The sequence below is a fragment of the Saccharothrix ecbatanensis genome, from assembly GCF_014205015.1.
GTDB lineage: Bacteria > Actinomycetota > Actinomycetes > Mycobacteriales > Pseudonocardiaceae > Actinosynnema > Actinosynnema ecbatanense.
The window spans coordinates 7,680,123-7,906,590 of record NZ_JACHMO010000001.1; the positions used below are offsets into that span (position 1 = coordinate 7,680,123).

The window sequence follows — 226,468 nt, forward strand, 5'->3', positions numbered from 1 at the left end:
CGGTCGAACCGTGCACCATGTGCGCCGGCGCCCTGGTACTGGCCCGAGTGTCGCGCGTCGTCTTCGGCGCCTGGGAACCCCGCACCGGAGCCGTCGGCTCCCTCTGGGACGTAGTCCGCGACCGCCGCCTCAACCACCGGCCCGAAGTGGTCGGCGGTGTCCTGGAGGACCGGTGCGCGGCGCTGATGGAGTCCTTCTTCGCCGACATGTGACCCGGCATCCGACTCTGATTCGACGCCGATCGCCGTCACGCCGCACCGCCGTCACGCCGCACCGCCGTCACCCCGCACCGCCGTCACCCCGCACCGACGCGAAAGAGCCCCGCTCACCTGGTGGTGAGCGGGGCTCTCATCTGCGGTGGCGGTGGGATTTGAACCCACGGAGGCTTTCACCTCACACGCTTTCGAGGTCTGCGAACCACCGACCGGCACCGCACGTGACAACTGTTTGTGCAGGCCAGCGAGGTGCGGCGGTTGTCCACGAACACGCGCGATCGTCAGCGAACGCCACCACGAATGCAACCACGGTGAACCGCTCTGCCCGACACAACCATCCACTGTGGACAGCCTCCGGGCGCAAGGGCGGCTGTAGCCGGGGGGTGGCCGCTGTTGCGGCCAGTGTGTGTTCCTCAGAAGGCGTAACACCCGTAACCGCCGTAACCATGCAGGTCAGACGGTTACGGCCCGGTCGCGCCGCCGGTCACCGGTTACGGCTTGACCGACCCGGGTGTGGCCACCACAAGGCACCCGTAACCGTCTGATCAGCGCGGTTACGGCGGTTACGGGTGTTACGGGCTATGGGAGACAGGCAGCCGCCCCCACTTGAGCGGGGAAAACCGGTTGAGGTCCGCCAACGGCATGAGGACTTCCGGAACACCCCGCCTGCGCGGGGAAGACCCGCCCAGCCCTTTGGCTTCCACCGTGGGGTCCGGAACACCCCCGCTTGCGCGGGGAAGACCCGATCCGCTGCTCGGCCAGGATCGCCACGGCGGGAACACCCCCGCTTGCGCGGGGAAGACCCGCCACCACGCCTGAAGGTCCCGCCACCGCAGCGGAACACCCCCGCTTGCGCGGGGAAGACACTTCATACGCTGCGACTTTACCCCGCAGATGGCCGTTTACATTCGGTTCACTTCGGTCTCGCAAGTCGACGACCTTCGACAGAGCGCAACGGACACCCGGCGGTCCAGGCGCGACGAAGTCAGCCGTGATTGACAAGAGTGCTTCGTGTCCATCCCGCCGACCTGGCTCGCCCCAGCCACACGCGTCAGGGGGTGGCCGCTGTTGCGGCCAGTGTGTGTTCCTCAGAAGGCGTAACACCCGTAACCGCCGTAACCATGCAGGTCAGACGGTTACGGCCCGGTCGCGCCACCCGTCACCGGTTACGGCTTGACCGACCCGGTTATGGCCACCACAAGGCACCCGTAACCGCCTGACCAGCGCGGTTACGGCGGTTACGGGTGTTACGGGCTATGGGAGACAGGCAGTCGCCCCTTCGGCTACAGCCGTCTTCCTCGCTAAGCCACGCCAAGCGGACCTCTCGCCGCGTGTCGGCAACAAGGCACCCACCTGGCGGCTACCCGATCCGATCGGCAAGCCGCCTCACCTGCGCGCAGCGTTCGACGGCACACTGCCTGCGACAAAGGACACGATCTGCTCTGCTGCCACTGCGTAGCAGAGCTGGTTAGTCCCAGGGACCGTTCGGGCTGAGTGCGGGCTGATAATTGCTCCAGTGCAAGACCAGAGAGGGTGATCGGCAGGCAGTGGTTCAGGGTCGGTTACATCTAGTGCCGCTCGTAGCCGTCCGGCCTGAAGCTCGGTTACCAACGCAGCCGTATCCACAATCTGGCCACGCCCAACGTTGACCAACAATGCGCCATCGTCCATCGCACTGAGGAACTTCACATCGACCAAGTGGTGCGTCTCCTCAGTCAACGGTGCGGTTATCACTACGACGTTATGACCGCCAATCAGCTCAGGCAGATCATCGGTGGCGTGAACACCATCCCGCGCAGTACGTGCTACCAGAGTCGACACAGCATCGAACGCTGAAAGCCGCTTCGCCACAGCCATGCCGATGCTACCTGCACCGACGATCAGAACGCGCTTGCCTGAAAGGGTGTCCGCCTCGAAGCGTCGGTGAGCCCAAATGCCGTTGTCCTGGAATCTCACCAGCGCTGGCCACTGGCGAAATTGCGCAAGGATGGCCGACAGGACCCACTCGGACACCGGACCGGCGTGCGCTCCACGGGCACTAGCCAGCGTCACACCGCTAGCTACGTGGTCCGACCATTCATCCACTCCCGCCGAAAGTAGCTGAACCATTCGCAGGTTCGACAGTTGCCCCAGTAGGCGAATAGGCCGGTGGCTGCTCCGGTACGGTGGGATCAGGACGTCTGCTGCACTTTGCACATCCGTTAGCTTCGAAGCGGTCGGGTCGTAGGCGACCACATTCAGAGTCGGAATGGCGGACAGTAGCTCCCTGCCAACCTCGTCATCCTGCTCATTACTGACTAGGACCGTTACAGCGCTCACGACCAACCTTCCTTTGATCAGTGCGGACACAGCAGCAGGACGCCGATCACCGTTGAGTCATAACCATGCCGACCAGTTCGCGGGCCTGGCGTTGCAGGGGAGCGCCCGACGCACTGTTGTCAATAGTCGAGTGCGGCACCGGCGGACGGAAGCCGATGTCTATCGACGATACGTAGCTTGACCAGTTGTCCAGCTTGAACGAATCGCGCGCCGCACCACGATGGCGGATATAGGTGTGCATGGTTTCCGCGTCACAATGCACCCATACGATTGATAGCGTTGCACCCATGTCGATACACGACGCCTCTATCCTGTTCAGCCACGCGACGTCGTTAAACTCTTTGATGAACGGCGCTGTAACGATCGCACTGTTTCCGCATTGTACGTTCTCTGTCATTGCGTTGATCAGTGCTTCGTATTCGCGCGGACGAATTCGTGATACGTACTCCTCGGACTCTCGGTCGTGCGGCGACTGCCCCAGTAGTTCCAATGCGGCCTCTACGACCGGTCGAGTCAGCGTGTCCTTGTCCAACATGGACCAACCGGTTTCGCGCGCCAATACCCGACCAAGTTCCGTTTTGCCACTCCCGGCGTAACCGCCGACAAGCAGTACACGCGGCGAATCCGTCCGAACCTCGTGCCGTTCGGCCTGTTCTGGCGCATTAACGACACGCCCAGCCCGAGGCTTGCTAACGATTACGTTCTCACTCGCCAGAAGCTTCATTGCTTCGCTAATCGTGAAGACGCTAACTCCCCACTCGCGGGCAAGGTCACGCGTCGAAGGCAACGATTGGCCATCACGGAGTACTCCCGCCGCAATCTGGTTCCGGATGTTCCGGGCTACCTGCTGGTGCAGCGACTCCGCTCGCGCTACGCGAGGGCTCTGGCCTGACATGCCACCTCCGGTGCTCAGTCCCCGAGCCAGCAGCATACCAGTCACCTAACAGCGTCCCTGCGGGCGTTTGTGCAGGTAGATGCCCTTCTTGTGGCCAGGTTCGACCTAACAGTTGACCTGATGTCATATCAACTGTTAGCTTCCTCTCGTCGCTGGATGTAACGGCGACCACACGGAGAGGAAGACCCGATGCAGTTCGAGGAAGACGAAGCCCGGTTCAGCCCGGACGGGTTGACCGAAGAGGTGATCGACGCCCTGATCAGCGCCGTCGATGACGAGTTGGCGGAGATGCCGTCGCCGACGTCGCGGCTGGTGGACGGCCCGGCGTGGAACAGGTGGGGCCGCCGCTACGTGGAGCGCACCTTGTCCAGCACGGTCCGAGTCCTGGCCGTGTCAGACATGGTGTCCGCCGCTGCCGGGACGGAGGCCGCGTGATGCGCACCATCACCCACTCCACTGGTCCCGTTCAGCTCGCGTTGGACGTCGCGCTCGGCCACGTCGAGGTGCACTTGGAGGAAGGCCGCGACGTCGCCGAGGTGACGCTCTCGCCGATGGAGTTCGGCGACTCGACCGCCGCGCGGTTGATCGCCGACACCGAGGTTGCCGAGACCGCTGACCGGCTCGCCGTGCGGGTGCCGCGTCCTCACGGCGTGAACGGCGGCACGACCGTCATTCAGTCCCGTGGTGCTGTGATCCAGATGTTCGGCGACGTCGTCAACGTCGTTGGCGTCACGATCGTCAACGGCCGCGTGATCAGCGGGACCGGTGCGACCGTCGTCCAGACCGGGGGCGGTGTCCGTGTGGTCGCCCGCTTGCCGCTCGGTTCGACGCTGGCCCTGGACACCCGGACCGCGCCGGTCGTGGTCACGGGGCAGGTGCGCAGCCTGCGGTTCCGGTCGCTGGCCGGTGACCTGACCGCGAACCGCGTGGACAACCTCGACGTCGAGACCACCTCCGGTGACGTGAGCGTCGCCCGTGTGGGGTTCGCCCAGGTGCGCAGCGTCTCCGGTGATGTCGAGGTCGGCGCGGCCCGCGACGTCACGTTGACCACGACGTCGGGTGACGTCGACATCGCGGAGTTGGCAGGGACCGCGCAGGTGCGCGCGGTGTCCGGGGACGTGACGGTCCACGCGGTGGAGCCGTCCGGTGTGGACGCCCGGTCGGTGTCCGGTGACATCACCGTCAGCAGTGGCCCCGGTGTGCTGGTCGCCAGCAACACCCGCACGGTGTCCGGCCGCGTGCGCAACCGGACGGAGCGTGCGTGATGGCGGGCAAGACGTTCCCGTGGGTGCTGACCGCGTCGGTGCCGTGGGCCGATGGTCCGCAGTACACGCGGGGCACGCACGACGGGTTGCCACTGCTGTCCTACGGCTGCGCCCCTCGCGCCAAGCTGGCCACTTACCGGCAGTTGCGCGCCATGGGCTTACGGCCCAACGGGCAGGACCCGGTGGCGGTGCTCTACGTGCGGCACAACGCGTCCGGGAAGACGTCGTTCGCGTCGCTGTACCTGATCGAGAAGGCCGCTCCGGTCCGGCCGATGACACCGGCCAAGTGGACCGCGTTGGCCAAGGCCAACCTCGCCCGCCGCATCTGCCGCATCTGCGGCAAGGACCCGCTGTACGTGCTGCCGACCAGCACCGGCTTGTGCTGGCCGTGCTTCGCGGCCGAGACCGCCGTGAGCGACACCGTCGACTGCGGTACGGCCGACGACTGGGCGGAGGCCGCGTGATGAGCCTCCGACTCGTGTTCCTGAACGCCCCAGACCGGCGGCCGACTCCGGCCAAGAAGACACCGCCGGTCCGGGTCTCCAGCACCCATCACGTGAGTCAGGAGATGACCAGCATGTCCCACAGGACATCGCGTGACCAGACCAGTCCCCGGCGTGGTGTGCGCCGGATCGCCACCGTCGCGCTTGCCGTGACCGCCGTCTGGCTGGTCGCGGCCTGTCACCCGGTCACGGGGCAGGGCACCGACCCCGCCACCGTCGACACCCCGGTAGACGTCACCAGGGACGTGGAGTTCAGCACGTCGTGCGACGACACCGGTTTCGCCTTCGACATCGAGCCCAACACCCCGGAGGCGCGTGAGGCCGCACAGCGCGCCTGCCGCCGGATCCACGACGCGGTCGAGTCCGCCGACTGGCCGGAGGGCTTGAAGCCCACGGGACCTGTGGTGGTGGAGCGATGAGCGACCTGATCACCACCTACCCGTTGCCGTTCGTGCTGCTGGCCGCTCTCACGGTCGTGGTGGCGGTGCTGTTGTGGCGCGTTGTGGTGTCGGCCGCGCTGACCGCGTGCGCGCTGTGGGCGCTGGCCGCGCACGGCGGTAGCGACGTGGTCGTGGTGATGGCGCTGTGCGCGCTGATCACCGCCGCGTTCGTGGTGTTCCAGCCCGCCCGTTCCCCGCGCCGTGTGATGCGGCTGCGTCGTCAGGAGGTGACCCGATGACCAGTGCGTACCCGACCCCGGTCGACACGCTCACGGAGAAGGTCAAGGCCCGCGCGATCGAGCTGGGCGAGATGCCGTCCCGCAACAGGATCAAGACCGAGTTCAAGGTGGGTGCGCCCAAGGCCACTGCGGTGCTGGCCGCGCTCACCGACGCCGGGTTCGACCCGACCCGCCCGGAGGTCGCCGACGTTGAGGTTCCGGCCCGCCGGTTGCACGCTGTCCCGTCCGAGACCACGCCCGCCACGCCGGTGACGGAAGAGCCCAGGGCGCAAGCGTCACTCCCACTCGACACCCAGCCGGTGGCGGTCGACTCCGAGGTGACCGAGGTCGCGACCCCGGTCCAGCCGGACGCCGTGTCGGCCGATACGGGGGACGAAAGCCCCGCCGCGGACACGGCCGGCGCGCGGGACGAAACTCCGCCGGCGGGGAAACGTCACCAGTCGACCACCCCTGACGCCAGGGTGAAGCCGGTGCGGTCGTGGCCGCTGCTGTTGCTGGCGGTGGGCGCGTTCGTGGCCATCTGGGGTGGCTGGGTGGGTCTGGGTGAGCTGACCGGTTTCGGCCCGATCCGGCTGCTGCCCGGCATCGCGGACGGGTTCGTCATCAACTCTGCGATCACGTTGCCGATCGGTGTGGAGGCCTACGCGGCGTACGCGTTGCGGGTGTGGCTGTCCGGTGGCACCAGGTCGGTGAAGGCGCGCAGGTTCGCCCGTGCGTCCGCGATCGGCTCGCTGGTGTTGGGCGCGGCCGGTCAGGTGGCCTATCACCTGATGGTCGCGGCAGGGATCACCGTCGCGCCGTGGTGGATCACCACCTTCGTGTCGTGCCTGCCCGTGGTCGTTCTCGGCTGCGGCGCTGCCTTGACCCACCTGCTCCACGACCAGGACGACGACGCGGAGGTGACCCGATGAGCGTCACGACGACGATGGTCGGCACGCCCGACCCCGACGAACGGCCCGAGATGTCGGCCGCGACCGGCAACGTCTACCCGCTGCGCCCCACCGACTCCACCACCGCGCACACCACGGAAGAGTCGCCGGGTGCCGACGTGGAACGGGCACCGGAAGTCCTGGACGCGGAGTTGGTCGAGGACGACGCCCCCGCTGGTGAGCGGCCCGTGACGCTGGTCGACCAGCCCGGTAGCGCGAGCGATGGCGACTGGGTGGCGCGGCTGCGGGAGACCGAGCGGTTGCCGATCGTTCCCGGCTACCTGCGCACGGTGTCGGAGGCGAAGCAGACCGCAGGGTGGGTGGCGCGGCACTACGCGCACGCCACCGGCTACCACGCGGTCCGTGCGCCGCTGTACCTGCTCAAGCTCGCTGCCCGGTCCCCGCAGGGCGCGGTGCTGCTGCTGGCCGCGACCGGCCGGTGGGTCTCGGACGCGGAGGGCCGTCCACTGCGTCGGGAGATGGCGGTCCGGGGTGAGGCCGAGAAGTACCTCAAGCTCGTGCACGAGCGTGACGCGCGGGTCCGACTGCGCACGATCCTGCTGCTGGTCGGGTCCACCCTCGGGGTGCTGCTGTTCATGGTGCTCCCCGAGGTGACGCCGGGGTGGGTCACCTGGGTCTGCGGCATGGTTGCGCTGGGCATTCTCGGCAAGCTCGGCACCCCGGCGGACAAGCCCGTCGCGGGCCGTGCGGTGATCGGCGCGCAGGCCGCCAAGCTCACCTCGGACGTGGTGGTCCGGGCGTTGACCTCGCTGGGTATCGCCGGGATCAACGGGCCTGTCGCCAAGCACGGCCAGCAGGCCATCGGGTTCACCGCGCCCATCACCCGCGACGGACCCGGTTGGCGCGCGGACGTGGAACTACCCGGTGGTGTCACCGCGACCGAGGTTGTCGAGCGCCGGGAGAAGCTCGCGTCCGGCCTGGGGCGTCCGCTCGGGTGCGTGTGGCCGGAGCACAACGCCAACGGCCACCCCGGTCAGCTCGTGCTGTGGGTGGGGGACCGTGACATGTCCAAGGCCAAGCAGCCCACGTGGCCGCTGGCCAAGGGTGCCGCGATCGACCTGTTCAAGCCGCAGCCGTTCGGCACCGACGTACGCGGCCGGTGGGTCGAGATCGTGCTCATGTTCGTGTCCGGCGTCATCGGCGCGATCCCCCGCATGGGCAAGACCTTCACACTGCGGGAACTGCTGATCATCGCCGGGTTGGACCCGCGCAGCGAGCTGCACACCTACGACCTCAAGGGCACCGGCGACCTGTCCCCACTCGCCCTGGTGTCGCACCGCTACCGGGCCGGTGACGACCCGGAGGACATCGCGTACGCCCTGGCCGACCTGCGGGCACTGCGGGAGGAGATGCGCCGCCGCACCAAGGTGATCCGGGAACTGCCCAAGGACCTGTGCCCGGAGAACAAGGTCACGTCGGCGCTGGCGTCGAAGCAGTCCCTGCGGCTGCACCCCATCGTGATCGGCGCGGACGAGTGCCAGGTGTGGTTCGAACACCCCGACCACGGCGCGGAGTTCGAGGAAATCTGCACCGACCTGGTCAAGCGCGGCCCGGCCACCGGCATCGTGCTGCTCCTGGCCACGCAGCGGCCGGACTCGAAGTCCATCCCCACCCAGATCAGCGACAACGCCGTGTTCCGGTTCTGCCTCAAGGTGACAGGACAGACCGCCAACGACATGGTGTTGGGCACGTCGTCCTACAAGAACGGAGAGCGCGCCACGCAGTTCTCGTTCTCCGACAAGGGAATCGGTCTGCTCAAGGGCGTCACCGACGAGACCACCACGGTCAAGGGCGTCTACATCGACGGCCCGGCGGCGGAGACCATCGCGGGCAGAGCACGGGCACTGCGCACAGCCGCAGGGCTGCTCACCGGCTACGCCGCAGGGCTGGACACCACAGTGGACGACAACGACACCGCGTCCACGCTGCTGGCCGACGTGCTCACCGCGATGGGCGCGGCGGACAAGATGTGGTCGGAGTCCATCGTGGACGGTCTCGCCGACCTCCGACCCGCCATCTACGGGCCGTGGGCCGAACAGGACGGCAAGGGCAAGGCCATGCAGCTCTCGGCCGCGCTCAAGCCCTACGGCGTCGGCACCGGCCAGGTGTGGGGCACCGACCCCGCCACCGGCAAGGGAGCCAACCGGCGCGGCGTCGAACGCGCCCACATCACAGCAGCCATCACGGAGCGCGACGGCAAGTAGCCACCGCCGCTCCCTGCGGAACGGCGCTAGGTCTAGCACCACACCCCGCTAGACCTAGCGCCCCCGCTAGCACCACACAACACACCTGATCAGCGCCCTAGTACCTAGCGGCGTTGGTCTCGCGCACCCGAAAACCGACCCGGAGGCCTCCCGTGGACCCCCTCACGACGATCATCACAAGCCCGATCCTGCTGACACTAGTCGTCACGCTCGGTTACGCCGTGTCGTGCGCGGTCTGGCCATTCAAGCGCTGCCGCGCCTGCTCCGGCGCAGGTCACCACAAGTCGCGCGTCATCCGCGCCTACCGGCCCTGCCGCCGCTGCGGCGGCAGCGGGATGCGGCTGCGCATCGGCCGCAAGGCGTGGAACGCCTTCACCCGCACCCGGCGCAACCGCCGCGACCACCGACGCAACCCCAACTCACAGCGCAACCAGGGGACGTGACATGTGCCGTGCAGGCGGACGCCGCTGCAAGGGCGGCAAGACCAGCAGCCGCGCCACCCAGAGGACCCGTAAAGCCGTCTCCCGCGCCCGCAAGCACCTGCGGAACGCCACCGCCACCGGAGACCAAGCCGCCATCGACACCGCCCGGCAACGACTCGCCGAGGCACGCGACGCACACGAGAAGGCCAAGAACACCATGGGCCACAACGACATCCCAGACCAGCCGGGGGACGTGACCCCGGACGCCACCACGGGACAGTCGTCCACACAAGACACCGGCACCCAGGACCAGGGCGACGCCTTCAACCAGGTCGGCACAGTCCACGGCAACGTCTACACCTACGGCGACGTCGTCAACATCGGCGACACCACCAGGATCAACATCCGCACCGGCACCGGCCGCGCCACCACGCCCACCGGCAAGGACACCGACCGGGCCAAGCGCCGGTCGGAGCGGTCGACCCGCCGTGCCGACCGTGACCCGGACTCTGTACACCACGGCGACCTCGACCAACGGCGCAGCACCTACCACGTCGGCCGCTCGCAGAGCTTCACCGTCCCCGACGTGGACAGCGCCACCGGCAACGCCACCGTCGACAGCCAAGCCGACGTCACCCACCGACCGGCCGACACCCACCCCGCCGCAGGCAGCACAGGGGACGTGACCGGCAACGTCGACAGGGACGTCCGACCCACCCCGGCCAAGGCCGCAAGCCCTTCTCGGGGTGAGGGCCTGCACGAAGCGGCGCAGGCCGATCTACGTGCCCGTATGCGCAGGACGCGCGCCCGCAAGCGCGCCACCGGCAACGACACGTCCGACGACTGACGCACGGACTGACCACACGAAGCAGCTCACGCGGGGGACGTGACCACCCCCGTCCCTCGCGTGAGTCACCAGCCAACCCGCTCTCCGTCCACAGGAGACACAGCATGGATCTCCCTATCCAGGACCGGGACACGGTCCTACGCAACGCCCTGATCGCCGCTGAACAGGGCTTCCACGTCTTCCCGCTCCGTGTCGGCACCAAGCGCCCCGCGCTGCACAGCGAGAAGCGGTGCCCGCGCACCGGGATCTGCCGTGACGGACACCTCAAGCCCGAACAGCGCGCCACCACCGACCCCGACCGGATCCGCGCGTGCTGGTCGGTCGCCCCGTGGAACCTCGGTATCGCCTGTGGCCCGTCCGGGCTGCTGGTGGTCGACATGGACACGCCGAAGTCACCCGACGACGTGCCCCCGGACGGCTGGAGCCGGAGGGGGGCGCGGGACGGGCACGACGCGTTCCGGTTGGTGTGCGCCGACGCCGGACAGCCGGTGCCGACCGAGACGTTCACCGTCCGGACCGCGCGCGGCGGAACACACCTGTACTTCCGCGCCCCGCACGGCGTGCGACTCGGCAACACGGTCGGGGAGCTGGGCAACGGGTTGGGGTGGAAGGTCGACACCCGCGCGTGGGGCGGCTACGTCGTCGGCCCTTGGTCGATCACCGAACACGGCTCCTACTGGGTCGACTGCGACCTTCCCCCGGCCGACCTGCCCACCTGGTTACTCCACCGCCTCACTCCCAGGCCCGTAGCAGCCCGCACAGCGCCCGTTGTGAGCCGCACTGAGCGACTGCCCGCCTACGTGGACGCGGCTGTCAGGGGTGAGCGTCACCGCGTCGCACAGGCCACCTCAGGCACGCACATGAGCACCCTGTTCGTGGCCGCGTTCGCACTCGGGCAACTCGTCGGCGGAGGCCTGCTCCCCTCGGCTACAGCAGAGTCGGAACTGCTCACCGCCGCACAGCACATCGTCAACGGCGGCTGCGGCTGCACCGACCGCGAAGCGCTGCGCACCATCCACAACGGACTGCGCGAAGGCGCGACCAAGCCCCGCCACGCACCGGCCACGACACGGGGTGCGGCATGACCGGCCGTCCCGCGCACTTCACCGACCCGCGCACGCTGCTGGTCGCGTTGGAAGGCGGACCCAAGCACCGCCAGTGGTTCTTCTACGCGGACTGGTTGGCCGCCCGCGCCGCCACCAGGCGCGGCCGGTACTGGATCGGCCACCCCTGCGCCGCCGAACGCCGCTACCTCCCCACCGATCGCTACGCCACCAACCCCGACCCCGCCATCACCGACCGACACGGTCTCGCACGGGTGTGGATCTACGTCGAGCTGACGCGGTGGTGGAACTGGCAGCGCGAGTACTTCACCCCCGAAGAGATCGCAACCAACGCCAAAGCCCAGTTCGACCACGAATGGGGTGCCGCATGAGCCGCCCGCGTCTGCTGGACCTGTTCTGCTGCGCCGGGGGCGCGTCCGCCGGGTACCACGCCGCAGGGTTCGACGTGACCGGCGTCGACATCGAACCGCAGCCGCACTACCCGTTCCCGTTCATCCAGGCCGACGCCCTCACCGTGGACCTGTCCGGCTACGACGTGATCGCGGCGTCACCGCCGTGTCAGCGTTGGTCTCAGGCCACGCCGACCAGCCGACGCCACGACCACCCCGACCTTGTCGAGCCGATCCGGCAGCGTCTGCGTGAGGCGGTGGCCCGTGGTGACGTGTGGGGCTACGTCATCGAGAACGTCCCCGGATCACCCCTCATCGAGCCCATCACCATCTGCGGCGACACGCTGCGCCTGGGCGTCCGCCGACACCGGCTGTTCGAGTCCAACCTCGACCTGCACGGCACCCCGTGCCACCACGACCGCAGCGCACCGGCCGTGCCGGTCTACGGCTCCTACGGCCAACGCAGAGGACGAAACCCCGTCGACAGGGAACCGTCACGAAACCCCGGCGCCGGGGATACGTCACCCGGCACCCCGACCGAGACAGGCCGGATCGCGATGGGAATCGACTGGATGCCCTGGCCCAACCTCACCCAGGCCATCCCACCCGCCTACACGTTCTGGCTCGGCACTCAGCTCATCGGCCACGCACGACGCCACACCAAGCCCGTGACGGAAGCGCCCAGGGCGCTTACGTCGTCGCCCAGGGCGCTTACGTCGTCGCCCAGGGCGCAAACGTCACCCCGTGGCGAAACGCACCGGTGGGAAGCGTCAGCACGTGACGCATCCCCCGCAGACGCAGGTGACCAATCCCGTGAGCTCAGGGGTTCCGTCACCACCCGCAACTGCCACTGCGGCAAGCCACTCACCCGCCCCGCCACCGGCCGGTGGCCACGCCACTGCTCCCAAGCCTGCCGACAAGCCGCCTACCGCGCACGCACAAAGGAGAACGTCGCATGACCGCCGCGCTACGTGCAGTCCCGACCGCACCCCCTCTGCCCGGTCACGTCATCCTCGACCAGGTCCGCGACTTCGTGGCGCGCTTCTCCGCGTTCCCGCACGAGCACTGCGCCCCGATGCTCGCGCTCTGGTACGCGCACACCTGGGTCGCCGACGCCTTCTACATCACGCCCCGGCTGATCCTGTCCTCACCGGAACCAGGATCGGGCAAGACCCGCGTGCTGGAGATCGCACAGCACCTCACCAGGGAACCCGAGATGACCGCCGGAGGATCAGCCGCCGCGCTCGTCCGCATGGTCGCGGCCGGACCGATCACCGTCCTCATGGACGAGGTGGACACCATCTTCGGCGCAGGTGGTGGGGGCAACGAAGACGTCCGCCAGATGCTCAACCTCGGCTACAAGCGCACCGCCACCGTGCCGAAGACCAAGGGCGACCCGGCAACCGGGTTCACAGTGGAACGCCTCCCGATTTTCGCGCCAACCGCGCTGGCAGGACTCGCCGGACGGATGCCCGACACCATCACCACCCGCGCCATCACCATCCACCTGCGCCGCCGTCGCCACGACGAAAAGGTCGAGTCCTACCGGGAAGCAAAGGTCATCCGGCAGGCCGAACCGATCCGGGACGCGCTGAGCACCTGGGCGACCGGCATCGGTGAACGGCTGGTCGATGCGGAACCGCAGATGCCGCCCGGTGTGGACGACCGACCGGCCGAAATCTGGGAACCACTGCTGGCGATCGCCGAGGAAGCGGGCGGGCACTGGCCGACGACCGCGCGGGCCGCGTGCAGCCACTTCGTGTTCGACCAGAAGACCACGCCCTCACTCGGTGTCCGCTTGCTGGCCGACCTCCGGACGCTGTTCACAGCGGACGGCACGGACAGGATGCACAGCGCCGAAATCGTGGCGCGCCTCCGCGCAATCGATGACGGCCCGTGGTCCGACGTGAACGGAAAACCGCTCGACGCACAGCGACTCGCCAAGGAATTGAGCCTCTACCAGGTAGCTCCGTTGACGTTCAAGCACAACGGCATGAACGCCAAGGGCTACGTCGCCTATCCCACCTTCACCCAGGTGGAACAGGTCGGTTTGGCGGACGCCTGGTCGCGTTACCTGCCCGCTGAGATTCCCGGAGGTGCCGAATGAACAGGGATGGTCGCAACGCCGAAATCGCCGATCTGATCGCACGATTGACGGTCCTGATGACGGCTCAACCGGCGGTCGAGGTGCCCACACAGCGGTCGATGCCGACACGCGTTCTGCTCACCGTTGAGGAAGCCGCTGAGCGACTGGGTATCGGCAAGACGAAGGCGTATGAGCTGGTGAAGTCGGGGGACCTCGAATCGGTATTGATCGGCCGTCTGCGCCGAGTCCACGTGGACTCGATCGACCGTTACGCCGCTCGGCTGGTCGCCGAGCAGACCTCTACCCAACCGGCTGCGTAGGAGACCAGGTGCCGCGCGAGAAGAAGACTCGAAACTCCAACGGTCGATCGAGCATCTACTACAGCGAGAAAGACAAGTGCTGGCACGGCTACGTCACGGTCGGAGTCAAGGACAACGGCAGGCCGGACCGTAGGCACGTCCGTGGTCAGAGCCAGTCCGAGGTCACTGACAAGGTCCGCAAGCTGGAGAAGGAGCGGGACGAGGGACGCGTCCGGAAGGCGGGGCAGAACTGGACCGTTGAAACGTGGCTCAAGCACTGGCTGGACAACATTGTTGCCCCGCCGGTCGTCACGGAGAACGCCTACAGCGCGTACGAAGTGGCGGTGCGCGTTCACCTGGTGCCCGGAATCGGCGCTCACAGGCTGGACAAGTTGCAGCCGGAACACCTCGAAAAGCTTTACCGCAAGATCATGAAGCAGAAGACGAAGTTCGGTCCGACCACGAGCGCGGCAACTGTGCACCAGGTCCACCGGACCGTCCGGGCTGCGCTAAACGTCGCCGTGCGGCGGAAGCACTTGACCGGGAATCCGGCGTTGGAAGCCAAGGCACCGAAGGTCGAGGAAATCGAGGTCGAGCCGTACACCGTGGAGCAAGTCAAGGCGCTGTTGGAGACAGCCCAGAAGCGACGCAACAGTGTGCGGTGGGCTATCGCGTTGGCGCTCGGACTTCGGCAGGGTGAAGCACTCGGCTTGCGCTGGTCGGACGTGAATTTGGAGGTCGGGACGCTCACGGTCCGTCGGAACAGGCTGCGCCCAAAGTGGCAGCACGGGTGCGCCAGGCCGTGCGGCAAGAAGTACGGCGGGTACTGCCCGAACAGGGTTCCGGTCCGTCCCGAGACGGCAGGGACGAAGTCGGCCGCAGGTAAGCGCGGGATAGGTCTGCCGGATGAGTTGGTGAGGCTGCTCAAGCTTCACCAGGCCGAGCAGGACCGGGAACGGGAGAAGGCTGCCGACCTGTGGACTGACACCGGCTATGTGTTCACCACGCCGACCGGCGCACCGCTCAACCCGCGTTCGGATTACGACGAGTGGAAACGGCTGGTCGAAGCCGCGAACGTGCCGGACGGCCGTCTGCACGACGCCCGACACACCGCAGCAACGGTGCTGCTGCTGCTCCGGGTCGCCGAGCGGACCGTGATGGGCATCATGGGTTGGTCGAACACCGCGATGGCAGCTCGGTACCAGCACATCACCGCCGCGATCCGCCGGGACGTGGCGGAGCGGGTCGGAGGGCTGCTCTGGAAGCCCGCCGAGGAGTCGTCGGAGACCACCGACGACGGTGACGGGGGAGACGCCACCGGGGAGCCCGCACCGGCCGCGTAGCAGGGCAATTGCCACCAGGAATGCCACCGAACGTCAGAGCCCCGGTTGCCATGATCGGCAACCGGGGCTCTGAGCAGCGGTGGCGGTGGGATTTGAACCCACGGAGGCTTTCACCTCACACGCTTTCGAGGCGTGCTCCTTCGGCCGCTCGGACACGCCACCGCCGAGAACAATACAAGACCGCCGCGGCCGGGCCTAACGGGGGTCGGGGTGGTGGTGAGGGCTGGTCGGAGCAGTTGGCCTTCGCCGAGTCGGCGACGCCGGTGATCCGGCGGAGATCGCACGGTCGGCGGATTTCCTTCGTCCAGAAGGGTGAGCCGGTGGAGCGGGAGGTTCGACGCTCGGCGCGAAGGTATCCGCGTGCCCTGGCAGAGAACCGACCTGTGAAGGAAGAGGCACAGCACATGAAGACGGCGAAGGCTCTCGTGGTGGCGGCGGTGCTCGGCACGACGTTGGCAGGCGCTCCGGCGTTGGCGGACACGAGCGGGACGGGTGCGTCCGTCGGTGTGGTCGCGGCACAGGAGGAGCGGCACGACGACGGCGGCGGCGGCAACTACTGGGGCCTGCTCGGCCTCCTCGGGCTCTTGGGCTTGGCCGGTCTCGGCGGCCGCAAGCAGCACGCACAGCCCGGCACGGTCACCGATCGTCCGGTCACCGATCGCTGAAACGGCCGTTAAGCCGACCTTCGAGCCCGGTGGTGGGTGATGCGTTTCGGGAACACGGAAGTGCGTTTCATGGGCGGCGGCGCCGGGTGCCTCACGATGCTGCTGGTGTCCATCGTGATCTCCGTCCTCCTCACGGTGCTGCTCAACGTCCTGCTCTGAGCCGCGAACGCACATGGGCGCCGATCCGAGCCTCGTCAGGCCGGGTCGGCGCCCCTGTCGTGCGTTCCGTGCCGAGCCGGCGCTGGGAGGGCCACCGGGAGGGCACGGCCATGACCCTACCCTATTCTCGAACACACGTTCGAGTGAAGGGCAAGGGTCAACAGTTAGTGACGGTGTCTTCCGCCGTTCACTCGATCCGGGGAGGATGCGCGCACCCGCCAAATACGGAGGACCCGTTGAGATCTACCCCGCTCCGCGTCGGACTGGCCGTCACCGCCGCCTCGGCCGTCACGCTCGCCCTGGCGACGCCGATCCACGCGGCACCCAGTCCGGACGCGCTCATCGCCGAGGTCTACGGCGGTGGCGGCAACTCCGGCGCGACGCTGACCCAGGACTTCGTCGAACTGGCCAACGCCGGCACCGCGCCGGTGAACGTCGACGGCTGGAGCGTGCAGTACCTGCCGGCCAGTGCGAGCGCGACCAGCCAGTGGCAGGTCACCCCGCTGACCGGCGCGATCGCCCCCGCCGGCCGCTTCCTGATCGCCCAGTCCAAGGGCGCCGGCGGCACCGTCGAACTGCCCGCGCCGGACGTCACCGGCACCATCGCCATGGGCGGCTCCGGCGGCACGATCGCCCTCGTCACCGAGACCACCGCGTTGACCTGCAAGACGGCCGCGGACTGCGCCGCCGACACGCGCGTCCGCGACCTGGTCGGCTACGGCTCGTCCACCGTCGTCCGGGAGACCGCGCCGACCGCGAACCCGAGCAACACGACCTCCGCCGCCCGGGCCGCGCTGACCGACACCGACAACAACTCGGTCGACTTCACCGTCGGCGCGCCGACCCCCGTCAACGCCGCCGGCCAGGGCCCGGGCAACCCCGATCCCGACCCGGAACCGGAGCCCGGCGACAAGCGGATCCGCGACATCCAGGGCACCACCCGCATCTCGCCGCTGGTCGGCCAGAAGGTCGCCGGCGTCCCCGGCGTCGTCACCGCGACCCGCTCGTTCGGCGACCGCGGCTTCTGGATCCAGGACACCGCCCCGGACACCGACCCGCGCACCAGCGAGGGCGTGTTCGTCTACACCGCCGCCCTCGCCCCGACCGTGGAGCCCGGTGACGAGGTGCTGGTCTCCGGCGCCATCGCCGAGTACCGGCCCGGCGGTGACGCGGCGAGCAACTCCAACCAGACGCTCACCGAGATCACCGGCGCCACCGTCACCGTGAAGTCCAAGGGCAACGCCCTGCCGGCGCCGGAGACCCTGAACCCCCCGGCCGGCTACCTGCCCACGGCGGGCGGCGGCAGCATCGAGGCCCTCCCGCTCGACCCGGCGACCTACGGCCAGGACTACTACGAGTCCCGCGAGGGCATGTACGTCCAGGTGAACGACGCCCGCGTGGTCGGACCGACGAACAGCTTCGGCGAGAGCTGGATCACCGCCAACGCGACCCAGAACCCGACCCCCCGCGGCGGCACGATCTACCTCGGCTACGACCAGCCCAACAGCGGCCGGATCAAGGTCAAGCCCGCCGCCGCCACGCCGCAGACCAGCAACGTCGGCGACGTGTGGCGCGGCACGACGGTCGGCAACGTCGAGTACACCAACTTCGGCGGCTACACCCTGGCCACGAAGACGGTCGGCGAGCACGTCTCCGGCGGCATCACGCCGGAGGTCACGGACGCGCAGCGCATGCACGAGCTGTCGGTGGCCACGTACAACGTGGAGAACCTGGCCGCCACCAACGACCAGGCGAAGTTCGACCGCCTCGGCGCCGCCGTCGTGAACAACCTCAAGAGCCCGGACGTGGTGGTGCTGGAGGAGATCCAGGACGACAACGGCCCGACCGACGACGGCACGGTGGCGGCGGACGCGACGTTCGCCAAGTTCACAGAGACCATCGCGGCCGCCGGCGGTCCGCGCTACCAGTGGCGCCAGATCGACCCGCAGAACAAGCAGGACGGCGGCCAGCCGGGCGGCAACATCCGGGTGGCGTTCCTGTTCAACCCGGCGCGGGTGTCCTTCGTGGACCGTCCGGGCGGCGACGCCACCACGGCGGTGTCGGTGGTGCGCCAGCACGGCCGGGCCGCGCTGTCCGTGTCGCCGGGCCGCATCGCGCCCGCCGACCCGGCGTGGGAGTCCAGCCGCAAGCCGCTGGCCGGCGAGTTCAAGTTCCGCGGTCGCACGGTGTTCGTGGTCGGGAACCACTTCGCCTCCAAGGGTGGCGACCAGGCCATGCACGGCCGTTACCAGGAGCCCGTGCGCGGTTCCGAGGTGCAGCGGGCCGAGCAGGCCGCACTGCTGCGCGGCTTCGTGGACCAGGTGAAGGCGGTCGACCCGGGCGCCAACGTGGTCCTCGCGGGTGACATCAACGACTACCAGTTCTCGCCGGTCGTCAAGACACTGACCGGCAAGGGCGACGTGGTGGCCCTGATCGACACCCTGCCCGCGGCCGAGCGGTACAGCTACGTGTTCGAGGGCAACTCGCAGACCCTGGACCACATCCTGATCAGCGCGAACATCACCCGGTACCGCTACGACGTGGTGCACATCAACGCCGAGTTCGCCGACCAGGCGAGCGACCACGACCCGCAGGTCGTGAAGGTGCGCCCGAGCACCGGCAACGCGAACGTCGACCGGCTGCTGTTCCAGCTGGAGGACTTCGTCGAGCACCTGCCTCGGTCGTAGACCTGAGCAGCGGGAAGGCCCCCTCGGACATCGCGTCCGAGGGGGCCTTTTCCGTTGTGTCGGCCGGGCGTCAGTTCCGAACGGGCGCCGCGGGCGCGCTGGTCGGAACGGGCTCGGGCCTGGCCGTCGTGCTGGGGGCGGCGGTGGTGCTGGGGGCGGCGGTGGTGCTGGGGACGGGCCTGGTGGTCACAGTGGGCCCGGGGGTGACGGTCGGCTCAGGCCGGGTGCTGGCGGTGGGTTCGGGCATGGCAGTGGTGCTCGGCACGGGCTTGGTGGTGACGGTCGGCTCGGGCTTGACCGTGGTGCTCGGTACCGGCTTGGTCGTGGTCGGAGGCGCGGGCGAGTCGGTGCACCGCGCCTCAGCCGGCAGGTTGGCGTAGTCGTCGCCGACGAAGTAGATGGCGCTGGACCACTGGCTGCCGCCGTCCTGCCTGCCGACGTTCAGCCAGACGTCGTTGGTGTAGCCGAAGTCCGTGACCGACTCGCCGTGCACCCAGCAGTAGACCCCCGTGGTCGTGCCTGCGGGGATCTGGCCTCCCGCGGCGGGCAGGCACGCGGTCGAGGGGCAGATCCGGACGTTGACGGCGTGCCACGTGGTGGCCCGGTACGACGGCGCGCCACTCGCGGCGACCTCGGTTGCGGGCTGGGCCAGTGCCACGGCGACGCCGGCGAGCAGGCCCGAAACGGCCAGTGACGCGGCGACGGCCGTCTTGACGATCCTCATGCGCATGTCCTCCCAGTGGTCACAGTCGATCACTCGGTACACGCGTTCGGTGATGTTCCGCGTTGCATCGGAACCGGGAAAAGCAGCAGGGCCCCGGTCACCTGACGGTGGCGGGGCCCTGATCTGCGGAGGATACGGGATTTGAACCCGTGAGGGGGTTAACCCAACACGATTTCCAGTCGTGCGCACTAGGCCACTATGCGAATCCTCCGCCGCAGAGACTACCGGAGGGCGGTGGCGCGACCCAAAACGGGTGGTCGTCGGACGGTGCATCGGGTGTCGATAGGTTCGGTTAGGCTTGCCTAATGAAGCAAGCTCTGGTGGTCGCCCTGTCCGCTCTGCTCTTGGCCGCCTGCGGTAGTGGCGGTGGGAATACCGAGTCGACGACGACCGGGGTCACGGTCGACACGCGGTTCGGTCCCGTGACGATCGACAAGCCGCCGACGCGGGTCGTGGCGCTGGGCTGGTCGGACGCGGAAACGGCGCTGGCGCTCGGCGTGCGGCCGGTGGGCGCGAGCGACTGGCTCGCGTTCGGCGGCAAGGGCGTCGGCCCGTGGGCGGAAGGGCTGTACCAGGAGGCCCCGAAGCTGCTCGGCACCACCGAGATCGACTACGAGGCCGTCGCCGCGCTCCAGCCTGACCTCATCCTCAACACCCGCTCGGACAACGACGAGAAGAAGCACGAGACGCTGTCCCGGATCGCGCCCACCATCGCCGCGCCGAAGGACGTCATCCCGTACGGCACGACGTGGCGGCAGCAGGTCGAGTCGGTGGCGAAGGCGTTGGGCAAGGTCGCCGAGGGCGGCAAGATCATCGCCGACCTGGACGCGAAGTTCGCCGCCAACAAGAATTTCGACGGCCGGACGACCGTCGTCGGCGCGCACTTCGACGGCAAGTTCGGCGCGTACGTCTCCGGTGACGCCCGCACGGACTTCATGAAGGCCATCGGCTTCACCCCGCGCGAGGACGTCGAGGCCCTGGCGTCCGGCACGTTCTACGTGGACATCTCGGCCGAGCGGCTGGACCTGCTCGACGCCGACCTGACCGTGCTGTTCCCCATCGGCGGTGACGCGTCGGCGCTCAGGGCGAACCCGCTGGTGAACGAGAAGGCGTTGATCCTGGAGGACAAGAACCTGGTCAACGCCTTCTCCAGCGGCTCGTCACTCGGCATGGCCTACGCGCTCGACCACGCCGTGCCGCTGTTCACCGCCGCGATGGGCCGGTAGGAACTCAGCAGAACCAGCCGTCGGCCACCCAGCCGTTCGCGTTGATGTGCCCGTAGGCGAAGCCGTAGATGTAGTTGCCGGACTTCGGGCCCTTCACCAGGAACGTCTGGCCGCGGTAGAGGGTGCCCATCCACGGGCCGTCGTGGGGGGCGGTGCGGACGTAGAGGTCGTTGGCGCACACGGTTTCCCGTTGGCCGATGGCGCCGTTGGCGGCCTGCGCGGGGGTCGCGGTGGTGACGAGGGCGACCACGGCGATCAGCGCCGCCGCTGCTTTCACCACGAGTGCCCTCACCACGAGTGCCCTCACCACGAGTCGTAGCCCCCGATGCACTCGATCCTGATGTAGCCCCAGTCGTTGGGGCCGTAGTCCATGCTCGCCGCCCAGCCGTTGTAGACGGGGTGGGCGCCGGGCGTGTGGCCGATCTTGTTGCCGTACGTCAGGGTCCGCTTGAACTCGACCGGGCCGACCGCGTGGTTGTAGTTGCCGTAGAAGCTCGCCGTCTGGCAGACGACGATGGCGTGTCGGGGCGGGACCGGTTCGGCCGCCGCGGTGGTGGCTCCGAGCATCAGGGCGGTGCACGCGAGGACGAGAGCCCTCATTTGGTTCCTCCTTCACCGGGTAGTGCCACTAACCGGTGAAAGTTTCCCGTGCGTGGAGTGGGGGCGGACAGGGCCGGAAGGGCGACCGGCTACACTTGAGGCGGACCTCGTGCGGCACATATCTCGCGAACCTCCCCAGGGCCGGAAGGCAGCAAGGATAAGCGGGCTCTGGTGGGTGCACGGGGTCCCCTTTCTTTGTCGGACCCTCCCGGTAAGGTCGCCGACGTGGCGCTCGCCCTCTATCGCAAGTACCGTCCGGCCACCTTTGGCGAGGTGGTCGGCCAAGAGCACGTCACCGATCCGCTGCGCACCGCCTTGGGCGCCGGTCGGATCAACCACGCCTACCTGTTCTCCGGGCCGCGCGGCTGCGGCAAGACGTCCAGCGCCCGCATCCTCGCGCGCTCGCTGAACTGCGTGAAGGGCCCCACGCCCGACCCGTGCGGCGAGTGCAACTCGTGCGTCGGGCTGGCGCCCAACGGGCCCGGCAGCGTGGACGTGGTGGAGCTGGACGCGGCCAGCCACGGCGGCGTGGACGACGCCCGTGAGCTGCGGGACAAGGCGTTCTACTCGCCCGCCGAGGCGCGCTACCGGGTGTTCATCATCGACGAGGCGCACATGGTCACCACGCAGGGCTTCAACGCCCTGCTGAAGATCGTGGAAGAGCCGCCCGAGCACCTGATCTTCATCTTCGCCACCACCGAGCCGGACAAGGTGCTGCCGACCATCCGGTCGCGCACGCACCACTACCCGTTCCGGCTGATCCCGCCGAGCGCGATGCGGGCGTTGCTGGAGCGCAACTGCGCGGCCGAGGGCGTGACGGTCGACCCGTCGGTGTTCCCGCTGGTCATCCGCGCGGGCGGCGGGTCCGCGCGGGACACGCAGTCGGTGATGGACCAGCTGCTGTCCGGCGCGGGGCCCGAAGGCGTCCGGTACGACCGGGCGATCGCGCTGCTCGGCGTGACGGACGTGGCGCTGATCAACGACGTGGTGGACGGGCTGGCGGCGGGCGACGGCTCGGCCGTGTTCGGCACCATCGACCGGCTGGTCGAGGCCGGGCACGACCCGCGCCGGTTCGCCTCCGACCTGCTCGACCGGCTGCGCGACCTGGTGCTGCTGCACGCCGTGCCGGACGCGGCGGAGCGCGGTCTGGTGTCCGCGCCGGACGACGAGCTGGCCAAGATGGCGGCCCAGCGTGAAGCGACCAGGCCGGGGACCGTCACCCGATGGGCGGAAAACCTGCACCAGGGGTTGACCGAGATGCGTGGCTCGACCGCGCCGCGGCTCCTCCTCGAACTGGTGTCCTCGCGGATGCTCCTGCCGTCGGTGGGTGATGTCGAGTCGGGGCTCTTGCAACGCGTCGAGCAGCTGGAACGCCACGGTCCACCGGCCGGCGGAGCGGCAGCGGGCGACAGCTCGGGCGGCCCGGTCGAGCCCAAGTTCCAGCGGCCTTCGCAGCGTCCCGCCGACGCCCCACCCGCCGCGAGCAGCGGTCCGGCGCCCGCGGCACCCGTCGAACGGCCCGCGGCGCCGGTCGAACGGCCCGCGGCGCCGGTTGTCGAACGACCCGCGGCGTCTGTGGAACGGCCTGTGGCAGAACGGCCAGTGGCACCGGTCGGTCCGCCGCCCGCGCCGCCGGTCCTGCGATCGGTGCCTCAACCGGCCGCCGTGGAACGGTTGGCGCCCCCGCCGGTCGAGCCCCCGGTGGAGCCCGACCTGCCCGCCGACGTGCCCGTTGCTGAAGTGCCCGCCGCTGAAGTGCCGGTGGCGTCTGCGCCGGCTGTGCCGTCCGCGGGCGGTATCGACGCGGCCGAGGTGCGGCGGCGCTGGTCGGAGCTGCTGGGCGTGGTCCGCGGCAGCAGCCGGAGCACCGAGGCGATGCTCACCAACGCCACCGTCGCCGACGTCGACGGCAACACGATCACCCTCACCCACACCTCCGCCCCGCTGGCCCGCCGCCTCGCCGAGCCGCGCAACGCCGACGCCATCGCCGCCGCGTTCGCGCAGGTCCTCGGCGGCACGTGGCAGGTGCGCTGTGTTCACGGCGACGCGACCGCCGCGCCCGCCCGCCAGGCGGCGCAGAAGCCGCAGCGACCGGCCCCGACCAGGCCGAGCCAGAACACGCAGGCGCCGGGTCAGGCCCAGCGACCGTCGGAGCCGACCCGTCAGGCGCCGCCCGGCCGGTCGACCTCCGCGGACGACGTGCCGCCGCCGCCCGAGCCGCCCGAGCCCGACGACCCCCTCCCGCCGGAGCCGGTGGACGAGGAGGAGATGTTGGCCGAGGCCGCTCTCCCCAGCGAGGAGGGTGACCAGCGGCTCGACCCGGAGGCCGTGGTGCTCAAGCTGCTGGCCGACGAGCTGGGCGCCCGACCGTTGAAGGGCTGATCGGCACGACCGCGGACGCGACTACGCTGGTGAACGGCGGCATTACCCAGAAGAGGTATACGCAGAAGAGAGGAACCCGCGGTGCAACCCGGTGGGCCCAACATGCAGCAAATCCTCCAGCAGGCGCAGAAGATGCAGCAGCAGCTGGCCACTGCGCAGCAGGAGCTGGCCGAGGCCGAGGTCACCGGCACCGCCGGTGGCGGGCTGGTCACCGCCGTGGTGACCGGCGGCGGCGAGCTCAAGAGCCTGAACATCGACCCCACGGCGGTCGACCCGGACGACGTCGAGACGCTGTCCGACCTCATCGTGGCGGCCGTGCGCGACGCGAACCGCGCCGCCCAGGAGCTGGCCGCGGAGAAGATGGGCCCGCTCGCCGGCGGCATGGGCGGGATGGACGACCTCGGTGGTCTCGGGAAGCTGTTCGGCTGATGTACGAAGGGCCCGTCCAGGACTTGATCGACGAACTCGGCCGGTTGCCGGGCGTCGGTCCCAAGAGCGCGCAACGCATCGCCTTCCACCTGCTCGCCGCGGACCCGGCCGACATCGGCCGGCTCCAGGACGCCTTGCAGAAGGTCAAGGACGGCGTGGTGTTCTGCGACGTGTGCGGCAACGTCTCGGCCGAGACGACCTGCCGCATCTGCCGCGACCCGCGCCGTGACCTGACCCTGATCTGCGTGGTGGAGGAGCCGAAGGACGTGCTCGCCGTGGAGCGGACCCGGGAGTTCAAGGGCCGCTACCACGTCCTGGGCGGCGCGCTGGACCCGTTGTCCGGGGTCGGGCCGGACCAGCTCCGGATCAGGCAGCTGCTGACCCGGATCGGCACGGACGTGAACGAGATCATCATCGCCACGGACCCGAACACCGAGGGCGAGGCGACCGCGACGTACCTGGTGCGGATGCTGCGGGACTTCCCGGGCCTCTCCGTCACCAGGCTCGCGTCGGGCCTGCCGATGGGCGGCGACCTGGAGTTCGCCGACGAGTTGACCCTCGGCCGGGCGCTGTCCGGCCGACGCAGCATGTGAGGCTGGTCGCGGTCGACGGGCCGTCGGGCTCGGGCAAGTCGACCTACGCGGCGAGCCTCGCACAAGAGTCGGGCGCGGCTGTGGTGCCGACGGACCACTTCGCCACCTGGACCGACCCGGTGTCGTGGTGGCCGCGCCTGCTCGCGGACGTCCTCGAACCGCTGTGGCACGGCCGTGCGGCCCGCTACCGGCGGGTGGACTGGACCGGCGGCCTGCCGAAGCCCGGCCCGTGGGTGACCGTTCCGGCGTCAAACGTGCTGATCATCGAGGGCGTCTCGGCGGCCCGCCGGTCGATCGCCCCGCGCCTGGACGAGGCGATCTGGGTCGAGCTGCCGGACCCGGAGGAACGCCTGCGCCGCGCCGTCGCGCGAGACGGCGAGGCGAGCCGCAAGCACCTCGAACGCTGGCAGGCGTTCGAACGCGGCTGGTTCGCGGTGGACGGCACGAAAGCCCGCGCCGACCGGATCGTCACGATCACCTGAACCGGCCGCCCGAACCAGTCAGCCGAGCGCCGCCCGCACGACCTCCGCCTCCGGTGCCCCGATGGCGGCGTACCACTCCAACGCGGTCCGCCAGTGCCCGCTCGCCCCGGCGCGATCCCCCGTCACAGCCAGGGCGTCACCCGCCAGGTGGGCCGCCCGCGCCTGCACGAACCGCTGCCCCGTGGCCCGGCTCGACTCCACGCACCGCAGCGCCAGGTCGAGCGCCTGGGGCACGTCACCCTGGTCCAGCCGGATCCGCCCGAGCACGGTCATCACGTCCACCTCGGCGATCCGCAGCCGGTACCGCACGGCGCTGTCCAACGCCTGGGTCGCCGAGTAACGAGCCTCGTCCAGCCGCCCGGCCGCCCGGTGCGTCAACGCCAGGCTCCGCCGCGCCGCGCAGATCCCCAACGGGTAGCCGGTCTCCTCCGCGATCCGCAACGCCTCGGTGGTCCGCTCCACCGCCTCGTCCAGCCGTCCCAACCCGCACAACGCCTCACCCAGGGCGTTCTTCGCGTCGCACAACCCCTTCAGGTTGCCCAGTTCCTCCGCGATCGCCACCGCCCGCCCGGCTTCCCGCGCCGCGTCGGCCCACTTGCCGCGCATCACGTACGCCAGCGCCAGACCCTCGTGCGAGAAGTGGGCGAACCGCCGTGCGCCGGCCCGTTCGTACAACTCGCCGCACCGCTCGTAAAGCTGCGCGGCCCGCTCCGGCTGTCCCAGGAACAGGTGCACCTCCGCCAACGCCCGGTGGCTGTCGGCCTGCGTCATCCACGCGCCGAGCCGGTTGCCGACGTCCAGCGCGCCCTCGAACGACGACACGGCCCGGTCCAGTTGCCCCAGCTGCATGTACACGCCGCCGAGGTTGAGCTGGGCGATGCCCTCCTGCTGCAACGCCCCGATCGACCGGGTGATCACCAGGGCGCGTTCCAGGTGGTCCGCCGCCTGCTCCAACTCGCCCACGTCGATGTACACCGCGCCGAGGTTCGCCAGCACGGCCGCCTCGACCGCCGGCGCGGCGCCGGTGCGCTGCTGGATCGGGATGGCCCGGCGGAAGTAGTCGACGGCCACCCGGTGCTGCCCGATCGCCCAGTACAGCGTGCCCAGCGAGGACAGCATCGCCACCTCGCCGACGGCGTCCTGGGCGGCCTGCGCCACCGCCAGCCCGGCCTTCGCCGTCGCCAGCCACTCCACGGGCAACCCGATCGTGTAGAAGTACCGCCGCAACGCGTCGGCCAGCTGCCACACGTCCCGGTCGGGCCGGCGGTCGGCCGCGTGCACGACGAGCCCCACCAGGTTGGCCCGCTCGGTGTCCAGCCAGGCCAACGCCTCCGCCGACGTGGAGAACAGGCGCGGCGTCACGCCCGGCACGACGTCAGTGCGCGGCAACCTCAGCAGGGTGCTCTTGAACGCGTCCGTGGCGTTGTCCACCGACCGGATGGACCAGTCCAGCAGCCGCCGTGCGGCCTGGGCGCTCTCCGCCGCGTCGTCCTCGAACTGCCGCCGTTCGGCCGCGTAGTCCCGCAGCAGGTCGTGGAACTGGTAACGGCCGGGCGCGTGGTTGTCCACCAGGTTCGCCGTGGCCAGCCGGTCGAGCCGACGCCGCGCGTCCTGCGTGGTCAGCCCGCCCAACGCCGCCGCCACGTCCGGCGTGATGTCGCCCGGCGCCAACGACAGCAACCGGAACAACGACGCCAGCTCCGGCTTCAACGCCGTGTACGACAGGTCGAACGCCGCGTGCACCGCCGCACGCTCGTCACCCTCCACGGCCAACGCCGCCAGCCGGTTGCCCGCCCGCAGCTCGTCCACGTACAACGCGATCGTGATCTCCGGCCGGGACAGCAGGTTCGCCGCCGCGATCCGCAACGCCAGCGGCAGGTGCGCGCACAGCTCGGCCAGCTCGTCGGCCGCCTCCGACTGCGCCGCCACCACGTCGTCCCCGAGCATCCCGGCCAGCAGCGCCCGCGTCTCGGACCGGTCCAGCACGTCCAGCCGCACGTTCGACGCCGCGTGGCTCACGGCCAGCCCGCGCAGCGTGTCGCGGCTGGTCACCAGCACCGCGCACCCCGGCGAACCGGGCAGCAGCGGCCGGATCTGCTCCGCGTTGGCCGCGTTGTCCAGCACCAGCAGCACCTGCTGGTCGGTCAGCCGCGACCGGAACATCGCCTCCTGCTCGTCCTGGTCCAGCGGCACGGACTCCGGCGGCACGCCCTGCGCCCGCAGGAACCGCGGCAGCACGTCCACCGCGCTCAACGGCGGCCCTTGGGCGTACCCGCGCAGGTTCACGTACAGCTGCCCGTCCGGGAAGTAGTGCCGCAACTTGTGCGCCGCGTGCACCGCCAACGCCGTCTTGCCCACGCCCGGCGGCCCGGCCAACGTCACCACCGGCACACCCTGGGCCGTCCGCAGCAACGCCTCGATCAGCTGGACGGCCTGCTCGCGGCCCACGAAGTCGCCGATGTCGGCGGGCAGCTGCGACGGCACCACCCGGTCGCGCCGGGCCGTAGCCGCACCCTGCCCCACGTCGAGCGACTGCGCGCCGCCGAGCACCTGCTGGTGGACGCGCCGCAGCTCGTCACCCGGGTCGATGCCCAGCTGCTCGGCCAGCAGCCCGCCGACCCGCCGGTACGCGGCCAGCGCGTCGGCCTGCCGCCCGGACCGGTACAGCGCGATCATCAGCTGCGACCACAGCCGTTCCCGCAGCGGGTGCTCGCTGGTCAGCCGGGACAGCTCGGGGATCAGCTCGGCGTGCCGGCCCAGCTCCAGGTCGACCTCGACGCGGCGTTCCTCCACGTGCAGCCGCCGTTCGCCGAGCCGCGGCACCTCGTCCCGGTGCAGCACGTCCGACGGCACGTCCACCATCGCCTGCCCGCGCCACAGCGCCAGCGCCGCGGTGAAGATCGCCGACGCGGACTCCAGCCGGCCCGCGGCCCGTTCCCGCTCGCCCTCCTCGACGAGCTGCTCGAACCGCATCACGTCGATCGTGCGCTCGTCCACGTCGATCATGTAGCCGTCGGGCACGGTGCGGATCGGCACGCCCGGCCCGAGCACCTGCCGAAGTCTCATCACGTAGGTCTGCAACGTGCCGCGCGCCCGTGCGGGCGGTTCGGCGCCCCAGATGTGCTCCGCCAGCTCGTCGACCGACACGCCGGCGCCGGCGCGCATGAGCAAGGACACCAACAGGGCCCTCTGCCGACCTGCGCGCACCATGATCTGTTCACCGTTGACAAGGACTTGCAGCGGGCCGAGGACGCGGAACTCGACCACAGGGCTCACCGGCGACCTCCCCTCCGCACACGTGCAGTTTCTGTTGTCCGTTGTACAGCGTAGGAGCGCGTTTGCCCGATCGGCGGTGGTCACGTTGGGTCAGCGAAGGTGAGCCGGCCGTATGAGAATGCTGATTCACGTGGCCGGATCGTGACCTCTCTTACGTCGGAAGGGTCGTGGGGACCGGTTAGGGTCCGTGACCACACCGTGAGATCCCGGATTTCCCTAGGGGTGTTTGATGGTTCATTCCCGAACGGCCCGACGCCGTTGGACGGCCGTGATCGGCCTGACCGGCGTCGCTGCGCTCGCACTGTCCGCTTGCGCTGAATCCGCGCGGACGGACGACCCGGGGGCCGGCAAGGTCGGTGGCACGCTCACCTTCGGCGCGGCCGGTGCTCCCAGGCTGTTCGACCCGTTCTACGCCACGGACGGCGAGACGTTCCGCGTGTCCCGGCAGATGTACGAGGGCCTTGTCGGCTTCAAACCCGGAACCGCCGAGGTGGAGCCCGCCTTGGCGACGAAGTGGGACTCCTCCGAAGACGGCAAGACGTGGACGTTCACACTGAAAGAAAATGTGAAATTCCACGACGACACGGACTTCAACGCCGAAGCGGTGTGCTTCAACTTCAACCGCTGGTACAACCAGAAGGGCGTCGCGCAGTCCGACGCCGTTTCGCAGTACTGGCTGGACAACTTCGGCGGCTTCGCGGGCACCCCCGACAAGCCGTCGCTCTTCAAGTCGTGCACGGCCAAGGACACCAAGACCGCGGTCGTCGAGCTGAACGAGGCGACGTCGCAGTTCCCGTCCGTCCTCGGCTTCACGTCGTTCTCGATGTCGAGCCCGGACGCGCTGAAGAAGTACGACGCGGACAACGTGGTCGCCGCAGGTGACAGCTTCACCTTCCCGGCCTACGCCAACGAGCACCCGACCGGCACCGGACCGTTCAAGTTCGGCAAGTTCGACAAGGCGAACAACGTCGTCGAACTCGTCCGCAACGACAACTACCACGGCGCCAAGGCGAAGCTCGACAAGATCGTCTTCCGGATCATCCCGGACGAGACGGCGCGCAAGCAGGCGCTGGAAGCCGGCGACATCGACGGCTACGACCTGCCGAACGCGGCCGACTGGCCCGGTCTGAAGGAGAAGGGCTTCAACGTCGCGGTCCGCCCGGCGTTCAACGTCCTCTACCTGGGCATCAACCAGAAGAACAACCCGAAGCTCCAGGACCTGCGGGTCCGGCAGGCGCTGATGTACGCGCTGAACCGCGAGCAGCTGATCAAGTCGCAGCTGCCCGAGGGCGCGTCGGTCGCCGCCCAGTTCATGCCGAGCACGGTCGACGGCTACAACAAGGACCTCAAGCCGGTCGGGTACGACCCCGAGAAGGCCAAGTCGCTGCTCGCCGAGGCGGGCGCGTCCGACCTGACGCTGAAGTTCTTCTGGCCGACCGAGGTCACCCGGCCGTACATGCCGAGCCCGAAGGACATCCAGGCGGCCATCGCCGGTGACCTCCAGAAGGCCGGCATCAAGCTGGAGGTCTCCAGCAAGCCGTGGAACGGCGGCTACCTGGACGACGTCGACCTGGGCATCCCGGACCTGTTCATGCTGGGCTGGACCGGTGACAACGGCACCGCGCACAACTGGATCGGCACGTTCTTCGGCCGCACCGACAACCGGTTCAACACCGGCGCGTCGCCGTGGGGCGCGGAACTGGCCACCGAGCTGGGCAAGGCGAGCGCCGAGCCCGACGAGGACAAGCGCCGCGGGATGTACGAAGAGCTGAACAAGAAGATCATGGAGGAGTACCTGCCCGCCATCCCGGTGTCGCACTCGCCGCCGGCGTTGGTGCTCAAGTCGGACGTCAAGGGCGTCGTGCCCAGCCCGCTGACCGACGAGAGGTTCGGTGCGGCCAGCAAGGGCTGAGCTGCACCAACAACTCCGATAGAGATCACGGGGTAGCTCAATGCTCCGCTACACGATCCGACGGCTCATCCAGCTGGTCGGCGTGGTGCTGGTGCTGTCCCTGCTGCTCTTCGCGTGGCTCCGCGCTCTCCCGGGAGGACCGGTTTCGGCCCTCCTGGGAGAGCGTTCCACGCCCGAGTCGCGGGAAGCCCTCACCAAACAGCTCGGCTTGGACCAGCCGATCTTCGTCCAGTACTTCAAGTTCCTCGGGCGTGCGCTGTCGGGCGACTTCGGCGTGTCGACGGGCGTGCAGCCCGGCGACTCGGCCCTCGACATCTTCATCCAGCGCTTCCCGGCGACCCTCGAACTGAGCTTCCTGGCCATCGTCATCGCTATCGCGGTCGGCATCCCGCTGGGGTACATGGCCGCGAAGCGCCGCGGCGGCTGGTTCGACAACATCAGCGTCGGCGGCTCGCTGCTCGGCGTGGCCGTGCCGGTGTTCTTCCTGGCCTACGTCCTCAAGGACGTGCTGTCGTCCGCTCTCGGCCTGCCGACGGAAGGCCGCCAGGACGCGATCGACGCGACCCGGGTCACCGGGTTCTTCGTCCTCGACGGGGTGATCACCCAGGAGTGGGACGCGGCGCTCAACGCGTTGGAGCACCTGATCCTGCCCGCGATCGCGCTGGCCACCATCCCGTTCGCGGTGGTCTTCCGGATCACCCGGGCGGCCGTGCTCGACGTGCTGGACGAGGACTTCGTCCGCACCGCCGAGTCCAAGGGCCTGACCGCGCCGGTCATCCGGCGCAGGCACGTGCTGCGCAACGCGATGCTGCCGGTCGTCACGACCATCGGCCTCCAGACCGGCGCACTGCTGGCGGGCGCGGTGCTCACCGAGAAGGTGTTCTCGTTCGCGGGGGTCGGCCAGGCGCTGGCCATCGGGTTCGAGAGACGCGACTACCCGGTGCTGCTGCTGCTGATCATCATGGCCACGGTCGTGTACGTGGTGGTCAACCTGCTGGTGGACCTCTCGTACGCGCTCATCGACCCGCGGATCAGGACGAGGTAGGCCGCGATGGTCACTCCGACTCGCAAGAAAGACCGCATCGACAAGCTGGCCGAGACCAGTTCCGACGCGGGCGTGAGCCTCGCCGCGAGCGCGTGGCGGACGTTGCGCCGCAGCCCGGTGTTCCTCACCGGCGCCGTCATCATCGGCCTGTTCGTGCTGGTGTCGCTGCTGTCGCCGTGGCTGGCGCCGCACGACCCGTCCGAGCCGATGCTGATCGACCAGGTCACCAAGGCGCGCAACGAGATCCCGCCGGTGCAGGACGGTCACCCGCTCGGTGGCGACCTCCAGGGCCGCGACTTCTTCTCCCGGCTGCTCATCGGCTCGCAGCAGACGCTGATCGTCGGCGTGCTGGCGACCCTGATCGGGCTGACCGGCGGGTTGACGCTCGGCACGCTGGCGGGCGCGTTCGGCGGCTGGGTCGACTCGATCGTCATGCGCCTGGTCGACGTCATGCTGTCGCTGCCCAGCCTGCTGCTGGCGTTCAGCATCAGCGCGATGTTCGCCCGGCCCAACCAGTACACCGTGATCGTCGCGGTGGCGGTGGTGCAGATCCCGGTGTTCGCCCGGCTGCTGCGCGGGTCCATGCTCGCCCAGCGGCACAGCGACCACGTGCTGGCCGCGACGGCGTTGGGCGTGAAGCCGGGCGCGATCGTGTTCCGGCACATGCTGCCCAACTCGCTCGGCCCGGTGATCGTGCAGTCCACGCTGGTGCTGGCCACGGCCATCATCGACGCGGCGGCGCTGTCGTTCCTCGGCCTGGGCAACCCCGACGACCGGATCCCGGAGTGGGGGCAGATGCTCGGCGACGTGCAGAACGTCTTCGACACGCACCCACAACTGGCGTTCTGGCCCGCGGGCTGCATCATCGTCGTCGCCCTCGGCTTCACGCTGATGGGCGAGACCCTGCGCGAAGCCCTCGACCCCAAGAGCAGGCGGTGAGTCGTGCCACTTCTTGAAGTACGTGACCTCACCGTGGTTTTCGAGCGCAAGGGGGAAGAGCCCTTCACCGCCGTCGACCACGTGAGCTTCGACGTGGAGCCGGGCCAGACCGTCGGCCTGGTCGGCGAGTCGGGGTGCGGCAAGTCCGTGACGTCGTTGGCGGTCATGGGGTTGCTGCCCCGGCGCGGTGTGCGCGTGTCCGGCTCGGTGCAGTACGAAGGCGTGGACCTGCTGACGCTGTCGGACCGCGAGATGCGCGACCGGCGCGGCCGTGACCTGGGCATGGTGTTCCAGGACCCGCTGTCCTCGCTGAACCCGGTCATCCCGATCGGCGTGCAGGTCACCGAGGTGCTGGAACGGCACCAGGGCATGCCGCGCAAGAAGGCGATGCTGGAGGCGGCCGAGCTGCTGGCCAAGGTCGGCATCCCCGACCCGACCCGGCGGCTCACCGAGTACCCGCACCAGCTGTCCGGCGGCATGCGGCAGCGCGCGCTGATCGCGATCGCGTTGGCGTGCCGGCCGCGGCTGCTGATCGCGGACGAGCCGACGACGGCGCTGGACGTGACGATCCAGGCCCAGATCCTGGCGTTGCTGAAGGAACTGGTGCGCGACATGGGCACCGCGCTGGTCATGATCACGCACGACCTCGGCGTGGTCGCGGGCCTGTGCGACGAGGTCAACGTGCTCTACGCCGGGCGCGTGGTGGAGAAGGCGCACCGGCACGACCTGTTCGCCGCGCCGCGCCACCCGTACACGCACGGCCTGCTGGCGTCGATCCCGCGGCTGGACGCGCCGCGCGGGGAGAAGCTGAACCCGATCCGGGGTTCGGTGTCGGACAACATCCCGTGGACCGAGGGGTGCGCGTTCGCGCCCCGGTGCCCGAACAAGCTGGACGTGTGCGTGCAGGTGACGCCCGAGCAGGAGGACATCGGCGGCGGCCGGTTGCTGCGCTGCCACAACCCGGTGAAGCCGCCGGTGGCCGAGGAGGTGTCGGTGTGAGCACGGCTGTCACCCCCCAGCCCGAGACTGCGGTGGACACGCTGGTGTCCGTCGAGGGCATCAAGGTCCACTTCCCGATCAAGCGCGGCGTGATCCTCGACCGCACGGTCGGGCACGTGTACGCGGTGGACGGCGTCGACCTGACGGTCCGGCGCGGCGAGACGTACGGCCTGGTCGGCGAGTCCGGCTGCGGCAAGTCCACCCTCGGGCGGGCGGTGCTGCGGCTGACCGAGCCGACGGCGGGCCGGACCGTGTTCGACGGCACGGACCTCTCCACGCTCAAGGGCGAGGAGCTGCGGCGGATGCGCCGCCGGATGCAGATGGTGTTCCAGGACCCCATGTCGTCCCTGGACCCCCGGCAGTCGGTGGAGTCGATCCTGGTCGAGGGCCTGCGGGCGCACGACCTGGACAAGGGCCGCGAGCAGACCGGCAAGCGGCTGCGCTCGCTGCTGTCGGCGGTCGGCCTGGCGACCACGTCGCTGCGCAAGTACCCGCACGAGTTCTCGGGCGGTCAGCGGCAGCGCATCGGCATCGCGCGGGCGCTGGCGGTCGAGCCGGACCTGATCATCGCCGACGAGCCGGTGTCCGCGCTGGACGTGTCGGTGCAGGCGCAGGTCGTCAACCTGCTGGAGGAGTTGCAGGAGGAGTTCGGCCTCACCTACCTGGTGATCGCGCACGACCTCGCCGTGGTGCGGCACATCTCCGACCGGGTCGGCGTGATGTACCTGGGCGGGCTGGTGGAGGAGGCGACTTCGGACGACCTCTACGCCGAGCCGCTGCACCCGTACACCAAGGCGCTGCTGTCCGCGATCCCCGTGCCGGACCCGGTGGTCGAGGACCGGCGGGAGCGGATCCTGCTCACCGGCGACCTGCCGTCACCGGCGAACCCGCCCAAGGGCTGCCGCTTCCACACCCGTTGCCCGTGGAAGCAGGAGACCCGGTGCGACACCGAACGGCCGGAGATGCGCGAGGTGCTGCCCGGTCACAAGGTCGCGTGCCACTGGGCGGAGGACATCCGCGCGGGCATGATCCGGCCGCACGAGGTCGAGGCCGTGCTGGTGGAGGAGGAGGACGGCATCTCGCCGGACATCCCGCTGGTCGGTCCGGCTTCCGTGACGGAGGCGATGAACCCGTGACTCCCGGGTCCGGGGGCGCTCGTCGTGGCGCCCCCGGACCGGGTGGTCGGACCCTGCGGGGTGGCCAGACCCTGCAGGGTGGTCAGACTCCGACGACCTGCGGGTAGAGCGCGCTCGGGTCGGCGGCGAGCGCGGCCTTGATGGCGACGACCAGCTCGTCCGCCAGCACCTCGATCCGGTCCGCCTCGACACCGTCCAGGGCGGCGCGGACGACGTCGGCGGGATCGTTCTTCGGCAGGTCGACGCCCGCCGTCATGTCGGTGTCCGTCGGCCCCATGAGCAGGCCGGTGACCAGCGTGCCCTGGGCCGCGAGTTCCACCCGGACGCCGTTGGTGAGGCTCCACTGCGCCGCCTTGGCCGCGCAGTACGCGGTGGCGCCGTCGTAGGACATCCACGACAGCGACGACAGCACGTTGAGGATCGCGCCTCCGCCGTTGGCGGCCAGCACCGGCGCGAACGCGCGGATCACGTCGAGCGTGCCGTAGAAGCTGGTGTCCATCTCCAGCCTGATGGCGGCCGGGTCGCCGGTGACGAGGTTCTGGCCGGTGATGATGCCCGCGTTGTTGACCAGCAGGGTGACGTCCGCGGCGGCGGTGGCCGCGGCCGAGACGGTGGCCGGGTCGGTGATGTCCAGCCGCAGCACCTCGACGCCCGGCAGGTCGACCAGTTCGGGGTTGCGCGCTGTCGCGTAGACCTTGGCCGCACCCCGTTCCAGCAGCTGCCGCGCGAAGTGCCGGCCGATGCCGCGGTTGGCCCCGGTGACCAGGGCGACCGAGTTTGCGATCTTCATGTCCGTGTTTCCCCCGGATGAGTTGGTGTGCCCAACCTAGCCGGCCGGTGATCAAGCGGCGCTGCCTTTCGGCGTGCACGCACTGCGCGCTTGTGCGCGTCGGGGGCGCCTCCCCCTTTTCGAGACGCCCCCGACGCGGTCATCGGGTTACGCGGACCAGGTCGGCGAGCGGCCGAGCAGGCCCACCAACCGGTCCGTGATCGGCGCGTCCTCCGGCACGTCGACCGGCAGCGCGAACGCCGCTCCCGGTCCTCGAACGTCCGGCGTCATCGGATAGTGCCGCGCCATCCGGAAGGCGGCGGTGGCGAGTTCGGTGTCGAGCGTGCTGTCGACGCCGATCGCCCGGCAGAGGTCCCAGACGTGCACCAGGGTGTCCACGAAGTGCCCGGCCACCAGGGTCTTGCCGGAGCGGATGCCGTAGCCGGGGAATTCGGCTTCCCGCTCCAGCACGCCGTCGGCCCCGAAGGCCTCGGTGGCCGTGTCGGCCGCCACCCGGTAGGCGTCGACCATGTCCTCGCCGGCCGCCGGTTCGGGGGCCGTGCCGCGGACGGCCGCGGCGAACGCCAGCGTCCCCTCGACCTGGTGGCGCAGCAGTTCGTAGACGGTCCAGCCGGCGCACGGCGTCGGCAGGTCCAGGTGCGACTCCTCCAAGTCGGCCATCAGCTTCAGGTTCAGGTCGAGCGCCGAGCGGTTCAGGTCCAGGACGTCCATGCGTGTTCTCCCACCCTCAAGCTGTACGAACGATCGTACAATTAGTTTGCCGGTGGTCAAGGGGGATAACGTGGGCGGTGTGAAGGTCGACGGACGGGTGGAGCGCGGTGAGCAGACGCGCCGGCTGATCTTGCGGCGGGCCGCGGAGATCGCGTCGGTCGAGGGTCTGGAGGGCCTGTCGATCGGGCGGCTGGCGACCGAGCTGGAGGTCAGCAAGAGCGGCGTGTTCGCGCACTTCGGGTCGAAGGAGGAGCTGCAACTCGCGACCGTGCGCGCGGCGGCGGCGATCTTCGTGGCACAGGTCGTGGAGCCCGCGCTCACGCTGCCGCCGGGTCTGGCGCGGCTGGAGTCGCTGCTGGACGGCTGGTTGGCGTACTCGGAGAACCGGACGTTCCCGGGCGGGTGCTTCTTCTACGCCGTGCAGGCCGAGTTCGACGCGCGGCACGGGCGGGTGCGTGACGCGATCGCCAAGTACGGGCGGCAGTGGACCGAGTACGTGCGCGAGACGATCGCGGCGATCCCCGAGGTGGCCGACCCGGACCAACTGGCGTTCGAGCTGATCGCGTTCCTGGAGATGGCCAACGCCCAGTCCGTGCTGCACGACGACCCGAACGCCTACTCACGCGCACGGGCAGCCGTGCGGAAGGGGTTGGCTCAGGCGGGCACGGCGGCGTCCACGACCCGGCGCTGAGCCGCTTTCACGGCCATCCCGATCGGCACGCTGATCAGCATGGCGACCCCGACCGAGACCAGCGTGGCCACCAACGGGTCGCTGAAGATCCGGCCGCCGAAGAACCCCAGCGTGGCCGTGTAGGCGCTCCACAGCCCGGACCCGACCAACGCGATGGGCACGAACCGCCGGAACGGCCACCGCAACGCCCCGGCCAGCACCGCCCCCACCAGCCCGCCACCCGGCACGAACCGCACCGCCACCAGGATCGACTCACCGCGGGTGGCGAGCCGTGACGCCGTCCACTGCACCACGGCGCGCGGCCCCGGACGCTGGCCGAACCTCGTCAACGCCCGCATCCCGGCCGTGCGCCCGACCCCGAAGTTGACCAGGTCGGACAGCGCGCAGCCGAGCGTCGCCACCAGGATCACGGCGGGCAGCGGCAGGTCGCCGGACGCGGCGAGCACGCCACAACCGATCAGCACGGCCTCCGTGGGCGCCAACGGCACCACGGCGACGAGGAACAGCACGGCGAGCGCGGTCATGATCGGGGAAACGATACGGGGCGGCGGATCGTCTCCAACCTGTCGGTGTCTTCAGCAACACATCGCGTGCTGTTCACAAACAGGCAGGTAGGAGCGCGAAAGTCTTGCGCGTCGCCGTGGACGCCTGAGAGTCCCCACGCGACTGATCAGGTGCGCTGGCGGGCCGCCTCGCCGTCCGACCACGCGAACGGCGAGGCGACCCGGCAAGCCCTAGCGGTTGGCGCGGTTGATCGCGGAGACCAGGGCGCGCAGTGACGCGGCCACGGTGGAGCTGTCGATGCCGACGCCCCACAGGACCCGGTCGGACACGGCGCACTCCAGGTAGGCCGCCGCACGGGCGTCGTCACCGGACGACATGGCGTGCTCGAAGTAGTCCAGCACGCGCACGTCGTACCCGACGGTTGCCAGGGCGTCCACGAACGCCGCGATCGGCCCGTTGCCGCCGCCGGCGATCTCCTGCGTCTCGTCGTCCACCACGATCACGGCCTTGATCTTCTCGTGGCCGCTGCCGTCACCGGAGACCTTGTGGCGCAGCAGCTTCAGCGGCACGGTGCCGTCCAGGTACTCCTGCGAGAACGAGTCCCACATGTCCTTGGGGCTGATCTCCCCGCCCTGCGTGTCCGTGACCTCCTGGATGACCCGGGAGAACTCGACCTGCAGCCGGCGCGGCAGGTCCAGGTGGTGCTCGGACTTCATCAGGTACGCCACGCCGCCCTTGCCGGACTGCGAGTTGACCCGGATCACGGCCTCGTAGTTGCGGCCGACGTCCTTCGGGTCGATCGGCAGGTACGGGACCTCCCACGGGAACTCGTCCACGTGCTGCCCGGCGGCCTTGGCGGCGTCCTCCAGGGCTTCGAAGCCCTTCTTGATCGCGTCCTGGTGCGACCCCGAGAACGCGGTGAACACCAGGTCGCCGCCGTACGGGTGCCGCTCGGCCACCGGCAGCTGGTTGCAGTACTCGACCGTCCGCCGGATCTCGTCGATGTCCGAGAAGTCGATCTGCGGGTCGACGCCCTGGCTGAACATGTTCATGCCCAGCGTCACCAGGCACACGTTGCCGGTGCGCTCGCCGTTGCCGAACAGACAACCCTCGATCCGGTCCGCGCCGGCCAGGTAGCCCAGCTCGGCTGCCGCCACACCGGTGCCGCGGTCGTTGTGCGGGTGCAGCGACAGGATGATCGAGTCCCGCCGCGCCAGGTTGCGCGACATCCACTCGATCGAGTCCGCGTAGACGTTCGGCGTGGCCATCTCCACCGTCGCCGGCAGGTTGATGATCAGCGGCTTCGCGGGCGTCGGCCGGATGATCTCCGACACGGCGTCGCAGACCTCCAGCGCGTACGACAGCTCGGTGCCCGTGTACGACTCGGGCGAGTACTCGTACCGGAACTCGGTCTCCGGGTAGTCCTTCTCCTGCGCCAGCGCGAACGCGGCGGCGTCGGTGGCGATCTTCTTGATGCCCTCGCGGTCGGACTTGAACACGACCCGGCGCTGGAGGACCGACGTGGAGTTGTAGAAGTGCACGATCGCCTTGCCCGCGCCGCGCAGCGACTCGAACGTCCGGCTGATCAGCTCGGGACGGCACTGGGTCAGCACCTGGATCGTCACGTCCGGCGGGATCGCGCCGTCCTCGATGATCTCGCGGACGAAGTCGAAGTCGGTCTGCGACGCGGCCGGGAACCCGACCTCGATCTCCTTGTAGCCCATCCGCACGAGCAGGTCGAACATCTTGCGCTTGCGCGCCGGCGACATCGGGTCGATCAGCGCCTGGTTGCCGTCACGCAGGTCGACGGCGCACCACAACGGCGCCTTGGTGATCCGCTGGGCGGGCCACGTGCGGTCCGGCAGGTCGACCGCCTCCACCTGCTCGTGGAACGGCCGGTAGCGGTGGACCGGCATGGACGTGCCGCGTTGCGGGTTCCACTCGGGCTGGTCGGGGACGGGCCGGGCCGGGGGCCGGATGCGGCTGGTGCCGGAGGCGTACGCGTCGGGGCTCGTGCTCATGATCGGGGATGCTCCTGCTGCCGGGGGAAGACGACCGGCGGCAACGCTCGATCCCGCGACGGGGGGCCGGTCTGATCAGACCCCGTCACGGCGGCGAAGCAGGAGCGCACGTGCCATGCCGCACAGGTTAACCGGTTTTCGGGACGGGGTGGAACAGCGCGCCCAGATGGTGGAACTTCACCCGATCGAGTTTCACTCGTTCGTGGGGTGGGCACCTTCTTGACATGTCCAGATGGCGAACTTCTACGGCCAGCGGGAGCTACACCGCTGCCCGAGTGATCCGCGGCGTCGGCGCGGTGTTCGCGCTCATCGAGGTGCTCTACATCCTCATGATCCTCTTCGGGGCGAATCCGGCCAACGCGTTCTTCCTGTTCATCCAGCAGCTCGCCGTGCCGCTGGCGTTGTTCTTCCCGGGCCTGTTCCAGTTGGGCAACGCGAACCTCGACCTGATCGTCAACTACGGCCTGGCGGCCGTCTTCTGGGTCGTCGTGGCCAGTCTCCTGGCACGCGTCGTAGCCCGCTAGCCCGTGAGTCCTACGTTCAGGACTCACGGGACGTGAACGTAGGACTCACGGGTTGGGGAAGGCCGGGTTGCCCCAGTGACCTGCGAAGACCGTCTCGGTCAGGGGTTTGCGGACGCGGGGGCGTCGTTCGCGGTCACGCAGGTCCTCGGGCAGCTCTTCCGCGTCACCGAGCACCCCGACCGCGATCACGACCACCGGCCGCACGTGGTCCGGCAGCCCGAACGCCTCGCGCACCGCGTCCGGCGTGAACCCGCCAATCTGGTGCGTGACCAGGCCCAGTTCCACGGCCTGCAACACCAGGTTCTGCACCGCCAGGCCCAGCCCGAACTCGGTGTTCGGCATCGGCCCGCGCTCGTCCGACTCGGCCACCGCGCCCACCAGCAGCACCGACGCCCGCCCGGCCCACGACTGGTTACCGGGCCGCAGCGCCGCGAAGATTCGCTCGAACGTGTCATCGCCGCGGTACCCGACCAGGAACCGGGCGGGCTGCGTGTTGCCGTGCGACGCCGCCCACCGGGCCGCCTCCAGCAGCACGCGCATGGTCGAAGTCGGCACCTCCGCGGCGCCGTCGAACGCACGCGGGCTCCAGCGCTGCGAGATCAACGGGTTGACGTCCATCAGATCGCGAACTGCCAGGCCGTGATGGCGTAGGCGCCGAACCACGCGCTGAACACCGACAACCCCACCAGCACCGCCGCCACCGTGCTCGTCCGCCGCCGCGCCAGCGCCAGCGCCACCGGCACGAGCAGCGTGAACGCCGGCAGCAGCAGCCGTGCCTTCGAGTTCATCAGCCCGTTCGACCCGAGGTCCATCGCCAGCACGCCCGTGCCGTAGACGATCAGCGGCCACTCCAGCTCGCGCCGGACGCTCAGCACCACCAACGCCAGCGCCACCACCAGCAGCCACACCGTCGTCAGCTCCAGCACCGACCGCGGCTCACCCAGGATGAGCAGCGCGAACTTCCACGTCGCCGCGCCGCCGTCGAACCGGGAGTCCCACCCGCCCTGCTGCACGGCGAACCAGCCGTCCCACCGCCCGGTCCGCACCGCGACGTACGCCAGGTACCCGGCCAGCCCGAGCGGCGCGATGAGCGCGCCCGCCCACGGGCGCCACCCGTCCCGCCTCTGCCACGCCGCCAACGCCGCCGCCGCGCACACCGCCACGATCAACGCCGCCGCCGTCGGCCGCACCAACCCCGCCGCCGCGCAGCACACGCCGGCCAACACCCACCGCCGCTCGACCACACCCACGAGCGACCACACGGCGAGAGCGCAGAACGTCGCCTCGGAGTACGTCATCGACAGCACCACCGCCATCGGCGACGCCGCGAACAGCACCACCAGGACCAACCCGGCCCGCCGCGACCCGCCCAGCACCCGTGAGCCGAGCCGGGCCAGCCCGTAGGCGCAGAACACGCCGCTGACCAGGCTCACCGCGAACGCCGCGCCGATCGTCGGCACGCCCGGCAGCCCGTCCACCCACCGCACCAGCGTCGGGTAGCCGGGGAAGAACGCCAGCGGCGTCTCGGGCGACCGCCGGCCGAACGCGTCGACCAGGCCGTCCGGCACGTCCGCGTAACCGCCCTCGGCGATGCCCAGGAACCAGTGCCCGTCCCACGACGTGAGCGCGGCGGTGACGTCCTTGTCCCACCGGGCCGCCATCAGCTGGAGCACGAGCAGCCCCAGTTCGCGCACCACGAGGTAGAGGACGGCGGGCGCGAGCGCGATCGTGACCCGGTGCCTGGCGAAGCGCGCCAGCCGGCCACGCGCGCCCGGCGCGTCCTCGGTGTGCGCGTGAACGGCCTCAAGGGTGGACACAAGGATGAGAGTAGTGGGGGTCACGGCGACCGCTGTCCACTCCTTGGGCCAGGTACCCTGCCGTTGAGCTGGGGTCGAAGCACCTGGGAGGAGTGGGTCTGTGGCGCTCGTCGTCCAGAAGTACGGCGGTTCCTCGGTCGGGAGCGCCGAGCGGATCAAACGGGTGGCCGAGCGCATCGTCGCGACCCGCAAAGCGGGCAACGACGTCGTCGTCGCCGTCTCCGCGATGGGCGACACGACCGACGAGCTGCTCGATCTCGCTCGTCAGGTGTCCCCGGTGCCGCCCGCCCGTGAGATGGACATGCTGCTCACGTCCGGCGAGCGCATCTCCATGTCGCTGCTGGCGATGGCGATCAGCTCGCTGGGCGCCGAGGCGCGCTCGTACACCGGCTCGCAGGCCGGCGTGATCACCACGTCCGTGCACGGCAAGGCGCGCATCATCGACGTGACGCCCAGCCGCATCCAGGACGCGCTGTCCGAGGGCGCCATCGCGATCGTCGCGGGGTTCCAGGGCGTCAGCCAGGACAGCAAGGAGATCACCACGCTCGGCCGCGGCGGCACCGACACCACCGCGGTGGCGTTGGCGGCCGCGCTGAAGGCCGACGTCTGCGAGATCTACACCGATGTGGACGGCGTGTTCAGCGCCGATCCGCGCATCGTGCCGAACGCCAAGCGGCTGGCGACCATCACCTACGAGGAGATGCTCGAAATGGCGGCGTGCGGGGCCAAGGTGCTCATGCTGCGCTGCGTCGAGTACGCCCGCCGGTACGGCGTTCCGGTGCACGTCCGATCTTCGTTCAGCAACAAGCCCGGGACCATCGTGTCCGGGTCAGTGGAGGACCTTACCGTGGAACAGGCGATGATCACCGGCGTCGCGCACGACCGGTCCGAGGCCAAGGTGACCGTGACCGCGGTGCCCGACCTGCCCGGCATGGCGGCGCGCATCTTCCGCGTGGTGGCCGAGGCGGAACTCGACATCGACATGGTCGTGCAGAACGTCTCGCAGGCCGTGTCCGGCCGCACCGACGTGACGTTCACCCTGCCGAAGGACGACGGGCCGCGCGCCGTGGCGGCGTTGGAGAAGGCGCGCGGGGAGATCGGTTTCGACCAGGTGCTCTACGACGACCACGTGGGCAAGGTGTCGTTGGTCGGCGCGGGCATGCGTTCGCACCCCGGTGTGATCGCGCAGTTCTGCGAGGCGCTCGCGTCGGCGGGCGTCAACATCGAGATCATCTCCACGTCGGAGATCCGGATCTCGGTCGTCTGCCGCGACACGCAGCTGGACGACGCCGTGCGGGCACTGCACGACGCGTTCGAGCTGGGCGGCGACGAAGCGGCTGTTGTGTACGCGGGGAGTGGACGATGAGCGGACCGGTCCTGGCTCTTGTGGGAGCTACGGGTGCCGTGGGCACCGTCATGATCGACATCATGAACGGCCGCGAGTCCGTGCCGTGGGGCGAGATCCGGCTGATCGCGTCACCGCGCTCGGCGGGCAAGAAGATCACCGTGCGCGGCGAAGAGCTGACCGTGATCGCCCTGTCGCCCGAGGCGTTCGACGGCGTGGACGTGGCGATGTTCGACGTGCCGGACGAGGTGTCGGCCGAGTGGGCGCCCATCGCCGCCGCGCGCGGTGCGGTCGCCGTGGACAACTCGGGCGCGTTCCGGATGGACCCCGACGTGCCGCTGGTGGTGCCCGAGGTGAACGCGGACCAGATCTCCGTGCGGCCCAAGGGGATCATCGCCAACCCGAACTGCACGACGCTGTCGATGATGGCCGCTCTCGGCGCGCTGCACCGGGAGTTCGAGCTGCGCGAGCTGGTCGTGGCGTCCTACCAGGCGGCGTCCGGCGGCGGGCAGGCGGCGATCGACCGGCTGTACGCGGAGATCTCGGCGTTGGCGGGCAAGGACGTCGGCGTGCGCGCGGGCGACGTGCGGGAGACGTTGGAGGCCGCCGGTCTGCCGGTGTCCGACTCGCCGTTCCCCGCGCCGTTGGCGCTGAACGTGGTGCCGTGGGCCGGTTCCCTCAAGGACGACGGGTGGACCAGCGAAGAGCTGAAGGTCCGCAACGAGTCCCGCAAGATCCTGGGCATCCCGGAGCTGAAGGTGTCCGCGACGTGCGTGCGCGTGCCCGTGGTGACGACGCACTCGCTGGCGGTGCACGCGACGTTCGCCCGTGAGGTGACGGTCGAGCAGGCGCACAAGCTGTTCGAGGAGCAGCCGTCGCTGGTGCTGGTGGACGACCCGGCGGCGCTGAAGTTCCCGACGCCGGCGGACGTCGTCGGCGGCGACCCGACCTACGTCGGCCGGGTGCGGCAGGCGCTGGACTTCCCGAACACGCTCGACTTCTTCGTGTGCGGCGACAACCTGCGCAAGGGCGCGGCGCTGAACACCTACGAGATCGCCGAGGAGCTCGTCACCCGCCTGTAAGTGGCGGTGCCTGTAGGTTTTCGGCCTATGGCGGAGGTAGTGCTCGCGATCGACCTGGGGACGACGTCGACCAAGGTCATCGCGGTGGACCGGAACGCGGGCGTGGTGGCATCGGCGGAGCACGGCTACCCGATGCGCACCACGCCCTCCGGTGAGGCGACCCACGACCCGGCAGAGGTGTGGGGTGCGGCCCTTCAGGCGTTGCGCGAGGTCGCCGCTCAAGGGCTCGACGTGCGGGCGTTGTCGCTGACCGGCGCGATGCACACGTTGGTGGGGCTGGACTCGTCGGGCACGCCCGTCACTCCCTCGCTGTCGTGGGCGGACAACCGTGCGCTGGAGCAGACAGCCCGGCTGCGCGGCACCGCCGACGGCATCGCGCTGCACCGCGCCACCGGCACCCCGATCCACACCATGTCGCCGTTGGTGAAGCTGGCGTGGTTCCGCGACCAGGGGTTTTCCGCTTCACGGTGGTGCGGCCTGAAGGACTTCGTGGCCTGGAAGCTCACTGGAGTCCTGGCGACCGAGCACTCGTCCGCGTCGGCGACCGGGCTGATGGACCTCGTGTCGCTGGACTGGCACCCGGACGCGTTGGCGTTCGCGGGCGTGCGCGCCGAGCAGCTGCCGTCCCTGCACGCGCCGGTGGACGCCCTGCCGTTGACCTTGGACGTCCCCGGCCTGCCCGCCGGCCTGCCGGTCGTGCTGGGCGGCGGTGACGGGCCGATGGCGAACCTCGGCGTCGGCGCGGTCGTGCCGGGTGTGGCGGCGGTGTCGTTGGGGACGAGCGGCGCGCTGCGGGTGGTGCGTTCGGAGCCCGCCGTGGACGAGCACGGGCGGGTGTTCTGCTACGCCATCGCCGAAGGGCTGTGGGTGATCGGCGGGGCCGTCAGCAACGGCGGTGTGGTGGCGAAGTGGGCGGCCGAGACGTTCGGCGTCGACATCGGCGAGTTGCTGGACGAGGCCGCCACGGTGCCGGTCGGCGCGGCCGGTGTGACCGCGTTGCCGTACCTGCTGGGCGAGCGCGCGCCGTGGTGGGACGCGGACGCGACGTCGGCGTTGATCGGGCTGCGGCGCGAGCACGGGCGGGCCGAGATCACCCGGGCGCTGGTCGAGGGTGTGTCGCAGCAGTTGGCGCTGGTGCTGGACGCGGTGCGTTCGGTGGCGGACGTGCACGCGGTGCGCGTGACCGGTGGCGCGTTCCGGAGCGACCTGTGGGCGACCGTGTTGGCGTCCGCGCTGGGCCTCGACCTGGAACTGGCCGACGACAGCGAGGGCTCGGGCGTCGGCGCGGCCCTGGTCGGCTGGCGCTCACTCGGCGAGATCCCGTCCCTGACCGTCGCCGCCGACTTGATCAAACCGGTGAAGACCGTCGCCCCGGACCCGGACGCGGTCCGCCACTACGCCCGCGCCCGCCCCGCCATCGACCGCCTCTACCAGGCCCTACGCGACCTCGACTGACGTGGCGGCACGGCGGCTGAGCACCACCGTGCCGGCCGCGATCAGCACCGCGCCGACGCCCGCCACCACGAATCCCCACGCCGGTGACGAGAGGTCGATCACGAACCCGGTCACCGGCGCGCCCAACGCGACGCCCAGCGTGAACGCCGACCCCTGAAGGCCCATCGCCACACCGCGCGCGGACGCCGGGGCGTACTTCGTGATCGCCTCACCGGTCGCCGTGATCGTCGGCGCGCACAGGAAGTTCGTCGGGATCAACGCCAGGGACAGCAGCCACGGCGACCAGGCGAGCAGGCCGATGGGGATGGCCAGCAACCCCATCACGCCCATCAACGCCCACAGCGGCGGCACGCGGTTCAGGCCGCCGTAGAGGAACCCGCCGACCAGCGACGCCACGCACATCACCACGACCACCGCGCCGGTCCACGACGTGAGGTCCAGCTCGCGCATCACCGCCACCACCGCCACCTCGACCCCCGACAGCACGAACGTGGCGCCGCCCGCGCTGATCAGCACGCCGAGCATCCGACCGTCCAGCCATTCCCGGCGCGGCACCGGCACCCGGCTCTCGCCCTCGCTGCGGACCGGCGGGTCCACCACCCACAGGACCGCGCCGATCACCACCATCGACACGCCGATCGTCCACATCGCGGTCCGACTCGACGCCTGCGTGGTGAGCGCGACACCGAGCGCCGGGCCGGCCATGAACGCGACTTCCACGGCCATCGAGTCCATCGCCAACGCGGTGCGCCTGCGGTCGTCCGGCACGAGCGCGGTGAGGATCTGCCTGCCCAGCGACATGACCGGCATCACCACGATGCCCGAGAAGAACGCCGTGACCAGCAAGACCTCGTACGACAGCAGCGGCGCGACGAACCAGAAGACGCCCTCGCCGGCCATCGACACGATCAGCATCGCCCGCAGGCCGCGCCGGTCGACCAGATGGCCCATCAACGGCGAACCGACCGCGATCCCGACCGTGCTGACCGCCCCGACCAGGGCCGATGCGCCGTAACCTCGTTCCAGGGCGAGGAGGACGTGCATGGTGACCGTCATGCCCGCGGCCGTCGCCGGCACCCGTGCCAACAGCATCAGCAGCATGAAGCCGGGCACGCGAGGGGTGCGGAAGACAGCGAGGTACGGAGCGACGTTCACCTGACCATCTTCACTCGACCGGGCAACAGGTTTAACCGTTCGTTTTCTTGACTCGTTCCAGAAAGCATGATGGAGTGGTGGAGCCATGACCCCAGGACCACGCGAGCTGCTCAAGGACGCCGGGCTGCGCATCACCGCACCCCGGATCGCGGTGCTCGAATGGCTCGCCGAACACCCCCACGCCACGGCCGACTCGGTCGCCGAGGGCGTGCGGGCCAGGTTGGGGTCCGTCTCGACGCAGGCCGTCTACGACGTGCTGCACGCGTGCGCGCGGACCGGGTTGTTGCGCCGGATCGAACCCGCCGGTCACCCGGCGAGGTACGAGACGCGGACCGGCGACAACCACCACCACCTCGTGTGCCGGGCCTGCGGGCGGACCGAGGACGTCGACTGCGTCCACGGCGCCGCGCCCTGCCTGGAACCGTCGGACACGGTCGGGTTCGCCGTGGACGAGGCCGAGGTCCTGTTCTGGGGGCTTTGCCCTGACTGCCGAAGTACACAGAAGGAGCTAGCGTGACCGAAGCGCGTCACACCACCAACAACGCAGGCATCCCGGTCGCGAGCGACGACCACTCGCTGACGCTCGGCGCCAACGGCCCGATCCTGCTCCAGGACCACTACCTGATCGAGAAGAACGCCCAGTTCAACCGGGAGCGGGTCCCCGAGCGGGTCGTGCACGCCAAGGGTGGCGGGGCGTTCGGTCACTTCGAGACGACCGAGGACATCAGCCGGTTCACCAAGGCGGCGCTGTTCCAGCCGGGCGTGAAGACCGAGACGCTGCTGCGCTTCTCCACCGTCGCCGGCGAGATGGGTTCGCCCGACACGTGGCGCGACCCGCGCGGCTTCGCGCTGAAGTTCTACACGACGCAGGGCAACTACGACATCGTCGGCAACAACACGCCGGTGTTCTTCCTGCGCGACCCGATCAAGTTCCCCGACTTCATCCGGTCCCAGAAGCGCCGCGCCGACACCGGCCGCCGCGACCACAACATGCAGTGGGACTTCTGGACCCTCCAGCCGCAGACCGCGCACCAGGTCACGTGGCTGATGGGCGACCGGGGCATCCCGAAGACCTGGCGCCACCAGAACGGCTACGGCTCGCACACCTACCTGTGGGAGAACGCGGCCGGCGAGCGCTTCTGGGTGAAGTACCACTTCAAGACCGACCAGGGCATCGAGAACCTGACGTCGGAAGAAGCCGCCCGCATCGCCGGTGAGGACGCCGACGCGCACCGCGCCGACCTGTGGCACTCGATCGAGCGCGGCGAGTTCCCGTCGTGGACGCTGCACGTGCAGGTCATGCCGTACGAGGACGCGGCGGACTACCGGTTCAACCCGTTCGACCTGACCAAGGTGTGGCCGCAGGGCGACTACCCGCTGATCAAGGTCGGCAAGCTGGTGCTGGACCGGAACCCGGCGGACTACTTCGCCGAGATCGAGCAGGCCGCGTTCGAGCCGACGAACCTGGTGCCCGGCATCGGCACGTCGCCGGACAAGATGCTGATCGGCCGGATCTTCTCGTACCCGGACGCGCACCGGTACCGGATCGGCACGAACTACAACGAGCTCCCGGTGAACCGGCCGAAGTCGCCGGTGAACTCGTACTCCAAGGACGGCGCGATGCGCCACGGCAACGCGGTCGACCCGGTGTACGCGCCCAACTCGTACGGCGGCCCGCACGCGGCCGGTGCGGCGGCGGGCGAGGTCGCTTCGGCGTACGGCGTCGAGGACGCGGTCACCCGCTCGGCCTACAAGCTGCACGCGGAGGACGACGACTTCGCCCAGGCCGGCACCCTGATCCGCGAGGTGATGGACGACGCGCAGCGCGAGCGCCTGGTGCAGACCGTGATCGGTCACGCGTCCAACGGCGTGTCCGAGCCCGTGCTGGAGCGCGTGTTCGAGTACTGGCGCAACATCGACAAGGAGACCGGCGACAAGATCGCCGCCGCCTTCGGCAAGTGATCTCGCTACACCCCTGATCGAGATTCACCCTGACAGGGCCGCCCGTTTACGCGGGCGGCCCTGTTTTCGTCGCTCAGCCCCGCAACGCGACCGGCAGCGCCGTCAACCGATGTCCTTGGATGCCACCGATCCCGCTTTGCCGCAGCTCCTCGAACGGGATGGTCAGGCGGGCGTCCGGGAAGTCGGCCCGCAGCACCGCGACCGCCGCCCGCAGTTCGAGTTGGGCGAGTTGGGCGCCGATGCAGAAGTGCGGCCCGGCGCCGAAGCTCAGATCGTGCGCACCCCGTTCGGTGGTGTTGATGCCCTGGATGTCCACGAGCACAGGCGAATGAGCCGGCAGCCGCACACCGCCCAGTTCGACCTCGGTGGTGGTGTAGCGCCACAGCGTGAACGGCGCGGCCGGGTGGCGGCGCAACGTGTCGCGGACCAACTCTTCGGCCGGGGTCGTCCGGTCCACAAGCGCGCGGGCGAGCAGGAAGCCGAGGGACGCGTCAGTGGTGAGCTGCCCGGCGAAGATCAACGCGAACAGGTGGTAGTTCAGCTGGTCGGGTGTGGTCTCCGGGGGAACGCGTTCGCCCAACTCGACCGCTAGTCCTTGATTGCCGTCACCCAGACCGGCCGCGGCCAAGCCCATGAGCGCGGAGATCGCGGCGCCCTGCTCGGCGGGATCGCCGCTGAGCATCAAGCGGCAGGCGTCGGTCGCGCGGTCGACTTGGTCGAGCGGGACGCCGAGGAGGTCGAGCAGCACGGTGATCGGGTAGCGGGTGGTGAAGTCGGCCATCAGGTCGACCTCCGCCGTCGCGTCGGCCCGGGTGAGCAGGTCACGGGCGATCGCGTGGATCCGTTCGGACTGCTCACGGATGCGCTTGCCGGTGAGCAGCGGGGTGTGGGCGCGACGCAGCCGGGCGTGCTCCGGTCCGTCGAGCGTGGTCAGCGACGGTTGCTCGGCGGCCGTCCGTTCGAGGCCGGCGGTGCGCCGATCCCACGTCGACGGAGCCAGCGCCGGGTCCTTGGCGAGGCGTGGATCGGCGAGGACCTGACGCGCGAGGGCGTCGTCCGTGATGATCCACGCCGGTCCGCCCGCCGGGGCGTCGACCTGCACGATCGGCCCGGCCGCCCGCATCGCGGCGCGTTCGGGCGAGGGTTCGTCGATGCCGCGTTCGGTCGCGGCGAACGGGTCGACGTCAAGGTGCGGTGCTTGGGTCACGCGGGCTTCCCCCAGTTTGCTTCACCGAAAAGTTCCTTCACAATGAAGTTAATTGGGTCGCGGGTAGGTTGTCAACGCACCGGACGACCACCGGGCGAAGATGAAGGGACGGCAGTGGAGGGCGAGCACGTGGACCGCGTCGCGGATGGCTCGACGGACCGCGTGGTCGACGGCGACCTCGCCGACCGGAGCGCGCGCCTGTTGGACGGCCTACGCGCTTTCGGCGCGCTCTACACCGACTTCACCGGTCGCTTCGCGGCATGGCTCGGCCTGCACTCCACCGACGCCACCGCCCTCGTGGAGATCCTTTACGCGGAGGACAAGGGCGCACCCCTGTCCCCGACCCGCCTCAGTGAACGCCTGGGCCTGACCACCGGCGCCACCACCAACCTGCTGAACCGCCTGGAGAAGCTCGGCTACGTCGTCCGCACCCGCGAGCACACCGACCGGCGCGTCGTGACCCTGCGCAGCAGCCGTGAGATCGAGAAGCCCGCGCGCGAGTTCTTCGGCCCGCTCAACGTGCAGCTCCAGGCGTTGGTCGCCCAGTACGAGCCCGGACAACTGGACCGGTTCGAGAACTTCCTCCACCGGCTGCGCGCCACCATGGACGACCTGCTCGCCGACGAGGAACCCGGCCCCGCCACCCCACCGCGCCCCTGAGCCGCTTCAGGAACCGTCGGCCTTCTGCCACGGGTAGCGCGGCGCGACGATCTCGAACGAGTCGACCAGCCAGGTCTTCCGCGTCTCCAGGTCGGACGTGTCCGACTCCGAACGGACGGCACTCGGCGGAGCGGTCACGGCCACCGCACGTGCGCTCGCCCGCACCCAGCGGGGCTCGCCGTCGGGGAGTGGTCCGGAGGGCGGCGGCGGATCACCGATCCCGACCCGCACCCAGTAGTCCACAATCTTGAGATTACCGCAGCGAGCGGAACCGGGCCCGGATCTCCATCGTCCGATCCGTGCACCGCAAACGCCGATCGGGGGACGCGCGTATGACGGATTCTCCATCACTGGACGACTTGGCGGCCCACGCCGAACGAGTCGACCAGGCCCGCCTCGCGCTCAAGCGGGACCTCGCGCAACGGGTCGTGCACGGCCGCGACGACAGCGGTCTGGTCGAGATCGGCGTCGACCACACGACCAAGGTCGTCGAGGTCGCGGTGAACGCGACGCTGGTGGGCCGGGTCGACCCGAAGGTCCTGGCCAACGCGATCCTCCAGGCCTCGGGCGAGGCGCAGCGCAAAGCGCGCGAGCTGGTGGCGGAACGGCGGTCGTACTACCTGGGCACGAAGTAGCGAGCAAGGGGGAGGCATGGCAGGTTTCAAGGCCGACACCGGCCGGATGCGCGAGTCCGCCAACGGATTCCAGCGCGCCGGCGACCACGCGGGCAGCGTGGCGAGTTCACTGGGCGGGATCACCGTCCCGGCCGGGGCGTTCGGCGTCTCCGGTCCGGCACAGGGGCTGGCGGCGGATCTGGACGCGATCGTCGAACGCCGGCGCAGCCGGGTCGCGCAGCGCCGCGACCGGCTGACCGAGATCGCCGACCTGGTCCGCCGGGACGCCGACGAGTACGACCGGGCCGACTCGGACGGCACGGCGGAGATCGACCGAGCCGGTGGGGGCCTGCGATGACGCACCCGGCAGTGCACGACGCGATCAAGGGCTGCGCTCCGCTGGCCGAGGCGGCGAGCATGGTCGGCTCACCCAACCCGATCGACGCGATCCGGCAGATCGACTACGACCCGGCCGCGATCGAAGCCTACGTCGGGCAACTCCGCGCCGCCGTCAAGGATCTCGCCCAGGCGATCGAGGAGCAGGCGAAGGCGATCGCCGACCACGAGTCCGGCACCGGCGGCACCGCGTCGGATTCGGCGAGCGCGGAGATGCACAAGGAACTGGACGAGCTGCGCGTCGAGCAGAAGGGGTTGGAAACCCTGATCGACGAGATCGAGCGGATCGGCAAGCGGATGGACGAGGTGGTGCGCGCCGCGGTCGGCGAGATCCTGGACATCTGCTCGAGGGCCACCCCCGCCGTCGCCATCGTGCTGGAGGCCGGGTGGCTCCCCGGCGACGCCGCCGAGGAGGTCGTGCACACGGCCGTGGCCGACATCATCAAGGTGTGCGCGAAGAGCCAGGACGAGGTCACCAAGCTCCGGGCGGACCTCGACAAGATGGCCGCGTCCGAGAGCGAGGGCGGGGCGGCGAGCGGTGGCGTCGGCGGACCCGGCGGCGGTGAGGCGGAAGCCGGTGGTGGTGGGGCGGAAGCCGGTGGTCCTAACACTGCCGGCCCGAGCGAGGCGGAGGACGCCCCGGACAACGGGTCACGGGACGAGCCGCAGAGCGGAGGGGGCGCCTAGGAAGGCGTCGCCCCCGGCCGGTTCGACCGGGGATCGGGCCGGCCGCCACACGGGGCGGCCGGCACGCGGTTCACGCCGCCTCTGGTGCGGCCTACCCGCGGCTCGCGCCCGGTCGGGGCGACCGGCCCCGCGGTTCACGCCGTCTCGGGGATGTCCTGTCGGGTGTTCGCCAACGCCAACCCGGTGCGCAGCGACCCGACCGCCTCCGCCACCGCCTCCCGGAACACGCCGCCGACGCCCAGGATGTTCGCGTACCCGTGGAACAGCCCGGGGTACCGCCGCAGCACCACCGGCACCCCCTGCTCGGCCAGCTTCTCCGCGAACGCCTCACCCTCGTCCCGCAGCGGGTCGAACCCGGCGGTCGCCAGGTACGTCGGCGGCAGCCCGCTCAGGTCCTCCGCCAGCAACACCGACAACCGGGGATCGGTGTGCGCCTCGCGCGACGGCGCGTAGTGGTCGAGGAACCAGTCCATCTTCTCGTCGGTGAGGAAGAACCCGTTCCCGAACAGGTCCCGCGACCGCCGCCGCACCGACGCGTCCACCGCCGGGTAGAACATCAGCAGGAACACCGGCTTCACCGCGCCCGCGTGCAACGCCGTCACGGCCGCGAGGTTGCCGCCCGCGCTGTCACCGCCCAGCGCGATCCGACGCGGGTCGATCCCCAGCTCGGACGCGTGCGACACGGCGTACTCGAACGCGGCCCGCGCGTCGTCCGCCGCCGCCGGGAACGGGTGCTCGGGCGCGAGCCGGTAGTCCGCCGCCAGCACCCGCACCCCACCCTCCACGGCGAGGAACCGGCACAGGTTGTCGTGGCTGTCCAGGTCACCGCTGACCCACCCGCCACCGTGGTAGAAGACCAGCAGCGGCGACCCCGCGGCCAGGCCCGTCGGCTCGTAGAACCGGGCCCCGATCGCATGGGCGCCCACGCCGTCCAGCGTCAACGACCGCACCGCCACGCCATCGATCACCGGACCGCACACCAGCGCGTTGCTGCGGGTCAGCGCGAGGCGGTTCGCGGCGGGCGTGGTCGTCCGCCAGTCCTCACCGCTGATCTGCTGCAACCTCAGCAGCAACTGTGCTTCCGGATGCAGCCGCTGGCCGTCCAGCGTGATCGGGCGGCCGATGATCAGCTTGCGCAGCGGCGCGGGCAGACCGAAAACGAAGCGCAGGGCGCCGGCGAGGACACCGGGAGGGATCGAGTCGGCGAGCTTCGACATGCGTCGTACGTTACTAGCCGGTAGGCGCATGGGCGAGGAACTGGACCTCCAGATAGCTGGAGGTGGCAGGATCGGAAACCATGACGGTCACCGTGGTGGGCATCGGCGGGTCGCTGCGCCCCAACTCGCAGTCCGAACGCGCGATGAGGATCGTGTTGGAGGGCGCCGTGGACGCCGGCGCCAAGGTGATCGAGGTCGCCGGACCCGACCTGGTGCTGCCCTTCTACGACCCTTCGGTCCCCGAACGGCCGGACAACGCCCGCCGCCTCGTCGACGCCCTGCGCCACGCGGACGGCGTGGTGCTCGTGTCACCCGGCTACCACGGCACGGTGTCCGGCCTGGTCAAGAACGCCCTGGACTACGTCGAGGACATGCGCCTGGACGAGCGCCCCTACCTGGACGGACGGGCGGTCGGCTGCGTCGCGGCGGCACAGGGCTGGCAGGCGTCCGTGACCACGCTGACCGCGTTGCGCTCGATCGTGCACGCCCTGCGCGGCTGGCCCACCCCGCTCGGCGCGGCGGTGAACTCGCGCGAGGTCGAGTTCGACCCGGCCGGCGGGTGCTCGGTGCCGTCGGTGGCCGACCAACTACGCACGATCGGGCGACAGGTGACCGAGTTCGCCGTGTCGAGGGGGCGCTGAGCGGGTACGTGTCCGGTGGGCGTGAGCTGCCGCACGAACGGGTGTGGTTCGGCCCCGGCCGGGTGTTGGGCTGGTCGTCAGGCCCCTTCCACCAGCTCAAAGGAGAGCGTTCACCATGCAGGTGCTCTACACCGCGGAAGCCATCGCAGTCGGGGACGGTCGCAACGGCGAGGTCCGCTCCTCCGACGGAGTGATCGACGAGCAGCTGTCCACGCCCAAGGAGCTGGGTGGACCGGGCGGCGACAAGACCAACCCGGAGCAGCTGTTCGCGGCCGGGTATGCGGCGTGCTTCCACAGCGCGCTGAAGGTCGCCGCACGGCAGGCCAAGACGAGCATCGGCGAGACGACGGTCACCGCGAAGGTCGGCCTCGGCGCCAACGGCAGCGGCGGCTTCCAGCTGGCCGTGGAGCTGGCGACGCACATCCCCGGCGTCGAGCAGGCCGTGGCCGAGCAGCTCGTGGCCGCCGCCCACCAGATCTGCCCGTACTCCAACGCCACCCGCGGCAACATCGAGGTGGCTCTCACGACCACCGTCTGAAGGAGGCGTCAGACCATGAGCAAGTCTCCGATCACCAGCCCGTTGAGCGAGTCCGACAAGGCCTCGGTGGGCACGGTCCTCCAGGCCACCCTGGTCGACCTGATCGACCTGTCGTTGGTGGCCAAGCAGGCGCACTGGAACGTCGTCGGCAAGAACTTCCGCAGCGTCCACCTCCAGCTGGACGAGCTGGTGACGACCGCGCGCACGTACACCGACGAAGTGGCCGAACGCGCCGCCGCGCTGGGCGTCTCGCCCGACGGCAAGGCGCGGACGGTGGCCGACGGCTCCGGCGTGCCGGACTTCCCCGGCGGCTGGCTGAAGGAGGAGCAGGTGATCGCGGCCGTGGTCACCGCGCTCGGCGAGCTGATCCAGCGGCTGCGCGGCCGGATCGACGAGACGGACAAGTCCGACCTGGTCACCCAGGACCTGCTGATCGAGGTCACCAAGGCGTTCGAGCAGGCGCACTGGATGTGGCAGGCGCAGCAGGCCTGACCGGGCCTTCCACGACGCCGAGGGGCCACCGGGAGATCCCGGTGGCCCCTGATGACGGCACCCGCTGCGCTAGAGCACTCGGCAACCGGCTACAGCGCCGGCTTGAGCACCCGCTGCACGAACGCGACCTCGGCGGCCGTCTGCCGGATCGTCTCCGCGACCACCAGCGAGCCGTGCCCGGCGTCGTACCGGTACACCTCGTACGCCGCGCCACGCGCCGCCAGCCGGTCCAGGTAGTTGTCGATCTGCCGGATAGGGCAGCGCGGGTCGTTCTCGCCCGCCAGCACCAGCACCGGCGCGCGCACCGCGTCCACGTACGTCAGCGGCGAGCACTCGCGGTACCGGTCGGGCAGCTCCTCCGGCGACCCGCCGAACAGCGCCCGGTCGAACGCCCTCAGCGGCTCCATCTCGTCCTCGTACGCCGCCAGGTAGTCCGCGACCGGCACGCCCGCGACCCCGGCCGCCCACAGCTCCGGCTGCGTGCCCAGCGCCAGCAGCGACAGGTACCCGCCCCACGACGCGCCGTTGACCACGCACTTCGCCGGGTCGGCGAAACCGGTCCGGACGGCCCACTCGTGCACCGCCGCCACGTCCTCCAGCTCGGTCAGCCCCGGCCGGCCCTCGATCGCGTCACGCCACTTCGAGCCGTACCCGGTGGACCCGCGGTAGTTCACGTGCACCACGGCGAACCCGGCGTCCAGCCACACCGCGCGGTAGGCGGAGAACCGGTCCTCGTCCGCCGCGTGCGGGCCGCCGTGCAGGTGGAACACGGTCGGCAGCGGGCCGTCGGGGGCGCCTTCCGGACGGGCCACCAGCGCGTGCACGTCACCGACGAACACGTCGCCCAGGTCGACCGACGGGGGCGCCTTGTGGCCGGGCGGCTCCAGCAGCACGCGGTCGTCGCCGGCCACGTCGAGCACGCGCACCACACCGGGCCGCGCGGCCGACGACCACGAGTACTCCACCGCGCCGTCCGGCCGCACGTCCGCGCTCCCCACAGTCCCGTGTGGAGTGTCCAAAGCGGACAGCTCGCCGGTGGCGAGGTCGTAGCGGTGCAACGTGTTCCGCGCCTGGAACGTGTGCACGACCAGCAGCGACCGCGCGTCCGGGTACCAGTCGGCGCTGATCTCGCCGGGCAGGTCGACCACGACCTCGGTCTCGGTGTCCGCCGCGACGTCCCAGATCAGCAACTCGTCCTTGCCCCGCCGCTCGTGCCCGACGAGCAGCCGGTTGTCGCCGCGCACCGGGCTGAACGCGATCGCGTCCAGACCCTTGCCGGGGCCGTCCCACTTCTCGGCGACCTTCTCGCCGGACGGCGTCACCACGCGCAGCGCGGCGTGCCGGTTGTCGCCGTGCTCCGAGTGCGACAGCACGACCAGCGTCTCGTCCTTGGACAGCGCGGACACGCCGCCGTCGTTCTCGTGCGCGTAGATCACCTCGGCCGGACCGCTCGCGCGCGAGACGTACACCGTGGTGCCGTCGTCGGTGGACGTGCCGACCGCGACGACCTCGTGCCCGATCTCCAGCCCCGCCGGGTACCCGGCCGGCACGCCGTCCACGGCGGGCTTCGTGTCGCCGCCGGGCTTGAACGGCTCGCTGACCCACGTGCCGAACTCGTCGCCGTCGGTGTCGGCGAACCACCAGATGGCCCGGCCGTCGGGGCTCAGCGTGCCGTGCGACGTGCCGTTCGGCCGGTCGGTGACCTTGCGGTGGGTGTCGGTGGCGCGGTCCCAGGCGTAGATCTCCCACACGCCGCTGGAGTTCGACAGGTACAGGCTGCGGTCCGGCGCGTCGTCCGCCCAGCCGGGCAGGCTCACCCGGGGCGCGGTGAAACGGGCCTTCCAGCGGGCCTCGGCCGCGGCGTCGGCGAACAGGGGGTCGGGCACTTCGGCGGTCGGGTGCGTCGTCACGCCTCCGATCCTGCCGGCTTTCGGGCGGTGACCAGGAAGTAGTCGGCGAGGCCGCGTTCGACGGCCCGGATCCAGTTGCGACCCCACCCGTCCGGGTGCTCGGTCAGCGCGACCCACCGGTCGAAGCCGGGCCACACGTGCTCGCCGACGGAGCGCGCGGTGACGTCGGCGAACCCGGCCGCACGCAGGTCGCGCAGGACGTCGTCGATCCGGTGGGCCAGGTCGAGGCCGGAGGCGAACGTCTTCAGCAGCTCGGCCAACCGGGTGCCGGCGTCATCCGTCCTGGTGAAGAACGTGGTGACGGCGAACCGGCCGCCGGGGGCGAGCACGCGTGCGCTCTCGTGCGCGAACCCGCCGATGTCCTCGAAGTGCTGGGCGGCCTCGACGGACAGCAGGGCGTCGAACGAGGCGTCGGGGAGCGGGAGGTCGTCGGACGAGCCCTGGACGAACGCCACGCGCGGGTCGTCGTTGGCCTCGGTCGCCCGCGCGACCTGCTCCGGCATCAGGTCGACGCCGCGGACGTGGGCCGGGTCGCGGCGGAGGACGCGCTGGGCGCCCAGGCCCCGTCCGGAGCCGACTTCGAGCACGCGGTCGCCCGGTCCGATCTCCAGCGCGTCCAGGACGACGTCGTAGAGGGCCTCCTGGGACGCGATCCGGTGCTCGACGGTCAGCTCGCCGTCCAGCGGGATGCCCTCCCAGTAGCCGAAGTTGATGAAGCCGCCCGCGAAGAGGGGCTTGGCGGCGAGGTCACCCGTGCCGTAGATCCGCCGCCTCAGTTCCGCGCGCTCCGACTCGTCTCTCATGGTTCGATCATGAACGGTTACTCAACGTGACTTGAATCGTCAACCTTCACCTGGTTGGCTGAGTGGAACCGGTCGGACGTACGCGTCGTCGGCGCAGATGCGGAATTAAGCAACAGCGAGGAGTAGTTCGTAACGTCCTCGTTCGTCCGAACGAATCACGGGTTACACGCGGGTGGCACAGGGAGGTCTGACCGATGATCGAGAACACGGTTCGGCAGGGCGGTCGCGTCGGGTGCACTGACGCCCTGGGTCGTCGGCGGACGCTGGAGGTGACCCTCACGGAAGAGGGCAACATCTGCATCCACACGCCCCCCGGCGAGTCCGCCAAGCTCGACTGGCAGGAAGTCGGCGAACTCCTCCGGCGCCTCGCGGAGCTCCGGCCGCACGTGAAGTGACTTCGTGACCTGAGCTGACCTGAGCTGACCTGAGCGGCCTCGGAGGGCGACCACGCCCACCGGGGCCGCTTTGTCGTGTCCGAGGTTTTCCACGTCTGCGCAGGTGAGGAAGCCGCCGTCACCTGAACGAGTAAATCTATGATCGCTGGAGTAGACATTCGCACGCGGTCGTGTGTAGTGTTCTCCCTGTACGAGAGAGAACGTCGATCGACACGGGAGATGACGAACTACCCGTGACGCTGGGTGTGTAGGCACGTGAAGTACCGGGAGCGCAACAGGTTTGTGCGAGACGGCAGTACGCGGTCCCGGAGCCGACAGCCGAGCGTGCAGTGGCAGGACGGTCAGGCACGCGGGAGCCGATCAGTGGAAGGGGTTCCGGCGCGGTGGCCGAGCAGGGTGAGGAAGTCGGAAACCAGAGGAGAAGGGACGGGTTTTACACCATCGGATCGCCTGCCTCGAGCTGAAGTCGGGCCGGGCGGGTACCGCAGTCCAGCACGATGGGAAGGTGGTCTCCGGTTACGCAAATGCGATCCACGCGGTCTCCGCTGCTCATGCGGATGACGCGGACACAGTAGACCGGCCTCACGGCCGGGTGGTGGGAACCCATAACCCCGGGGCCCCGGTGCCAGTAACGGCACCGGGGCCCCTCGTGGCGCGGAGGTGCGATGACCCCAGAGACAAACGAGCCGCGGCCTGCGGCTGACAAGTTCGAAGACGACCACTACCCCGCCTACACGATGGGCAGAGCCGCGGAGATGCTCGGCGCCACGCCGGGATTCCTGCGCAGCCTGGACGAGGCGAAGCTGATCGAGCCGCAGCGCTCGTCAGGCGGCCACCGCCGCTACTCCCGGTCCCAACTCCGGTTGGCCGCCCGGGTCAGGGAACTGGTCGACCAGGGCACCGGCCTCGACGCCGCGTGCCGCATCGTCACCCTGGAGGACCAACTCCAGGAAGCCAAGGACCTCAACAACCACAACCGACCGCCCGCGGCGGACGATCAGCCGTACCCGCCACTGCGGGGCGTGTGACCGGAACGCGAAGACCTGTCCGAGACTCCCTCGGACAGGTCATGGCACGCCTCAACCGCGGCTGTCCTCACCGTCGAACCCTCCGGCTGCGCCCCGCCACGGCCCCGGCAGCGCGGTCGGGAGGGTGCGGGCCAGTTCCGCGGCGAGATCGGCCTGTCGCCGCTCGGCAGCCTCGGCGTCGGGCAGCCCGAGCACCTCGGCGATCCGCTGCCACGACCACCCCTGCCGCCGGGCCTGGTCGATGAAGGTCGGCTCGGACTGATCGGCAACCCGCCGCTGCACCGCCAACAGCCGGTGCCAGCGCAACATGATCTCCTCCGGCACCTCGGCGGGCCGGTCGCGTCCGACGGCGAGCATCAGCCCGGTCAGCTGATCCACGGAGAGCAGCACCTCCGGCCCGCCTGACACGTCACCGAGCCAGTGGTCGATCGCCGAATCACGGGACGACGGACGGCCGTCATCGGTAGTCATGCCGTCCATCGTGCCCGAAACGCCCGACCCCGAGACGGCCCTCGAAACGCAAAACAGGCCCGGTCCACCTTGCGGCGGACCAGGCCTGAGCCGGTCGGGGTGACAGGATTTGAACCTGCGACCTCTTCGTCCCGAACGAAGCGCGCTACCAAACTGCGCCACACCCCGGCTTGCGATCGAACGAGGAGAACTCTACCTGACGTTCCCACCCACTCCGAACCGGGTATCCGTTTCCGCGTCGGACGGGCTCCGACCTGCGTCGACGGGGCGTGGAACCAAGGTCAGGAGGCTGGCCTCCGGCGGGCACGCGAAGCGCACCGGCGCGTACGGCGACGTGCCCAGACCGGCCGACACGTTCATCCACATGTGCGAACCCCACCGCGACACGCCACGGGCGCGCGAGCGGTCCAGTTCGCAGTTCGTGACGATCGCGCCGTAGCCCGGGATGCGCAGCTGGCCGCCGTGCGTGTGGCCCGCCAGCACCAGGTCGTAGCCCTCGGCGGCGAACGGGTCCAGGACGCGCGGTTCGGGGGAGTGGGTCACGCCCAGGCGCAGCGGCACGTCCGGGATCGGGCCGCTGATCTCCTCGAACCGGTCACGCTTGAGGTGCGGGTCGTCCAGCCCGGCGGCGAAGATCTCCACGCCGTTCACCTCGAACCGGCGGCGCACGTGCGTCAGGTCGAGCCAGCCGCGCTCGATCATCGCCGCGCGGAGGTCCCGCCACGGCAGCGGGATGCCGTGCACGCGCTTGGTCTTCGCCGACGGCAGCAGGTAGCGGGCCGGGTTCTTGGGGCGCGGCGCGTAGTAGTCGTTGCTGCCGAACACGAACACGCCGGGACGCGCGAGCAGCGGACCCAGGGCGCGGACGACGGCGGGCACGGCCTGCTTGTGCGCGAGGTTGTCCCCGGTGTTCACCACCAGGTCCGGCTCCAGCTCGTCGAGCGCGGCGACCCAGCGCTGCTTCGACTTCTGGTCCGGCATCATGTGCAGGTCCGAGAGGTGGAGCACCCGCAGCGGCGACGAACCGGGCGCGAGCACCGGCACCGTCGCCTCGCGCAACGTCCAGTGCCTGCGCTCGATGCCCGCCGCGTAGGCGAGCGTGGCGGTGCCCAGGGCGGTGGTGGCGAGCAATGCGCGGCCGAGCTTGTTCACGTGGTCGAGGGTAGGGCGTTAACCGATTCGGGGTGCGACGGGCCGCCCGGTACCGTTCGGCCCATGGCGGAGCTGAAGGCGCGGTTGCAGGCTGATCTGACGGTGGCGATCAAGGGCCGGGAGACGGTCCGGGCCGGCGCGCTGCGGATGACGCTGGCCGCGCTGACCACCGAAGAGGTGTCCGGCAAGTCCGCTCGCGAGCTGACCGACGACGAGGTGCTGAAGGTCATCACCCGCGAGGTGAAGAAGCGCAAGGAGGCGGCCGAGGCGTTCGCCGGCGCCGGGCGCACCGAGCAGGCCGAGCTGGAGCAGGCCGAGTCCAAGGTGCTGGAGGCCTACCTCCCCGCGCAGCTCGGTGACGACGAGCTGGCCACCCTGGTCGACGCCGCGATCGCCCAGGTGGCGGAGCAGCTCGGCGAGCAGCCGGGTCAGCGCCAGATGGGTCAGGTCATGAAGGCGGTCAACGCGCAGGTCGCCGGGCGCGCCGAGGGTGGCCGGGTCGCCGCGGCGGTCAAGGCCCGCCTGGCTTAGCCCGACCTCAGGGCAGGCGTGGCCCAGAGAGGCACGCCTGCCCTGCCGGACCTGGCAGGCATTTCGGCGGGCGGAACCTGCCCGCCGCACCCAGTGGACACACCCGGCGGCGGGCGCGCTGCCTGCCGGACCTGACAGGCCCTCAGAGCATCGGAACGGCCCGTCGCACCCGGCAAACCGCCACATACGCCAAGCAGGCCCCTGTCGCCTATCTGGTCGGCTCAGTGGGCAGGGTGACGCGCGGTGGGCCGCCGGGGCGGCCTGGTTCGCCTGGCTGGGTCGGTTGGCCGGGGTCGGTCTGGCCCGGGGGCTTCGGGTCGGTGGTGGTGGTCGGCTCGACCGGCTGCGGCGGCGGGACGTAGCCCGACGACACCAGCAGCGTGACCACGGTGCCGCGCAACGCACTGCCGCGCGGCGTCTGGCTGACGACCTGGCCCTTCGGCTGCGGCGAGTTCCGGGTCTGCACGGACACCTTGTACCCGGCCTGCTCCAACGTCCGCGTCGCGTCGTTCACGTTGCGCCCCACCACGTCCGGGATGCGGATCTCCGCGCCACCCTTGAGGTAACGCTCCTCCACCGGCGGCAACCCGCGCACCGGCAGCCCTTCGTGGATCTTCGTCATCGTGTCGAACCACGTCCGCGCGGGCACGGTGCCGCCGTAGATGTCGCCCTTGGCGCACAACCTGGGCGGCCCGCCGTTGACGCAGATGCCGCGCGGTTCCACACCGTCGTTGAACGCCTGCACCGCACCGGCGAAGTCCGGCGTCGCGCCCATGAACGCGGCCGACTTGAACTCCTCCGTCGTCCCCGTCTTACCGATCATCGGCCGCGCCCACTTGAACTGCTGCGCCGCACGCGCCGCGGTGCCACCGCCCGTGTCGTCCTTGGACATCCCGACCGCCAACCCGTTCGCCAACGGCTCGGCCACCACCTGCTCGCACGGCGCCTCGTTGACCACCACCGGCTTGCCGGTGCGGTCCAGCACCTTGCCGATCGGCGACGGCGGGCACCACACCCCACCGCTCATGATCGTCGCCGCCACGTTCGCCAGCTCCAGAGTGCTCACCGGCGCCGGGCTCAACGTGAAGGAAGCGTTGCCGCCGTTGGACTTGTAGAACTCGGTCTGCGAGATCCGCAGCTCCTTGTTCTTCGCCTTCGGGTCCGGCCGCACGCCCGCGATGTTCGTCGCCATCGTCTCGCGCATCCCCAGCCGGGACGCCATGTCCACCACCGGGTCCATGCCCAACTGCTCTTCCAGGATCACGAAACCCGTGTTCGGCGACGTCTGCAACGCCGTCTGCAACGACATCTGCGGCGGGTACCGCGAGTTCTCGTTGCCCAGGCAGTACCAGCGCGTGCTCGGCTCGCCCGTGGGCGGGCACTTGTCCCCGCCGCCCTTGAACACCCGCGACACGTACGAGTTCGGCGTGGCCATCGTGCTCTCGATGCCCATGCCCTTCTCCAGCGCCGCCGCCGCCGTGAACACCTTGTAGACCGACCCGGCGCCGAACTTGTTCTCCACCCCGGACGGCAGGTCGAACTGGGTCTGGAACTGGTCCCCCTTCAACCCGTAGTCCCGGTTCGCCACCAGCGCCACGACCTCGTGCCGCTCCTTGCCCGGCCGCACGATCGCCATCGCGTTGGCGAGCCCCTCGGTGGACTTCGCGACCTGGGCCTCCGCCGCGCTCTTGGCGTGCTGCGTGATCGTGCGGTCCAAAGTGGTCTGGATCGTGTACCCGCCGGTCTTCAGCTGCTCCAGGCTGAAACCGTTGCGCTCCAAGTAGTTCAGCGCGTACGAGCAGAAGAACCCGTGCTCAGGCCCCGCCCCGACGCACCCGCTCGGCGGCGTGCGCACCGGCGACACCAGGCCCAGCGGCTCCAGCTTCGCGGTCTCGGCGGCGTCACGGGACAGCTTGTCGTTCTCGACCATCTTGTCGATCACCTGGTTGCGCCGCACCAGCGCCTTCTCCGGGAACACCTCCGGGTTCAGCGCGGACGGGCTGTTGACCATGCCCGCGAGCATCGCCGACTGCGCCACGGTCAGCTTGTCCGGAGTGGTCTCGAAGTACGCCTGGGACGCCGCCGCGATGCCGTAGACGGTCGAGCCGAACGGCACCACGTTCAGGTAGCGGGCGAGGATTTCCTCCTTGCCCAGTTTGCGCTCCAGTTGCAAAGAGATGCGCGCTTCACGCGCTTTTCGCGCAACTGTCTGCTCCTGCGCCTTTTGCTGTTCGACTTGGTTGTTCCGCGCGACCACGTGCACGAGGTAGTTCTTCACGTATTGCTGCGTGAGCGTGGACGCACCCTGCGTGACGGAACCGCTGAACTGGTTCGTCAGGCCGGCGCGGATCGTGCCCTTCCAGTCGACGCCCTGGTGCTCGTAGAACCGGCGGTCCTCCACCGACACCAGCGCGGCCTTCATGGTGGGGGAGATCTTCTCCGGCGGCACGAGCACGCGGTACTGGTCGTACAGGTAGGCGATCGGCGCGCCGTCCTTGTCCGTGATCGTGGAGATCAACGGCGGGTCGGTGCTGACCAGGTCGGCCGAGATGCTGTCGACCGTGTCGCTGGCTCTGTTCGACACCACCCCGAGCGCACCCACGACAGGGAACATCATGCCTGCCAGCAGGACTCCCGCCAGCAGACACAGTCCGAGCAGTTTCAGCACGCCGTTCCGGGCTCGCATGCAGGTCAGCGTACGCGGCACCCAAAGAGGTGATCCGGATCGCGCACAGTTGATTACACAGGATGAGTACTCGTACTCAAGACAGGTAACAGGTGGGCAACCCAGGCTTGGAGGTGGAACCAGAAGGCTCTACAGTCCGTCACTGTCCAAGACAGCAGCCGACGGCGCGACCACTCGATGGTGAGCCTACGGCATCCGCGGCAGGGGTGTGGCGGATTTGGGAAGTCTGGGCACTGTGTGAACTGAGGTGGGGGCTATGCAGCAGGGGGATTGGCGTATCAAGGCTTCGTGCCGTGACGAGGAGCCGGATCAGCTCTTCGTTCGAGGTGCGGAGCAACGCAAGGCGAAGGTCGTGTGCCTGGGATGCCCGGTGCGCACCGAGTGCCTTGCCGAAGCTCTCGACAACCGGATCGAATTCGGTGTCTGGGGCGGCATGACGGAGCGTGAGAGGCGGGCGCTGCTGCGGCGTCGCCCGGACGTCACCTCCTGGATCGAGCTCCTGGACACGGCACGCCAGGAGCACCACCACGAGGACTCCAAGGTCGGTTAGGCCAGGTCAGGCCTGAGTCAAGGCCGGACCAGACCCGGGCAGGCGGCACGCTGCCGCATGACCTGCCCGCTACTCGCCCGCCAGCCGCCGACCGATCTCGTGCAGGCCGTCAAGGTCGTGCACGTCGGTCGGCAGCGCGGGCACACCGATCAGCGGAACACCGGGGTGCGCACGGGTGAATCGCGCGAGCAGTCGCTTCTCCCGATCGGCGACCGCCACGCGATCCGCGTGCACCCGCAACACCGCGGCGGCCAGCGGGGCGTCTCCACTGCGCTCCAGCCGGTCCGCCGCCGCCAACGCGCCGGGTGCGGGCAAGGGGGCCAGCACCGGGTGCGTCCGGTTCGCCACCAGACCGGTCAACGGCATCTTCTCCTCGCTCAACCGCTCCACGAAGTAGCTGGCCTCGCGCAACGCGTCCGGTTCGGCCGCCGCGACCACCAGGAAGCCCGTGCCGGGTGATCGCAGCAGCTCGTAGGTGGCCTGGGCGCGTTGCCGGAAGCCGCCGAACATGCCGTCGAACGCCTGCACGAACATCGAGGCGTCGTGCAGGAGCTGGCCGCCCACGACCGTCGACACGACCCGGGTGAACACGCCGAAGCCCGCGCCGACGACCTTGCGGATGCCGCGCCCGCCCGCCCGCGCGGGCGCCGTCAGCACCTTGATGAGCTTGCCGTCCAGCACCGTCGACAGGCGCTGCGGCGCGTCCAGGAAGTCCAGCGCCGAGCGGCTCGGCGGCGTGTCCACGACCACCAGGTCCCACTCGTCGCGCTCCACCAGCTGGCCCAGCTTCTCCATCGCCATGTACTCCTGCGTGCCGGAGAACGACGTGGAAATGGTCTGGTAGAACGGGTTCGCCAGGATCTGCTCGGCCCGCTCACGGCCGGCGTGCTGCCACACCATGTCGTCGAACGTGCGGCGCATGTCCAGCATCATCGCGTGCAGCTCGCCCTTGAAGCCCTCCACGTCGACGCGCCGCGGCTGGTTGTCGAGCTCGCGCAGACCGAGCGACTGGGCGAGCCGGCGCGCCGGGTCGATGGTCAGCACGACGACCCGCCGGCCGCGTTCCGCCGCCCGGACGCCCAGCGCCGCCGCCGTCGTCGTCTTGCCCACGCCACCCGAGCCGCAGCACACCAGCACCCGCGTCTCCGGGTTGTCCAGCAGCTCGTCCACGTCCAGCCGGTTCACCGCACACCCCGCTCGACCAGCACCTCGGCCAGGTCGTAGACCGCGGCCACGTCCACCCCGTCGGGCAGGTCCGGCAGCTCCAGCGTCGGCAGGTCGGCCTCGGTCAGCTTCTCCTTCGCCCGCTCCTCCATCCGCACCCGCAAGGCGTGCTCCACGGTCTGCTCGATCAACCCGTCCAGCGCGTCCTCGTCGAAGTCGAGACCCGAGGCCTCCAGCCCGGCGCGGACCCGGTCGGCGTCGATCCGGCCCTCCGCCGCCGCCGCCATCGACCGCGCGGGCAGCCGCGGCGGGCTCACCCGGTTCACGAACACCGCACCCGGCCGCAGGTCCGCCGCGTCCAGCTCGGCCACCGCGTCCAACGTCTCGCGCACCGGCATCTCCTCCAGCAGCGCCACGAGGTGCACGGTCGTGTCACCGGAGTGCAGCAGGTTCACCACGCCCTCGCTCTGGCCCTTGATCGGCCCGACCTTCGCCAGGTCGGCCATGCCCCGGGTGACGTCCAGGAACCGCACCACCCGACCGGTCGGCGGCGCGTCGAGCACGACCGCGTCGTACTCGTGCCGCCCGTTCTTGCCCACGCGGCGCACGCACTCCTTGAGCTTGCCGGTGAGCAGCACGTCCCGCAGGCCCGGCGCGATGGTGGTGGCGAACTCGATCGCGCCCATCTTCCGCAGCGTCCGGCCCGCGAACCCCAGGTTGTAGAACATGTCGAGGTACTCGAGCAGCGCCGCTTCCGGGTCCACGGCCAGCGCGCGCACCTCGCCGCCACCGGGCGCGGACGCGATCCGCTCCTCGGAGTACGGCAGCGGGGGGCGGTCGAACAGCTGGGCGATGCCCTGCCGGTTCTCCACCTCCACGAGCAGCACCCGCCGCCCTCCGGTGGCCAGTGCCACCGCCAGCGCCGCGGCGACCGTCGTCTTGCCGGTCCCGCCTTTGCCCGTCACCACGTGCAGGCGCGCGCGGGTGAGTTCGTCGGTCCAGCCGTTCACCAGAGCAGCGTATGCGCGCGGTCCTGAGACCCGCTGGCCACACTGCCAGGCAAGGTCAATCCATCATCGTGACGAACACCACCGCGATGGCCGTCGCCGCGACGATGCCCCACGCCACCACCGACGGCAGCACGTACGCGATGAGCACCGCCACCAGCGCGACGATCACCGCGCCGATCAGGAGCGCCCGCATCACGTCCGACCGCCGCGCACCCTTGCGATCCCGCGCCTGCGCCATCCCGACCAGGATCATCACCAGCCCGCCCAGCAGGAACGCGCTGGTGGCGACGATCCGCCACGTTTCCACCTGATCAAGCTAGCGCCGCGTGATCGCCCAGTCACGCTCGACGCCGTGGTCGCCAGGCGTCGCGTCACACGATCGGGGGTACTCGACCGGGTGCCCCGATCCGGCCTCCCGCTAGGCTGCGCCCCATGCAGAAGTGGGAGTACGCGACCGTCCCGCTGTTGATCCACGCCACGAAGGCGATCCTGGATCAGTGGGGCGACGACGGTTGGGAGTTGGTCACCGTTCTGCCGAACCCGAGCGGTGAGCAGCACGTCGCCTACCTGAAGCGGCCCAAGGCATGAGCTGGACGGCCCGCCTCGCGGAACTGGGCATCGAACTGCCCGAGGTCGCGGCTCCGCTCGCGGCGTACGTGCCCGCCAACCGCTCCGGACAGCACGTCTACACGTCCGGGCAGCTGCCCTTCGTCAAGGGCGCGCTCGCGGCCACCGGCAAGGTCGGCGGCGACATCAGCCCCGAGGAAGCCAAGGCGCACGCCCGCACCTGCGGCCTGAACGCGTTGGCCGCCGTGCACGCGCTGGTCGGCATCGACTCCGTGGTCCGGGTCGTCAAGGTGACCGGCTTCGTCGCCTCCGCCGAGGGCTTCACCGGCCAGCCCGCCGTGCTCAACGGCGCGTCGGAGCTGCTGGGCGAGGTGTTCGGCGAAGCCGGCAAGCACGCCAGGTCCGCGGTCGGCGTGTCCGAGCTGCCGCTGGGCGCGCCGGTCGAGGTGGAGCTGATCGTCGAGATCGGGGAGTGAGATGTCCGACACGTGCCACGAGCTGCTGCTGAGGCTGGCCGGGCGGCTACCGGACGACGTCCTCTGGCGGTTCCGCGACTGGGCCGCGACGGACGCGATCACCGTGCTCGCACGAGCTCTGCCGCGCACGCTGCTGCACGACCGGGTCGGTCTGACCGACTACGAGCAGCGGCTGCTGGCGGACGCCCTCGTGCCGCACGGGGCCGACCGGTCCACGATCAGTTCGGTCAAAGGGCTGGACGAACTGCCCGAATCCGGCTACACCTTCTCCCCGGAATCACCCGATCGGGTGCTGATGGGTGATTCCGCGACCGTGGTGCTCGGAGCGACCCTGCGGGGACGCCTCGGGGTCGGCGAAGTCCGGTCCTCGTGGCGACTGGGCGGGGACGGACCCAGGAGGCTCGTCCTGGTCACCGCGTCGACCGGGGAATCCCGGCTGACCGGTGAGCTCCAGCGGGTGCTGCGGGCGCTCGGCGAGCACGACCCGTGTGTCGAGGTACTGCCCGCCGGATTGGACCTGCCGCCCTACCACAGGGCGGCGTTGGCGGCATCGGAGCTGGTGTGCGCCGGCGCTGACGCCGACGGGCACCTGGTGCCCGTATAGAGCTCGGCGCTCCCGCGCGGGCCGGAAGGAGAACAGGCGTGACGAACGACGGAGTGGGACTCCCCGTCCGTTTACACGACCTCCTGTTGGCGCTGGCCGGACGCGTCGACGACGACGCGTTGACCCAGGCTCGGGAGCTGCTGGCGGTGGCCGAGCTGGACAGAGCCGTGGAGCTCGTCGTCGGCTGCCTGCTGGCCGGGCGCATCCCGGTCTCGCCGGAGGAACGCCACGAGTTCGGCTGGCTGCTCGGCGAGGTCCGCTCGGACCGCGCCCTGGCGGACCGGCTGTTCGCGGTCGAGCGGGTGCCGGTGGTCAAGCACCGGTTCACCATCGAGTCCGACCCGGCCGACCGCCTCGGCGAGGTGCTGGGCAAGACCGTGTCGGTGCTGCCGGACGTGCGCGGCGTGCGTGCCACGTGGCGGTCGACCCCGGCCGGCGCGACACCCGGACCGCTGCCTCAGCGCGTCGTCCTGGTGGACATCGGCCCGGCGGGTTTCGCGCCCGCCACCGCGTACCGGGTGGACACGGTGCTGCGCAAGGCCGGCATCCGGGCGGCGGTCGAGGTGCTGACCGTCGGCACGCCGCTCGGCGAGTACCACGCGGCGGCCGTCACCACGGCCCGCGAGGTGTTCTTCTCGTCAGGGTCGACCAGCCCACAACCACCACCGGACCCCGCCGCGTGGTTCGACGGTGAAGTGCGGGACCAGGCACCGGTGGTCGAGCCGGAACCGGTGCCTGTAGAACCGCAGACCGGCTCCAAGTCACGTCGTGCCCGAGTCGAGTCGTACGAGGGGGCGCAGCCGTTTCCACCCAAACCGGTGAGGCGGCTGCCCGCGCGCGAACCGGCCGAGGTCGTCCGCGTGGATGAGGTAGACGACGTCCGCGGCGATGATCGCCCGGATAGCGTTCGTCCCGACAGCGTTCGTCCCGACAGCGTTCGCGCGCAGGACGTTCGCTCCGACAGCGTTCGCTCCGACAACGTTCGCGCGCACGACATCCGGGTGGACAGTGCTCGCGCCGACGACATCCGCATGGACGACGTGCAGGTCGACGAGGTGCCCGCCGAAGACTTCTCGGAAGCCCCCGTCGAGCCGCAGTCGGCCGTGGAGGAGCCCGCACCCGTCGCCTCGCCGGCGTTCGCGTTCGCCTTCCCGGACGACCACCCGTTGGCGCGCGCCGAGGTCACCACCGAGCTCAACCCGGAAGACCTGGCGATGCTGCAGGCCGCGCTGGCCGACGGGCAGGCCCCGGCCGCCGTGCAGCTGCCGCCGACCGTGGACGCCAAGCTCAGCGACCGTGAACGGGCGTTGTTGCAGCAGCTGCACGAGGAGTTGGCGCAGCGCGAGCAGCAGGCGTGGCCGGCCGGGCCCGAGTTCGTGAACGGCGTGCCCAAGCCGACCAACGGCAAGTACCAGGGCTAGAGACCCCGGAGTCCTGTCACCAGCTCGGCCCTGGCGTCCACGGAGAGTGGACGCCAGGGCCGAGCTGCTTCCCGATCCGTCGCCGCTTCGATCCGGCGGCGGACCGGGTCGTCGGCGGACATCTCGCGCACCGCCGGCCCTTCTGCCGCCCACGCGGCGGCGTGCGCGTCGGCCCGGTGGTGCCGAAGGGCCCTGAGCTGGTCGAACAGCCGCGCCTGCGGTACGTCGCCGGTCTTGGCGACGCTCATCGGGTGGTCCACCGGCGGGAGGGTGATCTCCGGTGGGCTCGGCCAGATGTCGGCGGCGGCTCTCGTGTGCGCGTCGTTGACCATTTCCAGAAATACACGGCACCTTGCGGTGGCGGTGACCAGGTCATCCTCGATCACCAGCCAGTCCGGGTCGGCGAGCGCGGCGTCCAAGTGCGGGTTGTAGCGGTGCAGATCCTTGACGGCTTGCAGTGGCATCGGGCCGTGCGCGAGGACACTCGCCAGGTCGCCAAGAACCGGCACGTGCGGCGGGCGTTCGCCGTGGAGATAGCGCGCGCTCAACCGGTGCACGGGCGGGACCAGCCGGTGCAGCTCCACGGCGACCTCGGCGGCGGTGGCGCAAGCGTTCGCGGCGTCCAGCGCGAGTTCGCCCGACGCCCGTGAGCCCGGGTCGTCTTCCAGCGCGGTCCTGAAGTGGTGCTCGGCGGCCCGCCAGTCGCCCTCGTCGTAGCGCCGCTGCCCGGCGAGCCAGGCAGGTGATCGCCCGATGTCGATCTCGCGCGGGACCTCTTGGCCCGACGAGTGAACCGACGTCACCTCACGCCTCCGACTTGCGCCTGGCCAGGTCGATGATCCGCTGGAGGTGCAGGCCGCGGCGGACGTCCAGCGGGTGCTCGGTGGTGCCGCTGTCGACCATCGCCACGAAGTCGTCCAGCAGGTTCGTGAAGCACTGCTGCGCGGTCGTGCCGCGGTCGGCCAGCACGCGGTGGCCGTGCTCGCCGTACACGATCACCTCGGCGATGCCCGGGTTCAGCGGCAACGTCATGGTCATCGTGGCCACGCTCGTCGCGCCGCCCTCGTGCTGGAAGACGATCTGCCACAGGCCGTGCTCGGACCGGTTGGCCGAGATGACGTCGGTGATCGTGCCCAGGGTCGCGTCGAGCAAGTCGAACGCGTGCGGGCCGATGTCGTCCAGCGGGCCGCGTTCGTGCCGCCACGGCGAGTGCGAGAACGGGCCGCCGAGGAGAGCGCCGGTCAGCCAGCGCGCGCTGCCGCCCACCCAGCCACCGGCTTCGGCGAGCTGGCCCAACTGCTCCCGGGTCTCCGGGGCGAACCTCTTCGTGAGCACGACGAGGGACGCCACGTTGTTGCGCTCCACGGCGTCGGCGAGGCGTTCCGCGTCCTTGAGCGTGCCCGCGATCGGCTTCTCCAGGATCACGTGTTTGCCCTGCTCAGCGGCCTTGATGGCGATCTCCGCCTGCACCTCCGGCGGCACCGCGAACGCGACCGCGTCCACCTGGTCCAGCAGTTCCTCGGGCGTGCCCGCGACCGTGGCACCGTGGATCTTGGCCAGCTCGGTGGCCGCCTCCTCCCGACGAGCCCAGATGGTGGTCAGTCGGGTGCCCGGGTGATCGGCGATGCCCGGTGCGTGCACCATGGTCGCCCACGGGCCGGCACCGATGAGTCCTACGCGCAGCTGTTCGTCCACTCGGCCTATCCTGCCTTTCATCGGCCGCCGACGTAAGTCGATTCCGGCACGAAGATCCGGCCGCCGTTCTCGAACCGCAGTTCAACGCCGTCCGATTGGCGATCGACCTCGGGCGTGGTGCCCCAGCCGTTCGGGATGGGGACGCGGTGCCCGTAGTCCGGCGTCGAACCCAGCCAGACCTCGTGCTCGACGCTGCCGAGCAGGCTGGAGCGCTTCTTGACGTAGACGTTCGGCGTGCCCTCGTTCGTCCTGGTCGTCGTGCTGGTGGGCCAGAACAGCGCCAGGGCGGCCGTCGCGGTCAGGACGGTGCCGACGATCGCGCCCACGACGAAGAGCAGGACGTTGACCAGGCAGCCCTTTTTCTTGGTGTCCACGGTGGGAGATCCTCGCCGTAGGCTCGGGATCGTGCGCGAGCTTCCGAAGGAATTGGTGTTGCCGGCGGACATGGTGCCGGAGACGTTCACCGGGCCGCCCGTCGAGCCGCGCGACGCCGCGACGGTGGCGTTGGTGCGGGATGGTGCGGCTGGTGTGGAGGCGTTCCTGCTGCGGCGGGTGGCCGGGATGGCGTTCGCGGGTGGGATGACGGTGTTCCCCGGCGGCGGGGTCGACCAGCGGGACGCGGACACGTCGGTGGCTTGGAGCGGGCCTTCGCCCTCGTGGTGGGCTTCGCGGTTCGCGTGCTCGGTGGAGTTGGCGACGGCGCTGGTGTGCGCGGCGGTGCGGGAGACGTTCGAGGAGTCCGGGGTGTTGCTGGCCGGGCCGTCGGCGTCGTCGGTGGTGGCCGATACCACCGGGTTCTCCGCGGCACGGGCGGCGTTGGTGGCGCGGGAGTTGTCGCTGGCGCAGTTCTTGTCGGCGGAGGGGTTGGTGCTGCGGGCGGACCTGCTGCGTCCGTGGGCGAACTGGGTGACGCCGGAGGAGGAGCCGCGGCGGTACGACACGCGGTTCTTCGTCGCCGTGCTGCCGGAGGGGCAGCGGGCGGACGGGGCGACGACGGAGGCTTCGGACGCGGTGTGGCAGCGGCCGGTGGACGCGTTGGCGGACTGGAAGGCCGGGCGGCGGGCGTTGATGCCGCCTACTTGGGTGACGTTGGCGGAGTTGGACGACCTGGGGTCGGTGGCGGCGGTGCTGGACGAACAGCGGTCCGAGTCCGTGACGAAGGTGATGCCGAAGTTGGTCCGGGACGGCGAGGTGCTGCGGGTGGTCGTGTCGTGAGCGGGTTGGCTTATGGGGTGTTGCGGCAGGTCACGCCCACGGCGGCGGTGTTGCTGGCGGAGAACCCCGGTGTGATGACGTTGGACGGGACGAACACCTGGGTGCTGCGTGCGCCCGGTTCGTCGTCGTGCGTCGTGGTCGACCCCGGTCCGCTGGATGCCGCGCATCTGGGATTGCTCGCGGCCGAGGCGCCGGTGGAGGTCGTGCTCCTCACGCATGGTCACTCGGATCACTCGGACGGGGCACAGGCGTTCGGGCGACAGGTGGACGCGCCCGTGCGATCGGTCGACCCGGCTTTCCGGCTGGGTGGGCAGGGGTTGTCGGACGGTGAGGTGATCGAGGCGGCGGGCCTGTCGATCCGGGTATTGGCGACGCCTGGCCACACGGCCGACTCGGTGTGCTTCCAGTTGGACGACGCGGTGTTGACCGGGGACACGGTGCTGGGACGGGGAACGACTGTCGTGGCCCATCCGGACGGGAAGCTGGGCGATTACTTGGAGTCGTTGCGTGTACTCGCGTCCTTGCCGGTGAACACGATCGGGCTACCCGGCCACGGCCCCGAACTACCGGACCTCGTGGCCGTCGCCACCGGCTACCTGGCCCACCGGCAGCAACGCCTGGCGCAGGTCAAGGCGGCGGTCGAACACCTGTCCGCAAACGGCAAACCCCCGACCCCGCGCCAGGTGGTCGAGTTGGTGTACGCCGACGTGGACCGTTCGCTGTGGCCGGCCGCCGAGTGGTCTGTTCGGGCGCAGCTGGAGTACCTGCTTCGCACCCCGTGACCGCTACGCGATTCCTGTCGGATTGTCGATCACGTACCGCCAACCGCCGTCAGGGCCGCGACGCGCGACGTCGGTAGCCGTGCCGGTCACGCCAGCCGTTCCAGTCACGTCGGCAGTTTCGGTCACGTCGGCCGTGCCGGTCTCGCCGCCGATGCGCCAGTCGACGATCAGCAGGGCCAGATCGCCCCTGGTGATCACCTTGCGGGTGTTGACGGTCATCGCCAGACCCAGCGCCAGGTGCCCCGCGAGCTCGGCCGGCTGGGCACCGGACTCGTAGAGGGCGGTCGGGTCGCCGGCGTTGAACGCCTCGGCGAACAGTCGGGGCAGGTCTTCGGGGGTGTTCGCGATCATGCCGACGACGCTAGGAGGATGGCGCGTGACCAACCAAACGGTAAGTGCCCAGGCCAGGCGGAGCGTGTGGGCCGGTGATCCGCACGGCGAGGTCGACCACCCGGTGGCCGACTGCCCAGTGGAGGTCACGTTGCACGCGCTGCGCGGCCGGTGGACGACGCTGGTCGTGCGCGAGTTGCTCGCCGGCGAACGAACCTTCAGCGACCTGGCGGCCACGCTGCCGACGTTGTCCGACAAGGTCCTCACCGACCGCCTGACACACCTCACCGCGTGTGGCGTGGTGGTGCGCTCCCGGGAGCCCGGCTGGCCGAGCCGGGTGACGTACGCCCTGACGCCTCGCGGGTACGCGCTACGCGCCGTCCTGGAGGCCATGTGGACCTGGGGCGCCGACACCGACTAGCGGCCCCAGGCCGGGCGGCGGTGGGCGGGGTGGAGTCGGGCGGCGGTGGCCCGGGGTTGCGGGTGGCGGTGGTGGGTGTGCGGGGGTGGTTGTCGGGGGTGGTTGTCGGGGGTGGTTGCCGGGGGTTCGGTCCTCGTTTTAACCGAGGCGCGGTAACAGTGTTTCCGTACATTTTCGGGCCATGATCACCCGATTGTGTTTGCCGGCCGCACCCGGCTGAACCCCGGCCGCGCCGGTCAGGAGACCGTTCTCAAGGGCACTACCAGGTAAGTCAGCTCCACACCATCATCTCCGGCCTGCGACGTCAGCACCGTGGACCGCAGCCCATCCTGGATCCGCAGCTCCACCCGCCGCCCGCTGAACGCCCGCAGCGCATCGGCCAAGTACCTCGCCTGGAACGTCTTCGTCACCCGGTTCCCGTCGATCGTCGCCTTGACCGACTCCTCCGACTCGCCGTTCTGCGGATCACTGCCCCGCACCCGCAGCTCCCCGTCGTCCACCTGGATCGTCACCGACCCGTGCGGACCGGCGTAGGGGACTGCTCGGCGCACCGCGCCCGCGAGCACATCCGCTTCCACCAACACCGTGCTGTCGATGACCGCCTCCAACAGCTTTCTCACTCGATCGTCGGGAAACGGGGCCGCCAGCAGCGCCGTGCTCACGCTCCCGCCCGCCCATGACAGGGCGATGCGGTCGGCATCGGCATGCACCGTCACCTCGGCATCGCGCGCCGGCTGTCTGGACGCCTCGGCCAACGCCACGGCCGGCGCGAGGACGTCCAGGTCGCCTGTCGGCACCCACGGTAGCGAAGCGAATGCCATCCGGTAACGATCGGTGGCGATCAGCTCCAGCCGACCGTCCGCGCCGTGGATGCGGACGCCGGTGAAGACCGGGAGGGCGTCGTCCTTCGAAGCCGCGCTGGACACCGGGATCAGCGCCGCGGTGAGGGCGCGGGCCGGGAGGGAGCCGACGGCGGGTGGCAACGGTGGGATGCCGGGGTGGGACGCGAGGTTCAGCAACGGCAGGGCGAAGCGGGCCGTTGACGTCCGCACGGCCAGGCGTGAACCCTCCACCACGAGTCTGACCTGCGGATCGTCCAAGCCCCGAAGGGTGTCGGCGAGAGGTCTCGCGGGCACGACCACCGCACCGTCCGTGTGCACCGTGGCCGGGCGGGTCAGGCGGACGGCGTGTTCTCGATCACTGCCCGCCAACGTGACGCCATCGGCATCCGCACGCAGCACCAGACCGGCCAGCACCGGGTCGTACACGCGCGATGGCAGCAGGCGGGCGACGTCCGCGGCGGCGGAGGCCAGGTCGGCGGTGGTGGCGGTCAGGTCCATGTCCGGGACGTTAGACCCGACCACCGACAATTCCGGCGCTGGCGCAGGTCAGGGCGCGACCAGGGCCAGTTCGTCCTGCTTGGGCAGCGGCACGCCGGCCGCCACCGTCCCGCGGAACGCCCACACCAGCGCCGCGATCGCCAAGCCGGACACCGCCGCCGCGACGAACGCCGCACCCGTCCCGTACGACTCGACCAGCTGACCACTCGCCGACTGCCCGATCGCCAACCCGATGGTCACCGCCGTCACCACCCAGCCGAACGCCTCGGTGGCCGTCCCGGCGGGCGCCACCTGCTCGATCGCGGCCGAGTGGGTGGTGGCCTGGGGCGTGATCAACGTGCCCACCACGAGCAGCGCCGCACCCAGGCCGATCAACCCGGTCGGCACCGCGAGCAGCAGCGACAGCAGCGCGAACCCGCCGAGCAGCACCGGCAACCGCAGGTGCATCGCCCGCGGGAACGGCTTCATCGAGTACAGGACGCCGAACATCACCGAGCTCACCGACCACAGGCTCAGCAGCAGCCCGCCGACGCCGACGTGACCCGCCTTCGCCGCGGCAGCCGGCACGGCCACCTCGATGAACCCGATCGTCATACCGAAGCCCAACGCCGCCAACGCCACCGTGCGCATGCCGGGAGACGCCAGCGCGCCCAACACGCTCCGGCTCATCGGCGACGGACGAACGCCGCGCACCGTCGGGTTCAAGGCGAACCACACCGCGCCGACGGCCATCGACACCGCGCCGATCACCACACCGGTCCCCGCCCACGGCGCCGTCACCAACAGCCCGGCGAGACCCGGACCGAGGATGAAGAACACCTCCATGCTGATCGCCTCGTACGCGAACCCGGCCAGCCGCGTAGGCCCGGCGGGCAGCACGTGGGACCACAGCGCACGGGACGCGGAGCCGACCATCGGCTCGGTGAGCCCGACTGCGAACGCGACCGGCACCAGCACGGGCAACGTCGCCCCGGCCTCGATCGCGCTGATCGCCAACGCCACGAACACCCCGAACAACGCCACCGCGGTGAGCAACGGGCGCGTCGGCCCGTGCCGGTCCATCAACCTGCCCTGCACGATCGACCCGAAAGCGACACCCACCAGCGACGACGCCGACACCAGACCCGCCGCGGCGAACGACCCGGTCTCCCGCTGCACGTACAGCAGCAGCGACAGGCCGACCATCGCGATCGGCAGCCGGGCGAGCAGTGACGCGACCACGGGGCCGCGCATGCCAGGGGTGGTCAGGGCAGCTCGGTAGTCGGAAAGGCGGGCAGAGTGGGACATGCGTACCAGTATGCATGCACTGGTACGCCCGTACCAATCATTTGCGGTCGAAGCGCCAGTGGAGTCCGTCACCAGGCCCCGGCCGCGTCCAAGGCCTGGGAGTGGGTTGCGGTTCGATTACAACACTGGGATGACTGGGTGAAACCCCACGGCAAAACCGCTGAACAGAGGCCCCGTGAGGGTGAACGGGCTTGAGTTGACCACGAGGTGGCGTGCGATCGTTGAGAGAGCAACCGCTGTCGGTGCGGCCCGACGGGGAAACCCGTTTCGACCGCCGTCGCAGTGGGAACCCAAACCTCCTTCCGGCGCTTCAAGGGTCGGGGCCTACGGGCGCCGGATGTGTGGAATGCGCGGTCTGTCGGGGGATGGGCCGTGCGACAGCAAGACCGGTGCGCCGCGTCGGGGGCGGCGCCCGGTCTTGCTGTGCTCCTCGGGAAGCTAGCGGGCCCTGCGGGCCAGCCGCTCCGGGTCGAGGATCAGCACGCTCTTGCCCTCCAGCCGGAGCCAACCGCGGTGGGCGAAGTCGGCCAGAGCCTTGTTCACCGTCTCACGCGAGGCGCCGACGAACTGGGCGATCTCCTCCTGCGTGAGGTCGTGGGTGACCCGCAGCAGCCCGGCTTCCTGGCTGCCGAAGCGCTGCGCGAGCTGCAACAACGCCTTGGCCACCCGGCCCGGCACGTCCGTGAAGATCAGGTCGGCCAGCATGGAGTTCGTCCGGCGCAGCCTGCGGGCCAACGCCCTCAGCAGCTGCTCGGCGATCTCCGGCCGGTTGGTGATCCACTGCCGCAGCGCGGGGCGGTCCATGCTGACCGCGCGCACTTCGGTCACCGTGGTCGCGGTGGACGTGCGCGGACCGGGGTCGAAGATCGACAACTCGCCGAACATGTCCGACGGCCCGAAGATCCCCAAGAGGTTCTCCCGCCCGTCCGGCGACTTCCGGCCGATCTTCACCTTGCCGGATTGGATGATGTAGAGCCGGTCGCCCGGCTCGCCTTCCGCGAAGATCACGTGGCCGCGCGGGAATTCAACGGACTCCAGCGTCTGCGCCAGTGCCTCCGCTGCGGCCTGTTCGACCCCCTGGAAAATGCCCGCGCGGGCCAGGGTCTCGTCCACCTCGTCCCTCCTGTCGAGACGCGGCGGCATGGTTGAGCGCGTTCCGCCTTCTGGCGGATCAGCGCCTGCCGCCGATCACTGAGTGCAGTCTAAGGGCTGTGGTGTGGATCGCCTTTCGGCGCGCCGCTACCGCAGCCCGGACAGCCCGATAAGGCCCGTCGGGGGTTGACCCCGTGGGCCTCGCCGGTCCTACCCCGGTTAGCGGCGGGTGCGCCGCTGACGCAGGTTCCTGGCACGACCACCCAGCCTGCGCAGCCGGAACAACTCCAGCGCGCGGCCGATGCCGTGCCCGTAGAGCGCCCTGACCTCGTCGGGGCGCGCCGACTCCAGGAACTCCTCGACCTCGTCCTCCTGCACAGCGACGTGCCGCAGACGAGCTTCAACGCGCTCCATGAAGAGCGCGAAGAACATGATCACGATCGGAACGGCGATGACGAACCAGGCAGTCATGATGGCTCCGATCTTTGCGCATCCGGTTCGGCGCGCGGTCAAGGGGGGTCATTCCGGCGTGTCGGTTCGTGATCGTCCGGTGGGTTGTCACTAGGACGTATGCGGTGCGCCCATGGTTGCTTGCCCGTGATCGTGCCGCCTCAAACGGCCCGACGCCGGGTGGATCGGCGCCGGCTCCCCCGGACGGGGGGGCGCGCCCGGCGGGGAGGCGACTTCCCGACAATCGGGCGGCCGGACGACCGAGCCGTCGACCACCTCGCGGCGGCCATTAACCTGGGCACATGGCGAAGAGCGCGGTGAAGCAGCCGGAGACGAGGCTGGGGCTGGTCCGCCGGGCGCGACGCATGGTGCGGGTCCTCGGCGAGGGTTACCCCGACGCGCACTGCGAACTGGACTTCGTCGACCCGTTGCAGCTCCTGGTCGCGGTCGTGCTCTCCGCGCAGACCACCGACGTCCGGGTGAACCTCGTCACGCCCGCGCTGTTCCGCCGCTACCGCACGGCCGCCGACTACGCCGCGGCCGACCGCGCGGAGCTGGAGGAGCTGATCAAGCCGACCGGCTTCTACCGGAACAAGGCGACCTCGCTGATCGGCCTGGGAACCGCGCTGGTGGAACGGTTCGACGGCGAGGTGCCGGGCACCCTGAAGGACCTGGTGACGCTGCCCGGCGTCGGCCGCAAGACCGCGAACGTGGTGCTGGGCGACGCGTTCGGCGTGCCGGGGATCACGGTCGACACCCACTTCGGCCGCCTGGTCCGCCGCTGGGGCTGGACCGACGAGGAGGACCCGGTCAAGGTCGAGCACATCGTCGGCGCGCTGGTCGAGCGCAAGGAGTGGACCTTGCTCTCGCACCGCACGATCTTCCACGGACGCCGCGTCTGCCACGCCCGCACCCCGGCCTGCGGCGCGTGCCTGCTGGCGCCCCAGTGCCCGTCCTACGGCATCGGCCAAGTCGACCCGGTCAAGGCGCAGAAGCTGGTCAAGGGCGAGGAAGCGCCGCACTTGATCGACCTCGCCGAACGCGTGCGGGCGGGGGAGAAGCTGGCGTGAGCGCCGGAGCGCGGTGGGCCGTCGTCGTCCTGGTGTTGGCGGTGGCGGGCGCCGTCGCGCTGTGGCCACGCTCACCGGAGGCCGACCAGGGCCTGCCGACCCGGACGTCGCCGACGGTGGACTTGGCCGCCGCGCGCGACCAGGCGGCACTGTGGCCGTGCCCACGCGCAGAGGGCCAAGGGCCGCAGGCATTGCGCGGCGTCATGGCCACGTGCCTCGGTGACGGACAGCAGGTGGACGTGGCGTCCGCCGTGTCCGGCCGGGTCCTGGTGAACTTCTGGGCGACGTGGTGCGTTCCCTGTCATGAGGAGCTGAAGGTCCTGGACGCGTACGCCCGGCAGCCGGGGGCGGTGCCGGTGGTGACGGTCCTGGTGGCGAGCAAGGAGGCTGACGGTCTGGAGCTGTTGGCGAAACTCGGCGTGCACCTGCCCGCGGTCTTCCACGAGGGCGACGGTGTGCGGAAGGCCATGCGCGTGCCACCGAGGTTGCCGGTGAGCTATGTCACCGGGGCGGACGGATCACTGACCGAGGTGACCGACCCGATCGTGCTCACCTCGGTCGACCAGGTGCGCGAGGTGGTCGGATGACGGCCCTGGTCGACCCGGACGGTGTGCCGGAGTGGATGGGCGGCCTGGTCAAGGCCACCGTCGACATCGACGCCCGCACGTTCACCCGGATCTTGCCGCCGCCGGAGGGCACCGGACGTCCCGCCGCCGTGCTGATGCTGTTCGGTGACGGCGAAGCGGGCCCGGACGTGTTGCTGCTGCGCCGCGCCGAAACCCTCGGCTCGCACCCCGGCCAGGTCGCCTTCCCGGGCGGCGCCGCCGACCCGACCGACGACGGACCGGTGGACACGGCGCTGCGCGAGGCGTACGAGGAGACCGGTGTGCTGCGCGAAGGCGTCCGGCCGGTCGCCACGCTGCCGCAGCTGTACGTGCCGGTGTCCGGGTTCGTCGTCACGCCGGTGCTGGCGCACTGGGACGAGCCGTCGCCGGTCGCGCCGGTCGACCCGGGAGAGACCGCCGCGGTGGCACGGGTGCCGATCGCGCACCTGGCCGACCCGGCGAACCGGTTCCGGGTGAGCCACCCGTCCGGTTACATCGGGCCGGCGTTCGCCGCACCGGGGATGCTGGTGTGGGGGTTCACCGCCGGTCTGCTCAACGGGCTGCTCGCCCTGGGCGGCTGGGAACGGCCGTGGGACACCTCGGACGTGCGCGACCTCGACCTGGCCTTGCGTGCGACGGAGGTTCCGTGAACTGGGTTGACCTCCTCGTGCTGGCGCTCGCCGCCTTGGCCGCGATGTCGGGCGCGCGCCAGGGCATGGTCGTCGCGCTGCCCGCGTTCGTCGGCGTGCTGATCGGCCTGGTCCTCGGCACGCAGCTCGCGCCGCTGGTGGTGGCCCAGTTCGACAACGTGGTGACCAAGGTCGTGTTCGCGGTCGGCATCGTGGTGCTGCTGGTGGCGTTGGGCGAGACGCTGGGCGTGTACGTCGGCCGGAGCATCAAGCCGCGGGTCAACTCCAGCCCGTTGCGCGGCGCGGACAACGCGCTGGGCGCGATCGTGCAGGGCGCGGTGGTGTTCGTGGTGGCGTGGATGATCGCGCTGCCGCTGACCATGGTGGCGGGCCTGCCGTCGCTGGCCAAGGCGCTGAACCAGTCGGTGATCCTGTCCACGGTGGACGACACCATGCCGCAGGCGGCGCGGACGTTGGCCGACGACCTCCAGAACCTGTTCGACGTCTCCGGCTTCCCGGCCGCGGTGGACCCGTTCAACCAGATGCCGTTGAAGGAGGTCGGCCCGCCGGACCCGGGGCTGAGCTCGAACCCGATCGTGCAGCAGTTGCGGCCCAGCGTGCTGAAGGTGCGCGGGCGGGCGCCGTCGTGCTCGCGCGCGTTGGAGGGCACGGGTTTCGTCATCTCGCCCGAGCGCGTCATGACGAACGCGCACGTCGTCGCCGGCACCACCGAGGTCACCGTGGAAGTGGGGCTCGGCCAGTTCGACGCCACGGTCGTGCACTACGACCCGCAGACGGATATCGCGATCCTCGCCGTGCCGGACCTGAAGGCCGTGCCGCTGGAGTTCCGCACCGACGAGATCGCGCAGGGCGAGGACGGGATCGTGCTCGGCTACCCGCTGGACGGCCCGTACACGGCGTCCGAGGCGCGGGTCCGGGAACGGATCCCGGTGCTGCGCGGACCGGACATCTACGACGCGCAGACCGTGACGCGGGACGTGTACACGGTGCGGGCGAAGGTGCGAAGCGGCAACTCCGGCGGCCCGCTGGTCGACCCGCAGGGCCGGGTGATCGGCGTGGTGTTCGGCGCGGCCGTGGACGACCAGGAGACCGGTTTCGTGCTGACCGCGCAAGAAGTCGCGGAGGAAGTGGCGCAGGCGCCGACGATGGTGCGGCGCGCGTCCACCCAGACGTGCGCGTCCTGATCGTCGCGGAGTCCTGATCGTCGGCGAGTCCTGATCGGACCGCTGTCCTGATCAGACCTTGGCGAGGAAGTCGGTGACGAGCCGGCTCGTGGTCTGGGGCGCTTCCTGGTGCGGGAAGTGGCCGACCTCCGGCACCACCCGGTACGACGAGCGCGCGCCCGTCCAGATGGCCGAATCGGACGCCGTCGTGTCCAGCATCACCGGGTCGCGGGCGCCCTGGATCTGGAGCACCGGCACTTCCAGCCGGCGGTCCACCGCCTCGGCGAACCGACGGCCGTCGCTGCGGAGCTGGGAGCGCACCGCCCAGCGGAAGTACTCCATCGAGCTGTGCGCGACGCCCTGCACCAGGACCGCCTCCCGGTTGCGCTCCACCACCTCGTCGAACTCGGGCGACACCGTCCACTTCGGACCGCCCCACTTGCCGAGCAGGTCCGCCACCGCCGCGCCGCCGTCCCGGGTCAGCCACCGCTCCGGGTACAGCGGCAGCTGGAAGCGGAACAGGTGTGCGCTGGCCCGGCCCTGACGGCGCGGGTGGCGGCGGATCGCCCGGCGCAGCGCGAGCGGGTGCGGGGCGGACACGGCCGTCACCGAGTAGACCAGGCGGGGGTGCATGGCGCCGACCGTCCACGCCAGCATGCCGCCCCAGGCGTGGCCGACGAGGTGCGCGCGCGGTTCGCCGAGTGCCTTCACCAGGCCCGCGACGTCACCGGCCAGCGTGAACCCGTCGTACCCGCGCGGTGGTTTGTCCGAGTCGCCGTAGCCGCGCAGGTCCACGGCCACCGCCCGGTAGCCCGCCTCGGCGATCGCGACCAGCTGGTGCCGCCACGACCACCAGAACTCCGGGAAACCGTGCAGCAGCAGCACGAGCGGGCCTTCGCCCAGCTCGGCGACGTGCAGGCGGATGCCGTTCGCGGACACGTCGCGGTGCGCCCAGGGGCCGGGCACCCGAGCGGTCGACGGGTCGGGTAGCCGCACGGCGCGGTTCAGTGGCCTTCGCCGCGGTGGCGCAGGGCCGCGACGGTGTCCTTGGCCGACGCGATGGTCCGCTGTGGCGCGCGCAGCTTCTTCATCTTCCGCACGCCCAGGAAGACGAACAGCCCCACGACGATGATCACCACGAAGAACACGATCAGGAACGACAGCGACAGCGGGAAGTCGAAGATGTCGTAGAGCGCGTAGGCCAGGGTCATGAAAAGCATGATGAGGGCGAACGGCAACACCGCCACCGCGAGGATGAAGTAGACGCTGCCCTTCACGCCCTTCTTGATCTCGCCCGCGACCTCGGACCTGGCCAGCTCGACCTCGGCCCGGACCAACGTCGACAGGTGGGCCGTCGCATCGCGGATCAAGCCGCCGATGGACGTCTCCTCCGCGATCTTGACCGGGGTCTCCGCGGTCAACGGGATCGACGGAACAGGTGGCAGTCCGCTGCCGTTGGTGTTCTCCCGAGCGGTGGTCACCGGTTCATCGTGCCATGCACCGTTCACCGGGGCTCCACGACTGGCTGATCTCCGCCGTTCGCCTTCGGTCCCGGCGGGCTCAGTCGTCCTCGTCGGCGCGCTGGTGCACCCGGCTGCGACGCACCAGCAGCACCGCGGCCAGCAACGAGGCCACCAACGACGCCAGCAGCACGGCCGCCTTGGCCTGTTCGGCGGCGGCGCCCTCCAGGGCGAGGTCGGAGATCAGCAGGCTCACGGTGAACCCGACGCCGCCGAGCATGGCGACCGCGACGATGTCCCGCGGTCCGGCCCCGCTCGGCCACACCGCGGCTTTGAACAGCACCGCCAACGCGGACGCGCCGACGATGCCGACCAGCTTGCCCACCACCAGACCGAGCATCACGCCCAGCGCCAGCCGGTCCGAGAACAACGCGCCCAACGCCTCGCCGTTCACCGGCACGCCGGCCGCGAACAGCGCGAACACCGGCACCGCGACGGCCGCCGACCACGGCTGCAACCGGTGCTCCAGCCGCAGCGCGGGCGCTTCGTGCTCGTAGTGGTCCTTGCGCACGCGCGTCAGCAGGGCGAGCGCCACGCCGGCGATGGTGGCGTGCACACCCGCCGCGTGCACGGCGGCCCACGTCCCGACCGCGATCGGCACGTACAGCCAGGGTGTCGTCACCCGCTTGTGCTGGAGGAACGCGTAGAGCGCCATCAACGCCACCGCCGCGGCAGCCGCCACCAGGTTGAACGTCGCGGTGAACAGCACCGCGATCAGCACGATCGCGCCCAGGTCGTCCACCACGGCGAGGCTGAGCAGGAACAGGCGCAGGCTGTTCGGCAGACCGGACGCGGTGATCGCCAGCACGCCCAGCGCGAACGCGATGTCCGTGGCCACCGGGATCGCCCACGCCCGTTCGAACCCCGGCTCGCCCCAGCCGACGCCGAGCGCGACCGCCGCGGGCACGACCATGCCGCCGACCGCGGCCACCACCGGCAGGATCGCGGCCTTGAAGTTGTTCAGCTCGCCGATCACGAGCTCGCGCTTGAGTTCGAGCCCGGCGACGAAGAAGAAGATCGCGAGCAGGCCGTCCTTGGCCCAGTCGCCCACGCTCAGGCTGAGGTGCAGCGACTCCGGGCCGATGTGGAAGTCACGCAGCGCCGTGTACGTGCCGGACAGGGGCGAATTCGCCCAGATCAGCGCCACGGCGGTGGCGGCCAGCAGGATCATGCCGCCGACCGTCTCGGTGCGCAGGTAGCGCGCGAACTCGGTGGCGGCGTTCCGCTTGCTGCTGCTCAAGATCGTCTCCGGTGCGTCGGGTACGGCTCATCCTCGTGCCGACCAGACTTCCCGGCTCACCTCGGCGACCCTAGCAACGCGAAAGGGGTGTCCACCACTCGTGGACACCCCGCGCGCTCGTGCTCAGTCCTCAGAGGCGCCCGAGTTCAGGCCCTTGGAGATGAGGTCCATCACCGACGAGTCCGCGAGCGTGGTCACGTCGCCGACCTGCCGGTTCTCCGCCACGTCCCGCAGCAGCCGGCGCATGATCTTGCCCGAGCGCGTCTTCGGCAGCTCCGGCACGACCATGATCTGCCGCGGCTTCGCGATCGGGCCGATCTCCTTGGCCACGTGGTCGCGCAGCGCCTTGATCGCTGTCGCGCCGTCCGAACCCTCGGCCGCGCCGCCGCGCAGGATCACGAACGCCACGATGCCCTGGCCGGTGGTGGGGTCGGTCGCGCCGACCACCGCCGCCTCGGCCACCGTCGGGTGCGAGACCAGCGCGGACTCGACCTCGGTGGTGGAGATCCGGTGCCCGGACACGTTCATCACGTCGTCCACCCGGCCCAGCAGCCAGATGTCGCCGTCCGCGTCGTACTTCGCGCCGTCACCGGCGAAGTAGTAGCCCTGGTCGGCGAACCGCGACCAGTACGTGTCGCGGTAACGCGCCTCGTCGCCCCAGATGCCGCGCAGCATCCCCGGCCACGGCTGGTCGAGCACCAGGTAACCGCCGCCGCCCTTGGCGACCTCGTTGCCCTGGTCGTCCACGACCTTGGCGCTGATGCCGGGCAGCGTGCGCTGCGCCGAACCGGGCTTGGCGGTCGTCGCGCCGGGCAGCGGGGAGATCATGATCGAGCCGGTCTCGGTCTGCCACCAGGTGTCCACGACGGGCGTCTTGCTCGCGCCGATGGTCTCCCGGTACCAGATCCACGCCTCGGGGTTGATCGGCTCGCCGACGCTGCCGAGCACGCGCAGCGACGACAGGTCGTACTTCGCCGGGATGTCCGCGCCCCACTTCATGAACGTGCGGATCAGCGTCGGCGCCGTGTAGTAGATCGACACGCCGTACTTCTGCACGATCTCCCAGTGCCGGCCCTCGTGCGGGGTGTTGGGCGTGCCCTCGTAGACGACCTGCGTGACGCGGTTGGACAGCGGGCCGTACACGATGTAGCTGTGCCCGGTGACCCAGCCGATGTCGGCGGTGCACCAGTAGACGTCGGTGTCCGGCTTGAGGTCGAACACGTTGTGGTGCGTGTACGACGCCTGGGTCAGGTAGCCGCCCGAGGTGTGCAGGATGCCCTTGGGGTTACCCGTGGTGCCCGACGTGTAGAGGATGAACAGCGGGTGCTCGGAGTCGAACGCCTCCGGCGTGTGCTGGTCGGACTGGCGCTCGACGAGGTCGTGCCACCAGACGTCGCGGCCCTCGGTCCAGTCCACGTCGCTGCTCGTGCGCTTGACGACGAGCACGTGCTCGACGCTCTTCGCCTTCGACACGGCCTCGTCCACGGCCGGCTTGAGCGCCGCCGGGTTGCCGCGCCGGTACTGGCCGTCGGTGGTGATCACCAGCTTGGCCTGGGAGTCCTCGATGCGGGTGCGCAGCGCCTCGGCGGAGAAGCCGCCGAACACCACGCTGTGCATCGCGCCGACGCGCGCGCACGCCAGCATGGAGAAGATGGCCTCGGGCACCATCGGCATGTAGATGGCGACCCGGTCCTCCGCGCCGACACCCAGTTCGACCAGGGCGTTCGCCGCCTTGGAGACCTCGCGCTGGAGTTCGGCGTAGGTGATGACGCGGCTGTCGCCGGGCTCACCCTCCCAGTGGATGGCGACCTGGTCGCCGTGGCCGGACTCGACGTGCCGGTCGACGCAGTTGTAGGCGACGTTGAGCTTGCCGCCGACGAACCACTTGGCGAACGGGGCCTTCGACCAGTCGAGGACCTGGTCCCACTTGGTGTCCCAGGACAGCCGCTCGGCCTGCTTCGCCCAGAACGCCTCGCGGTCGGCGCTCGCCTCCTCGTACAGCGCGGCGGTCGCGTTGGCCTGCGCGGCGAACTCCTCGCTGGGCGGGAACGTCCTGTGCTCGGTCGACAGGTTGTCCAGGGCGGCTTGCGGCTCTGTCATGGTGGGCGGACCTCCTGAATCCGTGGGGGTGCGGCACTGACCGTAGTGCGGTCGACGTCACTGCGCACCCAAAAGGTTCAGACCAATTTCGGTCGAATCGGAAACGCGTGGGTCACTGTGTAACCCGTGGCACGCCCGCTGACCACCGCGATTCCGCCGAACGACACCTAGGTTGCGACCAGCGGCATCCTCCGTGACCCGCGTCACGTCGTGAGCGTAGCCTTCGCGGCCGGCCATTCGGCTGCCGTCATCGAGTACACGACGGTGTCGCGCAGGGTCCCGTTCGGCCGGATGCGGTGCACCCGCAGGACCCCTTCGCGGGTCGCGCCGAGGCGTTCGATGGCGCGTTGCGAGCGTTCGTTGCCGAGGTCCGTGTGCCAGCCGACGCGCAGCGCCTTCAGGTCCTCGAATGCCCTGCTGAGGAGTAGGAGCTTGGCGTCGGTGTTGAGGGCGGTGCGCTGCCAGCGCGTGCCGATCCAGGTGTGGCCGATGTAGAGGCCGCGGTGCTTCGGGTCGATCTCGTAGTACGACGTGGTGCCGACGACCTCGTTCGTGCGCGGGTCTACCTGGGCCCACGCCAGGCGGGTCGGGTCTGCCAGGCTGCGCTCGACGTACGCGCGGGTCTCGTCGAGGGTGGTCGGTTGGCGGTTGCTCAGCCAGGTCCAGACGTCCGGGTCCTTGCCGGCCTCGTGCAGACCCTCGGCGTGGTCGGGGGAGAGGGGTTCGAGGCGGACGTGGTCGCCGGTGAGCACGGGGCGGTCGTACCAGTTCATGCCCCGGACGGTAGTTCTCGGTAGTGGCTATTTGTCATAGCCATTTCAGGGTTGTTTTAGATAGCCACTTACCGGCGAGTAGTGTTCTGCGGTGTGACCGATCCGCTTACCCCGCTGCTGGACCTGCCCGGTGTGGCCGACGCCGTCGCCGCCGCGCGTGACGCCGTGTTCCAGGTGCACCGGCACCGGGTGAACCTGCGCGGTTGGGCGACCACCGCGGCCGAGGCGTCCGTGCGTGCCGCTCGTGCGTCCGCGGCGTTGGACGGCGGGCCGACCGCCATCCCGTCCGACGGGTCGGTGACCGAGCCGGTGCTGGCCGGTGCGCTGCGGGTGGCGGAGGCGCTGGGCGTGGTGCTGCCGACGTGGCAGCGGGCGCCGATGCAGGCGTTGGCCCGGTTGCACGTGCTGGCGGCGGCGGACCTGGGTGGGGAGTTGGGGCGCCCGCGTGCCGAGCCGGGCATGTCGGAGCGGCTGGACATGCTGGGGACCCTGGTCACCGGCGGCACGTCCGTTCCCGCTCCCGTGCTGGTGGCGGTGGTGCACGGGGAGCTGATGTCGTTGGCGCCGTTCGAGACGGCCAACGGGGTGGTCGCGCGTGCCGCGTCCCGCTTGGCGTCGATCGCCAGTGGCCTGGACCCGAAGTCTTTGGGCGTTCCCGAGGTGACGTGCCTGCGCCGTCAGAACGACTACGCCGCCGCGTTGCACGGCTTCTCCACCGGCGACCCCGAGGGCGTCACCCGCTGGCTCTTGTTCTGGTGCGAGGCCCTCGAAGCCGGCGCCCGTGAAGCCCGCAGCATCGCCGACGCCGCCACCCCCTAACCCCACCCCCGCGCGCGAGTCGAACCTCCAGGCCCCGCGTGTCGAACGCTCAGGCCCCGTGAGTCCTACGTTCAGAACGCGTGAGTCCTACGTTCGCGACCCCCGAGTTCAACGCTCAGTACAAGATCGACTGTTCTGAGCGTTGAATTCGGGGGTCCTGAACGTAGGACACGGTGGTCCTGAAGGTACGACTCGCGCGTTCTGAACGTAGGACTCACGCGGCTAGAGGAGGGTTTTCAGGGTGGCGGCGGCGCGTTCGGCGTCCGCGAAGGTGTTGTAGAGCGGGGCGAAGCCGAAGCGGAGGACGTCGGGCGGGCGGAGGTCGCCGATCACCTGACGTTCGATCAGCTGGGCCATGATCCGCTTCGCTTCAGGGTGGCGGAGCGACACCTGGTGCCCGCGCCACTCGTCGCGCGGGGTGATCACCTCGATGTCCGGCAGGTCGTCCACCAGGGACATGAAGTGCGAGGTCAGACGCAGGCCCTTGGCCCGCACGTCGGCCATCTCGACGTGGTCCCAGACGTCCAGGGCGGCGTCCAGCGCGAGCATCGAGATGATGTCCGGCGTGCCGACGCGGGCACGGGAAACGCCAGGATCCGGCGTGTACTCCGGCGACATCGCGAACGGCGCCTCGTGGCCCGTCCACCCGGTCAGCGGCTGGTCGAACACGGGCTGGCCGGCCTTCGGCACGTAGATGAACGCGGGCGAGCCGGGGCCGCCGTTGAGGAACTTGTACGTGCAGCCCACGGCCAGGTCGACGCCGAGCGCGTCCAACTCGATCGGCAGCACGCCCGCGCTGTGGCACAGGTCCCAGACGACCTTCGCGCCCACCGCGTGCACCTGCTCGGTCAGCCGCGCCATGTCCAGCAGCCGACCCGTCCGGTAGTCGACGTGGTTCAGCAGCACGACCGCCGTGGTGTCCCGCAGGTCCAGCTCCTCCGGCGGAGCCGCCCGCAACGCGAGCCCCGTCAGCTCCGACACCGACCGCGCGATGTACCCGTCCGTCGGGAACGTGCCCTCGTCCACGACGATCTCCATGCGGTCGGTGTTGCGCACCGCCCCCATCAACGCCTTGAACAGGTTCACGCTGGTCGAGTCCGCCACCACGACCTGCCCCGGCGCGGCGCCGATCAGCCGCCCGACCCGGTCGCCGACCCGTTCCGGCGCCTCCCACCAGCCCTCCGACCAGCTCCGGATGAGCCGCCGGCCCCACTGCTCGCGCACCACGTGCTGCACCCGTTCGGCGACGGCCTTCGGTGGCGCTCCCAGCGAGTTGCCGTCCAGGTACACGACGTCGTCGTCGAGGTCGAACAGGTCGCGGATGTGCGCCAACGGGTCGGTCGGGTCGGTCGGGCTCGTCATACGTGACTCCTAGCCGTCCACAGCTCTGGGAAAACCGAGCGTTGCGTCCGCTTCTCCAGCCACGCAACCCCCGCGGACCCGCCGGTTCCGGTTTTCGCGCCCATCGAACGGCGCGTCGCGAGCAGGTGGTCGTAGCGCCAGCGGGCGAACTCCTCGGCGATGTCGGTCAGCGCCTCGCCGAGTTCGAGCAGGTCACGGGACCCGCTGCGGTAGATGTCCGCCCACACGGCCTCTACCTCGGCACTCGGCTCGTACGGCTGGCTGACGTCACGTTCCAGGACGTGAGAGGGGATCGGCAGACCTTGGCGCTCCAGGAAGCCGAGCACGTCGTCGTACAGGCTCGGCTCGCTGAGCAGCTTTTCGAGCGCGTCGTGCTGCTGCGGCACGGCACGGTGCGGCACGAGCATCGACCGGGACTTCTCGCCGAGCAGGAACTCCACCTCGCGGTACCGGCCGGACTGGAAGCCGGAGCCCTCACCGAGCGCGTCGCGGAACGAGTTGAACTCGGCCGGCGTCATCCGGGCGATCGGTCGCCACGCCGCGTTGAGGGCCTGCATGTGCAGGTCGCTGCGGCGCAGGGTGCGAACGGCCGCACGCACGTCGTCGGCGCGCAGCTCCTTCTTGGCCTGCCGCCACTCGAAGCACAGCAGCCCGAAGTACAGCTCCATGACCTGCGTGATCACCAGGAACGACATCTCACGCGGGTCTTCGGACCACTGCTGTTGCAGCGAGTGCAGCACGGAGGCGTGCACGTAGTCCTCATAGGGCGTCGTGCCGCCGAAGTCGAGTTTGGGTGCGACCGGGCAAGTCATGTCTTCCATCATGGCCCTGCGTTCGCGTGATTTGAATGGCCGACAACCGGTGTTTGAGCCAGAACTTCTTACGACTGAAAGGCGATATCGGGAGTAGCTTTGTGGTCGTGAACACCGAACTGGATCACGTGGATTGGGCCCTGTTGGAGGCCCTCCAGGAGGACGCGCGGCTGTCGTACAACGAGCTGGCACGGCGGGTGCACGTCTCACCGCCGACGGTCGCGCAGCGCGTGCGGCGGCTGGAGAACGCGGGCGTCATCACCGGCTACCGCGCGACCGTGGACCCGACGGCGGTGGGGCGGTCGGTGGTCGCCTTGGTGCGGATGAAGTGCTACGGGCCGAGGTGCATCACGGTGCACCCGGAACTGCTGGACGACTGCCCGGAGGTGGTCGAGGTGGTGCGGCTGACCGGCGACATCTGCTCGGTGGTGAAGGTGGTGACCACGTCGATCAGCGAGCTGGAACGGCTGCTCGTGCGGCTGGGCGGCTACGGCGAGACGTCCAGTGCCATGGTGCTGTCGACGCCCATCCCGTGGCGCCCGGTGCTACCCGGCTGACCGTCAGCCGGAGTTGGCCGGCTTGGATTCGGCAGGCCAGGTTCGGTCGGCCAGGTTCGGCAGGCCTGGGTTCGGCAGGCCCGGGTTCAGTCGGCTGGGGTTCAGCTGGCCGGGCCTGGCAGCAGCTGGCCGAGCGCGTGTCGGACGTGCCCTTGCGTGCGTTCCAACGCCTCCGCAGCGCGCGCTGCGGGCACATTGGTCAACAAGTGCACCAGAGCCACCTTCAGGTCACCGCCCGCGTCGGCCAATGCGGTCGTGCACTCCAACTCGCCCAGACCCGTCGCCTCACGCAGGATGCGCACGGTCCGGCCGCGCAGCTTCGCGTTGGTGGCACGCATCGACACCATCAGGTTCGAGTACGTGCGGCCGAGACGGACCATCACGGCGGTGGAGAACGACGTCAGCACCAGCTTCTGCGAGGTGCCCGCCTTCATCCGGGTGGAGCCCGCGATCGCCTCCGGCCCGGTGTCGACCGCGATCAGCACGTCCACCTCGACGGGCGCCGGCGCGGTCGGGTTGTTGGACACCAGAACGGTGTGCGCGCCCATCGTGCGGGCCTGTTCCAGCGCGGCCACCACGAACGGCGTGCGGCCGGACGCCGTGACGCCCAGCACCAGGTCACCGGCGGCGGCGTGCCGGCGGATCTCGGCGGCGCCGTCGGTCCCCTGGTCCTCCACGTCCTCCACGGCGTTCACCAGCGCGTCCCGGCCGCCCGCGTGGTGGGCGACGAACCAGTCCGGCGGCGCGTTGAACGTCGGCACCAGCTCGGCGGCGTCGAGCGTGGCCAGCCGGCCGGACGTGCCCGCGCCGACGTAGTGCACCCGGCCGCCCGCACGCAGCGCGCCGACGGCGAGGTCGGCGGCACGGGCCAGCTCCGGCAGCACGGCCGCGACCGCGTCCGGGACCAGCTGGTCCTCGGCGTTGATGAGCCGGAGCACCTCCAGCGTGGAGAGCCGGTCGATGTCCTGGGTCCGCGGGTTCCTGGCCTCGGTGGGGGATTCCACGCGGACCGCGACATCGTGCCGGGGCGGCGTCATTTACCGGACTCCCGGCGTCGCCTGCCGTCCGGTCGGGCGCCCAGGCGATGCCCCGACACCGCGTCGTACGTCGCTTCGAGGGCCATCTTGGCGCTGTCCACGTGCCGCTGCGCGACGCCGATGAACAGGCAGTCGATCACGGTCAGCTGGGCGATCCGGCTGGCCATCGCACCCGAGCGGAACGTGGTCTCGCGTGCCGCCGTGGTCAGCACGTGGTCGGAGACCTCGCTGATCGGCGAACGCGGGAAGTTGGTCAGCGCCACCGTGGTCGCGCCGCGATCCTTGGCCACCCGCAGCGCCTCGACCGTCTCCGACGTGGAGCCGGTGTGCGAGATGCCGACCGCCACGTCCGCCTTGGTCAGCACGGCGGCGGACGTGAGCGCGATGTGCGTGTCGTTCCACGCGAAGCAGATACGCCCTATCCGGTGCAGCTTCTGCTGGAGGTCGAACGCGACGAACGCGCTCGCGCCGAAGCCGTAGACGTCCACCCGGCCCGCGCCGGCGACCGCCTCGACCACCGCTTCCAGCGTTTCCACGTTCAGCTGCTCGGCGGTCTCCTCGACCGCCCGAGCGTCCGCGAACGCCACTTTGCCCACCACCTGACGCATGTCGTCGCCCGGGCCGATGTCTCCGCCCAGGTCGCGGTCGGTGCGCATCGACGTGCGTGCCGTATCGGCCGCCAGAGCTATGCGCAGTTCGGGGTAGCCGCCGACACCGATCGCCTTGCAGAACCGGGTCACCGTTGTCTCGCTGGTGCCCGCGGCCTCGGCGACCTCGGTGATGCTCCGGTGTGCGACGGTCGCCGGGTTGTCCAGCACGACCTTGGCGACCCGCTGTTCCGCGCGGGCCAGGCCCGGCAGGAGTGAACGGATCTTGACCAAGGGACTGGAGTCGGCGTGACTTTCGGTGGACACGTGGGAAACTTACTAACCGCTCAACCTACGGTCAACGGAGGGTGGGCTTAACTCACCCCAAACGTGACACGATTTCACCATTTGGTCGATCACGCGGTCGGTCGCCACGTCACTAACGGTCCGCGGCCCACCACCCTTCGGCACGAAGACCCGCGGGCTCGCGCTCCGCGTCAAGTGCCACGCCGTGCTCGTCGGTGATGCGCACGGCGTCCACGTACACACCGCGCCCGCCGTAACCCGTGCCGCGGACGTACCGCCAGCGGTACTGCGTCGCCGACGCCGTCTCGACCTCGACCTTGTGCCACCGCCGCTGCCCGTACCCGGCCAACACCTGGACTTCGCGCCAGGTGGCGCCGTCGCCGGTCGCCTCGACCACGACCTTGTCGCCCGGGTCCAGGTCCACGAACGCCCAGAACGACAACCGCTGCGTCTCCGACCGCTGCGGGAGGTCACGCGTGGTCAACGTGCCGCCGTTCGTGTCGGGCGTCCACGCCGTGCCGTGCCGCGGCCGGACCGCCATCGCTTGCGCCAGGCCGTCGGCCGCCACCCGCCGGGCCGGGTTGATCGAGCCCCAGTTGCGGCTCGGGTGCACCCGGTTGGTCAGCAGGATCGCGATCGACCGCGACAACGGGTCCAGCACCAGCGTGGTGCCCGTGTAGCCGGTGTGCCCGGCGGCCCTCGGCGACGTCAGCGCGCCCATGTACCAACGCTGGTCCAGCTCGAAGCCGAGACCGTGCGCGTTGCCGGGGAAGGCCTGGTTGAAGTCCGTGAGCATCAGCTCGACGGTGCCCTCCTCCAGGATCCGGCCGCCCGCGTGCACGCCGCCGTTGAGGATCGCCTGGCCCAGCACGGCCAGGTCGCGCGCGGTGGCGAAGACACCAGCGTGACCCGCTACCCCGCCCAGCGACCAGGCGTTCTCGTCGTGCACCGAGCCGCGGATGATGCCCCGGCCCGCCTGGTACTCGGTGGCCGCGACCCGGTCGAGCTTCGCCGCCGGCGGGTTGTAGCCGGTGTCCACGAGGCCGAGCGGCGCGGTGATGTCGTCGCGCACCAGCTCGTCCAGCTTCTTGCCGGACCACTTCTCGGCCAGCAGGCCGAGGGTGATCAGGTTCAGGTCCGAGTACAGGTACGTGCTGCCGGGGGTGCTGCGCGGCTTCGTGTCCATCACGGCCTTGATCCGCGACGGCACGTCCGGGTACTGCGACCACAGCGGCAGCCAGGCCACCAGGCCGGACGTGTGCGTGAGCAGCTGCCGGACGGTGATCGACTCCTTGCCGTTCACGCCGAACTCCGGCAGGTGGCGGGCCACCGGGTCGTCCAGCCCGAACCTGCCCTGCTCGTGCTGCCGCATCACCACGATCGAGGTGAACAGCTTGGAGATCGACGCCAGGTCGAAGATCGTGTCCTGGGCCATCGGCACGCGCTGGGCCTCGGGCAGCTCGGTGCCCGCCCCGTCGGAGTAGCGGACCGCCCAGCCCGTCGGCTCGTGGGTGACCACGACGCCGTCGTGCGCGAACAGCGTGACGGCGCCCGCGAAGAGCGGGTGGCCGGTGGCGTCCGCGACGGTGTAGCGCTGGACCTGAGCCAGGGCGGCGTCCAGCGGGGCCGGGTCGAGTCCCACGTGTTCAGGGGTACCCGGACGCAGCACGCTGCTCGCCCAGCCCTGGTGCGGCTGGTCGAAGCGGGCCTCGCGGCCCTCGGCGTGCGCCGGCAGGGTGACGGTCACGGCCATGGCGGTCGCGATCAGCAGGGCAGGGACGCGCATCGCTGTCTCCCTCTACCGGTAGCTCAGGTAAGGCGTGCGGGTGCGTTCGAACGTGGCCAGTTCGTCGGCCCAGGCCCCGACCACCTCGTCGGCGCCCGCGCCCGCGTCGACCATGCGGCGCAGCCGGTCGGAGCCGCTGAGCTTGTCGATGTAGTGGTCCGGGCGCCACGCGAAGACCTGCGGGTAGCGGGCCTTCGCCGCGACGATCATGGCGACCGCGGTGCGGGGCGCGTCGAAGCTGTGCGGGTCGGTGAGGTGCAGGGTGACACCGGCGCACAGCTTGTTCGCGAACTTGTTGAACGTCGGCGTGAAGTACGTCTCGCGGAACCGGACGCCGGGCAGGCCCAGCGCGTTGAGGTCCTCGGCCCAGCGCCAGTCCAGGCCCGGCGCGCCGATCGTCTCGAACGGTCGGGTGGTGCCGCGGCCCTCGGAGAACACGAGCCCTTCGAACAGGCACGTGCCGGGGTAGACCAGCGCGGTGTCGTGCGTGGGCACGTTCGGGCTCGGCGGCACCCACGGCAGGCCGGAGTGCAGGTCGCTGCGCTTCCAGCCCTTCACGTCGACCACTTCGAGGCTGCTCACCCGGCCGCCGTCGGTGGGCAGGAACTCGCCGTCGAACAGGCGGGCCAGCTCGCCGATCGTCATGCCGTGCTGCTGGACGATCGGCTTGCGGCCGACGAAGGTCGCGTGGGCCGGGTCGAGCTGCGGGCCGCGGGCCGTGCCGCCGACCGGGTTGGGGCGGTCGAGCACGACGAACCGCGTGCCGGTCTTGGCGGCGGCCTGCATGACCGCGTACATGGTCCAGATGTAGGTGTAGAAGCGCGCGCCGATGTCCGCGATGTCGAACACGAGCGTGTCGACGCCCGACTTGGCGACCATGTCGGCGATCTTGGCGACGTTCGCGCCGTAGGTGTCGTAGACCGGGATGCCGGTGCGCGGATCGAGGTAGTTGCCCTCCGAGCCGCCGGCCTGTGCCGTGCCGCGGAAGCCGTGCTCCGGTCCGAACGCGGCCTTCGGAGCCAGTCCGGCGGCCACCATCGAGTCCACGATGTGCGTGTGGTCGCGCAGCACGCCGGTCGGGTTGGTGACCACGCCGACGTTGTGGCCCGCGAACCGCCGCCAGCCGTCTTCGGCGAGCTGCTCGGCGCCGGTGTGGACGGTGCGCGGGCGGTCCGGGTGATAGGGGTTGTCCGTGCTCGCGCCGCTTTCGGTGGCGAGGGCGCCGAGCGCCGGCACGGCGAGGGCCCCTGCGGTGAGGAAGTGCCTGCGGTCCATCGGGATCACCACTCCATGCCGTGGCCGAAGGGGTACGGGGTCGGTCCGGGCACCGCGACCGGGAGCTTGCCCGCCGGCGCCACCTCACCGGTGATCACCCTGGCCAGCGACTCCATCGAGCCCGCGCCGTAGGAGTAGGTGGCGAGCCATGTCGGCGCGGCGGTGTGCGCCACGTCGTACGGGTTCCGCACGGCCACCGCGACGACCGGTTTGCCGGTGGCCAGGAGCCTGGTCAGCAGAGCCTGCTGCGCGGGCTGGCCGGACAGCGCGTTGGTGAGCACCACGACCACGTCCGCGTTGGCCGAAGCCTGGACGACGGCGGTGATCTGGGCTTGGGTCGGCGCGGTGCCGGTGGGCATCGCCGTGCCGCCCAGGACGGTGGCCAGCGTGCGGGTCGTCGTCTCGCCCCAGCCGGTGACCAGCGCGGCGGTCGGCTTGGCCCGCAGCGGCAGCACGCCGGCGTCGTTGCGCACGGCGGTGATGGTGCGGTCGGTGATCCGACGTGCGGCGGCCAGGTGCTCCGGCGTGCCGAGGGCGGCGTCGACCTGGTCGAGGTCCACCTGCCGGCCGTTCAGCATGCCGCGCATGAACTTCATCCGCAGCACCCGCAGCACGCTCTGGTCGATCCGCTGCTCGGTCAGCTCACCGCTGCGCACGGCCGCGAGGACGCTGTTGAACGCCTCCTCCAGCTTCACCGGCATCAGGAGCTGGTCGACGCCCGCTTTCAGCGCCAGCACGGGGATCTCCGCGTCCGGGTGGAGCTGCCGCACGCCCGCCATGGCGAGCGAGTCGGTGATGACCACGCCGTCGTAGCCCAGGTCTTCGCGCAGCAGGTCGAGGACCGGCTTGGACAGCGTCGCCGGCTCACCCGACGGGTCGATCTTCGGCATCCGGATGTGCGCCGTCATGATCGAGTCGATGCCCGCGGCGATGGCGGCCTGGAACGGCGGGGCGTCCAGTCGGCGCCACTCCTCGGCGGTGCGGTCGACCTTCGGCAGGGTCGTGTGGCTGTCCTCGGCCGTGTCGCCGTGGCCGGGGAAGTGCTTGGCGGTGGCGCTGACCGCGTGCGGCGAGAGGAAGCGGCCCTGGTAGCCGCGGACCTGGGCGGCGGTCAGCTCGGCCGCCAGCGCCGGGTCGCCGGAGTACGACCGCACGCCGATGACCGGGTTCTGCGGGTTCGAGTTGACGTCCGCGTCCGGCGCGAAGTTCTGGTTGATGCCCATGGCGCGCAGCTCGCGGGCGGTGATCGCGGCGGCCTCCTGGGCGTCGTCGGCGCTGCGGCCGGCGCCCAGGGCCATGTTGCCGGGGAACTGGGTCGCGGGCGGCCCGATCCGGGTGACGATGCCCATCTCCTGGTCGACCGAGATCGCCAGCGGGATGTCGCTCGCCCGCTGGACGCCATTGGAGAGGGCGGCGATCTGGCGCGGTGTGTCGATGTTGTCGTAGCTGGAGTTGTTGAAGTAGATGACCCCGCCCGGCTGGAACTTCGCCACCACCTCGGCCGGGGTCGCCACGCCGAAGTCCCGCACGTTGCCGGGGTGCGCCTCGTCTGGCGACTGGCCGTGCAGATAGGTGACGAACAGCTGGCCGACCTTCTGCTCCAGCGACATGCCCCGGAGCAGGGCGGTGACGTTCTGGGCCTGGTCAGGCGCGGCCTGCGCCGATGTTGTCACTGCTGTCACTGCGGAAGCCGCGGCCAAGGCGACGGCGACGAGCGGACGGAGCACAGCGGCCTCCCACTGGGAATCTTCCACCACTAAGTGGTGCGGTTCGCAAGTTACCCACGTCACAGGGGCGGGTCAACGGGTTGCGTTCGGTGGCCAGTGTGCGGAGGGGGTCCGACAATTCCGGGGCTTCGGGCGTCACCCAATCGGGCACTGTTCACGGAGGTTCGGCGGTTCGGCAAGTGCGGCGGTCCGGTGGTTGCGCAGCACAAAGACGGTGGGGCCCCTCGTGAGGGGCCCCACCGTCGTCAGCGCGGGCTTGCGAGTTACCAGGCGTGCAACTCGTGTCGTACCAACCTGGCCTCGGCGTCCGGCGTCCCGGTACGCAGGCCCTAGACGACAAGCCTCCCGCGGCGTGCTGCGCGTGGGTGTCTCGAAGTCCGCGCACGGAGCTCTGCCGGGGTGGACGCTGCTTCTCTTCCGCTTCGTCCCTGGCCGACCCGAGGTCCGCACTTCCTTTGTAGTAGGTGTGCGGCGTCACAGCAAGGGCTCGATGGGGTGCACCGGTCAAGCGACGTTAAGTAGTGGAAAGGCTTTTGTGACAGTGGTTTCGCGTCGGCGCGGGCCGCCGGTACCGCTGTCCGGGGCAAGGCCGGGTGAATCAGCTCCGGCGCCGCCTGCGCAGGCCGTACCAGGCCACGCCTGCGGCCGTCGCGGCACCCAACCCGATCGCGGTGACGGCCACCGCGGTGCCGGACGGGCGGGGGATGCGGGCGCGCAGGGACACCGGGTCGGAGAACGTCAGCGACGGCCACCCGCGCTGGACCGCGACCTTGCGCAGCGCGCGGTCCGGGTTGACCACGGTCGGGTGGCCGACGGCCTCCAGCAGCGGCAGGTCGCTGATCGAGTCCGAGTACGCGTAGCAGCGGCTCAGGTCGTAGTCGTGCTGTTCGGCGAGCTGCTTGACGGCGATCGCCTTGTTCTCGCCGGCGCAGTAGAAGTCCACCTCGCCGGAGTAGCGGCCGTCGGCGACCACCATCCGCGTGCCGACGCTGTGCGTCGCGCCGACCATGGTCGAGATGGGCGCGACCAGCTCCTCACCCGAAGCGGACACCACCACCACGTCATGGCCTTCGGTCTGGTGGTCGGTGATGAGCTGGGTCGCCTCCTTGTAGACGAGGGGGTCGACGATGTCGTGCAGCGTCTCCTCGACGATCGAGCGCACCTGCTCGACGTCCCAGCCCTGGCAGAGCGCGGTGATGTGCGAGCGCATCCGGTCCATCTGGTCGGCGTCGGCGCCCGCCAGCATGAAGACGAACTGCGCGTAGGCGCTCTTGAGCACCGCACGCCGGTTGATCAGGCCCTCTTGGAAGAAGGGCCGGCTGAACGCCAGCGTGCTCGACTTGGCGATGACGGTCTTGTCCAGGTCGAAGAACGCGGCGACTCGACTGCCTTCGGTGGCGTGCTCGGTCACCGGTCCAGCTTAAGGCTGGGCAGCACGTACCGGCCGCCGGTACTAGTTCGTCAGTTTACGAACTGAGTGTGCGGTCGCCGAAATTTCCGTGTCCCTCTAACGTGAAGACACGCATGACCGTGTCCCGTGGGGATACAGTAGACGGGTCCGGCTCGACCGGACAGGTTCAGTCCGACCCCCCGGGACTGAACCAATGACGACCCCCGTCCCTCCCCCCTGGCGGGGGTCGTCCCATGTCCGGAGTCGGTTCTGCCGGGCCATCGCGCTGGACCTCCGCGCACTTGCACCCCTTCTTGCATCAGTCGTCGATGTTCTTGCGTCGCGCCCGCGTCCGGCCCGTGACGGCTCGTTCGCGCCCGCTTTCGGGGCCTCCGGTTGTCCACAACCCCTCCGGTTGTCCACATCTTGATCATGAACCGTTGTGTCCTTCCTCACCGCTGACCACGGTGGAACCCGTAGATCCACGACGGGGAGGACGCGATGAAGCGACCGGTGGCCTTGGTGGCCGAAGCGGTTCTGGTGGACGAGGTGCTGCACGCGGCGGCGATCGTCGGCTGCGAGGTGGAGCGCGTGGTCGACGTGACGGCGTTGCGCGGTCGGTGGCACGGCGCGCCGGCGGTGGTGCTGGACGAAGAGGCCGTGATCGCGTGCGCGGCGGCGGGGTTCCCGCGCAGACCAGGTGTCCACGTCGTCGGCGCCGGCCCTCCTGATCCCGCGACTTGGCGGCGTGCGCTGGCATTGGGCGCGGAGCAGGTGCTGGAGCTGCCCGGGGACCACGATCGGCTGCGGGCGGTGTTGGCCGACGCGGCCGAGGGTGATCCGGTCGGTGACGGCAAGGTGCTGGCCGTCCTGGGCGCGCGTGGTGGCGCGGGTGCGTCGGTGCTGGTGGTGGCCGTGGGTCAGGCCGTGTTGTCCGCCGGCGGGCACGCGTTGTTGGTCGACTGCGATCCGTTGGGCGGTGGGCTGGACCTGACGTTGGGCGCGGAACGGCAGGAAGGGCTGCGGTGGCCGACGTTGCAGCTGACCGGTGGGCGTGTTCCGGCGGCGGCTCTGCGTTCGGCGTTGCCCGGTCGCACGGGTGGGCGCGGCAGCCTGACGGTGCTGTCCTGCGGCCGGACGGGTCCGGGCCCCGAGCCGGACGCGGTCGTGGCGGTGATCGAGGCGGGCCGGCGTGGCGGTGGCACGGTCGTGTGCGACGTGCCGCGCCAACTGACCGGTGCGGCGTGCGCGGCGCTCGACCGGGCCGACCTGACGGTGCTGGTGGTGCCGGCGGACGTGAAGGCCTGCATGGCGGCGAAGACGGTGGTCGAGCAGGCCGGTGAGCGCGGCGTGCCGCTCGTCGCGGTCGTGCGAGGGCCGGCGCCGGGCGGCTTGTCCACCGCGCAGGTGGTGGAGGCGGTGGGTGTTCCGCTGCTGACGGCCATGCGTCCGGAGCCGAGGCTGGCGACGGCGCTCGATCAAGGCCGCTTTCCCGATCGCGGCCCGTTGGCGAAGGCGGCGCGGGAAGTCCTGGCGGTGCTCCATGGCGTGTGACCGCAGGCCGACCTTGAAGCGCCATCCCGCGTTCCGGCCGGTGCCGGCGTTCCGGACCTGTCGTCCGGTGCTGCTGTCGACGCTCCTGCTCGCCGAACTGTCCCTGTCCGATCGGCCTGTGCTCGCTTCGCGCGGGTCGGCGGCTGCGTTGGTCGAAGCGGCGCACGAGGTCTTGGCAGTGCGCGCTTCCCGTGCGCTGCAAGGCGTTGTCGAAGGAGGCGGGCCGTGAACGACCTGGTGGAACGGGTCCGGCAGCGTCTGGCCAACGGGCGTGCCGATCTGACCTCGGCAGCCGTCGCGGCGGCGGTGCGTGGCGAGGCCGGCGGGGTGCTGGGTGATGAGGACGTCCAGCGCGCGCTCACCGTGCTGCGCCAGGAGTTCGTCGGCGCGGGCCCGCTCGAACCGCTCCTGCGTGACCCGGACACGACCGACGTCCTGGTCACCGGGCCGGATCAGGTGTGGGTCGACGGCCTCACCGGGCTGCGTCGCACGGACGTCACGTTCCCCGATGAAGCGGCCGTGCGGAGGCTCGCCCAACGGCTCGCGGTGGCCGCCGGCCGGCGGTTGGACGATGCCGCGCCGTACGTGGACGGGTGGTTGCCCGGTTCGGTCCGGCTGCACGCCGTGCTGCCACCGATCGCACCGCTCACGTGCCTGTCGCTGCGGGTCCTGCGCCCCGCCGTGCACGACCTGGCGACGTTGGCCGCCTGTGGCACGTTCGACCAGCCGACTGCTGGTCTGCTCCGCGCGATCGTGGTGTCCCGTCAGGCGTTCCTGGTGGTCGGCGGCACGGGCTCGGGCAAGACGACGCTGTTGGCCGCCCTGCTCGGCTGCGTGCCGCACCACGAGCGGGTGGTTTGCGTGGAGGACGCAGGGGAGCTCCAGCCCGACCACCCGCAGGTCGTCCGGCTGGTGGCGCGCGGCCCGAACGTCGAGGGCGCGGGCGAGGTGACGATGCGCGACCTGGTCCGGCAGGCGTTGCGGATGCGCCCGGACCGGATCGTGGTCGGCGAGGTCCGGGGCGCGGAGGTGTGCGAGCTGCTGTCGTCCCTCAACACCGGGCACGACGGGGGCGCGGGCACGTTGCACGCGAACTCGCCGGCCGAGGTCCCGGCACGGCTGGAGGCGTTGGCCGCTCTGGGCGGGCTCGACCGGCACGCGTTGCACAGCCAACTCGCGGCGGCGGTGAAGATCGTGCTGCACGTGCGCCGTGCGGCTGACGGCACGCGTCATCTGGCCGAGATCGGTGTGCTGGAACGGCGTTCCGGTGAGTTGTTGGTGCGGCCGGCGTGGCGGCGTGACGGTGGCTGGCAGGAGAGGGCCGGCGCGCTGAAGGCGTTGGTGGGGCTGTCATGAGCTTCCTGCTGCTGGCAGTCGCGCTCTTGCTCTTGCCCTCGTCGGCGGCTCGACGACGTTTGGTCGGGCTCGAACGGGGGCCGAAGCCGAGGTGGAAGCGGCCGAAGCCCAACCAGCCGCTCGCCGTCCTGGCCGGTACGGCGCTGGGCGCCCTGGCGGGAGTGGGCGGGGCGATCGCGGGTGCGTTGCTGGCCGCGACCGTCTGGCGCGCCTACCGGGAAATCGTCGAGCAGCGTGACCACCTCAAGGCGTCCACGGCCTTGGCCGACGGGCTGAGCGCGTTCGCCGCCGAGCTGCGTTCGGGCGCCCACCCGGCCAAGGCCGCCGTCGGTGCGGCCGAGGACGCGGAGCCACCGGCGACGGAGGTCCTGCGGGCGATCGCGGCGACGTCGGCTCGCGGTGGGGACGTGGAGGCGGCACTCGCCGACTTCCCGGACGCCCGCCACCTGGCGCGGGCGTGGCGGCTGTCGGCGGTGCACGGCGTGCCGTTGGCCGAGGTGCTGGAGGCCGTCCGTCGGGATCTGGACCGGCGAAGCGCGTTCGCCAGGCAGGTTCACGCCCGCATGGCCGGACCACGGGCCGGCGCCGCTGTCTTGGCCGGTCTGCCGCTCTTCGGCGTGATGCTCGGCGAGTTGGGCGGTGCGCGTCCGCTGGCCGTGCTGACCGGCACCGCGCCGGGGCAGGTGCTGTTGGTGGCGGGAGCGGTGCTGATCTGTGCCGGGTTGCGGTGGAGCGGTCGGCTGACGAGGCAGGTGATCGCGTGAGCCTGCTGGTGTTCGCCTTGGCGCTGCTGGTGTTCCCGCCGCCGCCGAAGGCCGCGTTGAGGTTGAAGCCGAAGCGCGAGCGTCAGCCCAAGGTGAAACCCGGACCGGCGGACCCGTTCGCGCAGGCGGCGACCTGGGACCTGCTGGCCGCCGCCCTCCGAGCGGGTCTGCCGGTGGCGCGTGCGCTGCACGCCGTGCTGGCCGGCGTTCCACCCGGGCCGGCCGAACGCCTCCGGGAGGTGGTCGACCTGCTGACGTTGGGCGCCGACCCGGTGGACGCGTGGGCCAAAGCCCTCCGCCACCCGGACACCGCGCCGCTGGCCAGAGCGGCCCGCCGCACCGCGCGTTCGGGAGCGGCCCTGGCCGGTGCGGCGGCGGACCTGGCCACGGAGGCGCGGGCGAAGGTGTCCGACCAGGCCGAGGCTCGTGCGCAACGTGCCGCGGTGCTCGTGGCGGGGCCGCTGGCGCTGTGCTTCCTGCCGGCGTTCCTGTGCCTGGGCGTGCTGCCCGTGGTGATCGGCCTGATCGGCAACGTCAGCAAGAACTGGTGACAGTCCATAGTGGACAGAGGAGTGAAAGATGCTGGTACGCAAGGTGTTTCGGGATGACAGTGGGATGTCGACTGTGGAGTACGCGATCGGCATGCTCGCGGCGGCCGCGTTCGCCATGATCCTTTACGCGGTGCTCACCGGGAACTTGACGCTCGGCCTCCTCCAAGGGCTGGTGCAACGGGCGTTCACGGTGAGCTTGTGAACGGTGTGCTCGCGGGCGACCGGGGTGGGGTGACCGTCGAGGCGGCGGTGGCGGTGTGCGGGTTGGTCTTCGTCCTGGCCCTCGGGCTCGCGGCCGTCATGGCGGTGGTGGGGCAGGTGCAGTGCACCGACGCGGCACGTGAAGCTGCGCGGTTGGTGGCTCGTGGCGACGACTCGCGAGCGGAGCGGGTGGTCGGGGAGATCGGGCCACGAGGGGCGCGGTGGGTGATTCGAAGAGAGGGGGACACGGCTTGGGTCGAGGTCACCATCACGCGCCTCGGGGTCGAGCTGGGTGCTCGTGCCTACGCGGTGTTGGAGCCAGGAGTGGCCGATGGGTGACCCGGTGACCGGGTGGACCGGGTGGGCGCGCGGGAAGGGCAGGGAGAGCTGGCGAGGGACGGGGGCGGTGTCGACGGAGCCGGGTGAGGGATCGGGGGTGGCTGCTGGGTGACCGGGTGGGCGTTCGGGAAGGAGGGCGGGAGTGCTGGTGAGGGACCGGGGTGGTGTCGGCGGGGCCGGGTGGGGAGTCGGGAGTGGCTGTGGATGACCGGGGTTCGGCGTCTGTGGTGGCGGTGGCTATCGCTGGTGTGTGGTTCGCGTTGGTGGTGGTCGGTGTGCAGTTGGGTCAGGCGGTTGTGAGCAGACACCAGGTGACCGCGGCGGCTGATCTTGGTGCGTTGGCGGCGGCTGGGCAGTTGGTGTCCGGGGCCGATTACGCCTGCGGGAGGGCCGCTTGGGTGGTCGGGCGGATGGGTGGCCGGCTGGCTGAGTGCCAGGTCAGCGGGTGGGAGGTGACCGTGATCGTGTCCGGTGAGCCCTCGGTGTTCGGCGCGCCAAGTGCACGCGCACGGGCAGGTCCGACTGAAGAATGACCCCTTCGTGCCGCGACGAACGGTTGTCCGCCGACGGTGAGCGGACTCACACGGCCGCAGTTTCGCGGCTTGACGGCGGGTGAACGGCCACCGCAGCGTTCTGCTGCCCACCCCGCCCCACCCCGCCCTGCTGCGCTCAACGGGCCACATCGACCAGTTATCGACAGGCGGTTACCAAACCCCCCGGCCGTGTCGTTAATTCAAGTGGCGGCACCGACACGGTGTCGAACAACACGCGACACGGTGTCGTTGATCGCAAGCAGGAGGCGACGAAAGATGGAGTGGTCGGATAGCTGGCGCGGGGCCTTCCGCATCGAGCTGCGCGCAGAGGCGGTCAACCTCGCGTGGCACGGGTGGCCTGTGCTGCCGGGCACCTATCCGGCGGGCGAGCAGTGGGCCGGGCGCGACGGGGTCGAGGACGACGGCCCGACGCCGGTGCACCGCGACTGGCAGGAGCGCATCGGCACCAAGGCGGAGCAGGTCGCCACCTGGTGGACGGGCCACTCCTACAGCATCCTGCTGGCCACCGGCCACGGCGTGGACGCCATCGAGGTGAGCGCGGACCTCGGCCGACGGGCCGCGGTCGAGCTGCGCGCCACCGGCATCCCGGTGCCGATCGTGGCGACCCCGGCGGGCCGCTGGATGTTCCTGGTCGCCTCCGGCGCGAGCGCCGCGGGCACGGACACCGACGCGGACGTCAGGCACTACGGCAAGGGCGAGTACGTCCCGCTGCCGCCGAGCCCGTGCGACGTCGGCGTCGTGCACTGGCGGGTCAAGCCGCAGATCTGCGCGTGGCACCTGCCGCACGCGCGCGTGGTCCGGGACGCCCTCGTCCAGGCCGCGAACCCCACCCCCGACTACGGCCTGGTCGCCGCCGACCGGTCCTGATCGACTCGGCCGTGCCGGACGTCGTGGAATTGCTCCCCGACCACCCCGAGCACGACGTCCAGCACGGCCACCCCGCCCGCCTTGTCCAGCGGATCGTTGCCGTTCCCGCACTTCGGCGACTGCACGCAGGACGGGCACCCGGCCGGACACGCGCAAGCAGCGATGGCCTCCCTAGTAGCGACCAACCACGGGACTACCGCGTCGAATCCGCGGTCGGCGAACCCGGCTCCCCCGGGATGACCGTCGTGCACGAACACCGTCGCCTCCCCGGTGTCCTGGTGCAGCGCGGTCGAGACTCCGCCGATGTCCCAACGGTCACAGGTCGCGAAGAGCGGTAGCAGGCCGATCGCCGCGTGTTCGGCGGCATGCAGTGCGCCGGGGATGCGCGCCGGAGCCAGACCGGCGCCCCCCGGCGCACTGCCACGCGAACCCGACCTCGCGCCCGGCGACGGCCCGGTGCTCGACGGCCCGGTGTCCGATGCCCCCGTGGCCGACAGCCCCACGTCCGACAGCCCTGTGCTGGACGCCCCGGTGCTCGGCGCCCGCGTGTCCGACGCTCTCGTGTCCGACGCTCTCGTGTCCGACGCTCCCGTGCTCGGCGCTCCCGTGTCCGACGCTCCCGTGCTCGGCGCTCCCGTGTCCGACGCTCCCGTGCTCGGCGCTCTCGTGTCCGACGCTCCCGTGCTCGGCGCCCGCGTGTCCGACGCTCTCGTGTCCGACGCTCCCGTGCTCGACGCTCCCGTGTCCGACGGCCCAGCGCCCGCCGGCTCCGCGCCGGACAGCGCCGTGTCGAGCAATTCGGCCGACACCGTGTACCAGACCGCCCGCGTCACCAACGTCTGCGCGGGCAGTGCCAGCGGCACGGAGTCGATCACCTGGCCGGATGGCAGCTTCCGCAGGTACCCGACGACCTGCGAGGTCACCTCCACCTCGCCCAAGCACACCGTCACCCCGTCGAACGACCGCTGCTCCAGCACCCGCACGACCGTGATGTCCTTGGTGTCACGGGCCGTCGTCGTCCAATCCGGCTTCTCCGCGTGCACCAGCGCGATACCGCTGTCCAGGTCCAGATCGTCCACCACGTACGACTCGCCCTGGTGCAGGTAGACCGCGCCGGAGTGCACCTGCCAGCACGCCGAGCCGTGGTCGACCGTGCCGAGCATCCGCCCCGAATCGGCCTCCACCACCACGACCTGCTCGCCACCGGACCCGCGGATGTCCACCTCACCGTGCGGCCGGTCGTGCGCGGTCCAGTACCAGCCGTTTGGTCGGCGGCGCAGCACCCGCCGCGCGACCATGTCCTCCACCACGGCGAGCGCCGCGTCACCGCCGAACGCGGTCAGCGACTCGGGTGTCAACGGCAGCTCGGCCGCCGCGCACGCCAGGTGCGGCTCCAGCACGTACGGGTTCGTCGGGTCCAGCACCGTCGCCTCGACCGGCTTGTCCAGCACCGCCGACGGGTTGTGCACCAGGTACGTGTCCAACGGGTCGTCCCGCGCCACGAACACCACCAGCGCGTCCGCGTCCTCCGTCCGCCCCGCCCGCCCGGCCTGCTGCCAGAACGACGCCAGCGTGCCCGGGAACCCGGCCACCACCACCGCGTCCAACCCGACGATGTCGACGCCCAGCTCCAACGCGTTCGTCGTGGCGACACCCAACAACTCGCCCGACGACAGCGCGCGCTCCAACGCCCGCCGCTCCTCCGGCAGGTACCCGCCGCGATAAGCCGCGACCCGTGCAGCCAGCGAAGGATCGACCTCCGACAGCAGCCGCCGAGCGCCCAACGCGGTCAGCTCCGCACCCACCCGCGACCGCACGAACGCCAGCGACCGCGCGCCCTCCACCACCAGCTCGGCCAGGATCCGCGCCGTCTCCGCACCGGCCGACCGGCGCACCGGAGCGCCGTTCTCGCCTTCCAACTCCGCCAACAGCGGCGGCTCCCACAGCGCCACCGTCCGCCCGGCCCGAGGCGACCCGTCCTCCGTCACCGCCGCGCACGGCAACCCCAGCAGCGCCGAAGCCGACGCCGCCGGATCGGACACCGTCGCCGACGCCAGCACGAACACCGGGTCCGCGCCGTACCGCTGGGCGACCCGCCGCAACCGCCGCAACAACAACGCCACGTGCGAACCGAAAACACCGCGGTACGTATGACATTCGTCGACCACCACGTACGACAGCCGGCGCAGGAACCTGATCCACCGGGCGTGGTTCGGCAGCACGCCGCGGTGCAGCATGTCGGGGTTGCTGAAGACCCAGTTGGCGTGCGCCCGCACCCAATCGCGTTCCGCCATCGGGGTGTCACCGTCGAACGACGCGGCCCGAACGCCCGGCACGCCCAACGAGTCCACCGATCTCAACTGGTCCGCGCCCAACGCCTTCGTCGGCGAGAGGTACAGAGCCGTTGCCTTCGGATCAACTGTCAACGCGCTCAGCACCGGCAATTGGTACGCCAGCGATTTCCCCGACGCGGTGCCCGTCGCCACCACGACATGTGATCCGGACCACGCCAGTGAAGCGGCCTCCGCCTGGTGCCGCCACGGCTCCGCCACACCCCGCTCGACCAGCGCGGACACCACCGGAGGGGCCGCCCACGACGGCCACGGAACGGGCTGCGCCGGACGCGCCGGTTGGTCTTCGATGTGCGTCAACGGCGATTCGCCCGCCGGAACTCCGGCGAGGACCCGGTCCAGCAAACGACGTCCCTGGTTCGCCACGAGGCGCAGCTTCGCACACCCCACCGACAGCACCCGTCTCATGGCGGGACACCGGACCATGGTCAGTTAAAACTGCCTGTGTGGATAACGGTGTGTGCACGGATCGGGACGCGTTGTTGCCTACTTGCGGTCTATGAATAGACTCCGCCGCTATCGCATCCAATGAGGGGTGCATCACGTTGTGTCGGGGTAGACAGTCGCGTGAGTGACCCGCCCCACACCGCGGGGTGGCCCTGCCATTGGGCTTGGAAAACTCACCAGGAGGACGGATGTCCCGGCATTTCCTCGCGGAGGGCCTAGAGCTCTCCGGAGGTGATCGCGGCCTCGTGGCCGTGGTCGCCGCGGTCGCCCTGGCTGCCCTGGCCGTGGGCTATGTGCTGCTCCGGGAGGTACTGGCCGCGGGCCAGGGCACCTCCAAGATGCAGGACATCGCCAAAGCGGTCCAGGAGGGCGCAGCGGCCTACCTCAACCGGCAGTTCCGAACGCTCGGCATCTTCGTCGTCGTCGTGTTCGTGCTGCTGTTCGCGCTCCCCGCCGAAGACACGGGGGAGCGCATCGGCAGGTCGTTGTTCTTCATCGTCGGCGCGGTGTTCTCGGCGATCATCGGCTACCTCGGCATGTGGCTGTCGACCCGCGCGAACGTGCGCGTCGCCGCCGCCGCCAGGGAGACCGGCGGCCGGGAGAAGGCCATGCGGATCGCGTTCCGCACCGGTGGCGTGGTCGGCATGTTCACCGTCGGGCTCGGCCTGTTCGGCGCGGCGCTGGTCGTGTTCGTCTACGTCGGCCAGGCGCCGCGGGTGCTGGAGGGCTTCGGCTTCGGCGCCGCCCTGCTCGCCATGTTCATGCGGGTCGGCGGCGGCATCTTCACCAAGGCCGCCGACGTCGGCGCGGACCTGGTCGGCAAGGTGGAGCAGGGCATCCCGGAAGACGACCCGCGCAACGCCGCGACCATCGCGGACAACGTGGGCGACAACGTCGGCGACTGCGCCGGCATGGCCGCGGACCTGTTCGAGTCCTACGCCGTCACGCTGGTGGCGTCGCTGATCCTCGGCACCGCCGCGTTCGGCGCGAAGGGCCTGCTGTTCCCGCTGATCGTTCCGGCGATCGGCGTGCTCACCGCGGTCATCGGCGTCTACATCACCAAGGCGCGGACCGGCGAGAACGGCCTGACCGCGATCAACCGATCGTTCTACATCTCGGCGGTGATCTCGGCGGTGCTGTGCACGATCGCCGCGTTCGTCTACCTGCCGAGTTCGTTCGCGAGCCTTCAGGGCGTGGACGGCGCCGTCGCGGCGACTCCCGGCAACCCGGCCCTCATCGCGGCCATCGCGGTGATCATCGGCATCGTGCTGGCGGGCGTCATCCTGTGGCTGACCGGCTACTACACCGGCACCGAGCACAAGCCGGTCAAGGAGGTCGGCCGCACGTCGCTCACCGGCGCGGCGACCGTCATCCTGTCCGGTATCTCGGTCGGCTTCGAGTCGGCGGTCTACACCGCGCTGGTCATCGGCGGCGCGGTCTACGGCGCGTTCCTGCTGTCCGGCTCGGTGATCGTCTCGCTGTTCGCGGTCGCGCTGGCCGGTTGCGGTCTGCTGACCACGGTCGGCGTGATCGTGGCCATGGACACGTTCGGCCCGGTCTCCGACAACGCGCAGGGCATCGCCGAGATGTCCGGCGACGTGGACGGCGATGGCGCGCGGATCCTCACCGAGCTCGACGCGGTGGGCAACACCACCAAGGCCATCACCAAGGGCATCGCGATCGCCACGGCGGTGCTCGCGGCGACCGCGCTCTTCGGCTCCTACAAGGACGCCATCGAGAAGGCGCTGAAGAGCGTGGGCAGCGAGTTCAACGACCTCGATTTCGTCACGTTCGCGCCGAACGTGCTGGTCGGCCTGATCATCGGCGCGGCCGTGGTGTTCATGTTCTCCGGCCTCGCGGTCAACGCGGTGACCCGTGCGGCGGGCGCGATCGTGTTCGAGGTGCGCCGCCAGTTCCGCGAGAACCCCGGCATCATGGACGGCACGGTCAAGCCCGAGTACGGCCGCGTGGTCGACATCTGCACGAGGGACTCGCTGCGCGAGCTGGCCACCCCCGGCCTCCTCGCGGTGATGGCGCCCATCGCGGTGGGCTTCGGCCTCGGTGTCGGCCCGCTGGCCGGCTACCTGGCCGGCGCGATCGCCACCGGCACGCTGATGGCGGTGTTCCTGGCCAACTCCGGTGGCGCCTGGGACAACGCGAAGAAACTGGTCGAGGACGGCAACCACGGCGGCAAGGGCTCCGACGCCCACGCCGCCACCGTCATCGGCGACACGGTCGGCGACCCGTTCAAGGACACCGCCGGTCCGGCCATCAACCCGCTGCTCAAGGTGATGAACCTGGTCTCGGTGCTGATCGCGCCCGCCATCGTGGGCTTCTCGGTCGGCGCCGACGCGTCGGCCGGTGTCCGGTACGCGATCGCGTTCGTGGCCGTGGCGGTCATCGTGGCGGCCGTGATCGTGTCCAAGCGGCGCGGCACGGCCATCGCGGACGCCCCGGCGGAGGCGACCACCTCCGCGTGAGGCTGAGGTGAAGGCGGGACGTCCCGGTCGGGGGGCGTCCCGCCTTCGCTTGGTCGGCCTAGGCCAAGTGGGTGCACACTGGACGTGATGACCAGGACTAACGGGAGCACCCTCATGAGACTTCTGCCGCTGATCGCCGCGACCGCACTGGTCGTGACGGTGACCGGGTGCGGATCCGGGGGTGACACCACCACCACCCCCACGACAGCGTCCACCTCGCCGTCGGACGCCGCGGCCGTCGAGTACGCCGACAAGGTCTGCACTGCCGCCGCGGCGTTCAGCAAGGTGCAGAAGACGCCGCCGACGCTGGAAGGGACCGACCCGGCGAAGCTCAAGGCCGAGATGGGCACGTACCTGGGCCAGATGGCCGACGCGTACGCCCAGTCCGCGACCCAGCTGCGCGCGGTCGGGCCGTCGCCGGTGGCCGGGGGTGACCAGCAGGTGGAGAAGATGGCGGCGACGTTCGCCGACATCTCGAAGAACTTCAGCGACGCGAAGGTCGCCACCGAGGCGGCGGACGCGAACGACTCCGTGGGCGGGTTGCAGGCGGCCGGTGAGGCCATCAAGCGGCTGGAGGACTTCGTCACGCCCTTGAAGCAGCTGGAGGCACTCCCGGAGCTGATGGAGGCGTCCGAGAAGGCGGCGAGCTGCCAGGACCTGAAGACGGTCGCTCCCTCGGAGCCCGCGGCGCCTACGTCGTAGTAGGTTGCCCCTTCGGTTTTCGACTCCTCCGGGGGGATTTGTGAAGCGCAGCTTCAAGTGCCGAGCCGGGCTGGCGGGCGTGTTCGCCGCGGTCCTCGTCACCGCCGCGTGCGGTGGCGACGGGTCGTCGTCCTCGGGCTCGTCGAAGACGGCCGCCACCACGACCGCGACGGCGGCGGCCAACGCCGACCCGGTCAAGTGGACCGGCACGTTCTGCGAGGGCATGGGCCCGACCATCGAGGGCGTGATGACCCTGCTCAAGGCCATGTTCGAGGGTGGCGCGGAGGACCCTGCCGTGCAGAAGGCCGCGCTGCTCGACTACAGCGGCAAGGCCGGCCAGTCGATGTCCGAGGCGGGCGAGAAGCTGGCGGCGCTCGGCGCGCCGTCGGCCGACGCGCAGGAGCTGCACGACGAGCTGGTCAAGTTCTTCACCGACTCGGGCAAGACGGCGAACGAGGTCAACGCCGAGTTGACGAAGCTCGACCCGGCCGACCCGGAGTTCTCCGCCAAGCTGGAGAAGCTGGGTGGCGACCAGGCCGACCCGTCCAAGCTCCAGGAGCAGATCAAGAAGCTCCAGGAGGACCCGGAGCTCGCCGCGGCGTTCAAGCAGGCGCCGGAGTGCGTGGCGTTGTCCGAGACGCTCAAGGGCCTCGGCGGCTGACCTGCGGTTCGGGTGCCGTTGAGACGCATGAGGCCGTTGGGGCGCGTGGTTCAGCCCTTCGGAGACTGGCCGTGGTCGAACGTGTGTTCTACGCTGCCTGTCCGTGGGGCAACTGTCCTTCTTCTCGGCCGAGGCGCGACAGCCTTGCGTCGGTGACCTGGCGGGCCTGCTGTGCGGGCCCGGCCAGGCGCTGGGCTTCGCCCGCGGCCGGGCGGCCAGGGTGTCGGTGACGGTCGACACCCACTGCCGTGCCGCGGCTGTCGCGGCGGCGTTGGCCGAGCGTGGCGTGCAGGCCAGGACCGACCTGGACGAGGACGGGTCCGTGCAGGTCACGACCGCTTTCCGGATCGACCTGACCGGCCTGGCCGGGCAGTGGCTTGACGGTTCCCGCAAGGTCGTCCCCGCCGATTTCACGCTCGACGGCGGCGCGCTGCGGCTCTGGGCGCTGGCATCCGGGCGTTGGGTGGAGACCGGGTACTTCCTCGGGCTCGACCCGGAATCACCGGACACCCACGAAGCGTTGCGAAAAGCGTTGGCCACGTCGGGCCTCCCCTCGACACTCTGGACCGGGAAAGAGGGGGGACCGGCGCTGCGTGTCGTCGGCAGACGGCGGCTCGAACGGCTCGCCGAGCTGGTCGGACGTGCGCCGCGGGGCGTCGCCGAGCGCACCTGGCCGGCTGCGTAGCGCGTCCTCTTGACGGAAGATCAGGCACAGTTGTGTCACCCTGTCCCGACCAGGGCTGCCCAGCGGCGACAAAGGACAGTGCACACTGGCGGGTCGGGACACAGTGTTCGAAGAGAGCGGGACGGCGTGGCTGGATCGACACGGGCGAGGAAGACAAACGGGGGATCCGCGAGCGGAAATCGACGGTTGGTGATCGTCGAGTCGCCCGCGAAGGCGCGGAAAATCGCGTCGTACCTCGGCAGCGACTTCGTCGTGGAGTCATCCAAGGGGCACATCCGGGACCTCCCCCGGGGCGCCGCCGACGTGCCCGCGAAGTACAAGGGCATGCCGTGGGCGCGCCTCGGTGTCGACGTGGACCACGACTTCGAGCCCCTGTACGTCGTCACGCCGGACAAGAAGGCGACCGTCGCGGAGCTGAAAGAGCTGCTCAAGGACGTCGACGAGCTCTACCTCGCGACAGACGGCGACCGTGAGGGCGAGGCCATCGCCTGGCACCTGCTGGACACGCTGAAGCCGAAGGTCCCGGTCCGGCGGATGGTGTTCCACGAGATCACCGAGCCCGCGATCCTCGCCGCCGCCGCGAACCCGCGCGACCTGGACCAGGACCTGGTCGACGCCCAGGAGACCCGCCGCATCCTCGACCGCCTCTACGGCTACGAGGTCAGCCCGGTGCTGTGGAAGAAGGTCATGCCGAAGCTCTCGGCGGGCCGGGTGCAGTCCGTGGCGACCAGGATCGTGGTCGAGCGCGAACGCGAGCGGATGAAGTTCGTCACCGCCTCGTACTGGGACGTCTCCGCGACCATGGACGCGGGCAAGGACGCCTCCCCGGGCACGTTCGGCGCCCGCCTGATCGCGGTCGACGGCACCCGTCTCGCCACGGGCCGCGACTTCGGCTCCGACGGCAGGCTGAAGGCCGCTTCGGACGTCCGGGTGCTGGACGAAGCGCAGGCCAGGGCCATCGCCGACGGCCTGGTCAACGCCACGATGAAGGTCTCCTCGGTCGAGGAGAAGCCGTACACCCGCAAGCCGTACCCGCCGTTCATGACGTCCACGCTCCAGCAGGAGGCGGGCCGCAAGCTGCGCTTCTCCGCGGACCGGACCATGCGCACCGCGCAGAAGCTGTACGAGAACGGCTACATCACCTACATGCGCACCGACAGCACGACGCTGTCGGAGACGGCGATCACGGCGGCACGCGCACAGGCCACCGAGCTGTACGGCTCGCAGTTCGTGCCCAAGGAGCCCCGCCAGTACACCCGCAAGGTCAAGAACGCGCAGGAGGCACACGAGGCGATCCGCCCGGCCGGCGAGGTGTTCCGCACCCCCGGCGAGGTGGCCCGTGAGCTGGAGTCGGACGAGTTCAAGCTGTACGAGCTGATCTGGCAGCGCACGATCGCCTGCCAGATGGCCGACGCCCGCGGCAACACGACGTCCGTCCGCATCTCCGGCACCACCCAACCCACCCGCCCGAGTGGAACTTCCGGCTCCGCCGGGGCTGGCGGCGAGGACGTCACCTTCGCCGCTTCCGGCCGCACGATCACGTTCGCCGGCTTCCTCAAGGCGTACGTGGAGACGGTCGACTCGGAGGCCGGCGGCGAGTCCGACGACGCCGAGTCCCGCCTCCCGCAGCTGGTCAAGGACCAGGCGCTGCTGGCCGCGGAGCTGGCCGCGGACGGCCACTCGACGTCGCCGCCCCCGCGGTTCACCGAGGCCAGCCTGATCAAGACGATGGAAGAGCTGGGCATCGGCCGGCCCTCCACCTACGCCTCGATCATCAGCACCGTCCAGGACCGCGGCTACGTGTGGAAGAAGGGTTCCGCGCTGGTCCCGTCCTGGGTGGCGTTCGCCGTGGTCGGGCTGCTGGAGCAGCACTTCGGCCGGCTGGTGGACTACGACTTCACCGCCGCCCTGGAGGACGAGCTCGACGGCATCGCCGCCGGTCGCCAGGAGCGGACCACGTGGCTGTCCGGGTTCTACTTCGGCGGCAACGTCGGCCCGGAGTCGTCGGTCGGCCGGTCCGGCGGGCTGAAGAAGCTGGTCGGCTCCAGCGTCGAGGCGATCGACGCCCGCGAGGTCAACTCCATCCCGCTGTTCCCCGACGAGGAGGGCCGCACGGTCTTCGTGCGGGTCGGCCGGTACGGGCCCTACCTGGAGCGCGAGGCGCAGGGGCCGGACGGCGAGGTCACCGCGCAGCGGGCGAACCTGCCCGACGACATGCCGCCGGACGAGCTGAACCGCGAGATCGCGGAGAAGCTGTTCGCCACGCCGCAGGAAGGCCGTTCGCTCGGCAACGACCCGGTCACCGGGCACGAGATCGTGGCCAAGGAAGGCCGGTTCGGGCCGTACGTGACCGAGGTGCTGCCGGAGGCGCCGGAGGGCACGAAGAAGCCGCCGAAGCCGCGCACCGGCTCGCTGTTCAAGTCGATGTCGCTGGACTCGGTCACGCTGGACGACGCGCTGAAGCTGCTCTCGCTGCCGCGCGTGGTCGGCAAGGACCCGGAGACCGGCGCGGAGATCACCGCGCAGAACGGCCGCTACGGGCCCTACCTGAAGAAGGGCACCGACTCGCGGTCGCTGACCAGCGAGGACCAGCTGTTCACGGTCACCCTCGACGAGGCGCTGAAGATCTACGCCGAGCCGAAGAAGCGTGGTCGGGCCGCCGCCGCGCCGCCGTTGAAGGAGCTGGGCGAGGACCCGGTGTCCGGCAAGGCGATGGTGGTCAAGGAGGGCCGCTTCGGCCCGTACGTGACCGACGGCGAGACGAACGCGTCGCTGCGCAAGTCGGACAGCGTCGAGGGCCTGTCCGACGAACGGGCGGCCGAGCTGCTGGCCGAGAAGCGGGCCAAGGGTCCGACGACGAAGAAGAGGGCTCCGGCGGCCAAGAAACCGGCGGCGCGGAAGAAGGCTCCGGCGAAGTCCAAGAGCTAGCGGAGGTGGGCGGTGGACGATTTCGGCTCGGGCCCTGCGGCTCTGGACGGAACACAGGCTCCACCGCCCCCGCGCGCCTTCCCTGACCCGCTCGCGGGCCTGGTGACGGGCGAGCAGCCCTACCGGCGTGAGGCGGTGGCGCCGATCGTGGTGCCGCCGTTGGCGCCGCCTCAGCCGCCGAGCGCGCCGTACGTCCCGTCGGTGCCGGCCGCCCGTCGTCCGGCCCGTGCTGCGCAGCGGCCCGCACAGATGCCCGCACAGTCGCACCGGCAGCCGGCCGGCCCGCACGTGTCCGGCCCGCACGTGTCCGGCCCGCACGTCACCGGCCCGCACGTGTCCGGTCGGCACGTCGTGCCCGGTCAGCCGACGGCCCATTTGCCCCACCCCGGCCTGGCTCGCCGTGAACCCGCGCAGGCGCCCGCCCAGCAGGAGCGGAAGAAGGGCAAAGGCGGCCTGATCGGGTGCCTGGTGCTGCTGGCCGCCCTGAGCGGACTGCTGGTCAACGTGGTGCGTGAGATCATCCAAGCAGTGGCCGACCTACTGAGATGATCTCGCTTTGGTCACCCGGATGGCGGCTGCGTCATCACGGTGAATAGGCCCGGCTACCCTTACGTCCTGCACCATCGGCGGGGGTGAGCACCATCCAAGACGGCGGCACAGCGGCCTCGACCAGCCACCGGATTCGCAGTGTGTTGGCGATCCGGCCGTTCCGCAGGCTTTGGGGTGTCACCTACCTGTGCAGCGTCGGTGACTGGCTGTCACTCCTTGCGTTGACCGGACTGGTCCGGCAGATGCTGAACGAGAGCTACCAGTGGCAGAGCTTCTCGCTCAGCCTCGTCGTGCTCACGCAGCTGCTCCCCGGCATCCTGTTCGCCCCGCTGGGCGGCGTGCTGGCGGACCGGTTCGACCGCCGCAAGATCATGGTCGTCTGCGACGTGCTGCGCGGCGGCCTGTTCATCTCGATCGCCCTGGTCGGCACCGCGTGGTGGCTGTTCGTGGCGAACTTCCTGGTCGGCTGCTGCGCCATGCTCTGGATCCCGGCCAAGGACTCGGCGGTGCCGAACCTGCTGCGCCGGCCGGACCAGGTGGAGACGGCCAACCAGCTCGGCCTGGTGATGACCTACGGCATCGCGGTCATCTCGGGCGCGGGCCTCTACGCGATCATCTCCGGCATCCCCGGCTACCTGCACGTGCAGAGCTCGGACCTGGAGTTCCGGATCGCCACCATCGCGGTCATGGTCAACGGCGCGCTGTACCTCACCGCCGCGCTCCTGGTCGCCACCCGCATCCCGGAGCTGTCCGGCCGGATCACCGCCGTCAGGCGGATGCGCGCGGACGGCGAAGCGCCCGGCTTCTTCGCCATGCTGCGCGACGGAATGCGGTACGCGGCCCGCACGCCGCTGGTCCGCGGCCTGGTCATCGGCATGATCGGCGCGTTCGCCGCGGCCGGCGCGGTCATCGGCACGGCACCGCTCTACTCGGACTCGCTGCTCGGCGGCGAGTCCGCGTTCGGCCTGCTGTTCGTCGCCGTGTTCACCGGTCTGGCGATCGGCATGGCGACCGCGCCGCGAATGGCCCGGCGGCTGCCCCACGACCGGCTGTTCGGCGTCACGATCGTGGTCGCCGGCTTGAGCCTGGTGTTCGTGGCGTTGGCGCCGCACCTCTGGGTGGCGCTGATCGCGGTGGCGTTCGTGGGCGCGTCCGCGGGCACGGCGTTCCTGACCGGCCTGACCATCGTGGGCGCGCAGGTCGAGGACGCGATGCGCGGCCGGACGGTGGCCCTGCTCCAGTCGCTGCTCAAGATCGTCCTGGGCGCCGCCGCCGCCGCCGCTCCGCTGCTGGTGTCGCTGGTCCAGAAGCGCACGATCACCGTCTTCAACCACCCGATGCAGGTGGACGGCACCCGGCCGGTGCTGTTCGGCGCGGCCTTGATCGCCGTGCTGCTCGGGATGATCGCCTACCGGCAGATGGACAACCGGCGCACCGAGCCGCTGTTCTCCGACCTGCTCTCGGTGCTGCGCGGACGGGCGAAGCGGACCACCGGCGTGCTGATCGCGGTCGAGGGCGACACCCGGCAGGACACGTCCGTGCACGCCATGAGGCTGGCCCAGGCGTTGCGCGAGAACGGCCGGCAGGTGGTGCTGGCGTCCGACCCGGACCTGGACGAGCAGCGGCTGCGCAACCTGCTGTCCACCGCCGACCTGGCCGGGGTGCGGGCGCACGCGCTGGTCGCCGCGGCGGTGCGGGCGGACGTGGTGGAACGCGAGGTGCGGCCCGCGTTGGCCGAAGGCTTGCTGGTCGTCATGGAGCGGTACGTCGACAGCCCGTTGGCGCACTTCAGCGCCGCCGGCACGGTGGAGCCGCGCGAGATGGAAGGCCTGGTCGACTGGGCCACCGGGCGGTTGCGACCGGACGTGACCGTGCTGCTGGACCGGATGCCGTCCGAGGTGCGGGCGGCCGGTGGCACGCTGGACACGGTCGAGCACCACTGGCGGGTGCAGAAGCTGCTGACCGACATGGCGTCGGCCGACCCGGAGCGGTACGTCGTGGTCGACGCGGACGGGCCCGAGGACGTGGTGGCCGAACGGGTGCGTGCGGCGGTGGTGCCGCTGCTCGCGCGGCGGGCCGGGATGCCGCCGAAGCCGGTCGCCGAGACGTCCTGACGGATCGGTACGGTCGCCTGGTGAACCGTGGTGTGTGGGGCGACGTCGTCGGTCAGCCCGAGGCGGTCGCGGTGTTCTCGGCGGCGGCTGAGGCAGCCGCGTCGATCGTGGCGGGTGGCACGCCCGCGCCGGGCGCGATGACGCACGCGTGGCTGTTCACCGGGCCGCCCGGCTCGGGGCGTTCGGTGGCGGCACGGGCGTTCGCCGCCGCGTTGCAGTGCATCGCCGACGACGACCGGCCCGGCTGCGGCGAGTGCCCCGGGTGCCACACGGCGCTTGCGGGCACGCACGCCGACGTGCGGGTGGTCTCCCCCGAGGGCTTGTCGATCTCCGTCGGCGAGATGCGCGCGCTGGTGCAGGTGTCCGCGCGCCGGCCGACGTCCGGGCGGTGGCAGGTCGTGATCATCACCGACGCCGACCGGCTCACCGAGGGCGCGGCGAACGCGCTGCTCAAGGCGGTGGAGGAGCCGCCGGAGCGGACCGTGTTCCTGCTGTGCGCGCCGTCGGACCACCCGGAGGACGTGTCGGTGACCATCCGGTCCCGGTGCCGGATCGTCTCGTTGGCCACGCCTCGGGTCGCGGCGATCGCGTCGGCGTTGGAGTACGAGGGCGTCGCGCCGGAGGTGGCGTCGTGGGCCGCTTCGGTGTGCGGCGGGCACGTGGGGCGCGCGCGGCGGTTGGCCACCGACGAGCAGGCCAGGACGCGGCGTGAGGCGGTGTTGAGGATTCCGCTGGCCTTGCGGCGTCCGGCGGACATCTTCACGTGTGCCGACCAGCTCGTGTCGGCGGCCGAGGGTGACGCGTTGACCGCCAACGAGGGCCGTGACCTGGCCGAACGTGAGGCGATGGAGATGGCCATGGGCGCCGGCGGCACGGGCAAGGGCACGGCCGCGGCGACCCGCGGGGCCAAGGGCGCGTTGAAGGACCTGGAGAAGCGGCAGAAGTCGCGGGCGACGCGGACCCAGCGCGACTCGCTGGACCAGGCGTTGGTCGACCTGGCCGCGTTCTACCGGGACGTGCTGGTGACGGCGTCGGGCGCGCCGGCCGTGCTGAACCACCCGGACCGGGCCGAGGACGCCCGTTCGGCCGCGTCGTCGTGGACGCCGGAGTCGACGTTGCGCCGGCTGGAGGCCGTGCTGAACTGCCGGACCGCGCTGGAGCTGAACGTGAAGCCGCGGATCGCCGTCGAGGCCATGCTCACCACGCTCCAGCGCGGCTGACTCCTACTCGGCGAGTTCTACTCGGCAGGCGGCTCGGTCGGTCGGACAGTCTTCACCGGACGCCGGCGGGTGGGCAGTGCGGCCACCACGACGACGCCGATCAGCAGCAGGGCCGTCCCCGTCCAGAAGATCGGGATCGTCTTGTACGCGGCGTTCGTGTACGCCAGCGGCTGGTCCTTCCGCGGCGGCGCCGGCTGGCCGCCACCCCCCGGCGGGGCCTGGACCGGAGCGCAGACCACACCGCCGTTCGGGGCGGCCGCACGCACGATCTGCTCGCCCAGGGACACCTGCGCCAACGCCGACGGCAGGTTCGGCAGCCCTAGGGCGTCGGTCGGCAGCAGCTGGAGGTCGAGCAGGCGCGCGGTCGCCCCGAGCATGTACCCCTTGATGGTGGCACCGCCCTGCTGGAGCGGGCCGTCGATCACCATGTCCTTCTGGTTGAGCTGCGCGATCTGGAGCCGCAGCACGCCGATGTCGAGCAAGGGCAGGCCTTGGGCCAGGTCGCCGACTAGCGGCAGCTTCTGGCCGGGGGCGACGCCGATCGGGACGTCCAGCTTCGGGTTGGCCGCGTCGAGCGTGCCCAACTCCTTGCCGCCCTGGGTGACGCGGAGGACCGGCGCGGTGTACGTGATCCCGGAGGTGGCCTTGTCGCCCGTGGAGAGCGCGACGAGCGTCGGCTGGCTGACCACGTCGACGCGGATCTCCGCGGCCGTGCCCGCGAGGAGGCGGACGCTCGCGGCCTGGAGCGTGGACGTGGACCGGACGGCCTTGTTCGCGCTGCCGGGGAGGTCGACCAGTTCGACGGTCGAGTGCGCGCTGAGCGTCTCCGGGAGGCTGAGCAGCGAGCCGTTCGCGCCACTGTCTGGGGTGCCGGAGAGCAGGCCGCCCAATTGGCTCAGCGGGGCGCTCAGCTGCTTCACGTTGTCGATCAGGGACTGCTTGGCCGCGGCGTCGAGCTTCGGCGTGTCACCGGTGAGCAGGCCGGTGAGGTCGGGGGAGCTGGGCAGGGTCGGGATGGCGTTGAGCACGCTGAGGGTCGCGACGGAGGTCTTGGCGTCCGCGAGCGGCTGCACGCACGGGCCCAGCTCGTCGTTCCAGCGGGCGTGCACGCTGCCGTTGAGCAGACCGACCTTGAGCAGCGTGTCGAGTGGCGTGGCGGGCGGCGTGAGGCCACCCGTGATCGGGGCCGCGTTGTCCGGTGACGCGGTCTGCACCAGCGTGCCAGGGGTCTGCGGAGCCCTGCCCTGCACTGCGAAGCCCATCGGCGACGCCTGAGCCACTGCCCGCTCGTACGTCAGGAACGCCTCGGTGTTCGCCTGGGCCGACGCCAGCCCGACCCCGATCTCCGCCGCCGACTGCTTGGGCAGTCGCTCGCCGAAACCGGGCAGGATCGTGTTGGTCGGCGTCGAGTCCGGCGCGATCCTGACCACGGCCAACCCGGTGCCGGCGTCCCCGATCGCGTGGGCCTGGATGGCCGGTCCCGCGGACACCGGCGGCTGGTTCGGGTCACGCGGCCCGGGCACCGGCGTCGTCGTCGGCTGGGCGGACGCGGGAGCGGCGCAGAGCGCGACCAGCACGGCGGCGGCGGGCAGGGCCATCAGGCGCATGTGGTCGGACCTCCATGACAGCGGCGGCATCCGTGCGGCGGCCGCGTGAGCCCCGTCACTCCTCGTCTAACGACCCGGCCCCCGGTCGGTGACGGCTAAAGCTTGGGCTATAGTTGTCGCGTCTCGCCGCCTTAGCTCAGTCGGCCAGAGCAGCTCACTCGTAATGAGCAGGTCATCGGTTCGATTCCGATAGGCGGCTCCGCGGGACGGGACCAGGTCGGTGTTTCCGGCCTGGTCCCTTTCTTCTTTGCCGGCCTGTCGGCTTGCCGGCTTTGTCGGCGCCTACCGGGACGCGCGCTCACCGCAATGTTGCGCCGTGAGTAGTCGAACGGCGTCGAACAGCTGCTCCATCGGAGTGACCTTTTCACCGTTGGCGTCAGCCTTGAGCGACCGTGTCGTTGCCACCGTGGAGGTGAGGGCGATGGTCACGATGATCGTGTCGACGGTGCTGGCGCTGCCGTTGGCCGTGCTCGCGGCGCGGGTGGGACGTCGGCGGTGGGTTCGACGGCGGACCGTGGCACGGGTGCGGGCGGAGCTGTTCCGGCACTGGGTCCGGGAAGAGCCGAGCGGGCGGCACCTCATCCGGTCCTGACGACCGGGGCCGCGATCCTGGTGATCACGTCGCCGTACCGGCGGATCAGCTCGGCCTTCGCCGCCGCGGGCGTGCCCACGACGGCGAAGGCGTCCAGGACCTCGTCGGTGACGGCGGCGGCCATGTCGTCCCACAGCTGCCGCCGGGACATCCGGTGCAGTTCCTCGTGCAGCTCGCCCCAGCCGTGCAGCTCGAGCACCTTGCGGTAGGCGGGCGTCGAGCCGTAGAACGCGATCTGGCGCCGGACCTCGACCACGGCCGCCTCGTCGCACGCCACCAGCGACGGACCGCTGATCTCCAAGCCCGCCAACGGTTTCCCGGCCTTCGCCCGACCCCGCGCCAACGCCGGCAGCGTCACCTCGCGCAGGTAGCGCTCGGTGGTGAAGTTGTGGCACAGGAACCCGTCCGCGACCTCGCCCGCGACCTCCGTCATCAACTCCCCGACGCCCGCCAGCCACACCTTGGGCGTGCCGTGCGGGTTGGGACCGGGGGAGAAGAACGGCGTCATCACCGTGTGCGTGTAGAACTCGCCGCGGAACCTCAGGCGTTCGCCGGTGGCCCAGCTGTGCCAGATGGCCCGCAACGCCAGCACGAACTCGCGCATCCGGGCGGCGGGGTGTGACCACGGCATGCCGAAGCGCTTGGTGATGTGCGCTTCGACCTGCGAGCCGAGGCCCAGGTTGAACCGGCCGCCGGACAGCAGGTGGAGGTCGTTCGCCTGCACGGCGGTGCTCATCGGGTTGCGCGCGAACGCCACGGCGATCGCCGTGCCGAGCTCGACCCGTTCCACCTGCGTGGCCACCAGGCCGAGCGCCAGGAACGGGTCGTGCCGGGTCTCCGCCAGCCAGAAGCCGTCGCACCCCTCCGCCTCCGCCGCGCGGGCGGCGTCGAGCACGGTCGTCGGGTCGTACGCGATCTCCAGCCGGTCCACCTTCATGGGGACGGTTCTACTACCTGTCGGCCGCTACTTCTCGCAGGCGGTCCCGTCGCCATCCCGGTCGAGGCCGGGCCGACGTTCGGCGGCGAGCCGGCGCCAGGAATCCAACGGCCCTGCGGGGGAATCAGCCATGCGCGCCTCATCGCTCGCGCACCGGCCGGGTGTTACCCACGTCACCGCGAAAACCGGCTTGAGTCTGCCGTTACGTCAATTCCTACGTTCATCGGCATGGCACCCGCGAAGAAGACCCACGAGATCACGATCAACCTGGAGGCCGGCGCCGCGTCGATGATGGACCTGGGCAAGGTGCTCGGCCAGACCGGCGTGAACCTGGTCGGCGTCAAACGCGCCTACGACGAGGCCACCGCAGGTCAACGCGGTGACGTCATCCCCGTGGTGGTGACGGTCCGGGACGACAAGTCGTTCGGGTTGCGCCTGAAGACCCCGCCCACGGCTTTCCTCATCCGAAAGGCATTGGCGGCCAAAGGCCTGCCCGGCAAGGGTTCCGGCACGCCGGGGCACAAACCGGCGGGCACGCTCGGCGCGGCGCAGTTGCGCGCCATCGCCGAGCGCAAACTCCCGGACCTGAACACCGCCGACATCCCGACGGCGATGCGGATCGTGGCCGGCACCGCCCGTTCGATGGGGGTGGCGGTGGAAATCTGAACCGCGGAAATCCGAACGGTGGTGGGACTGAACGGTGCTGGGGAATCCCGGTCAGCGATTCGGCCGGAGGGTCCACACGACGGTCATCTCCCCGGTCGTCACGCCCTCCGCGTTGGTGATGGTCACGCCCACCGGGAACTCGGGCCGGGTGCCCGCCGCCAGCTCGGCCACCACGTCCGCCGCGGGCCGGCCCAGCACGGCCTCGGCGCGCAGCGGCCCTCGCGCCAGCTTCTTGTAGGCGATCTCCGACCGCACGACCAACGGCGTCGCCTTGTCCATGTGCGAGCTGAACGCGGCGAGCACCACGGCGCCGGACGCGGTCTCCGCGACGCCGAACATCATCGCCGCGTGCGGCCCGCCCACGTGGTTGCGCAGGTCCTCGCGGTCCGGCAGTTCGGCGACCACCCGGTCCGCCGTGACTTCGAGGAACTCCACGCCCACGGTCTTCACCCAGGGCACGGTCTGCTTCATCGCGTCCGCGACGAACGAGTAGTCAGCGCTCATGGCACCGATGCTACTCACCGGTAACCACGAGACGCGAGTCACCGCCATTTGGTTTGCCTCCACCTTCCCGCCGGTGCATGCTTGTACTCAGCAACTAGTTGGTTGATGCAAGCAACGGAGTGTGCGATGGTGACCCCGCCGAGTGACCGGCCGACGGCCGAAGACATCGCCTTGGCCGATCGGCTGGGCATGGCGCTGGTCCGCATGCACAAGATGCACGCCTGCGTCGCCGCGAGCATGAGCAAGACGGGCCTGGACAAAGCCTCTTTCGTGCTGCTGGCCAGCCTCAACCAGATGGGCCCCTCGCGGGCCGGCGCGTTGGCCGAGGCCGTCTTCTCCGATCCGTCCACGATCAGCCGCCAGGTGGCGACCCTGGTCAAGGACGGCCTGGTGGAGCGCCGGGCCGACCCGGAGGACGGCCGCGCGAGCGTGCTGGCGGTCACCGAGGAGGGCGCCCGACTGCTGCACGAACGCCGTGCGCAGCGCAACGTGACGCTGGCACGCCTGTTCACGGACTGGCCCGACGAGGACCGGGCCCGGTTCATCGACTACTTCGAGCGCTTCGTGGGGGACTACGAGAAAGCGCTGCCCGAATTCATCACCCAGAGCGGGCTTGGGCCGCGCTCCGAAGGGGAGACGTGATGTCGGAGACGACAACCCGAGCGGACGCGCCGCCACCCGGCGCCGCCCTGCTCACCCACCGGCAGATCCTGACCATCCTTTCGGGTCTGCTGCTGGGGCTGTTCCTGGCCGCGCTCGACCAGATGATCGTGGCCACGGCCATGAAGACCATCGCGGACGAGCTGCACGGCCAGACCCTGCAAGCGTGGGCGACCACCGCCTACCTGATCACCGCGACGGTCTCCACGCCGCTGTACGGCAAGCTGTCCGACATCTTCGGCCGCAAGCCGCTGTACCTGACCGCGATCTCGCTGTTCCTGGTCGGCTCGCTGCTCTGCGGCATCGCGGACTCGATGTACGAACTCGCCGCGTTCCGCGCGGTGCAGGGCCTCGGCGCCGGTGGCCTGATGTCGCTGGCCATGGCGATCATGGCGGACATCACGTCGCCGCGTGAGCGCAGCCGTTACGCCGGCTACTTCATGGCCGTGTTCGGCATCTCCAGCGTCGCCGGCCCGGTCGTCGGCGGCCTGTTCGCCGGCATGGAGTCGTTCCTCGGCACGGCCGGCTGGCGCTGGGTGTTCCTGATCAACGTGCCGATCGCGCTGATCGCGCTGGTCGTCGTGGCCAAGGTGCTGAACATCCCGCACCAGCGGGTGAACCACCGGATCGACTTCGCCGGCGCCGCCCTGCTCACCCTCGGCCTGGTGCCGCTGCTCGTGGTGGCCGAACAGGGCCGCGAGTGGGGCTGGACGTCGGGCACCTCGATCGCGCTGTACGTCGTCGGCGTGCTCGGCCTGATCGGGTTCGTGTTCGTCCAGCAGCGCATGGGCGATGAGGCGCTGCTGCCGCTGCGGCTGTTCAAGTCGCACACGTTCTCGCTCGGCAACGTGGTCAACTTCGTGCTCGGCGCCGGGATGTTCGGCGGCATGGTCTCGCTGCCGCTGTACCTCCAGATCGTCAAGGGGTACTCGGCGACCGAGTCCGGCCTGATGATGCTGCCGCTGACGCTGGGGATCATGTCGGCGGCGGCGACGAGCGGCATCCTGACCGCGAAGACCGGCCGCTACAAGGTGTTCCCGGTCGTCGGGTTCGGGTTGATCACGGTGGTGCTGCTGCTCTTCAGCACGGTCGGCACCGACACGCCGATCTACCAGCCGTTGGCGCTGATGTTGTTCATGGGCATGGGTCTGGGCCTGTGCATGCAGACGTTGCTGGTGGCCATCCAGAACGATTCCGAGCCGCGGGACATGGGCGTGGCGACCTCGTCGGTCACGTTCTTCCGCCAGATCGGCGGCACGATCGGCACGGCGGTGTTCCTGTCGATCCTGTTCAGCACGGTCGGCGACAAGATCCGCGACGGGCTGAGCACGGCGGCCGGCGACCCGGACTTCCAGGCCGCGCTGGCCCGGCCGGAGAACCGCGAGTTCGCCGCGGGCATGCAGAGCGGCACCGACTTCGACCTGGACAACACCGAGTTCCTGACCACGCTCGACCCGGTGCTGGCCCGACCGTTCCTGGACGGCTTCTCCGGTTCGATCGACCTCGTGTTCCTGGTCGGCGGGCTGGTGACGCTGGTCGGCTTCGTGGCGATCTGGTTCCTGCGGGAGGCCCCGCTGTCGAACCGCTCGGGCCTGGAGCGGGTACAGGACGCCAAGGCGGCCAAGGACGGTCAGGACGAGTCCGCGCCGATCTCGATGCACTGACGTAGGCCCGGTTCGCACACCCGATTCACACGAAAGAGGCCCGCTCCCCGATCAGGGAGCGGGCCTCTTCGACAGTTCTGGTCAGTGCTCTTCGCCGCGCGCCACGGCGTCCTTCAGGCGCTGGTACGAACGGACGATCTCGGCCTCGGCCTCGGTGCGGCCGACCCAGGTCGCGCCCTCGACGCTCTTGCCGGGCTCCAGGTCCTTGTAGACCTCGAAGAAGTGCTGGATCTCCAGGCGGTAGAACTCGTTCAGGTGGTGGATGTCGCGCAGGTGCTCGGACCGCGGGTCCTCGGCCGGTACGCAGAGCAGCTTGTCGTCGCCGCCCTTCTCGTCCGTCATCCGGAACATGCCGATGGCGCGTGACTTGATCAGGCAGCCCGGGAACGTCGGCTCCTGGACGATCACGAGCGCGTCGAGCGGGTCACCGTCCTCGCCGAGCGTGTCGTCGACGAAGCCGTAGTCCGCCGGGTACTGAGTGGCCGTGAACAGGGTCCGGTCGAGCCGGATGCGCCCCGTCTTGTGGTCCATCTCGTACTTGTTGCGGACCCCCTTGGGGATCTCGATGGTGACGTCGAACTCCACTGCGCGGTCCTCGCTCGTCTTCGCCGTTCGTTACGCCACTAGTGTGGACTACGACGTCTCGTCAACCCCTTGCCGAGGGTGTGACGTTGCCCGTACTCGACCGCGGAGGACTGCGTGCCCGACGAGCCATCGTGGCCGACCGTCGACGACGACGACGTCGACCGCGAGCCGCCGACGGTGCAGGTCAGGCAACCTGACCCGGCCACCATGCGGATCCCGATGCCGAAGCCCGTGCGGATACCGCCGAGGCCCTTCACGCCGCCGCCGGCGCCCCGTCCGGAGCCGGCGACCGAGATCAAGTCGGAACCTGAACCGGTCCCTGAACCGATCACGGAAAGTGAAGATCCGCCGGCCCGTCGGAGCAGGAAGCCGTTCGTGCTCGGCGCGGCGGCGGTCTTGGTCGTCGCCCTCGCGGGCACTGCGGTCGCGGGTACCCGGATGGGGTGGTTCGAGGCTGCGCCCGTGCCGACGACGGCCGCCCCGCTGCCGCCCGCGCCGGTGGCGTTGTCGATGAAGGGCGTGGGCGCCGACGGCAAGGCTCCGACGGCCGCGGGCGTGAAGGCGGTGCTGGCCGGTCCGGCGGCGAACGGCCTGCTGGACCCGGTGGCCGGCATCGTGGTGGACCCGGTGACCGGCACGGCGCTGTGGAACCAGGGCGAGACGGCGCCGCAGACGCCCGCGTCCACGATCAAGGTGCTGACCGCGGCGGCGGCGCTGCTCGCGCTAGACCACACGGACACGCTGTCGACCACCGTCGTGCAGGGGCCGCAGCCGGGGACGGTGGTGCTGGTCGGCGGCGGTGATCCGACGCTGTCGTCCCTGCCCGCCGGTCAGCCCACGGTGTACCCCGGCGCGGCGACGATCGACGAGCTGGCGGCGCAGGTGAGTGCCGCCGGACCGGTGACGCAGGTGCTGTACGACGTGTCGCGGTACGCGGGTCAGGGGATGGCGCCCGGTTGGGACCCCTCCGACGTGCCGAACGGGTACGTGTCGCCGATCGAGCCCGTGATGCTGGACGGCGGCCGTGGCGACCCGACGAAGTACGACACGCCGCGCACGCCCACCCCGGCCGCGTCGGCTGCCCAGGCGTTGGCCCAGCGGCTCGGCGTGACTTCGGTGGCGGCCGGCACGGCGCCGTCGGGCGCGAAGGTGCTCGGCAAGGTGGAGTCCGCGCCGATCAGCCGGCTGGTCGAGAACCTGATGCAGATCTCGGACAACGTGCTGGCCGAGACGATCGCGCGTGAGGTGGCGAAGGCGCGGGGCCTGGAGCCGTCGTTCGCGGGCGCGGCGAAGGCGGTGCGGGACGTGCTGACCGAGCACAAGTTCGACCTGTCGACGGCCACGATCGTGGATGGCAGCGGGTTGTCGCCGAACGACAAGGTGCCCGCGAAGCTGCTGGCGGACGTGCTGGTGGCGGCGGCCAAGCCGGACGCCTCCGACCCGAGGACCGCGAAGCTGCGCCCGCTGCTGACGGCGCTGCCGGTGGCGGGCGGCAGCGGCACGCTGGCGGGTCGTTACGCGGAGCAGGGTGCGGTCGGCCGCGGTTGGGTGCGGGCCAAGACCGGCACGCTGACCGCCGTGAACTCCCTGGCCGGCGTGGTCCTGGACGCCGACGGCCGGCTGCTGGTGTTCGCGTTCATGTCGCTGAGCCCCGACTCCACGCCCGCCGTCCGCGGCGCCCTGGACGAGATGGCCGCCGCCCTCCGCACCTGCGGCTGCTAACCCCAACCCCCGTGAGTCCTACGTTCAGAACCCGTGAGTCCTACGTTCGGAACCCCCGAGTTCAACGCTCAGAACGGGTGAGTTGAACGTTCGGGACGGGACTGCGGGAGTGTTGTCCGCACGGTCCTCGCAGGTAGCGTCAGAAGGGTGAACCCGGCGACGCAGGACCGCAGTGCCCCGGTCGATTGGGCCCTGGCCGTCACCACGGCGACCAGGCTCGTCCGCCCCGGCCCGATCGTGCCCAGAGCCGAGGCGGACATCGCCGTGCACCGGCTCCGTGAACAGGCCGTGGACGCCGAGGTGCACGTCCGAGAGCACACCGGGCTCGGTCACGGCCTGCCGCTCAAGCGCGGCGAGGTGGTCGACCGGCCCGCGTGGGTGCGCGCCGCCGTGCAAGGGCTGTCCGCGCTGACGAACGACGCCATGCCGAAGCAGTCCGGCGCGTTCAGCGGCGTCATGGCGGGCACGGCGGGCGTCCAGGCCGGCGTCGTCATCGCCTTCCTCAGCGGCCGGGTGCTCGGCCAGTACGACCCGTTCTCGGACGGCGGCCGGCTGCTCCTCGTCGCACCGAACATCGTCGGCGCCCAACGCTCCCTCGACGTGTCGGGCGAGGACTTCAGCATGTGGGTCTGCCTGCACGAAGGCACCCACCGCCTCCAGTTCACCGCCGTGCCGTGGCTGGCTGAGCACTTCGCCGGCCTGGTCGCCACCCTGCTCGGCAGCATGGACGAGAGCTCCACGCCCCGCCTGCGCGACCTGCCGAAACGGCTCCGCGAGGCGGGCGGCCTGATCGAACTCCTCCAGAGCCCGGCCCAACGCGAGGTGCTCGATCGGCTCATCGCGCTGTCGACCCTGCTGGAGGGCCACGCCGACCACGTGATGGACGCCGTCGGCCCGGAGGTGGTGCCGTCCGTCCGCGTCATCCGCGAACGCTTCACCGCACGTCGCCAGGGCGGCGGCATCCTGGACCGGATGCTGCGCACCCTGCTCGGCGTCGAGGCCAAGGTCCGCCAGTACGCGGAGGGCGCGGCGTTCACCGGGCACGTGGTCGACGCGGTCGGCATGGACCGCTTCAACACCATCTGGACCAGCCCCGACACCCTCCCCACGCGGGCCGAGATCGCCGACCCGGCCGGGTGGCTGCGCCGCGTCCAGCCGTGAGCGTGGGAACCGTGAACGCCGTGAGCCCCGGAACCGTGAGCGCCGAACCGTGAGCACAGACCCGTGAACGGCCCGCTCGCCGAGGTCCGCACGGCGGTCAAGCGCTTCCTGGCCGAGCACCGGCCGGAACGGGTCACCGTGGCCGTCAGCGGCGGCGCGGACTCGCTCGCCCTGGCCGCTGTCACCGCCGGCCTGACCGACGCGTCCGCCGTCGTGGTGGACCACGGCCTGCAACCCGACTCCGCCGACGTCGCCGAACGGGCCGCGCAGACGTGCCGTGACCTGGGCCTGCCCGCCGAGGTGCGCCGCGTCCACGTCACCGGACCGGGTGGACCCGAAGCCGCCGCCAGGAAGGCCAGGTACGCCGCCCTGAGGCCGGAACGCGGTCTGGTCCTGCTCGGCCACACCAGGGACGACCAGGCCGAGACGGTCCTGCTCGGCCTGGGCCGGGGCTCCGGTCCGCGCAGCATCGCCGGCATGCGCCCGCACGACCCGCCGTGGGGCCGCCCGCTCCTGCGCGTCGCGAGAGCCACGACCGCAGCCGCCTGCGACGAGCTAGGCCTGACGCCGTGGAGCGACCCGCACAACGAAGACCCCCGCTACACCAGGGTCCGCCTGCGCCGGGAAGTCCTCCCGCTGCTCGAAGAGGTGCTCCAGGGCGGAGTCGCCGACGCCCTCGCCCGCACCGCCGCCCACCTGCGTGAGGACAACGACGCGCTGGACGAGCTGGCCGAGGCGTTCGACGGCGACTGCCGCTCGGTGGACGACATCGGCCGCCTGCCCACCGCGCTCCGCCGCCGAGTGCTGCGCCGTTGGCTGCTGCGCGAGAACGTGCCCGAGTTGTCCGACTCGCACCTGCGCAGGGTGGACGCCCTGGTGAACGAGTGGCGTGGTCAAGGCGGTGTGTGGTTGCCCGGCGGCTTTGTGGCACGGCGCGCGCATGGCAGGCTGCGAGTGGAACCAGTGCAGTCATGACAAAAGGGGAACCGTCCGTGTACGACGGCGACATCAGTTCCGTGCTCATCACCGAGCAGGAGATCAGCGACAAGGTCACCGAACTGGCGAACAAGGTCGCGGCTGACTACCCGGCCGACGGAACGAACGACCTGGTGCTGATCACCGTGCTCAAGGGTGCGGTGATGTTCATGACCGACCTGGCCAGGGCGTTGCCGGTGCCGGTCCAGTTGGAGTTCATGGCGGTGAGCTCCTACGGCTCGTCGACCTCGTCCTCCGGCGTGGTGCGCATCCTGAAGGACCTCGACCGCGACATCGCGGACCGCGACGTGATCATCGTCGAGGACATCATCGACTCGGGCCTGACGCTGTCGTGGCTGCTCAAGAACCTGGCGTCGCGCAAGCCGCGGTCGCTGGAGGTCTGCACGCTGCTGCGCAAGCCGGACGCGGTCAAGGTCGAGGTGCCGGTGCGGTACGTCGGGTTCGAGATCCCGAACGAGTTCGTGGTCGGCTACGGCCTCGACTACGCCGAGCGCTACCGCGACCTGCCGTACATCGGCACGCTGGACCCGAAGGTCTACTCCAGCTGACGAACTGGGGGCGGCCTGGTGAGGCCGCCCCCGGTCATCAGCAACTGGGCCGGCAGCGCCGTTGTGAGATGGCGTCGAGCAGCACGCCGCGGATGTCTTCCGGCTCCAACGCCTGGTACGCCTTGCCGCCGGTCGCGTCGGCGAGCTGGCGAAGCGCGTCCATGTCGGCGTCACGACCCAGCCCGACCATGATCAGCGGCACCGGGCGGGCCGGGTCCGCCTCCTTCTTCAACGTGGCCAGCAGGCTGGGCAGGTCGATGCTGGAGATGTCGTCGTTGCTGCCGTCGGTGAACAGCGTGACCGAGTTGATCATCGACGGCTCGTAGGTCTTCTGCATGTGCCGGAACGCCGCCAGCGCGGTGTCGTTCAACGCCGTGCCGCCGCCGACCAGCGCGGGCAGGCTCCCCGCGCCCTTCTGCAACTGCGCACGGCGGGTCGCGCCGGCGATCGGCTCGCCCAGCGGCCCGACCGGCACCAGCTCGATCCAGTCGTTCGGCGGCTTCTTGTCCGTGGAGAACGCCCACAGGCCGATCTCCGACGTGTCGGGCAGCATGGCCAACGCGGTCAGCGCCGCCTCCTTGGCCGCGTCGACCCTGGTCTGGCCGTTGCTCATCTTCTCGGCCATCGAGCCGGACACGTCCAGCACGGCCAGCATCCGGGTGTCCAGGCTGACCGCGCCCCACGTGCGGAGCAGCTCGGAGACCTGGTCCGGGTCCGGCGTCTTCAGCACGGCCACGTCGTCGCCGCGCAGGCCGTCCTTCTCGTTCGTCCACCCGTCGGGCGCGTTGCCGTCCGGCGTGCGGAAGCCCGCCTCGGCGAACCGCTGGGCCGTCCGCTCGGTCCGCAACGCCTTCTCGAAGCCCACCGCGGCCTCGCCGATACCCGCCTGCTCACCCGTGCGGGTGACGCGCACGATCGGGTAGTCGAACGCGACCGTGCCCTCCTTGGGGTAGGACGCGACGACCCGGCGTGATCCGGCGGCCCGGTTCGCGGCCAGCACGGACTGCTCCGAAGCGGTGAACACCGGCGCGTTCTCCGCACCCTGCACGACCTTGCCGAACGCGTCCCGCACGGACGGCAGCGCGTCCCGGCCGACCCGCAGCAGCGCGCCGATCAGCTCCGGCTTCGGCGAGCCGTCCGGGTTGCCGAGCTGCGCGCGGATGACCGCCAGCGTGGCCAGGCCCTCGGTGGACGTGGTCGGGTCGCTCAGCGCCACCGTCACCTTCGGGTCGAGCAGCTTCGCCCAGCTCACCGGTGAGATCGGCCAGCCGAGCGCGGCCAGAGCCGGCTCCGAGCCCGCGATCACCACGGGTGACGCGGCCAGCGAGTCGAGGATGTCCAGCCTCGGCGCGTCCTCGCCCTGGTCACCGGCCTGTCGCTGGCTCTCCGCGGCCCACATCGACGAGTCCGGGATCCACAGCGCGGGCGGGTTGATCTGCGCGGTGGGCAGGTCGTGGGAGACGTCGGCCGCGCCGCGCGCCTCGACCAGCACCTGCACGCACTTGCCGTCCACCATCGGCTGGGTGGCCTGGTAGTCGTCCGCGGCGCCGCGCACCACTTCCTCGACCGCGGGGGTGACCGCGATCTTGAGCGGTAGGGTGCCCTTGCACTCCGGGCCGCTGGTGGCCCGCAGCGCGACCACGGTCACACCGGCGGCGGCGACGACGCCGAGCAGCGCGCCGATGGGCAGGATGACGCGGCGGAAGCGACCGGGCCGGTTCGGGTTGCCAGCTGACATGCTTCGTACCTTTGGTCGGGTGTTCACCCTTCCGGGTGGGTAAAGAACACACGGGTGGTTGCCGAGGATGACACGGACCACTCTCATGACAAACTCTCGTGTTCTAAGTCACCCGTGTGGCCCTCACATCGTCGCTACCTGCGGTTGGCGAGCTACGCCTGGTAAGTGTTACGGGTTTGATCCCGGTTCGGTTCATGGTCATTCCGGCGATCCGGTCGAACCCGCTTGACCTGGGAGCCGTGTCCGGTGTCACGGCGGGGAACACCGGACGGCCCCCGCCCGTTGGTCCGGCAAGATGCGACAGGGCCCGCACGCGGAGCGCTCCGCCCACACCATGGGCGGTAGGCTGGTCGGACGGGTGTGCCCGTCTGCGCCCGTCGACAAGTCAGGGAGGGTCGAGGCCGCCCGCCGGCCGTAAGTGCATGGACCGCAAGCGCCTGCTTCGCAACCCGCTGCTGTGGATCGTGGCGGTGTTGGTGCTCTTTTACGCCTTCAGCGTGCTCTTCGACGAGAACCGGGGCTACACCCCGATCAAGACGTCCCAGGCACTGCAACAGATCCGGGACGGCAACGTCAAGGAAGCCACGATCGAGGACAAAGAGCAGCTCCTCAAGCTCACCCTCAAGGACGGGGTGACCGTCGAGGGCGGCAACCGCGTGCGCGCCCAGTTCCCGGCGAGCTCCACGGACGAGATCTTCAAGTTCCTCGACGAGGCCGGCAACAAGCCGGTCCTCGAGACCAAGGTCACGCAGGACTCGTTCCTGATGCAGATGCTGCTGTACCTGGTCCCGCTGGGCCTGCTCCTCATCCTGCTCATGTGGATGATGAACAACTCTCAGGGCGGCGGCAACCGGGTACTCAACTTCGGCAAGTCCAAGGCGAAGCAGCTGTCCAAGGACATGCCCAAGACGACGTTCTCGGACGTCGCGGGCGCCGAAGAGGCCGTCGAAGAGCTCTACGAGATCAAGGACTTCCTCCAGAACCCCGGCCGCTACCAGGCGCTCGGCGCGAAGATCCCGAAGGGCGTGCTGCTGTACGGCCCGCCCGGCACCGGCAAGACGCTGCTGGCGCGCGCCGTGGCCGGTGAGGCCGGCGTGCCGTTCTACTCGATCTCCGGCTCGGACTTCGTGGAGATGTTCGTCGGTGTCGGCGCCTCGCGCGTCCGCGACCTGTTCGAGCAGGCCAAGCAGAACGCGCCGTGCATCATCTTCGTCGACGAGATCGACGCGGTCGGCCGCCACCGCGGCGCCGGCATGGGCGGCGGCCACGACGAGCGCGAGCAGACCCTCAACCAGCTGCTGGTCGAGATGGACGGCTTCGACTCGCGCGGCGGGATCATCCTGATCGCGGCGACGAACCGGCCCGACATCCTCGACCCGGCCCTGCTGCGCCCCGGCCGGTTCGACCGGCAGATCCCGGTGTCCGCGCCGGACCTGAAGGGTCGCAAGCAGATCCTGCGCGTGCACTCCAAGGGCAAGCCGCTGAGCGACGAAGCGGACCTCGACGGCCTGGCCAAGCGCACCGTGGGCTTCTCCGGCGCCGACCTGGCCAACGTGGTCAACGAGGCCGCGCTGCTGACCGCGCGCAAGAACGGCACGATCATCACCAGCGTCGAGCTGGAGGAGTCCGTCGACCGGGTGATCGGCGGTCCGGCCCGCAAGAGCCGGATCATCTCCGAGAAGGAGAAGAAGATCACCGCCTACCACGAGGCCGGGCACGCCCTGGCCGCGTGGGCGATGCCGGACATCGACCCGGTCTACAAGGTCACGATCCTGGCCCGCGGCCGGACGGGTGGTCACACCCTCTCCGTGCCCGAGGAGGACAAGGACCTGATGACCAGGTCGGAGATGATCGCCCGGCTGGTGTTCGCGCTGGGCGGCCGTTCCGCCGAGGAGCTGGTCTTCCACGAGCCGACCACGGGCGCGTCCAACGACATCGAGCAGGCGACCAAGATCGCCCGCGCGATGGTCACCGAGTACGGCATGTCCGCCAAGCTCGGCGCGGTCAAGTACGGCCAGGAGCAGGGCGAGCCGTTCCTCGGCCGCACCGCCGGCCGGCAGGCCGACTACTCGCTGGAAGTCGCGCACGAGATCGACGAGGAAGTGCGCAAGCTGATCGAGGCCGCGCACACCGAGGCGTACGAGGTGCTGAACACGTACCGCGACGTGCTCGACGCGCTGACGTTGGAGCTGATCGAGAAGGAGACCCTGCACCAGAAGGAACTGGAGCGGATCTTCGCCGCGGTCGAGAAGCGCCCGCGGATCACCAAGTTCAACGAGTTCGGCAACCGCACCCCGTCGGACAAGCCGCCGGTCAAGACCCCGGCGGAACTGGCCAAGGAGCGCGGCGAGCCGTGGCCGCCCGCGATCGAGGACACCCTGGACGACACGCTGGTCCAGGACGCGGTGCCGACGCCGCCGAACGGCAACGGCTCCCAGCCGCAGCCGCACCAGCCGCAGCCGGGGCAGTACCAGCCGCAGCCCTACCAGCCGCAGCCGTACCAGCAGCCGCAGCCCCAGCAGCAGCAACAACCGCAGCCGTACCAGCCGCAGCACCCGTCGTCCGGTCCGCCGAACTACGGCGCGCCGCCCGGCTGGACCCCGGCCACGGTTCCCGGCGGCGCCCCGCAGCCACCCCAGTGGCAGCCGGAGCCGACGGACGCGGAAGCGGGCAAGCGGTCCTTCGACACGGACCCGGACAACCGCACGTGACCGAGATCGACCGCACCTCGATCGACCAGGCCGGCCTCTCCGGAAACGGGGGGGCCGGTCTCGCGCGCCGACCTTTCGACCAGAAGCGCGCCGAGGACGCGGTGCGTGAGCTGCTGCTCGCGTGCGGTGAGGATCCGGACCGGGAAGGCCTGCGGGACACGCCGGCCCGGGTGGCGCGGGCGTACCGGGAGCTGTTCGCCGGGCTCTACACCGACCCGGACAGCGTGCTGGCGAAGACGTTCGACGAGAGCCACGAGGAGTTGGTGCTGGTCACCGACATCCCGATGTTCTCGTTCTGCGAGCACCACCTGCTGCCGTTCCACGGTGTCGCGCACGTCGGGTACATCCCGAACGAGCACGGCCGGGTGACGGGCCTGTCCAAGCTCGCCCGGCTGGTCGACCTGTACGCCAAGCGACCCCAGGTGCAGGAGCGGCTGACGTCGCAGGTGGCGGACGCGCTGGTGCGGCGGCTCGAACCGCGCGGCGTGATCGTCGTGGTCGAGGCCGAGCACCTGTGCATGGGGATGCGCGGCGTGCGCAAGCCGGGCTCGCGGACCACGACGTCGGCGGTGCGCGGGTTGCTGCGCAGCTCGGCGTCGTCGCGGGCGGAGGCCATCGAGCTGATCAGGGGACGTCTGCGGTGAGCGTGCCCAGGCCGGGGCACTGCGTGGTGATGGGCGTCCTGAACGTCACCCCGGACTCGTTCTCGGACGGCGGCCGGTACCTCGACGTGGCCGACGCGGTGGCGCACGGCGTGGCCATGTTCCGGCGCGGGGCCGATCTGGTCGACGTCGGCGGCGAGTCCACCCGGCCCGGAGCGTCCCGCGTGTCGGGTCCGGTCGAGGCCGCGCGGGTGGTGCCGGTGATCCGGGCGCTGGTCGCGGAGGGTGTGCCGGTCAGCGTGGACACCACGCGGGCCGAGGTGGCGTCGGCCGCTTTGGAGGCCGGCGCGTCGATCGTGAACGACGTGTCCGGCGGCTTGGCCGATCCCGGGATGGCGTCGGTCGTGGCGTCGGCGGGCGTGCCGTACGTGCTGATGCACTGGCGCGGGCACAGCACGCAGATGGACCAGCTTGCCGTGTACGACGACGTGGTGCGTGATGTGCGGGACGAGCTGAGCCGCCAGGTGGACGCGGCGTTGGCCGCCGGTGTGGCTTCGGACGACATCATCCTCGATCCCGGGCTGGGGTTCGCGAAGAACGCCACGCACAACTGGCAGCTGCTGAACGGGCTGGACGTGTTGCTGGAGCTGGGTTTCCCGGTGCTGGTCGGCGCGTCCCGCAAACGTTTTCTCGGCACCCTGCTCGGTGATCGCGCTCCGGACGGCCGCGAGAACGCGACCGCGGCGGTGTCCGCGTTGGCTGCGTTCACCGGCGCGTGGGGGGTGCGGGTGCACGACGTCGACCGGTCACTCGACGCGGTGGCCGTGGCGCGGGCGTGGAGGCAGGGGCATGACTGACCGGATTTCGCTGACGGGCCTGCGGGTTCGCGGGTTCCACGGCGTGTTCGAGCACGAGAAGCGGGACGGCCAGGACTTCCTGGTGGACATCACCGCGTGGCTGGACCTGTCCCGGGCGGCGGCGACGGACGACCTGCGCGAGACGCTGCACTACGGCGAGTTGGCCGAGCGCGCGGCGGCGATCGTGGCGGGCGGGCCGTACGACCTGATCGAGACGGTGGCGGGCAAGGTCGCCGACGACGTGATGACCGACCCGCGGGTGCGGGCGACCGAGGTGACGGTGCACAAGCCGTCCGCGCCGATCGCGTTGGCGTTCACCGACGTGTCCGTGACGATCCGGCGTGCCCGTGACTAGGGCGGTGCTGTCGCTCGGCTCGAACCTGGGCGACCGGCTGGGGTACCTGCGGATGGCGGTGGACGGGTTCGCCGACGTGCTGGTGGCCGTGTCGCCGGTGTACGAGACGGCGCCGTGGGGCGTGACCGACCAGGACGACTTCCTCAACGCCGTGCTGATCGTCTCCGGCGACGTGGACGAGTGGGGCTGGCTGCGGCGTGGCCAGGCTTTGGAGCAGGCCGCGGGGCGCGTGCGCGACCGCCGCTGGGGACCGCGCACGTTGGACGTGGACGTGGTCACGGTGGACGGTGTGCGGTCCACCGATCCCGAACTGCTGCTGCCGCATCCGGGGGCGCACGAGCGCGCGTCGGTGCTGGTGCCTTGGCTGGACGTGGAGCCGGATGCCGCCGTGCCGGGGCACGGCCTGGCGCGTGATCTGGTCGCCGGTCTCGACCTGGCCGGGGTCACCCGGAGGGTTGATCTGTCGCTGGTGTGATCGACCGCCGGCGGACTTTCGAAGTACTTTCAAAGTATGGCTGCACCAGCGGAAATCCCCTTCTCGGAGTTGATCAACAAGCCCAAGGACGCGGTGGCAAAGCTGAAGGCCGCCCCGGACGGCCGGCTGCGCCTGCGCAGGCGTGACGACGAAGACCTGATCCTCACCACGGTGGCACGGGAGGAGGACAACGCCAAAAAGGAGTTCGTCGCGACACAGATATTGGAAGTGCTGCTCCTGCGCCACGCCGAGACGCGCGGGATGCTGGCCGAGGTGGCGCAGCAGATCTTCCCGTGGATGCGCCACCTGCCGCGGGAGGACCGCGAGGGGTTCGTGGTCGAACTGGTCGAGACCATGCGTTCCACAGCCGAGTTGAACACCGAGGCCCCGGTCGAGATGGTGATCATCGGTTGGAGGAACACCGCCGAGATCCACGCCGATCCCGAGCTGCTGGCCGCACTCACCCGGCCCCATGAGGGCGACTTCGGTCCGGTTCCCAGGCCGGTGGTCCCGGAGCGGGACGAGTGAGTCCGAAGCGCGGTGATCGGGTCGCGCCACCGCCGCGACGCGACGAGTGGGATGTCCTCTTCGCCGACAACGACTCGGCCAAGGGCTGGGAGGAGTTGTGCGGACAAGCGCCGGGCAACACCTTCGAGGCGTGGCATTCCATGCGGACCGATCCTGTGCCGCGGCTGCCTGTGCCGCGGCACCATCCTCTTAAAGGCAAGTTGTCCCACGAGGTCCGCGGTGGTCGGCTGCTGCCCAAGTGGCAGATCGAGGTGACCGGTGGCGGTCGGGTCTGGTACTTCGTCGACGCTGAGCGCCGGACTGTGTGGCTCGTCTGGGCGGGTACCGGGCATCCCAAGGCGACGGAGTAGCGCCGGGTCGTTGCGGCGCGCACTGGCGCTGCGGCGCGTGCGCGGCGGGGTTAGCGTGGGCGCGGAGGTGGCGCGATGAGCAACGCGATCACTTACGACGCCGCGCGGCGGCGGATCATCAGCCTGGTCACCGGTGGCGATCCCGACGCGCCGGTCGAGGCCTGTCCTGGTTGGACGGTCAAGGACGTGGTCGCGCACCTCGCCGGAGGCCTCGGCGATTTCACCGAGGGCCGGTTCGAAGGGGTCGAGGACGGCTCGTGGGGTGAGCGGCAGGTCGGCGAGCGGCGCAACCGGAGCATGGGCGACCTGCTGGTCGAGTGGGAGCGGAACTTCCAGGTCGCCGAAGGGCTGTTCGACTCGCCGATGGGCGCGGTGCTGATCGCGGAGATCATCTCGCACGAGCACGACATCCGGACGGCCCTGGGGCAACCCGGGGAACGGGACAACGTCGCGGTGCGCGCGGCGTTGACGCGGCCGTTGCAGGAAGTCGACAAGCGGATGCGGGCCAAGCACCTGCCCGCGTTGCGGATCACGTTGGAGCACGGCGACCGCGTGCTGGGCGAGGGCGAGCCGGCGGGTGCGCTGCGGACGTCGTCGTTCGAGTTGCTGCGGGTCCTGGGTGGACGGCGCAACGAAGACCAGGTGCGGAAGATGGACTGGGACACCGATCCCGGGCCGTGGCTGGGCGTGCTGCCGGTGCTCGGCAGGCGCGATACCGCGTTGGCCGAGTAGTTCGGGGACGATGGCGGGGTGAGGTTCACCAAACCCCGTGACCTGCTCGCCGTCGGACTCGTCGCGGGCCTGCTCGCGCACCTGCTGATCCGGCTCGCCTACGACACCCTTCCCCCGCTGCCGACGTTCGCCGGGTTCACCCTGCTCGTGATCGCCATCGTCAACCTGTGGCTCGCTTTCTCGTTGCGCGCGAGGATCCTGCGCAAGCGCGGCGCGCGGCCGGTCGAGCCGTTGACCGCCGCACGGGCCGTGGCGTTCGCCAAGGCGTCGTCGCTACTCGGCGCGATCATGCTGGGCGGCTGGGCCGGTGTGCTGATCTACGTGCTGCCCGCGCGCGGCCAGTTCCAGGCGGCCGACAACGACATCGTCACCGGGATCGTCGGCGGTGGCTGTGCCGCGCTGCTGATCGCCGCGGCGTTGTGGCTGGAACGGTGCTGCAAGACGCCCGACGACCCGCATCTCGATCGGTGAATACCGACGCCGAGGTCTCAATCGGATAACTGACCGGTACGGTAGTCGCCATGACCGGGCGAGGCGCGTCGGAAGATGACGAGCAGCAGGATCGCGGTCGTGGCACCGCGCGACTACTCCTGGTAGCCGCGTTGGCGCTCGCGATGGGTGCCGCGGCGGTGCTGGTGCTGAGCGACAACGCCCGCTGGCTGCGGTTGGCCGTGGTCGCCGCGTTGTGGGCCGCGCTGGTCGGCGCGTTCCTCGCGGCCCGCTACCGCAAGCAGGTCGTCGAAGGCGCGCACGAGGTGGCGGACCTCCAGTCGGTGTACGAGCTGGAGCTGGAACGCGAAGTCGCCGCCCGTCGCGAGTACGAGCTGGAAGTCGAGGCCGAGACCCGCAAGCGGATGCAGGAGGAGGCCAGGGACGACCTGGACGCGTTGCGCGGCGAGCTGCGCACCCTCCGGGAGAACCTGGAAGCCCTGCTCGGCGGTGAGGTGCTGGTCGAACGGGTGGCGCTGCGCGCCGAGTCGACCCGGATGCGCGCCCTGTCCGACCACTCCCGGTTGATGGCGGTGGGTGACAAGCGGGTGATCACCGCCGGTCCCGCCGTGCCGGTCGCGCCGAAGGCCGCGGAGAAGCCGCAGAACGACCGCACCGAGCTGATCGAGCGGGTCACCGTCGACCGTCCCAATGCCGACCGTCCTGCCGACCGCCTCAACGCCGACCGCCTCAACGCCGACACGTCGCGCAAGGACCAGGTTCGGCGTCCCGAACCGACCCGCCCCGAGCCCGCCCGGCGTGAGCAGGCCCAGCCGGCCCGCCGTGAGCCGGCCCGTGCCAACGCCCAGCCCCGCCCGACGCCGCCCGTGGTGGTGCGGCGGGAGGCGCCGAAGCCTGATCCGACGGAACGGGTGAACCGGGACGTGGCGGCGCGGTTGGGCGCGCCGGTGGCGCCTCCCGGTCGTCCGGCGGAGCCTGCCGAGCGGTCGCGGGCGGCTGAGCCGTCGAAGACCGAGCACACGGTGCAGCGGCGCAGCCGGGTGGCCGAGCGGACCGAGATGATCAGCCCGGTGTCGTTGACCGAGGCTCCGGCACGGCGGACGGCGCCCGGACGGCCGGAGGGGACCGGCGCCCAGTCGACCGGTGAACAGCGTGCTGTGCCTCGTCCGCAGTCGACCGGTGAGCAGCGTGTCGTGGCTCGGGCCGAGTCGAATGGCGACCAGCGCTCCACGTCGGGCGACGTTCGCCGGCCGTCGACCGCGCGGGCTGAGTTGACCGGCGAGCACCGGCCCGTCGGACGTCCGGACCCGATCGCCGAGCCCGCGCGTCGACCGGTGCCCCAGGCGGGCATGACCGGTGAGCACCGGCCGGTGGGCCGTCCGGACCACGTCAACGAGCCCGCTCGTCGACCGGCGGACCTGACGGGTGAGCACCGGCCGGTGGGCCGCCCGGATCCGATCAGCGAGCAGGTGCGTCGGCCCGCTGTCCGGGCTGAGCTGACCGGTGAGCACCGTCCAGTGGCGGCTAGTGAGCCGGTGCGGCGGCCTGCTGTGCACGCTGAGTTGACCGGTGAGCATCGCCCGGTGCCGGCCAGTGAGCCGGTGCGGCGGCCTGCTGTGCACGCTGAGTTGACCGGTGAGCATCGCCCGGTGCCGGCCAGTGAGCCGGTGCGGCGGCCTGCTGTGCACGCTGAGTTGACCGGTGAGCATCGCCCGGTGCCGGCCAGTGAGCCGGTGCGGCGGCCTGCTGTGCATGCTGAGTTGACCGGTGAGCACCGTCCGGTGCCGGCCAGTGAGCCGGTGCGGCGGCCTGCCGTGCGGGCCGAGTCGACCGGCGAGCACGTCCCGGTGACAGGTCGACCGGCGCCGACGGACTCGGCTGCCGCGACCTCGTCCGAGGGTCGCCGTCGCGCTCCCGAGTCCACTGGCGAGGGCGGTCGGCGTCGGGCCGACGACACCTGGGACTCGTGGGAGGACAGCCCGAAGCCGTCCGGTCGGCGCAGCGCGCCCGAACCGGTCGAGCCCGCCGGAGCCCACGCGGACGGCAAGTCGGTCAGCGAGCTGCTCGCCTCCCTCGGCGGGCCCGATGCACCGCGCCGCCGTCGCCGTCGCGAGGACTGACGACCCGAGACGTCTGCTCGACTCGAAGCGGCTACTTGTCGATGTCGGCTACTTGTCGATGTCCCCGACGACCACGGCGAACGACCCGAGCACCGCGGGCAGGTCCGCCACCTTCGTGCCCGGCAGCAGCGCGGACAGCGCCTGGACGTTGTTGAACGACGGCGTCCGCAGCTTCAGCCGCCACGGCGTCTTCTCGCCCCGTGACGCCAGGTGGACGCCGGACGTGCCCAACGGCGCCTCGACCCACGTGTAGACCGAACCCTCCGGCGCCTTGACGGCCTTGGGCAGGCGCACGTTCACCGGCCCGGTCGGCAGCCGGTCCAGGCACTGGCGGGCGAGCGCGATGGACTGGTGGACCTCGTCCGCCATGCCGCGCACGCGGGCAAGCGCGTCACCCTCGGTCCGAACGACCGGACGCACGTCGAGGTCCCGGTAGCCGGGCAGCGGGTCGTCGCGGCGCAGGTCGAAGTCGACCCCGGACGCCCGGCCGATCGGACCGGTGACACCGAACGCGAGCGCGGCGTCCCGCGTCAGCACCCCGAGACCGGCCAGGCCCGCCGGCGCCTCACCGGGGTCCACAGTGGACAGAACCTCGCGCACCCGGTCGGTCCAGCCGGCCGGGACGTCCTCGCGCAGGCCGCCGATCCGGTTGAACATGAAGTGGATCCGGCCGCCGGACGCTTCCTCCAGCACGGCCTGCACCGCGTCACGGTCGCGCGCGCCGGTGAGCGGCGCGAGGAACACCAGGTGCGCCATGATCCGGTTGAGCTCGCACAGCAGGACGCGCAGGGCCTGGGCGCGGGGCGGGACGTCCATGCCGGTCATCCGCTCGACGGCCAGGGCGACGGCCAGTTCGTTGCAGAACGCGGCCAGCCAGTCGTGCCGGTTGGCGAGCGTGAGGACCTGCCGGTAGTCGCGCACCTCGAACAGCTTCTCCGCGCCCCGGTGCAGGTGCCCGACCAGCGGTTCGGCGGCGGTGATGACCTCGTCCCGGACCGTCAACCGCAACCGGTACGCGCCGTGCGCCGACGGGTGCAGGGGGCCGAGGTCGACCACCCGGTCCACCCCGAGGTGCCGCGCACCGGCGCCAACGCCAACGGTGATCTCCACCTGTTCATGCTCGCACGGTGGCGCCGTCACCGGACGTGAGGGTTAATCGCGTGTGACGGCGAACAGAAAGCAGCCGTGGGAAACGCTGCGGACCTGGATTTCGGCCACCTCCGGATTGTCGAGCAATGCGGTGAGGCGGTCGTCCAGGGTTTCCGGCTGGGCGATTTCGCCGTCGTGGATGCGGCCTTCGGCGGTGTAGGCGCGGAGGGTTCGCGCCGCGTGGCGGAACGCTTCCGGGAACTCCGCGGTGCTCTCCAGGCCATCGCACGGTTCGGCGTGCGCGAACACCGGCCCCACTTCCTCGTACGGTCCGACGCCGGCTGTGGGGGTGTAGCGGAAAAGGATCAACGGTTCGCCGGCTTCGGCTTTGCGCAAGCAGCAACGCAGTGGCGCACCACCAGATTCCGCGTGCGACTCGTGGTGCTCATCGGTCCCTGCCTGCTTGCGCGCACGGTCCAGGACATCGGCCGGAAGGGCATGGATTCTCATGCCCACGACCCTTGTCCGGAACCGTCCCGCTCCGCCGGCGGTCTTCGGCCCTCTTAATGGCGGTCAGGGCCGCCACGGGGGCAAAGGCGGGAGCAAGGACGACACCGGAACGTCCATCCCGTGCAGGAGCCAGCCGAACGAGCCCAGCCCGCCTTCCGCCCGCAGTTCCGCGATCCGTGACGCCCTTTCGGCCGCCGTCAACCACTCCAACCCGACACCGGCGTCCACCGTGCCGACCATCCCCAGAGCCGCCAACGCATCCCGTTGCGACACCAGCACCCAGTCACCCCCGGCCGCCGCCGCGCACGCGTCCAGCGCGACGTGGGCGGTCAGGTCGCAGCTCCCGTCGAACACCGGCTCCACCCGCCGACCGTCCCGGTACGCCGCGAACGTCCCGGACGCGTACCGCCCCGCCTCCCGGTCGGCCAGCACGTGCCCGTAGTCGATCGCCAACGCCGCCCCGCGCACCCGCGACACCGCGTCCGCCCAAACCGCGTCCCTCGGCGCACCCACCTCCGCCTGCTCGCCCGCACCCACCGGCCACCACCGGTCCAGCCAGGGATCGGACAAGGGCCCCGTGACCAACGGGCAGGGCACCGCGTCCAGCCATTCGTGCCCCACCAACAACCCGCACACCGACGACGGCAGCGACGACGTCCACCGCACGCCCGGCACCGACCGCGAAGGCCCCACGTCCACCGCCGTCACCGCCAACCGCGCCGCCAACGACCCCGAAGCCATCGACCGCACCGTCGCCGACAGCTCCCCGCCGCCCGCGCCCACGTCCACGAAGTCCAGCCGTGCGGGACGTCCCAGGCCGAAGTCCACCCGATCGAGCAGCACGAGCAGCGCTTCCGCCAGCTCAGGGCCCACCAGGGGCGCGGTGCGGAAGTGGTCGGCGGGCACCGCGCCTCGGGTGAAGAACCCCGACGGCCCGTACAACGCCTTCCGCCACAGGGCTTCCGAGTCCACCATCAGTCAAGTGTCCCTTTAAGGTTGCTCCCCGTGACCACTCCCGCCCGCAAGCGCGCCGACCAGCAGCGCTGGACCGTGCTGCTCCCGGTGGTGGGCCTGATCGCGCTGGGTGTGTGCGGGCTGGTGCTCCTGGGCCTCGGCACGAGCAGCGTCGGCCTGCTGCCCATCCTGGTCGGCGCGCTCGCCGCGCTGGTGCCCGTCGTCGGCGTGATCGGCGCCTACCTGTGGGTCGACCGCTGGGAGCCGGAGCCGGCGAAGATCCTGCTGCTGGCCTTCTTATGGGGCGCGTGCGGCGCGACGATCACGTCCCTGGTGTTCAACCAGACCGCGCACGTGCTCGGCCAGCTGATCGACGGCGGTGACGGCAGCATGTTCGCCGCCGTGGTCGGCGCCCCGATCACCGAGGAGGCCGCGAAGGCGGCGTTCATCGTGGTGCTGTTCCTGCGTCGACGGCAGGAGTTCGACGGCGTGGTGGACGGCGTGGTCTACGCGGGCGTGACGGCCGCCGGCTTCGCGTTCACCGAGAACATCTGGTACTTCGCCCGCGTCTTCTCCGACAGCGGGTTCGGCGACCTGAGCAGCGGCGTGATCGCGCTGTTCATCCTGCGTGGAGTGCTCTCGCCGTTCGCGCACCCGCTGTTCACGTCGATGACCGGTGTCGGGATCGGCATCGCCACCATCACCACGAACCGGAAGCTGCGGATCGCCGCGCCGATCCTCGGCTACCTCGCCGCGGCCGGCCTGCACTCGCTGTGGAACTTCTCCACCACCGTCGGCACCGGCTCGACCTTCATCAACCTGTACTTCCTGATCATGGTGCCGATCTTCGCCGGCATGGTCCTGATGGTGGTCTGGCAGCGCCGCCGCGAGCAGCGGATCGTCGCGGGCCAACTGCCGCACATGGCCGCGCAGAAGTGGATCGCGTCCAGCGAGGTCACCCTCCTGGCCAGCCTCCAGGGCCGCAGCCGCTGGCGGCGCACGGTGCGGCGCAGGGTCGGCGAGGAGGCGGCCAAGGCGGTCGCGGGCTACCAGATCGCGGCCACCGAACTGGCGTTCCTGCGGCACCGCATCGCCAACGGGACCGCCGGCCACGACGCCGACGAACGTCACTCGAAGCTGCTCGAAGCACTCGTCGCCGCACGTCAGGCGGCCGTCGACGCGCCCGGTGCGCTGAAGGCCGCGGGTGGCGTTCGTCGCAGTTGAGGGCCCACCCCAACCCACCGGATTACGCTCGCGGCCGTCGTCCGGTACCCACCCCAAGGGACTGGAACGCCGCCCGAAGGAGTACGTCGCATGGACGCGACCCCCCGCCCCGCGCGGCTGGCCGTGGGAGTGATCTCGGCCGGTCGGGTCGGTTCGGTGCTGGGCGCCGCGCTGGCCAGGGCGGGACACGCCGTGCGCGCCGTCTCGGCCGTCTCCCGCGACTCGCTGCGCCGCGCCGAAGACCTGCTGCCGGACGTCCCCGTGCTGCCGCCGCCGGAGGTCGCCGCCGCCGCCGACCTCGTGCTGCTGGCCGTGCCAGACGACGAGCTGCCGGGCCTGGTCCGCGGCCTCGTCGCCACCGGTTCGCTGCGTGCCGGCCAGATCGTCGTGCACACGAGCGGAGCGCAGGGTGTCGCCGTGCTGCGGCCCGCCGCCGAGCTGGGCGCGCTGTGCGTGGCGCTGCACCCCGTCATGACGTTCACCGGCCGCGCCGAGGACGTGCAGCGGATGAACGCCTGCTCGGTCGGCGTCACCGCGGCCGACGGCGACGAGATCGCCTGGAACGTGGGCGAGGCGCTGGTGGTGGAGATGTCCGCCGAACCGGTGCGCATCCCCGAAGCCGCACGCCCGCTCTACCACGCCGCCCTGGCGCACGGCGCGAACCACCTGATCACCCTGGTCGCCGACTGCGCGGACCTGCTGCGCGGCGCGGGCATCGCGGACGCCGAACGGATGCTCGGCCCGCTGCTCTCCGCCGCGCTGGACAACGCCCTGCGGCACGGCGACCGGGCGCTCACCGGCCCCGTGGCACGCGGCGACGTGGGCACCGTGGCCAAGCACCTGGCGGTGCTCGCCGACCAGGACACCCTGCCCGCGTACCGGGTTCTCGCGCTCCGCACCGCGGCGCGCGCACAGGCCGCCGGACTGCTCAAGCCCGAACTGGCGTCCGACGTCCGCACCACTCTCGACGAGGAACAGGCATGACCAAGCCGCTCACCAAGGACGACTACGCGCCGAACGACGTGACGGTGCACCGCGACCCGGACCGGCTGCGCCGCGTCACGAGGGCGTTGAAGGCGGCGGGTCGCAACATCGCCCTGGTGCCGACGATGGGCGCGCTGCACGAGGGCCACCGCCAGTTGATCCGCGAAGCCCACGTCATGCAGAACACCGTGGTCGTCGTGTCCGTCTTCGTGAACCCGCGCCAGTTCGGCCCGAACGAGGACTTCGAGCGCTACCCGCGCAGCCTGGAGTCCGATGTGGACATCTGCCGGGCGGAACGCGCCGGCATCGTGTTCGCGCCGTCGGTGGACGACATGTACCCGCCCGGCGGCACCGTCACCGTCGACCCCGGCCCGCTCGGCGACGAGCTGGAGGGCACGACCAGGCCCGGCCACTTCACCGGCGTGCTGTCCGTGGTGGCCAAGCTGTTCAACATCGTGCAGCCGACGTACGCGGTGTTCGGGGAGAAGGACTACCAGCAGCTCACGCTGATCCACCGGATGGCCCGCGACCTGAACTTCCCGCTGGACGTGGTCGGCGTGCCGACCGTGCGCGAGCCGGACGGCCTGGCGCTGTCCTCCCGCAACCGCTACCTGTCCGAAGCGGAGCGTTCCGCCGCGACCGCGTTGTCCGCCGCGCTGGTGGCGGGCGCGTACGTCAGCGGCCAGGGCGCGGACGCCGTGCTGAAGGCCGCGCGCGACACCCTCGCCGCGGTGCCCGGCGTCGACCTCGACTACCTGGAGCTGCGCGCGCCCGACCTCGGTCCGGCGCCGGAGAACGGCGACGCCCGCCTGCTGGTGGCCGCCCGCGTCGGCTCCACCCGACTGATCGACAACACCGCCGTGCTGCTCGGCACCGGTGACGAGTAAGGGGACCGCGATGTTCCGCACCATGCTCAAGTCGAAGATCCACCGGGCCACCGTCACCCAGGCCGACCTGCACTACGTCGGCTCGGTCACGGTGGACGAGGACCTGATGGAGGCCGCCGACCTGCTGGCCGGCGAGCAGGTCGCGATCGTGGACGTGACGAACGGCGCACGGCTGGAGACCTACGTCATCCCCGGCGACCGCGGCACCGGCGTGATCGGCATCAACGGCGCGGCGGCGCACCTCGTCAAGCCCGGTGACCTGGTGATCCTCATCGCGTACGGGCAGATGGACGACGCCGAGGCGCGAGAGTACGAACCGAAGGTGGTCTTCGTCGACGCCGACAACAAGGTGGTCGAGCTCGGCGCGGACCCGGCGCACGCGCCCGAGGGTTCGGGGCTGGTGAACGGGTCCACGACCGCGCAGCCGGAGGCGGTGGCGGCGGAGACCGAGGACGCGGCGGCGCTGGACGCGTTGATCCAGGCCGAGGACCAGTAGGCCGAGAAACCAGGCCGAGAACAAGGGGAGACCCGCAGTGCTGCTCGCCATCGACGTCGGCAACACCAACATCGTCCTGGGCCTCTACGACGGCACGGGAGCCGCCGCGGCGCTGGTCCGCGACTGGCGGATGCGGACCGACGCCCGGATGACGGCCGACGAGCTGGCGCTGACCATGCGCGGTCTGCTCGGCGAGTACGCCGACAAGATCACCGGCATCTCGGCGCTGTCCACCGTGCCCGCGGTGCTGCGCGAGCTGCGCGTGATGCTGGGCCGCTACTACTCCAACGTGCCGAAGGTGCTGGTCGAACCGGGCGTGCGGACCGGCGTGCCGCTGCTCGTGGACAACCCCAAGGAGGTGGGCTCGGACCGCGTGATCAACACGTTGGCCGCGCACCACCTGCACAGCACGGCGTGCGTCGTGGTCGACTTCGGCACGTCCACGAACCTCGACGTGATCTCGGCCAAGGGCGAGTTCCTGGGCGGCGCGCTGGCGCCCGGCATCGAGATCTCGGTGGACGCGCTGGCCGCGCGCGCCGCGCAGCTTCGGAAGGTCGAACTCGTCCGGCCCCGCTCGGTGATCGGCAAGAACACCGTGGAATGCCTCCAGTCCGGCATCGTCTACGGGTTCGTCGGCCAGGTGGACGGCCTGGTGCGCCGGATCGTGGACGAACTCCAGCTCAGCGAGCCAGGCCCGGTCACGGTGATCGCGACCGGCGGTCTCGCGCCACTGGTGGTGACCGAGTCGGCCACCATCCATTCGCACGTGCCGGACCTGACCCTGTTGGGCCTGCGCTTGGTGTTCGAACGCAACCGTGCTTGATGGCCGCTGCTCCGCAGACGGCGGCTCGGTCGCCTGGAAGTCGATCGTTCGCGCCCGATTTTCCGACGATCGGAATGCGTGATCGCCCGAAAATCGGGCGCGAACGATCGACGCGACCTCGCGGTCAGGTGGCGCGCCTGAGCCGTTTCACGTACGTCGTCAGGGGGAGGTCGAACTCGCCGTCGGCGGTTTCGGGGCGGGACTTGAGGAACGCGCGCATCCGCGCGTTCAGCTCGGCCCGTTCGCCGTCCGGGATCACCAGCGCGTGCGAGTGGGTGTTGACCATTGCCACCAGGGACTCCGAGGTGCGCCGGTGCACGTGCTTGAACGTGGCGTGCGCCGGGTCCGTGAACAGCTCGTGCTCGGTCAGCGGGTCGTAAGCCAGCTCGTCCTGCGTGCTGACCGTGGAGTGGGCGGCCTGGACGAAATCCGCCACCCACGGCACCGAGTTGTCGTAGTCGTTCCACAACGCGGCCAGCACACCGCCCGGCCGCAGCACGCGCCCGATCTCCGGCAGCGCCCGTACGGGGTCGAACCAGTGGAACGCCTGCCCGACCACCACCGCGTCCACCGTGCCGTCCGGCACCGGGATCCGCTCCGCGCTGCCGGGCAGGGCGCGCACCGAACCGTGGTGCCGCACCAGCTCCGAGAGCATCGACTCGTCCGGTTCGACGGCCGTCACGTGGTGGCCCTCGGCGACCAGACCGCCGGTCAGCTTTCCGGTGCCCGCGCCGAGGTCCAGCACGTCGTGCGGCCCCTCGCCCAGTGGCTCCAGCGCCCAGCGGACGGCCGGGATCGGGTAGTCCGGTCGGTGTTCCGCGTAAGCCGAGGCGTGCGCTCCGAAGGAGTTCGCCCGCCGGGCCCGCAAGTCATCTCCGGTCACCACCCAGAGCCTAGTGAGATCCGGTTCGTTTTCCCGAGTGGTCTTTCCGTACTCTTCCTCTTGTGCGCGCACAGCCCGGGTCCGGTTCCCGTCTCCGGATCCGCGACCGGGGACGGTCCCCGCGAGCGGGTGAGGCGGATCGGGACCGGAGGCGGACAGCGGACGATGGCGGCGAAGAAGTTGCGTAGGCCGGGCATGCCCCATCGGGCAACACGACTCGTTGTCCGACCTGGTCGGTGAACAAGTCACGTGCGAAACCACGGTGTCGACCTCGCAGTTCACCCTCGGCGCGGTGGTCGGTCGATGAAGACTTTCTGCGATCGCCACGGTACGGAATGCCACCGCGGTGGCGTGAATGGGCATCGGCGCGGCGCTGATGGCGCTCGCGCGTGTCGGTATCGGGTAGCGGATCCCGTTCACCCCCGTTCACCCCCGTTCGCCCTGAATGAGTAACTTCTAGGACTCCAGGCGGCGCATTCCGGGAGTTGTGCGCTAACCTGCACTCGCCAATGCTTTAGGTCGCGGTCGGGGAACACCGCGCATTCGAGTCCAGGAGGATACGCATGGCGCAGAAGGTCACCGTGACCCTGGTCGATGACCTGGACGGTGGGAAGGCTGAGGAGACGGTCGGCTTCGGATTGGACGGTGTGTCCTACGAGATCGACCTTTCCGCGGGCAATGCGGGCAGGCTCCGCGACGCTCTCGCCGACTTCGTCGCCAGTGCCCGCAAGGCGGGTGGCCGCAAGCGCGGCCCGGGTCGTCCGGCCGGTGTGAAGGCAGCTCGTCCCGCTTCGGCGGATCGTGAGCAGAACCAGGCCATTCGGGAGTGGGCGCGCAAGCAGGGCATGAAGGTGTCCGATCGCGGTCGCATCCCGGCCGAGGTGCTGGAGGCTTACCACCAGCAGGGCTGACGGGAGTCATTGCCCGTGGCCCAGGTCACGGGCAATTACGTCAATCGACGAAGGGGCGCCGGGATTCTCCGGCGCCCCTTGGTTGTTTTTCGGCCGGGGTCCGCGCGGGGCAACCCCTGAAATGAAGATCCTTTTCACAGAGTGTGCGGGTGTTCGTGAGTTTCGCTCGGACCGATCGCCGGCACGGAGCGTGCCGGGCGGTGACCTGACAGTGTTCGGTTAGGCTTACCTCACCGATTCGGGTCGCCGTGGGAGGAGCAGCACTTTGGCCCTCCGCACCACCCGCCTGCTGCTGCTCGTCGGGCTCCTCGTGCTGGTCGCCCTCGCCAGTGTCGCCATCGGCGCGAAGCCCATCCCGCTCGGTGACGTCTGGTACGCGCTGACCGCACCGACCGGGCTGGAGAACGACATCGTCGTCCGCGAGTTGCGGGTGCCGCGCACGCTGCTCGGCGTCGCCGTGGGCATCGCGCTGGGCGTCGGCGGCGCGTTGATGCAGGGCCACACCCGCAATCCGCTGGCCGATCCGGGCATACTCGGCGTCACCCAGGGCGCTGCTTTCGCCGTCGTCCTGTCGATCTTCACGTTGGGTGTTACCAGCCTCTACGGGTACGTGTGGTTCGCGTTCGCCGGCGCGCTGGTGGCGAGCGTCGTGGTGTTCCTGCTGGGGTCGGGGCGGTCCGGGCCGACGCCGGTGACGTTGGCGCTGGCGGGTGCGGCGGTGAGCGCGCTCATGCACGGGCTGGTGTCCGCGCTGGTGCTGCTGGACCGGCAGAGCCTGGACGCGTTCCGGTTCTGGCAGGTCGGCGGGATCGCGGGGCGTGACGTCGCGGTGCTGTGGCAGGTGCTGCCGTTCCTGCTGCTGGGGCTGGTGCTGGCGGCGGTCAACGCGGTCGGGCTGAACGCGCTGGCGCTCGGTGACGACGTGGCCCGGTCGCTCGGGCAGCGGGTGGCGTTGACCAGGGTCGTCGGGGTCGTGGCGATCACCTTGCTGGTGGGTGGCGCGGTGGCGGTGTGCGGGCCGATCGGGTTCCTCGGGCTGGTCGTGCCGCACGCGGCACGCGCGTTGACCGGCCCGGACTACCGGTGGCTGCTGCCGTTCTCGGCGGTGATCGGCGCGATCGTGCTGCTGGTCGCGGACGTCGTCGGACGGGTGGTGGCGCGGCCCGGCGAACTGGAGGTCGGCGTCGTGATGGCCCTGGTCGGCGCGCCGTTCTTCGTCGCCCTGGTGCGGCGGCGGAAGCTGGTGAAGCTGTGAGGGGGTTCCGGCTGGGGCCGGTGTCGGGAGCGCTGCGGTGGCGGCCGTTCGCCGTGGTGGTCGTCGGGCTGGGGCTGTTGGCGCTCGCGGCGGCGGTGAGCGTGGCGCGCGGCGACTTCCCGATCCCGCTGGGGCAGGTGTTCGACGTGCTGATGGGCGGCGGGCCGCGCGGGCAGCGGTTCATCGTGCTCGACCTGCGGCTGCCCAGGGCGTTGACGGGCGTGTTCGTCGGCGCGGCGCTCGGCATCGCGGGGGCGGTGTTCCAGTCGATCGCGCGCAATCCGCTGGCGAGTCCGGACATCCTCGGCGTGACGTGGGGCGCGGGGGCCGGGGCGGTCTGCGTGATCACGTTCGGCGGGTCGCTGGGCGTGGTCGGCGGGACGATGGCGGAGGTCGGGGTGCCGTTGGCCAGCCTGGCCGGAGGGCTGCTCGCCGGGCTGTTGGTCTACGGGCTGGCGTGGCGGCGGGGGATCGAGGGGTTCCGGCTGGTGCTGGTGGGCATCGGCGTCTCGGCGGTGGCGAGCAACTTCACCCACTACCTGCTGACCGTGGGCGACGTCACGGACGCGTCGCGGGTGATGGTGTGGATCACCGGGAGCCTGAACGGGCGCGGGTGGGAGCACGTCGTGCCGGTCGGGTTGGCGTTGGCGTTGCTGATCCCGGCGGTGCTCGTCGGGGCACGGCTGCTGGGCGCGCTCCAGTTCGACGACGACACCGCGCGCGGGCTCGGGGTGCGGCTGAACGGCGCGCGAAGCGTGATGTTGCTGCTCGCGGTCGTGCTGGCCGCCGTGGCGACGGCCGCCGCCGGTCCGGTCGCGTTCGTGGCGCTGGCGTCACCGCAGATCGCGCTGCGGCTGGCCGGCACCGCCACGCCGCCGTTGCTCGGGTCGGCGGTGGTCGGCGGGCTTCTGGTGGTGGTGTCGGACCTGGTCGCGCGGCTGGCGTTCGGCGGGTTCGAGCTGCCAGTCGGCGTGGTGACGGCCGTGCTCGGCGCGCCTTATCTGATGTACCTGCTCGTCCGCAGTCGCCGGGAGGCACGGGTATGACCGCTGTTCGGCTCCAGGCCCAGTCGCTGTCCGTCGGGTACGGGGAGCGGCTGGTGGTGTCCGGGCTGGACCTGGACGTGCTGTCCGGTTCGGTGACGGCGGTGATCGGGCCCAACGGGTGCGGCAAGTCGACGTTGCTGCGGGCGCTCGGACGTCTGCTGCCGGCCCGGTCCGGGGCGGTGGTGCTGGACGGCAAGCGCATCGACCGGACGCCGACCCGTGAGGTGGCGAAGGTGCTGGCGATGCTGCCGCAGTCGCCGCAGGCGCCCGAGGGGCTGACCGTGGCGGAGCTGGTCGCGCGCGGCCGGCACCCGCACCAGGCCTGGTACCGGCAGTGGTCGCCGGAGGACGAGGCGGCGGTGGCGTCGGCGCTGGAGATGACCGGCATGGAGGCGTTGGCCGACCGGACCGTGGACGAGCTGTCCGGCGGGCAGCGGCAGCGGGCGTGGATCTCGATGGCGTTGGCGCAGGGGACCGACCTGCTGCTGCTGGACGAGCCGACGACGTTCCTGGACCTGGCCCACCAGATCGACGTGCTGGACCTGGTGCAGAGGCTGCACCGGGAGTTCGACCGGACCGTGGTGATGGTCCTGCACGACCTCAACCTGGCGGCCCGTTACGCGGATCGGCTGGTGGCGATGAAGGACGGCCGGATCGTGGTGGAGGGCTCGCCGGCGGACGTGCTGACCGAGGCGAACCTCCTGGACGTCTTCGGCCTGGACGCCCGCGTCGTCGCGGACCCCGTCACCGACACTCCCTTGGTGATCCCCATCGGCCATCGCCACCGCTAACCCGCGAGTCGAACCTCCAGGACCCGCGTGTCGAACCTTCAGGACCCGCGTGTCGAACCTTCAGGACCCGCGTGTCGAACCTCCAGGACCCCCGAGTTCAACGCTCAGGCCGGATCGCGTGCGTCCTGAGCGTTGAACTCGGGGGACCTGAGCGTTCGACTCGCGGGTCCTGAGCGTTCGACTCGCGGGTGGGTCAGCAGACGCGGGGGCAGGTGGAGCAGGCGGCGGCGTCCGGCAGGACGTAGTGGAAGCAGCAGCTCTCGCGGCGCCTGGACCAGCCGGTCTCGGTGGCCTTCAGGGTGGACGCCGAAGTGAACGGGTCCAGCTTCGCCGGCAGCAGCAGCGCCGCGTCCAGCACGCCCGCCGTCTCGTCACCGCACAGCTGCCCCGCCGTCCACGCCGCGCTGTCCAACGCGTCCGTGGCCGCCGCCCACAGCATCCGCCGACCCAGCCGCACGGTCGACCCGAACGAGCCCACGAACTGCGCGCTGTGCGCCGCGAAACGGGCCCTCAGCAACGCCGCCAACGCGGCCTCGTCGGCCACCACGGTCGCGCCCGGGTGATAGGCCGCCGGATCGTCCGGCAGGCACGCGAACTCGTCCGACAGCAGCGCCAGGCCCACCACGTGCGGACGCCCCTCGGGCGCCAGCCGGATCGCCACGTCGGAAGGCCGCAGCGAGGGCACCCGCCGCGCGCTGTGGAACAGCAGCCCGCCCAGCACGCCCACCGCGTTGAGGTACCAGGTCATGACGTACCCGGCGGTGGTCCGCTCCGGCGCCTCGCCGTACTGCTCGCGCAGCCACTCGGCCAACTGCTTGCGCCACACGTCGAACCGCTCGGGCTCACCGACGTACTCCGAGCACACGACCCAGTCGCCACGATCGGCCGGCAGCCCGAACCGCGCCTCGAAACCCTCGTAGAGCGACACCCCCGCAAGGGACTCGGCGACCGGCGTCGCCGCGTCGCACTCCGTCTCCCGCACAGGTACGGTCATAACCAGAAGGTCCTCGTCGGGTCGCTCGGTTGAGGTATGCCTAACCTTAGCAAGGTAGGCCTAACTTGCACCGCTGTGGTGACCCCGGTCACCACGGATGACGCCGAACGGCTGAATGTTCGCGTTGAGCGGACAACACCCGATCCGTGGAATCTGCCAGCTAGATCACGCGTTGATACCGATGTCAGAGATCCCCGAAGACGACTGCCTGCGATCGGGAACTGAGAGTGTCGGGGCTGACGACTACAGTGGTCCCACGGTGCCGCGCTCTCCACGGTCAGCCAGACGGTCGGCCAGGGGTGAGCCCGAGGACCGCCGGCGCAGCAGTCAGGGAGTGCGAATGTTCGAAAGGTTCACCGACCGCGCGAGGCGGGTGGTTGTCCTGGCCCAGGAAGAGGCCAGGATGCTCAACCACAACTACATCGGCACCGAACACATCCTCCTGGGGTTGATCCACGAGGGTGAGGGTGTCGCCGCGAAGGCGCTGGAGTCGTTGGGGATCGCGCTGGAGGGCGTCCGCCAGCAGGTCGAGGAGATCATCGGCCAGGGTCAGCAGGCCCCGTCCGGCCACATCCCCTTCACCCCGCGCGCCAAGAAGGTGCTCGAGCTGTCACTGCGCGAGGCGCTGCAGCTGGGCCACAACTACATCGGCACGGAGCACATCCTGCTGGGCCTGATCCGTGAGGGCGAGGGTGTCGCGGCGCAGGTGCTGGTGAAGCTGGGCGCGGACCTGAACCGGGTGCGCCAGCAGGTGTTGCAGCTGTTGTCGGGCTACTCGGGTGGCAAGGAGCCGGCGGAGTCCGGTGGCCGCGGTGAGGGCACCCCGTCCTCGTCCCTGGTGCTGGACCAGTTCGGGCGCAACCTGACCGCGAGTGCGCGGGAGGGCAAGCTCGACCCGGTGATCGGGCGCACCAAGGAGATCGAGCGGGTCATGCAGGTGCTGTCGCGGCGCACCAAGAACAACCCGGTGCTGATCGGCGAGCCCGGCGTGGGCAAGACCGCGGTGGTCGAGGGCCTGGCCCAGATGGTGGTCAAGGGCGAGGTGCCGGAGACGCTGAAGGACAAGCAGCTCTACACCCTCGACCTCGGCTCGCTGGTGGCCGGCTCGCGGTATCGGGGTGATTTCGAGGAGCGCCTGAAGAAGGTGCTCAAGGAGATCCGCACCCGCGGCGACATCATCCTGTTCATCGACGAGATCCACACCCTGGTCGGCGCCGGGGCGGCGGAGGGCGCGATCGACGCGGCCTCGATCCTGAAGCCGATGCTGGCGCGGGGCGAGTTGCAGACGATCGGCGCGACGACGCTGGACGAGTACCGCAAGTACGTGGAGAAGGACCCCGCGTTGGAGCGCCGGTTCCAGCCGATCCAGGTCGGCGAGCCGTCGTTGGAGCACACGATCGAGATCCTGAAGGGTCTGCGGGACCGGTACGAGGCGCACCACCGCGTCTCCATCACCGACTCCGCCCTCGTGGCCGCCGCGACGCTGGCGGACCGGTACATCAACGACCGGTTCCTGCCGGACAAGGCGATCGACCTGATCGACGAGGCCGGGGCCCGGATGCGGATCCGCCGGATGACCGCGCCGCCGGACCTGCGCGAGTTCGACGAGAAGATCGCCGACGTGCGCCGGGACAAGGAGTCCGCGATCGACGCGCAGGACTTCGAGCGGGCGGCGAAGCTGCGGGACGCGGAGAAGACGCTGCTGGGCCAGAAGGCCGAGCGGGAGAAGCAGTGGAAGGACGGCGACCTCGACGTCGTCGCCGAGGTGGACGACGAGCAGATCGCCGAGGTGTTGGCGAACTGGACCGGTATCCCGGTGTTCAAGCTCACCGAGGAGGAGACCACGCGTCTGCTCCGCATGGAGGACGAGCTGCACAAGCGGATCATCGGCCAGGTCGACGCGGTGAAGGCGGTCAGCCAGGCGATCCGCCGCACCCGGGCCGGGTTGAAGGACCCGAAGCGCCCGTCGGGTTCGTTCATCTTCGCGGGTCCGTCGGGTGTGGGTAAGACGGAGCTGTCGAAGGCGCTGGCGAACTTCCTGTTCGGCGAGGACGACGCCCTGATCCAGATCGACATGGGCGAGTTCCACGACCGCTACACCGCCTCGCGTCTGTTCGGTGCCCCTCCCGGTTATGTCGGCTACGAGGAGGGCGGGCAGCTCACGGAGAAGGTGCGGCGCAAGCCGTTCTCGGTGGTGCTGTTCGACGAGATCGAGAAGGCGCACCAGGAGGTCTACAACACGCTGTTGCAGGTGTTGGAGGACGGCCGCCTGACCGATGGCCAGGGCCGCACGGTGGACTTCAAGAACACCGTGATCATCTTCACGTCGAACCTGGGCACCTCGGACATCAGCAAGGCCGTCGGGTTGGGCTTCACCTCGGGTCAGGACGTCGCGTCCAACTACGAGCGGATGAAGAACAAGGTCAACGACGAGCTGAAGAAGCACTTCCGGCCGGAGTTCCTCAACCGGATCGACGACATCATCGTGTTCCACCAGCTCACCCAGGACGAGATCATCAAGATGGTGGACTTGATGATCGCCCGCGTCGAGACGCAGTTGAAGAACAAGGACATGGCGATCGAGCTCACCGATCGGGCGAAGATGCTGCTGGCCAAGCGCGGGTTCGACCCGGTGCTCGGCGCGCGGCCGCTGCGTCGCACGATCCAGCGCGAGATCGAGGACCAGCTGTCGGAGAAGATCCTGTTCGGCGAGATCACCGCCGGCCAGATCATCATCACCGACGTCGAAGGCTGGGACGGCGAGTCCGAGGCCGACGACAAGGCGCACTTCGTGTTCCGCGGTGAGGCGAAGCCGATGCGCGTTCCGGACGCCCCGCCGGTCGACCTCGCGTCGTCCGGTGGCGATTCCGGCGGTGAGTCGGACGTCGAAGCCGGCTGACGCCGGACGTCACGGTGTCGAAGCGCCCCCTGGGAATCCCGGGGGGCGCTTCGCGTTGTCTGCCTGAAGGTCGTGCCGGGCGTTCAGTGCCGGGCGTTCAGTGTGGTGTGCTCAGTGCAGGGTGCCGGCGGTGATGCGCAGGTCGACGGACGTGCTCAGTGACGTCCGGATGATCAGGTCCAGCGCCTTGGCGGTGGTTTCGACGGGGAGGCTCGGGAGGTCACGGCCCTCGGCCTGCGCGGGCGAGAGCGGCACGTGCACGAACCCCGCCCGCAAGCCGGGGTGTTCGGTCGTGACCAGGTGCATCAGGCCGTAGAAGACGTGGTTGCAGACGAACGTGCCCGCTGTTTGCGACACCGACGCCGGGATGTCCTCGGCCTGGAGCGCCGCCACGCACGCCTTCACCGGCAGGCCGGTGAAGTAGGCCGCCGGTCCGCCCGGCACCACCGGTTCGTCGATGGGCTGCGCGCCCGTGTTGTCCGGGATCCGCGCGTCGTCCAGGTTCACCGCGACGCGCTCCAGTGTGAAGTCGGTCCGCCCACCCGCCTGCCCCACGCTCACGACCAGGTCGTAGTAGCGGGTGGCGAGCGCTTCGCGCAGTTCGGCGATCGAATCACCGAAAGCGCAGGGCAGGCGCAGGGTCGTCAGTCGGTAGCCGGTGGGCTTCACGGCGACGGCCGCGTCCCATGACGGGTTGGTGTCCTCACCGTCGAACGGGTCGAAGCCCGTCAGCAAAACGTCCACTCGGGCAGACTAGATGTCGTGGTCGACATCGAGGAACGCCGGACCAGGCGCGGGGGGACGACGTTCCTGCTGGTCGTGGCCGCCATCGCCTTCGCGCTCGCCGCGTTCACCCGGCTGCTCGGGATCGACGGCACCCGGTACACGCTCGCCACGACCGCCCTCACGCCCTACTTCACGGCCGCCGGGGTGGTGTTGGGCGTGCTCGCGCTGCTTTTAAGACGGTGGGCGGTCGGCACCACCACGTTGCTGATCGCGGTGGTGCTGGTGGCCGCGGTCGCGCCGAGGGCGTTCCCCGACTCACGGCCGGTCGGCGTCGGCCAGGAGGTCACGGTGATGTCGGCGAACCTGCTGGTCGGCCGCGCGGAGGCCGAGGCGGTGGTGGCGGCCGTCAAGGAGCACGACGTCGACGTGCTGGCCCTCCAGGAGCTGACGCCGGCCATGGTGCTCGACTTCGAACGCGCCGGCCTCGACCGAGTGCTCCCGTTCCGCCACTTCCTGGACGAGCCGGGCGGCTCCGGTTCCGGCATCGCGTCCCGCTACCCGCTGTCACCCCGCACGCTCACGCCGCCCAGCACGTTGCGCCAGGCCGGCGCGCTGGTCGACCTGCCCGGTCAGGACTTCGAGGTGCTGTCCGTGCACCCGCTGCCGCCGGTGGTCGACGCCGGGCCGGAGCGCTGGCAGCGGGACATGGCGGGCCTGCCCGAGCGTGAGTTCGCCGGGCCGGTGCGGGTGCTGGCGGGCGATTTCAACGCCACCCTGGACCACGCGGGCCTGCGCCGGCTGCTCAACAGCGGCTACGTGGACGCCGCGGACGAGGTCGGCGCCGGGCTGACCCCGACGTGGCCGTCCGGCGCGCTGTGGCCGCCGCCGGTGGCGATCGACCACGTGCTGGTGGACGGCCGGTGCCCGGTGGACACGTTCGCCGTGGTGGACATCCCCGGCTCGGACCACCGGGCCGTCGTCACCCGATTCGTCGTGCCAGCTCCGTGATCGCTTCCAGCGCGCCCATCGGCACCGACACCCCGCGCCCGTGCCGCACCTCCGGCTCACGCGGGTTGATCCTGATCAGCGCACCCGAGACGGCGCTCGCCAGCTCGGCCTGACGCCGCACGGTCGGCACCGCGAGCCCCGCGCCGACCTCGATCACGGCGAGGTTCCGGTGCGCGCGCCGGAACTCCACCAGCGCGTCCAACGCCTTCTGCGACGGACCGCCGATCCACGACCAGTCGCCGAACATGAGGATGTTCGGCCGCGCCAGGCCACCGCAGTTGCGGCACGCCGGCAGCGGCCCGGTCGCCCGCATGGACTCCGGATCGACGTCCACCACCACGTCGTCGGCCGGCCACACGTCGTCCGTGCACGGTTCCACGCACTGGAGGTGGTGGATCGAGCCGTGCACCTCGGCCACGTCGGTGAACCCGGCCCGCTGGAACTGGCCGTCCACGTTCGACGTGAACACCCGCGCGCCCCACTCGTGGAGCACGCGGAACCCGTCGTGCGGCACGGTGCGCCGGTACAGGTCGAGCCGGTGCCCGTAGAAGCCCCACGCGAGCGTCGGGTCGTCCACGAAGTGCACCGGGTCGGCCAGCTCCTCGAACCGCAGCCCCAGCCGGACGTACGCCGGGTACGCCTGCCAGAAGCCGGTCGCGCCGCGGAAGTCGGGCAGGCCGGAGTCGACGCCCATCCCGGCGCCCGCGCACACCAGCAGCGCGTCGGCGCCCTCGATCAGCTCCGCCGCGCGGTCGAGCGCCTCAGTCACCCGTCGTGGACTTGGGTACGGAGCTGAGCACTACCTCGAACTCCAGCAAGTCCGAACCGGTGCCCACGGGCTTGGCCCGCTCGCCCGAGTGCGCGTCCTTGGCCCGGCCGCCCATCCAGTTCTGGAAGGCCTCTTCGGTCTCCCACTGCGTCACCACGAAGTACCGGTCGTCGCCCTTGACCGGCCGCAGGAGCTGGAAGCCGAGGAAACCGGGTTCGGAGTCGACCGCGCCGAGCCGTGCGGCGAACCGCTTCTCCAGCTCCGGGCCCGAGCCGTCGGGCACGTGGATCGCATTGATCTTCACAACCGCCATGACCACGACGTTACCGCAGCCCGCGCGTGATCATCGGCGGAGCGAACCGGGGTACAGGTGTTCGTCTTCGGGGATCTCGTCACCCCGGAACCAGGCGGCGAAGAACGCGTCCAGGTCCTGCCCCGACGCCTGCTCCACGTGCGCCTCGAACTCCGGCCACGACGCGTTGCCGTCCCGGTTCGCGGTCGTCCAGTCCTTGATCGCCCGGTTGAACACGTCGTCGCCGACGCGGTGGCGCAACGCGTGCAGCGCGAGCTGGCCCTTGTCGTAGACGCCCTTGAACTCGTTGCCGCGGCCCATGTCGTAGAGCTTGCGGCGCCAGAACGAGTCACGCGCGCCCTCGACCTCGGCGCGGTACCGGTCGTCCAGGTCGACGCCCTCCTTCGCCTCGTCCCACAGCCACTGGGCGTAGCTGGCGAAGCACTCGTTCAGGCAGATGTCGGCCCAGTTCTCCAGCGACACCGAGTTGCCGAACCACTGGTGCGCGTTCTCGTGCACGACGGTGTCGAGGTCGGCCCACCCGGCGTAGATGGGCCGGGTCTGGGTCTCCAGCGAGAACCCGATGTTGTCGGCCAGGAAGATCCCGCCCGCCGACCGGAACGGGTAGGGCCCGAACTTCTCCGACAGGAACGCGAGCACCTCGGGCAGCCGTTCCTGGTGCCGGCGGCCGTCCTGCGCGCCGGGCGCGTAGGCGTCCACCACGGGCGTGCCGTCGGGCAGGGTGGACCGCTCGACCGTCCACTTGTCGATCGCGATCGTGGTCAGGTAGGTGGCCATCGGCTGCTCGGCGACCCAGCGGAACGACGTCCAGCCGTCCGCGGTGGTCGCGCCCTCCTCGACGCCGTTGGAGATCACCGACCAGCCTTCCGGCACGCGCGCGGTCAGGCTGAACGACGCCTTGTCGCGCGGGGTGTCGTTGGCCGGGAACCAGGTGGTCGCCGAATGCGGCTCACCGGCCGCGAACGCGCCTCCGGACGAGGAGATCTGCCAACCGCTGCGGCCCAGCGCCCGGTCCTGGAACACGGTCGGCTCGCCGCCGTACCGGACGGTGGTGGTGAACTCCTCGCCGTTCACCAGGGGCGCCGCGGGCGTGACGACCAGCTCGTGGTCGCCCTCCTGGAGGTACGTCGCCGCCGGCTTCTCGCGCACGTCCACGGCGGTCACCTTGAGCGCGTACAGGTCGAGGTTGAACCGGCTCAGGTCGGCGGTCGCCTTCGCGGTGATCTTCGTGACGCCTTCCAACTGCCTGGTCGCCGGGTCGTAGGTGATCGACACGTCGTAGCCGCTGACGTCGTAGCCGGTGTTGCCGTCCTGTGGGTAGTACTCGTCGCCCGCGCCGTCACCGCCCTCGGCGTCCACCACCGGCGGGGCCGTCGACTCGGCGGTCGTGGGCCGGGCCTGCTGCTTCTCACCCGGCAGGGTGGCCACCACGATCCCGGTCGCCACCAGCACCAGGACGAGGACGAGCAGGTACGGGCGCGCCTTGGGACTGATGGCCATGCCGACATGATGCACGTATGAGCGTTGCGGAGTTCGGGGGATCGGGGCAGGGCATTCTGCTGCTCCACGGCCTGATGAGCCGGGCGAGCACGTGGTGGACGGTGGCGCGGTGGCTGACGCCGTACGGCCGGGTGGTGGCGCCGGACGCGCGCGGGCACGGCCGCAACCCGGTGCGCGGGCCGTTCCGGACCGAGGACTTCGTCGCCGACGCGGTGGCCGTGATCGAGCGGCACGACCTCGCGCCGGCCGTGGTGATCGGGCACTCGATGGGCGGGCTGCACGCGTGGGCGCTCGCCGCGACCCGACCGGACCTGGTGCGCGCGGTCGTGGTCGAGGACGTGGTGCCGGACAACCGCGGCGGCTCGATCGACGACTGGAAGTGGTACTTCGACGCGTGGCCCGTGCCGTTCCAGTCGTTGGCGCACGTGCGGTCGGTGGTGGACGTGCCGCGGGTGGAGGAGCTGTTCGAGGAACGGGAGGACGGCTGGCACCTGATCGCCCACCTGCCCGACCTGTACGAGATCGCGGCCGAGTGGGGCGAGCGGGCGTACTGGGACCACGTGGACGCGGTCCGGTGCCCGATGCTGGTGATCGAGGCGGGGAAAGGCGGGATGCGGGCCGGGCAGATGGCCGAGGTGGCGCGGCGGACCGGGGCGTCCTACCTGCTCGTGCCGGAGTCCGGGCACGTCGTGCACGACGAGGCGCCTGACGTCTACCGAGGTGCGGTGGAGGCGTTCTTGAGCGGGTCGATCCCGCCGGTCTGAGTGTCCACGATCGCCATCTCGCGGGCCTTGGCGCGGATCGGGCTGATCGGGTGCAGCTCGGCGAAGGCCGCCTTCACGTCGGTGTCCTCGCCGTCGAGGAGCGTGCAGTGCGGCACCCAGTTGCCCGGCAGGTGCCGGCTGTTGGGGTGCTTCACCCGGCCCGCGAGGATGTCGTGCACGGCCGAGTGCACGGCCAGCAGTTCGCTGTCCACGACCGCGCCCAGCTGGAGCGTGTTCTCGGTGGCGCTGAGCGTGTGCAGCCAGACGTCGGGCAGCCACAGGCGGGACAGGTCCTCGCGCAGCTCGTTGCGCACCCTGGGCCCGATCGTGCCCGCCGCCGCGTACGTCAGGTGCGGTGGCAGCTCGGACTTCGCGCCGATCCGCCGCCACAGCGTACGGACCGCGTTGTCCGCCTCGGCGTCGAAGAACACCACGAGCGCGTGCACGTCAGTGCTCGCCGGGCAGCGCGAACAGGCCTTCACGCGTCTGCTCGACCAGCCCGTCGGTGAGCAGCGAGTGCAGGCACCGGTCACGCTGGCCCGCGTCCGACCAGACGACGTCCAGCCGGGCCTTCGCCACCGGTTCGACGGTGCCGCGCAGCACGTCCAGGAGCAGGCCGCGCACCTGCCGGTCGGTGCCCGCGAACTTCTGCACGGCCTTCGCCGGGCCGTCGTACGCGGGACGGCCGTTGAGCTGCCACGCACACGCGTCGAACACCGGGCAGTCGGCGCACTTCGGCGCGCGGGCCGTGCAGACGAGCGCGCCCAGCTCCATCAGCGCGGCGGAGTAGACGGCGGCGGCCTTGTCGTTCTCGGGCAGGAGGGCTTCGACGTCCTTCAGGTCCTTGGTGGTCGACGGCGGGCCCGCGTCACCCGCGCCGTGCACGGCCCGTGCCACTACGCGCCGGACGTTCGTGTCGACCACCGGGCACTTCTGCCCGTACGCGAACGCCGCGACAGCCCGTGCGGTGTAGGCGCCGATGCCGGGGAGGGCGAGCAACGTGTTGACGTCCTGGGGTACGACGTCGTCGTGCTGCTCGGCGATGGCCTGTGCGGCGGCGTGCAGCCGGAGGGCGCGGCGCGGGTAACCGAGCTTGCCCCAGGCGCGGACGACGTCGCCCTGGCTCGCCTTCGCCATCGCGGACGGGGTCGGCCACCTGGCCAGCCACTCGTGCCAGATCGGCTCGACGCGGGCGACGGGTGTCTGTTGCAGCATGATCTCGCTGACCAGCACGCCCCAGGCCGTGCACTCCGGCCGTCGCCAGGGCAGGTCACGGGCGGTGTCGGCGAACCAGTCGAGGAGGAGCTCGGCATCCAGGCTCATAGCGCCGCACAGTCTTCCACGACGGGTCGCGCGTCAGACGACCTCGGTCAGCTCGCCCGTCCGCACGTCGTAGACGAAACCGCGCACGTTGTCCCGGTGCGGGAGGAAGGGGCTGTGGCGAACCCGGTTCACCGAGCCGCGGACGCTGTCCTTGACCTCGCGGAACGCCTCGACCGACCACGTCGGGCGCATCCCGGAGTCCTGCTCCAGCTCGTCCTTGAAGGCGTCTTCGGTGACCAGTTCGAGGCCGCAGTTCGTGTGGTGCACGAGCAGCACTTCGCGGGTGCCGAGCTTGCGCTGGCTGAGCGCGAGGGACCGGATCATGTCGTCGGTGACGACGCCGCCCGCGTTGCGCAGCACGTGCGCCTCACCCTGCTTGAGGCCGAAGATCTCGAACACCCGGATGCGGGAGTCCATGCAGGTCAGGATGGAGACGTGCATGGAGGGACGGGGCGAGGAACGGTCGCCGGGGACGATGTTGCCCAGTTCGGCGTTGCGGCGGAGCAGTTCGTCGATCGCGGTCATCGCGCACCTCCCGTGTTCCCTGGGATTGGAACCCGTGTCCCGCATGCCGGGCAAGAGATTCGGGTGAGGATCACGTTCACCGCATCGGGGGACCGATGCCTCCCCGATGATTCCACGTGATCCCGATACCTTCGCGGTGTGATCGAGCGCACAGGCCCGAAGTCGCCGTCGGTGTACTGGCGGCGCCGCGCCCTGGCCATCGGCGGCTCGGTGGTCGCGCTGGTCCTGGTGGTCTGGCTGGTAGGCGTCGTGATCGGTCCCGACGACCCGACCACGATCGCACCGCGCGGCGCGACGTCGTCCAGCCCGCCCCCGCCGCGCGAGACGCCGGCGGTGTCGTCGTCGACCACTTCCCCTTCGCCTCCACCGCCACCTGCCGCCGTGCCTTCTCCGACGTTGCCACCCGGCCCGCCGCCGCCGTGCGAGGACGCGCACGTGGCCGTCGTGGCGGAGATCGAGAAGCCCGCGTACGCCGTGGGGGAGCAGGTCGGCATGAAGATCGTCGTGTCGAACACCGGGCCGTTGCCCTGCACCAAGGAGATCGGCCGGCACGTGCGCGAACTGGTGGTCACGACGGCGGACGGCGCGACGCGCTTGTGGTCCAGCAACGACTGCTTCTCCACCGCGGGCTCAGAGGTCCGCGTGATGCGCCCCGGCGAACTGTTCACCTACGGCCTGCGCTGGGTCGGCAGCACCTCGGAACCAGGCTGCCGCAAACACACCCGCCTGGGCCCCGGCGACTACCTCCTCACCGCCCACGTGGCCGGAAAGCCAAGCCCCCCGATCGTCTTCCGCCTCACCTGAGCCGTCACGGCCGTCCGATCCGGCGATGGTTGCGAGCCTTCGCACCGTCGGGCATTCCGTGTGAATACGCCTGCGCCGGGAAATGAAAGCAGGGATCCCCTGGAGTGGGGATCCCTGCCGGGTGTCCGAATGTCGTGCCGGTCAGGCCGGCGGACGTGTCACGGGCCGAACCAGCGTTCCTCCGCAGTGCCGCGCGGCGAGGCGGCGGTGGAGCCCAGGACCAGTTCGGTGGACAAGGTCACGGCCCTGGGACGGGTGCGTTCGGCCGAGTCGAGCAGCAGTTTGCCCGCCGCACGTCCCTTTTCCATCACCGGTTGCCGCACCGTCGTCAGCCCGGCCTGCTCCGCCTCACGGATACCGTCGAAACCGGTGACGGTGATATCCGCCGGCACGCGCATGCCACGCCGCCGCACTTCGCCCAAAGCGCCCAAAGCCAGTATGTCCGACGTGCAGATCAACGCGGTGATCTGCGGGTCACGCTCCAGCACCTGCGCCGCGGCCGCCGCACCGGACGCCATGGTGTGGTCGAACCGCTCCGCCACCGGCACCGTCGCCCAGTCCACGCCGACCGACGCGAACGCCTGCGCCAGACCGGCCAACCGGGCCCGCTGCACGTGGAAGTGCGCGGCCTGCTGCCGCTCCGGCGTCACGAAGTCGTCGTTCCGGTCCCGCGCCAGCCGCATGCACACCACGCCGACCCGCCGGTGCCCCAACGAGATCAGGTGCTGGGCCAACGCGTGCATGGCCGCCTGGTCGTCGATGCCGACACGGTCGACGTTGCCGAGGTCGGGCTGATCGCACACGACGGTCGGCACCGGCCGTTCCAGCACAGCCGCCAGGTGCGGGTCGTCGTCGGGCACCGAATACACCACGAACCCGTCCACCCCCGCCCGGTGCACGGCTGCCACGTCCTCGCGCTCGGGGTTCGCCGGCACGAGCAGCAGCCCGGTCCCGGCGTCCTCGCACGCGAGCGCCAATCCCTCCAGGAACCCGATCGCCGCCGGGTCGCGGAACGCGTAGGACAGGTTCTCGGTGAGCAACAGGCCCACCGCACCGGCCTTCCGGGTCCGCAGGGAACGGGCAACCGGGTCGGGCCCCGGGTACCCGAGTCGTCTTGCTGTCTCCAACACCCGGCGTCGCAGCTCTGGCGAGAGCTGGTCGGGACGGTTGTACGCGTTGGACACCGTTGTCCGGGAAACACCCAGCTCCGCCGCCAGTGAGGCGAGCGTCGCGGGGCGTCGCACATGCATCGACCGCGCCATGAAGTGACCGTAACGGTTCAGAACCACTTACAGAAGTGGGGGTGACGGGCGTCCCTCGAATTTGCCATCAGCCCAGCTAGGACAGCGTTACCTCACGGTACAGTGGTCTAAACCAATGAGGGTGCCGCGGACGACTCGCGGACCACCAGCCGAGGCCGGAAAACACGCGTGTAATTCCCCGCCGGACGCCTCCGCCGATCCGGGTCGAGCCGGTGCACCAACTCGTCCACGGCCGCCGCCGCCATTTCCTCGATCGGCTGCGCCAGCGTCGTCAACGAAGGCGAGCAGTAGGACGCCAACGGGATGTCGTCGAACCCCACCACCGACAGGTCGCCGGGCACGGACAACCCGCGCCGGTGCGCCTCCCGCAGCACGCCGATCGCCATGTGGTCGGACGAGCAGATCACCGCCGTCGGCCGCACGGTGTCCAACAACGTCGACACCGCCTCGGCGCCGCCCTCGGGCCCGAACGGCCCGTGCGCCACGTAATCCGACGACGCCGGCAGCCCGTCCTCCTCCAACGCCGCCGACCACCCGGCCCGCTTGAGCCGCGACGGCAACGCACGCCCCGGCCCCGACACGAACCCGATCCGCCGGTGCCCCAACTCCACCAGGTGCCTGGTCGCCGCATATCCGGCGTGCTGCTCGTCCACGGTCACGTCCGGCACGTCCAGCGACGGCGTCGCCCCGTTGACGAACACCATGTGCACGCCGTCCGCCAGCAGCTTCGCGTAGTACGACGGCCGCGGCGCCTGGCCGAGCGGCACCTCGACGTTGGTGATCTCCGGCGACACGAACACCATGCCCTCGACGCCGCGCGCCAGGAGCATCCGCACGTACTCCTCCTCGCCCATCGCCCCGGCGCCGGTCGCACGCGTGTTGCACAGCAGCGACGAGTACCCCAGCCGGGCGGCCCGCACCTCCAGCGCCTCGGCGAACGCCGGGAACACCGGGTTGGACAGTTCGGGCACCAGCAGGCCGATCACGCCGGTCCGCTGGAGCGCGCCGAGCCCGCGCGGCGTGTAAGGCATTTCCGCAAGCACCGCGAGCACGCGCTGGCGCGTCTCGTCGTTGACGCCCGCCCGGCGGTTGAGCACCCGGCTGACCGTGGAGATGCTCACCCCGGCTGCCCTGGCGATCTCGGACAGACCGGACACCGTGCCTCCTCGCGTGTTACGTCGGCGTGCCGATCATCGGACGCCGGGTGACGTGCAGCCTGCCGTCAGCGGCAAATTTTTGCAACGCCTGCCTGCGTTTCCGTGGGCGAGGCAGGTCCGTTACGGCTTGGTTACGTGCGAACCCTTGACCCGGCCCTGGTCGGCGGGATGAAATCCGCGTCAACAATTTCGCAAGTTCTTGCAAGCGCCTTCATCACGGTGGAGGCCAGCAGGAGGGACGACAGCAACGATGCGACGTACCACCCTCGTGACCGCAGTGGCGGCAGCCGGCGCCCTCATCCTCACCGCGTGCGGTGGTGGCGACGGCGGATCCGCGTCCGGCGACTCCGGTGAGATCACTTTCTGGGACACCAGCGGCCCGAACGAGAGCCCGGTGTTCACCAAGATCGCGCAGGAATGCGCGACCAAGGGCGGCTACAAGGTCAAGACCGAGACGGTCGCCTTCGACCAGGCCCTGAACAACTACCGCACCGCCGCCCAGGGCGGTCAGGGCCCGGACGTGTTCCGCGCCGAGGTCGCCTGGGTGCCGCAGCTGGCCAAGCTCGGCTACGTGGTCGACCTGACCGGCACCGAGCTGGCCACCGACACGGCCGACTTCCTGGAGACCCCGCTGGGCTCGACCAAGTACGACGGCAAGTCGTACGGCGTCCCCCAGGTCACCGACTCGCTGGCGCTGTTCTACAACAAGAAGCTGCTGGCCGACGCCGGTGTCACGCCGCCGAAGACGTGGGACGAGGTGAAGGCCGCCGCGGCCAAGCTCGGCGGCGAGAAGACGATCTTCATCAACAACGACGCCTACTACGCGCTGCCGTTCATGTACGGCGCCGGCGGCGACCTGGTCGACGCGGACACGAAGAAGATCGTGGTCAACTCGGCGGAGAACGTGAAGGCGCTGGAGACCGCCAAGGGCCTGCTGGACGCCAAGGCCGCGTCCACCGCGCTCGACCCGGCGAACTCCTACAACAACATGCAGGCCGCGTTCACGTCCGGCGAGGTCGCCATGGTGATCAACGGCCCGTGGTCGGTGGCCGACTACCTCAAGGGCGCCGCGTTCACCGACGCCGCCAACCTGGGCATCGCTCCCGTCCCCGGCGACACCGCGGGCAAGGGCTCCGCGCCCGTCGGCGGCCACGACTACGTGATCCGGCAGGGCACCAAGGCCAAGGACTCGTCGATCAAGTTCATCGCCTGCATGAGCAGCGTCGAGTCGCAGGTCCAGGTCGCCAAGGAACTGGGCCTGCTGCCCACCCGCAAGTCCGCCTACGAGAACGCGGACGTGAAGTCGAACGCGGTCGTGTCGGCGTTCGAGCCGGTCGTCACCGCCGCCCACCCGCGCGCGTGGATCCCCGAGGGCGGGCAGCTGTTCGACCCGCTGAAGATCGCCTACGCGGACGTGCTGGCGGGCAAGAAGGACGCCAAGACGGCGCTGGACGAGGTCGCCAAGGCCTACAAGGACACCGTCGTCCCCGAGTACACCGTCGGCTGACCGACCCTCGCGGCGCCCGGCTCGCACGTGGGCCGGGCGCCGCGGGGCAGCGAAGGGAGACTTCGGTGCGCAGGTTCCTGGACCGGCACTGGTACGCGTACGCGATGGTGCTGCCGGTCGTGGTGGTCATCGCGGTGCTGGTGCTGTTCCCGCTCGCCCAGGGCGTGTTCTTCACCTTCACCAACATCAACGAAGGCAACATCGCCAACCCGATCCTCGACCGGCCGGCGTCCTACGTCTCCGTTGGCCTCGACAACTACCTGAAGATCCTGTCCGGCGACGCGAGCTACGGCGCGTTCTGGTCGACGCTCGTGCGCACGCTGGTCTGGACGTTCGGCTGCGTGTTCTTCCACTACACGATCGGCCTCGGCCTGGCGCTGCTGCTCAACCGCCAGGTGCGCGGACGGTCGGTCTACCGGGTGCTGCTGATCCTGCCGTGGGCGGTGCCCGCGTTCATCAGCGCGTTCGCGTGGAAGTACATGTTCAACGCGCAGTACGGGATCATCAACCAGTTCCTGCGCTTCCTCGGGCTGGACGACCCGCCGGTGTGGCTGGGCCAGTCCGACTGGGCGCTGGTCGCGGTGATCATCGTGAACGTGTGGCTAGGCGTGCCGTTCATGATGGTGGCGCTGCTGGGCGGGCTCCAGTCGATCCCCGGCGACCTCTACGAGGCGGCCGAGGTGGACGGCGCGACGCCGTGGCAGCGGTTCCGGAACGTGACGCTGCCGGGCTTGAGGTCCGTGTCCAGCACGGTGGTGCTGCTCGGCATCATCTGGACGTTCAACATGTTCGCGATCATCTACCTGATCACCGGGCCGAACCCGAACACCCGGATCCTGGTGACGTACGCGTTCGAGCGGTTCTTCTCCGGGGCGTCCCGGGACTTCGCGGTGGCGTCGACCTACGGCGTGCTGATCCTGTCCGTGCTGCTCGTGTTCGCGGGCGTGTACCGGCGCGCGCTGCGCAAGCAAGGCGAGGTGTGGTGATGACGGTCGAAGCGGCGTCGGTGAAGGTGGTCCAGCCGGAGCAGGTCGCGCGGCGGCGCCCGGAGCGGCTGCGGAAGCGCACGGACCGGTCGCGGTTGGCGAGCGTCGGGCTGCACGGCGCGTTGGTGGTGGCGTCGCTGATCGCGGTGTTCCCGGTGTTCTGGGTGCTGGTGACGTCGTTCAAGCCGGACGCGAAGGCCGTGGAGACCACGCCGAAGCTGGTGAACGACTCCAGCCTGGACAACTACGTGCGGATCCTCGCCGGCGACAAGGGCGACTTCCTGGCGTGGTTCGGGAACTCGGTGCTGATCGCGTTGATGACGACGGTGCTGGCGGTGTTCCTGTCGGCGACGACGGGGTACGCGGCGTCGCGGTTCCGGTTCCCGGGCAAGCGGTCGCTGATGCTGTCGTTCCTGGTCGTGCAGATGTTCCCGTTCGCGGTGTTGATCGTGCCGCTGTACAACATTCTGCTCGTGCTGGGGTTGCAAGGCACGTCGATGGGCCTGGTGCTGGTCTACTGCACGACCGCCGTGCCGTTCTGCACGTACATGCTGAAGGGCTACTTCGACACCATCCCGAACGACATCGACGAGGCCGGGCGGGTGGACGGCTTGTCGCCGTTCGGTGTGTTCTGGCGGCTCGTGCTGCCACTGGCCCGCCCGGGACTCGCCGTGACCGCGTTCTACGCGTTCCTGACGGCGTGGGGCGAGGTGGCGTTCGCGTCGGCGTTCTTGTCGGCGGCGGACGAGTCGAAGACGCTGGCGGTCGGCTTGCAGGTGTTCGTGCAGCAGAACCGGACCGAGTGGGGTCACCTGGCGGCGGCGTCGATCCTGGTGGCGATCCCGGCGATCATCGTGTTCTACCTGGTGCAGCGGTTCCTGGTGACCGGCCTGGCGTCAGGTGCGGTGAAGGGCTGAGCGGTGTGGGGCCTCCTGGCGCGGAGGCCCCCACTCAGACCTCGATGACCTCGACGATCGATTCCAGGCCGCCGGACGCGTGGTGATCAGCCACGGCGGCGCTCCCACGGGTCGTCATCCCCGATGCGATCTTCGTTGCCGAAGAACTCGTCCGCTTCCGCGCGCATCTGCGCGTAGTCGACCCTCGGCAACGGCATGAGCCGTTCGATGACCTCGTCCGTGGCCAACCGCCGCCTGGGCGTCGGCGGGTGGAGTTCCATGACCACGTCCCCGTCGCGCACGACGTGGTAAGTCTCGCCCGTCTCGACGGCTTCGATGACCTCGGCGGGGTTGTCGATGAACTCCCGTTGGCTGATGACCTTCACACCGGCAAGGTTAGGGACCGCCTGCGCCGCCGTCCAGGAGCGATACCGCTGGTCAAACGCCTGCTGACCAGCCTCGATCAGGTGACGGCACCCCGCCGCGCGCCGGTGCCGTCCTCGGCTGAACCGATCCGGAATTAGACCAATCCACCTGTTCCCGTAAGCGCTTGCAATCCCTAACGTTGCCGCAAAGCTTGGTAGTGAAAGGTGCGTGGCATGGCAGAGGTCGCTTATCTCAAGGCTTCGCGGATCTTCTCCGGCAACCCGCCGGTCCGCGCGGTCGACGAGTTGTCGTTGGACGTCACCGACGGCGAGTTCCTGGTTCTGGTCGGTCCGTCCGGCTCCGGCAAGTCGACCGCGCTGCGCATGCTCGCGGGTCTGGAGGACGTGGACGAGGGCGCCATCCACATCGGTGGCAAGGACGTCACCAACGTCCCGCCCAAGGGCCGTGACATCGCGATGGTGTTCCAGTCCTACGCGCTGTACCCGCACATGACGGTCGCGGAGAACATGGGCTTCGCGCTCAAGCTCCGCGGCGTCAACAAGCTCGAGGTCAAGGAGAAGGTCGCCGAGGCGGCCAAGATGCTCGACCTCGAGAAGTACCTGGACCGCAAGCCGAAGGCGCTGTCCGGCGGTCAGCGGCAGCGTGTCGCGATGGGCCGCGCGATCGTCCGCGAGCCCTCCGTGTTCCTCATGGACGAGCCGCTGTCCAACCTGGACGCGAAGCTCCGCGTGGAGACCCGCGCGAACATCGCCGCCCTCCAGGCCCGGCTCGGCACCACCACGATCTACGTCACGCACGACCAGGTCGAGGCCATGACCATGGGCCACCGGGTCGCCGTGCTCAAGGACGGCCTGCTCCAGCAGTGCGACACCCCGCGCGCGCTGTACGACAAGCCGGCCAACGCGTTCGTCGCCGGGTTCATGGGCTCGCCCGCGATGAACCTGAAGACCGTGCCGCTGACGTCGGAGGGCGCGAAGCTCGACGGCATCGTGGTGCCGCTGGAGCGCCGCATGATGGACAAGGCCGCCGGTGAGGGCCTGTCCGAGGTCACGTTCGGCATCCGGCCCGAGTCGCTGGACATCGTCAGCTCCTCGGAGCAGGGCATGGAGATGACCGTCGAGCTGGTCGAGGAGCTGGGCGCGGACGCGCTCATGCACGGCTCGGTCCGCATCGGCAACGTGCCCGAGCGGTTCGTGGTCCGCGTGGACGGCCGCACGCCGCCCACCCTGGGCCAGACCGTCAAGGTCGCCGTCCGTGACGCCAGCGAGGTCCACCTGTTCCACCCGGAGTCGGGTCACCGCCTCACCGACTGACGTCCGATTCGCACACCACAGGGGCCATCTCCGTCCACACGGAGGTGGCCCCTGTGGTGTGGCCTGTGGTGCGAGGAACACCCGGTCGGTGGACATGTCGGTCGCGGAGCGTTCTAAACTGAACTCGACAACGGTTTCCATTGCCTGTGCGTCCGCCTGTCGAGGAGTGCTCTGATGACTGTCCGCAACGCGTTGCTCGGCGCGGTGGCCGCCGCGACCGCCGTCGCCCTGACCGCCTGTGGCGTCCAGGACACCCCCGCCCAGGACAACGGCAAGATCAAGGTCGTCGCCTCCACCAACGTGTGGGGCAGCGTGGTCAAGGCGGTCGGCGGTGACGACGTCGAGGTCACGGCCATCATCGACGACCCGTCCGGCGACCCGCACTCCTACGAGAGCAAGCCCGCCGACCTGGCCGCGGTGCGCGACGCCAAGCTCGTCATCTTCAACGGCGGCGGCTACGACGACTTCTTCGCCAAGCTCCTCGGCTCCGACACCGAGTCCGCCAAGAAGATCGAGGCGTTCCCGCTGTCCGGCAAGGCCGACGGGCACTCCGAGCCCGAGACGTCCGCCGAGCCCGAGACCGGCGAAGCGGGCCATGAAGAAGGCCACGAAGAGGGCCACGACCACGCCGTCAACGAGCACGTCTGGTACGACTTCTCGTCCGTCCGCAAGGTCGCCGACCAGGCCGCCGCCGACCTCGGCGCGATCGAGCCGGGCAAGAAGGCCGCGTTCGAGGCCAACGCCAAGGACTTCGGCGCCAAGCTGACCGCCCTTGAGCAGCGCGTCGAGGGCAAGGGCGCAGGCAAGAAGGTCATCGCGACCGAGGCCGTCGCCCACTACCTGCTCGACACCGCCGGCGTCGAGGACGTCACGCCCGAGTCGTTCGCCGAGGCCGTGGAGAACGAGACCGACATCCCCGCCGCGGCGCTCGCCGACGTCACCCGCCTGATCGAGCAGAAGCAGATCGTCGCGCTGGTCAACAACGCGCAGACGGAGAACGCGGGCACCCGGCAGGTCGTGGACAAGGCCAAGGCCGCGGGCGTGCCGGTCACCGAGGTGACCGAGACGCTGCCCGAGGGCGCCACGGGTTACCTTGACTGGATGACGAAGCAGGTCGACTCGCTGGTGGGGGCGCTCGGCGCATGAGAGTTCCCGGCACGACAGCCCCCCAGGTGGCGGACCGGTCCACGCGCGCCGCGGTCGCGTTGCGCGGCGCGCGCCTGTCCTACGGCGATCGGGTGCTGTGGGACGGGCTGGACCTGGACGTCGCCCCGGGTGAGTTCGTGGCCGTGCTCGGACCGAACGGCTCGGGCAAGACCAGCCTCATCCGGGTGCTGCTCGGCCTCCAGCCGCTGTCCTCCGGCACCGTGCGCGTCGCGGGCGGCAACCGGCGCATCGGCTACATCCCGCAGCAGCGGGCGATCGACGTCAGCCTCACCCTGCGCGGCCGTGACCTCGTCGGCTTCGGCCTGGACGGGCACGGCTGGGGCATCGGCTGGCGGAACCGGAAGGAACGCCGGGCCAGGGTGGACGCCGCGCTGGAGTCCGTCGGCGCGATGCGGTACGCCGACGAGCCGATCGGCCTGCTCTCCGGCGGCGAGCAGCAGCGGTTGAGGGTGGCGCAGGCCCTGGTCGGCGACCCCGAGGTGCTGCTCTGCGACGAGCCGCTGCTCTCGCTCGACCTCGCCCACCAACGCGTGGTCAGCGACCTGATCGACGCCCGGCGCCGCGCCGCGGGCACGGCCGTCCTGTTCGTCACGCACGAGATCAACCCGATCCTCCCGCTGGTCGACCGGGTGCTGTACCTGGTCGAGGGCCGGTTCCGGATCGGCTCGCCCGCCGAGGTGATGACCTCGCGGACGTTGACCGAGCTCTACCGGACGAACGTCGAGGTGGTCCGCGTGCGCGACCAGATCCACGTGGTCGGCGCGCAGCACGTGTGCGAAGACGAGCCGCACCACGTGGCGGATGAGGGCTGATGGAGAACTTCCTGGACCTGGACATCACCCTGGACGTGTTGCGCTACGTCCAGCCGATGCTCATCGCGGGCGCCCTGCTCGGGCTGCTGGGCGGGCTGCTCGGCCCGCTCATCGTCACCCGCAAGATGGCGTTCGCCGTGCACGGCACGAGCGAGTTGGCGTTCACCGGCGCCGCGGCGGCCCTGCTGATCGGGATCGGCGTCGGGTACGGCGCGCTGGCCGGGTCGGTCATCGCCGCCCTGCTGCTGGGGCTGTTGAGCACGCGTGACTCGGACCGCGACTCGGTGATCGGCGCGATCCTGGCGTTCGGCCTCGGCCTCGGCGTGCTGTTCCTGGCGCTGTACGAGGGACGCGCGGCGAACAAGTTCGGCCTGCTGTTCGGGCAGGTGGTGAGCGTCGGGTCGGCGGACCTGTGGCTGCTCGTCGTCTCGTCGGTGGCCGTGCTGGTGGTGCTGGCGCTCATCTACCGGCCGCTGCACTTCGCCAGCGTGGACGCGGCCGTGGCGACGGCGCGCGGTGTGCCGGTGCGGACGTTGTCGGTGGTGTTCGCGGTCCTGGTGGGCATCGCGGTGGCGTTGAGCGTGCAGCTGGTCGGCGCACTGCTCGTGCTGTCCCTGATGATCACGCCCGCGGCGGCGGCGACCCGCGTCACCGCCAGCCCGCTCAAGGCGACCCTGTTGGCCGTCGTGTTCGCCGAGGTGTCCGTGCTCGGCGGGATGGTGCTGTCGCTCGCGCCCGGCCTGCCGGTGAGCGCCTTCGTGACCGCCGTGTCGTTCCTGATCTACCTCGTCTGCCGGCTGACGAGCGGCAAACGGGAAAGAGTGCGATAACACGTTTGGCACCGGCCGTGAGCGGGTACACGGCCACCAGGGGGCACCCTGGCCCGCTGCCTGATGCGGGCTGTGCGGAGACTGGTGCCATGCGACGCATGATCACGCCCGTGGACCACCGCCGTCGCGGTGGTGCTTCCGGCCGTGACCGTGGGCGTCGTGCGGCCGGCGCCGGGCACTTATGCCGAGCGGGTCACCCCGGCTCAGGCCGAGCGGGACGCCCCGGCTTCCCGTCCCACGGAGGCTTCCTGGCCGACGGAGTCGTCCACCGGGGCGTCGACCCGCGGCGCGGGCAGCAGCCGGATCTCGCCACCGGCCACCCGGACCTGGTTCCGGCCGTTCTCCTTGGCCGCGTAGAGCGCGGCGTCCGCGCAGTGCTGCGCGTCCATCAGGTTGTCGCCGTTGTCCGGCAGCACGGCCACGCCGATGGACGCCGAGATGGCGCGCACCTCCGGCCCCTCCGGCGTCAACGGCAGGTTCCGGCCGCGCAGGGTTACCGTGTTCCGGTGCTTGTCGGTGGTCATCACGGACATCTCGCCGATCGCCTCGCGGACCCGTTCCGCGATGGCGGTGCCCTGTGCCAGGCCCGTGTCGGCCAGCACCACGACGAACTCCTCGCCGCCGTCCCGCCCGGCCACGTCGCCCGGCCGCAGCTTCTCCCGCAGGATCCGGCCCACCTCGGCCAGCACCGCGTTGCCCGCCGGGTGGCCCCACGTGTCGTTGATCCGCTTGAAGTGGTCCAGGTCGATGGCCAGCACGGTCACCGGCTGGTTGTCGTGGCGGCACCGGTCGGTGAGCCTGCCCCCGTACTCGGCCAGGCCGTTGGTGTTGAGCAGCCCGGTGCGGTAGTCGGTGTGCGCGTCCTCGGCCAGCCGCGCCTGCGCCTGCTCCTGCTCCCGCAGCAGCCGTTCGAGGTGCGCCCGCCGTTGCGCGGCGTGGTAGAGCAGCGAGTTGACCAGGATCACCGGGAACACCAGCAGCAGCGGACCCACCCAGTGCGTGGTCATCAGCATGCCGAGCACGGCGCCACCGCCGAGCGTGGTCAGCTCCAGCATGTTGTCCGCCCGGGAGCCCAGGAACTCCTTGATCCGGGTGTGCGGGGTGACGATCTTCAACGCGATGGCGATGTTCATGCCCTGCGCGCCCCAGTTGACCACCGCGGCCACCAGGAGCACCAGCACCAGGCCCAGGTCGGCCGGGATGCGGCCGGTGGCCAGCAGCGACAGGCCGGACACGTGCACCACGGCCCACGCCAGCATGGTGCCGCCGAGGATGCTCGCGGAGCTGAACACGAACCGGTACGGCTGCCGCCGCGCGATCGGCTGGATCAGGATCCGCATCCAGATCGTGGCGAGCACGGCCAGCGCGCCGGGCAGTGCGATGGCGGCGGCGAACGTCCACACGGACGTCAGGTCGATGTGCGGCCCGGCCGACTCGTTGCGCCGCGACTCCTCGGCCCGGCGGACGATCATCAGGTGCACGGTGATGGCGAACATGACCGCGCCGAACCGCAACCAGTCGGCGTTCGACACCGAGCCGAGGGTGGTGAGCAGCCAAATGGCCGCCGCCGCTACCGCCGATTCGATCAGGAAGAAGTAGCCGAGGGCGGCCGGTCGCAACGTCCAGAGATCCCAGTTGCGAATCGAGGGCCGGCCGACTGCCGCAGAAGCCTTCTGGTCAGTCAAACTGTTCTTCACCACGACCCCCTACCCTCTGCACGGCGTCGCATGGCGTACGCCGTTCGCAGCGGCACGTCCGTGCCCGAGAAGTGCAAGGAGGTGTTCGTCATGCGCAACCGCGACATGTGACACCACTCCCTCCATCCCCGGACCGAATGTTCACCGTACGTGCCCGCTGGCTAGCGGGCCGCAGCCGAGGGGACCTTCATGTTTGACAATCGCGATATGTGATGACTCCGTTTCAGATCACCACCGCCTTCGTGTCGTTTCGGGCGCGGGCCCGTCGCCAGGCTACGGCCGCCTGGGTGGCGAGCAGTAGCCCGATGCCGCCCGCACCCGCGATCGTCGCGGTCACCGAACCGATCGAATGCGCCACGACACCGGCCACCGCCATACCGCCGCCCTGCGACGAACGCAGAGCGGCACGGCCGATGCCGTACGCCCGACCTCTGTAGGCGTCGGGCAGGATGCGCATCCACGCCGAGCGTGCGGGCGTGTGGTACGCACCGGCCATACCGGCGATGACCAGCAGAGCGATGGTCCAGGTCAGGTTCGGGTGCAAGACGAACATGACCAGAGGGGCCAAGGACAGTATGGCGAGCGGCCCGATCAGCCGCTCGCGTTTGGCCGGATCACGCACCAACCTGAAGAGCACGGCCACGCCGAGGACGTTGGCGGCGGGCTCGATGGCCAGGATCAGGCCGACAGCCCAGATCGCGTCCAGACTCGCCGCCAGGGGCACGGCGAGTCCCTCGGGAACCATGGCGAAGCCGGCCAGCAGGCGCATGCCCATCAGGCTGCGCAGCCGCGGCTCGGTGACCAGGAGCGTGAACGCGCCCTTGGGGCCTTCGGGGTCCCGATGCGCGCCGAGCGGGTCGGCCGCGGGCCGGTGCTTGACGGAGGTCTGCACCAGGATTGCCACCCATATGAACGTGGCCGCGTCGATCGCGAGCGCCAGGTTGGGGCCGGCGCCGATGACGAGGAACCCGGCTGCTGCGAGACCAACCATCTGGGCGACGTCCACGGACGTGCCGAACAACGCCACGCCGTCGTCGTAGCGCTTCTCCGGCAGCACGTGGGGGAGGCTCGCCTCCTGGGCGGCCAGGAACGGCGACGAGATCATCAGGACCACGACCAGCAGCACGATCATGATCCACAACGGCGTGCCGGGCACGGCCATGAGAGCGACCAGGGCGGCCTGCAACCAGGCGCAGACGACCATCACCGTGCGGCGCGGGAACCGGTCCGCGAGCCAGCCGAGGAGCGGGCCGGAGATCAGCGGCGGGAACAGCGTCAACGACCACGTGAGGGCCGTCCACGCCGGTGACCCGGTGCGTTCGAACACCAGGAGTGACAGCGCCACGGCGGCGAGCTGGTCGCCGAACGTCGACACGGTCGAGCCGATCCACATGCCGCGGAACTCGCGGTTGCCCACGAGGGCGCGGATGGTCCCCCCGGAAGTCACAACTCCCCCAGGTTGCTCGGCCCCGATGAGTGAGTCACGTTACCCCCACCCGAAGTAACAATTCCCTCGGTTAGCACGGTAGAAGCTGCCGGATGTGCAATCTCTGTCCTACCACACTGTGTACCCGAACGGAGCAGGTCGGTTACATAAAGTAGTTACAACTGCGAAAAATCGACCACTTATTCTTGACAGTTGACGGTAGGTGACACGGCGTGAGCAATCCTCGCCTACCCTACGTCGAACGGGTCACCATTGGGGTCCGGGGTGGCTCGTCCGACCGGGCGAGCGCGTTACCTCATGTCGCCGAGCGGCGCGGGTCGGCCAGTGCGTCAATTGTGGAACAACACCGGCTTGTCGATCTTCAGAACTGGTAGTAGAGGAACGGGCTGAACGTGCCGCTCGCCACCAGCACGGCCGCGTAGCCGACACCCGCGGTCATCAGCGAGACCCTGGCCGCGGTGGCGATCCGGTCCCGGGAAGACTCCAGGTAGGGCCCGGTGACCGGGTGATGGGGCAATACCACGATCGCGAGCGCGACCAGCAGCAGCACAATGCGCTGATTGGTCGCCGCGGCGGCGACGGCTTCGGTCAACCCGCTGAAATCCGGCACCAGCATGTGACCGAGGATTGTGAACGCCGTGCCGAGATCGGCGGACCGGAAGAACACCCAGCCGATTACCACCAGCAACATGGTCAAGATCCGCCGGGCAATTCGGGTACGCGTGGTGATCGGCGCGGAATCCCAGCCGAAACGGCGCTCCAGCACGAGCAGCCCGCCGTGGAACAAACCCCACACCAGGAACGTCCAGTTGGCGCCGTGCCAGAAACCGGTGAGCACGAAAACGATCGTGAGGTTCCGGTACGTCTGGCGCACGCCGCCGCGGTTGCCGCCGAGCGGGATGTACACGTAGTCGCGGAACCAGCGCGACAGCGACATGTGCCAGCGGCGCCAGAACTCGGTGACGGTCACCGAGGAGTACGGGCGGGCGAAGTTCTCCGGCAGCCGGAAGCCGAGCATCCGGCCCAGTCCGATCGCCATGTCGGAGTAGCCGGAGAAGTCGAAGTAGAGCTGGAGCGTGTAGCCGATCGCGCCGAGCCAGGCGACGGCCGTGGTCATCTCGTCCGCGGGGGTGGCGAAGCAGGCGTCGACCATCGGCGCGATCGAGTCGGCGATGATCACCTTCTTGCACAGGCCGAGGGCGAACCGGGGGAAGCCGGCCGCGACGTCGTCCCAGCGGTGCATGCGCGGCTGCGGCAGCTGGTCGGCGATCTCCCGGAAGCGCACGATCGGGCCGGCGACGAGCTGCGGGAACATCGCGATGTAGGTGACGAACGCGACCGGGTCGCGCAGGGCCGGCCGTTCGCCCCGGTACACGTCGACCACGTAGGAGATGTGGTGGAACGTGTAGAAGGAGATGCCGATCGGCAGGGCGAGTTCGAGCACCGGCAGGTCGGCCCCTACGACGGCCGCGATGTCGTGCAGCTGCGAGGTGGCGAACCCGGCGTACTTCCAGACCAGCAGGACGCCCAGGTTGACCGCGATCGAGCCGACCAGGACCAGCCGCCGGTCGCCGGGCGCGTCCGGCTCCAGCCGCCATCCGGCCAGGTAGTTGACCGTCATGCAGACGAGCAGCAGCACCGTCGTCCCGCCCGCGCCGGACACGTAGAACAACAGGCTCGCCACCGCGACCACGCCGTTGCGCCAGGTCCTGGGCATGACGAGGACGGCCGCGAGCACGACCGGAAGGAAGAACCACAGGAACAACGGGCTGGCGAAGGACATCGCCGCAGACCCTATCCGCCGCCGATGCGCCCTGAGGCCGACTTCACCACAAACCGCCCCACCTCACACCCCACCCGCGAGTCCTACGTTCGCGTCGCGTGAGTCCTACGTTCGGAACACCCGAGTTCAACGTTCACGCGCGGGCGTCTGGAGTTGTCCACAGGCGCGCTTCGCGCGGCCCGGATTGTCGGTCCCCTCTGGCAAGATCAAAGCAGGGGTCCCCTTGGCGGGGACCCCTGCGGAGCAAGCAAGCGATCGGGTGTTCGCGGCGATCGCGATCCGTTCCTCGGCCGATGGCGAACCGCTGTGACGACGGGCCGGGCGGCGGCACGGGTGGGGCACAGGCGGGTGGTGCGGTGTGCACCTGCCCGGCTCGGCGGCGCGTTCCGCCACCGATGACCGGTCCTCCGGCTCACACCGACGACCCGGCACGCCTCGGCCGTTCCGACACCGCGCGCCACAAGACCAAGACCAGACCAGACCAAGCCTGCCGTGGCCGCTCAGGCGTCCCGACCCCACCAACCCGAACGGGCCGGGACTGCTGCGGAGCAAGCGCTCGCGTGTTCCGGCGCCTGGGTCAGGGGCGGACCTCGAGGCGGCGGCGGCGGGCGATTTCGGCCAGCACGACACCGGCGGCGACGGAGGCGTTCAACGACTCCACGCCGGCGGACATCGGGATGGACACCGTCTGGTCGCACGTCTCCTTCACCAGACGTGAGAGGCCCCGGCCCTCGGAGCCGACGACGACCACCAGCGGACCGGTCGCCAGCTCCAGGCCGTCCACGTCCACGTCGCCGTCCGCGTCCAGGCCGACGATCATCAGCCCGGCGTCGGCCCACTCCTTCAGCTGACGCGTCAGGTTCGTCGCCACCGCGATCGGAATCCGGGCCGCCGTGCCGGCACTCGTCCGCCACGCCACCGCCGTGATGCTCGCGGACCGCCGCTGCGGCAGCACGACCCCGTGCGCCCCGAACGCCGCCGCCGACCGCACGACCGCACCCAGGTTCCGCGGGTCCGTCACGCCGTCCAACGCCACCAGCAACGGCGGGATGCCGGACTCGTTCGCGATCTTCAGCAGCTCACGCGGCTCGGCGTACTCGTACGGCGGCACCTGGAGCCCGAGCCCCTGGTGCATCGCGCCACCGGTGATCCGGTCCAGCTCACCGCGCTGCACCTCCAGCACGGAGATGCCACGCGTAGCGGCCAGCTGCACCGCCTCGGCGACCCGGTCGTCCGCGTCGATGCCCAGCGCCACGTACAGCGCCGTCGCCGGGATACCGGCACGCAGGCACTCGACCACAGGGTTGCGCCCGGCGACCGTCTCCGGCCCGTTCTCCGCGGCCCTGCGCCGCTGCGTCCGGGCCTGGTCGGCCTTGGCGGCCGCACTGGCCCGCTTGTACGCGGGGTGGTTGGGTCGTTCGACCGCCTTGGGCGTCGGGCCCTTGCCGTGCAGGCCCTTCGGCTTCTGCCCGCCGGACCCGACGACCGCGCCTTTCTTGGAGCCGGGGTTGCGCATGGCGCCCCGGCGCTTGGAGTTACCAGCCACGAGCTCAGTCGTCCTTCAAAGTCCACAACGGACCGTCGGGGGTGTCCTCGACGGCGATACCGGCCAGGAGCAGGTGATCGCGCAGCACGTCCGCGCGCGCGAAGTCCCTGTCCTTTCGGGCCTGCGACCGCTCTTCCAGCAGCCGCTCCACCAGCACGCCCAACGCGTGTCTGCCCGCGCCGCCGGCCGCGGCGTCATGCCACTGCGGCGACAACGGGTCCAACCCGAGCACGGCGGTCATCGCCCGCACCGACTCGGCCGCGGCACGCGCGTCCATGTCGTCACCGGACTCCAGCGCGGTGTTGCCCTCACGCAGCCGCTTGTGGATGGCGGCCAACGCGCCCGGCGTGCTGATGTCGTCGTCCATCGCCGCCACGAACGCGGGCGACATGTCGCCTTCCGCGCCGACGACCCCGGTGCGCTCGACCACGCGCCGCAGGAACGACTCGATCCGCCGGTACGCGGACACCGACTCGTCCAACGCCTCGGGCGAGTACTCGATGTGCGACCGGTAGTGCGGCCCCACCAGGTAGTACCGCAGCTCGGGCGCGCGCACCCGCTCCAGCATCGTCGGGATCGCCACCGTGTTGCCCAGCGACTTCGACATCTTCTCGCCGCTGAGCGTGACCCACGCGTTGTGCATCCAGTACCGGGCGAACCCGTCGCCGGCGGCCCGCGACTGCGCCTGCTCGTTCTCGTGGTGCGGGAAGATCAGGTCGATGCCCCCGCCGTGGATGTCGAACGTCCCACCGAGGTAGGTGGTCGCCATCGCCGAGCACTCCAGGTGCCAGCCCGGCCGGCCCGGACCCCACGGCGTCGGCCACGACGGCTCGCCCGGCTTCGCCGCCTTCCACAGCGTGAAGTCGCGCGGGTCGCGCTTGCCGGTCGCGGCGGACTCGCCCTGGTGCACCTCGTCCAGCTTCTGCCCGGACAGCGCCCCGTACTCGGGGAACGACTTGACCGAGAAGTACACGTCACCCTCGGACGCGTACGCGTGGCCCTTCCCGATCAGCCGGTCCATCAGCTCGACCATCTGCGTGATGTGCCCGGTGGCGCGCGGCGAGTACGAGGCGGGCAGGCAGCCCAACGAGTCGTAGGCGTAATCGAACGCCCGCTCGTGCTGGTACGCCCACTCCCACCACTCGACGTCGTTCTCGGCCGCCTTGGCGACGATCTTGTCGTCGATGTCCGTGACGTTGCGCACCAGGTGCACGGTCGAGCCGTCCCGCGCCAGCCAGCGGCGCAGCACGTCGAAGTTGAGGCCGCTGCGCACGTGCCCGATGTGCGGAACGCCCTGCACCGTGGCCCCACAGACGTAGATCGACGCCGTTCCGCTGACCTGCGGGACGAACTCCCGCATGGACCGGGTCGCGGTGTCGAAGAGGTGGAGGCTCACGTGAAGATGGTACGGGCGGTGACCAGCGGGGGTTGAGTCGCCCGGTCAGATGTGCTTGCGGAGCACCTGGAGCAGAGCCTCCGGCCGGCTGCCCGTCGGGAGCGGTTCGACGATCTCCACCGCGCAGCCGACCGCTGCCGCGCCGCCGTCGGCCTCGGGACTGTCGCCGATCATCAGCGCCTCGGTCGGGTGCACGCCCAGCCGGTCGCAAGCGATGCGGAAGAGCTTCGGGTCCGGCTTGACGAAGCCCTCCTGGTAGGAGAGCACGTACTCGTCCACCCGGTTGTCAACGCCGTGACGTGCGAAAACAGCCCGGATGTCCCAGGCGATGTTGCTGACGACCGCGGTCGGGAGCTCGGTGCCCAACGCCTGCGCGGTGTCCTGGTAGGGCTGCCAGAACGGCGGGCTGCACAGGTCGGCGTAGAACCGCGCCGGATCCTTGGCGCCCGCCTTCGCGAGGACCGCGAGGTGCATCTCACGGTGCGCGTCGGGGTCGAGGTCCCGGCGTTCCCACTGCTCCGGGTCGATGTCCAACTCCGGGTCCAGGCCGACGGGCGCGGTGAGCGCGCGCATCAGCCCGGCGTGGGCGGCCAGCGTGTCGTGCTCCAAGCGGAACAGGGTGCCGGAGAAGTCGAAGAGCACGGCGCGGATCGTCACGAAACGCACGCTAGTGGGTCGGCGAAGGGGAAATCGCGTGATGCCGGAGAACCGAGACCAGGCTCACCGGGATGGCCGAACGACCGCGATGTCGATCAGCTGGTCGATCAGGAAAGCGGCACCAGAAGTGCGGTGGCCACCGCTGCGATGCCCTCACCGCGACCGGTCAGACCGAGCCCGTCGGACGTCGTGCCGCTGATCGACACCGGACCGCCTACCGCCTCGGACAGCACCTTCTGCGCCTCGTCACGGCGCGTGCCGATCTTGGGGGAGTTCCCGATGACCTGGACGGCCGCGTTGCCGACCTGGTAGCCGGCCTCCTCGACCAGCCGACGTGCCTCGGCCAGGAACTCGACGCCGTGCCGGCCGGACCACCGCGGGTCGCTCGTGCCGAACACCGCGCCCAGGTCGCCCAGGCCGGCGGCGGACAGCAGCGCGTCGCACAGGGCGTGCGCGGCCACGTCGCCGTCGGAGTGACCGGCGCAACCGTCCACGTCGTCCCAGCGGAGGCCGGCCAGCCAGCACTCGCGGCCCCGTTCCACCTGGTGCACGTCGGTGCCGATGCCCACCCTGGGGATCACGGTGCTCCTCCGGTTCCGGTCAGGATCGCCTCGGCGACCGCCAGGTCGAACTTCGTGGTGATCTTCATGGCGTCCTGGTGGCCGGGAACCGTGACGACCGGCACACCGAGCCGTTCCACCAGGCCCGCGTCGTCCGTGGCGTGCAGGCCGGACCGGTGGGCGCGCAGCAGGACGGCCGCGTCGAAGCCCTGGGGGGTCTGCACGATGCGCAGCGACGCCCGGTCGGGTGTGGCGACCACCACGCCGCCGTCGTCGACCTGCTTCACCGTGTCCGCGAGCGGCAGCACCGGGATGACGGCCGGGTGACCCGCGGCGACGGCGTCCACCACGGCCTTGACCACGGCCGGCGGGGTGAACGCGCGGGCCGCGTCGTGCACCAGCACGATCGTCGCGTCGGGCATCTCACGCAGCGCGTGCGTCAACGCCAGGCGCACCGAATCCGACCGCTCGGCGCCGCCGGCCACGACGTGCACCGCCCCGCCGGCTGGGGCCGACGGGGCGGTGACTGTCTTCACAATGTCTCGCACAACATCCACATCGGACGGGGGTGCGGCGATCACGACGTGCTGCACGCAGCCGGAGTCAAGCAGGCCGCGCACCGCACGCACGAGCAGCGGAACGCCGTCGACCGGCACGAGCGCTTTGGGCATGCCATAGCCCAACCGCTCACCCCGGCCCGCCGCGGGCACGAGCGCGACCACACTCATGTTCGCGGTTTCCGTGTGTCGGGTGGACGATCAGGACGCGGTAGCCAGGACCTCGTCGAGGAGGACTTCAGCCTTGTCCTCGTCGGTGCCCTCGGCAAGCGCCAGTTCGCTAACCAGTATCTGTCGAGCCTTCGCCAGCATCCGCTTCTCACCAGCGGACAGTCCGCGATCCTTCTCGCGCCGCCAGAGGTCGCGCACCACTTCGGCCACCTTGTTCACGTCACCGGACGCGAGCTTTTCGAGGTTGGCCTTGTACCGCCGGGACCAGTTGGTCGGCTCCTCCGTGTGGGGAGCACGCAAGACCTCGAAGACCTTGTCGAGACCCTCCTGGCCGACGACGTCACGAACGCCCACGATCTCGGCGTTGTCGGCGGGGACGCGAACCGTGAGGTCGCCCTGGGCAACCTTGAGAACGAGGTACTTCTTTTCCTCGCCCTTGATCACACGGGTCTCGATTGCTTCGATGAGAGCGGCACCGTGGTGCGGGTAGACGACGGTCTCTCCGACCTTGAAAACCATGTGTCCTCTGCCCCTTTCGCTAACCCCATCCTAACACGCCGAGCAATCCCCTCTCCGGCCTGTTGAGATCAGTTCGCCCTGGTCAGCGCCGCGTGGGGGGTTGACAAATCACCCGGTCGCATGCAACGGCCGTCGTCGATCTTGCTCCACTGTGGACGTGCGTGGGACCTTCGCGCGACGCGCGCGTGGTGTCCGCGGGCCGGTCCGGGCGGGGTGCGAGCCCGCTGCCGGACCGGTGTGGGGACCGTGGTGGGGCGGGGCGTGGGCATGGCTGTGGGCGCGGTGGGGGAGTGGTGTGGGGCACCGCATGCCGCAGGTCCGAGGGCACCCCGTTAGGCTCCACCACTGGTGGTCGGACCCGCTACTACCGGGGACGACCCGCCTCGTCAGCACACCGGGAAGGATCCGAACAGCCGTGGGTCGCGCACTCCAGAAGTCCCCAGCGTCGCGCCGCCTGGCGGTCGTGGCCGCTCTGGCAACGGGCCTCGGCTTGGCCGCAGCGGGTTGCAGCGCAGGTCAGGTCACCCAGACGGACACCCAGGTGGCCGTCGTCAACGGTGCCGAGGGCCGAGCGGGAAACGTCACCGTCCGTGACGCGCAGCTGCTGTTCCCGGCGGCGCACGGCTCCTACGAGGAGGGCGACGACGCGCCGGTGATGGTCGTCATCGCCAACAACGGCACCACCCCGGACAAGCTGCTGGCCGTGACCAGCGACGCCGCGTCCCAGGGCGAGATCACCGGCGACTCGGTGCTGGAGGCCTCGTCGGCGATCCTCGGTGAGGCGGACGAGCACGACGCGGGCAACCACGCGACCACGACGACGGGCAAGCCGTCGGCGTCCGGTTCGCCGTCCGCGACCACCACGCCGTCCGTGCCCGGTTCGGTCTCCGGTTCCGTCTCGGGCTCAGCTACCCCGACGACGACCACGGGCTCGGCCGCGTCCGGCACGAGCTCGGCGTCGCCGTCCTCGGAGCACCACGGCACTTCCATCTCGCAGCCGCCGACGTCGTCGACGAAGCTGCCGTCGTCGGTGGACCCGTCCGAGCCGGGCGTGGTGAAGATCGTGCTGAAGGGCCTGAAGAAGAAGCTGCGGCCGGGCGAGACGATCCGGGTGACGTTCCTGTTCCAGAACGCCGGCGAGGTCACGCTGGACTTGCCGATCGGCGCCACCTCGGAACCGCGCCAGGACGCGCCCGCCGAGCACTGATCCACACCGGGCACCGACGGGCCGCACCGCGCGGAACACCGTCGGCCAAGCCCGACACGAACGCTTCGCAGGGGTCCCCGCCAAGGGGACCCCTGCTTTGATTTTGCCAGGTGGGACCGACAATTCGGCCGCAGCGGCGGTGGTCTGTGGACAACCTCGCGGGACCGCGCGGACGGACGGGCCGGGGTGGTCGGGGCCGGGCTGGTCGGGACCGGGCTGGTCGGGACCGGGCGATCTTCGCGCCGGGTTGTCGGGGGTGGCGGATAGCCTGCGGGGCGTGGCGAAGACAGCACGGGTGGCCAGGCCGACGTACCGCTGCGCCGAGTGCGGGCACGAGGTGGGCAAGTGGGTCGGGCGGTGCCCGGAGTGCCAGGCCTGGGGCACCGTGGAGGAGCGGGGGGTGTCGGCCGCGCCCCGCTTCCTCGCGGGCACGCCGAGCAGTGAGGCCCGGCCGATCGCCCAGGTCGACGTGGAGTCCGCGCGGGCCGTTTCCACCGGCGTGGGGGAGTTGGACCGGGTGCTCGGTGGCGGCCTCGTGCCCGGCGCCGTCGTCCTGCTGGCGGGCGAGCCCGGCGTGGGCAAGTCGACCTTGCTGCTGGAGGTCGCGCACCAGTGGGCGTCCTCGGTCGGCCGCTGCCTCTACGTCACCGGTGAGGAGTCGGCGGGGCAGGTCCGGCTCCGCGCGGACCGGACCGGCAACCTGCACGACGAGATCTTCCTGGCCGCCGAGAGCGACATCTCCGCCGTCCTCGGCCAGGTCGACGCGGTCAAGCCCAGCATGCTGATCGTGGATTCCATCCAGACCATGTCCTCACCGGTCGTCGACGGCGTCCCGGGCGGCGTCAGCCAGGTCCGCGCCGTCACGTCCGGCCTGATCGCGGTCGCCAAGGAACGCGGGCTGCCGGTCGTCCTGGTCGGCCACGTGACCAAGGACGGCTCGGTCGCCGGCCCGCGCGTCCTGGAGCACCTGGTGGACGTCGTCCTCCAGTTCGAGGGCGACCGGCACTCCAGCCTCCGCCTCCTGCGCGGCGTGAAGAACCGGTTCGGGCCGGCCGACGAGGTCGGCTGCTTCGAGTTGCGCGACGACGGCATCGCGGGCGTCCCCGACCCGTCCGGCCTGTTCCTGCACCGCCGCGACCAGGCGGTGTCCGGCACGGCCGTCACCGTCGTCGTGGAGGGCAAGCGGCCGATGTTGGGCGAGGTGCAGGCGTTGGTCACGCCCACCGCCCTGCCCGCCCCACGCCGCGCGGTGAGCGGGCTCGACTCGGCCCGGCTGGCGATGGTGCTCGCGGTGCTGGAGAAGCGCGGCAAGGTCCCGTTGGGCAACAAGGACATCTTCACCGCCACCGTCGGCGGGATGCGGCTCACCGAGCCCGCGGTGGACCTGGCGGTGGCGTTGGCGGTCGCCTCGGCCGCCACGGACCTGCCGTTGCCGCACGACCTCGTCGTCGTCGGCGAGGTCGGCCTGTCCGGTGAACTCCGCCGGGTCAGCGGCGTCGGCCGACGCCTCACCGAGGCCGCCCGGCTCGGCTACACCAAGGCACTGGTCCCGCCCGACGCCGGCCCGCTGCCCCCGGAGACGCGGGCGCTCGTCGCGCAGGACCTGCTGGAGGCGCTGCAACTGCTCAAGCTGATCAATTGACAACCTCCCCTCCCTGAACGGGGCGGGGATTTCCCGTCGGGCTCGCGCCCGGCAGTTCCTGCTTCTTCTCCCCGGGAAGGGAGGTTTCGTCGGATGCCTCGCCGACTAGCGTCGGGTCGGTCTTACCCCGGCTCCACAGGCTGTGACCGCCCGCCCGGCGGCCAGGATGTTGCGCGCGGCGTTCACGTCGCGATCGTGCGAAACCCCACAACCGGGGCAGGTCCACTCCCGCACCCCCAGCGGCAGCGTGTCCATCAGGTGCCCGCAGTCCGAGCAGGTCTTTGAGCTGGGCAGCCACCGGTCGACCACGACCAGGTCACGGCCGTACCAGTCGCACTTGTACTCCAGCATCGACCGCAGATCCGACCACGACGCGTCGGAGATCGCATGGGCCAACGACCGGTTGCGCAGCATGTTGCGGACCGCCAGATCCTCGATCACGACCAGTTGGTTCTCCCGGACGAGTCGAGTGGTCAGCTTGTGCAACAAATCCCGGCGGCGGTCGGCGATACGGGCATGGACACGAGCCACCCGCAGCCGGGCCTTCGCCCGGTTCGCAGAACCCTGCACCCTCGGGCAACGGCCGCGACCACACGATGTCCAACGGCCCGTCCATCTTCGCCAACGTCAGCCGCCCGTCGCGCCAGCGGAACGCCGACCGGGTGTACTCCGCCGACGCCCTGCCCCGCTTGCGGGACTTGAACCGCGGATAGCGGGACCGCTTCTCCCAGAACGCCGCGAACGCCGACTGCAAGTGCCGCAACGACTGCTGCAACGGCACCGACGACACCTCGTTGAGAAACGTCAGCCCTTCGGTCTTCTTCCACTCCGTCAGCAGCGCCGACGTCTGCACGTAATTCACCCGACGGTGCTCGCCGTACCACGCCCGCGTGCGGGCCTCCAACGCCCGGTTGTACACCACCCGCACACGCCCGAACGTACGCAGCAACTCCACTTCCTGCGCCGCGGACGGCGAGAAGCGGTACCGGAACGCCCGCTTCACCACCGACACCGACGACATGCCTCACACATTAACGCCCGGCAAGTGAGCCTCGCCGATGCGGCGAAAGCACCGGTTCCCTCCCCGGCGTGAACGCCGGGGTATTTACCGACAGGAACCCAGATGAGCACTGCGCCCGGTCCCTGAAAGCCAGGAAACCGGGCGCAGCAACACAAAACAACACCTACACGGTGGCTACCGCCGCGACCGACGTCGACGCCAGCAGCTGGGCGCAACGGATCAGGCCCAGGTGGCTGTACGCCTGCGGGTGGTTGCCCAGGGAACGCTCCGCGATCGGGTCGTACTCCTCGGGCAGCAGACCGGTGGGCCCGGCCGCGTCCACCATCTGCGCGAACAGCTCCTCGGCCTCGGTGCGCCGCCCGGTGAGCAGGTAGGCCTCGATCATCCACGCCGCGCACAGGTGGAAGCCGCCCTCGTCGCCCGGCAGGCCGTCGTCACGCCGGTACCGGTACACCGTCGACCCCGACCGCAGCTCGGCCTCGATCGCGGTCACCGTGGCCTGGAACCGGTCGTCCGTCGGGTCGATCAGACCCGACAGCCCGACGTGCAGCGACGCCGCGTCCAGGTCGTCACCGTCGTACGCCGTGGTGAAGGACTGCGCTTCGTCGCTCCACCCGTGCTTCAGCACGTCGTTGGAGATCGTGTCGCGCAGCACCGGCCACGACGGGTCGACGTCCCGCCCGTACGTCTCGGCCAGCCGCACCGCCCGGTCGAGCGTCACCCAGCACATCACCTTCGAGTACACGTGGTGACGCGGAGCGTGGCGCTCCTCCCAGATGCCGTGGTCCGGCTCGTGCCACCGGCGGGCGACCGCCTCGGCCATCGCCTGCACCATCCGCCAGTCCGGGTCGGTCAGCGAACCGCGCGCGGCGGCCAGCTGCACGACCAGGTCGACCACCGGACCGAACACGTCCAGCTGCACCTGCTGGTTCGCCAGGTTGCCGACGCGCACCGGCCGCGACCCGGCGTACCCGGGGAGCGTGTCGATGACGGCCTCGGCGCCCAGCATGGTGCCCTGCAACGTGTACAGCGGGTGCAGCCGCTCCGGGCCGGGCAGGGTCGCCAGGACCCCGTGCACCCACCCCAGGAACGACTCCGCCTCGCCGAGCGACCCGACCGACACCAGGGCCTGCGCGGTCAGCGCCGCGTCGCGCAGCCAGCAGTACCGGTAGTCCCAGTTCCGGATGCCGCCCAGCTCCTCGGGCAGCGAGGTGGTGGCGGCGGCCATGATCGCGCCGGTGTCGTGGTGCACCAGGCCCTTCAACGTCAGCGCCGACCGCAGCACCAGGTCCGACTCGACCCTCGGCAGCTTCAGCGTCGCCGCCCAGTCGGACCAGAAGGCGCCGGCCCGCGCGCGCCGCTCCGGCTCGCCCAGGGTGGCCTCGGACAGGTCGTCCGTGCCGCAGCGCAGCTCCAGCAGGATCGGCGCGCCCTCGCGGGGACGCACCACGGCGGTCGCCGTCTCCTGGATGCCGTCGGACGTGATCTGCCAGTCGACGCCCGGCGAGCGCAGCACCATCGGGTCCGAGGTGCCGACGACCCGCAGGCCGTCGCGCTCGCGCAGCAGCCGCACCGGCACCTGGCCGAACTCCGGCCGCGGCGCGAACGTGATCACCGCGTTGGTCGAGCCGGAGATGCGCCGCACCAGGTCGGTGCGGTGCGAGGCCAGCTCGTGGTCCAGGTAGTCCGTGACGAGCAGCCGCGACCAGCGGGTCTCCACGATCATCGTGCCCGGCACGTACCGCTGGCCCAGGGGCAGCGAGCCGTGCTCCGGCTTGATCGAGAAGTGGCCCGCGGCCGGTCCGCCGAGCAGGTCGGCGAACACCGCCGCCGAGTCCGGCTCCGGGTGGCACAGCCAGTTCAGCCGGGCGTCGGGGGTGAGCAGCGCCACCGAACGCTCGTTGGCCAGCATGGTGAGCCGCTCGATCGGCACGGCCTGGTCGCCGTGCAGCCACGCCCGCCGTTCCTCCAGCAGGAACGCCAGCACGGTGGCCACGTCGACGCTGTCCTCGACGTGGTACTCGGCCAGGGTCTCGCCGTCGCCGACCTTGATGCCGACGTCCGGCCCGCTGAGTCGGGCAAACGCTTTCTCGTCGGTCACGTCGTCACCGACGAATACGGCCGCTGTCGCCGACGCGCGGTGCCGCAGGACGTCCAGGGCGTTGCCCTTGTCCGTCTGCACCACGGCCAGCTCGATCACGGCCTTGCCCTCGGTGACCTGCACGCCGTCCCATGTCGATGGGCCGGTGCGCACGGCCTCCAGAACCCGCTCCCCCACGGCGGATTCCGCACGTCGCACGTGCACCGCGATGCTCGCGGGTTTGACCTCCAGTCCGACGCCTTCGTGGCCGTCGACGATGTCTTCCAGTTCGGTTTCCAGGCGGCGGTGCAGTGATCTCGCGTCCGCGTCCAGCGCGTGCACGAAACCGACGTCGAACTCGGATCCGTGCGAACCCACCAGGTGCACCTCGGACGGCAGCCGCGACAGTGTCGCCAGGTCGCGCAACGCGCGCCCGGAGATCACCGCGGCCGTCGTCTCGTGCAGACCGGCCAGCGAGCGCAACGCGCCCACCGACTCGGGCAGCGGACGGGCGTCCTCTGGGTTGGCCACGATCGGAGCCAATGTCCCGTCGTAGTCGCAGGCGACCAGCAGGCGCGGTGTGCGTGCCAGCTGCACGATCGCACGGCGAAGTTCGGCGGGGAGGGCCTCGGCGGTCAACGCCCCTCCTCAATGCTCGGTGGGACAGGTCGGGAATAACTTCTCTGAACTGATTCAGATCGTGGACTGCGTGCCCAAGGCATCAAGAAACGATCGAGCCCAACGGTCGACGTCGTGCGTGAGGACTTGGCGGCGCAGCGCGCGCATCCTACGGCGGCCTTCGGCGGGATCCAGCGTGAGGGCCGCGTCGAGCGCGTTCTTGACGCCGTCGAGATCGTGTGGATTGACCAGGAACGCGCTCGTGAGTTCGGCCGCCGCGCCGGCGAACTCGGAGAGCACCAGCGCGCCGCCGAGGTCGTAGCGCGTGGCGACGTACTCCTTGCAGACCAGGTTCATCCCGTCGCGCACGGGAGTCACCACCATGACGTCGGCGGCGCTCATGAACGCGGTCAGTTCGCGCCGGTTCACCGATTGGTGCAGGTAGTGCACGACCGGGTGACCCACGGTGGAGAACTCGCCGTTGATCCGGCCGACCGCCTGCTCGATCTCCCCCCGCATCTTCTTGTAGTGCTCGACGCGCTCGCGGCTGGGCGTGGCGAGCTGGACCATGGTGACCTCGCTCGGGTCGATCCGGCCGTCGGCGAGGAGTTCGTGCAGCGCGCGGAGGCGCACGTCGATGCCCTTGGTGTAGTCGAGCCGGTCCACCCCCAGCAAAATCTTCTTCGGATTCCCGAGGTCTTCACGAATTTGCTTCGCGTGCTTCTGCACTTCTTTGTCCCGCGCCAGCGCGTCGAGTCCGGCGGAGTCGATAGAGATCGGGAATGCCCCGACCCGAACGGTGCGGTCGCCGACCTGGACCACGCCGGGACGGGTGCGCACGCCGACCGCGCCGCGGCTCGGTTCCAGGCCGACCAGGCGGCGGGCCAGCCAGAGGAAGTTCTGCGCGCCGCCGGGCCGGTGGAAGCCGACCAGGTCCGCGCCCAGCAGGCCGCGGATGATCTCGGTGCGCCACGGCAGCTGCATGAACAGCTCCACCGGCGGGAACGGGATGTGCAGGAAGAAGCCGATCCGCAGGTCGGGGCGCAGCTCGCGGAGCATCGCCGGGACGAGCTGGAGCTGGTAGTCCTGCACCCACACCGTGGCGCCCTGCGCGGCCACCTTCGCGGTGACGTCGGCGAACCGCTGGTTCACCCGCACGTAGGCGTTCCACCACGTCCGGTGGAAGGCCGGCGGGGCGACGACGTCGTGGTAGAGCGGCCACAGGGTGCCGTTGGAGAAGCCCTCGTAGTAGTCGGCGACCTCGGTGGCGCTCAGCATCACCGGGTGTAGTTGGAGGCCGTCCTCCTCGAACGCGTCCACGTCGGCGTCCGCGATGCCGGGCCAGCCGACCCAGGCGCCTTTGTGCGTGCGGAGGAACGGTTCGAGGGCGGTGACCAGTCCACCGGGGCTGTGCTTCCAGCGCTGCGTCCCGTCTGGCAGGCGCTCCAGGTCAACCGGTAGGCGGTTGGCCACGACCAGGAACTCCGCGCCGTTCTCGCCAATGCTGCTCACCGGGTAGCGCCTCCTAAGGATTCGTCTCGCCCACCGTCGAGGTTAGTGGGAACGCGCAGGCTGGATGCCCTGTCGTCAGACCCGTCACACAGTGTTGACTTGACGAAAGTTCGTCAGGTGGGCCATCTCACGTGGAAAGCACGTGTTCAAGTGTTCACCGTCGGGAGCGGGCCGCCAGCCGACCCAGGCCGGAGCGGACCGGATGCCCCAGATGTTCACCCAGTACGACGCCGGCCGCCAGCGCGAGCGCCGTGGCGGCGGCCAGCACGAGCGTGGACAGGCCGGACGTGTCGCCGTCCGCGGTGAGTTGGTAGAGGCCGCGGTAGGTGGTCCAGCCGGGGAGCAGCGGCACCATGCCGGCCACCGCGAGCAGCAGCGGGGGCGTCCTCAGCCGGCGGCCCACGATCGTGCTGCCGAACCCCACCACGGTGGCCGCTGCGGCGGCTGACGTGACCGTGTTGACGCCGATCAGCGCCAGAAGGCCGTAGGTGGTCGTGCCGACCGCGCCCGCGGCGGCGGCCGTCGGGAGCGCGCGCAGCGGGGCGTAGCCGGCCAGGGCGAAGAAGGCGGACGTCGCCGCGCCCGCCGCGAACTGCATCGGGACCTCGGAGATCAGCGGTGGCAGCGGGTCGGCCATGGTGGTCTCCACGCCGAACTGCAAGCCCGCCCGCAGGGTGAGCGTGATGCCCGCGATGAGACCGGCGGTGAGCAGCGCGACTTCCATCGTCCGGCCGGCGGCGGTGACGTTGTAGCCGGTGATGGCGTCCTGCACGGTGCCGACCAGCGACAGGCCGGACAGCAGCACCACGATGCCGGTGGCGATCAGCAGGGACGGCCGCACGTTCGGCAGCAGGTCCGTCGCGTACATCGCCAACGCCACCGAGGTGGCCAGCGCGCCGCCGACGAGCTGCTGGAAGAAGAACGGCAGCGCGCGCCGGTTGAGCAGCCGCCCGACCCGGTCGATCAGCGCCGTGACGATGGCCGCCGTCACGGCGAGCACCGCGCCGCCGCCGACCAGGAACGCCACCGCGCCCGCCATGCCCGCCCACCCCAGCGTCGCCACCCAGCGCGGGTACGGGTGGTCGGCGAGGCTGATGCGGTCGATCTCGGCGTACGCGTCGAGGGCGGTGATGCCGTCGGAGGTGATCCGCCGGACCAGCCTCTCGACGGCGGCGAGGCGCGTGTAGTCGACGCTGCGGCTGCGGACGACGCGCATGGACGTGACGGGCGCGGCGTCCGTGCCGCGGTGGCAGGCGACGGTGATCGACGTGTAGATCACGTCGACCTCGGTGTGCGGCAGCCCGTACGCGTTCGTCACCGCCAGGATGGTGGTGGTGACGTCGGCCGCGCCGGCCCCGCCAGCCATCTGCGCGTCGCCCACGCGCAGCGCGAGGTCGAGCACGAGGTGGACGGTCGAGTCGTCCGGAAGGGACGGTCCTTCCATGGGTCGTGCCGGCACCGTGTCCTCGTGCCGATTGCGCCACAGCCTCACCCGGCGTCACCTCCCTCTCCACGCACGGACGCCACGCCGACCGTGTCACATTCGGGGCTGTGTCATGCGCCACCCCCGGGAGGGGTACCCGGGACGGGTGATTTGATCACTGTGCGTTCAGCTCTGTTGATATCGCTGGCCAGCGGCTTTAATGGTCCCAAGGACCACCCGGACGGTACCCGCGACCTCCGGACGGCCCAACGGGAGCACACCACGAGCAGGCCGTTCGCCGCAGGTGGCACCCCCTGCGGGCGCTTACGATGTTCCAGGCCTCCGGGCCATGCCGGTGTAGCTCAATTGGCAGAGCACTCGCCTTGTAAGCGAAAGGTTAGGGGTTCAAGTCCCCTCACCGGCTCCAAAGGACCCCCTGACCAGCCGCTACGGCAGGTCGGAGGGTTGAAGTTGATCAAGACGTATCCTTGCACAGCGCTCTGCGCCACGTGATCGCGGCCCACGTCGGCCGTGGGCCGCGATCACGGTGTGGGACTGATGGCGCGGGGCTACTCGCGGTCGACCTGGACCTCGTAGGCGACGCCGCCCTGGTCTTCCTCCTCGAACGACTGCACGACGTGCGTCAGGAACTCGCCCGCCGCCTCGGACGTGAAGGTGAGCTCCGTCTGGAAGCGCTCACCGGGGTAGATCAGCAGTCCGCGCAGCGCCGCGCGTCGCGTGTCGACCTGGACCTGCGTCTCGCCGACCTGCTTCACGCCCTCGCCCTGACCGCCGCCGGCACGCCAGCGCTCGAACAGGCGCGGACCGAGGTCGATCACCACGGTGCCCGGCAACGGCTTCACGCCGGTGATCAGCAGGTCGGACTTGACCTGCCCGCCGGTCGCGTTGCCCAGGGTGAACCAGGACTTGATCGGCGCCAGCACCTTGCCGCGCACGGTCTGGACGTTGCGCCACGCGATGTTGTTGTTGTTCTTCGCGTTGAGCGCCGTGTTCGGGCCCTCGGCGAACGTCATCGGGTCGGTCGCCGACACCCAGCGCGCCAGCAGGCAGAAGTGACCCGGCCCGGGGATGTTGCTCCACGGGATCTTGACCACGGTCACGCCCGCGGGCACCGACACCGACTGCTGGCCGATGTAGACCCAGTCGCCGTTGGTGGCGTTGTTCCACGTCGTCGAACCGCCGGCGGGCGTGCGGTAGAGCTTGAGCGTGCCCAGGCCGGTGCCGCTGCCGTACGGGCCGGGGTTGTGCAGCCGCACGTGGACGTAGTTCGTCGCGCCCACGACCGGCTGGATGCCGGCGCAGTCGGCCAGGGTCGGGCAGACCTTGATGTCGGGGCTCTGCCACACCGAGCCGTTCGGGTTCGGCTCGACGCCGGTGTCCGTCGGCTGGTCGTGCATGAACACGTCGGTCTGCCGGCAGTCCGCGAGGAACTGCTGGATCGCCGTCGCCGTGCCCGCGCCGTTGGCCGACGCCTGCACGAACGCCCCACCGGTCGTGGTGGCGTAGTTCTGCATGATCGGGGTGATCACCGCGCTGTTGCCGGGTGACGTCGGCACGTACACCGCCGAGATCTTGATCCCGTTGGCCAGCGCCTGGTTCGCCCTGGTCGACGCGTTCGCCACGTCCACCGCGGCGTGCACGTCGTCGAAGCCGCCGGGCCGCGCGTCGGTCACCAGCACGACGAACTTCATCGCGTTCGACCGCCACACCCCGTTGAAGGCGGTGTTCTGCGGCCGTCCGACGGCGGACAGGTTGTTCACCACCGTGTTCAACGCCTCGTCGGAGGCTTCCGGCTCGGCGCCGCCGGCACTCGCGGCGAGCGTGTTGGTGATGTAGTTGGTCACCGGCGCCGCGTTGCCCGGCGCGAGGTTGGTGTGGACGGTGATGTTGTCCTTGAACGTGACCAGGCCGAACTGGTAGTCGCCGCCGGACGCGACGACCACGTCGTTGACGATCGAGTTGATGCCGGCCTTCAGGTTGGCGATCGCGCCGCCCATGCTGCCGGTGTCGTCGAGGACGAACGTGACGTCGAGCGGACCGCAGCGGGAAGCCGCCGGGGCGGGCGCCGCGATCGAGGCGGGGGTGAACTGGACGGTGGAGAGAGCCAAAGCGGCGACGGCCAGGACCGCGCCGCGTCTGTGCGAGGTTCGCATTCCGTTGATCTCTTCTCGCTCGTGCTGCCGGGCATCGGGGCCCGGATGCCCGAACAGCGTTGTTCGCGCATGTCAGACGGATGGCGCAACGACGTCCCGAGTACGGTCCGACAAGAGCAATCTGCGGGCCGTCCTTGTCCGGCAAACGGCAGTAGCCCGTGCGACGCTGGGGATGTGGCCTACCAACCGGACGCGTCGCGCTACGACCGGATGACCTACCGCCGCACCGGGCGCAGCGGGCTCAAGCTGCCCGCCGTGTCGCTCGGCCTGTGGCACAACTTCGGTGACGACCGGCCGTACGAGTCGGGCCGGGCGATCGTGCGCCGGGCGTTCGACCTCGGCGTCACGCACTTCGACCTGGCGAACAACTACGGCCCGCCCTACGGCTCGGCGGAGGTCAACTTCGGCCGGATGGTGGCCGACGACCTGCGCCCGCACCGGGACGAGCTGGTGATCTCCACCAAAGCGGGCTACGACATGTGGCCCGGCCCGTACGGCGAGTGGGGCTCCCGCAAGTACCTGCTGTCGTCGCTGGACCAGTCGCTGTCCCGGCTCGGCCTGGACCACGTCGACATCTTCTACTCCCACCGGTTCGACCCGGACACGCCGATGGAGGAGACGGTCGGCGCCCTCGTCAGCGCCGTCCAGCAGGGCAAGGCGCTGTACGTCGGCATCTCGTCCTACTCGGCGACCAAGACCCGTGAGGCGGCCGAATTGCTGCGCACGGCGGGCGTGCCGCTGCTGATCCACCAGCCGTCCTACTCGATGCTCAACCGGTGGATCGAGAACGACCTGCTGGACGCGCTGGGTGAGCTGGGCGTCGGCTGCATCGCGTTCTCGCCGCTGGCCCAGGGCATGCTGACCGACAAGTACCTGAACGGCGTGCCGGAAGGCTCCCGCGCCACGCAGGGCAAGTCGCTGTCCGAGGACCTGCTGAGCGACGCCAACCTGGCGCACGTGCGGGCGTTGGACGGCATCGCGTCGTCACGCGGGCAGTCGTTGGCGCAGCTCGCCTTGACCTGGGCGCTGCGGGACGAGCGCGTCACGTCGGTGCTCATCGGCGCGAGCAGCGTCGAGCAGTTGGACGCCAACGTGGCGGCGCTGGACGGCCCGCCGCTCACCGACGACGAACTGGAGCGGATCGACGAGCACGCGGTCGAGTCGGGCATCGACCTGTGGGCGGAGTCCTCGAACGCCGGCTAGCGCGGCAGGGTCACCGTCACGGTGGTCGAGCCGGGACGGCTGGTCAGCTCGACCGTGCCGCCGTGCGCGACGACCAGCGAGTGCGCCACCGCGAGCCCCAGCCCGCTGCCGCCCCGGTCACGGGTGCGCGAGTCGTCCACCCGGTAGAACCGGTCGAAGACGCGGGTCTGGTCGGCGGCCGGGACGCCCGGACCGGTGTCGGCGACCCGCAGCACCGCCGACCCGGATTCCACCGACACCGACAGGGACACCGACGTGCCGGCCGGCGTGTGCACGGCGGCGTTGGTGAGCAGGTTGTCCACCACCTGCCGCAGCCGCAACGGGTCGAACGCCAGCCGCACCGGCCTGTCCGGCACGGTCAGCGTCAACGGGTGCGACGGGTGGGCCGCGCGGAACGCGTCCGCCGCTTCCCGCGCCAACGCCGCCAGGTCGCCGTCGGCCATCCGCAGCGGCGTCTCCGCCTCCGCCGAGTCCAGCCGGGCGAGCAGCAGCAGGTCGTCCAGCAGCACGCTCATCCGCGCCGCCTCCGACCGCAGCCTCTCCAGGTGCGCCTCGCGTTCCTCCGGCGCGTTCGCCGCCGCGTACCGGAACAGGTCCGCGTAGCCCCGGATGGACGTCAACGGCGTGCGCAGCTCGTGCGACGCGTCCGCGATGAACCGCCGCAACCGCTGCTCGGCGGCGGTGCGGGCGGCCAGCGACGTGTCGATGTGGTCCAGCATCGTGTTGAACGCGCTGCGCAGCTCCTCGACCTCGACGCCGCCGCTGCCACCTTCCGCGCGCACCGGCAGCCGGGCCGAGTCGGTCAGGTCGTGGGACGTGATGTCGTGCGCCGTGCGCGCCATGTCGCTCAATGGCTGGAGCCCGCGCCGCAGCACCGCCCGCCCGATCACCACGAACGCGGTCAACGCGAGCAGGAACGTGATCACCTCGACGATCACCAGCTGCCGCACGGTGGTGGCGATGTCGTTCATGGGCGCTGCCGTGACCAGCACGACGCCGTCCGACACCGGTGACCCGCGAAGCCGGTACGTGCCGTCGCCCTTCAGGTGGTCCGTCCAGTACACCGGCTCCGGCCCGTCGACCTTCAACGCCACGTCGGTCATGTCCTCGCGGTCGGCCGGCTGGTCGTCCGGGTTCCTGGGCACGGCACGGCCGTCACGCACGTCGTAGACCACCGAGTACCAGCCGTACGCGGCGCCTTTGATCGTGCCGGTGGCGGCCAGGTTCTTCTTCACCGAGACCTGGGTGGTCTCCATCTGCGCGTCGAGCCGGCGTTCCAGGAACTCCTGCATCCGCTCCGCCATCACCGTGCCGACGACTGCGAACACCGCCAACGCGAGCGCGCCCAGTCCCAGCGCCAGGCGCGTGCCGAGGCGCAGCCGCCTCACTCCGCCACTCGCCGCAGCACGTACCCCACGCCGCGGATGGTGTGGATGAGCGGCTCGCCGCCGTCGTCCAGCTTGCGCCGCAGGTGCGACACGACCAGTTCCACCACGTTGGACCGGCCGCCGAAGTCGTACTCCCACACGTGGTCGAGGATCTGGGCCTTCGTCAGCACGGCGGGGGACCGGCGCATCAGGTAGCGCAACAGCTCGTACTCGGTGGGCGTGAGGGTGACGATCCGGCCGCCGCGGCGGACCTCGCGGGTGTCCTCGTCCAGCACCAGGTCGGACACCCTCAGCACCGAACGCTTCCACGCCGGCCCGGTGGACCGCCGCAGCACGGCCCGCAGCCGCGCCATCAGCTCCTCCACCGAGAACGGCTTGACCAGGTAGTCGTCACCGCCGCGGGTGAGGCCCGCGACCCGGTCGGCGGTGCCGTCACGGGCGGTCAGGAACACCACCGGCACCATCGCGCCCGCCGACCGCAGCCGGTCCAGCACGGTGAAGCCGTCCACGTCCGGCAGCATCAGGTCGAGCACCACGATGTCCGGGAGGAAGTCGGCCGCGGCCTTCAGCGCAGCCTCGCCACTGCCCGCCGTCACCGCCTGCCACCCCTCGTAACGTGCGACCGTCGCGACCAGGTCCGCGATGTGCGGCTCGTCGTCCACCACGAGCAGTCGAACGGAGGTGCCCTTGTCCACCCGCCCATGGTGCGGCACCGCCACCCGCCGAGCGAGGCCATCCGTCCCCGACGGCCCGATCAACAGCCAGTCGACAGGTCCGCGACAGGTGACCGGGCGGTCCGCCGAGCCCGTGGGCTGGTGAAGACAGGCGGCGGGCCGGTCCACTCGCCGAGTGCCACCAAAGTCCGGTAACGCATGGCACGCACCACTTCCCGGAACCTCGGACCGGGCACGTCGGGGAGCAGCGGGACGGCTTCGGACAGCCGGCCCAGGTTGGCCAGGACCGCGCCGCGGTGGGCGAGCAGCTCGTCCTCGTCGATCCACCAAGCCCACGAAGGGGCGGAGGGGTCCTCTTCGAGGGCGGCGCGGGACTGGTCCAACGCACGCAACGCCGGCGTCGCCAAGCGCATCCGCGAGTACGCACGGGCCCGACGCAGCGCGAACATCGCCCGCACCCGCGGCGAACCGGTGGTGGCCGCACCGACGTCGGCCAGGTCGAGCGCTTCGCCGAACCGGCCGACATGGGCGCGTTGCATCGACATGGTCAACAGGGTCAGCGTCTCAAGATCACGGTTGCCCGCCGCCCGCGCCAACGCCAAGGCGGCGACGTTGTGCCGGTGCGCCTCGACCTGCCGCTCCTCCTCGAACAAGATCCAGCCCGCCACCTCCAGGAGCTCCGCCAGTGCGTCAACCGCACCCACCGGCGCATGGCGAACAGCCAGCACGGCCAGATCGCCGACGTCACGCGCACCAGGCTCGCCGTCAAGGTCGATCAACAGCCGCGTCACCGCACGGACGCCCGCCGGCACCAGCCACCCCCAAACCCCGCCGTTCCCGCACCTCACTGGGCCGAACAGGTGGGCCACCTGTGACCACTCACACGCGCTCTGCTACCGTTCCGCCCACGGGTTTCCCGCTCCACGGCAGGTCAGCCTGGTTCCGCGCTCGGGGCGTGTCCCACCGCAGACCACGTGGAGAGCCGGCCTCGGTCGCACGCATTCGGGAACGTGCGTGCCGAGGCCGGCTTCCCCCGTTCCCACACCGGTCACGAGTACCGGGCGAAGTCGAACTCCTGCCCCATCACCGAACGCCCCAGGTCCGCGCCCAGCTGGGTGAGCAGGTCCACCAGTTCCAGCCCCGCCAGCCAGTCCCGCGGCAACGCCGCCGTGCCGTGCAGCGCGCCCAGCACGTTCCCGGTCAACGCCGCCGTCGCGTCACTGCCGCCCGAGTGGTTGGCCGCCGCACGCAACGCGTCCACGAACTGCGCCCGCTTCGGGTACACCAACACCGTGTGCACGGCGATCGCCAGCGCCTCCGGCCCGGTCCACCCGCTGCCCAGCCGGTCCACCCGCACCGACTCGAAACCCTGCGCCTTGTGCTCGTCGGCGAACACCACGGCCCGGTTCAGCGTGTTCGCCGTGTACGGGTCGTCCCGCAGCACCCGCCCGATGACCTGGTCCACGGCCTCCCGCATCGACCGCCCGCGCACCGCCAGCAGGTGGATGAGCAGCGCGAACGCCCCACCGGACACCCAGCCGCCCGTGCCGCCGTGGGTGAGCGCGGCGAACCGGCACCCCAGGTCGTAGGCGATCTCGGGACTCGGCGCGAACCCGGCCGGCGCCGTCCGCGTCACGCCGTTGCAGCCGGACGACTCGTTGTGCGGCTCCTCCGGCGTAGGCGGCGTCTCCGCTGCGAGAGCCCGCAGGCACGTCAACCCGGGAGACCGACTCGAGTACAGCCGCTCGTCACCCACCAAGCCCACCGCACCGGCCTCGGGCGCGGCCACCTGCTGGGTGACCAGCCACCGCCGGTAGCTCCGCCAGACGACGTCGACCGGATCCCACTCGCCGGTCGTCCGCCCGCGCACCCACGCCCGCAGGTAGCCGTCCGCCGTGAACAGCGTGAGCTGCGTGTCGTCGGTGACCAGGGCGGGACGCGGCGGCTCCAGCACGCCTTCCGGCCCGTGGTCGCGCTGGATGTCGGCCCACCCCAGGTACTGGATGGGCGCGCCGAGGGCGTCACCGAGGGCGCCGCCCAACAGGCAGGCCGCGCCACGGTCGACCACGTTCATCGGCTCGCGCGGCACTGGTCCTCCTGCACTCGCCCAGGGACTGTCCCGGGGCCAAAACCCTAGCCGTCGCGGGCCCGTCCGGTCCGGGAGGCACGACTAGTTGACCAAGCAATATCTACTCACAGGTATCCAAGGGCGTTCCCGGCGCACCTGATCCTGTGACCGAGCCGCGCACGAGCCGGGGGAGGGGCATGGCTGACCGGAGCAGGAGCGGGCTGGAGTTCGGCGTGCTCGGACCGTTGCAGGTGCTCGCCGACGGCCGGCAGCTCGTGATCGGCCGCAAGGGGATGCGCGGACTGCTCGCGATGCTGGTGCTGGAGGCCAACCGGGTGGTCCCGATCGACGAGATCGTGGACAGCCTGTGGGCCGACGAGCCACCGGCCACGGCGAGGACGATCGTGCACGGCTACGTGTCCCGCCTGCGCCGGATGCTGGAGGCGGCCGACCCCGCCGCCTCGGCGCGGATCCTCACCACCCCGCCCGGGTACCAGCTGTCGGTGGACCCGTGGCGGCTCGACTTCCACCGGGCCCGGCAGCTCGTGTCGAGCGCGCGCGGCAAGCCGGCGCCGATCCGGGCGCAGCTGCTGCGCGAATCGCTCGGCCTGTGGCGCGGCCAGGTGCTCACGGACGTGCCCGGCGACCCCGTCACCAAGGACCTGGAAGAACTCCGGCTCGCGGCGGTCGAGGAGCGCATCGAGGCCGAGCTGGAACTAGGCCGGCACCTGGAACTGGTCGGCGAGCTGCGCCAACTGGTGACCGAGTACCCGTTCCGCGAACGCCTCGTCGGCCACATGATGCGCGCCCTCTACCACTCGGGCCAGCGCGCCGACGCCCTCGAGGCCTACCAGCGCTTCCACCGCCGCGTCGTGGACGAACTCGGCATCGACCCCGGTCCCGGCCTGCGCCTGCTGCACGAACAGGTGCTGCGCGACGACCCGGCGCTGAGCTCACCGGTGACGGAGTCCGCCCCGGTGCCCCCGCGCCCCGGCATCGTCGTGCCCGCCCAACTGCCCGCCGCCGCGAGCGGGTTCATCGGCCGTGACGAGGAACTGGCCTGGCTGGACCGGCTGTGCGACGTGCGCGACCTGACCGCCACCACCATCGCGGTCGTCAACGGCCCGCCGGGGATCGGCAAGAGCGAGCTGGCCGTCACCTGGGGACACCGACGGGCCGAGCAGTTCCCCGACGGTCTCCTGTTCGCCTCCCTGAACGGCTTCGCCCCGGACCGCGAGCAGGTGGAACCCGCCGAGGTGCTGGCCCGGTTCCTGCTGGCACTGGGCGTGCCCGCGGACGGCCTGCCGCACGGCCTGGACGACCGCGTCGGCCTCTACCGGTCCGTCCTGGCCAAGCGCCGGGTGCTGGTCATCCTGGACGACGCCTGGGACCCCGAGCACATCCGACTGCTGCTACCCCCGGGAGCGGGCTCGGTGGTCCTCGTGACCAGCCGCCGTCGCCTCGAGTCCCTGGTCGTCCGCAACGGCGCGCGCATGCTCACCCTCGACACCCTCTCCGAAGAGGAGTCCGTCCGACTGGTGGACGAGGTCGTCGGCAAGCCGCTGTCCGATCAGGAGCCCGTGGCGATCCGGATGCTGGTGGAACTCTGCGGCAACCTGCCCCTGGCGCTGCGCATAGCCGCCGCCAAGCTCGTCTTCAGTCCGGAATGGACAGTTGAAGACCTGGTGGCGCAGCTGTCCGACGACGACGCCCGACTCCGCACCCTGGACCTGGCCGATAGCGGCGTAGGGGTGGGCCGCGCCTTGGCCGTCTCGTACCGCAACCTGCCACCGGAACTGGCCGAGACCTTTCGCGCCGCCGGGCTGGTCCCCGGCAGGTGGGTGAGCCCACACGCGATAGCCGCCGTGTGCGTCATCGACCTCGGCACGGCGGCGGCCCGACTCGCAGACCTGGCCGACGCCCACCTCGTGGTCGAGCAGTGGCGCGGCGGCTTCGTCCTCCACGACCTCGTCCGCCTGTACGCCAGGGAACTGGTCGAAGACCGCGAGCACGGCGCGCTACGTCGCCTGATGACCCACTACCTCGCCGCCTGCGACCACGCGCGACGCCTCATCCGACCGGTCTCCGACGGCCTGGACTTCACCGACTCCACCACCGTCCCCAGACCGGCGACCTCGGCGCAGGCCCTGTCCTGGTTCGACAAGGAATGGCCGAACCTCATCGCCCTCGTGCACGCGGGTGCCGAAGCCGGTCTGCACGACCAGGTCTGGCAACTGGTGCGACTCGTGCACACGTACTGCGTGACCAGACTCGTCTTCCGCGAGTGGCACGGCATAGCCGAATTCGGTCTAGCTTCAGCACGGATAACCCGCAACCGACGCGGCGAACTCCTCGTGCTTCACGCAATGCACGACATCAACAACCGCGCCGGCGCTTTACACGGCACCCTCGAACACGCCGAAGCGGCACACCGAATAGCCGTAGAACTGGGCGACCCGCGCTACCTGGTCATGACGTTGGACCAGCTGGCGCTGGCCCTGATGGCCGACGGCCGTGCGGAGGAAGCCCTGGTGCGCCACCGGGAAGCCGTCGACCTGGCCCGTCGGGACGGTGACGCGCTCCACGAGGCCACAGTGCTCAACAACCTGGCCCAAGTGGAGCAACGTCTCGGGCAGCGCGAAGCGGCAGCCCGCCACCAGTTCCTCGCAATGGAGATCTACCACCGCAACGGCGACGAGCGCGCGTACGTGGTGGCGGTGAACAACCTGGCGGAGCTGTACGCCGAGCTGGGCCTGTTACCGGAGGCGGAGGAGCACGCCCGGCAGGGGGTCGAGTTGGCGCGCGGCGGGTCCATGCAGTTCGAGGAGGCGTTCGGTCGGAAGGTGCTCGGCACTGTGCTGGCCAAACGGGGAGAACGCGTTGCGGCGCAAGCGGAGCTCGCGGAATCGCTTCGGCTGTTCGAACGCCTCGGCTCCACCAGGTCGATGTTGGTCCGAACGGCGCTTGAAGCCTTGACCTCCGAGGTTTAGCCGCTGTTTAGCACCACGGCGTGAAGTCATGGGATTTTGGACTTGCGCTGATCAGCAGTAGCGGTCAGTGCTGGGTGGCGCTTGGCAGGGGGAGCCAGGGGGGAAGCCACCCAACCCAGCTGGGCCGGCGTTCGGGGGAGAGCGCCGGCCCAGTTCGGGATAACACCCCATTACCGCCGCCACGGCCTCACCCCGCCACGGCCCCACCCCGCCTCTACGCCGTTCCACCTCCGCCGACCGCACCACAGCGGATCCGCAACTACCGCACGAGGCTCGATTTGACACGGGTTCGGGTGCCATAGGCTGGTCGAAGCCGGGCAGGCTTGGCGGACGCTCTTCCCGCCATGCCTGCCCGGCTTTGGCCTGTCTGGGGTGCCCGTAAGGGCCCCGTGTCAAATCGAGCCGGACCCGCTCCGGGCGAATCACCCACCCACTCACCCCGCCACTAACCCACCAAACTCACTCAGCACAAACAGGCAGCAACTCCGGCCGCTTGGGCACGACCCCGTCACCCATCGACTCCCCACGCAACTGCCGGGCGATCCACGGCATCACGTGCTCCCGCGCCCACTTCAGGTCATGCCGCCGTTGAGTCATCCAGTCCTCGTCCATCAACGGGGGCCAGGGCGTGTTCCACTCCTCGTCCGACTGGAACCCCAACACCTCGGCCACCCGCAACGCCACCCGCCGGTGCCCCTCGGGCGACAGGTGCAGCCTGTCCGCGCTCCACGCGCGCCGGTCGTGCAGCACGGTCATCGACCACAGGTCGACCACCTTGCAGTGGTAACGCTCGGCCACCGACCACAGGTGGCTGTTGTAGATCGCGATCTTCCCGCGCAGCGACCGCAGGAACGGCGTGTGCTTCGGGTCGAAACCGGTGAAGATCAGCACTTCCGCGCCCGCCGCGCGCAGGTCGGCCACCGCGATCTCGTACACCTCGGCCACCGCGTCCGCGTCGCTGCCCGGCACCAGGATGTCGTTGCCGCCGCCACACAGCGTGACCAGGCGTGGCTTCAGCGACACCGCCAGCGGGATCTGCTCGTCCACGATCTCCTGGAGCATCTTGCCCCGGACCGCCAGGTTCGCGTACCGGAAACCCTGCTGCCGGGTCGAGATCATCCCGGCCAGTCGGTCGGCCCACCCCAGGTAGGTGCCGTTCGGCGCAGGGTCGTCCATACCCTCGGTGAAGCTGTCCCCCAACGCTACGAAGCTGTCCAATCCGTCCACAGACCCTCCCTCCGCGCACGGCACCCCCATGACCGCGCACGACAGCATGCAACGCGATGCCGGCCCTACGCCACCGTCGGTTGGCAAGGCCGTTACCAAGGTGTCACTCCGGGTGTGAGCACGCATCGGAATTTCCAGCTCGCCGAAACCCAGTGCGGCAGGAATCACGCCAGGCGCAGATCAACTAGGCGCAGATCAACCGCCCGCAGATCAACCCGGAAATGGGCCGGTGCGCAGGAGGGGCCGCCGCCATGGTTCACCTCCCGCGCACCGGTGTCTCAAAGACCGGCCGCCCTCGAACGACCGATCAAGTTCAACCGGCGGCAGCCTCCACAGCCATCCCATAAGCCGCCCGCAACCGAGCCTCAGCCCGCCCCGAGCCCCCGCCCGACGCCCCGCCCGACGCCCCCACCGCATCCGACGCCCCCACCGCCCCCACCGCCCCCACCGCGTCCAACCCCAACAACGCCGCCCCCACCACCGGCGGCACGTCCACCACCCGCACCCGAACCCGAGGAGCGAACACCCGCAACCCCACCCCCACCGCCTCCGAAACCACCCCACCGGTCCCGGTGACGACCCCACCCCCGAGCACCACGTCCACCGCCTCCCCAAGCAGCCCCAACCGCGTCAACGACACCCGGGCGAGCACCACGATCTCCTCCACGAGCCGGTCCACCACCGCCCGCGCCACCGCGTCACCCCCGGCCGCCACCTCGAACAGCACCCGGCACAACGCGTGCGGATCGAAGACGGCCTCCCCGAAGTGCAGCCGCTCCACCACCTCCGCCAACGTCCCCACCCCAAGCACCGGCCCGTAGTGCGCGTAGTGCGCGATCACGGCGTCCATAAGCGCAGTCGGCTCACCCCGCCCGTCCTCCGCCCGCACCGCCAGCCACAACGCCTCCGACCCGAGGTGCTCGCCCCCACCCCAGTCACCCGAGATCCGCCCCACCGCCGGGAACCGGTGCGTCCGCCCGTCCGGCGCCACCCCGACGCAGTTGATGCCCGCCCCGCACACCACCGCCACTCCGACGCCGTCCGCCGTCCCCGCGCGCAGCAACGCGAACGTGTCGTTCCCGACCACGGTCGTCCCGGACCACCCCCGTGCCGAGATGGCGTCCCGCAGCGCTTCCTCCTCCCGAGGAAAGTCCGCGCCCGCCAGGTACGCGGCCGTGTGCACCGCGATCGGCTCGTCGTCCGGAAGCCCGGCCAGGCGCGCAGCCTCCCGCGCCATCCCCTCGAACACCTCCACACTCCGCTGGAGCCCCACCCCCTGCGGCGACGCGCCAGGCCCGAGCACCCTCGCGAGCACCTGTCCTTCCACGTCGACCAGGGCCATGTCCGTCTTGCTGTTCCCGCCATCGATGGCGAGCACCCGCTCCATCACGCCGTCCCCTGAACCCACGGCAGGAAGTCCGCGTTACGCGCCACGAGTTCGTCCGCCAACCTCTCGGCCACCGAGAACTGCCCGATCAACGGATGCGCGAGCAACGCGTCCGCCACCCGATCACGCCCCCCGCGCAACGCCGCGTCCAACGCCAGGTGCTCATAGCTCGCCACGTGCGAGATCAGCCCCGACACCGAAGCCGGCACCGGCGGCACCTCCACCGGCACCGCCCCCCGCTCGCTCACCACAGCAGGCACCTCGACCACCGCGTCATCCGGCAGGAACGGCAACGCCCCGTCATTCCGCACGTTCACCACGTGCTGCTCAGCCGCACCCGCACCCGCACCCGCACCCGCAGCGGCAGCCGCACCCCCAACCCCCACCCCACCGGTCAACGAGTGCACCAACTGCACCGCCGCCTCCGAGTAGTAAGCCCCACCCCGCTGCCCCAACAACTCAGGCTTGGCGACAACCGACACATCCCCGTACAGATCGAGCAGCTCCTTCTCCACCCCCGCCACCACCTCGGCACGCGGCGGCGACGTCCGCTGCTCCCGCACCACCTCGTCGTGCTCGTAGAAGTACTTGAGGTAGTACGACGGCACCATGCCCAGCCGCCGCATCAACGACGCGGGCAGCCCGATGTGCTCGCCCACCGCGTCACCGTGCCGTTCCAGCAGCTCGGGCAGCCGGTCGACCCCGTCCACGAACACCGCGGTCTCCCACGTCAAGTGATTCAGCCCGACGTGCTCCAACCGCACGCTCTCCGGCGCGACCCCCAACAACGACGACGTCCAGCGCCGAAACGCGATCGCCACGTTGCACAGCCCGACCACCCGGTGCCCGGCCTGCGACAACGCCCGCGTCACGATCCCGACCGGGTTGGTGAAGTTCACGATCCACGCGTCGCCGGCCACCGCGCGCACCCGTTCGGCGATGTCCAGCACCACCGGCACCGTCCGCAGCGCCTTGGCCAACCCGCCCGCCCCGGTCGTCTCCTGCCCGACGCACCCGCACACCAGCGGAAACGTCTCGTCCGACGCCCGAGCGGTCTGCCCACCCACCCTGAGCTGCAACAACACGGCTGAAGCCCCTTCGGCCCCCCGCTCCAGATCCGCGGTGGTGGTGACCCGCGCAGGATGCCCGGCGTGCGCGAGCAGCCGCCGCGAGAACGCCCCCACCACCTCCAACCGGGACGCGTCCGGGTCGACCAGCGCGATCTCGTCCACCACGAGCCCCGCCCGCCGCCCGTCGACCCCGGCCATCCCGGCGATCCCGTCGATCAACTCCGGCGTATAGGTGGACCCGCCACCGACAACGGTCAGCTTCACCCTTGGACCCCCGTGAATGCCTTCACCCTTTGACCCCCGTGAATGTGATGCCCCGGACGAACGAGCGCTGCGCGAACACGAACAGCACCACCGCCGGGACCATGATCAGCAACGTGACCGCCATCGCCAGGTTCCACTGCACGTGGTGCATGCCCTTGAACGACGCCAGCGCCAGCGACAACGTCCACTGGTCCGGCTTCTCGCTCGTGTACAGCAGCGGGCCGAAGTAGTCGTTCCACGTGTAGAGGAAGCAGAACAACGCGGTCGCCGCGATACCCGGCCGCGCCATCGGCACCACGATCCGCGTCAACGCCTGGAACTCCGTGCACCCGTCCACCCGCGCCGCGTCCACATAGGACTGCGGGATGGTCAGGATGAACTGGCGCAAAAGGAAGATGCTGAACGCGTCGAACAGGAAGTACGGCACGATCAACGGCCACAGCGTCCCGGTGAGCCCCATGCTCGACCACGTGTCGTACAGCGGCACCGCGACCACCTGCGGCGGCAGCATCATCGCGCCGACCACCAGCAGGAACACCACGTTCCGCCCACGCCACCGCAGCTTCGCCAAGGCGTACGCCGCCGGAATCGACGACAGCAACATCCCCACCGTGGCCAACCCCGAATACAACAGGCTGTTACCCAGGTACCGCACCAATGGCGCCTGCTCGAACACCTCCAGGAAGTTCCCCCAGTGCCACTCCCGGGGCCACAGATCCTTGGTGAACGCCTGCGAGTCCGACATCACCGCCGTCAGGAAGACGAACACGATCGGCAACGCGAACATCAACCCCAACGCCAGCCCAAGACTGTGCACCGCAACCCAGTCGAGCGTCCCCTTCCATCCCCGCGCCCGCCAACCACGCGCCCGCGCAACCCCGATCACGCGCCATCCTCCTGATGCGAGGCCCGACGGATCCGTTGCACCAGCACAACAGTCGCAGCGAACGAAACGACGAACAACACGGTGGCCATAGCCGCCGCATACCCCATGTCGAAATACCGGAACCCCTGCGTATAAAGCCACACGGGAAACGTCAACGTGGAGTTCTCCGGAAACCCGAGCACCTTGGTCGACCCGGTCACGTCAGCCGACCCACTGGCCGCCGACCCCGCCACCACAGCCTGCGTGAACAGCTGCAACGCCAGGATGATCGAGTTCACCACCCCGAACGTCAGCACCGGCGAGATGGTCGGCAGCGTGACGTGCCACCACCGCCGCACCGGCCCCGCGCCGTCCAATTCGGCCGCCTCGTACTGCTCCTGCGGCACGTCCAGGATCGCCGCCAGCAGAATAATCATCAAATCGCCGGACACCCACAGCATCACCGCCGCGATACCCGGCTTGGCCCACACCGGATCGGCGAACCACAGCGGCCCTTCGATCCCGAACCACCCGAGCAGGGAATCCAGCGGCCCGTCATTCGGTCGCATCACCAAAAAGAACACCAAAGTCGCGGCCACCGGCGGAGCCAACGACGGCAGGTAGCACAAAGTCCGGACCAGACCCACGCCCGACTTCAACCGGGCGATCACCGACGCGACACCCAACGCGAACACCACGCGTGCGACGGTCAGCACCACCACGAACCACAGCGTGTTGTAGACGGCGACGCGGAACAGCTTGTCGGAGAACATGTACGCGTAGTTCTCCCACCCGATCCACTCCGGCGGGTTGATCAGGTCGTACTTGGTGAACGAGAACCCGATCGTCGCCACCAGCGGGTACCCGAAGAACAACGCGAACCCGAGGATCGCCGGGGTCAGGAACGCCAGCACGGTCAGGCGGTGACGGGCGCGCGAGCGGGACCGCCCCTTGGCGGGGGCGGGCCGCACCACGTCCACGCGCTCCAGCGTGGCCGTCATCCCTACTTGCCGCTCTTCGCGATCTGGTCGTCGATCTGCTGGTCGACTTCCTTCAGCCCCGCCACCAGATCGGGCACCTTGCCCGCCTGCCATGACGTGGCGAAGTCGCCGATGGCCTTGATGTGCGCGTCGCCGATCGGCGTCACCGGGTTGCCCTGGAGCTTGCCCGACAGGGCCAGGTCGATGAACGTCTTGAAGTTCTCGTCCACCTCGAGCCGCGGATCGGCCAGCGCCGCCTTCGTGCTCGGGATGTTCTTGATCCCGTTGGCCAGGTCCACGATCGTCCCGGTGTCGAACGACAGGTGCTTGATCAGCTCCCACGCCGCGCCGGGGTTCTTCGCGCCCTTCGGGATGCCCATGATCGTGCCGGTGGTGAAGCCGATGCCGTACAGGTCCGGCTTGATCGTCGGGAACGGCGCGGTGCCGAACCGGACGTCCGGCGCTTGGTCCTCCAGGAACGCCGTGCGGTACTCGCCGTCCATCATCATGGCGATCTTCTTCTGGTGGAACGCGTGGTCGGTCGAGTACTCCTGGCCGAGCCCGGCGCGGAACCGCTCCAGGTTCTCGTAGCCGTAGAAGTCGACGAGTTCCTTCTGGAACTCCAGCATCGCCGCCCACTCCGGTGACGCGAGCCCCGACTTGCCGTCCGGCGTCTCCCACTTCGCGCCGAAGTTCGGCGCCCAGATCGGCGGGCGGTTCGCGTAGAACAGCATGGTCGGCAGGAAACCGGCGACCTCGATCGTGCCGTCCGCGGCCTTCTTCGTGGTGCGCTTGGCGAAGTCGAGCAGTTCGGCCGTCGTCTTCGGCGGCGCCGTGATGCCCGCCTCGGCGAGCATGTCCTTGTTGTAGTACAGCCCGTACACGTCGCTGAGCAGCGGCATCGCGCACCGGTTGCCCTTGTACTCGGTGTAGGAGCGCACCGCGTCCGGGATCTGGCCGAGGTCCACGCCGTCACGGTCGATGTAGGGCTTGAGCTGCTGGAACGAGCCGCTGGAGCAGAACTGGCCGATGTTGTCGGTGGTGAACGACATGGCCACGTCCGGCGGGTTGCCGCTGCGGATGCCCGCGGTGATCTTGTCGTCGTCCTGGCTGCCCTCGTGCCGGATCTCGGCGTTGGGGAACTTCTTCTTGAAGCTCTCCAGGGCTTTGGTCACCTCGGCCTGCTCGCGGCCCGAGTAGTTGCTCCAGACGGTCAGGGTGATCTTGTCGTCCTGACCGGGAGCCGCCGCCGGCCCTGACTGCCCGGTGTTCCCCGAGCCTGCCGCGCAGGCGGTGAGGGACATCGCCGCCGCCATGCTCAGCAACGCTGCGCGGTGGAGCTTGCGCATGTGCTCTCCTTCATCTCAAGGTGCGGACGAAGACGCGGCCCCCTGCTGGGGACCGCGGAAGGGTTCGGTCGTGGCGGCGGGCAGACCGAACACCTCTTCCCTGACGACGGACAGCGCGGAGTGCAGTGCGCCGGAACGCACCGGTTTCCCGGTCACCAGGGCAAGTCGGACGGGGGTGCGCGGCACCACCAGGTGGCGCAGTTCGGCGGCGACGAGGTCGGCGAGCGTCGTGCCGCCCGCCTGCGCGATGTCGCCGGAGAGCAGCACCAGCCCGGGGTCGAGCACGCTGATCACGTTCGCGGCGCACGTGGCGACGCGGCGGGCGAGGTCCACCAGGAACTCGCGGCCCGCCGGTCCTTCGCTCAACGCCTTCGCCACGGCGTCCTGACCCGTGCGCGCGGACACGCCGTGCATGCGGGCCAGGCGGGCGATGGCGGGACTGGCCATCAGGTCGCCGTAACGGCTGCCGGTGCGCTGCGTGCCCGTGTCGGCGTGCGCGTGGTCGGGGACCTGCATGGCGTCGATCTCGCCCGCGCCGCCTGTCGCGCCCCTGATCAGGACGCCGTTGACGACGACGGCCGCACCGACCGCGTCGGCGGGCCAGAGCAGGACGAAGTCCTTCACCCCTTGGGCCCGGCCCGCGATCATTTCTTCGAGGGCGACCAGGTTGACGTCGTTCTCGACCGTGACGGAGGTGGTGAGGAGGGCTTCCAGCTCCTCGGGGATGTTCTTGTTCTCCCAACCCGGCATGTGGGGCGCGTAGTTCAGCAGGCCGGTCGCCGGATCCACCGCACCCGGACTGCCCACGACCACGTGGTTCAGGACGTCGGTGGTGAGACCGGCCTGGGTGGTGGCCTTCGTGACGGCGCTGTGGAACGCCTCCAGCACGCCGGTCTTCGGCATGGGGGCGCGGTGTTCGGTGAGCGTCGCGCCGGAGATGTCGGCGATGGCGATGTCGATGCTGTCGGGCGTGAGGTCGACCGCGGCGACGTGCGCCAACGCGCCGTTGACGGTCCAGAGCTGCGCCCTCGGGCCCCTGCCTCCGCCGCGCAGACCAGTGCGCAGGACGGTGCCGTCCTCTTCCAGGCGGGTGAGGAGTTGGGCGGTCGCCGGCTTCGAGAGGCCGATGATCCCTTCCAGTTCCGCCCTGGTCAGGGGACCGTTGCGGAGCAGCGCCTCGATGGCGGCGCGGTCGTTGATCTCGCGCAGCAGCCTCGGGCTCCCGGCTCGCATCGTCTCTCCTGTCGGTCAACTTGTCTGTTAACTTTCCAGACTATTTCTCGGTGAGACCGTAGTGACGGGGCTCACCGGGCGTCAATGGCCCGAGACGGGTCCGTTATCTGGGTTAGGCACGCCTAAGGCACCCTTGAGGTATGACCGACACGCGTCAGGAGTCGCTGGCCGCACTGCTGGGCGGGCGGGGTGGTGCGTTGGACGCTTCGCTCCCGCCGTTGGCCTTCGTGCTGGGGTGGCTGCTCGGTGGGCGTTCGATCGAGGTCGGTGCTCTTGCCGCCGTCGCGTGCGGTGTCGTCGTAGGTGGGGTCCGTGTCGCGCGAGGCGGTCGTCCCCGTGCCCTGCTCCTGTCCGTCGCGCTGGTCGTCGTGGCCGCGTACGTCGCTGTCCAGACGGGCCGCGCCGAGGACTTCTTCCTGGTCCAGATCTTCCTGAACGCCGCGTCGGCCCTGGTCTGGTCGGCGTCCATCGTCGTCCGCTGGCCGCTGTTGGGTGTGGTGGTCGGCCTCATCACCGGCCAACGCTTCCGCTGGCGCCGTGACCCCGACCTGCTGCGCGCCTACCGGTTCGCCTCGTGGCCGTGGGTGGCCCAGTACGTCCTGCGCGTCCTCGTCTTCGGCGCCCTGTGGCTGGCGGGCGAGGTGGTCCTTCTCGGCATCATGCGCGCCGCCCTGACGTGGCCACTCCAGGTCGCGTGCATCGCCGTCAGCTGGTGGGTCCTCCGCCGAACCCTCCCCGCCGACCACCCCGGCCTACGCCACCCCCGCACCCCCTGACCTCCGCGCGAGTCGAACCCCCAGACCCCACGTGTCGAACCTCCAGACCCCGTGAGTCCTACGTTCAGACCCCGTGAGTCGTACGTTCAGAACGCGTGAGTCCTACGTTCGCGTACCCCGAATTCAACGCTCAGGACGGGCCGGGCCAGCGTTCGTTCGCGCCCACTTTGTTCTGAGCGTTGAATTCGGGGGTCCTGAACGTAGGACACGCCTGTCCTGAACGTAGGACTCACGCGACGCGAACGTAGGACTCACGGGGCCTGGAGGTTCGACACGCGGGGCCTGGACGTTCGACTCGCGCGAGGGGTCAGGCAGGGCGGGGGGCGGTTTCGCCCAGGACCTTGACGGCGGCGAGCCAAGCGGCCCCCGCGGCGCCTTCGGTGGCCACGTGCACCGGAGCCGGGGTGCGAGCCGCCAGTTCACGCTTGAGACGTGCGCCCAACGGGTGCGCGTGGATCAGGCTGCCGACCAGCACGATCGGCGTCCGGTCGTGTTCGGGCCGTGCGGCCTCGGCCAAGTCGGCCAAAGCGGTCACGGCCGCGGTGATGATCCGGTCCGCGGACGGCGCCGTGGAGTGGGCCGTGACCAGGGGCGCGTACGTCGCCAGGCGGATCGGCGGGGTGTTGTTGACCGCGGTGATCAGCCGACGCCACTGGTCACGCCGGGGCATGTCGGGAATGGCCGCCTGGCCCAGCACCGCGGTGGACAAGGCGTCCGACTCGTCCTGCTCCAACGCGACCAGAGTCGCCCGGACGGCCTCACGTCCCAGCCAGAACGCCGACCCCTCGTCACCCAGCAGCCACCCGTAACCCCCGACGGTGGACACCAGCTCGTGGTGCTCGATCCGCGCCGCGATCGACCCCGTCCCCGCGACCAGCACCGTGCCGTCCGGTGACGCCGTGCCGGTCGCGAACGCCGCCTCGCAGTCCGTGATCACCCGCATCGGGCACCGCAACCCGGCACCGGCCCACGCCGCCTCGAACAGCGCCGCCACCGCCGGATCGGTCAGCTTGCTCGAACCGGCCATGCCCAGCACGCCCGCCTCGACCTTCGCCGGGTCCAGCCCGTCCAACGCCGCCGTCAACGCCTGACGGATGTGCGAGGCGGCCTGCTCCGGCGGGTGGGAGTTGGGGTTCGCGCCACCGGCGACACCGGCGCCCAAACGGGTGCCGTCGAAGTCGAGCACCAACGCCCGGGTGCTCGTGCCGCCCGCGTCCAGACCGACCACCAAGCCCATTCGCCAGAGTATGCCCAGCGCCGACCAGGTCCGGCACACCCAACCGGGTAGTGCCGGACCTGGCTCTCCGTGATCGACGGCGAGCGCCCGTGATCAAAGGGATCAGCGCGGCGCGAGAACCTGCGCACGGTCACCGGACGCGTTGTGGTGGTGCAGCAAAAGCAGGCTGTCGGCCTTGTCCGCCGCCAACGACTCCGCGTCACGCACCACCTCCAACGCCGCCTCCGACTCGGCCACGAACGTCACCCCACCGGCCAGACCGAGACCCGGCCGAAGCGGGTCGAACGACATCGGCGCCCCGATCCGGTCCACGAACCCGTCCGTGTTCCCCGGCGCCGAGTACTGACCCCTCATCCCCGCCGTGTACGTGAAGCGCGCGCTCGCCGCCGCCGGATCGATGCCCAACGCCGTCAACGTCACCGGCAGCACCACCACGTCGCTGTCCATCACGTTCGTGTCCACGTCGCCGTACTGCCCGTTCAACGGCTGCTCGTCCACCACCTCGCCGTCCGCCACCCGCACGGTCCGCGCCAGCCACACGTCCGCCGTCACATGGCCCAGCGCGTCGGTCGGCTTCACCGCGCGCACGACGTAGTCGTTCACCCCGTCCCCGCCGGTGTCGATGCCGATCTCCGGACTGTTGGTATCACCCAACGTCACCCAGTCGTGCCAGGTCGCGACACCGAACGCGACCATCCCGTCGGACGCCGCCGCGCCCACGTACCGCAGGTCGCCGCCCTTCGCCGACCCGTTCACCGCGCAGTCGACCTGAACCCCCTGCGCGCAGGCCGGCAACTCCGGGCTGATGCCCTGCAACTCGAACGCGCTCACCAGCGACCGGTACGCCTGATCGCCCTCACCCTGGGCCACCACCCGACCGCGCACCACCACCGCGCCGTCACCGCGGTCCACCGCCTCCACGTCCCCGACCGGCTTGGGCGCCGCGTACACCGGCACCCGCAACGTGAGGTCGTCCGACTGCACGAGCAGCCGCCCGGACGCCTCCGCCAGGAACTGCCTCGCCGCGTCCGCCTGCTGCTTCACCACCGTCGGGTCGGCCACCTTGCGCAGCTCGTCGGGCACGACCCGGAGCGTCACCCGCGCCGTCCTCGACCCGCCCGGCGGCAGCACCACCGTCGGCGGCCACACCTCGAACGTCGCGCCGGGCACGGTCGTCGCGTCCTGGTGCGCCAGCGTCACCGAACGCACCCGGGACGACTTGTTCACCAACTCGACCGTCTTCTCAACCGACATCGGCGTGGCGGCCTCTACCGGCCCGAAACTCACGCCGACCGTCCCCGGATCGTCCTGCACCATGGCCAGCAGGTCGACGTTCACGGCGTCGAACGCGTCCACCCGCCCGGCGCCGACCCGCATCGGAGCCTCGGGCTTGCCGGCGGTGTGGTCGTCTCCGTCGGTCACCTGGCCGTCCGCCGTGTTCATGATCGCCGCCTTGACCTCCTCCACCGTCCACTCCGGACGCACCTCGCGGACCAGCGCCGCGATGCCCGCCACGTGCGGCGCGGCCATCGACGTGCCACCCATGCTGACCGCCTCGGCACCCCCTCCGACCTTGGCGGACAGGATCGTGTCACCGGGCGCGGCGACGTCCGGCTTCGCGGCGGCAACACCACGCGCACCACGTGAGGACGACGGCGTCATCGTGTCCGCCAGGTTCGGCGTGGTCGTCGGCGCGGCGTTGCGCAGCGAGCCGAGCATCCTCAACTGGAGCGTGCCGTCCGCCAACGCCGGGCGCACGGCCGCGGTCGCGGCGGCGGTGAACTGGAACGCCGGGATGCCCGCGTTACCCGCGATACCCGCCTTGAAGTTGTTGCTCGTCGCGGTCAGCAGCACGCCTTCCGCGCCCGCCGCCTCGGCGTTGTCGGTCCGCGCGCCCGAGCCGCACTCGCGGGTCGCGTCGTCTTCGTCCCACTCCAGCCACACGAACTTGCCGTTCAGGTCTTCGGTGATGGGCGCGCAGCCGTCGACGTTCGCCGGTTCGGACACCGGGACCACGGGCAGCGTCCGGTCCAGGGAGGCGTAGCCGGTGTAGTACTTGCTGTACTGCCCGGAGTGCCGCGCGCCGGCCACCTCGACGCCGTCCAGCATCGCGAACGCGTCCCGCGTGTTCGCCACGGCAAGCGCCTCGGGTGTGTTCGCGGGGGAGCCGCCGACGTCGTAGAAGTCGCCGCCGTTGCCCGCCGCCGCGACGACCAGCACGCCGTGCTCCACGACCTTGCGCACGAACAGGCTGTCCGGGTCGTCCTGGCCGCCGAAGTCGCTGCCCAGGGACAGGTTCACCACGTCGAGGCGGTCGGCGAAGTCGCCGTCGCCGTTCGGGTCGAGGGACCAGTCGAGGGCCGGGCCGACGAGGTTGGTGGACCCGGTGCAGCCGAACACCTTCAACGCGTACAGCGACGCTTTCGGCGCGGTGCCGGGGCCGATCCTCATGCCCGCCACCGCCTCGGGCGTCAACGACTTGTGGTCACCGGTGAACGCCGTGCCGTCCGCGTTCACGCCGTATCCGGCGGCCGAGCCCGCGACGTGCGTGCCGTGGCCTTGGCAGTCGAGGGGGTTCGTGTCGGGTGCGGGGACGGCTCGTTCGGGCACGTCGCCGTCGTAGGCGTCGCCCGCGAAGTCGTGGCCGCCGACGACCTTCGCGGTCGGGGTCCACGGCGCGGTGCGGTCGACGGCGTCGTAGGCGGCGGTGGTGCCGGGGCCGCCGAAGTCGGCGTGCGTGTAGTCGATGCCGGTGTCGATGACGCCGATGCGCACCCCGTCGCCGTACCGGCCGGTGTCCCGCCACACCTGAGCCGCGCGGGTCAACTCCACCGAACCCGAGTTCAGGACGTGCTTCGGCACGGTCCGCCGCAGGGTCTTGACCTCGGGCAACGCGGTCAGTTCACGCAGCTTCGCGGCGTCCGAGGTAACCACCATTCCGGGTACCGCGTTACGCGTCCCGGCTACCTGACGAGCCCTGGAATCCTTGTCTCGCAACGCTTTCAGGACCCGGCCGGCTTGATCCTCGGTATGCTGCCGGGCGGCCCTGGCGGCAGCCACCGGATCCCCCGCGCCACGCGCTTTCTCGTCGCCGTACGCCTTGGCGGCCGGGGTTCCGGTCAACTCGACGAACACGGTGACCGGCCCGCTGGCGCCGGCAAGCTCACCGGTCTGCGCGGATGCACCGGGCTGGGCGAGCACTGGCCGGCCGAACACACCGGGTCGACCGAACACGCCGGCTTGACCCAGCACACCGGCTTGGGCGAGCACACCGGCTTCGGCGGGCGCCTCAGCTTGGGCGGGCACACCGGCTTGAGCAGGCTTGTCAGCTTGGGCGGGCACACTGGTTTGGGCGGACGCGTCGGCTTGAGCCCGCACCCCGGTTTGGGTGGACGCGTCGGCTTGAGCGGGCACACCGGTTTGGGAGGGCGCGCCGGTCATGCTTTGCAGGGGTCCCCGCCGGGGGGTCCCCTGTTCTTGATCCTGCCGGCCGGCACCGACGTTTTCGCGTCCTCCGCCCCGACCTGTGGACAACTCCGCGCCGTCGATCCGCCCGAAGCCCGCGTGCCCGGAGCGGTTCGGTGGCAAGGGCTCGGCGAAAGGGTGGGCCGGGTCGGCGGCTGCCTGGACAGCCGCCGGCGGTGTCCCGACCGCTACCGTGACGAGCAGCGCGGCGATCGTGGCGGCGGACGTCCACGCCGCACGGTGGAGTTTCATCGCGACCTTTCGTAGCCGGGATTCATCGGACCACTATCCGGACAACCTCTAGACGGACCTACCCAAGACGGCTATACATCCGATCTGTCGACCGGTTTGTAAAGGAGGGCCTGCCGTGCAGTTGATGCGTCTGGGACCGTCGGGAGCCGAGCGTCCCGCCGTCCGTGCCGACGACGGCCTCACGTACGACCTGACGCCCCTGACCGACGACCTGACCGGCGCGTTCCTCGCCGACGACGGCATCGCCCGCACCCAGGCCGCGCTCGCCGCGAAAGAACTCCACCCGATCGTGGTCGACGGATTGCGGATCGGACCCCCGGTGACGGGCGTCGGCAAGATCGTCTGCATCGGCCTCAACTACCGCGACCACGCCGAGGAGACCGGCGCGACGGCCCCGTCCGAACCGGTGATGTTCCTCAAGACCCCGGACACGATCATCGGCCCGGACGACGAGGTGCTGGTGCCGCGCCACTCGGTGAAGACCGACTGGGAGGTCGAGCTCGCCGTCGTGATCGGCCGCACCGCCCGGTACCTGGAGTCCACCGACGAGGCCCTGACCTGCGTCGCCGGGTACACGCTGTCCCACGACGTCAGCGAACGCGAGTTCCAGCTGGAGCGCGGCGGACAGTGGGACAAGGGCAAGAACTGCGAGACGTTCAACCCGCTCGGCCCCTTCCTCCTGCCCGCCGACGAAGTGGCCGACCCCCAGGCGCTCGGCATGCGGCTGTGGGTCAACGGCGTGCCGCGCCAGGACTCGTCCACCAAGAACATGATCTTTCCGGTGGCCGAGCTGGTCCGCTACCTGAGCTGGTTCCTCGTCCTCCGACCGGGCGACGTCATCAACACCGGCACACCCGCCGGCGTCGCCCTCGGCCAACCCGAGCCGAAGCCGTACCTGCGCGCGGGCGACGTGGTGGAGTTGGAGATCGACGGGCTGGGCCGGCAGCGGCAGACGTTCGGGCAGGCCTGATGACGGCCGGCGCGACGAGACCCTGACCGACCACCGGTACCGGACGTCCGGTGTGGACAGATGTGGAGGAGCGGTGAGCGAGTTCGCAGGACTGGTCGCGGTGGTGACCGGCGGCGCGTCGGGCATCGGCCTGGCCACCGCCCGGCTGTTGGCCGAACGGGGCGCGACCGCGGTGGCGCTGGACCTCGACCCCGACGTCGACCCGCCGGTGCACGGCATCAGGGCGGACGTCACGGACGACGCGTCGGTGCGTGCCGCGATCGCCGAGGTGGTCGAGCGGTTCGGCCGGCTCGACGTGGTGGTCAACAACGCGGGCGTCGGCGCGCAGGGTGACGTGACCGCGAACCCGGACGACGAGTGGCACCGCGTGCTGGACGTGAACGTGGTCGGCATGGCGCGCGTCGCCCGTGCCGCGCTGCCGCACCTGAAGAAGTCGCCGTCGGCGGCGATCGTGAACACCGGCTCCATCGCCGCCTGGGCCGGTCTGCCGCAGCGCGCGTTGTACTCGGCGAGCAAGGGCGCGGTGCACGCGTTGACGCTCGCCATGGCCGCCGACTACGTGCGCGAGGGCATCCGCGTGAATGCCGTGGCGCCCGGCACCGCCGACACCCCGTGGGTGGGCCGGCTGCTCGACTCCGCACCGGACCCGGCCGCCGAACGGGCCGCGCTGGAGGCCAGGCAGCCGCACGGACGGCTGGTCTCGGCGGACGAGGTCGCGGGCGCCATCGCCTACCTCGCCGGTCCGCTCTCCGGTTCCACCGCCGGCACCGTCCTGGCCGTGGACGGCGGCATGCACGGGCTGCGGCTGCGTGCACCTGGAAACAAGTAGGACGTGACGGTCATGATTCCTTTGCCGCGACTGGGGTTCGGTGGCGGACCGATCGGCAACCTGTACACGGAAGTGTCCGATTCGGACGCTTTCGGCGCGCTGGAAACCGCGTGGGGCAACGGGGTCCGGTACTTCGACACCGCACCTCACTACGGGCTCGGCCTGTCCGAACGGCGGATCGGCGAGTTCCTGGCGGACAAGCCGCGCTCGTCGTTCGTGGTGTCGACGAAGGTCGGCCGGGTGTTGGAGCCGTGCACCGGCGGCGGTGAGGACCGTGCGAACGGGTTCGCCGTGCCCGCGACGCACCGCAGGCGGTGGGATTTCAGCGCCGACGGCGTGCGGCGGTCGCTGGAGTCCTCTTTGGACCGGCTGGGCCTGGACCGGGTCGACGTGGTGTACCTGCACGACCCGGACGAGCACGGTGACCAGGCCATCGCGGAAGCCGTGCCCGCATTGGCGGCGCTGCGGTCCGAGGGCGCCGTCCGGGCGATCGGCGTCGGAATGAACCAGTGGGAGCTGCCCGCCCGATTCGTCCGCGAGACCGACGTGGACGTGGTGCTGCTCGCCGGCCGGTACACCGTGCTGGAGCAGACGGGGGCCGAGCTGCTGACGTTGTGCGCGTCGCGCGGGGTGTCCGTGGTGGCGGCGGGAGTGTTCAACTCCGGGCTGCTCGCGCGGCCCGAAGTGGGGGACACCTACGACTACCGGGCCGCACCCGTGTCGCTGGTGGAGAAGGCGCGGCGGATCGCCGAGGTGTGCTCGCGGCACGGCGTGACGCTGCCGCAGGCGGCAATCGCGTTCCCGTTCCGGCACCCGGCGGTGGTGTCCGTGCTGCTGGGCGTGCGGACGGCGGACGAGATGCGGGCGAACGCGTCGGCCGCGTCCGCACCGGTGCCTGACGCGTTGTGGGACGACTTGGCCTCGGCAGGACTGCTGTGATCGGGGATGTCACGGGTCGGCCCCGCCACACGCGCCCACAGCACGTACTGACGCCCTGACCGGGCTCAGGCCCGGGGCTAGCGGCGCCGAGGCAGGCGACTTGGCGTTCTCTGGAGGTCAGGGTGGCCAGCCGGTGCCTGCTGGGCTGTGATCGTCCGTTTGCTCGTGTCCTCGGGCACTCCATGGAGTTCATCGATCTGGTCGTGTTCGTGTCGTCTGTCGGGCGGCTGCTGAGACGTTGCAGGGCCACCGGCTCAGCGCCTCCCAACGGGGCACGAGCTCCGCGTCGCTCTGCTGGAGGGCTCCCCGGCCAGACTCACGAGCAAGCAACACCTGCCGGCAGGCCTGGCGCATCCCGCGTGGAGGAGCGGCCGGATAACGACCGCCCACCAGTGTGATGCCCCGCTCCCCTCGTCGGGAGAGGAGCGGGCCGTGTCACAGCCGGGTGCCGTTGACCGCCAGTGCCACGTCGATGTTGTCGCGTGTGGCGTTGGAGTACGGGCAGACCTGGTGGGCGGACTCGACCAGTTCGACCGCCTGCTCGCCGGTGATCGACGGCAGCGAGATCCGCAGCTCGACGCCGAGCTTGAAGCGGCCGCCGTCGATCGGGATCAGTGAGACCGACGAGTCGATCTCCGCGTCGTCCGCCTTGAGGTTCGCGCGCTGCCCGAGCAGGGCGAGCGTCGCACCGAAACAGGCGGCGTACCCGATCGCGAAGAGCTGCTCGGGGTCGGCTCCCTCACCGTCCCCGCCCAGCTCTTTGGGCATCCGCAGGTCCAGGTCCAGCCGTCCGTCGGACGTGCGCCCTCGGCCGTTCCTTCCCCCGGTGACGTGCGCCTCCGCCGTGTACAGCGCCTCGGTCATCCTGAACTCCCTTCGTTAGCTACCAGGACAAGAACTTGGCACTTCAAAAACAGAAAGTCAACGGGTTAAGATCAGGAACCTGACGAGACCCCGGAGGAAAGATGGCGAAGCTGGCGGTCGGCTACCTGCTGCCGACGCGTGACCAGACCGTGCTGGGAGAGCACGAACCAGGACGGCTCGTGGCCCAGGCACGGCGGGCGGAGGAGCTGGGCCTGGACTCGGTCTGGGCCGGCGACAGCCCCGTGACCAGGCCGCGCGCGGATCCACTGCTGCTGTTGGCCGCCGTCGCCCAGGCCACCGAACGCGTCATGCTCGGCACGGCGGTGCTGCTGCCGGCACTGCGCCATCCGATCCTGTTGGCGCACCAACTGGCCACCCTCGACCGGCTGTCGGGGGGACGGGTGATCGCGGGCATGGGCGGCGGGTTCCCGAACCCGAACACCCGGGCCCAGTTCGCCGCGGTCGGCATCGGATACGGCCGCCGCGTCAGCCGCATGGAGGAGTCGATCGACGTCATGCGGCGGCTCTGGTCGGGGGAGGCGGTCTCCTACCAGGGCGAGCACTTCGCGTTCACGGACGTGCGGCTCGCGCCCCCGCCGGCCCGGCCGGGAGGGCCGCCGATCTGGCTGGCGGGCAGCGGTGGTCCGGCGCTACGGCGTGTGGCCCGCCTCGCCGACGGCTGGCTCCCCTATCCACCCGAGGCGACGACGTACGCGGTGGAACGGGAGGCCATCGAACAGGCCTCGACCCGTTCGGTCACCCCCGCGCTGTACGCGACGCTCTGTCTGGACGAGGACCCGGAGCAGGCGCACCGCCGGCTGCGGACGAGCATCGAGCGCTACTACGGCATGCCGCTCGAGTTCATCGCGTCGATCCAGACCGTGTTCGCCGGTACCGCCCGCCAGGCCGCCGACTGGTTGACCGGCTACACCGCGGCCGGCGCTCGCCACCTGGTGATCCGCCTGGCCACCGACGACCACGACAAGGGCCTGGAGGAGTTCGCAGACCAAGTTCTGCCCCTGCTGCACGAGGAGGATCACCGATGACCACCACGTTCGTACTCGTCCACGGCGCCTGGCACGGCCCATGGGCCTGGGACCGGATCGTCCCGCTGCTGCACGCCGCCGGGGCACGCACGCTCACCCCGGACCTCAGCACCCCAGAAGACCGCGGGCTCCATGACCACGCCGAGGAGGTCGTCGCCGCCATCGACAAGGCTCAGGACGACGACCAGCTCGTGCTGGTCGGACACAGTTACGCGGGCCTGGTCGTCCGGGAGGCGGCCGACGCGCGGCCCGATGCCGTCGGCCACATCGTCCTCGTGGACGGCTGGGCGGGGGCCGACGGTGCCGGCATGTTCAGCCTGGCCCCCGACACCTTCGAACAGACCATGCGTGCGGCGGCCGACACGCACGGGGACGGCCGGCAGATCCCGGCCCCACCCCCGGCGGCGTTCGGCATCGTCGACCCCGACGACACGGCCTGGCTGGCCCCGCGTCTGCTCCCGCAGCCGCTGCGCACCTTCACCGAAGCCACTCGCTTGAGCGGGGCTGTCGACCGGATTCCCGGCACGGCCATCTACTGCGCGCCGCTGACCTACCCGTTCGACCGGTTCGGCAAGGCCGTCGGGTACGCCACACTCGCGCTGAACGGCCCGCACGACGTGATGCTCACCGATCCCGAGCCACTCGCCAGGCTGCTCCTGGAGTTCAGGAACGGGAAGCGCGAAGTCTAGAGTGATGAAGTGGAACAGCGAACGTACAACCAGTACTGCGCGACCGCACGCACCCTCGACCTCGTCGGCGAGCGCTGGACGCTGCTGCTGATCCGCGAACTGCTGACCGGGCCCAAGCGGTTCGGTGACCTCCAGGCCAGCCTGCGCGGCCTCGGCACCGGACTGCTGGCCGCCCGCCTGAAGCACCTGGAACGCGAGGGACTCGCACACAAGATCACGCTCCCGCCGCCCGCCCGCACCCCCGCCTACGCCCTCACCGAGGCCGGCGAGGAACTCGGACCGCCGATCCTGGAACTGGCTCGATGGGGCCTGAAGTGGGCGATGGGCGAACGACGCGAGACCGAGACGTTCCATCCCGGCTGGGCCGTGCTCGGCCTACGGGCCTGCTTCGACGCCGAGGCCGCCGCCGGACTCCGCGCGGTCTACGAGTTCCGCATCGACGACGAGGTCTTCCACGCCCGCATCGCCGACGGCACGATCGAGGCACTGCACGGACCCGCCCAACACCCGGACGCGACCATCACCATCAGCGAGGCAGCCTTCCTCGACGTGACCAGCCACGGTCTGACCTTCGCCGACGCGATCGAGACCGGCGCCGCGTCGGCGTCCGGCG

General features: G+C 70.4%; 222 protein-coding genes, 6 tRNA genes, 1 other RNA gene and 1 pseudogene (2 of these 230 only partly in view). 128 read left to right on the top strand and 102 right to left on the bottom strand.

Translation table 11 applies throughout. The annotated features are described in order from the left end of the window. On the top strand, positions 1 to 212 hold the 3' end of the coding sequence (locus F4560_RS33625; protein ID WP_376775371.1) for a nucleoside deaminase. 250 nt of this gene lie to the left of the window's left edge; only the last 212 of its 462 coding nucleotides appear in the window; its start codon lies beyond the left edge, outside the window; the stop codon is at positions 210 to 212. A gap of 140 nt (positions 213 to 352) precedes the next feature. Here the strand turns inward: F4560_RS33625 and F4560_RS33630 are convergent. The 3 genes from F4560_RS33630 to F4560_RS33640 form a co-directional block, all read right to left on the bottom strand. Next, a tRNA-OTHER gene (locus F4560_RS33630) sits at positions 353 to 435 on the bottom strand. A 1,166-nt stretch (positions 436 to 1,601) separates the two neighbouring features. Continuing rightward, entirely contained in the window at positions 1,602 to 2,534 is a 933-nt protein-coding gene (locus F4560_RS33635) for an NAD(P)-dependent oxidoreductase (RefSeq protein WP_312869632.1), read from the bottom strand. Positions 2,535 to 2,580: 46 nt separating this feature from the next. Further along, positions 2,581 to 3,465 (bottom strand): GntR family transcriptional regulator, encoded by an 885-nt coding sequence (locus F4560_RS33640; RefSeq protein ID WP_312869633.1) that lies wholly within the window; start codon positions 3,463 to 3,465, stop codon positions 2,581 to 2,583. 153 nt (positions 3,466 to 3,618) lie between these two features. On the opposite strand from F4560_RS33640, the gene F4560_RS33645 reads away from it, so the two are divergent. The 15 genes from F4560_RS33645 to F4560_RS33715 all read left to right on the top strand — a co-directional run bounded on the left by F4560_RS33645 (position 3,619) and on the right by F4560_RS33715 (position 15,480). Beyond that, positions 3,619 to 3,864, top strand: a complete 246-nt coding sequence (locus F4560_RS33645) for a hypothetical protein (protein WP_184927010.1) — start codon at positions 3,619 to 3,621, stop codon at positions 3,862 to 3,864. Next, on the top strand, positions 3,864 to 4,694 hold the full coding sequence (locus F4560_RS33650; RefSeq protein ID WP_184927012.1) for a DUF4097 family beta strand repeat-containing protein: 831 nt from the start codon (positions 3,864 to 3,866) through the stop codon (positions 4,692 to 4,694). The genes F4560_RS33645 and F4560_RS33650 overlap by 1 nt, the downstream gene beginning before the upstream one ends. Further along, positions 4,694 to 5,158 carry an RRQRL motif-containing zinc-binding protein gene (locus tag F4560_RS33655; protein WP_184927014.1) on the top strand — a complete coding sequence of 155 codons (465 nt, stop codon included), beginning with the start codon at positions 4,694 to 4,696 and terminating at the stop codon, positions 5,156 to 5,158. The genes F4560_RS33650 and F4560_RS33655 overlap by 1 nt, the downstream gene beginning before the upstream one ends. Next, a complete protein-coding gene (locus tag F4560_RS33660) occupies positions 5,158 to 5,616 on the top strand; it encodes a hypothetical protein (RefSeq protein WP_184927016.1) in 459 nt (152 codons plus the stop codon). Before F4560_RS33655 ends, F4560_RS33660 begins: the two co-directional genes overlap by 1 nt. Continuing rightward, positions 5,613 to 5,876: a hypothetical protein gene (locus tag F4560_RS33665; RefSeq protein ID WP_184927018.1), complete on the top strand. Its 264-nt coding sequence runs from the start codon at positions 5,613 to 5,615 to the stop codon at positions 5,874 to 5,876. The genes F4560_RS33660 and F4560_RS33665 overlap by 4 nt, the downstream gene beginning before the upstream one ends. After that, on the top strand, positions 5,873 to 6,787 hold the full coding sequence (locus tag F4560_RS33670; RefSeq protein ID WP_184927020.1) for an ABC transporter permease: 915 nt from the start codon (positions 5,873 to 5,875) through the stop codon (positions 6,785 to 6,787). Before F4560_RS33665 ends, F4560_RS33670 begins: the two co-directional genes overlap by 4 nt. Further along, entirely contained in the window at positions 6,784 to 9,030 is a 2,247-nt protein-coding gene (locus F4560_RS33675; protein WP_184927022.1) for a cell division protein FtsK, read from the top strand. The genes F4560_RS33670 and F4560_RS33675 overlap by 4 nt, the downstream gene beginning before the upstream one ends. 152 nt (positions 9,031 to 9,182) lie before the next feature. Continuing rightward, positions 9,183 to 9,473, top strand: a complete 291-nt coding sequence (locus tag F4560_RS33680; protein WP_184927024.1) for a hypothetical protein — start codon at positions 9,183 to 9,185, stop codon at positions 9,471 to 9,473. 1 nt (position 9,474) lies between these two features. Then, entirely contained in the window at positions 9,475 to 10,299 is an 825-nt protein-coding gene (locus tag F4560_RS33685; RefSeq protein WP_184927025.1) for a hypothetical protein, read from the top strand. Positions 10,300 to 10,403: 104 nt separating this feature from the next. Beyond that, positions 10,404 to 11,384, top strand: coding sequence for a bifunctional DNA primase/polymerase (locus F4560_RS33690; protein WP_184927026.1), 981 nt, complete (start codon positions 10,404 to 10,406; stop codon positions 11,382 to 11,384). Then, on the top strand, positions 11,381 to 11,734 hold the full coding sequence (locus F4560_RS33695) for a hypothetical protein (RefSeq protein ID WP_184927027.1): 354 nt from the start codon (positions 11,381 to 11,383) through the stop codon (positions 11,732 to 11,734). Before F4560_RS33690 ends, F4560_RS33695 begins: the two co-directional genes overlap by 4 nt. Then, positions 11,731 to 12,711 (top strand): DNA cytosine methyltransferase, encoded by a 981-nt coding sequence (locus tag F4560_RS33700; RefSeq protein ID WP_184927028.1) that lies wholly within the window; start codon positions 11,731 to 11,733, stop codon positions 12,709 to 12,711. Before F4560_RS33695 ends, F4560_RS33700 begins: the two co-directional genes overlap by 4 nt. Beyond that, positions 12,708 to 13,859, top strand: a complete 1,152-nt coding sequence (locus tag F4560_RS33705; RefSeq protein WP_184927029.1) for a DUF3631 domain-containing protein — start codon at positions 12,708 to 12,710, stop codon at positions 13,857 to 13,859. Before F4560_RS33700 ends, F4560_RS33705 begins: the two co-directional genes overlap by 4 nt. Then, complete coding sequence (locus tag F4560_RS33710) at positions 13,856 to 14,158, top strand: helix-turn-helix domain-containing protein (RefSeq protein WP_184927030.1); 303 nt, start codon at positions 13,856 to 13,858, stop codon at positions 14,156 to 14,158. Before F4560_RS33705 ends, F4560_RS33710 begins: the two co-directional genes overlap by 4 nt. Positions 14,159 to 14,166: 8 nt before the next feature. Then, positions 14,167 to 15,480, top strand: a complete 1,314-nt coding sequence (locus tag F4560_RS33715; protein ID WP_184927032.1) for a tyrosine-type recombinase/integrase — start codon at positions 14,167 to 14,169, stop codon at positions 15,478 to 15,480. 77 nt (positions 15,481 to 15,557) lie between these two features. On the opposite strand, the gene F4560_RS33720 is transcribed toward F4560_RS33715, so the two are convergent. Then, positions 15,558 to 15,642 (bottom strand) — tRNA-Ser (locus tag F4560_RS33720). A gap of 242 nt (positions 15,643 to 15,884) precedes the next feature. On the opposite strand from F4560_RS33720, the gene F4560_RS33725 reads away from it, so the two are divergent. Continuing rightward, positions 15,885 to 16,145, top strand: coding sequence for a WGxxGxxG family protein (locus F4560_RS33725; protein ID WP_184927034.1), 261 nt, complete (start codon positions 15,885 to 15,887; stop codon positions 16,143 to 16,145). A 395-nt stretch (positions 16,146 to 16,540) separates the two neighbouring features. Then, positions 16,541 to 18,991: a DUF8508 domain-containing protein gene (locus F4560_RS33730; protein ID WP_312869634.1), complete on the top strand. Its 2,451-nt coding sequence runs from the start codon at positions 16,541 to 16,543 to the stop codon at positions 18,989 to 18,991. Between the two features lie 70 nt (positions 18,992 to 19,061). On the opposite strand, the gene F4560_RS33735 is transcribed toward F4560_RS33730, so the two are convergent. Together F4560_RS33735 and F4560_RS33740 are read right to left on the bottom strand one after the other, a co-directional pair. Continuing rightward, the gene (locus F4560_RS33735; protein ID WP_184927038.1) at positions 19,062 to 19,715 is read right to left on the bottom strand and encodes a hypothetical protein; all 654 of its coding nucleotides are present in this window, start codon (positions 19,713 to 19,715) and stop codon (positions 19,062 to 19,064) included. Positions 19,716 to 19,841: 126 nt separating this feature from the next. Next, positions 19,842 to 19,926 (bottom strand) — tRNA-Ser (locus F4560_RS33740). A 94-nt stretch (positions 19,927 to 20,020) separates the two neighbouring features. Here F4560_RS33740 and F4560_RS33745 point away from each other — a divergent pair. After that, on the top strand, positions 20,021 to 20,941 hold the full coding sequence (locus F4560_RS33745; RefSeq protein ID WP_184927040.1) for an iron-siderophore ABC transporter substrate-binding protein: 921 nt from the start codon (positions 20,021 to 20,023) through the stop codon (positions 20,939 to 20,941). A gap of 4 nt (positions 20,942 to 20,945) precedes the next feature. Here the strand turns inward: F4560_RS33745 and F4560_RS33750 are convergent, their stop codons facing one another. Together F4560_RS33750 and F4560_RS33755 are read right to left on the bottom strand one after the other, a co-directional pair. Beyond that, positions 20,946 to 21,236 (bottom strand): hypothetical protein, encoded by a 291-nt coding sequence (locus F4560_RS33750; RefSeq protein ID WP_221483727.1) that lies wholly within the window; start codon positions 21,234 to 21,236, stop codon positions 20,946 to 20,948. A gap of 8 nt (positions 21,237 to 21,244) precedes the next feature. Next, the gene (locus F4560_RS33755) at positions 21,245 to 21,541 is read right to left on the bottom strand and encodes a hypothetical protein (RefSeq protein WP_184927042.1); all 297 of its coding nucleotides are present in this window, start codon (positions 21,539 to 21,541) and stop codon (positions 21,245 to 21,247) included. 99 nt (positions 21,542 to 21,640) lie between these two features. On the opposite strand from F4560_RS33755, the gene ffs reads away from it, so the two are divergent. The 5 genes from ffs (at position 21,641) to F4560_RS33780 (ending at position 25,427) form a co-directional block, all read left to right on the top strand. After that, positions 21,641 to 21,735: signal recognition particle sRNA small type (gene ffs / locus F4560_RS33760), an RNA gene on the top strand. Positions 21,736 to 21,766: 31 nt separating this feature from the next. Next, positions 21,767 to 23,923 (top strand): DNA polymerase III subunit gamma and tau, encoded by a 2,157-nt coding sequence (locus tag F4560_RS33765; protein WP_184927044.1) that lies wholly within the window; start codon positions 21,767 to 21,769, stop codon positions 23,921 to 23,923. 102 nt (positions 23,924 to 24,025) lie between these two features. Continuing rightward, the gene (locus tag F4560_RS33770) at positions 24,026 to 24,352 is read left to right on the top strand and encodes a YbaB/EbfC family nucleoid-associated protein (RefSeq protein WP_221483729.1); all 327 of its coding nucleotides are present in this window, start codon (positions 24,026 to 24,028) and stop codon (positions 24,350 to 24,352) included. After that, positions 24,352 to 24,945, top strand: coding sequence for a recombination mediator RecR (gene recR, locus F4560_RS33775; protein WP_184927046.1), 594 nt, complete (start codon positions 24,352 to 24,354; stop codon positions 24,943 to 24,945). The genes F4560_RS33770 and recR overlap by 1 nt, the downstream gene beginning before the upstream one ends. Continuing rightward, complete coding sequence (locus tag F4560_RS33780; RefSeq protein WP_184927047.1) at positions 24,942 to 25,427, top strand: uridine kinase family protein; 486 nt, start codon at positions 24,942 to 24,944, stop codon at positions 25,425 to 25,427. The genes recR and F4560_RS33780 overlap by 4 nt, the downstream gene beginning before the upstream one ends. Positions 25,428 to 25,445: 18 nt before the next feature. Here F4560_RS33780 and F4560_RS33785 read toward each other — a convergent pair whose 3' ends face one another. Continuing rightward, a complete protein-coding gene (locus F4560_RS33785; RefSeq protein WP_184927048.1) occupies positions 25,446 to 28,703 on the bottom strand; it encodes an AfsR/SARP family transcriptional regulator in 3,258 nt (1,085 codons plus the stop codon). 229 nt (positions 28,704 to 28,932) lie between these two features. Between F4560_RS33785 and F4560_RS33790 the strand changes: the two genes are divergently transcribed. From F4560_RS33790 to F4560_RS33810, 5 genes are read left to right on the top strand one after another with little or no spacing between them, the layout of a single operon-like run. Further along, entirely contained in the window at positions 28,933 to 30,615 is a 1,683-nt protein-coding gene (locus F4560_RS33790) for an ABC transporter substrate-binding protein (RefSeq protein ID WP_184927049.1), read from the top strand. A gap of 40 nt (positions 30,616 to 30,655) precedes the next feature. Further along, the gene (locus F4560_RS33795) at positions 30,656 to 31,660 is read left to right on the top strand and encodes an ABC transporter permease (RefSeq protein WP_184927050.1); all 1,005 of its coding nucleotides are present in this window, start codon (positions 30,656 to 30,658) and stop codon (positions 31,658 to 31,660) included. Between the two features lie 6 nt (positions 31,661 to 31,666). After that, the gene (locus F4560_RS33800) at positions 31,667 to 32,599 is read left to right on the top strand and encodes an ABC transporter permease (protein ID WP_184927051.1); all 933 of its coding nucleotides are present in this window, start codon (positions 31,667 to 31,669) and stop codon (positions 32,597 to 32,599) included. 3 nt (positions 32,600 to 32,602) lie between these two features. Beyond that, positions 32,603 to 33,598 carry an ABC transporter ATP-binding protein gene (locus F4560_RS33805; protein ID WP_184927053.1) on the top strand — a complete coding sequence of 332 codons (996 nt, stop codon included), beginning with the start codon at positions 32,603 to 32,605 and terminating at the stop codon, positions 33,596 to 33,598. A gap of 32 nt (positions 33,599 to 33,630) precedes the next feature. Beyond that, positions 33,631 to 34,734 (top strand): ABC transporter ATP-binding protein, encoded by a 1,104-nt coding sequence (locus F4560_RS33810; RefSeq protein ID WP_184929554.1) that lies wholly within the window; start codon positions 33,631 to 33,633, stop codon positions 34,732 to 34,734. An 82-nt stretch (positions 34,735 to 34,816) separates the two neighbouring features. Here the strand turns inward: F4560_RS33810 and F4560_RS33815 are convergent, their stop codons facing one another. Further along, the gene (locus F4560_RS33815; RefSeq protein ID WP_184927055.1) at positions 34,817 to 35,524 is read right to left on the bottom strand and encodes an SDR family oxidoreductase; all 708 of its coding nucleotides are present in this window, start codon (positions 35,522 to 35,524) and stop codon (positions 34,817 to 34,819) included. Between the two features lie 147 nt (positions 35,525 to 35,671). Beyond that, positions 35,672 to 36,235 carry a TIGR03086 family metal-binding protein gene (locus F4560_RS33820; RefSeq protein WP_184927057.1) on the bottom strand — a complete coding sequence of 188 codons (564 nt, stop codon included), beginning with the start codon at positions 36,233 to 36,235 and terminating at the stop codon, positions 35,672 to 35,674. A 70-nt stretch (positions 36,236 to 36,305) separates the two neighbouring features. Between F4560_RS33820 and F4560_RS33825 the strand changes: the two genes are divergently transcribed. Then, a complete protein-coding gene (locus tag F4560_RS33825) occupies positions 36,306 to 36,926 on the top strand; it encodes a TetR/AcrR family transcriptional regulator (protein ID WP_184929555.1) in 621 nt (206 codons plus the stop codon). Here the strand turns inward: F4560_RS33825 and F4560_RS33830 are convergent. Continuing rightward, entirely contained in the window at positions 36,890 to 37,450 is a 561-nt protein-coding gene (locus F4560_RS33830; RefSeq protein ID WP_184927059.1) for a DedA family protein, read from the bottom strand. The two genes, F4560_RS33825 and F4560_RS33830, sit on opposite strands and share 37 nt — an antisense overlap. Before the next feature lie 210 nt (positions 37,451 to 37,660). Next, on the bottom strand, positions 37,661 to 39,451 hold the full coding sequence (leuA, locus tag F4560_RS33835) for a 2-isopropylmalate synthase (protein WP_184927061.1): 1,791 nt from the start codon (positions 39,449 to 39,451) through the stop codon (positions 37,661 to 37,663). 224 nt (positions 39,452 to 39,675) lie between these two features. Between leuA and F4560_RS33840 the strand changes: the two genes are divergently transcribed. Continuing rightward, the gene (locus tag F4560_RS33840; protein WP_184927063.1) at positions 39,676 to 39,975 is read left to right on the top strand and encodes a hypothetical protein; all 300 of its coding nucleotides are present in this window, start codon (positions 39,676 to 39,678) and stop codon (positions 39,973 to 39,975) included. A 45-nt stretch (positions 39,976 to 40,020) separates the two neighbouring features. On the opposite strand, the gene F4560_RS33845 is transcribed toward F4560_RS33840, so the two are convergent. Next, positions 40,021 to 40,593, bottom strand: a complete 573-nt coding sequence (locus tag F4560_RS33845; RefSeq protein ID WP_184927065.1) for a nitroreductase family protein — start codon at positions 40,591 to 40,593, stop codon at positions 40,021 to 40,023. Further along, a complete protein-coding gene (locus F4560_RS33850) occupies positions 40,593 to 41,792 on the bottom strand; it encodes a glycosyltransferase family protein (RefSeq protein ID WP_246477919.1) in 1,200 nt (399 codons plus the stop codon). The genes F4560_RS33845 and F4560_RS33850 overlap by 1 nt, the downstream gene beginning before the upstream one ends. 100 nt (positions 41,793 to 41,892) lie before the next feature. Here F4560_RS33850 and F4560_RS33855 point away from each other — a divergent pair, with 100 nt between their 5' ends. Genes F4560_RS33855 through F4560_RS33865 form a run of 3 tightly spaced genes read left to right on the top strand, consistent with a single transcriptional unit; the run spans position 41,893 to position 45,674 of the window. Then, positions 41,893 to 43,158 (top strand): aspartate kinase, encoded by a 1,266-nt coding sequence (locus F4560_RS33855; RefSeq protein ID WP_184927069.1) that lies wholly within the window; start codon positions 41,893 to 41,895, stop codon positions 43,156 to 43,158. Continuing rightward, on the top strand, positions 43,155 to 44,219 hold the full coding sequence (locus tag F4560_RS33860) for an aspartate-semialdehyde dehydrogenase (RefSeq protein ID WP_184927071.1): 1,065 nt from the start codon (positions 43,155 to 43,157) through the stop codon (positions 44,217 to 44,219). The genes F4560_RS33855 and F4560_RS33860 overlap by 4 nt, the downstream gene beginning before the upstream one ends. 27 nt (positions 44,220 to 44,246) lie before the next feature. Further along, positions 44,247 to 45,674, top strand: a complete 1,428-nt coding sequence (locus tag F4560_RS33865) for a gluconokinase (RefSeq protein ID WP_184927073.1) — start codon at positions 44,247 to 44,249, stop codon at positions 45,672 to 45,674. Here F4560_RS33865 and F4560_RS33870 read toward each other — a convergent pair. After that, positions 45,657 to 46,829: an MFS transporter gene (locus F4560_RS33870; protein WP_184927075.1), complete on the bottom strand. Its 1,173-nt coding sequence runs from the start codon at positions 46,827 to 46,829 to the stop codon at positions 45,657 to 45,659. The genes F4560_RS33865 and F4560_RS33870 overlap by 18 nt on opposite strands. An 85-nt stretch (positions 46,830 to 46,914) precedes the next feature. Between F4560_RS33870 and F4560_RS33875 the strand changes: the two genes are divergently transcribed. After that, positions 46,915 to 47,346: a Fur family transcriptional regulator gene (locus F4560_RS33875; RefSeq protein ID WP_184927077.1), complete on the top strand. Its 432-nt coding sequence runs from the start codon at positions 46,915 to 46,917 to the stop codon at positions 47,344 to 47,346. Further along, positions 47,343 to 48,791, top strand: a complete 1,449-nt coding sequence (locus F4560_RS33880; protein ID WP_184927079.1) for a catalase — start codon at positions 47,343 to 47,345, stop codon at positions 48,789 to 48,791. The genes F4560_RS33875 and F4560_RS33880 overlap by 4 nt, the downstream gene beginning before the upstream one ends. 73 nt (positions 48,792 to 48,864) lie before the next feature. On the opposite strand, the gene F4560_RS33885 is transcribed toward F4560_RS33880, so the two are convergent. After that, positions 48,865 to 49,998: a cytochrome P450 family protein gene (locus F4560_RS33885; protein ID WP_184927082.1), complete on the bottom strand. Its 1,134-nt coding sequence runs from the start codon at positions 49,996 to 49,998 to the stop codon at positions 48,865 to 48,867. 114 nt (positions 49,999 to 50,112) lie between these two features. On the opposite strand from F4560_RS33885, the gene F4560_RS33890 reads away from it, so the two are divergent. Next, the gene (locus F4560_RS33890) at positions 50,113 to 50,658 is read left to right on the top strand and encodes a MarR family winged helix-turn-helix transcriptional regulator (protein ID WP_312869636.1); all 546 of its coding nucleotides are present in this window, start codon (positions 50,113 to 50,115) and stop codon (positions 50,656 to 50,658) included. Between the two features lie 6 nt (positions 50,659 to 50,664). Here F4560_RS33890 and F4560_RS33895 read toward each other — a convergent pair whose 3' ends face one another. Next, the gene (locus F4560_RS33895; protein WP_184927086.1) at positions 50,665 to 50,901 is read right to left on the bottom strand and encodes a hypothetical protein; all 237 of its coding nucleotides are present in this window, start codon (positions 50,899 to 50,901) and stop codon (positions 50,665 to 50,667) included. Between the two features lie 89 nt (positions 50,902 to 50,990). Between F4560_RS33895 and F4560_RS33900 the strand changes: the two genes are divergently transcribed. Genes F4560_RS33900 through F4560_RS33910 form a run of 3 tightly spaced genes read left to right on the top strand, consistent with a single transcriptional unit; the run spans position 50,991 to position 52,355 of the window. Further along, complete coding sequence (locus F4560_RS33900) at positions 50,991 to 51,293, top strand: YbaB/EbfC family nucleoid-associated protein (protein WP_184927088.1); 303 nt, start codon at positions 50,991 to 50,993, stop codon at positions 51,291 to 51,293. A 16-nt stretch (positions 51,294 to 51,309) separates the two neighbouring features. After that, positions 51,310 to 51,630 (top strand): DUF2563 family protein, encoded by a 321-nt coding sequence (locus tag F4560_RS33905; protein WP_184927090.1) that lies wholly within the window; start codon positions 51,310 to 51,312, stop codon positions 51,628 to 51,630. Continuing rightward, the gene (locus F4560_RS33910) at positions 51,627 to 52,355 is read left to right on the top strand and encodes a WXG100 family type VII secretion target (protein ID WP_184927092.1); all 729 of its coding nucleotides are present in this window, start codon (positions 51,627 to 51,629) and stop codon (positions 52,353 to 52,355) included. The genes F4560_RS33905 and F4560_RS33910 overlap by 4 nt, the downstream gene beginning before the upstream one ends. Positions 52,356 to 52,489: 134 nt before the next feature. Here the strand turns inward: F4560_RS33910 and F4560_RS33915 are convergent, their stop codons facing one another. Further along, complete coding sequence (locus F4560_RS33915; RefSeq protein ID WP_184927094.1) at positions 52,490 to 53,572, bottom strand: alpha/beta hydrolase; 1,083 nt, start codon at positions 53,570 to 53,572, stop codon at positions 52,490 to 52,492. An 80-nt stretch (positions 53,573 to 53,652) separates the two neighbouring features. Between F4560_RS33915 and F4560_RS33920 the strand changes: the two genes are divergently transcribed. The 3 genes from F4560_RS33920 (at position 53,653) to F4560_RS33930 (ending at position 55,243) form a co-directional block, all read left to right on the top strand. Next, positions 53,653 to 54,213 carry an NADPH-dependent FMN reductase gene (locus tag F4560_RS33920; protein ID WP_184927096.1) on the top strand — a complete coding sequence of 187 codons (561 nt, stop codon included), beginning with the start codon at positions 53,653 to 53,655 and terminating at the stop codon, positions 54,211 to 54,213. 115 nt (positions 54,214 to 54,328) lie between these two features. After that, positions 54,329 to 54,751, top strand: coding sequence for an organic hydroperoxide resistance protein (locus tag F4560_RS33925; protein ID WP_184927097.1), 423 nt, complete (start codon positions 54,329 to 54,331; stop codon positions 54,749 to 54,751). 15 nt (positions 54,752 to 54,766) lie between these two features. Further along, positions 54,767 to 55,243 (top strand): Dps family protein, encoded by a 477-nt coding sequence (locus F4560_RS33930; protein WP_184927098.1) that lies wholly within the window; start codon positions 54,767 to 54,769, stop codon positions 55,241 to 55,243. 89 nt (positions 55,244 to 55,332) lie between these two features. Here the strand turns inward: F4560_RS33930 and F4560_RS33935 are convergent, their stop codons facing one another. Both F4560_RS33935 and F4560_RS33940 read right to left on the bottom strand, forming a co-directional pair. Then, complete coding sequence (locus F4560_RS33935) at positions 55,333 to 57,153, bottom strand: S9 family peptidase (RefSeq protein WP_184927099.1); 1,821 nt, start codon at positions 57,151 to 57,153, stop codon at positions 55,333 to 55,335. After that, complete coding sequence (locus F4560_RS33940) at positions 57,150 to 57,956, bottom strand: class I SAM-dependent methyltransferase (protein WP_184927100.1); 807 nt, start codon at positions 57,954 to 57,956, stop codon at positions 57,150 to 57,152. The genes F4560_RS33935 and F4560_RS33940 overlap by 4 nt, the downstream gene beginning before the upstream one ends. Positions 57,957 to 58,150: 194 nt before the next feature. Here F4560_RS33940 and F4560_RS33945 point away from each other — a divergent pair, with 194 nt between their 5' ends. Beyond that, complete coding sequence (locus F4560_RS33945) at positions 58,151 to 58,351, top strand: hypothetical protein (protein WP_184927101.1); 201 nt, start codon at positions 58,151 to 58,153, stop codon at positions 58,349 to 58,351. Positions 58,352 to 59,016: 665 nt separating this feature from the next. Next, positions 59,017 to 59,379, top strand: a complete 363-nt coding sequence (locus F4560_RS33950) for a helix-turn-helix domain-containing protein (RefSeq protein WP_184927102.1) — start codon at positions 59,017 to 59,019, stop codon at positions 59,377 to 59,379. Positions 59,380 to 59,430: 51 nt separating this feature from the next. Here the strand turns inward: F4560_RS33950 and F4560_RS33955 are convergent, their stop codons facing one another. The 3 genes from F4560_RS33955 to F4560_RS33965 form a co-directional block, all read right to left on the bottom strand. Beyond that, positions 59,431 to 59,850: a hypothetical protein gene (locus F4560_RS33955; protein ID WP_184927104.1), complete on the bottom strand. Its 420-nt coding sequence runs from the start codon at positions 59,848 to 59,850 to the stop codon at positions 59,431 to 59,433. Positions 59,851 to 59,944: 94 nt separating this feature from the next. Next, positions 59,945 to 60,018: transfer RNA gene (locus F4560_RS33960), tRNA-Pro, on the bottom strand. Between the two features lie 24 nt (positions 60,019 to 60,042). Then, a complete protein-coding gene (locus F4560_RS33965) occupies positions 60,043 to 61,002 on the bottom strand; it encodes a metallophosphoesterase (protein ID WP_184927106.1) in 960 nt (319 codons plus the stop codon). 63 nt (positions 61,003 to 61,065) lie between these two features. Between F4560_RS33965 and F4560_RS33970 the strand changes: the two genes are divergently transcribed. Beyond that, positions 61,066 to 61,533 (top strand): GatB/YqeY domain-containing protein, encoded by a 468-nt coding sequence (locus tag F4560_RS33970; RefSeq protein ID WP_184927108.1) that lies wholly within the window; start codon positions 61,066 to 61,068, stop codon positions 61,531 to 61,533. A gap of 208 nt (positions 61,534 to 61,741) precedes the next feature. Here the strand turns inward: F4560_RS33970 and F4560_RS33975 are convergent, their stop codons facing one another. Continuing rightward, positions 61,742 to 64,219: a transglycosylase domain-containing protein gene (locus tag F4560_RS33975; protein WP_184927110.1), complete on the bottom strand. Its 2,478-nt coding sequence runs from the start codon at positions 64,217 to 64,219 to the stop codon at positions 61,742 to 61,744. Between the two features lie 256 nt (positions 64,220 to 64,475). Here F4560_RS33975 and F4560_RS33980 point away from each other — a divergent pair, with 256 nt between their 5' ends. Next, positions 64,476 to 64,769, top strand: coding sequence for a WhiB family transcriptional regulator (locus tag F4560_RS33980; protein ID WP_184927112.1), 294 nt, complete (start codon positions 64,476 to 64,478; stop codon positions 64,767 to 64,769). Between the two features lie 69 nt (positions 64,770 to 64,838). Here the strand turns inward: F4560_RS33980 and bagB are convergent, their stop codons facing one another. From bagB to F4560_RS33995, 3 genes are read right to left on the bottom strand one after another with little or no spacing between them, the layout of a single operon-like run. After that, positions 64,839 to 65,954 carry an ATPase BagB gene (gene bagB, locus F4560_RS33985; RefSeq protein WP_184927114.1) on the bottom strand — a complete coding sequence of 372 codons (1,116 nt, stop codon included), beginning with the start codon at positions 65,952 to 65,954 and terminating at the stop codon, positions 64,839 to 64,841. Next, positions 65,951 to 66,943: an ATPase BagA gene (bagA, locus tag F4560_RS33990; RefSeq protein ID WP_184927116.1), complete on the bottom strand. Its 993-nt coding sequence runs from the start codon at positions 66,941 to 66,943 to the stop codon at positions 65,951 to 65,953. The genes bagB and bagA overlap by 4 nt, the downstream gene beginning before the upstream one ends. A gap of 55 nt (positions 66,944 to 66,998) precedes the next feature. Further along, positions 66,999 to 67,250, bottom strand: coding sequence for a hypothetical protein (locus F4560_RS33995; protein WP_184927118.1), 252 nt, complete (start codon positions 67,248 to 67,250; stop codon positions 66,999 to 67,001). A gap of 125 nt (positions 67,251 to 67,375) precedes the next feature. On the opposite strand from F4560_RS33995, the gene sp36 reads away from it, so the two are divergent. Genes sp36 through F4560_RS34015 form a run of 4 tightly spaced genes read left to right on the top strand, consistent with a single transcriptional unit; the run spans position 67,376 to position 70,011 of the window. After that, positions 67,376 to 67,531, top strand: coding sequence for a Sp36 family protein (gene sp36 / locus F4560_RS34000; RefSeq protein ID WP_106616451.1), 156 nt, complete (start codon positions 67,376 to 67,378; stop codon positions 67,529 to 67,531). After that, entirely contained in the window at positions 67,528 to 67,986 is a 459-nt protein-coding gene (locus F4560_RS34005; protein ID WP_184927120.1) for a RidA family protein, read from the top strand. Before sp36 ends, F4560_RS34005 begins: the two co-directional genes overlap by 4 nt. A gap of 1 nt (position 67,987) precedes the next feature. Then, entirely contained in the window at positions 67,988 to 68,590 is a 603-nt protein-coding gene (locus F4560_RS34010; RefSeq protein WP_184927122.1) for a hypothetical protein, read from the top strand. Between the two features lie 38 nt (positions 68,591 to 68,628). Continuing rightward, complete coding sequence (locus tag F4560_RS34015; RefSeq protein ID WP_184927124.1) at positions 68,629 to 70,011, top strand: hypothetical protein; 1,383 nt, start codon at positions 68,629 to 68,631, stop codon at positions 70,009 to 70,011. Here F4560_RS34015 and F4560_RS34020 read toward each other — a convergent pair. From F4560_RS34020 to F4560_RS34030, 3 genes are read right to left on the bottom strand one after another with little or no spacing between them, the layout of a single operon-like run. Then, positions 70,008 to 70,814, bottom strand: a complete 807-nt coding sequence (locus F4560_RS34020) for a hypothetical protein (protein WP_184927126.1) — start codon at positions 70,812 to 70,814, stop codon at positions 70,008 to 70,010. The genes F4560_RS34015 and F4560_RS34020 overlap by 4 nt on opposite strands. 1 nt (position 70,815) lies before the next feature. After that, on the bottom strand, positions 70,816 to 71,706 hold the full coding sequence (locus F4560_RS34025; protein ID WP_312869638.1) for a Gfo/Idh/MocA family protein: 891 nt from the start codon (positions 71,704 to 71,706) through the stop codon (positions 70,816 to 70,818). A gap of 17 nt (positions 71,707 to 71,723) precedes the next feature. Next, entirely contained in the window at positions 71,724 to 72,080 is a 357-nt protein-coding gene (locus F4560_RS34030; RefSeq protein WP_184927130.1) for a hypothetical protein, read from the bottom strand. A 70-nt stretch (positions 72,081 to 72,150) separates the two neighbouring features. Here F4560_RS34030 and F4560_RS34035 point away from each other — a divergent pair, with 70 nt between their 5' ends. Both F4560_RS34035 and F4560_RS34040 read left to right on the top strand, forming a co-directional pair. After that, positions 72,151 to 72,921: an NUDIX hydrolase gene (locus F4560_RS34035; protein ID WP_221485027.1), complete on the top strand. Its 771-nt coding sequence runs from the start codon at positions 72,151 to 72,153 to the stop codon at positions 72,919 to 72,921. Then, the gene (locus F4560_RS34040) at positions 72,918 to 73,703 is read left to right on the top strand and encodes an MBL fold metallo-hydrolase (protein ID WP_184927134.1); all 786 of its coding nucleotides are present in this window, start codon (positions 72,918 to 72,920) and stop codon (positions 73,701 to 73,703) included. Before F4560_RS34035 ends, F4560_RS34040 begins: the two co-directional genes overlap by 4 nt. Positions 73,704 to 73,706: 3 nt before the next feature. Here F4560_RS34040 and F4560_RS34045 read toward each other — a convergent pair whose 3' ends face one another. After that, positions 73,707 to 74,054 (bottom strand): YybH family protein, encoded by a 348-nt coding sequence (locus tag F4560_RS34045; RefSeq protein ID WP_184927136.1) that lies wholly within the window; start codon positions 74,052 to 74,054, stop codon positions 73,707 to 73,709. 25 nt (positions 74,055 to 74,079) lie between these two features. Here F4560_RS34045 and F4560_RS34050 point away from each other — a divergent pair, with 25 nt between their 5' ends. Beyond that, complete coding sequence (locus tag F4560_RS34050) at positions 74,080 to 74,454, top strand: winged helix-turn-helix transcriptional regulator (RefSeq protein ID WP_312869639.1); 375 nt, start codon at positions 74,080 to 74,082, stop codon at positions 74,452 to 74,454. 236 nt (positions 74,455 to 74,690) lie between these two features. Here F4560_RS34050 and dnaN read toward each other — a convergent pair whose 3' ends face one another. The 4 genes from dnaN to F4560_RS34070 form a co-directional block, all read right to left on the bottom strand. After that, a complete protein-coding gene (gene dnaN / locus F4560_RS34055; protein ID WP_184927139.1) occupies positions 74,691 to 75,794 on the bottom strand; it encodes a DNA polymerase III subunit beta in 1,104 nt (367 codons plus the stop codon). Positions 75,795 to 75,842: 48 nt separating this feature from the next. After that, a complete protein-coding gene (locus tag F4560_RS34060; protein WP_184927140.1) occupies positions 75,843 to 77,081 on the bottom strand; it encodes an MFS transporter in 1,239 nt (412 codons plus the stop codon). A gap of 438 nt (positions 77,082 to 77,519) precedes the next feature. Further along, positions 77,520 to 78,194, bottom strand: coding sequence for a Crp/Fnr family transcriptional regulator (locus F4560_RS34065; RefSeq protein WP_033441932.1), 675 nt, complete (start codon positions 78,192 to 78,194; stop codon positions 77,520 to 77,522). 198 nt (positions 78,195 to 78,392) lie between these two features. Continuing rightward, a complete protein-coding gene (locus tag F4560_RS34070; RefSeq protein ID WP_015097743.1) occupies positions 78,393 to 78,644 on the bottom strand; it encodes a hypothetical protein in 252 nt (83 codons plus the stop codon). 281 nt (positions 78,645 to 78,925) lie between these two features. Between F4560_RS34070 and nth the strand changes: the two genes are divergently transcribed. From nth to F4560_RS34090, 4 genes are read left to right on the top strand one after another with little or no spacing between them, the layout of a single operon-like run. Continuing rightward, a complete protein-coding gene (gene nth / locus F4560_RS34075; RefSeq protein WP_184927141.1) occupies positions 78,926 to 79,693 on the top strand; it encodes an endonuclease III in 768 nt (255 codons plus the stop codon). Next, positions 79,690 to 80,280, top strand: a complete 591-nt coding sequence (locus F4560_RS34080) for a TlpA family protein disulfide reductase (protein ID WP_184927142.1) — start codon at positions 79,690 to 79,692, stop codon at positions 80,278 to 80,280. The genes nth and F4560_RS34080 overlap by 4 nt, the downstream gene beginning before the upstream one ends. Further along, the gene (locus tag F4560_RS34085; protein ID WP_184927143.1) at positions 80,277 to 80,948 is read left to right on the top strand and encodes an NUDIX hydrolase; all 672 of its coding nucleotides are present in this window, start codon (positions 80,277 to 80,279) and stop codon (positions 80,946 to 80,948) included. Before F4560_RS34080 ends, F4560_RS34085 begins: the two co-directional genes overlap by 4 nt. After that, positions 80,945 to 82,132, top strand: coding sequence for a MarP family serine protease (locus F4560_RS34090; protein ID WP_184927145.1), 1,188 nt, complete (start codon positions 80,945 to 80,947; stop codon positions 82,130 to 82,132). The genes F4560_RS34085 and F4560_RS34090 overlap by 4 nt, the downstream gene beginning before the upstream one ends. A gap of 51 nt (positions 82,133 to 82,183) precedes the next feature. Here the strand turns inward: F4560_RS34090 and F4560_RS34095 are convergent, their stop codons facing one another. From F4560_RS34095 to F4560_RS34115, 5 genes are all read right to left on the bottom strand, one after another. Next, entirely contained in the window at positions 82,184 to 83,107 is a 924-nt protein-coding gene (locus F4560_RS34095; protein ID WP_184927146.1) for an alpha/beta fold hydrolase, read from the bottom strand. Positions 83,108 to 83,115: 8 nt separating this feature from the next. Continuing rightward, the gene (locus F4560_RS34100; RefSeq protein ID WP_184927148.1) at positions 83,116 to 83,592 is read right to left on the bottom strand and encodes a phage holin family protein; all 477 of its coding nucleotides are present in this window, start codon (positions 83,590 to 83,592) and stop codon (positions 83,116 to 83,118) included. Positions 83,593 to 83,671: 79 nt separating this feature from the next. Then, complete coding sequence (gene nhaA, locus F4560_RS34105; protein ID WP_184927150.1) at positions 83,672 to 84,871, bottom strand: Na+/H+ antiporter NhaA; 1,200 nt, start codon at positions 84,869 to 84,871, stop codon at positions 83,672 to 83,674. A gap of 123 nt (positions 84,872 to 84,994) precedes the next feature. After that, on the bottom strand, positions 84,995 to 86,971 hold the full coding sequence (gene acs / locus F4560_RS34110; RefSeq protein ID WP_184927152.1) for an acetate--CoA ligase: 1,977 nt from the start codon (positions 86,969 to 86,971) through the stop codon (positions 84,995 to 84,997). Between the two features lie 203 nt (positions 86,972 to 87,174). Next, positions 87,175 to 87,744, bottom strand: coding sequence for a GNAT family N-acetyltransferase (locus F4560_RS34115; RefSeq protein WP_184927154.1), 570 nt, complete (start codon positions 87,742 to 87,744; stop codon positions 87,175 to 87,177). 93 nt (positions 87,745 to 87,837) lie between these two features. On the opposite strand from F4560_RS34115, the gene F4560_RS34120 reads away from it, so the two are divergent. Then, positions 87,838 to 88,563: a Fic family protein gene (locus tag F4560_RS34120; protein WP_184927156.1), complete on the top strand. Its 726-nt coding sequence runs from the start codon at positions 87,838 to 87,840 to the stop codon at positions 88,561 to 88,563. A gap of 222 nt (positions 88,564 to 88,785) precedes the next feature. On the opposite strand, the gene kynU is transcribed toward F4560_RS34120, so the two are convergent. Further along, the gene (gene kynU / locus F4560_RS34125) at positions 88,786 to 89,925 is read right to left on the bottom strand and encodes a kynureninase (RefSeq protein WP_184927158.1); all 1,140 of its coding nucleotides are present in this window, start codon (positions 89,923 to 89,925) and stop codon (positions 88,786 to 88,788) included. Beyond that, entirely contained in the window at positions 89,922 to 90,737 is an 816-nt protein-coding gene (locus tag F4560_RS34130; protein ID WP_184927160.1) for a tryptophan 2,3-dioxygenase, read from the bottom strand. Before F4560_RS34130 ends, kynU begins: the two co-directional genes overlap by 4 nt. Before the next feature lie 107 nt (positions 90,738 to 90,844). On the opposite strand from F4560_RS34130, the gene F4560_RS34135 reads away from it, so the two are divergent. Further along, the gene (locus F4560_RS34135; RefSeq protein ID WP_312869640.1) at positions 90,845 to 91,294 is read left to right on the top strand and encodes an Lrp/AsnC family transcriptional regulator; all 450 of its coding nucleotides are present in this window, start codon (positions 90,845 to 90,847) and stop codon (positions 91,292 to 91,294) included. A gap of 101 nt (positions 91,295 to 91,395) precedes the next feature. Here F4560_RS34135 and murQ read toward each other — a convergent pair whose 3' ends face one another. The 6 genes from murQ to F4560_RS34165 form a co-directional block, all read right to left on the bottom strand. Next, complete coding sequence (murQ, locus tag F4560_RS34140; protein ID WP_184927162.1) at positions 91,396 to 92,331, bottom strand: N-acetylmuramic acid 6-phosphate etherase; 936 nt, start codon at positions 92,329 to 92,331, stop codon at positions 91,396 to 91,398. After that, a complete protein-coding gene (locus F4560_RS34145; protein ID WP_184927164.1) occupies positions 92,328 to 93,245 on the bottom strand; it encodes a MurR/RpiR family transcriptional regulator in 918 nt (305 codons plus the stop codon). The genes murQ and F4560_RS34145 overlap by 4 nt, the downstream gene beginning before the upstream one ends. A gap of 112 nt (positions 93,246 to 93,357) precedes the next feature. After that, a complete protein-coding gene (locus F4560_RS34150; RefSeq protein WP_184927166.1) occupies positions 93,358 to 95,010 on the bottom strand; it encodes a serine hydrolase domain-containing protein in 1,653 nt (550 codons plus the stop codon). Positions 95,011 to 95,022: 12 nt separating this feature from the next. Continuing rightward, the gene (locus tag F4560_RS34155) at positions 95,023 to 96,291 is read right to left on the bottom strand and encodes an exo-beta-N-acetylmuramidase NamZ family protein (RefSeq protein ID WP_184929556.1); all 1,269 of its coding nucleotides are present in this window, start codon (positions 96,289 to 96,291) and stop codon (positions 95,023 to 95,025) included. Further along, positions 96,291 to 97,958, bottom strand: a complete 1,668-nt coding sequence (locus tag F4560_RS34160) for a glycoside hydrolase family 3 protein (RefSeq protein ID WP_376775374.1) — start codon at positions 97,956 to 97,958, stop codon at positions 96,291 to 96,293. The genes F4560_RS34155 and F4560_RS34160 overlap by 1 nt, the downstream gene beginning before the upstream one ends. 652 nt (positions 97,959 to 98,610) lie before the next feature. After that, positions 98,611 to 99,423 carry an HAD-IB family hydrolase gene (locus tag F4560_RS34165; protein WP_033441918.1) on the bottom strand — a complete coding sequence of 271 codons (813 nt, stop codon included), beginning with the start codon at positions 99,421 to 99,423 and terminating at the stop codon, positions 98,611 to 98,613. A 480-nt stretch (positions 99,424 to 99,903) separates the two neighbouring features. Between F4560_RS34165 and ssd the strand changes: the two genes are divergently transcribed. The 9 genes from ssd (at position 99,904) to F4560_RS34210 (ending at position 105,588) form a co-directional block, all read left to right on the top strand. Next, positions 99,904 to 100,956 carry a septum site-determining protein Ssd gene (gene ssd / locus F4560_RS34170; RefSeq protein ID WP_281391970.1) on the top strand — a complete coding sequence of 351 codons (1,053 nt, stop codon included), beginning with the start codon at positions 99,904 to 99,906 and terminating at the stop codon, positions 100,954 to 100,956. 13 nt (positions 100,957 to 100,969) lie between these two features. Then, positions 100,970 to 101,185 (top strand): hypothetical protein, encoded by a 216-nt coding sequence (locus F4560_RS34175; RefSeq protein WP_184927169.1) that lies wholly within the window; start codon positions 100,970 to 100,972, stop codon positions 101,183 to 101,185. Then, positions 101,182 to 102,312: a TadA family conjugal transfer-associated ATPase gene (locus F4560_RS34180; protein WP_184927171.1), complete on the top strand. Its 1,131-nt coding sequence runs from the start codon at positions 101,182 to 101,184 to the stop codon at positions 102,310 to 102,312. Before F4560_RS34175 ends, F4560_RS34180 begins: the two co-directional genes overlap by 4 nt. Further along, positions 102,309 to 103,076 (top strand): type II secretion system F family protein, encoded by a 768-nt coding sequence (locus F4560_RS34185; RefSeq protein WP_184927172.1) that lies wholly within the window; start codon positions 102,309 to 102,311, stop codon positions 103,074 to 103,076. The genes F4560_RS34180 and F4560_RS34185 overlap by 4 nt, the downstream gene beginning before the upstream one ends. Then, positions 103,073 to 103,627, top strand: coding sequence for a type II secretion system F family protein (locus F4560_RS34190; protein WP_184927174.1), 555 nt, complete (start codon positions 103,073 to 103,075; stop codon positions 103,625 to 103,627). The genes F4560_RS34185 and F4560_RS34190 overlap by 4 nt, the downstream gene beginning before the upstream one ends. A gap of 64 nt (positions 103,628 to 103,691) precedes the next feature. Further along, positions 103,692 to 103,829 carry a DUF4244 domain-containing protein gene (locus F4560_RS34195; RefSeq protein WP_246477920.1) on the top strand — a complete coding sequence of 46 codons (138 nt, stop codon included), beginning with the start codon at positions 103,692 to 103,694 and terminating at the stop codon, positions 103,827 to 103,829. Beyond that, complete coding sequence (locus tag F4560_RS34200) at positions 103,826 to 104,167, top strand: TadE family type IV pilus minor pilin (RefSeq protein ID WP_184927178.1); 342 nt, start codon at positions 103,826 to 103,828, stop codon at positions 104,165 to 104,167. The genes F4560_RS34195 and F4560_RS34200 overlap by 4 nt, the downstream gene beginning before the upstream one ends. 200 nt (positions 104,168 to 104,367) lie before the next feature. Further along, a complete protein-coding gene (locus tag F4560_RS46735; protein ID WP_376775433.1) occupies positions 104,368 to 104,700 on the top strand; it encodes an Rv3654c family TadE-like protein in 333 nt (110 codons plus the stop codon). Positions 104,701 to 104,976: 276 nt separating this feature from the next. Further along, positions 104,977 to 105,588, top strand: coding sequence for a bifunctional DNA primase/polymerase (locus F4560_RS34210; protein ID WP_184927182.1), 612 nt, complete (start codon positions 104,977 to 104,979; stop codon positions 105,586 to 105,588). Here F4560_RS34210 and F4560_RS34215 read toward each other — a convergent pair. Beyond that, the gene (locus F4560_RS34215) at positions 105,558 to 108,347 is read right to left on the bottom strand and encodes a DNA 3'-5' helicase SftH (protein ID WP_246477921.1); all 2,790 of its coding nucleotides are present in this window, start codon (positions 108,345 to 108,347) and stop codon (positions 105,558 to 105,560) included. The two genes, F4560_RS34210 and F4560_RS34215, sit on opposite strands and share 31 nt — an antisense overlap. Before the next feature lie 227 nt (positions 108,348 to 108,574). Between F4560_RS34215 and F4560_RS34220 the strand changes: the two genes are divergently transcribed. The 8 genes from F4560_RS34220 to F4560_RS34255 all read left to right on the top strand — a co-directional run bounded on the left by F4560_RS34220 (position 108,575) and on the right by F4560_RS34255 (position 119,725). After that, the gene (locus F4560_RS34220) at positions 108,575 to 110,866 is read left to right on the top strand and encodes a sodium-translocating pyrophosphatase (protein WP_184927184.1); all 2,292 of its coding nucleotides are present in this window, start codon (positions 108,575 to 108,577) and stop codon (positions 110,864 to 110,866) included. A 114-nt stretch (positions 110,867 to 110,980) separates the two neighbouring features. Continuing rightward, positions 110,981 to 111,568 carry a hypothetical protein gene (locus tag F4560_RS34225; protein ID WP_246477922.1) on the top strand — a complete coding sequence of 196 codons (588 nt, stop codon included), beginning with the start codon at positions 110,981 to 110,983 and terminating at the stop codon, positions 111,566 to 111,568. Positions 111,569 to 111,608: 40 nt separating this feature from the next. Next, positions 111,609 to 112,229, top strand: coding sequence for a hypothetical protein (locus F4560_RS34230; RefSeq protein ID WP_184927188.1), 621 nt, complete (start codon positions 111,609 to 111,611; stop codon positions 112,227 to 112,229). A gap of 103 nt (positions 112,230 to 112,332) precedes the next feature. Further along, positions 112,333 to 112,914: a hypothetical protein gene (locus tag F4560_RS34235; RefSeq protein ID WP_184927190.1), complete on the top strand. Its 582-nt coding sequence runs from the start codon at positions 112,333 to 112,335 to the stop codon at positions 112,912 to 112,914. A 126-nt stretch (positions 112,915 to 113,040) separates the two neighbouring features. Further along, positions 113,041 to 115,842, top strand: a complete 2,802-nt coding sequence (gene topA, locus F4560_RS34240; protein WP_184927192.1) for a type I DNA topoisomerase — start codon at positions 113,041 to 113,043, stop codon at positions 115,840 to 115,842. A gap of 12 nt (positions 115,843 to 115,854) precedes the next feature. Then, positions 115,855 to 116,391 (top strand): hypothetical protein, encoded by a 537-nt coding sequence (locus F4560_RS34245; protein ID WP_184927193.1) that lies wholly within the window; start codon positions 115,855 to 115,857, stop codon positions 116,389 to 116,391. 83 nt (positions 116,392 to 116,474) lie between these two features. Then, on the top strand, positions 116,475 to 118,505 hold the full coding sequence (locus F4560_RS34250) for a bifunctional MFS transporter/dTMP kinase (protein ID WP_184927195.1): 2,031 nt from the start codon (positions 116,475 to 116,477) through the stop codon (positions 118,503 to 118,505). Between the two features lie 20 nt (positions 118,506 to 118,525). Continuing rightward, on the top strand, positions 118,526 to 119,725 hold the full coding sequence (locus tag F4560_RS34255) for a DNA polymerase III subunit delta' (protein ID WP_184927198.1): 1,200 nt from the start codon (positions 118,526 to 118,528) through the stop codon (positions 119,723 to 119,725). Between the two features lie 17 nt (positions 119,726 to 119,742). Here the strand turns inward: F4560_RS34255 and F4560_RS34260 are convergent, their stop codons facing one another. Next, entirely contained in the window at positions 119,743 to 121,332 is a 1,590-nt protein-coding gene (locus tag F4560_RS34260; RefSeq protein WP_184927200.1) for a hypothetical protein, read from the bottom strand. A gap of 125 nt (positions 121,333 to 121,457) precedes the next feature. Between F4560_RS34260 and F4560_RS34265 the strand changes: the two genes are divergently transcribed. After that, positions 121,458 to 121,531, top strand: a tRNA-Thr gene (locus F4560_RS34265). Between the two features lie 222 nt (positions 121,532 to 121,753). Further along, complete coding sequence (locus tag F4560_RS34270; RefSeq protein ID WP_184927202.1) at positions 121,754 to 121,924, top strand: hypothetical protein; 171 nt, start codon at positions 121,754 to 121,756, stop codon at positions 121,922 to 121,924. Here the strand turns inward: F4560_RS34270 and F4560_RS34275 are convergent. Beyond that, a complete protein-coding gene (locus F4560_RS34275; protein ID WP_184927204.1) occupies positions 121,911 to 122,861 on the bottom strand; it encodes a TIGR03617 family F420-dependent LLM class oxidoreductase in 951 nt (316 codons plus the stop codon). The two genes, F4560_RS34270 and F4560_RS34275, sit on opposite strands and share 14 nt — an antisense overlap. Before the next feature lie 27 nt (positions 122,862 to 122,888). Then, complete coding sequence (locus tag F4560_RS46740; RefSeq protein WP_184927206.1) at positions 122,889 to 122,993, bottom strand: excalibur calcium-binding domain-containing protein; 105 nt, start codon at positions 122,991 to 122,993, stop codon at positions 122,889 to 122,891. Between the two features lie 96 nt (positions 122,994 to 123,089). On the opposite strand from F4560_RS46740, the gene F4560_RS34285 reads away from it, so the two are divergent. Then, positions 123,090 to 123,527: an uL11 family ribosomal protein gene (locus tag F4560_RS34285; RefSeq protein WP_184927208.1), complete on the top strand. Its 438-nt coding sequence runs from the start codon at positions 123,090 to 123,092 to the stop codon at positions 123,525 to 123,527. Between the two features lie 51 nt (positions 123,528 to 123,578). Here F4560_RS34285 and F4560_RS34290 read toward each other — a convergent pair whose 3' ends face one another. Next, positions 123,579 to 124,031, bottom strand: a complete 453-nt coding sequence (locus tag F4560_RS34290) for a DUF4442 domain-containing protein (RefSeq protein WP_184927210.1) — start codon at positions 124,029 to 124,031, stop codon at positions 123,579 to 123,581. A gap of 126 nt (positions 124,032 to 124,157) precedes the next feature. Here F4560_RS34290 and F4560_RS34295 point away from each other — a divergent pair, with 126 nt between their 5' ends. Continuing rightward, positions 124,158 to 124,673, top strand: coding sequence for a MarR family winged helix-turn-helix transcriptional regulator (locus F4560_RS34295; protein ID WP_184927212.1), 516 nt, complete (start codon positions 124,158 to 124,160; stop codon positions 124,671 to 124,673). Beyond that, positions 124,673 to 126,355 (top strand): MDR family MFS transporter, encoded by a 1,683-nt coding sequence (locus tag F4560_RS34300; RefSeq protein WP_184927214.1) that lies wholly within the window; start codon positions 124,673 to 124,675, stop codon positions 126,353 to 126,355. The genes F4560_RS34295 and F4560_RS34300 overlap by 1 nt, the downstream gene beginning before the upstream one ends. Before the next feature lie 81 nt (positions 126,356 to 126,436). Here the strand turns inward: F4560_RS34300 and F4560_RS34305 are convergent, their stop codons facing one another. Next, on the bottom strand, positions 126,437 to 126,940 hold the full coding sequence (locus F4560_RS34305; RefSeq protein WP_033443217.1) for an inorganic diphosphatase: 504 nt from the start codon (positions 126,938 to 126,940) through the stop codon (positions 126,437 to 126,439). Positions 126,941 to 126,978: 38 nt separating this feature from the next. Beyond that, positions 126,979 to 127,239, bottom strand: coding sequence for a hypothetical protein (locus tag F4560_RS34310; protein WP_184927216.1), 261 nt, complete (start codon positions 127,237 to 127,239; stop codon positions 126,979 to 126,981). 76 nt (positions 127,240 to 127,315) lie between these two features. Between F4560_RS34310 and dacB the strand changes: the two genes are divergently transcribed. From dacB to hpt, 4 genes are all read left to right on the top strand, one after another. Then, a complete protein-coding gene (dacB, locus tag F4560_RS34315; RefSeq protein ID WP_184927218.1) occupies positions 127,316 to 128,662 on the top strand; it encodes a D-alanyl-D-alanine carboxypeptidase/D-alanyl-D-alanine endopeptidase in 1,347 nt (448 codons plus the stop codon). A 147-nt stretch (positions 128,663 to 128,809) separates the two neighbouring features. After that, positions 128,810 to 129,823, top strand: coding sequence for an Rv3626c family coenzyme F420 biosynthesis-associated protein (locus F4560_RS34320; RefSeq protein WP_184927220.1), 1,014 nt, complete (start codon positions 128,810 to 128,812; stop codon positions 129,821 to 129,823). A 63-nt stretch (positions 129,824 to 129,886) separates the two neighbouring features. Further along, complete coding sequence (tilS, locus tag F4560_RS34325; RefSeq protein ID WP_184927222.1) at positions 129,887 to 130,798, top strand: tRNA lysidine(34) synthetase TilS; 912 nt, start codon at positions 129,887 to 129,889, stop codon at positions 130,796 to 130,798. A 17-nt stretch (positions 130,799 to 130,815) separates the two neighbouring features. Beyond that, positions 130,816 to 131,367, top strand: a complete 552-nt coding sequence (hpt, locus tag F4560_RS34330; protein WP_184929558.1) for a hypoxanthine phosphoribosyltransferase — start codon at positions 130,816 to 130,818, stop codon at positions 131,365 to 131,367. Positions 131,368 to 131,404: 37 nt separating this feature from the next. Here the strand turns inward: hpt and F4560_RS34335 are convergent, their stop codons facing one another. Further along, positions 131,405 to 133,105 carry a substrate-binding and VWA domain-containing protein gene (locus F4560_RS34335; protein ID WP_184927224.1) on the bottom strand — a complete coding sequence of 567 codons (1,701 nt, stop codon included), beginning with the start codon at positions 133,103 to 133,105 and terminating at the stop codon, positions 131,405 to 131,407. Between the two features lie 422 nt (positions 133,106 to 133,527). Between F4560_RS34335 and ftsH the strand changes: the two genes are divergently transcribed. The 10 genes from ftsH to F4560_RS34385 all read left to right on the top strand — a co-directional run bounded on the left by ftsH (position 133,528) and on the right by F4560_RS34385 (position 142,285). Beyond that, complete coding sequence (gene ftsH / locus F4560_RS34340) at positions 133,528 to 135,816, top strand: ATP-dependent zinc metalloprotease FtsH (RefSeq protein WP_184927226.1); 2,289 nt, start codon at positions 133,528 to 133,530, stop codon at positions 135,814 to 135,816. Between the two features lie 20 nt (positions 135,817 to 135,836). Next, positions 135,837 to 136,460, top strand: a complete 624-nt coding sequence (gene folE / locus F4560_RS34345; RefSeq protein ID WP_051773240.1) for a GTP cyclohydrolase I FolE — start codon at positions 135,837 to 135,839, stop codon at positions 136,458 to 136,460. Between the two features lie 29 nt (positions 136,461 to 136,489). After that, positions 136,490 to 137,275 (top strand): dihydropteroate synthase, encoded by a 786-nt coding sequence (gene folP, locus F4560_RS34350; protein ID WP_184929559.1) that lies wholly within the window; start codon positions 136,490 to 136,492, stop codon positions 137,273 to 137,275. Next, the gene (gene folB / locus F4560_RS34355) at positions 137,268 to 137,630 is read left to right on the top strand and encodes a dihydroneopterin aldolase (RefSeq protein ID WP_184927228.1); all 363 of its coding nucleotides are present in this window, start codon (positions 137,268 to 137,270) and stop codon (positions 137,628 to 137,630) included. Before folP ends, folB begins: the two co-directional genes overlap by 8 nt. Continuing rightward, positions 137,623 to 138,105 carry a 2-amino-4-hydroxy-6-hydroxymethyldihydropteridine diphosphokinase gene (gene folK / locus F4560_RS34360; protein ID WP_184929560.1) on the top strand — a complete coding sequence of 161 codons (483 nt, stop codon included), beginning with the start codon at positions 137,623 to 137,625 and terminating at the stop codon, positions 138,103 to 138,105. Before folB ends, folK begins: the two co-directional genes overlap by 8 nt. Positions 138,106 to 138,141: 36 nt before the next feature. Continuing rightward, positions 138,142 to 138,633 carry a hypothetical protein gene (locus F4560_RS45080; protein ID WP_184927230.1) on the top strand — a complete coding sequence of 164 codons (492 nt, stop codon included), beginning with the start codon at positions 138,142 to 138,144 and terminating at the stop codon, positions 138,631 to 138,633. Beyond that, positions 138,630 to 138,983 carry a hypothetical protein gene (locus F4560_RS45085; protein ID WP_184927232.1) on the top strand — a complete coding sequence of 118 codons (354 nt, stop codon included), beginning with the start codon at positions 138,630 to 138,632 and terminating at the stop codon, positions 138,981 to 138,983. The genes F4560_RS45080 and F4560_RS45085 overlap by 4 nt, the downstream gene beginning before the upstream one ends. A gap of 75 nt (positions 138,984 to 139,058) precedes the next feature. Further along, positions 139,059 to 139,715 carry a maleylpyruvate isomerase family mycothiol-dependent enzyme gene (locus F4560_RS34375; RefSeq protein WP_184927234.1) on the top strand — a complete coding sequence of 219 codons (657 nt, stop codon included), beginning with the start codon at positions 139,059 to 139,061 and terminating at the stop codon, positions 139,713 to 139,715. Positions 139,716 to 139,733: 18 nt separating this feature from the next. Then, a complete protein-coding gene (locus F4560_RS34380; RefSeq protein ID WP_184927237.1) occupies positions 139,734 to 140,186 on the top strand; it encodes a DUF3180 domain-containing protein in 453 nt (150 codons plus the stop codon). A gap of 50 nt (positions 140,187 to 140,236) precedes the next feature. Next, positions 140,237 to 142,285, top strand: coding sequence for a DUF6779 domain-containing protein (locus tag F4560_RS34385; RefSeq protein WP_184927239.1), 2,049 nt, complete (start codon positions 140,237 to 140,239; stop codon positions 142,283 to 142,285). Between the two features lie 48 nt (positions 142,286 to 142,333). Here F4560_RS34385 and F4560_RS34390 read toward each other — a convergent pair whose 3' ends face one another. The 3 genes from F4560_RS34390 to F4560_RS34400 form a co-directional block, all read right to left on the bottom strand. Beyond that, positions 142,334 to 143,395, bottom strand: coding sequence for an NADH-quinone oxidoreductase subunit D (locus F4560_RS34390; RefSeq protein WP_184927241.1), 1,062 nt, complete (start codon positions 143,393 to 143,395; stop codon positions 142,334 to 142,336). A 42-nt stretch (positions 143,396 to 143,437) separates the two neighbouring features. Then, positions 143,438 to 143,884 carry a DUF1203 domain-containing protein gene (locus tag F4560_RS34395; protein ID WP_184927243.1) on the bottom strand — a complete coding sequence of 149 codons (447 nt, stop codon included), beginning with the start codon at positions 143,882 to 143,884 and terminating at the stop codon, positions 143,438 to 143,440. A 63-nt stretch (positions 143,885 to 143,947) separates the two neighbouring features. After that, positions 143,948 to 144,859, bottom strand: a complete 912-nt coding sequence (locus F4560_RS34400; protein ID WP_184927245.1) for an SAM-dependent methyltransferase — start codon at positions 144,857 to 144,859, stop codon at positions 143,948 to 143,950. Between the two features lie 30 nt (positions 144,860 to 144,889). Between F4560_RS34400 and F4560_RS34405 the strand changes: the two genes are divergently transcribed. The 5 genes from F4560_RS34405 (at position 144,890) to F4560_RS34425 (ending at position 149,252) form a co-directional block, all read left to right on the top strand. Further along, positions 144,890 to 146,062 (top strand): PrsW family intramembrane metalloprotease, encoded by a 1,173-nt coding sequence (locus tag F4560_RS34405; protein ID WP_376775375.1) that lies wholly within the window; start codon positions 144,890 to 144,892, stop codon positions 146,060 to 146,062. Positions 146,063 to 146,152: 90 nt separating this feature from the next. Continuing rightward, positions 146,153 to 147,046, top strand: coding sequence for a Rossmann-like and DUF2520 domain-containing protein (locus F4560_RS34410; protein ID WP_184927247.1), 894 nt, complete (start codon positions 146,153 to 146,155; stop codon positions 147,044 to 147,046). Then, positions 147,043 to 147,933 (top strand): pantoate--beta-alanine ligase, encoded by an 891-nt coding sequence (panC, locus tag F4560_RS34415; protein ID WP_184927249.1) that lies wholly within the window; start codon positions 147,043 to 147,045, stop codon positions 147,931 to 147,933. The genes F4560_RS34410 and panC overlap by 4 nt, the downstream gene beginning before the upstream one ends. Positions 147,934 to 147,943: 10 nt before the next feature. Continuing rightward, a complete protein-coding gene (gene panD / locus F4560_RS34420; RefSeq protein WP_033443201.1) occupies positions 147,944 to 148,429 on the top strand; it encodes an aspartate 1-decarboxylase in 486 nt (161 codons plus the stop codon). A 37-nt stretch (positions 148,430 to 148,466) separates the two neighbouring features. Continuing rightward, a complete protein-coding gene (locus F4560_RS34425) occupies positions 148,467 to 149,252 on the top strand; it encodes a type III pantothenate kinase (protein WP_184927251.1) in 786 nt (261 codons plus the stop codon). A 124-nt stretch (positions 149,253 to 149,376) separates the two neighbouring features. Here F4560_RS34425 and F4560_RS34430 read toward each other — a convergent pair whose 3' ends face one another. Further along, positions 149,377 to 150,135: a class I SAM-dependent methyltransferase gene (locus F4560_RS34430; protein WP_312869642.1), complete on the bottom strand. Its 759-nt coding sequence runs from the start codon at positions 150,133 to 150,135 to the stop codon at positions 149,377 to 149,379. A 563-nt stretch (positions 150,136 to 150,698) separates the two neighbouring features. On the opposite strand from F4560_RS34430, the gene F4560_RS34435 reads away from it, so the two are divergent. The 4 genes from F4560_RS34435 (at position 150,699) to F4560_RS34450 (ending at position 154,138) form a co-directional block, all read left to right on the top strand. Next, positions 150,699 to 151,046, top strand: coding sequence for a histone-like nucleoid-structuring protein Lsr2 (locus tag F4560_RS34435; RefSeq protein ID WP_033443198.1), 348 nt, complete (start codon positions 150,699 to 150,701; stop codon positions 151,044 to 151,046). A 265-nt stretch (positions 151,047 to 151,311) separates the two neighbouring features. After that, a complete protein-coding gene (locus F4560_RS34440) occupies positions 151,312 to 152,301 on the top strand; it encodes a FecCD family ABC transporter permease (RefSeq protein ID WP_184927255.1) in 990 nt (329 codons plus the stop codon). Further along, the gene (locus tag F4560_RS34445; RefSeq protein WP_184927257.1) at positions 152,298 to 153,347 is read left to right on the top strand and encodes a FecCD family ABC transporter permease; all 1,050 of its coding nucleotides are present in this window, start codon (positions 152,298 to 152,300) and stop codon (positions 153,345 to 153,347) included. The genes F4560_RS34440 and F4560_RS34445 overlap by 4 nt, the downstream gene beginning before the upstream one ends. Then, positions 153,344 to 154,138 (top strand): ABC transporter ATP-binding protein, encoded by a 795-nt coding sequence (locus tag F4560_RS34450; RefSeq protein ID WP_184927259.1) that lies wholly within the window; start codon positions 153,344 to 153,346, stop codon positions 154,136 to 154,138. Before F4560_RS34445 ends, F4560_RS34450 begins: the two co-directional genes overlap by 4 nt. A gap of 193 nt (positions 154,139 to 154,331) precedes the next feature. On the opposite strand, the gene F4560_RS34455 is transcribed toward F4560_RS34450, so the two are convergent. After that, positions 154,332 to 155,132 carry a (2Fe-2S)-binding protein gene (locus tag F4560_RS34455; protein WP_184927261.1) on the bottom strand — a complete coding sequence of 267 codons (801 nt, stop codon included), beginning with the start codon at positions 155,130 to 155,132 and terminating at the stop codon, positions 154,332 to 154,334. A gap of 340 nt (positions 155,133 to 155,472) precedes the next feature. On the opposite strand from F4560_RS34455, the gene F4560_RS34460 reads away from it, so the two are divergent. Beyond that, complete coding sequence (locus F4560_RS34460; RefSeq protein WP_184927262.1) at positions 155,473 to 158,031, top strand: ATP-dependent Clp protease ATP-binding subunit; 2,559 nt, start codon at positions 155,473 to 155,475, stop codon at positions 158,029 to 158,031. A 111-nt stretch (positions 158,032 to 158,142) separates the two neighbouring features. Here the strand turns inward: F4560_RS34460 and pcp are convergent, their stop codons facing one another. Beyond that, complete coding sequence (gene pcp, locus F4560_RS34465) at positions 158,143 to 158,775, bottom strand: pyroglutamyl-peptidase I (protein WP_184927264.1); 633 nt, start codon at positions 158,773 to 158,775, stop codon at positions 158,143 to 158,145. Positions 158,776 to 158,793: 18 nt separating this feature from the next. Between pcp and F4560_RS34470 the strand changes: the two genes are divergently transcribed. Beyond that, complete coding sequence (locus tag F4560_RS34470) at positions 158,794 to 159,765, top strand: endonuclease/exonuclease/phosphatase family protein (RefSeq protein WP_184927266.1); 972 nt, start codon at positions 158,794 to 158,796, stop codon at positions 159,763 to 159,765. Here the strand turns inward: F4560_RS34470 and F4560_RS34475 are convergent. From F4560_RS34475 to F4560_RS34485, 3 genes are read right to left on the bottom strand one after another with little or no spacing between them, the layout of a single operon-like run. Next, complete coding sequence (locus tag F4560_RS34475) at positions 159,737 to 160,534, bottom strand: SIR2 family NAD-dependent protein deacylase (protein WP_184927268.1); 798 nt, start codon at positions 160,532 to 160,534, stop codon at positions 159,737 to 159,739. The genes F4560_RS34470 and F4560_RS34475 overlap by 29 nt on opposite strands. After that, positions 160,527 to 160,847: an antibiotic biosynthesis monooxygenase family protein gene (locus F4560_RS34480; protein ID WP_184927270.1), complete on the bottom strand. Its 321-nt coding sequence runs from the start codon at positions 160,845 to 160,847 to the stop codon at positions 160,527 to 160,529. The genes F4560_RS34475 and F4560_RS34480 overlap by 8 nt, the downstream gene beginning before the upstream one ends. Positions 160,848 to 160,877: 30 nt before the next feature. Continuing rightward, positions 160,878 to 162,347 (bottom strand): M1 family metallopeptidase, encoded by a 1,470-nt coding sequence (locus F4560_RS34485; protein ID WP_184927271.1) that lies wholly within the window; start codon positions 162,345 to 162,347, stop codon positions 160,878 to 160,880. Positions 162,348 to 162,364: 17 nt separating this feature from the next. Between F4560_RS34485 and F4560_RS34490 the strand changes: the two genes are divergently transcribed. Then, on the top strand, positions 162,365 to 163,111 hold the full coding sequence (locus tag F4560_RS34490; protein ID WP_184927273.1) for an alpha/beta fold hydrolase: 747 nt from the start codon (positions 162,365 to 162,367) through the stop codon (positions 163,109 to 163,111). Here F4560_RS34490 and F4560_RS34495 read toward each other — a convergent pair. Genes F4560_RS34495 through F4560_RS34505 form a run of 3 tightly spaced genes read right to left on the bottom strand, consistent with a single transcriptional unit; the run spans position 163,060 to position 164,959 of the window. After that, positions 163,060 to 163,557, bottom strand: coding sequence for a 2'-5' RNA ligase family protein (locus tag F4560_RS34495; RefSeq protein ID WP_184927275.1), 498 nt, complete (start codon positions 163,555 to 163,557; stop codon positions 163,060 to 163,062). The two genes, F4560_RS34490 and F4560_RS34495, sit on opposite strands and share 52 nt — an antisense overlap. Position 163,558: 1 nt before the next feature. After that, positions 163,559 to 164,434: an HhH-GPD family protein gene (locus F4560_RS34500; RefSeq protein WP_184927277.1), complete on the bottom strand. Its 876-nt coding sequence runs from the start codon at positions 164,432 to 164,434 to the stop codon at positions 163,559 to 163,561. Between the two features lie 33 nt (positions 164,435 to 164,467). Then, on the bottom strand, positions 164,468 to 164,959 hold the full coding sequence (locus tag F4560_RS34505; RefSeq protein ID WP_184927279.1) for a beta-class carbonic anhydrase: 492 nt from the start codon (positions 164,957 to 164,959) through the stop codon (positions 164,468 to 164,470). A 138-nt stretch (positions 164,960 to 165,097) separates the two neighbouring features. Here F4560_RS34505 and F4560_RS34510 point away from each other — a divergent pair, with 138 nt between their 5' ends. Next, positions 165,098 to 165,763, top strand: a complete 666-nt coding sequence (locus tag F4560_RS34510; RefSeq protein ID WP_184927281.1) for a hypothetical protein — start codon at positions 165,098 to 165,100, stop codon at positions 165,761 to 165,763. 158 nt (positions 165,764 to 165,921) lie between these two features. Here F4560_RS34510 and F4560_RS34515 read toward each other — a convergent pair whose 3' ends face one another. Further along, on the bottom strand, positions 165,922 to 167,025 hold the full coding sequence (locus F4560_RS34515; RefSeq protein ID WP_184927283.1) for a LacI family DNA-binding transcriptional regulator: 1,104 nt from the start codon (positions 167,023 to 167,025) through the stop codon (positions 165,922 to 165,924). Between the two features lie 107 nt (positions 167,026 to 167,132). Further along, on the bottom strand, positions 167,133 to 168,182 hold the full coding sequence (locus F4560_RS34520; RefSeq protein WP_184927285.1) for a LacI family DNA-binding transcriptional regulator: 1,050 nt from the start codon (positions 168,180 to 168,182) through the stop codon (positions 167,133 to 167,135). A 250-nt stretch (positions 168,183 to 168,432) separates the two neighbouring features. On the opposite strand from F4560_RS34520, the gene F4560_RS34525 reads away from it, so the two are divergent. The 3 genes from F4560_RS34525 (at position 168,433) to F4560_RS34535 (ending at position 171,592) form a co-directional block, all read left to right on the top strand. Beyond that, positions 168,433 to 169,689 (top strand): extracellular solute-binding protein, encoded by a 1,257-nt coding sequence (locus F4560_RS34525; protein WP_184927287.1) that lies wholly within the window; start codon positions 168,433 to 168,435, stop codon positions 169,687 to 169,689. 104 nt (positions 169,690 to 169,793) lie between these two features. Next, positions 169,794 to 170,675: a carbohydrate ABC transporter permease gene (locus F4560_RS34530; protein WP_184929562.1), complete on the top strand. Its 882-nt coding sequence runs from the start codon at positions 169,794 to 169,796 to the stop codon at positions 170,673 to 170,675. Next, the gene (locus F4560_RS34535) at positions 170,675 to 171,592 is read left to right on the top strand and encodes a sugar ABC transporter permease (RefSeq protein ID WP_184927289.1); all 918 of its coding nucleotides are present in this window, start codon (positions 170,675 to 170,677) and stop codon (positions 171,590 to 171,592) included. Before F4560_RS34530 ends, F4560_RS34535 begins: the two co-directional genes overlap by 1 nt. Before the next feature lie 86 nt (positions 171,593 to 171,678). Here the strand turns inward: F4560_RS34535 and F4560_RS34540 are convergent, their stop codons facing one another. Further along, the gene (locus F4560_RS34540; RefSeq protein ID WP_184927291.1) at positions 171,679 to 171,957 is read right to left on the bottom strand and encodes a type II toxin-antitoxin system Phd/YefM family antitoxin; all 279 of its coding nucleotides are present in this window, start codon (positions 171,955 to 171,957) and stop codon (positions 171,679 to 171,681) included. Between the two features lie 213 nt (positions 171,958 to 172,170). Between F4560_RS34540 and F4560_RS34545 the strand changes: the two genes are divergently transcribed. The 4 genes from F4560_RS34545 to F4560_RS34560 all read left to right on the top strand — a co-directional run bounded on the left by F4560_RS34545 (position 172,171) and on the right by F4560_RS34560 (position 176,080). Next, positions 172,171 to 173,271 (top strand): ABC transporter ATP-binding protein, encoded by a 1,101-nt coding sequence (locus F4560_RS34545; protein WP_184927293.1) that lies wholly within the window; start codon positions 172,171 to 172,173, stop codon positions 173,269 to 173,271. A gap of 174 nt (positions 173,272 to 173,445) precedes the next feature. Continuing rightward, a complete protein-coding gene (locus F4560_RS34550) occupies positions 173,446 to 174,417 on the top strand; it encodes a metal ABC transporter solute-binding protein, Zn/Mn family (RefSeq protein WP_184927295.1) in 972 nt (323 codons plus the stop codon). After that, positions 174,414 to 175,250: a metal ABC transporter ATP-binding protein gene (locus F4560_RS34555; RefSeq protein WP_184927298.1), complete on the top strand. Its 837-nt coding sequence runs from the start codon at positions 174,414 to 174,416 to the stop codon at positions 175,248 to 175,250. The genes F4560_RS34550 and F4560_RS34555 overlap by 4 nt, the downstream gene beginning before the upstream one ends. Continuing rightward, on the top strand, positions 175,250 to 176,080 hold the full coding sequence (locus F4560_RS34560) for a metal ABC transporter permease (protein WP_184927300.1): 831 nt from the start codon (positions 175,250 to 175,252) through the stop codon (positions 176,078 to 176,080). Before F4560_RS34555 ends, F4560_RS34560 begins: the two co-directional genes overlap by 1 nt. 203 nt (positions 176,081 to 176,283) lie before the next feature. Here F4560_RS34560 and F4560_RS34565 read toward each other — a convergent pair whose 3' ends face one another. From F4560_RS34565 to F4560_RS34605, 10 genes are all read right to left on the bottom strand, one after another. Further along, positions 176,284 to 177,765, bottom strand: coding sequence for a GGDEF domain-containing protein (locus F4560_RS34565; RefSeq protein ID WP_221483737.1), 1,482 nt, complete (start codon positions 177,763 to 177,765; stop codon positions 176,284 to 176,286). 235 nt (positions 177,766 to 178,000) lie between these two features. Continuing rightward, positions 178,001 to 179,224, bottom strand: a complete 1,224-nt coding sequence (locus F4560_RS34570) for an MFS transporter (protein WP_184927303.1) — start codon at positions 179,222 to 179,224, stop codon at positions 178,001 to 178,003. A gap of 361 nt (positions 179,225 to 179,585) precedes the next feature. After that, on the bottom strand, positions 179,586 to 181,007 hold the full coding sequence (locus tag F4560_RS34575; RefSeq protein WP_184927305.1) for an MBOAT family O-acyltransferase: 1,422 nt from the start codon (positions 181,005 to 181,007) through the stop codon (positions 179,586 to 179,588). 206 nt (positions 181,008 to 181,213) lie between these two features. Continuing rightward, the gene (locus F4560_RS46745) at positions 181,214 to 181,468 is read right to left on the bottom strand and encodes a hypothetical protein (protein WP_376775377.1); all 255 of its coding nucleotides are present in this window, start codon (positions 181,466 to 181,468) and stop codon (positions 181,214 to 181,216) included. 116 nt (positions 181,469 to 181,584) lie between these two features. After that, entirely contained in the window at positions 181,585 to 182,553 is a 969-nt protein-coding gene (rlmB, locus tag F4560_RS34580; RefSeq protein ID WP_184927307.1) for a 23S rRNA (guanosine(2251)-2'-O)-methyltransferase RlmB, read from the bottom strand. A 4-nt stretch (positions 182,554 to 182,557) separates the two neighbouring features. Then, positions 182,558 to 183,949: a cysteine--tRNA ligase gene (gene cysS / locus F4560_RS34585; protein ID WP_184927310.1), complete on the bottom strand. Its 1,392-nt coding sequence runs from the start codon at positions 183,947 to 183,949 to the stop codon at positions 182,558 to 182,560. Between the two features lie 45 nt (positions 183,950 to 183,994). Beyond that, positions 183,995 to 184,606, bottom strand: coding sequence for an HAD family hydrolase (locus tag F4560_RS34590; protein WP_184927311.1), 612 nt, complete (start codon positions 184,604 to 184,606; stop codon positions 183,995 to 183,997). Positions 184,607 to 184,713: 107 nt separating this feature from the next. Then, positions 184,714 to 185,187 carry a 2-C-methyl-D-erythritol 2,4-cyclodiphosphate synthase gene (gene ispF, locus F4560_RS34595; RefSeq protein ID WP_312869643.1) on the bottom strand — a complete coding sequence of 158 codons (474 nt, stop codon included), beginning with the start codon at positions 185,185 to 185,187 and terminating at the stop codon, positions 184,714 to 184,716. Then, positions 185,184 to 185,894 carry a 2-C-methyl-D-erythritol 4-phosphate cytidylyltransferase gene (ispD, locus tag F4560_RS34600; protein WP_184927313.1) on the bottom strand — a complete coding sequence of 237 codons (711 nt, stop codon included), beginning with the start codon at positions 185,892 to 185,894 and terminating at the stop codon, positions 185,184 to 185,186. The genes ispF and ispD overlap by 4 nt, the downstream gene beginning before the upstream one ends. A 30-nt stretch (positions 185,895 to 185,924) precedes the next feature. Beyond that, a complete protein-coding gene (locus F4560_RS34605; protein ID WP_012782996.1) occupies positions 185,925 to 186,413 on the bottom strand; it encodes a CarD family transcriptional regulator in 489 nt (162 codons plus the stop codon). 415 nt (positions 186,414 to 186,828) lie between these two features. Here F4560_RS34605 and F4560_RS34610 point away from each other — a divergent pair, with 415 nt between their 5' ends. Both F4560_RS34610 and radA read left to right on the top strand, forming a co-directional pair. After that, the gene (locus F4560_RS34610) at positions 186,829 to 187,620 is read left to right on the top strand and encodes a copper chaperone PCu(A)C domain-containing protein (protein ID WP_184927315.1); all 792 of its coding nucleotides are present in this window, start codon (positions 186,829 to 186,831) and stop codon (positions 187,618 to 187,620) included. Positions 187,621 to 187,897: 277 nt separating this feature from the next. Next, positions 187,898 to 189,262 (top strand): DNA repair protein RadA, encoded by a 1,365-nt coding sequence (gene radA / locus F4560_RS34615; protein ID WP_184927316.1) that lies wholly within the window; start codon positions 187,898 to 187,900, stop codon positions 189,260 to 189,262. A gap of 105 nt (positions 189,263 to 189,367) precedes the next feature. On the opposite strand, the gene F4560_RS43815 is transcribed toward radA, so the two are convergent. The 5 genes and pseudogenes from F4560_RS43815 to F4560_RS34635 all read right to left on the bottom strand — a co-directional run bounded on the left by F4560_RS43815 (position 189,368) and on the right by F4560_RS34635 (position 195,985). After that, the gene (locus F4560_RS43815; RefSeq protein ID WP_312869645.1) at positions 189,368 to 189,832 is read right to left on the bottom strand and encodes an RNA-guided endonuclease TnpB family protein; all 465 of its coding nucleotides are present in this window, start codon (positions 189,830 to 189,832) and stop codon (positions 189,368 to 189,370) included. Positions 189,833 to 190,196: 364 nt separating this feature from the next. Beyond that, positions 190,197 to 190,283, bottom strand: a pseudogene (locus tag F4560_RS45090) (helix-turn-helix domain-containing protein); the annotation flags it as partial. Positions 190,284 to 190,446: 163 nt separating this feature from the next. Beyond that, a complete protein-coding gene (gene otsB, locus F4560_RS34625; RefSeq protein ID WP_184927317.1) occupies positions 190,447 to 193,002 on the bottom strand; it encodes a trehalose-phosphatase in 2,556 nt (851 codons plus the stop codon). 54 nt (positions 193,003 to 193,056) lie between these two features. Continuing rightward, positions 193,057 to 194,493, bottom strand: coding sequence for an alpha,alpha-trehalose-phosphate synthase (UDP-forming) (locus F4560_RS34630; protein WP_312869646.1), 1,437 nt, complete (start codon positions 194,491 to 194,493; stop codon positions 193,057 to 193,059). 154 nt (positions 194,494 to 194,647) lie between these two features. Continuing rightward, positions 194,648 to 195,985: a threonine/serine exporter family protein gene (locus tag F4560_RS34635; RefSeq protein ID WP_312869647.1), complete on the bottom strand. Its 1,338-nt coding sequence runs from the start codon at positions 195,983 to 195,985 to the stop codon at positions 194,648 to 194,650. Positions 195,986 to 196,267: 282 nt separating this feature from the next. Between F4560_RS34635 and F4560_RS34640 the strand changes: the two genes are divergently transcribed. Further along, a tRNA-Thr gene (locus F4560_RS34640) sits at positions 196,268 to 196,343 on the top strand. Positions 196,344 to 196,485: 142 nt separating this feature from the next. Here the strand turns inward: F4560_RS34640 and F4560_RS34645 are convergent. Then, entirely contained in the window at positions 196,486 to 198,090 is a 1,605-nt protein-coding gene (locus F4560_RS34645) for a vWA domain-containing protein (protein WP_184927318.1), read from the bottom strand. A gap of 174 nt (positions 198,091 to 198,264) precedes the next feature. Here F4560_RS34645 and mgrA point away from each other — a divergent pair, with 174 nt between their 5' ends. After that, a complete protein-coding gene (mgrA, locus tag F4560_RS34650) occupies positions 198,265 to 199,293 on the top strand; it encodes an L-glyceraldehyde 3-phosphate reductase (RefSeq protein ID WP_312869648.1) in 1,029 nt (342 codons plus the stop codon). Here the strand turns inward: mgrA and F4560_RS34655 are convergent. The 4 genes from F4560_RS34655 to F4560_RS34670 all read right to left on the bottom strand — a co-directional run bounded on the left by F4560_RS34655 (position 199,290) and on the right by F4560_RS34670 (position 203,444). Continuing rightward, positions 199,290 to 200,681: a sensor histidine kinase gene (locus tag F4560_RS34655; protein WP_312869649.1), complete on the bottom strand. Its 1,392-nt coding sequence runs from the start codon at positions 200,679 to 200,681 to the stop codon at positions 199,290 to 199,292. The genes mgrA and F4560_RS34655 overlap by 4 nt on opposite strands. Further along, the gene (locus F4560_RS34660; protein ID WP_184927320.1) at positions 200,678 to 201,376 is read right to left on the bottom strand and encodes a response regulator transcription factor; all 699 of its coding nucleotides are present in this window, start codon (positions 201,374 to 201,376) and stop codon (positions 200,678 to 200,680) included. The genes F4560_RS34655 and F4560_RS34660 overlap by 4 nt, the downstream gene beginning before the upstream one ends. A 59-nt stretch (positions 201,377 to 201,435) precedes the next feature. Next, positions 201,436 to 202,167 carry an NsdA family TPR-like regulatory protein gene (locus tag F4560_RS34665; RefSeq protein WP_184927321.1) on the bottom strand — a complete coding sequence of 244 codons (732 nt, stop codon included), beginning with the start codon at positions 202,165 to 202,167 and terminating at the stop codon, positions 201,436 to 201,438. A 236-nt stretch (positions 202,168 to 202,403) separates the two neighbouring features. Further along, positions 202,404 to 203,444: an ADP-ribosylglycohydrolase family protein gene (locus F4560_RS34670; RefSeq protein WP_184927322.1), complete on the bottom strand. Its 1,041-nt coding sequence runs from the start codon at positions 203,442 to 203,444 to the stop codon at positions 202,404 to 202,406. A 176-nt stretch (positions 203,445 to 203,620) separates the two neighbouring features. On the opposite strand from F4560_RS34670, the gene F4560_RS34675 reads away from it, so the two are divergent. Continuing rightward, positions 203,621 to 206,413, top strand: a complete 2,793-nt coding sequence (locus F4560_RS34675; RefSeq protein WP_184927323.1) for an AfsR/SARP family transcriptional regulator — start codon at positions 203,621 to 203,623, stop codon at positions 206,411 to 206,413. Positions 206,414 to 206,872: 459 nt separating this feature from the next. Here F4560_RS34675 and F4560_RS34680 read toward each other — a convergent pair whose 3' ends face one another. The 7 genes from F4560_RS34680 to F4560_RS34710 all read right to left on the bottom strand — a co-directional run bounded on the left by F4560_RS34680 (position 206,873) and on the right by F4560_RS34710 (position 214,788). Beyond that, positions 206,873 to 207,640, bottom strand: a complete 768-nt coding sequence (locus F4560_RS34680; protein WP_312869650.1) for an SGNH/GDSL hydrolase family protein — start codon at positions 207,638 to 207,640, stop codon at positions 206,873 to 206,875. Positions 207,641 to 207,953: 313 nt separating this feature from the next. Then, positions 207,954 to 209,027, bottom strand: coding sequence for an N-acetylglucosamine kinase (locus F4560_RS34685; RefSeq protein ID WP_184929567.1), 1,074 nt, complete (start codon positions 209,025 to 209,027; stop codon positions 207,954 to 207,956). Beyond that, positions 209,027 to 210,361 carry a 6-phospho-beta-glucosidase gene (locus F4560_RS34690; RefSeq protein ID WP_184927325.1) on the bottom strand — a complete coding sequence of 445 codons (1,335 nt, stop codon included), beginning with the start codon at positions 210,359 to 210,361 and terminating at the stop codon, positions 209,027 to 209,029. The genes F4560_RS34685 and F4560_RS34690 overlap by 1 nt, the downstream gene beginning before the upstream one ends. A gap of 22 nt (positions 210,362 to 210,383) precedes the next feature. Next, positions 210,384 to 211,247, bottom strand: a complete 864-nt coding sequence (locus tag F4560_RS34695; RefSeq protein WP_184927326.1) for a carbohydrate ABC transporter permease — start codon at positions 211,245 to 211,247, stop codon at positions 210,384 to 210,386. Continuing rightward, entirely contained in the window at positions 211,244 to 212,227 is a 984-nt protein-coding gene (locus F4560_RS34700; protein ID WP_184927327.1) for a carbohydrate ABC transporter permease, read from the bottom strand. The genes F4560_RS34695 and F4560_RS34700 overlap by 4 nt, the downstream gene beginning before the upstream one ends. Positions 212,228 to 212,229: 2 nt before the next feature. Continuing rightward, entirely contained in the window at positions 212,230 to 213,555 is a 1,326-nt protein-coding gene (locus F4560_RS34705; protein ID WP_184927328.1) for an ABC transporter substrate-binding protein, read from the bottom strand. A gap of 15 nt (positions 213,556 to 213,570) precedes the next feature. Then, a complete protein-coding gene (locus F4560_RS34710; protein ID WP_184927329.1) occupies positions 213,571 to 214,788 on the bottom strand; it encodes an ROK family transcriptional regulator in 1,218 nt (405 codons plus the stop codon). Between the two features lie 140 nt (positions 214,789 to 214,928). Between F4560_RS34710 and F4560_RS34715 the strand changes: the two genes are divergently transcribed. Further along, positions 214,929 to 215,564: a DUF3159 domain-containing protein gene (locus tag F4560_RS34715; RefSeq protein ID WP_184927330.1), complete on the top strand. Its 636-nt coding sequence runs from the start codon at positions 214,929 to 214,931 to the stop codon at positions 215,562 to 215,564. 307 nt (positions 215,565 to 215,871) lie between these two features. Here the strand turns inward: F4560_RS34715 and F4560_RS34720 are convergent, their stop codons facing one another. Both F4560_RS34720 and F4560_RS34725 read right to left on the bottom strand, forming a co-directional pair. Beyond that, positions 215,872 to 216,801, bottom strand: a complete 930-nt coding sequence (locus F4560_RS34720) for an N-acetylglucosamine kinase (protein WP_184927331.1) — start codon at positions 216,799 to 216,801, stop codon at positions 215,872 to 215,874. A 102-nt stretch (positions 216,802 to 216,903) separates the two neighbouring features. After that, complete coding sequence (locus tag F4560_RS34725) at positions 216,904 to 220,242, bottom strand: S8 family serine peptidase (protein WP_184927332.1); 3,339 nt, start codon at positions 220,240 to 220,242, stop codon at positions 216,904 to 216,906. Between the two features lie 391 nt (positions 220,243 to 220,633). Between F4560_RS34725 and F4560_RS34730 the strand changes: the two genes are divergently transcribed. From F4560_RS34730 to F4560_RS34740, 3 genes are all read left to right on the top strand, one after another. Continuing rightward, on the top strand, positions 220,634 to 221,488 hold the full coding sequence (locus tag F4560_RS34730) for a fumarylacetoacetate hydrolase family protein (protein ID WP_184927333.1): 855 nt from the start codon (positions 220,634 to 220,636) through the stop codon (positions 221,486 to 221,488). Positions 221,489 to 221,561: 73 nt separating this feature from the next. Beyond that, complete coding sequence (locus F4560_RS34735; protein WP_184927334.1) at positions 221,562 to 222,317, top strand: SDR family NAD(P)-dependent oxidoreductase; 756 nt, start codon at positions 221,562 to 221,564, stop codon at positions 222,315 to 222,317. Positions 222,318 to 222,329: 12 nt separating this feature from the next. Continuing rightward, positions 222,330 to 223,256, top strand: a complete 927-nt coding sequence (locus F4560_RS34740; protein ID WP_184927335.1) for an aldo/keto reductase — start codon at positions 222,330 to 222,332, stop codon at positions 223,254 to 223,256. A gap of 435 nt (positions 223,257 to 223,691) precedes the next feature. Here F4560_RS34740 and F4560_RS34745 read toward each other — a convergent pair whose 3' ends face one another. Further along, complete coding sequence (locus F4560_RS34745) at positions 223,692 to 224,120, bottom strand: organic hydroperoxide resistance protein (protein WP_184927336.1); 429 nt, start codon at positions 224,118 to 224,120, stop codon at positions 223,692 to 223,694. Between the two features lie 101 nt (positions 224,121 to 224,221). Here F4560_RS34745 and F4560_RS34750 point away from each other — a divergent pair, with 101 nt between their 5' ends. The 3 genes in view from F4560_RS34750 to F4560_RS46335 are tightly spaced (at most 9 nt apart) and all read left to right on the top strand, a layout consistent with a single transcriptional unit that may run on beyond the window. Next, positions 224,222 to 225,166, top strand: a complete 945-nt coding sequence (locus tag F4560_RS34750; protein WP_184927337.1) for an LLM class flavin-dependent oxidoreductase — start codon at positions 224,222 to 224,224, stop codon at positions 225,164 to 225,166. Then, the gene (locus tag F4560_RS34755) at positions 225,163 to 225,855 is read left to right on the top strand and encodes an alpha/beta fold hydrolase (RefSeq protein ID WP_184927338.1); all 693 of its coding nucleotides are present in this window, start codon (positions 225,163 to 225,165) and stop codon (positions 225,853 to 225,855) included. The genes F4560_RS34750 and F4560_RS34755 overlap by 4 nt, the downstream gene beginning before the upstream one ends. A gap of 9 nt (positions 225,856 to 225,864) precedes the next feature. Next, positions 225,865 to 226,468: the 5' portion of a winged helix-turn-helix transcriptional regulator gene (locus F4560_RS46335; RefSeq protein ID WP_184927339.1), read on the top strand. 83 nt of this gene lie beyond the right edge of the window; the window shows 604 of its 687 coding nt (coding positions 1–604); its start codon is at positions 225,865 to 225,867; its stop codon lies beyond the right edge, outside the window.

What these genes read in the sequence shown, in the direction of transcription:
- F4560_RS33640 (WP_312869633.1), bottom strand. Translation starts at nt 3,465, where the DNA reads ATGCTGCTGGCTCGGGGACTGAGCACCGGAGGTGGCATGTCAGGCCAG.
- F4560_RS33645 (WP_184927010.1), top strand. Translation starts at nt 3,619, where the DNA reads ATGCAGTTCGAGGAAGACGAAGCCCGGTTCAGCCCGGACGGGTTGACC.
- F4560_RS33650 (WP_184927012.1), top strand. Translation starts at nt 3,864, where the DNA reads ATGCGCACCATCACCCACTCCACTGGTCCCGTTCAGCTCGCGTTGGAC.
- F4560_RS33655 (WP_184927014.1), top strand. Translation starts at nt 4,694, where the DNA reads ATGGCGGGCAAGACGTTCCCGTGGGTGCTGACCGCGTCGGTGCCGTGG.
- F4560_RS33660 (WP_184927016.1), top strand. Translation starts at nt 5,158, where the DNA reads ATGAGCCTCCGACTCGTGTTCCTGAACGCCCCAGACCGGCGGCCGACT.
- F4560_RS33665 (WP_184927018.1), top strand. Translation starts at nt 5,613, where the DNA reads ATGAGCGACCTGATCACCACCTACCCGTTGCCGTTCGTGCTGCTGGCC.
- F4560_RS33670 (WP_184927020.1), top strand. Translation starts at nt 5,873, where the DNA reads ATGACCAGTGCGTACCCGACCCCGGTCGACACGCTCACGGAGAAGGTC.
- F4560_RS33675 (WP_184927022.1), top strand. Translation starts at nt 6,784, where the DNA reads ATGAGCGTCACGACGACGATGGTCGGCACGCCCGACCCCGACGAACGG.
- F4560_RS33685 (WP_184927025.1), top strand. Translation starts at nt 9,475, where the DNA reads ATGTGCCGTGCAGGCGGACGCCGCTGCAAGGGCGGCAAGACCAGCAGC.
- F4560_RS33690 (WP_184927026.1), top strand. Translation starts at nt 10,404, where the DNA reads ATGGATCTCCCTATCCAGGACCGGGACACGGTCCTACGCAACGCCCTG.
- F4560_RS33695 (WP_184927027.1), top strand. Translation starts at nt 11,381, where the DNA reads ATGACCGGCCGTCCCGCGCACTTCACCGACCCGCGCACGCTGCTGGTC.
- F4560_RS33700 (WP_184927028.1), top strand. Translation starts at nt 11,731, where the DNA reads ATGAGCCGCCCGCGTCTGCTGGACCTGTTCTGCTGCGCCGGGGGCGCG.
- F4560_RS33705 (WP_184927029.1), top strand. Translation starts at nt 12,708, where the DNA reads ATGACCGCCGCGCTACGTGCAGTCCCGACCGCACCCCCTCTGCCCGGT.
- F4560_RS33710 (WP_184927030.1), top strand. Translation starts at nt 13,856, where the DNA reads ATGAACAGGGATGGTCGCAACGCCGAAATCGCCGATCTGATCGCACGA.
- F4560_RS33725 (WP_184927034.1), top strand. Translation starts at nt 15,885, where the DNA reads ATGAAGACGGCGAAGGCTCTCGTGGTGGCGGCGGTGCTCGGCACGACG.
- F4560_RS33735 (WP_184927038.1), bottom strand. Translation starts at nt 19,715, where the DNA reads ATGAGGATCGTCAAGACGGCCGTCGCCGCGTCACTGGCCGTTTCGGGC.
- F4560_RS33745 (WP_184927040.1), top strand. Translation starts at nt 20,021, where the DNA reads ATGAAGCAAGCTCTGGTGGTCGCCCTGTCCGCTCTGCTCTTGGCCGCC.
- F4560_RS33755 (WP_184927042.1), bottom strand. Translation starts at nt 21,541, where the DNA reads ATGAGGGCTCTCGTCCTCGCGTGCACCGCCCTGATGCTCGGAGCCACC.
- F4560_RS33770 (WP_221483729.1), top strand. Translation starts at nt 24,026, where the DNA reads ATGCAGCAAATCCTCCAGCAGGCGCAGAAGATGCAGCAGCAGCTGGCC.
- recR (WP_184927046.1), top strand. Translation starts at nt 24,352, where the DNA reads ATGTACGAAGGGCCCGTCCAGGACTTGATCGACGAACTCGGCCGGTTG.
- F4560_RS33790 (WP_184927049.1), top strand. Translation starts at nt 28,933, where the DNA reads ATGGTTCATTCCCGAACGGCCCGACGCCGTTGGACGGCCGTGATCGGC.
- F4560_RS33795 (WP_184927050.1), top strand. Translation starts at nt 30,656, where the DNA reads ATGCTCCGCTACACGATCCGACGGCTCATCCAGCTGGTCGGCGTGGTG.
- F4560_RS33800 (WP_184927051.1), top strand. Translation starts at nt 31,667, where the DNA reads ATGGTCACTCCGACTCGCAAGAAAGACCGCATCGACAAGCTGGCCGAG.
- F4560_RS33815 (WP_184927055.1), bottom strand. Translation starts at nt 35,524, where the DNA reads ATGAAGATCGCAAACTCGGTCGCCCTGGTCACCGGGGCCAACCGCGGC.
- F4560_RS33820 (WP_184927057.1), bottom strand. Translation starts at nt 36,235, where the DNA reads ATGGACGTCCTGGACCTGAACCGCTCGGCGCTCGACCTGAACCTGAAG.
- F4560_RS33830 (WP_184927059.1), bottom strand. Translation starts at nt 37,450, where the DNA reads ATGACCGCGCTCGCCGTGCTGTTCCTCGTCGCCGTGGTGCCGTTGGCG.
- leuA (WP_184927061.1), bottom strand. Translation starts at nt 39,451, where the DNA reads ATGAGCACGAGCCCCGACGCGTACGCCTCCGGCACCAGCCGCATCCGG.
- F4560_RS33840 (WP_184927063.1), top strand. Translation starts at nt 39,676, where the DNA reads ATGTCCAGATGGCGAACTTCTACGGCCAGCGGGAGCTACACCGCTGCC.
- F4560_RS33845 (WP_184927065.1), bottom strand. Translation starts at nt 40,593, where the DNA reads ATGGACGTCAACCCGTTGATCTCGCAGCGCTGGAGCCCGCGTGCGTTC.
- F4560_RS33860 (WP_184927071.1), top strand. Translation starts at nt 43,155, where the DNA reads ATGAGCGGACCGGTCCTGGCTCTTGTGGGAGCTACGGGTGCCGTGGGC.
- F4560_RS33865 (WP_184927073.1), top strand. Translation starts at nt 44,247, where the DNA reads ATGGCGGAGGTAGTGCTCGCGATCGACCTGGGGACGACGTCGACCAAG.
- F4560_RS33875 (WP_184927077.1), top strand. Translation starts at nt 46,915, where the DNA reads ATGACCCCAGGACCACGCGAGCTGCTCAAGGACGCCGGGCTGCGCATC.
- F4560_RS33900 (WP_184927088.1), top strand. Translation starts at nt 50,991, where the DNA reads ATGACGGATTCTCCATCACTGGACGACTTGGCGGCCCACGCCGAACGA.
- F4560_RS33905 (WP_184927090.1), top strand. Translation starts at nt 51,310, where the DNA reads ATGGCAGGTTTCAAGGCCGACACCGGCCGGATGCGCGAGTCCGCCAAC.
- F4560_RS33910 (WP_184927092.1), top strand. Translation starts at nt 51,627, where the DNA reads ATGACGCACCCGGCAGTGCACGACGCGATCAAGGGCTGCGCTCCGCTG.
- F4560_RS33915 (WP_184927094.1), bottom strand. Translation starts at nt 53,572, where the DNA reads ATGTCGAAGCTCGCCGACTCGATCCCTCCCGGTGTCCTCGCCGGCGCC.
- F4560_RS33920 (WP_184927096.1), top strand. Translation starts at nt 53,653, where the DNA reads ATGACGGTCACCGTGGTGGGCATCGGCGGGTCGCTGCGCCCCAACTCG.
- F4560_RS33925 (WP_184927097.1), top strand. Translation starts at nt 54,329, where the DNA reads ATGCAGGTGCTCTACACCGCGGAAGCCATCGCAGTCGGGGACGGTCGC.
- F4560_RS33930 (WP_184927098.1), top strand. Translation starts at nt 54,767, where the DNA reads ATGAGCAAGTCTCCGATCACCAGCCCGTTGAGCGAGTCCGACAAGGCC.
- F4560_RS33940 (WP_184927100.1), bottom strand. Translation starts at nt 57,956, where the DNA reads ATGAGAGACGAGTCGGAGCGCGCGGAACTGAGGCGGCGGATCTACGGC.
- F4560_RS33945 (WP_184927101.1), top strand. Translation starts at nt 58,151, where the DNA reads ATGATCGAGAACACGGTTCGGCAGGGCGGTCGCGTCGGGTGCACTGAC.
- F4560_RS33950 (WP_184927102.1), top strand. Translation starts at nt 59,017, where the DNA reads ATGACCCCAGAGACAAACGAGCCGCGGCCTGCGGCTGACAAGTTCGAA.
- F4560_RS33955 (WP_184927104.1), bottom strand. Translation starts at nt 59,850, where the DNA reads ATGACTACCGATGACGGCCGTCCGTCGTCCCGTGATTCGGCGATCGAC.
- F4560_RS33970 (WP_184927108.1), top strand. Translation starts at nt 61,066, where the DNA reads ATGGCGGAGCTGAAGGCGCGGTTGCAGGCTGATCTGACGGTGGCGATC.
- F4560_RS33975 (WP_184927110.1), bottom strand. Translation starts at nt 64,219, where the DNA reads ATGCGAGCCCGGAACGGCGTGCTGAAACTGCTCGGACTGTGTCTGCTG.
- F4560_RS33980 (WP_184927112.1), top strand. Translation starts at nt 64,476, where the DNA reads ATGCAGCAGGGGGATTGGCGTATCAAGGCTTCGTGCCGTGACGAGGAG.
- sp36 (WP_106616451.1), top strand. Translation starts at nt 67,376, where the DNA reads ATGCAGAAGTGGGAGTACGCGACCGTCCCGCTGTTGATCCACGCCACG.
- F4560_RS34005 (WP_184927120.1), top strand. Translation starts at nt 67,528, where the DNA reads ATGAGCTGGACGGCCCGCCTCGCGGAACTGGGCATCGAACTGCCCGAG.
- F4560_RS34010 (WP_184927122.1), top strand. Translation starts at nt 67,988, where the DNA reads ATGTCCGACACGTGCCACGAGCTGCTGCTGAGGCTGGCCGGGCGGCTA.
- F4560_RS34035 (WP_221485027.1), top strand. Translation starts at nt 72,151, where the DNA reads ATGGTGCCGGAGACGTTCACCGGGCCGCCCGTCGAGCCGCGCGACGCC.
- F4560_RS34045 (WP_184927136.1), bottom strand. Translation starts at nt 74,054, where the DNA reads ATGATCGCGAACACCCCCGAAGACCTGCCCCGACTGTTCGCCGAGGCG.
- dnaN (WP_184927139.1), bottom strand. Translation starts at nt 75,794, where the DNA reads ATGGACCTGACCGCCACCACCGCCGACCTGGCCTCCGCCGCCGCGGAC.
- F4560_RS34060 (WP_184927140.1), bottom strand. Translation starts at nt 77,081, where the DNA reads ATGTCCCACTCTGCCCGCCTTTCCGACTACCGAGCTGCCCTGACCACC.
- F4560_RS34070 (WP_015097743.1), bottom strand. Translation starts at nt 78,644, where the DNA reads ATGACTGCCTGGTTCGTCATCGCCGTTCCGATCGTGATCATGTTCTTC.
- nth (WP_184927141.1), top strand. Translation starts at nt 78,926, where the DNA reads ATGGCGAAGAGCGCGGTGAAGCAGCCGGAGACGAGGCTGGGGCTGGTC.
- F4560_RS34085 (WP_184927143.1), top strand. Translation starts at nt 80,277, where the DNA reads ATGACGGCCCTGGTCGACCCGGACGGTGTGCCGGAGTGGATGGGCGGC.
- acs (WP_184927152.1), bottom strand. Translation starts at nt 86,971, where the DNA reads ATGACAGAGCCGCAAGCCGCCCTGGACAACCTGTCGACCGAGCACAGG.
- F4560_RS34115 (WP_184927154.1), bottom strand. Translation starts at nt 87,744, where the DNA reads ATGAACTGGTACGACCGCCCCGTGCTCACCGGCGACCACGTCCGCCTC.
- kynU (WP_184927158.1), bottom strand. Translation starts at nt 89,925, where the DNA reads ATGACGAGCCCGACCGACCCGACCGACCCGTTGGCGCACATCCGCGAC.
- F4560_RS34130 (WP_184927160.1), bottom strand. Translation starts at nt 90,737, where the DNA reads ATGACTTGCCCGGTCGCACCCAAACTCGACTTCGGCGGCACGACGCCC.
- murQ (WP_184927162.1), bottom strand. Translation starts at nt 92,331, where the DNA reads ATGACGCCGCCCCGGCACGATGTCGCGGTCCGCGTGGAATCCCCCACC.
- F4560_RS34150 (WP_184927166.1), bottom strand. Translation starts at nt 95,010, where the DNA reads ATGCGCGTCCCTGCCCTGCTGATCGCGACCGCCATGGCCGTGACCGTC.
- ssd (WP_281391970.1), top strand. Translation starts at nt 99,904, where the DNA reads ATGAAGCGACCGGTGGCCTTGGTGGCCGAAGCGGTTCTGGTGGACGAG.
- F4560_RS34185 (WP_184927172.1), top strand. Translation starts at nt 102,309, where the DNA reads ATGAGCTTCCTGCTGCTGGCAGTCGCGCTCTTGCTCTTGCCCTCGTCG.
- F4560_RS34195 (WP_246477920.1), top strand. Translation starts at nt 103,692, where the DNA reads ATGTCGACTGTGGAGTACGCGATCGGCATGCTCGCGGCGGCCGCGTTC.
- F4560_RS34210 (WP_184927182.1), top strand. Translation starts at nt 104,977, where the DNA reads ATGGAGTGGTCGGATAGCTGGCGCGGGGCCTTCCGCATCGAGCTGCGC.
- F4560_RS34215 (WP_246477921.1), bottom strand. Translation starts at nt 108,347, where the DNA reads ATGAGACGGGTGCTGTCGGTGGGGTGTGCGAAGCTGCGCCTCGTGGCG.
- F4560_RS34220 (WP_184927184.1), top strand. Translation starts at nt 108,575, where the DNA reads ATGTCCCGGCATTTCCTCGCGGAGGGCCTAGAGCTCTCCGGAGGTGAT.
- F4560_RS34225 (WP_246477922.1), top strand. Translation starts at nt 110,981, where the DNA reads ATGAGACTTCTGCCGCTGATCGCCGCGACCGCACTGGTCGTGACGGTG.
- F4560_RS34260 (WP_184927200.1), bottom strand. Translation starts at nt 121,332, where the DNA reads ATGCGCCTGATGGCCCTGCCCGCCGCCGCCGTGCTGGTCGCGCTCTGC.
- F4560_RS34270 (WP_184927202.1), top strand. Translation starts at nt 121,754, where the DNA reads ATGGTCACGATGATCGTGTCGACGGTGCTGGCGCTGCCGTTGGCCGTG.
- F4560_RS34275 (WP_184927204.1), bottom strand. Translation starts at nt 122,861, where the DNA reads ATGAAGGTGGACCGGCTGGAGATCGCGTACGACCCGACGACCGTGCTC.
- F4560_RS46740 (WP_184927206.1), bottom strand. Translation starts at nt 122,993, where the DNA reads ATGGCTGATTCCCCCGCAGGGCCGTTGGATTCCTGGCGCCGGCTCGCC.
- F4560_RS34285 (WP_184927208.1), top strand. Translation starts at nt 123,090, where the DNA reads ATGGCACCCGCGAAGAAGACCCACGAGATCACGATCAACCTGGAGGCC.
- F4560_RS34290 (WP_184927210.1), bottom strand. Translation starts at nt 124,031, where the DNA reads ATGAGCGCTGACTACTCGTTCGTCGCGGACGCGATGAAGCAGACCGTG.
- F4560_RS34295 (WP_184927212.1), top strand. Translation starts at nt 124,158, where the DNA reads ATGGTGACCCCGCCGAGTGACCGGCCGACGGCCGAAGACATCGCCTTG.
- F4560_RS34300 (WP_184927214.1), top strand. Translation starts at nt 124,673, where the DNA reads ATGTCGGAGACGACAACCCGAGCGGACGCGCCGCCACCCGGCGCCGCC.
- F4560_RS34335 (WP_184927224.1), bottom strand. Translation starts at nt 133,105, where the DNA reads ATGTCAGCTGGCAACCCGAACCGGCCCGGTCGCTTCCGCCGCGTCATC.
- ftsH (WP_184927226.1), top strand. Translation starts at nt 133,528, where the DNA reads ATGGACCGCAAGCGCCTGCTTCGCAACCCGCTGCTGTGGATCGTGGCG.
- folP (WP_184929559.1), top strand. Translation starts at nt 136,490, where the DNA reads ATGGGCGTCCTGAACGTCACCCCGGACTCGTTCTCGGACGGCGGCCGG.
- folB (WP_184927228.1), top strand. Translation starts at nt 137,268, where the DNA reads ATGACTGACCGGATTTCGCTGACGGGCCTGCGGGTTCGCGGGTTCCAC.
- F4560_RS45080 (WP_184927230.1), top strand. Translation starts at nt 138,142, where the DNA reads ATGGCTGCACCAGCGGAAATCCCCTTCTCGGAGTTGATCAACAAGCCC.
- F4560_RS34375 (WP_184927234.1), top strand. Translation starts at nt 139,059, where the DNA reads ATGAGCAACGCGATCACTTACGACGCCGCGCGGCGGCGGATCATCAGC.
- F4560_RS34385 (WP_184927239.1), top strand. Translation starts at nt 140,237, where the DNA reads ATGACCGGGCGAGGCGCGTCGGAAGATGACGAGCAGCAGGATCGCGGT.
- F4560_RS34395 (WP_184927243.1), bottom strand. Translation starts at nt 143,884, where the DNA reads ATGAGAATCCATGCCCTTCCGGCCGATGTCCTGGACCGTGCGCGCAAG.
- F4560_RS34400 (WP_184927245.1), bottom strand. Translation starts at nt 144,859, where the DNA reads ATGGTGGACTCGGAAGCCCTGTGGCGGAAGGCGTTGTACGGGCCGTCG.
- F4560_RS34410 (WP_184927247.1), top strand. Translation starts at nt 146,153, where the DNA reads ATGGACGCGACCCCCCGCCCCGCGCGGCTGGCCGTGGGAGTGATCTCG.
- panC (WP_184927249.1), top strand. Translation starts at nt 147,043, where the DNA reads ATGACCAAGCCGCTCACCAAGGACGACTACGCGCCGAACGACGTGACG.
- panD (WP_033443201.1), top strand. Translation starts at nt 147,944, where the DNA reads ATGTTCCGCACCATGCTCAAGTCGAAGATCCACCGGGCCACCGTCACC.
- F4560_RS34435 (WP_033443198.1), top strand. Translation starts at nt 150,699, where the DNA reads ATGGCGCAGAAGGTCACCGTGACCCTGGTCGATGACCTGGACGGTGGG.
- F4560_RS34450 (WP_184927259.1), top strand. Translation starts at nt 153,344, where the DNA reads ATGACCGCTGTTCGGCTCCAGGCCCAGTCGCTGTCCGTCGGGTACGGG.
- F4560_RS34455 (WP_184927261.1), bottom strand. Translation starts at nt 155,132, where the DNA reads ATGACCGTACCTGTGCGGGAGACGGAGTGCGACGCGGCGACGCCGGTC.
- F4560_RS34460 (WP_184927262.1), top strand. Translation starts at nt 155,473, where the DNA reads ATGTTCGAAAGGTTCACCGACCGCGCGAGGCGGGTGGTTGTCCTGGCC.
- F4560_RS34480 (WP_184927270.1), bottom strand. Translation starts at nt 160,847, where the DNA reads ATGGCGGTTGTGAAGATCAATGCGATCCACGTGCCCGACGGCTCGGGC.
- F4560_RS34485 (WP_184927271.1), bottom strand. Translation starts at nt 162,347, where the DNA reads ATGGCCATCAGTCCCAAGGCGCGCCCGTACCTGCTCGTCCTCGTCCTG.
- F4560_RS34490 (WP_184927273.1), top strand. Translation starts at nt 162,365, where the DNA reads ATGAGCGTTGCGGAGTTCGGGGGATCGGGGCAGGGCATTCTGCTGCTC.
- F4560_RS34500 (WP_184927277.1), bottom strand. Translation starts at nt 164,434, where the DNA reads ATGAGCCTGGATGCCGAGCTCCTCCTCGACTGGTTCGCCGACACCGCC.
- F4560_RS34505 (WP_184927279.1), bottom strand. Translation starts at nt 164,959, where the DNA reads ATGACCGCGATCGACGAACTGCTCCGCCGCAACGCCGAACTGGGCAAC.
- F4560_RS34515 (WP_184927283.1), bottom strand. Translation starts at nt 167,025, where the DNA reads ATGGCGCGGTCGATGCATGTGCGACGCCCCGCGACGCTCGCCTCACTG.
- F4560_RS34525 (WP_184927287.1), top strand. Translation starts at nt 168,433, where the DNA reads ATGCGACGTACCACCCTCGTGACCGCAGTGGCGGCAGCCGGCGCCCTC.
- F4560_RS34530 (WP_184929562.1), top strand. Translation starts at nt 169,794, where the DNA reads ATGGTGCTGCCGGTCGTGGTGGTCATCGCGGTGCTGGTGCTGTTCCCG.
- F4560_RS34535 (WP_184927289.1), top strand. Translation starts at nt 170,675, where the DNA reads ATGACGGTCGAAGCGGCGTCGGTGAAGGTGGTCCAGCCGGAGCAGGTC.
- F4560_RS34545 (WP_184927293.1), top strand. Translation starts at nt 172,171, where the DNA reads ATGGCAGAGGTCGCTTATCTCAAGGCTTCGCGGATCTTCTCCGGCAAC.
- F4560_RS34550 (WP_184927295.1), top strand. Translation starts at nt 173,446, where the DNA reads ATGACTGTCCGCAACGCGTTGCTCGGCGCGGTGGCCGCCGCGACCGCC.
- F4560_RS34555 (WP_184927298.1), top strand. Translation starts at nt 174,414, where the DNA reads ATGAGAGTTCCCGGCACGACAGCCCCCCAGGTGGCGGACCGGTCCACG.
- F4560_RS34560 (WP_184927300.1), top strand. Translation starts at nt 175,250, where the DNA reads ATGGAGAACTTCCTGGACCTGGACATCACCCTGGACGTGTTGCGCTAC.
- F4560_RS34575 (WP_184927305.1), bottom strand. Translation starts at nt 181,007, where the DNA reads ATGTCCTTCGCCAGCCCGTTGTTCCTGTGGTTCTTCCTTCCGGTCGTG.
- ispD (WP_184927313.1), bottom strand. Translation starts at nt 185,894, where the DNA reads ATGAGTGTGGTCGCGCTCGTGCCCGCGGCGGGCCGGGGTGAGCGGTTG.
- F4560_RS34605 (WP_012782996.1), bottom strand. Translation starts at nt 186,413, where the DNA reads ATGGTTTTCAAGGTCGGAGAGACCGTCGTCTACCCGCACCACGGTGCC.
- F4560_RS34645 (WP_184927318.1), bottom strand. Translation starts at nt 198,090, where the DNA reads ATGCGAACCTCGCACAGACGCGGCGCGGTCCTGGCCGTCGCCGCTTTG.
- F4560_RS34675 (WP_184927323.1), top strand. Translation starts at nt 203,621, where the DNA reads ATGGCTGACCGGAGCAGGAGCGGGCTGGAGTTCGGCGTGCTCGGACCG.
- F4560_RS34685 (WP_184929567.1), bottom strand. Translation starts at nt 209,027, where the DNA reads ATGGAGCGGGTGCTCGCCATCGATGGCGGGAACAGCAAGACGGACATG.
- F4560_RS34700 (WP_184927327.1), bottom strand. Translation starts at nt 212,227, where the DNA reads ATGACGGCCACGCTGGAGCGCGTGGACGTGGTGCGGCCCGCCCCCGCC.
- F4560_RS34705 (WP_184927328.1), bottom strand. Translation starts at nt 213,555, where the DNA reads ATGCGCAAGCTCCACCGCGCAGCGTTGCTGAGCATGGCGGCGGCGATG.
- F4560_RS34710 (WP_184927329.1), bottom strand. Translation starts at nt 214,788, where the DNA reads ATGCGAGCCGGGAGCCCGAGGCTGCTGCGCGAGATCAACGACCGCGCC.
- F4560_RS34715 (WP_184927330.1), top strand. Translation starts at nt 214,929, where the DNA reads ATGACCGACACGCGTCAGGAGTCGCTGGCCGCACTGCTGGGCGGGCGG.
- F4560_RS34720 (WP_184927331.1), bottom strand. Translation starts at nt 216,801, where the DNA reads ATGGGCTTGGTGGTCGGTCTGGACGCGGGCGGCACGAGCACCCGGGCG.
- F4560_RS34725 (WP_184927332.1), bottom strand. Translation starts at nt 220,242, where the DNA reads ATGACCGGCGCGCCCTCCCAAACCGGTGTGCCCGCTCAAGCCGACGCG.
- F4560_RS34740 (WP_184927335.1), top strand. Translation starts at nt 222,330, where the DNA reads ATGATTCCTTTGCCGCGACTGGGGTTCGGTGGCGGACCGATCGGCAAC.
- F4560_RS34745 (WP_184927336.1), bottom strand. Translation starts at nt 224,120, where the DNA reads ATGACCGAGGCGCTGTACACGGCGGAGGCGCACGTCACCGGGGGAAGG.
- F4560_RS34750 (WP_184927337.1), top strand. Translation starts at nt 224,222, where the DNA reads ATGGCGAAGCTGGCGGTCGGCTACCTGCTGCCGACGCGTGACCAGACC.
- F4560_RS34755 (WP_184927338.1), top strand. Translation starts at nt 225,163, where the DNA reads ATGACCACCACGTTCGTACTCGTCCACGGCGCCTGGCACGGCCCATGG.